Source organism: Candidatus Pelagibacter sp. PS_40, assembly GCF_059417765.1.
Genome location: NZ_CM182064.1, coordinates 751,238 through 981,923 on the forward strand (window position 1 = coordinate 751,238; position 230,686 = coordinate 981,923).

Annotated in this window: 229 protein-coding genes, 3 tRNA genes and 2 other RNA genes (2 of these 234 cut by a window edge); 83 read left to right on the forward strand and 151 right to left on the reverse strand. The window is 30.2% G+C overall.

Annotation, left to right across the window (positions count from 1 at the left end; all coding sequences use genetic code 11):
* Both AC5SLW_RS04030 and AC5SLW_RS04035 read left to right on the forward strand, forming a co-directional pair.
* A protein-coding gene (locus tag AC5SLW_RS04030) for an adenine phosphoribosyltransferase (RefSeq protein WP_006996677.1) crosses the window boundary here: on the forward strand, nt 1–250 show its 3' portion. Its footprint begins 278 nt before the window's first position; the window shows 250 of its 528 coding nt (coding positions 279–528); the start codon falls outside the window, past its left edge; the stop codon is at nt 248–250.
* 3 nt (nt 251–253) lie between these two features.
* A complete protein-coding gene (locus AC5SLW_RS04035; protein ID WP_494574666.1) occupies nt 254–931 on the forward strand; it encodes a class I SAM-dependent methyltransferase in 678 nt (225 codons plus the stop codon).
* On the opposite strand, the gene AC5SLW_RS04040 is transcribed toward AC5SLW_RS04035, so the two are convergent.
* Nucleotides 928–1,752 carry a glycosyltransferase family 2 protein gene (locus tag AC5SLW_RS04040; protein WP_494574668.1) on the reverse strand — a complete coding sequence of 275 codons (825 nt, stop codon included), beginning with the start codon at nt 1,750–1,752 and terminating at the stop codon, nt 928–930. The genes AC5SLW_RS04035 and AC5SLW_RS04040 overlap by 4 nt on opposite strands.
* A 35-nt stretch (nt 1,753–1,787) precedes the next feature.
* On the opposite strand from AC5SLW_RS04040, the gene rfbB reads away from it, so the two are divergent.
* The 9 genes from rfbB to AC5SLW_RS04085 all read left to right on the forward strand — a co-directional run bounded on the left by rfbB (nt 1,788) and on the right by AC5SLW_RS04085 (nt 8,790).
* On the forward strand, nt 1,788–2,807 hold the full coding sequence (gene rfbB / locus AC5SLW_RS04045) for a dTDP-glucose 4,6-dehydratase (RefSeq protein ID WP_494574670.1): 1,020 nt from the start codon (nt 1,788–1,790) through the stop codon (nt 2,805–2,807).
* Nucleotides 2,804–3,676 (forward strand): sugar nucleotidyltransferase, encoded by an 873-nt coding sequence (locus AC5SLW_RS04050; RefSeq protein WP_494574672.1) that lies wholly within the window; start codon nt 2,804–2,806, stop codon nt 3,674–3,676. The genes rfbB and AC5SLW_RS04050 overlap by 4 nt, the downstream gene beginning before the upstream one ends.
* Nucleotides 3,673–4,197: a dTDP-4-dehydrorhamnose 3,5-epimerase gene (gene rfbC / locus AC5SLW_RS04055; protein WP_494574674.1), complete on the forward strand. Its 525-nt coding sequence runs from the start codon at nt 3,673–3,675 to the stop codon at nt 4,195–4,197. The genes AC5SLW_RS04050 and rfbC overlap by 4 nt, the downstream gene beginning before the upstream one ends.
* A complete protein-coding gene (locus AC5SLW_RS04060) occupies nt 4,190–4,897 on the forward strand; it encodes a sugar nucleotide-binding protein (RefSeq protein WP_494574676.1) in 708 nt (235 codons plus the stop codon). The genes rfbC and AC5SLW_RS04060 overlap by 8 nt, the downstream gene beginning before the upstream one ends.
* Nucleotides 4,898–5,316: 419 nt before the next feature.
* Nucleotides 5,317–5,934, forward strand: a complete 618-nt coding sequence (locus AC5SLW_RS04065; protein ID WP_018414265.1) for a type IV pilin protein — start codon at nt 5,317–5,319, stop codon at nt 5,932–5,934.
* A 186-nt stretch (nt 5,935–6,120) separates the two neighbouring features.
* Nucleotides 6,121–6,480 carry a group I truncated hemoglobin gene (locus AC5SLW_RS04070; RefSeq protein ID WP_006996981.1) on the forward strand — a complete coding sequence of 120 codons (360 nt, stop codon included), beginning with the start codon at nt 6,121–6,123 and terminating at the stop codon, nt 6,478–6,480.
* 39 nt (nt 6,481–6,519) lie between these two features.
* Complete coding sequence (locus tag AC5SLW_RS04075) at nt 6,520–7,386, forward strand: PP2C family protein-serine/threonine phosphatase (RefSeq protein ID WP_018414266.1); 867 nt, start codon at nt 6,520–6,522, stop codon at nt 7,384–7,386.
* Between the two features lie 3 nt (nt 7,387–7,389).
* Nucleotides 7,390–8,004 (forward strand): pilin, encoded by a 615-nt coding sequence (locus AC5SLW_RS04080; protein WP_494574679.1) that lies wholly within the window; start codon nt 7,390–7,392, stop codon nt 8,002–8,004.
* Between the two features lie 21 nt (nt 8,005–8,025).
* A complete protein-coding gene (locus AC5SLW_RS04085) occupies nt 8,026–8,790 on the forward strand; it encodes a type IV pilin protein (protein WP_494574681.1) in 765 nt (254 codons plus the stop codon).
* 141 nt (nt 8,791–8,931) lie between these two features.
* On the opposite strand, the gene AC5SLW_RS04090 is transcribed toward AC5SLW_RS04085, so the two are convergent.
* The 4 genes from AC5SLW_RS04090 to AC5SLW_RS04105 all read right to left on the reverse strand — a co-directional run bounded on the left by AC5SLW_RS04090 (nt 8,932) and on the right by AC5SLW_RS04105 (nt 12,276).
* Nucleotides 8,932–9,008 (reverse strand) — tRNA-Met (locus tag AC5SLW_RS04090).
* Between the two features lie 64 nt (nt 9,009–9,072).
* A complete protein-coding gene (locus AC5SLW_RS04095) occupies nt 9,073–9,300 on the reverse strand; it encodes a hypothetical protein (protein ID WP_006996673.1) in 228 nt (75 codons plus the stop codon).
* A 41-nt stretch (nt 9,301–9,341) separates the two neighbouring features.
* The gene (locus AC5SLW_RS04100) at nt 9,342–11,786 is read right to left on the reverse strand and encodes a GcvT family protein (protein WP_494574683.1); all 2,445 of its coding nucleotides are present in this window, start codon (nt 11,784–11,786) and stop codon (nt 9,342–9,344) included.
* 46 nt (nt 11,787–11,832) lie between these two features.
* Nucleotides 11,833–12,276 (reverse strand): cytochrome c, encoded by a 444-nt coding sequence (locus AC5SLW_RS04105; RefSeq protein ID WP_006996671.1) that lies wholly within the window; start codon nt 12,274–12,276, stop codon nt 11,833–11,835.
* A gap of 3 nt (nt 12,277–12,279) precedes the next feature.
* Here AC5SLW_RS04105 and AC5SLW_RS04110 point away from each other — a divergent pair, with 3 nt between their 5' ends.
* The gene (locus tag AC5SLW_RS04110) at nt 12,280–12,822 is read left to right on the forward strand and encodes a cytochrome b (protein ID WP_006996670.1); all 543 of its coding nucleotides are present in this window, start codon (nt 12,280–12,282) and stop codon (nt 12,820–12,822) included.
* Between the two features lie 3 nt (nt 12,823–12,825).
* On the opposite strand, the gene AC5SLW_RS04115 is transcribed toward AC5SLW_RS04110, so the two are convergent.
* Both AC5SLW_RS04115 and AC5SLW_RS04120 read right to left on the reverse strand, forming a co-directional pair.
* Nucleotides 12,826–13,530: a formylglycine-generating enzyme family protein gene (locus AC5SLW_RS04115; RefSeq protein WP_018414271.1), complete on the reverse strand. Its 705-nt coding sequence runs from the start codon at nt 13,528–13,530 to the stop codon at nt 12,826–12,828.
* Nucleotides 13,506–14,219, reverse strand: coding sequence for a class I SAM-dependent methyltransferase (locus AC5SLW_RS04120; protein ID WP_027307046.1), 714 nt, complete (start codon nt 14,217–14,219; stop codon nt 13,506–13,508). The genes AC5SLW_RS04115 and AC5SLW_RS04120 overlap by 25 nt, the downstream gene beginning before the upstream one ends.
* Nucleotides 14,220–14,270: 51 nt before the next feature.
* On the opposite strand from AC5SLW_RS04120, the gene AC5SLW_RS04125 reads away from it, so the two are divergent.
* Genes AC5SLW_RS04125 through AC5SLW_RS04135 form a run of 3 tightly spaced genes read left to right on the forward strand, consistent with a single transcriptional unit; the run spans nt 14,271 to nt 17,594 of the window.
* The gene (locus tag AC5SLW_RS04125; RefSeq protein WP_020169549.1) at nt 14,271–15,224 is read left to right on the forward strand and encodes an ADP-ribosylglycohydrolase family protein; all 954 of its coding nucleotides are present in this window, start codon (nt 14,271–14,273) and stop codon (nt 15,222–15,224) included.
* Nucleotides 15,225–16,541 carry an MATE family efflux transporter gene (locus tag AC5SLW_RS04130; protein WP_494574686.1) on the forward strand — a complete coding sequence of 439 codons (1,317 nt, stop codon included), beginning with the start codon at nt 15,225–15,227 and terminating at the stop codon, nt 16,539–16,541. It begins immediately after the preceding gene.
* Nucleotides 16,542–16,580: 39 nt separating this feature from the next.
* Complete coding sequence (locus tag AC5SLW_RS04135; protein ID WP_006996665.1) at nt 16,581–17,594, forward strand: MBL fold metallo-hydrolase; 1,014 nt, start codon at nt 16,581–16,583, stop codon at nt 17,592–17,594.
* A 9-nt stretch (nt 17,595–17,603) separates the two neighbouring features.
* Here AC5SLW_RS04135 and AC5SLW_RS04140 read toward each other — a convergent pair whose 3' ends face one another.
* The 10 genes from AC5SLW_RS04140 to AC5SLW_RS04185 form a co-directional block, all read right to left on the reverse strand.
* Entirely contained in the window at nt 17,604–18,029 is a 426-nt protein-coding gene (locus AC5SLW_RS04140) for a SprT-like family protein (protein WP_494574689.1), read from the reverse strand.
* Nucleotides 18,030–18,167: 138 nt separating this feature from the next.
* Complete coding sequence (locus AC5SLW_RS04145; RefSeq protein WP_006996663.1) at nt 18,168–18,536, reverse strand: TlpA family protein disulfide reductase; 369 nt, start codon at nt 18,534–18,536, stop codon at nt 18,168–18,170.
* Between the two features lie 44 nt (nt 18,537–18,580).
* The gene (locus tag AC5SLW_RS04150; protein ID WP_006996662.1) at nt 18,581–19,528 is read right to left on the reverse strand and encodes a DMT family transporter; all 948 of its coding nucleotides are present in this window, start codon (nt 19,526–19,528) and stop codon (nt 18,581–18,583) included.
* Nucleotides 19,498–19,815, reverse strand: coding sequence for an AzlD domain-containing protein (locus tag AC5SLW_RS04155; RefSeq protein WP_006996661.1), 318 nt, complete (start codon nt 19,813–19,815; stop codon nt 19,498–19,500). The genes AC5SLW_RS04150 and AC5SLW_RS04155 overlap by 31 nt, the downstream gene beginning before the upstream one ends.
* The gene (locus tag AC5SLW_RS04160; protein ID WP_027307051.1) at nt 19,815–20,513 is read right to left on the reverse strand and encodes an AzlC family ABC transporter permease; all 699 of its coding nucleotides are present in this window, start codon (nt 20,511–20,513) and stop codon (nt 19,815–19,817) included. The genes AC5SLW_RS04155 and AC5SLW_RS04160 overlap by 1 nt, the downstream gene beginning before the upstream one ends.
* 19 nt (nt 20,514–20,532) lie before the next feature.
* A complete protein-coding gene (locus AC5SLW_RS04165; protein ID WP_020169555.1) occupies nt 20,533–21,591 on the reverse strand; it encodes an ABC transporter ATP-binding protein in 1,059 nt (352 codons plus the stop codon).
* 4 nt (nt 21,592–21,595) lie between these two features.
* A complete protein-coding gene (locus AC5SLW_RS04170; protein ID WP_494574692.1) occupies nt 21,596–23,212 on the reverse strand; it encodes an ABC transporter permease in 1,617 nt (538 codons plus the stop codon).
* Between the two features lie 74 nt (nt 23,213–23,286).
* A complete protein-coding gene (locus AC5SLW_RS04175) occupies nt 23,287–24,306 on the reverse strand; it encodes a Fe(3+) ABC transporter substrate-binding protein (protein WP_011282242.1) in 1,020 nt (339 codons plus the stop codon).
* A 435-nt stretch (nt 24,307–24,741) separates the two neighbouring features.
* Nucleotides 24,742–26,019: an isocitrate lyase gene (gene aceA / locus AC5SLW_RS04180; protein ID WP_018414279.1), complete on the reverse strand. Its 1,278-nt coding sequence runs from the start codon at nt 26,017–26,019 to the stop codon at nt 24,742–24,744.
* Nucleotides 26,020–26,084: 65 nt separating this feature from the next.
* Complete coding sequence (locus tag AC5SLW_RS04185) at nt 26,085–26,252, reverse strand: hypothetical protein (protein ID WP_018414280.1); 168 nt, start codon at nt 26,250–26,252, stop codon at nt 26,085–26,087.
* Nucleotides 26,253–26,363: 111 nt separating this feature from the next.
* On the opposite strand from AC5SLW_RS04185, the gene AC5SLW_RS04190 reads away from it, so the two are divergent.
* Nucleotides 26,364–27,797 carry an XRE family transcriptional regulator gene (locus tag AC5SLW_RS04190; RefSeq protein WP_018414281.1) on the forward strand — a complete coding sequence of 478 codons (1,434 nt, stop codon included), beginning with the start codon at nt 26,364–26,366 and terminating at the stop codon, nt 27,795–27,797.
* Here AC5SLW_RS04190 and AC5SLW_RS04195 read toward each other — a convergent pair whose 3' ends face one another.
* The 3 genes from AC5SLW_RS04195 to folE are packed head-to-tail and all read right to left on the reverse strand — an operon-like array spanning nt 27,798 to nt 30,318.
* Entirely contained in the window at nt 27,798–28,688 is an 891-nt protein-coding gene (locus AC5SLW_RS04195; protein WP_494574696.1) for a LysR family transcriptional regulator, read from the reverse strand.
* Nucleotides 28,688–29,689, reverse strand: coding sequence for an oxidoreductase (locus AC5SLW_RS04200; RefSeq protein WP_494574698.1), 1,002 nt, complete (start codon nt 29,687–29,689; stop codon nt 28,688–28,690). Before AC5SLW_RS04200 ends, AC5SLW_RS04195 begins: the two co-directional genes overlap by 1 nt.
* 20 nt (nt 29,690–29,709) lie before the next feature.
* Complete coding sequence (folE, locus tag AC5SLW_RS04205) at nt 29,710–30,318, reverse strand: GTP cyclohydrolase I FolE (protein WP_011282248.1); 609 nt, start codon at nt 30,316–30,318, stop codon at nt 29,710–29,712.
* A gap of 77 nt (nt 30,319–30,395) precedes the next feature.
* On the opposite strand from folE, the gene hisI reads away from it, so the two are divergent.
* Together hisI and AC5SLW_RS04215 are read left to right on the forward strand one after the other, a co-directional pair.
* Complete coding sequence (gene hisI / locus AC5SLW_RS04210; protein WP_041185798.1) at nt 30,396–30,863, forward strand: phosphoribosyl-AMP cyclohydrolase; 468 nt, start codon at nt 30,396–30,398, stop codon at nt 30,861–30,863.
* A complete protein-coding gene (locus AC5SLW_RS04215) occupies nt 30,864–31,238 on the forward strand; it encodes a DUF2237 family protein (protein ID WP_018414286.1) in 375 nt (124 codons plus the stop codon). It begins immediately after the preceding gene.
* 5 nt (nt 31,239–31,243) lie between these two features.
* Here the strand turns inward: AC5SLW_RS04215 and AC5SLW_RS04220 are convergent, their stop codons facing one another.
* Nucleotides 31,244–32,215 (reverse strand): hypothetical protein, encoded by a 972-nt coding sequence (locus tag AC5SLW_RS04220; protein WP_494574701.1) that lies wholly within the window; start codon nt 32,213–32,215, stop codon nt 31,244–31,246.
* Nucleotides 32,216–32,319: 104 nt separating this feature from the next.
* Here AC5SLW_RS04220 and AC5SLW_RS04225 point away from each other — a divergent pair, with 104 nt between their 5' ends.
* Nucleotides 32,320–32,538, forward strand: a complete 219-nt coding sequence (locus AC5SLW_RS04225) for a hypothetical protein (RefSeq protein ID WP_494573872.1) — start codon at nt 32,320–32,322, stop codon at nt 32,536–32,538.
* On the opposite strand, the gene AC5SLW_RS04230 is transcribed toward AC5SLW_RS04225, so the two are convergent.
* The 6 genes from AC5SLW_RS04230 to AC5SLW_RS04255 all read right to left on the reverse strand — a co-directional run bounded on the left by AC5SLW_RS04230 (nt 32,539) and on the right by AC5SLW_RS04255 (nt 39,390).
* Complete coding sequence (locus tag AC5SLW_RS04230; RefSeq protein ID WP_018414289.1) at nt 32,539–34,158, reverse strand: electron transfer flavoprotein-ubiquinone oxidoreductase; 1,620 nt, start codon at nt 34,156–34,158, stop codon at nt 32,539–32,541.
* 23 nt (nt 34,159–34,181) lie between these two features.
* Entirely contained in the window at nt 34,182–35,135 is a 954-nt protein-coding gene (locus AC5SLW_RS04235; protein ID WP_006998032.1) for an electron transfer flavoprotein subunit alpha/FixB family protein, read from the reverse strand.
* Nucleotides 35,135–35,884, reverse strand: coding sequence for an electron transfer flavoprotein subunit beta/FixA family protein (locus AC5SLW_RS04240; RefSeq protein WP_494574703.1), 750 nt, complete (start codon nt 35,882–35,884; stop codon nt 35,135–35,137). Before AC5SLW_RS04240 ends, AC5SLW_RS04235 begins: the two co-directional genes overlap by 1 nt.
* Nucleotides 35,884–38,316: a GcvT family protein gene (locus AC5SLW_RS04245; protein WP_494574705.1), complete on the reverse strand. Its 2,433-nt coding sequence runs from the start codon at nt 38,314–38,316 to the stop codon at nt 35,884–35,886. The genes AC5SLW_RS04240 and AC5SLW_RS04245 overlap by 1 nt, the downstream gene beginning before the upstream one ends.
* Nucleotides 38,317–38,375: 59 nt before the next feature.
* Nucleotides 38,376–38,723, reverse strand: a complete 348-nt coding sequence (locus AC5SLW_RS04250; RefSeq protein WP_230454324.1) for a hypothetical protein — start codon at nt 38,721–38,723, stop codon at nt 38,376–38,378.
* Between the two features lie 97 nt (nt 38,724–38,820).
* On the reverse strand, nt 38,821–39,390 hold the full coding sequence (locus tag AC5SLW_RS04255; RefSeq protein WP_006998028.1) for an NAD(P)H-dependent oxidoreductase: 570 nt from the start codon (nt 39,388–39,390) through the stop codon (nt 38,821–38,823).
* A 38-nt stretch (nt 39,391–39,428) separates the two neighbouring features.
* On the opposite strand from AC5SLW_RS04255, the gene AC5SLW_RS04260 reads away from it, so the two are divergent.
* On the forward strand, nt 39,429–39,626 hold the full coding sequence (locus AC5SLW_RS04260) for a hypothetical protein (RefSeq protein WP_006998027.1): 198 nt from the start codon (nt 39,429–39,431) through the stop codon (nt 39,624–39,626).
* On the opposite strand, the gene AC5SLW_RS04265 is transcribed toward AC5SLW_RS04260, so the two are convergent.
* The 7 genes from AC5SLW_RS04265 to AC5SLW_RS04295 are packed head-to-tail and all read right to left on the reverse strand — an operon-like array spanning nt 39,584 to nt 43,605.
* On the reverse strand, nt 39,584–40,006 hold the full coding sequence (locus tag AC5SLW_RS04265) for a DUF6691 family protein (protein WP_271479760.1): 423 nt from the start codon (nt 40,004–40,006) through the stop codon (nt 39,584–39,586). The genes AC5SLW_RS04260 and AC5SLW_RS04265 overlap by 43 nt on opposite strands.
* Nucleotides 40,003–40,422 carry a YeeE/YedE family protein gene (locus tag AC5SLW_RS04270; RefSeq protein ID WP_494574708.1) on the reverse strand — a complete coding sequence of 140 codons (420 nt, stop codon included), beginning with the start codon at nt 40,420–40,422 and terminating at the stop codon, nt 40,003–40,005. Before AC5SLW_RS04270 ends, AC5SLW_RS04265 begins: the two co-directional genes overlap by 4 nt.
* Nucleotides 40,423–40,860: a CoA-binding protein gene (locus AC5SLW_RS04275; RefSeq protein WP_271741121.1), complete on the reverse strand. Its 438-nt coding sequence runs from the start codon at nt 40,858–40,860 to the stop codon at nt 40,423–40,425.
* Entirely contained in the window at nt 40,860–41,645 is a 786-nt protein-coding gene (locus AC5SLW_RS04280) for an enoyl-CoA hydratase (protein WP_494574710.1), read from the reverse strand. Before AC5SLW_RS04280 ends, AC5SLW_RS04275 begins: the two co-directional genes overlap by 1 nt.
* Nucleotides 41,629–42,003: a hypothetical protein gene (locus AC5SLW_RS04285; RefSeq protein WP_006998022.1), complete on the reverse strand. Its 375-nt coding sequence runs from the start codon at nt 42,001–42,003 to the stop codon at nt 41,629–41,631. Before AC5SLW_RS04285 ends, AC5SLW_RS04280 begins: the two co-directional genes overlap by 17 nt.
* Nucleotides 42,003–42,410, reverse strand: a complete 408-nt coding sequence (locus AC5SLW_RS04290) for a P-loop nucleotide/nucleoside kinase family protein (protein ID WP_020169568.1) — start codon at nt 42,408–42,410, stop codon at nt 42,003–42,005. The genes AC5SLW_RS04285 and AC5SLW_RS04290 overlap by 1 nt, the downstream gene beginning before the upstream one ends.
* Nucleotide 42,411: 1 nt before the next feature.
* The gene (locus tag AC5SLW_RS04295; protein WP_271616428.1) at nt 42,412–43,605 is read right to left on the reverse strand and encodes an aromatic ring-hydroxylating oxygenase subunit alpha; all 1,194 of its coding nucleotides are present in this window, start codon (nt 43,603–43,605) and stop codon (nt 42,412–42,414) included.
* Between the two features lie 100 nt (nt 43,606–43,705).
* Here AC5SLW_RS04295 and AC5SLW_RS04300 point away from each other — a divergent pair, with 100 nt between their 5' ends.
* The 3 genes from AC5SLW_RS04300 (at nt 43,706) to AC5SLW_RS04310 (ending at nt 46,480) form a co-directional block, all read left to right on the forward strand.
* Nucleotides 43,706–44,434 (forward strand): methylenetetrahydrofolate reductase, encoded by a 729-nt coding sequence (locus AC5SLW_RS04300; RefSeq protein WP_006998018.1) that lies wholly within the window; start codon nt 43,706–43,708, stop codon nt 44,432–44,434.
* Nucleotides 44,427–45,785: a glycine cleavage T C-terminal barrel domain-containing protein gene (locus AC5SLW_RS04305; protein ID WP_271479750.1), complete on the forward strand. Its 1,359-nt coding sequence runs from the start codon at nt 44,427–44,429 to the stop codon at nt 45,783–45,785. The genes AC5SLW_RS04300 and AC5SLW_RS04305 overlap by 8 nt, the downstream gene beginning before the upstream one ends.
* Before the next feature lie 149 nt (nt 45,786–45,934).
* A complete protein-coding gene (locus AC5SLW_RS04310; protein WP_006998016.1) occupies nt 45,935–46,480 on the forward strand; it encodes a hypothetical protein in 546 nt (181 codons plus the stop codon).
* Here the strand turns inward: AC5SLW_RS04310 and AC5SLW_RS04315 are convergent.
* The 4 genes from AC5SLW_RS04315 to AC5SLW_RS04330 are packed head-to-tail and all read right to left on the reverse strand — an operon-like array spanning nt 46,477 to nt 49,877.
* Nucleotides 46,477–46,647 (reverse strand): hypothetical protein, encoded by a 171-nt coding sequence (locus AC5SLW_RS04315; protein ID WP_271563586.1) that lies wholly within the window; start codon nt 46,645–46,647, stop codon nt 46,477–46,479. The two genes, AC5SLW_RS04310 and AC5SLW_RS04315, sit on opposite strands and share 4 nt — an antisense overlap.
* Entirely contained in the window at nt 46,640–47,251 is a 612-nt protein-coding gene (locus AC5SLW_RS04320) for a DUF3726 domain-containing protein (protein ID WP_494574714.1), read from the reverse strand. The genes AC5SLW_RS04315 and AC5SLW_RS04320 overlap by 8 nt, the downstream gene beginning before the upstream one ends.
* A 5-nt stretch (nt 47,252–47,256) precedes the next feature.
* Nucleotides 47,257–48,909 (reverse strand): hypothetical protein, encoded by a 1,653-nt coding sequence (locus AC5SLW_RS04325; RefSeq protein ID WP_027307064.1) that lies wholly within the window; start codon nt 48,907–48,909, stop codon nt 47,257–47,259.
* A complete protein-coding gene (locus AC5SLW_RS04330; RefSeq protein WP_011282268.1) occupies nt 48,906–49,877 on the reverse strand; it encodes a membrane dipeptidase in 972 nt (323 codons plus the stop codon). The genes AC5SLW_RS04325 and AC5SLW_RS04330 overlap by 4 nt, the downstream gene beginning before the upstream one ends.
* Before the next feature lie 114 nt (nt 49,878–49,991).
* On the opposite strand from AC5SLW_RS04330, the gene purE reads away from it, so the two are divergent.
* From purE to AC5SLW_RS04350, 4 genes are all read left to right on the forward strand, one after another.
* The gene (gene purE / locus AC5SLW_RS04335) at nt 49,992–50,483 is read left to right on the forward strand and encodes a 5-(carboxyamino)imidazole ribonucleotide mutase (protein WP_006998011.1); all 492 of its coding nucleotides are present in this window, start codon (nt 49,992–49,994) and stop codon (nt 50,481–50,483) included.
* A gap of 9 nt (nt 50,484–50,492) precedes the next feature.
* On the forward strand, nt 50,493–51,539 hold the full coding sequence (locus AC5SLW_RS04340; protein WP_494574716.1) for a 5-(carboxyamino)imidazole ribonucleotide synthase: 1,047 nt from the start codon (nt 50,493–50,495) through the stop codon (nt 51,537–51,539).
* A gap of 11 nt (nt 51,540–51,550) precedes the next feature.
* Nucleotides 51,551–52,018 (forward strand): GNAT family N-acetyltransferase, encoded by a 468-nt coding sequence (locus tag AC5SLW_RS04345; protein ID WP_011282269.1) that lies wholly within the window; start codon nt 51,551–51,553, stop codon nt 52,016–52,018.
* Between the two features lie 118 nt (nt 52,019–52,136).
* Entirely contained in the window at nt 52,137–52,343 is a 207-nt protein-coding gene (locus AC5SLW_RS04350; RefSeq protein WP_006998008.1) for a cold-shock protein, read from the forward strand.
* Nucleotides 52,344–52,424: 81 nt separating this feature from the next.
* Here the strand turns inward: AC5SLW_RS04350 and AC5SLW_RS04355 are convergent, their stop codons facing one another.
* A complete protein-coding gene (locus AC5SLW_RS04355) occupies nt 52,425–53,183 on the reverse strand; it encodes an alpha/beta fold hydrolase (protein ID WP_494574719.1) in 759 nt (252 codons plus the stop codon).
* Nucleotides 53,184–53,242: 59 nt separating this feature from the next.
* On the opposite strand from AC5SLW_RS04355, the gene AC5SLW_RS04360 reads away from it, so the two are divergent.
* The 3 genes from AC5SLW_RS04360 to AC5SLW_RS04370 are packed head-to-tail and all read left to right on the forward strand — an operon-like array spanning nt 53,243 to nt 54,818.
* The gene (locus AC5SLW_RS04360) at nt 53,243–53,590 is read left to right on the forward strand and encodes a cupin domain-containing protein (protein ID WP_006998006.1); all 348 of its coding nucleotides are present in this window, start codon (nt 53,243–53,245) and stop codon (nt 53,588–53,590) included.
* A 37-nt stretch (nt 53,591–53,627) separates the two neighbouring features.
* Nucleotides 53,628–54,374, forward strand: coding sequence for an aspartate/glutamate racemase family protein (locus tag AC5SLW_RS04365; protein ID WP_006998005.1), 747 nt, complete (start codon nt 53,628–53,630; stop codon nt 54,372–54,374).
* Nucleotides 54,375–54,377: 3 nt separating this feature from the next.
* Nucleotides 54,378–54,818 carry a hypothetical protein gene (locus AC5SLW_RS04370; RefSeq protein WP_006998004.1) on the forward strand — a complete coding sequence of 147 codons (441 nt, stop codon included), beginning with the start codon at nt 54,378–54,380 and terminating at the stop codon, nt 54,816–54,818.
* Here AC5SLW_RS04370 and AC5SLW_RS04375 read toward each other — a convergent pair.
* The gene (locus tag AC5SLW_RS04375; RefSeq protein ID WP_494574721.1) at nt 54,808–55,119 is read right to left on the reverse strand and encodes a hypothetical protein; all 312 of its coding nucleotides are present in this window, start codon (nt 55,117–55,119) and stop codon (nt 54,808–54,810) included. The two genes, AC5SLW_RS04370 and AC5SLW_RS04375, sit on opposite strands and share 11 nt — an antisense overlap.
* Nucleotides 55,120–55,228: 109 nt before the next feature.
* Between AC5SLW_RS04375 and AC5SLW_RS04380 the strand changes: the two genes are divergently transcribed.
* On the forward strand, nt 55,229–56,080 hold the full coding sequence (locus AC5SLW_RS04380; protein WP_271579833.1) for a DMT family transporter: 852 nt from the start codon (nt 55,229–55,231) through the stop codon (nt 56,078–56,080).
* A 4-nt stretch (nt 56,081–56,084) separates the two neighbouring features.
* On the opposite strand, the gene AC5SLW_RS04385 is transcribed toward AC5SLW_RS04380, so the two are convergent.
* Genes AC5SLW_RS04385 through AC5SLW_RS04400 form a run of 4 tightly spaced genes read right to left on the reverse strand, consistent with a single transcriptional unit; the run spans nt 56,085 to nt 61,190 of the window.
* Nucleotides 56,085–56,672 carry a sarcosine oxidase subunit gamma family protein gene (locus AC5SLW_RS04385; RefSeq protein ID WP_006998001.1) on the reverse strand — a complete coding sequence of 196 codons (588 nt, stop codon included), beginning with the start codon at nt 56,670–56,672 and terminating at the stop codon, nt 56,085–56,087.
* Nucleotides 56,669–59,665, reverse strand: coding sequence for a sarcosine oxidase subunit alpha family protein (locus tag AC5SLW_RS04390; RefSeq protein WP_494574723.1), 2,997 nt, complete (start codon nt 59,663–59,665; stop codon nt 56,669–56,671). Before AC5SLW_RS04390 ends, AC5SLW_RS04385 begins: the two co-directional genes overlap by 4 nt.
* Nucleotide 59,666: 1 nt before the next feature.
* Complete coding sequence (locus AC5SLW_RS04395) at nt 59,667–59,933, reverse strand: sarcosine oxidase subunit delta (protein ID WP_006997999.1); 267 nt, start codon at nt 59,931–59,933, stop codon at nt 59,667–59,669.
* Nucleotides 59,934–61,190: a sarcosine oxidase subunit beta family protein gene (locus AC5SLW_RS04400; RefSeq protein ID WP_018414299.1), complete on the reverse strand. Its 1,257-nt coding sequence runs from the start codon at nt 61,188–61,190 to the stop codon at nt 59,934–59,936.
* Nucleotides 61,191–61,316: 126 nt separating this feature from the next.
* Here AC5SLW_RS04400 and AC5SLW_RS04405 point away from each other — a divergent pair, with 126 nt between their 5' ends.
* Nucleotides 61,317–63,002: a formate--tetrahydrofolate ligase gene (locus AC5SLW_RS04405; RefSeq protein WP_006997997.1), complete on the forward strand. Its 1,686-nt coding sequence runs from the start codon at nt 61,317–61,319 to the stop codon at nt 63,000–63,002.
* Nucleotides 63,003–63,004: 2 nt separating this feature from the next.
* Here AC5SLW_RS04405 and AC5SLW_RS04410 read toward each other — a convergent pair whose 3' ends face one another.
* Genes AC5SLW_RS04410 through AC5SLW_RS04425 form a run of 4 tightly spaced genes read right to left on the reverse strand, consistent with a single transcriptional unit; the run spans nt 63,005 to nt 66,187 of the window.
* Nucleotides 63,005–63,796 (reverse strand): type 1 glutamine amidotransferase, encoded by a 792-nt coding sequence (locus tag AC5SLW_RS04410; RefSeq protein WP_006997996.1) that lies wholly within the window; start codon nt 63,794–63,796, stop codon nt 63,005–63,007.
* Entirely contained in the window at nt 63,793–64,926 is a 1,134-nt protein-coding gene (locus AC5SLW_RS04415; RefSeq protein ID WP_006997995.1) for an iron-containing alcohol dehydrogenase, read from the reverse strand. The genes AC5SLW_RS04410 and AC5SLW_RS04415 overlap by 4 nt, the downstream gene beginning before the upstream one ends.
* A 44-nt stretch (nt 64,927–64,970) precedes the next feature.
* On the reverse strand, nt 64,971–65,165 hold the full coding sequence (locus tag AC5SLW_RS04420; protein ID WP_006997994.1) for a hypothetical protein: 195 nt from the start codon (nt 65,163–65,165) through the stop codon (nt 64,971–64,973).
* The gene (locus tag AC5SLW_RS04425; protein WP_006997993.1) at nt 65,159–66,187 is read right to left on the reverse strand and encodes a glycerol-3-phosphate dehydrogenase; all 1,029 of its coding nucleotides are present in this window, start codon (nt 66,185–66,187) and stop codon (nt 65,159–65,161) included. The genes AC5SLW_RS04420 and AC5SLW_RS04425 overlap by 7 nt, the downstream gene beginning before the upstream one ends.
* Nucleotides 66,188–66,266: 79 nt before the next feature.
* Here AC5SLW_RS04425 and AC5SLW_RS04430 point away from each other — a divergent pair, with 79 nt between their 5' ends.
* On the forward strand, nt 66,267–67,598 hold the full coding sequence (locus tag AC5SLW_RS04430) for a trimethylamine monooxygenase (RefSeq protein ID WP_018414301.1): 1,332 nt from the start codon (nt 66,267–66,269) through the stop codon (nt 67,596–67,598).
* Between the two features lie 32 nt (nt 67,599–67,630).
* Here the strand turns inward: AC5SLW_RS04430 and tmoV are convergent, their stop codons facing one another.
* From tmoV to tmoX, 6 genes are all read right to left on the reverse strand, one after another.
* Entirely contained in the window at nt 67,631–69,784 is a 2,154-nt protein-coding gene (tmoV, locus tag AC5SLW_RS04435) for a trimethylamine N-oxide ABC transporter permease protein TmoV (RefSeq protein WP_006997991.1), read from the reverse strand.
* A gap of 9 nt (nt 69,785–69,793) precedes the next feature.
* A complete protein-coding gene (tmoW, locus tag AC5SLW_RS04440) occupies nt 69,794–70,819 on the reverse strand; it encodes a trimethylamine N-oxide ABC transporter ATP-binding protein TmoW (protein ID WP_006997990.1) in 1,026 nt (341 codons plus the stop codon).
* A 72-nt stretch (nt 70,820–70,891) separates the two neighbouring features.
* Nucleotides 70,892–71,440 (reverse strand): hypothetical protein, encoded by a 549-nt coding sequence (locus AC5SLW_RS04445; RefSeq protein WP_011282290.1) that lies wholly within the window; start codon nt 71,438–71,440, stop codon nt 70,892–70,894.
* An 11-nt stretch (nt 71,441–71,451) separates the two neighbouring features.
* Nucleotides 71,452–71,829 (reverse strand): MORN repeat-containing protein, encoded by a 378-nt coding sequence (locus tag AC5SLW_RS04450; protein WP_006997988.1) that lies wholly within the window; start codon nt 71,827–71,829, stop codon nt 71,452–71,454.
* A 34-nt stretch (nt 71,830–71,863) separates the two neighbouring features.
* On the reverse strand, nt 71,864–72,343 hold the full coding sequence (locus AC5SLW_RS04455) for a hypothetical protein (protein ID WP_006997987.1): 480 nt from the start codon (nt 72,341–72,343) through the stop codon (nt 71,864–71,866).
* Nucleotides 72,344–72,433: 90 nt separating this feature from the next.
* Nucleotides 72,434–73,378: a trimethylamine N-oxide ABC transporter substrate-binding protein TmoX gene (gene tmoX, locus AC5SLW_RS04460; RefSeq protein ID WP_006997986.1), complete on the reverse strand. Its 945-nt coding sequence runs from the start codon at nt 73,376–73,378 to the stop codon at nt 72,434–72,436.
* Between the two features lie 115 nt (nt 73,379–73,493).
* Between tmoX and AC5SLW_RS04465 the strand changes: the two genes are divergently transcribed.
* The 17 genes from AC5SLW_RS04465 to AC5SLW_RS04545 all read left to right on the forward strand — a co-directional run bounded on the left by AC5SLW_RS04465 (nt 73,494) and on the right by AC5SLW_RS04545 (nt 91,605).
* Nucleotides 73,494–75,821: a trimethylamine N-oxide demethylase gene (locus AC5SLW_RS04465; RefSeq protein ID WP_006997985.1), complete on the forward strand. Its 2,328-nt coding sequence runs from the start codon at nt 73,494–73,496 to the stop codon at nt 75,819–75,821.
* A gap of 3 nt (nt 75,822–75,824) precedes the next feature.
* Nucleotides 75,825–76,175: a hypothetical protein gene (locus tag AC5SLW_RS04470; protein WP_006997984.1), complete on the forward strand. Its 351-nt coding sequence runs from the start codon at nt 75,825–75,827 to the stop codon at nt 76,173–76,175.
* A 100-nt stretch (nt 76,176–76,275) separates the two neighbouring features.
* The gene (locus AC5SLW_RS04475) at nt 76,276–77,604 is read left to right on the forward strand and encodes an NAD(P)/FAD-dependent oxidoreductase (RefSeq protein ID WP_006997983.1); all 1,329 of its coding nucleotides are present in this window, start codon (nt 76,276–76,278) and stop codon (nt 77,602–77,604) included.
* A 73-nt stretch (nt 77,605–77,677) separates the two neighbouring features.
* Nucleotides 77,678–79,147 (forward strand): glutamine synthetase family protein, encoded by a 1,470-nt coding sequence (locus AC5SLW_RS04480; protein ID WP_006997982.1) that lies wholly within the window; start codon nt 77,678–77,680, stop codon nt 79,145–79,147.
* A gap of 24 nt (nt 79,148–79,171) precedes the next feature.
* Nucleotides 79,172–80,116: a class II glutamine amidotransferase gene (locus AC5SLW_RS04485; RefSeq protein ID WP_006997981.1), complete on the forward strand. Its 945-nt coding sequence runs from the start codon at nt 79,172–79,174 to the stop codon at nt 80,114–80,116.
* Complete coding sequence (locus tag AC5SLW_RS04490) at nt 80,104–80,958, forward strand: GltB/FmdC/FwdC-like GXGXG domain-containing protein (protein WP_006997980.1); 855 nt, start codon at nt 80,104–80,106, stop codon at nt 80,956–80,958. The genes AC5SLW_RS04485 and AC5SLW_RS04490 overlap by 13 nt, the downstream gene beginning before the upstream one ends.
* A complete protein-coding gene (locus tag AC5SLW_RS04495) occupies nt 80,958–82,382 on the forward strand; it encodes an FMN-binding glutamate synthase family protein (protein WP_006997979.1) in 1,425 nt (474 codons plus the stop codon). The genes AC5SLW_RS04490 and AC5SLW_RS04495 overlap by 1 nt, the downstream gene beginning before the upstream one ends.
* Before the next feature lie 9 nt (nt 82,383–82,391).
* Nucleotides 82,392–82,793, forward strand: a complete 402-nt coding sequence (locus AC5SLW_RS04500; RefSeq protein WP_006997978.1) for a hypothetical protein — start codon at nt 82,392–82,394, stop codon at nt 82,791–82,793.
* 125 nt (nt 82,794–82,918) lie between these two features.
* Nucleotides 82,919–84,319 carry an ammonium transporter gene (locus tag AC5SLW_RS04505; RefSeq protein WP_018414302.1) on the forward strand — a complete coding sequence of 467 codons (1,401 nt, stop codon included), beginning with the start codon at nt 82,919–82,921 and terminating at the stop codon, nt 84,317–84,319.
* 11 nt (nt 84,320–84,330) lie between these two features.
* Nucleotides 84,331–84,555, forward strand: coding sequence for a hypothetical protein (locus AC5SLW_RS04510; RefSeq protein WP_006997976.1), 225 nt, complete (start codon nt 84,331–84,333; stop codon nt 84,553–84,555).
* A 60-nt stretch (nt 84,556–84,615) separates the two neighbouring features.
* The gene (locus AC5SLW_RS04515) at nt 84,616–84,768 is read left to right on the forward strand and encodes a hypothetical protein (protein ID WP_006997975.1); all 153 of its coding nucleotides are present in this window, start codon (nt 84,616–84,618) and stop codon (nt 84,766–84,768) included.
* A 12-nt stretch (nt 84,769–84,780) separates the two neighbouring features.
* Complete coding sequence (locus tag AC5SLW_RS04520) at nt 84,781–85,659, forward strand: class II glutamine amidotransferase (protein ID WP_006997974.1); 879 nt, start codon at nt 84,781–84,783, stop codon at nt 85,657–85,659.
* 3 nt (nt 85,660–85,662) lie between these two features.
* Nucleotides 85,663–86,343, forward strand: a complete 681-nt coding sequence (locus tag AC5SLW_RS04525) for a GltB/FmdC/FwdC-like GXGXG domain-containing protein (protein ID WP_006997973.1) — start codon at nt 85,663–85,665, stop codon at nt 86,341–86,343.
* Between the two features lie 2 nt (nt 86,344–86,345).
* On the forward strand, nt 86,346–87,662 hold the full coding sequence (locus tag AC5SLW_RS04530; protein ID WP_006997972.1) for an FMN-binding glutamate synthase family protein: 1,317 nt from the start codon (nt 86,346–86,348) through the stop codon (nt 87,660–87,662).
* A gap of 43 nt (nt 87,663–87,705) precedes the next feature.
* Nucleotides 87,706–89,031, forward strand: coding sequence for a type III glutamate--ammonia ligase (glnT, locus tag AC5SLW_RS04535; protein ID WP_006997971.1), 1,326 nt, complete (start codon nt 87,706–87,708; stop codon nt 89,029–89,031).
* 15 nt (nt 89,032–89,046) lie between these two features.
* Nucleotides 89,047–90,177, forward strand: a complete 1,131-nt coding sequence (locus tag AC5SLW_RS04540; protein WP_494574731.1) for a diaminopropionate ammonia-lyase — start codon at nt 89,047–89,049, stop codon at nt 90,175–90,177.
* A 6-nt stretch (nt 90,178–90,183) separates the two neighbouring features.
* A complete protein-coding gene (locus tag AC5SLW_RS04545) occupies nt 90,184–91,605 on the forward strand; it encodes a cryptochrome/photolyase family protein (RefSeq protein WP_494574733.1) in 1,422 nt (473 codons plus the stop codon).
* Here the strand turns inward: AC5SLW_RS04545 and AC5SLW_RS04550 are convergent.
* From AC5SLW_RS04550 to AC5SLW_RS04585, 8 genes are read right to left on the reverse strand one after another with little or no spacing between them, the layout of a single operon-like run.
* A complete protein-coding gene (locus AC5SLW_RS04550; RefSeq protein WP_006997968.1) occupies nt 91,602–92,021 on the reverse strand; it encodes a secondary thiamine-phosphate synthase enzyme YjbQ in 420 nt (139 codons plus the stop codon). The two genes, AC5SLW_RS04545 and AC5SLW_RS04550, sit on opposite strands and share 4 nt — an antisense overlap.
* Nucleotides 92,018–93,076 carry a cell division protein ZapE gene (zapE, locus tag AC5SLW_RS04555; protein WP_006997967.1) on the reverse strand — a complete coding sequence of 353 codons (1,059 nt, stop codon included), beginning with the start codon at nt 93,074–93,076 and terminating at the stop codon, nt 92,018–92,020. The genes AC5SLW_RS04550 and zapE overlap by 4 nt, the downstream gene beginning before the upstream one ends.
* Nucleotides 93,063–93,500, reverse strand: a complete 438-nt coding sequence (locus tag AC5SLW_RS04560; RefSeq protein WP_011282304.1) for a hypothetical protein — start codon at nt 93,498–93,500, stop codon at nt 93,063–93,065. The genes zapE and AC5SLW_RS04560 overlap by 14 nt, the downstream gene beginning before the upstream one ends.
* Nucleotides 93,501–93,502: 2 nt before the next feature.
* Nucleotides 93,503–94,801: a PQQ-binding-like beta-propeller repeat protein gene (locus tag AC5SLW_RS04565; RefSeq protein WP_006997965.1), complete on the reverse strand. Its 1,299-nt coding sequence runs from the start codon at nt 94,799–94,801 to the stop codon at nt 93,503–93,505.
* The gene (locus AC5SLW_RS04570) at nt 94,794–95,438 is read right to left on the reverse strand and encodes a hypothetical protein (protein WP_006997964.1); all 645 of its coding nucleotides are present in this window, start codon (nt 95,436–95,438) and stop codon (nt 94,794–94,796) included. Before AC5SLW_RS04570 ends, AC5SLW_RS04565 begins: the two co-directional genes overlap by 8 nt.
* Nucleotides 95,439–95,440: 2 nt before the next feature.
* Nucleotides 95,441–98,110, reverse strand: coding sequence for an aconitate hydratase AcnA (acnA, locus tag AC5SLW_RS04575; RefSeq protein ID WP_006997963.1), 2,670 nt, complete (start codon nt 98,108–98,110; stop codon nt 95,441–95,443).
* A gap of 7 nt (nt 98,111–98,117) precedes the next feature.
* Nucleotides 98,118–98,708, reverse strand: a complete 591-nt coding sequence (locus AC5SLW_RS04580; RefSeq protein WP_006997962.1) for a LysE family translocator — start codon at nt 98,706–98,708, stop codon at nt 98,118–98,120.
* Between the two features lie 6 nt (nt 98,709–98,714).
* A complete protein-coding gene (locus AC5SLW_RS04585; protein ID WP_006997961.1) occupies nt 98,715–99,056 on the reverse strand; it encodes a tRNA-binding protein in 342 nt (113 codons plus the stop codon).
* Nucleotides 99,057–99,083: 27 nt separating this feature from the next.
* On the opposite strand from AC5SLW_RS04585, the gene argE reads away from it, so the two are divergent.
* Genes argE through AC5SLW_RS04605 form a run of 4 tightly spaced genes read left to right on the forward strand, consistent with a single transcriptional unit; the run spans nt 99,084 to nt 102,701 of the window.
* The gene (gene argE / locus AC5SLW_RS04590; RefSeq protein WP_018414305.1) at nt 99,084–100,274 is read left to right on the forward strand and encodes an acetylornithine deacetylase; all 1,191 of its coding nucleotides are present in this window, start codon (nt 99,084–99,086) and stop codon (nt 100,272–100,274) included.
* A gap of 38 nt (nt 100,275–100,312) precedes the next feature.
* The gene (gene puuE, locus AC5SLW_RS04595; protein ID WP_006997959.1) at nt 100,313–101,212 is read left to right on the forward strand and encodes an allantoinase PuuE; all 900 of its coding nucleotides are present in this window, start codon (nt 100,313–100,315) and stop codon (nt 101,210–101,212) included.
* Nucleotides 101,213–101,214: 2 nt separating this feature from the next.
* A complete protein-coding gene (gene alc / locus AC5SLW_RS04600) occupies nt 101,215–102,201 on the forward strand; it encodes an allantoicase (protein WP_006997958.1) in 987 nt (328 codons plus the stop codon).
* Entirely contained in the window at nt 102,198–102,701 is a 504-nt protein-coding gene (locus tag AC5SLW_RS04605; protein ID WP_006997957.1) for an ureidoglycolate lyase, read from the forward strand. The genes alc and AC5SLW_RS04605 overlap by 4 nt, the downstream gene beginning before the upstream one ends.
* Nucleotides 102,702–102,746: 45 nt before the next feature.
* Here AC5SLW_RS04605 and AC5SLW_RS04610 read toward each other — a convergent pair whose 3' ends face one another.
* From AC5SLW_RS04610 to speB, 3 genes are all read right to left on the reverse strand, one after another.
* Nucleotides 102,747–104,195 (reverse strand): NCS1 family nucleobase:cation symporter-1, encoded by a 1,449-nt coding sequence (locus tag AC5SLW_RS04610; protein WP_006997956.1) that lies wholly within the window; start codon nt 104,193–104,195, stop codon nt 102,747–102,749.
* Nucleotides 104,196–104,389: 194 nt separating this feature from the next.
* Complete coding sequence (locus AC5SLW_RS04615) at nt 104,390–105,826, reverse strand: aldehyde dehydrogenase family protein (RefSeq protein WP_006997955.1); 1,437 nt, start codon at nt 105,824–105,826, stop codon at nt 104,390–104,392.
* A gap of 20 nt (nt 105,827–105,846) precedes the next feature.
* Nucleotides 105,847–106,806 (reverse strand): agmatinase, encoded by a 960-nt coding sequence (gene speB, locus AC5SLW_RS04620; protein ID WP_006997954.1) that lies wholly within the window; start codon nt 106,804–106,806, stop codon nt 105,847–105,849.
* A 57-nt stretch (nt 106,807–106,863) separates the two neighbouring features.
* On the opposite strand from speB, the gene AC5SLW_RS04625 reads away from it, so the two are divergent.
* From AC5SLW_RS04625 to AC5SLW_RS04635, 3 genes are all read left to right on the forward strand, one after another.
* Nucleotides 106,864–107,601, forward strand: a complete 738-nt coding sequence (locus tag AC5SLW_RS04625; protein WP_494574740.1) for a putative zinc-binding metallopeptidase — start codon at nt 106,864–106,866, stop codon at nt 107,599–107,601.
* Nucleotides 107,601–108,245, forward strand: coding sequence for a peptidylprolyl isomerase (locus tag AC5SLW_RS04630; protein ID WP_011282314.1), 645 nt, complete (start codon nt 107,601–107,603; stop codon nt 108,243–108,245). The genes AC5SLW_RS04625 and AC5SLW_RS04630 overlap by 1 nt, the downstream gene beginning before the upstream one ends.
* Nucleotides 108,246–108,326: 81 nt before the next feature.
* Nucleotides 108,327–109,535 (forward strand): coiled-coil domain-containing protein, encoded by a 1,209-nt coding sequence (locus AC5SLW_RS04635; RefSeq protein ID WP_018414307.1) that lies wholly within the window; start codon nt 108,327–108,329, stop codon nt 109,533–109,535.
* On the opposite strand, the gene AC5SLW_RS04640 is transcribed toward AC5SLW_RS04635, so the two are convergent.
* From AC5SLW_RS04640 to AC5SLW_RS04670, 7 genes are all read right to left on the reverse strand, one after another.
* Nucleotides 109,532–111,754 (reverse strand): 3-hydroxyacyl-CoA dehydrogenase/enoyl-CoA hydratase family protein, encoded by a 2,223-nt coding sequence (locus AC5SLW_RS04640; protein WP_494574742.1) that lies wholly within the window; start codon nt 111,752–111,754, stop codon nt 109,532–109,534. The two genes, AC5SLW_RS04635 and AC5SLW_RS04640, sit on opposite strands and share 4 nt — an antisense overlap.
* 56 nt (nt 111,755–111,810) lie before the next feature.
* Nucleotides 111,811–112,665: an ABC transporter permease gene (locus AC5SLW_RS04645; protein ID WP_018414309.1), complete on the reverse strand. Its 855-nt coding sequence runs from the start codon at nt 112,663–112,665 to the stop codon at nt 111,811–111,813.
* A 3-nt stretch (nt 112,666–112,668) separates the two neighbouring features.
* The gene (locus AC5SLW_RS04650) at nt 112,669–113,916 is read right to left on the reverse strand and encodes an ABC transporter permease (RefSeq protein WP_018414310.1); all 1,248 of its coding nucleotides are present in this window, start codon (nt 113,914–113,916) and stop codon (nt 112,669–112,671) included.
* Between the two features lie 83 nt (nt 113,917–113,999).
* Nucleotides 114,000–115,121: an extracellular solute-binding protein gene (locus AC5SLW_RS04655; RefSeq protein ID WP_018414311.1), complete on the reverse strand. Its 1,122-nt coding sequence runs from the start codon at nt 115,119–115,121 to the stop codon at nt 114,000–114,002.
* Nucleotides 115,122–115,255: 134 nt separating this feature from the next.
* Nucleotides 115,256–116,344, reverse strand: coding sequence for an ABC transporter ATP-binding protein (locus AC5SLW_RS04660; RefSeq protein ID WP_018414312.1), 1,089 nt, complete (start codon nt 116,342–116,344; stop codon nt 115,256–115,258).
* A 58-nt stretch (nt 116,345–116,402) separates the two neighbouring features.
* Complete coding sequence (locus tag AC5SLW_RS04665) at nt 116,403–117,569, reverse strand: M24 family metallopeptidase (RefSeq protein ID WP_011282320.1); 1,167 nt, start codon at nt 117,567–117,569, stop codon at nt 116,403–116,405.
* The gene (locus tag AC5SLW_RS04670) at nt 117,570–118,316 is read right to left on the reverse strand and encodes a maleate cis-trans isomerase family protein (RefSeq protein WP_006997944.1); all 747 of its coding nucleotides are present in this window, start codon (nt 118,314–118,316) and stop codon (nt 117,570–117,572) included.
* Nucleotides 118,317–118,483: 167 nt separating this feature from the next.
* Here AC5SLW_RS04670 and AC5SLW_RS04675 point away from each other — a divergent pair, with 167 nt between their 5' ends.
* The 6 genes from AC5SLW_RS04675 (at nt 118,484) to AC5SLW_RS04700 (ending at nt 124,628) form a co-directional block, all read left to right on the forward strand.
* On the forward strand, nt 118,484–119,650 hold the full coding sequence (locus AC5SLW_RS04675; protein WP_494574746.1) for an LLM class flavin-dependent oxidoreductase: 1,167 nt from the start codon (nt 118,484–118,486) through the stop codon (nt 119,648–119,650).
* The gene (locus tag AC5SLW_RS04680; RefSeq protein ID WP_006997942.1) at nt 119,650–120,237 is read left to right on the forward strand and encodes an amino acid synthesis family protein; all 588 of its coding nucleotides are present in this window, start codon (nt 119,650–119,652) and stop codon (nt 120,235–120,237) included. The genes AC5SLW_RS04675 and AC5SLW_RS04680 overlap by 1 nt, the downstream gene beginning before the upstream one ends.
* 4 nt (nt 120,238–120,241) lie before the next feature.
* Entirely contained in the window at nt 120,242–121,024 is a 783-nt protein-coding gene (locus tag AC5SLW_RS04685; RefSeq protein WP_271563979.1) for an alpha/beta fold hydrolase, read from the forward strand.
* Nucleotides 121,025–122,506, forward strand: a complete 1,482-nt coding sequence (locus tag AC5SLW_RS04690; protein ID WP_006997940.1) for an aldehyde dehydrogenase — start codon at nt 121,025–121,027, stop codon at nt 122,504–122,506.
* Between the two features lie 4 nt (nt 122,507–122,510).
* A complete protein-coding gene (locus tag AC5SLW_RS04695; RefSeq protein WP_494574748.1) occupies nt 122,511–123,368 on the forward strand; it encodes a DMT family transporter in 858 nt (285 codons plus the stop codon).
* 75 nt (nt 123,369–123,443) lie between these two features.
* On the forward strand, nt 123,444–124,628 hold the full coding sequence (locus AC5SLW_RS04700) for an ABC transporter substrate-binding protein (protein ID WP_006997938.1): 1,185 nt from the start codon (nt 123,444–123,446) through the stop codon (nt 124,626–124,628).
* Between the two features lie 56 nt (nt 124,629–124,684).
* On the opposite strand, the gene AC5SLW_RS04705 is transcribed toward AC5SLW_RS04700, so the two are convergent.
* From AC5SLW_RS04705 to AC5SLW_RS04780, 16 genes are all read right to left on the reverse strand, one after another.
* The gene (locus tag AC5SLW_RS04705) at nt 124,685–125,446 is read right to left on the reverse strand and encodes a sulfite exporter TauE/SafE family protein (protein WP_494574750.1); all 762 of its coding nucleotides are present in this window, start codon (nt 125,444–125,446) and stop codon (nt 124,685–124,687) included.
* Nucleotide 125,447: 1 nt separating this feature from the next.
* Nucleotides 125,448–126,611: an MFS transporter gene (locus tag AC5SLW_RS04710; protein WP_494574752.1), complete on the reverse strand. Its 1,164-nt coding sequence runs from the start codon at nt 126,609–126,611 to the stop codon at nt 125,448–125,450.
* 76 nt (nt 126,612–126,687) lie between these two features.
* Entirely contained in the window at nt 126,688–128,019 is a 1,332-nt protein-coding gene (locus AC5SLW_RS04715) for a branched-chain amino acid ABC transporter permease (protein WP_006997935.1), read from the reverse strand.
* A 35-nt stretch (nt 128,020–128,054) separates the two neighbouring features.
* A complete protein-coding gene (locus AC5SLW_RS04720; protein WP_415314739.1) occupies nt 128,055–129,065 on the reverse strand; it encodes a branched-chain amino acid ABC transporter permease in 1,011 nt (336 codons plus the stop codon).
* Between the two features lies 1 nt (nt 129,066).
* The gene (locus AC5SLW_RS04725) at nt 129,067–129,774 is read right to left on the reverse strand and encodes an ABC transporter ATP-binding protein (RefSeq protein ID WP_020169634.1); all 708 of its coding nucleotides are present in this window, start codon (nt 129,772–129,774) and stop codon (nt 129,067–129,069) included.
* Complete coding sequence (locus AC5SLW_RS04730) at nt 129,774–130,568, reverse strand: ABC transporter ATP-binding protein (protein ID WP_006997932.1); 795 nt, start codon at nt 130,566–130,568, stop codon at nt 129,774–129,776. Before AC5SLW_RS04730 ends, AC5SLW_RS04725 begins: the two co-directional genes overlap by 1 nt.
* A gap of 5 nt (nt 130,569–130,573) precedes the next feature.
* Nucleotides 130,574–131,341, reverse strand: a complete 768-nt coding sequence (locus AC5SLW_RS04735) for a pyrroline-5-carboxylate reductase (protein WP_006997931.1) — start codon at nt 131,339–131,341, stop codon at nt 130,574–130,576.
* Nucleotides 131,342–131,373: 32 nt separating this feature from the next.
* Nucleotides 131,374–132,285, reverse strand: coding sequence for a glutarate dioxygenase GlaH (glaH, locus tag AC5SLW_RS04740; protein WP_020169636.1), 912 nt, complete (start codon nt 132,283–132,285; stop codon nt 131,374–131,376).
* Nucleotides 132,285–132,608: an AzlD domain-containing protein gene (locus AC5SLW_RS04745; protein ID WP_006997929.1), complete on the reverse strand. Its 324-nt coding sequence runs from the start codon at nt 132,606–132,608 to the stop codon at nt 132,285–132,287. The genes glaH and AC5SLW_RS04745 overlap by 1 nt, the downstream gene beginning before the upstream one ends.
* The gene (locus AC5SLW_RS04750; protein WP_006997928.1) at nt 132,598–133,302 is read right to left on the reverse strand and encodes an AzlC family ABC transporter permease; all 705 of its coding nucleotides are present in this window, start codon (nt 133,300–133,302) and stop codon (nt 132,598–132,600) included. The genes AC5SLW_RS04745 and AC5SLW_RS04750 overlap by 11 nt, the downstream gene beginning before the upstream one ends.
* Complete coding sequence (locus tag AC5SLW_RS04755) at nt 133,302–134,087, reverse strand: ABC transporter ATP-binding protein (protein ID WP_020169637.1); 786 nt, start codon at nt 134,085–134,087, stop codon at nt 133,302–133,304. Before AC5SLW_RS04755 ends, AC5SLW_RS04750 begins: the two co-directional genes overlap by 1 nt.
* Nucleotides 134,087–134,827: an ABC transporter ATP-binding protein gene (locus AC5SLW_RS04760; RefSeq protein ID WP_006997926.1), complete on the reverse strand. Its 741-nt coding sequence runs from the start codon at nt 134,825–134,827 to the stop codon at nt 134,087–134,089. The genes AC5SLW_RS04755 and AC5SLW_RS04760 overlap by 1 nt, the downstream gene beginning before the upstream one ends.
* Complete coding sequence (locus tag AC5SLW_RS04765) at nt 134,827–135,879, reverse strand: branched-chain amino acid ABC transporter permease (protein WP_006997925.1); 1,053 nt, start codon at nt 135,877–135,879, stop codon at nt 134,827–134,829. The genes AC5SLW_RS04760 and AC5SLW_RS04765 overlap by 1 nt, the downstream gene beginning before the upstream one ends.
* Nucleotides 135,879–136,772, reverse strand: a complete 894-nt coding sequence (locus tag AC5SLW_RS04770) for a branched-chain amino acid ABC transporter permease (protein ID WP_006997924.1) — start codon at nt 136,770–136,772, stop codon at nt 135,879–135,881. Before AC5SLW_RS04770 ends, AC5SLW_RS04765 begins: the two co-directional genes overlap by 1 nt.
* A gap of 68 nt (nt 136,773–136,840) precedes the next feature.
* Nucleotides 136,841–138,082, reverse strand: coding sequence for an amino acid ABC transporter substrate-binding protein (locus AC5SLW_RS04775; RefSeq protein ID WP_006997923.1), 1,242 nt, complete (start codon nt 138,080–138,082; stop codon nt 136,841–136,843).
* A 90-nt stretch (nt 138,083–138,172) separates the two neighbouring features.
* Nucleotides 138,173–138,787, reverse strand: coding sequence for a LysE family translocator (locus tag AC5SLW_RS04780; protein ID WP_494574759.1), 615 nt, complete (start codon nt 138,785–138,787; stop codon nt 138,173–138,175).
* A gap of 133 nt (nt 138,788–138,920) precedes the next feature.
* On the opposite strand from AC5SLW_RS04780, the gene AC5SLW_RS04785 reads away from it, so the two are divergent.
* Both AC5SLW_RS04785 and grxC read left to right on the forward strand, forming a co-directional pair.
* A complete protein-coding gene (locus AC5SLW_RS04785; RefSeq protein WP_271486317.1) occupies nt 138,921–139,217 on the forward strand; it encodes a TIGR03643 family protein in 297 nt (98 codons plus the stop codon).
* A 3-nt stretch (nt 139,218–139,220) separates the two neighbouring features.
* Nucleotides 139,221–139,475, forward strand: a complete 255-nt coding sequence (grxC, locus tag AC5SLW_RS04790; RefSeq protein ID WP_006997920.1) for a glutaredoxin 3 — start codon at nt 139,221–139,223, stop codon at nt 139,473–139,475.
* A 1-nt stretch (nt 139,476) separates the two neighbouring features.
* Here grxC and msrB read toward each other — a convergent pair whose 3' ends face one another.
* From msrB to hflK, 18 genes are all read right to left on the reverse strand, one after another.
* Nucleotides 139,477–139,851, reverse strand: coding sequence for a peptide-methionine (R)-S-oxide reductase MsrB (gene msrB / locus AC5SLW_RS04795; protein WP_271479639.1), 375 nt, complete (start codon nt 139,849–139,851; stop codon nt 139,477–139,479).
* A gap of 3 nt (nt 139,852–139,854) precedes the next feature.
* Entirely contained in the window at nt 139,855–140,805 is a 951-nt protein-coding gene (locus AC5SLW_RS04800; protein ID WP_020169650.1) for a D-2-hydroxyacid dehydrogenase family protein, read from the reverse strand.
* Complete coding sequence (locus AC5SLW_RS04805; RefSeq protein WP_006997917.1) at nt 140,798–141,697, reverse strand: DMT family transporter; 900 nt, start codon at nt 141,695–141,697, stop codon at nt 140,798–140,800. The genes AC5SLW_RS04800 and AC5SLW_RS04805 overlap by 8 nt, the downstream gene beginning before the upstream one ends.
* The gene (locus AC5SLW_RS04810; protein ID WP_006997916.1) at nt 141,698–142,939 is read right to left on the reverse strand and encodes an NAD(P)/FAD-dependent oxidoreductase; all 1,242 of its coding nucleotides are present in this window, start codon (nt 142,937–142,939) and stop codon (nt 141,698–141,700) included.
* 68 nt (nt 142,940–143,007) lie between these two features.
* Entirely contained in the window at nt 143,008–144,129 is a 1,122-nt protein-coding gene (gene rodA / locus AC5SLW_RS04815; protein WP_494574763.1) for a rod shape-determining protein RodA, read from the reverse strand.
* Nucleotides 144,130–146,097: a penicillin-binding protein 2 gene (gene mrdA, locus AC5SLW_RS04820; protein WP_494574765.1), complete on the reverse strand. Its 1,968-nt coding sequence runs from the start codon at nt 146,095–146,097 to the stop codon at nt 144,130–144,132. It abuts the gene before it with no gap.
* Nucleotides 146,087–146,608 (reverse strand): hypothetical protein, encoded by a 522-nt coding sequence (locus AC5SLW_RS04825; RefSeq protein WP_011282344.1) that lies wholly within the window; start codon nt 146,606–146,608, stop codon nt 146,087–146,089. The genes mrdA and AC5SLW_RS04825 overlap by 11 nt, the downstream gene beginning before the upstream one ends.
* Nucleotides 146,605–147,456: a rod shape-determining protein MreC gene (gene mreC, locus AC5SLW_RS04830; protein WP_494574767.1), complete on the reverse strand. Its 852-nt coding sequence runs from the start codon at nt 147,454–147,456 to the stop codon at nt 146,605–146,607. Before mreC ends, AC5SLW_RS04825 begins: the two co-directional genes overlap by 4 nt.
* 5 nt (nt 147,457–147,461) lie before the next feature.
* Complete coding sequence (locus tag AC5SLW_RS04835) at nt 147,462–148,499, reverse strand: rod shape-determining protein (protein WP_006997911.1); 1,038 nt, start codon at nt 148,497–148,499, stop codon at nt 147,462–147,464.
* A gap of 5 nt (nt 148,500–148,504) precedes the next feature.
* Complete coding sequence (locus AC5SLW_RS04840) at nt 148,505–150,067, reverse strand: 2-isopropylmalate synthase (protein WP_494574769.1); 1,563 nt, start codon at nt 150,065–150,067, stop codon at nt 148,505–148,507.
* Nucleotides 150,068–150,172: 105 nt separating this feature from the next.
* Nucleotides 150,173–151,192, reverse strand: coding sequence for a ketol-acid reductoisomerase (gene ilvC, locus AC5SLW_RS04845; RefSeq protein WP_006997909.1), 1,020 nt, complete (start codon nt 151,190–151,192; stop codon nt 150,173–150,175).
* Between the two features lie 20 nt (nt 151,193–151,212).
* Nucleotides 151,213–151,761, reverse strand: coding sequence for an acetolactate synthase small subunit (gene ilvN, locus AC5SLW_RS04850; protein WP_006997908.1), 549 nt, complete (start codon nt 151,759–151,761; stop codon nt 151,213–151,215).
* Complete coding sequence (locus AC5SLW_RS04855; RefSeq protein ID WP_494574771.1) at nt 151,762–153,528, reverse strand: acetolactate synthase 3 large subunit; 1,767 nt, start codon at nt 153,526–153,528, stop codon at nt 151,762–151,764.
* 19 nt (nt 153,529–153,547) lie between these two features.
* Nucleotides 153,548–154,489 carry a tRNA (adenosine(37)-N6)-dimethylallyltransferase MiaA gene (gene miaA, locus AC5SLW_RS04860; protein ID WP_018414327.1) on the reverse strand — a complete coding sequence of 314 codons (942 nt, stop codon included), beginning with the start codon at nt 154,487–154,489 and terminating at the stop codon, nt 153,548–153,550.
* 2 nt (nt 154,490–154,491) lie between these two features.
* Complete coding sequence (locus AC5SLW_RS04865; RefSeq protein ID WP_018414328.1) at nt 154,492–155,904, reverse strand: Do family serine endopeptidase; 1,413 nt, start codon at nt 155,902–155,904, stop codon at nt 154,492–154,494.
* A 1-nt stretch (nt 155,905) separates the two neighbouring features.
* Complete coding sequence (locus tag AC5SLW_RS04870) at nt 155,906–156,091, reverse strand: DUF2065 domain-containing protein (RefSeq protein WP_271479618.1); 186 nt, start codon at nt 156,089–156,091, stop codon at nt 155,906–155,908.
* A 9-nt stretch (nt 156,092–156,100) separates the two neighbouring features.
* The gene (gene hflC, locus AC5SLW_RS04875) at nt 156,101–156,967 is read right to left on the reverse strand and encodes a protease modulator HflC (RefSeq protein WP_011281403.1); all 867 of its coding nucleotides are present in this window, start codon (nt 156,965–156,967) and stop codon (nt 156,101–156,103) included.
* Nucleotides 156,967–158,067, reverse strand: coding sequence for an FtsH protease activity modulator HflK (gene hflK, locus AC5SLW_RS04880; protein WP_011281404.1), 1,101 nt, complete (start codon nt 158,065–158,067; stop codon nt 156,967–156,969). Before hflK ends, hflC begins: the two co-directional genes overlap by 1 nt.
* Nucleotides 158,068–158,118: 51 nt before the next feature.
* Between hflK and AC5SLW_RS04885 the strand changes: the two genes are divergently transcribed.
* A complete protein-coding gene (locus tag AC5SLW_RS04885; RefSeq protein WP_271492148.1) occupies nt 158,119–158,943 on the forward strand; it encodes an Mrp/NBP35 family ATP-binding protein in 825 nt (274 codons plus the stop codon).
* Here the strand turns inward: AC5SLW_RS04885 and thyX are convergent.
* A complete protein-coding gene (gene thyX, locus AC5SLW_RS04890; RefSeq protein WP_494574774.1) occupies nt 158,924–159,871 on the reverse strand; it encodes an FAD-dependent thymidylate synthase in 948 nt (315 codons plus the stop codon). The two genes, AC5SLW_RS04885 and thyX, sit on opposite strands and share 20 nt — an antisense overlap.
* A gap of 4 nt (nt 159,872–159,875) precedes the next feature.
* Here thyX and ssrA point away from each other — a divergent pair.
* Both ssrA and AC5SLW_RS04900 read left to right on the forward strand, forming a co-directional pair.
* Nucleotides 159,876–160,177: a transfer-messenger RNA gene (gene ssrA, locus AC5SLW_RS04895) on the forward strand.
* 48 nt (nt 160,178–160,225) lie between these two features.
* Nucleotides 160,226–160,867 (forward strand): class I SAM-dependent methyltransferase, encoded by a 642-nt coding sequence (locus tag AC5SLW_RS04900; RefSeq protein ID WP_494574776.1) that lies wholly within the window; start codon nt 160,226–160,228, stop codon nt 160,865–160,867.
* A gap of 351 nt (nt 160,868–161,218) precedes the next feature.
* On the opposite strand, the gene AC5SLW_RS04905 is transcribed toward AC5SLW_RS04900, so the two are convergent.
* Complete coding sequence (locus AC5SLW_RS04905) at nt 161,219–161,590, reverse strand: pyrophosphohydrolase domain-containing protein (RefSeq protein WP_494574778.1); 372 nt, start codon at nt 161,588–161,590, stop codon at nt 161,219–161,221.
* 66 nt (nt 161,591–161,656) lie between these two features.
* Between AC5SLW_RS04905 and fumC the strand changes: the two genes are divergently transcribed.
* Complete coding sequence (fumC, locus tag AC5SLW_RS04910) at nt 161,657–163,045, forward strand: class II fumarate hydratase (RefSeq protein ID WP_494574780.1); 1,389 nt, start codon at nt 161,657–161,659, stop codon at nt 163,043–163,045.
* Here the strand turns inward: fumC and AC5SLW_RS04915 are convergent.
* Complete coding sequence (locus AC5SLW_RS04915; protein ID WP_494574782.1) at nt 163,033–164,484, reverse strand: hypothetical protein; 1,452 nt, start codon at nt 164,482–164,484, stop codon at nt 163,033–163,035. The genes fumC and AC5SLW_RS04915 overlap by 13 nt on opposite strands.
* Nucleotides 164,485–164,527: 43 nt before the next feature.
* Here AC5SLW_RS04915 and AC5SLW_RS04920 point away from each other — a divergent pair, with 43 nt between their 5' ends.
* Together AC5SLW_RS04920 and AC5SLW_RS04925 are read left to right on the forward strand one after the other, a co-directional pair.
* Nucleotides 164,528–166,564 carry an ATP-dependent helicase gene (locus tag AC5SLW_RS04920; protein WP_271479604.1) on the forward strand — a complete coding sequence of 679 codons (2,037 nt, stop codon included), beginning with the start codon at nt 164,528–164,530 and terminating at the stop codon, nt 166,562–166,564.
* A complete protein-coding gene (locus tag AC5SLW_RS04925; RefSeq protein WP_494574784.1) occupies nt 166,561–168,255 on the forward strand; it encodes a M24 family metallopeptidase in 1,695 nt (564 codons plus the stop codon). The genes AC5SLW_RS04920 and AC5SLW_RS04925 overlap by 4 nt, the downstream gene beginning before the upstream one ends.
* Here the strand turns inward: AC5SLW_RS04925 and ligA are convergent.
* The 20 genes from ligA to AC5SLW_RS05025 form a co-directional block, all read right to left on the reverse strand.
* Nucleotides 168,238–170,268, reverse strand: a complete 2,031-nt coding sequence (gene ligA / locus AC5SLW_RS04930) for an NAD-dependent DNA ligase LigA (protein WP_494573910.1) — start codon at nt 170,266–170,268, stop codon at nt 168,238–168,240. The two genes, AC5SLW_RS04925 and ligA, sit on opposite strands and share 18 nt — an antisense overlap.
* A 1-nt stretch (nt 170,269) precedes the next feature.
* Nucleotides 170,270–171,118, reverse strand: coding sequence for an outer membrane protein assembly factor BamD (locus AC5SLW_RS04935; protein WP_494574786.1), 849 nt, complete (start codon nt 171,116–171,118; stop codon nt 170,270–170,272).
* 38 nt (nt 171,119–171,156) lie between these two features.
* On the reverse strand, nt 171,157–172,077 hold the full coding sequence (gene lpxC / locus AC5SLW_RS04940) for a UDP-3-O-acyl-N-acetylglucosamine deacetylase (protein WP_006997890.1): 921 nt from the start codon (nt 172,075–172,077) through the stop codon (nt 171,157–171,159).
* Between the two features lie 65 nt (nt 172,078–172,142).
* Complete coding sequence (locus tag AC5SLW_RS04945; protein WP_006997889.1) at nt 172,143–173,252, reverse strand: cell division FtsA domain-containing protein; 1,110 nt, start codon at nt 173,250–173,252, stop codon at nt 172,143–172,145.
* A complete protein-coding gene (locus tag AC5SLW_RS04950) occupies nt 173,252–173,929 on the reverse strand; it encodes a cell division protein FtsQ/DivIB (RefSeq protein ID WP_494574788.1) in 678 nt (225 codons plus the stop codon). Before AC5SLW_RS04950 ends, AC5SLW_RS04945 begins: the two co-directional genes overlap by 1 nt.
* The gene (locus AC5SLW_RS04955) at nt 173,910–174,824 is read right to left on the reverse strand and encodes a D-alanine--D-alanine ligase (RefSeq protein ID WP_018414341.1); all 915 of its coding nucleotides are present in this window, start codon (nt 174,822–174,824) and stop codon (nt 173,910–173,912) included. Before AC5SLW_RS04955 ends, AC5SLW_RS04950 begins: the two co-directional genes overlap by 20 nt.
* Before the next feature lies 1 nt (nt 174,825).
* Nucleotides 174,826–175,764, reverse strand: coding sequence for a UDP-N-acetylmuramate dehydrogenase (gene murB, locus AC5SLW_RS04960; RefSeq protein WP_018414342.1), 939 nt, complete (start codon nt 175,762–175,764; stop codon nt 174,826–174,828).
* Complete coding sequence (gene murC, locus AC5SLW_RS04965) at nt 175,734–177,128, reverse strand: UDP-N-acetylmuramate--L-alanine ligase (protein ID WP_018414343.1); 1,395 nt, start codon at nt 177,126–177,128, stop codon at nt 175,734–175,736. The genes murB and murC overlap by 31 nt, the downstream gene beginning before the upstream one ends.
* The gene (locus tag AC5SLW_RS04970) at nt 177,118–178,188 is read right to left on the reverse strand and encodes a UDP-N-acetylglucosamine--N-acetylmuramyl-(pentapeptide) pyrophosphoryl-undecaprenol N-acetylglucosamine transferase (RefSeq protein WP_006997884.1); all 1,071 of its coding nucleotides are present in this window, start codon (nt 178,186–178,188) and stop codon (nt 177,118–177,120) included. Before AC5SLW_RS04970 ends, murC begins: the two co-directional genes overlap by 11 nt.
* The gene (locus AC5SLW_RS04975) at nt 178,189–179,313 is read right to left on the reverse strand and encodes an FtsW/RodA/SpoVE family cell cycle protein (protein WP_006997883.1); all 1,125 of its coding nucleotides are present in this window, start codon (nt 179,311–179,313) and stop codon (nt 178,189–178,191) included.
* Nucleotides 179,310–180,605, reverse strand: coding sequence for a UDP-N-acetylmuramoyl-L-alanine--D-glutamate ligase (gene murD, locus AC5SLW_RS04980; RefSeq protein WP_494574790.1), 1,296 nt, complete (start codon nt 180,603–180,605; stop codon nt 179,310–179,312). Before murD ends, AC5SLW_RS04975 begins: the two co-directional genes overlap by 4 nt.
* A complete protein-coding gene (gene mraY, locus AC5SLW_RS04985; RefSeq protein ID WP_006997881.1) occupies nt 180,605–181,690 on the reverse strand; it encodes a phospho-N-acetylmuramoyl-pentapeptide-transferase in 1,086 nt (361 codons plus the stop codon). Before mraY ends, murD begins: the two co-directional genes overlap by 1 nt.
* Nucleotides 181,680–184,526 carry a bifunctional UDP-N-acetylmuramoyl-L-alanyl-D-glutamate--2,6-diaminopimelate ligase MurE/UDP-N-acetylmuramoyl-tripeptide--D-alanyl-D-alanine ligase MurF gene (gene murF, locus AC5SLW_RS04990; RefSeq protein WP_494574792.1) on the reverse strand — a complete coding sequence of 949 codons (2,847 nt, stop codon included), beginning with the start codon at nt 184,524–184,526 and terminating at the stop codon, nt 181,680–181,682. The genes mraY and murF overlap by 11 nt, the downstream gene beginning before the upstream one ends.
* 7 nt (nt 184,527–184,533) lie before the next feature.
* Nucleotides 184,534–186,216, reverse strand: a complete 1,683-nt coding sequence (locus tag AC5SLW_RS04995; protein WP_494574794.1) for a peptidoglycan D,D-transpeptidase FtsI family protein — start codon at nt 186,214–186,216, stop codon at nt 184,534–184,536.
* Nucleotides 186,203–186,511 carry a hypothetical protein gene (locus AC5SLW_RS05000; protein WP_020169677.1) on the reverse strand — a complete coding sequence of 103 codons (309 nt, stop codon included), beginning with the start codon at nt 186,509–186,511 and terminating at the stop codon, nt 186,203–186,205. Before AC5SLW_RS05000 ends, AC5SLW_RS04995 begins: the two co-directional genes overlap by 14 nt.
* Nucleotides 186,508–187,518: a 16S rRNA (cytosine(1402)-N(4))-methyltransferase RsmH gene (gene rsmH, locus AC5SLW_RS05005; protein ID WP_020169678.1), complete on the reverse strand. Its 1,011-nt coding sequence runs from the start codon at nt 187,516–187,518 to the stop codon at nt 186,508–186,510. Before rsmH ends, AC5SLW_RS05000 begins: the two co-directional genes overlap by 4 nt.
* Before the next feature lie 18 nt (nt 187,519–187,536).
* The gene (gene ftsZ / locus AC5SLW_RS05010) at nt 187,537–189,024 is read right to left on the reverse strand and encodes a cell division protein FtsZ (RefSeq protein ID WP_011281425.1); all 1,488 of its coding nucleotides are present in this window, start codon (nt 189,022–189,024) and stop codon (nt 187,537–187,539) included.
* Between the two features lie 2 nt (nt 189,025–189,026).
* A complete protein-coding gene (gene mraZ, locus AC5SLW_RS05015; protein WP_006997875.1) occupies nt 189,027–189,494 on the reverse strand; it encodes a division/cell wall cluster transcriptional repressor MraZ in 468 nt (155 codons plus the stop codon).
* Between the two features lie 255 nt (nt 189,495–189,749).
* Nucleotides 189,750–190,104, reverse strand: an RNA gene (gene rnpB, locus AC5SLW_RS05020) — RNase P RNA component class A.
* A 42-nt stretch (nt 190,105–190,146) separates the two neighbouring features.
* Nucleotides 190,147–190,890: an N-acetylmuramoyl-L-alanine amidase gene (locus tag AC5SLW_RS05025; protein ID WP_020169680.1), complete on the reverse strand. Its 744-nt coding sequence runs from the start codon at nt 190,888–190,890 to the stop codon at nt 190,147–190,149.
* Between the two features lie 69 nt (nt 190,891–190,959).
* Here AC5SLW_RS05025 and AC5SLW_RS05030 point away from each other — a divergent pair, with 69 nt between their 5' ends.
* A complete protein-coding gene (locus AC5SLW_RS05030; protein WP_020169681.1) occupies nt 190,960–191,745 on the forward strand; it encodes an MlaA family lipoprotein in 786 nt (261 codons plus the stop codon).
* A 13-nt stretch (nt 191,746–191,758) separates the two neighbouring features.
* The gene (locus AC5SLW_RS05035) at nt 191,759–192,352 is read left to right on the forward strand and encodes a Tgt2/MlaC family protein (protein ID WP_018414348.1); all 594 of its coding nucleotides are present in this window, start codon (nt 191,759–191,761) and stop codon (nt 192,350–192,352) included.
* Between the two features lie 20 nt (nt 192,353–192,372).
* On the opposite strand, the gene AC5SLW_RS05040 is transcribed toward AC5SLW_RS05035, so the two are convergent.
* The 5 genes from AC5SLW_RS05040 to AC5SLW_RS05060 all read right to left on the reverse strand — a co-directional run bounded on the left by AC5SLW_RS05040 (nt 192,373) and on the right by AC5SLW_RS05060 (nt 196,725).
* Nucleotides 192,373–192,449 (reverse strand) — tRNA-Ile (locus AC5SLW_RS05040).
* Between the two features lie 66 nt (nt 192,450–192,515).
* Nucleotides 192,516–192,590: transfer RNA gene (locus tag AC5SLW_RS05045), tRNA-Val, on the reverse strand.
* 8 nt (nt 192,591–192,598) lie between these two features.
* Complete coding sequence (rpoD, locus tag AC5SLW_RS05050) at nt 192,599–194,422, reverse strand: RNA polymerase sigma factor RpoD (RefSeq protein WP_494574798.1); 1,824 nt, start codon at nt 194,420–194,422, stop codon at nt 192,599–192,601.
* 66 nt (nt 194,423–194,488) lie between these two features.
* On the reverse strand, nt 194,489–196,264 hold the full coding sequence (gene dnaG, locus AC5SLW_RS05055) for a DNA primase (RefSeq protein ID WP_494574800.1): 1,776 nt from the start codon (nt 196,262–196,264) through the stop codon (nt 194,489–194,491).
* Nucleotides 196,264–196,725 carry a GatB/YqeY domain-containing protein gene (locus AC5SLW_RS05060; protein WP_271505188.1) on the reverse strand — a complete coding sequence of 154 codons (462 nt, stop codon included), beginning with the start codon at nt 196,723–196,725 and terminating at the stop codon, nt 196,264–196,266. Before AC5SLW_RS05060 ends, dnaG begins: the two co-directional genes overlap by 1 nt.
* Nucleotides 196,726–196,853: 128 nt before the next feature.
* On the opposite strand from AC5SLW_RS05060, the gene carA reads away from it, so the two are divergent.
* Both carA and carB read left to right on the forward strand, forming a co-directional pair.
* On the forward strand, nt 196,854–198,050 hold the full coding sequence (gene carA, locus AC5SLW_RS05065) for a glutamine-hydrolyzing carbamoyl-phosphate synthase small subunit (RefSeq protein WP_494574803.1): 1,197 nt from the start codon (nt 196,854–196,856) through the stop codon (nt 198,048–198,050).
* On the forward strand, nt 198,028–201,252 hold the full coding sequence (carB, locus tag AC5SLW_RS05070) for a carbamoyl-phosphate synthase large subunit (protein ID WP_494574805.1): 3,225 nt from the start codon (nt 198,028–198,030) through the stop codon (nt 201,250–201,252). Before carA ends, carB begins: the two co-directional genes overlap by 23 nt.
* Nucleotides 201,253–201,270: 18 nt before the next feature.
* Here carB and AC5SLW_RS05075 read toward each other — a convergent pair whose 3' ends face one another.
* The 3 genes from AC5SLW_RS05075 to AC5SLW_RS05085 form a co-directional block, all read right to left on the reverse strand.
* A complete protein-coding gene (locus AC5SLW_RS05075; RefSeq protein ID WP_494574807.1) occupies nt 201,271–203,478 on the reverse strand; it encodes an autotransporter domain-containing protein in 2,208 nt (735 codons plus the stop codon).
* Nucleotides 203,479–203,607: 129 nt separating this feature from the next.
* The gene (locus AC5SLW_RS05080) at nt 203,608–205,839 is read right to left on the reverse strand and encodes an autotransporter domain-containing protein (RefSeq protein WP_494574809.1); all 2,232 of its coding nucleotides are present in this window, start codon (nt 205,837–205,839) and stop codon (nt 203,608–203,610) included.
* Between the two features lie 4 nt (nt 205,840–205,843).
* A complete protein-coding gene (locus AC5SLW_RS05085; RefSeq protein WP_494574811.1) occupies nt 205,844–205,984 on the reverse strand; it encodes a hypothetical protein in 141 nt (46 codons plus the stop codon).
* Between the two features lie 150 nt (nt 205,985–206,134).
* Here AC5SLW_RS05085 and AC5SLW_RS05090 point away from each other — a divergent pair, with 150 nt between their 5' ends.
* On the forward strand, nt 206,135–208,285 hold the full coding sequence (locus tag AC5SLW_RS05090; protein WP_494574813.1) for an autotransporter domain-containing protein: 2,151 nt from the start codon (nt 206,135–206,137) through the stop codon (nt 208,283–208,285).
* Complete coding sequence (locus AC5SLW_RS05095) at nt 208,285–208,629, forward strand: hypothetical protein (RefSeq protein ID WP_011281436.1); 345 nt, start codon at nt 208,285–208,287, stop codon at nt 208,627–208,629. The genes AC5SLW_RS05090 and AC5SLW_RS05095 overlap by 1 nt, the downstream gene beginning before the upstream one ends.
* Before the next feature lie 8 nt (nt 208,630–208,637).
* Here the strand turns inward: AC5SLW_RS05095 and AC5SLW_RS05100 are convergent, their stop codons facing one another.
* Complete coding sequence (locus AC5SLW_RS05100; protein WP_494574815.1) at nt 208,638–210,812, reverse strand: autotransporter domain-containing protein; 2,175 nt, start codon at nt 210,810–210,812, stop codon at nt 208,638–208,640.
* A 160-nt stretch (nt 210,813–210,972) separates the two neighbouring features.
* Here AC5SLW_RS05100 and AC5SLW_RS05105 point away from each other — a divergent pair, with 160 nt between their 5' ends.
* On the forward strand, nt 210,973–211,941 hold the full coding sequence (locus AC5SLW_RS05105; protein ID WP_011281438.1) for a MarR family transcriptional regulator: 969 nt from the start codon (nt 210,973–210,975) through the stop codon (nt 211,939–211,941).
* On the opposite strand, the gene AC5SLW_RS05110 is transcribed toward AC5SLW_RS05105, so the two are convergent.
* The 6 genes from AC5SLW_RS05110 to AC5SLW_RS05135 form a co-directional block, all read right to left on the reverse strand.
* Entirely contained in the window at nt 211,934–212,782 is an 849-nt protein-coding gene (locus tag AC5SLW_RS05110; protein WP_494574818.1) for a bile acid:sodium symporter family protein, read from the reverse strand. The two genes, AC5SLW_RS05105 and AC5SLW_RS05110, sit on opposite strands and share 8 nt — an antisense overlap.
* Nucleotides 212,783–212,991: 209 nt before the next feature.
* Nucleotides 212,992–215,229 (reverse strand): ammonium transporter, encoded by a 2,238-nt coding sequence (gene amt / locus AC5SLW_RS05115; RefSeq protein WP_006997858.1) that lies wholly within the window; start codon nt 215,227–215,229, stop codon nt 212,992–212,994.
* 13 nt (nt 215,230–215,242) lie between these two features.
* Nucleotides 215,243–215,572 carry a heavy-metal-associated domain-containing protein gene (locus AC5SLW_RS05120; RefSeq protein ID WP_006997857.1) on the reverse strand — a complete coding sequence of 110 codons (330 nt, stop codon included), beginning with the start codon at nt 215,570–215,572 and terminating at the stop codon, nt 215,243–215,245.
* A 132-nt stretch (nt 215,573–215,704) separates the two neighbouring features.
* Entirely contained in the window at nt 215,705–215,995 is a 291-nt protein-coding gene (locus AC5SLW_RS05125; RefSeq protein WP_006997856.1) for a hypothetical protein, read from the reverse strand.
* Nucleotides 215,996–216,067: 72 nt separating this feature from the next.
* Nucleotides 216,068–216,511 (reverse strand): type IV pilin protein, encoded by a 444-nt coding sequence (locus AC5SLW_RS05130; RefSeq protein WP_494574820.1) that lies wholly within the window; start codon nt 216,509–216,511, stop codon nt 216,068–216,070.
* A gap of 9 nt (nt 216,512–216,520) precedes the next feature.
* A complete protein-coding gene (locus tag AC5SLW_RS05135) occupies nt 216,521–217,006 on the reverse strand; it encodes a prepilin-type N-terminal cleavage/methylation domain-containing protein (protein WP_006997854.1) in 486 nt (161 codons plus the stop codon).
* A 158-nt stretch (nt 217,007–217,164) separates the two neighbouring features.
* Between AC5SLW_RS05135 and AC5SLW_RS05140 the strand changes: the two genes are divergently transcribed.
* Genes AC5SLW_RS05140 through AC5SLW_RS05150 form a run of 3 tightly spaced genes read left to right on the forward strand, consistent with a single transcriptional unit; the run spans nt 217,165 to nt 218,187 of the window.
* A complete protein-coding gene (locus AC5SLW_RS05140; RefSeq protein ID WP_006997853.1) occupies nt 217,165–217,449 on the forward strand; it encodes an STAS domain-containing protein in 285 nt (94 codons plus the stop codon).
* Nucleotides 217,446–217,745, forward strand: coding sequence for an STAS domain-containing protein (locus tag AC5SLW_RS05145; RefSeq protein WP_006997852.1), 300 nt, complete (start codon nt 217,446–217,448; stop codon nt 217,743–217,745). The genes AC5SLW_RS05140 and AC5SLW_RS05145 overlap by 4 nt, the downstream gene beginning before the upstream one ends.
* A 7-nt stretch (nt 217,746–217,752) precedes the next feature.
* A complete protein-coding gene (locus AC5SLW_RS05150) occupies nt 217,753–218,187 on the forward strand; it encodes an ATP-binding protein (RefSeq protein WP_006997851.1) in 435 nt (144 codons plus the stop codon).
* Here the strand turns inward: AC5SLW_RS05150 and AC5SLW_RS05155 are convergent.
* The 7 genes from AC5SLW_RS05155 to AC5SLW_RS05185 all read right to left on the reverse strand — a co-directional run bounded on the left by AC5SLW_RS05155 (nt 218,184) and on the right by AC5SLW_RS05185 (nt 229,136).
* Nucleotides 218,184–219,416 (reverse strand): type II secretion system F family protein, encoded by a 1,233-nt coding sequence (locus AC5SLW_RS05155; protein WP_006997850.1) that lies wholly within the window; start codon nt 219,414–219,416, stop codon nt 218,184–218,186. The genes AC5SLW_RS05150 and AC5SLW_RS05155 overlap by 4 nt on opposite strands.
* A 2-nt stretch (nt 219,417–219,418) precedes the next feature.
* Complete coding sequence (locus tag AC5SLW_RS05160; RefSeq protein WP_006997849.1) at nt 219,419–221,170, reverse strand: GspE/PulE family protein; 1,752 nt, start codon at nt 221,168–221,170, stop codon at nt 219,419–219,421.
* Nucleotides 221,170–222,726 (reverse strand): secretin GspD/PilQ domain-containing protein, encoded by a 1,557-nt coding sequence (locus tag AC5SLW_RS05165; RefSeq protein ID WP_006997848.1) that lies wholly within the window; start codon nt 222,724–222,726, stop codon nt 221,170–221,172. Before AC5SLW_RS05165 ends, AC5SLW_RS05160 begins: the two co-directional genes overlap by 1 nt.
* 2 nt (nt 222,727–222,728) lie before the next feature.
* Entirely contained in the window at nt 222,729–223,235 is a 507-nt protein-coding gene (locus AC5SLW_RS05170; protein ID WP_006997847.1) for a hypothetical protein, read from the reverse strand.
* Nucleotides 223,222–223,899: a hypothetical protein gene (locus AC5SLW_RS05175; RefSeq protein ID WP_006997846.1), complete on the reverse strand. Its 678-nt coding sequence runs from the start codon at nt 223,897–223,899 to the stop codon at nt 223,222–223,224. The genes AC5SLW_RS05170 and AC5SLW_RS05175 overlap by 14 nt, the downstream gene beginning before the upstream one ends.
* Before the next feature lie 2 nt (nt 223,900–223,901).
* Nucleotides 223,902–226,445, reverse strand: a complete 2,544-nt coding sequence (gene pilM / locus AC5SLW_RS05180) for a pilus assembly protein PilM (RefSeq protein WP_271512185.1) — start codon at nt 226,443–226,445, stop codon at nt 223,902–223,904.
* Between the two features lie 1,344 nt (nt 226,446–227,789).
* A complete protein-coding gene (locus AC5SLW_RS05185; RefSeq protein WP_006997844.1) occupies nt 227,790–229,136 on the reverse strand; it encodes a GAF domain-containing SpoIIE family protein phosphatase in 1,347 nt (448 codons plus the stop codon).
* Nucleotides 229,137–229,235: 99 nt separating this feature from the next.
* Here AC5SLW_RS05185 and AC5SLW_RS05190 point away from each other — a divergent pair, with 99 nt between their 5' ends.
* Together AC5SLW_RS05190 and AC5SLW_RS05195 are read left to right on the forward strand one after the other, a co-directional pair.
* On the forward strand, nt 229,236–230,000 hold the full coding sequence (locus AC5SLW_RS05190; protein ID WP_027307142.1) for a prepilin peptidase: 765 nt from the start codon (nt 229,236–229,238) through the stop codon (nt 229,998–230,000).
* Between the two features lie 66 nt (nt 230,001–230,066).
* Nucleotides 230,067–230,686 carry the 5' portion of an AsmA family protein gene (locus tag AC5SLW_RS05195; protein WP_006997842.1) on the forward strand. The gene runs 94 nt beyond the window's last position, so the window shows 620 of its 714 coding nt (coding positions 1–620); its start codon is at nt 230,067–230,069; its stop codon lies off the right edge, out of view.

The following is a 230,686-nucleotide window of genomic DNA, read 5'->3' on the forward strand; positions in this document are numbered from 1 at the left end:
ATTAGAGTATGGAACTGCAACTATTGAAGTTCATAAAGATTCAATTGACAAAGATGATTCAGTTTTAATTATAGATGATTTAATAGCAACAGGTGGAACAGCTGAAGCAGCAGCTAAACTTGTGGAAATGTCGAATGCCAAAATTGCTGCATTTGTTTTTGCAATTAATCTTTTTGACCTAGGTGGATCTGATAATTTAGTTAAAAAAGGTTATAAGGTTGAAAACTTAATGGATTTTCCAGGGCATTAATATATGGAAAAAATTACTAAATTTTCAAGAATTATTAAAAAATTATATTACAATATTTTTATTGAAAATTATAATAAAAAAATATCCTATAATTTTCCAGTAGACTATTTTCGATGGGATCTAATTAAATATTTGCATGAAAAATATAAATTTAAGAGTTATTTAGAAATTGGATGTGATAAGGATCAATTATTTTCAAGAATAAATATTAAAAAAAAATTTGGTGTTGACCCATTTTCAGGGGGTAATATTAGAAAAGCTAGTGACGAATTTTTTAAAGACAACAAAGAAACTTTTGACTTAGTTTTTATTGATGGACTTCATGAGTACTCTCAAGTTAAAAAAGATATACTTAACTCTTTAAAATTTTTAAGTAAAGATGGTTTTATTTTAGTGCATGACTGTTTACCGGAAAGCATGTCAAAACAAGCTGTGCCCAGATATAGAATGACTTGGAATGGTGATGTTTGGAAGGCAATAGTCGATTTGAGACAAGAAAAAAATATAAACATATACACTTGTGAGATGGATCAAGGAATAGGTATTATTCAAAAAAAAGAAAATACTAAAATTTTAAAAATAGATAAAAATATAAATAAATTAAAATTTAAAGATTTTTATAATAATTATAAAGAATATATGAGGATAATTTCTATAAAAGATTTAAAAGAAATGTTTTAATTGGTAAGATTTATTTTAGGTCTATACCAGGAATTCTTACCCATTACTGCATTTAATGTACCTGATCCTCTTAAAAAATAGATTTGACTAATTTTTCTATTAAATAAATAAAATAAAATTCCTTTTGTGTAATTAAAAAAAATCGTTAAGAAAGCTTTTCTCAAAACATAAAAAAAATTTTTATACTTTTTATTATAATAAACTTTAGACCACATCCAATGCCAATTACGACACTTTTCAAATTCAAATCCTATATTTGATGATTTTGCACTAAGATGAGTTATTTTAGCTTTACTACAAATATAGATTTTTTCTGATGCTAATTTAAGTCTTTTGCAAAGATCAATTTCTTCTAGATACAAGAAAAAATTTTCATCAAACATCTTAATTTTTTTAATTTTAGATAAATTAACTAACATTGAAAATCCCTTAACATGATCCACTTCCATTATTGCTTTTTTAATAATATTTTTTTCACAAGGTGCCAAGATTGCAAATTTATTTTTAATCAAATTTGCTTGATGTATTAACTCTTTAATGCAGTTTTTTGATAAGATGGTATCAGGGTTCAACACCAGTACGTGCGATGTTTTTGCTAACTTAAAAATTTTGTTATTTCCACAACCATATCCATTATTATCTTTTGATAAAATAAAATTTATGTGAGGGTAAACTTTTTTAATTTTTTCCTTAAGTATTAAATCGTTTGAATTATCTACAATAATAATTTTCTTTATATTTTTTAAACTTTTTAAGCATTTAAATATAACTTTTTCACTTTTAAAAGTAACAATCCCTACTGTTATATCTTTAATATTCATTTGATTGAAACTTATTATAATATATCACTTAAATAATGAATAAAAATATCATAGTAACTGGTGGACTTGGTTTTATTGGTAGTAACTTAATCGATCTATTGATAAGCAAAAAATATTCTGTAATTAATTTAGATAAAGTTACTTATTCATCAAATTTTTATAACCTGAAAGAACATAAAAATAATAATAAGTACAAATTTATAAAATGTGATTTAAATAGTAAGAAAATACCCAACATATTATTAAAATATAAACCTATTTGTATTTTTAATTTAGCAGCAGAAACACATGTTGATCGATCTATAGATGGACCTAAAAATTTTATTAACAGCAATGTTCTTGGAACATTCAATCTTCTCGAAGCTTTTAAAACTTTTTCAACTAAATATAATAGTAAACTAATTCATATTTCCACAGATGAAGTTTATGGAGACATTTTAAAAGGCAGATCAGATGAAAAATACTCTTACAAACCAAGTTCGCCTTACGCTGCTAGTAAAGCTGCCTCAGATCATTTGGTCTACTCTTACATCCGTACTTACAAAATTCCAGCTGTAATCACAAATTGTTCTAATAACTATGGTCCAAAACAGCATCCAGAAAAACTAATACCTAAACTAATATATAATATTATTAACAATAAAGAGTTACCAATTTATGGAAAAGGTAAAAATTCTAGAGAATGGTTACATGTGAAAGATCATTGTATGGCATTAATTAAAGTTTTTGAAAAAGGAAAAATTGGTGAATTTTATAATATTGGATCAAATAAAAATTTAAACAATATTCAAATAACAAAAGCACTGATTAAAATTGCTAAAAATTTTATTGCTATAGGTCATAGGGTTAAGATTAAATATATAGCTGATAGACCAGGACATGATTTAAGATATGCCATTAATAGCAAAAAAATTAAAAAAAAACTTAAATGGAAGCCCCAAATTAAATTTGATAAAGGTCTAAAGGAAACTTTTTTATGGTACTTAAATAATAAAAAATATTATTCTTCACTGGTAAAAAAAGATATTGTTAAAAGATTAGGATTAAAAAAATGATTTCAAAAGGCATAATATTGGCAGGTGGAACGGGTACAAGAATGAGTCCATTAACTAAGGCTATAAATAAGCAGCTTCTTCCAATATATGACAAACCTTTAATTTTTTATCCATTATCAATTCTGATGCTTGCAAAAATAAAAGATATCTTAATTATTGTTAACAGAGGTCAGCTTGAGCAGTATAAAAAATTGATACCAAATGGTGATAATTTAGGAATTAAAATCACTTATAAAGAACAAGATAAGCCAAGAGGTTTACCAGATGCTTTTATCTTAGGCGAAAAATTTATTAATAATAAAAATGTTGCAATGATACTTGGTGATAATTTTTTTTATGGTCAAAACTTAAGCTCAATACTTTTAAAAAGTGCGAAAATTAAAGAAGGTGCAGGCATATTATTACACAAAGTTCAAAACCCAGAACTTTTTGGTGTAGCAAAGATGGATAAAGATAAAAAAATAATCTCAATTAAAGAAAAACCTAAAAAGTTTATTTCAAATGATGCTATTACGGGCTTATATTTTTTTGATAAAAATGTTGTGAATTATGCAAAAAAGCTAAAACCGTCCAAGAGAGGGGAGTTAGAAATTATTGATTTATTAATGAAGTATAAAAATCAAAATAAATTAAGAGCAAATTTTATAGGCAGAGGTGGTGCCTGGCTAGATACGGGTTCAATTGATGATTACTATAAAACAATTGCTTTTGTGCAGGCTGTAGAAAATAGACAGGGATTAAAAATTGCATGTATTGAAGAAATAGCATTGTTAAATAAATGGATTAATAAAGAAAAAATTAAAAGATCGATTAAGTTTTATGGTAAATGTCAATATTCTGATTATCTAAAAAAACTATTATATAAATGATAATTAAAACTAAATTCGATGGTTTAATTTTAGTTAAAAATAAAAAATTTAATGATTTAAGGGGGTATTTTAGAGAATTAATACTAGAAAAAAATATCAAGATGAAATTTCCATTTCATGTCATGTCGTTTTCAAAAAAAAATGTAATTAGAGGTCTACACATACAAACTAAAAACCCACAAGGTAAATTCGTAACAGTTATAAAAGGGACAATTTTTGATGTTACGGTTGACCTTAGAAAGAAATCTAAGACTTATGGAAAATATTTTTCAAAGGTTTTAAGTGCTAAAAATTTATTATCTATTTATATACCTCCAGGATTTGCCCATGGATTTTGTGCTCTAGATAAAGAAAATTTTGTAGTTTATAGCTGTACTCAGTATAGAAATGCTAAATCAGAAATCGGCATAAGATATAACGACCAAGATTTAAATATTAAATGGCCTATCAAGAAGCCTATCTTGTCTATAAAAGATAAAAAAAATTACTCACTTAAAGATTTTTATAATACTAATGGATAATAAAATTTTAGTTACAGGTGGTGAGGGAAGATTTGCCAAAATATTAAAGAATAAAAATAAAAAATTAAATTTAATTTTTTGCTCTAAAAAGCAACTAGATATTTTAAACCTAAAATCTATTAAAAAAAATTTTGAAAAATATAAGCCAAAAATAATTTTTCATTGTGCTGGACTATCAAGGCCTATGAATATCCATGAAAAGAATATTGAAAAAAGTATAGATCTTAATATCATTGGAACAGCGAATTTAGTAAAAATTTGTAAATTATATAAAATTAAATTGATATATTTTTCTACAGGTTATGTTTATGAGGGCAAAAAGGGGAATTATAAAGAAACAGATCCAGTTAAGCCTTTTAATAACTATGGCTTATCAAAATTAGGTGGCGAGTGTGCTGTTTCAATGTACAAAAACTCATTAATACTTAGAGTAACAATGACAGAAAAACCATTTGCACATGATGCAGCCTTTACTAACTTAAAAACTAATTTCATGTTCCATGAAGATTTAGTTGAAATACTACCAAAAATTATTAATGAAACTGGTATAATTAATATTGGTGGTAAATCTCAATCTGTTTATAATTTTGTTAAAAAATATAATAAATTAGTAAAAAAATCTAAGTTAAATAAAGATTCAAAATTGCCCCTTAACCAAACAATGAATCTTTCAAGATTAAAAAAATATCTAAAGTGGTAGCGGGAAGTGGAATCGAACCACTGACCTCAGGCTTATGAGTCCTGCGCCATGACCCTTGGAGCCAACGCATCCTGCAAGAACATCTTCAAAACTCCTTTGTCTCTGCTCTTTTCTTTCTAAATTAAGATTTACATAAACTTAGACTCTAGTCAACTTCTATTGGAGCATTGGAGCATGAGTGGAGCACAGATTTTATATCAATAGAGGTACCAAGTGGATTTCGAAAATTGAAAGTTGTTATGACCCCACCACCCTTTTTTATAAATGGGACTCCTTATATCTATACGTAAATAAGAATGTAAAAATATTATTGCTATTCTTGTAAGAGAAAGTGGTTTTTAAATATCATTAGTTTATTAAACCTAAAATGGACGTCTTTTGATATAAAAAAATAAATCAAATCAATTATAATTTTAAAAATGAAAGTAATAAATAATAAAAAAGGTTTTACCTTAATTGAATTATTGGTGGTAGTTGCCATCATTGGTATTTTATCATCTGTCGGGGTTGTTGCTTATAATGGGTATACAGCTGGGGCTAAAGAATCAGCTTGCAAAGGTAATTTTAGAACCTTAGTTAAATCTGTTTATGAAAATATAATGTGGTGTGAGCTTAACCCGACAATTAATTTTATAGGGGGTAATGATAAACAAGTTTGGGAATATGATTGTAATACTATGTTCGTTGGCGGCATGTCAGTTTCGTCTCAGCTTGGGTACACGACAAATGAAAAAATAGCCCACCTTACTATAACTGAAATTAGTAATCGAGATAGACATAGAGAACCAGACTCAACAATAGGTTCAAGAACAACACTTAACACGATTTCTAATCCCTACACTGGTCGTTATGTTTATGATGACACACCCAGTGAATATTATTATGGAGATAAATATGATATGAGAGGTAAATTATCTCTTAGAAAAAGAGATAGTAGTGGAAATGAATTAAGCAATAATTGGCAGTCAGAGGGACAACTGTATCTAATAACTAGATGTGGTGATAAGGTGATAGAACACGAATTTGATATCTATTGAAAATTTATATGTTTTCTTCTAGATAACGCTATGACCAATTCTCATTGGAGCATGAGTGGAGCAAAAAAAGTTAGTTCCAATCACTAACAGCTTTAACTTATCAAAATTATTAAAAGCTTTCAAATAAAACCCAAAATAAACATAATATGACTTTGATTACATTAAACATAAGTATATTTTAAAAATATGACTCAAACACTTTTTGAAAAATATGGTGGAAAAAAAACAGTTGGTCAAATTGTTATTAACTTTTATCAAAAGCTTATGGCTGATGAAAATTTGAAAAAGTTTTTTACAAATTCTGACATGAAAGTTTTAATTTCACACCAAACTAATTTCATTTCTCAAGCTTTAGGTGGACCAAAAGAATATACTGGTCTTGATATGAAAACTGCTCATCAAGGCATGAAAATATCTCAAGAAGACTTTAATGGAGTTGCTGGACATCTAAAACAAACCTTGGAAGAACTAAATGTTGAAAGCCAAGATGTTGACACCATCATTGGTGTTGTCGCTCCACTTTCAGAACATATTGTATCAAAATAACAGAATTCATAATTAATAAATTTTGATAATATTTATTTAATGATAAAAATAAATAATTGGGAAGACTTAATAGCGTTAGCAAAAGAACAAGGGCTTACACCTAAGGAAGCATGGGAAAGAATTGAAAAAACAAATCTAAAATTTTTAAATAGAAAAAGTTCAGCAGAAAAAGAACTTAAAAAAGGAACAAGAGTACAAAGACTCATGTTTCCAAAGAATAATGAGGAAAATATTCTTTTAGCAAAAAATGTACCTTCTTTGGATGTTTCTGGTGATTTTTATAATTTCAAAAATTTAGAAGATAAAATCTTTTTTACTCTTGGCGATGTTTCTGGCAAAGGAGTGGATGCAGGACTCATTATGGCAAGAGTTACCTCATTGTTTGAAATCCTTGTTGAGGAAAAAAAGAGTCTTATTGAAATTGTGTCATTAATAAATGATAATTTATATAATTTACGTTCAGGAAAATTTTTAACAGGAATATTTGCTGTATACGATAAAAAATCTAAAAATCTTGAATTTATTAATGCTGGCCATTCAGAAAGTATAATTTCAGAGAATAAAAAAATTACTGAACATGTTTCTAGCAAAATTCCGCCGCTTGGAGTTCAGCCTATTAATCTTGATTTAAATAGTGTTTTAAATAAAATTTCATTGAAGGATAAAATTTTTTATATATACAGCGATGGCTTAAGCGAAAGTAAAGATTTTGAAGGAAATGAAATTGAAGCTGAGGGTATAATAGATTTGTTAAATAAGAATAAAGATCACGATATTGCAACACAATTGGAAAATATTTTTATAGAAATTTCCGCGTTTGGTGCATTGCAAAATATGTCAAATGAAGAACAAAGTATAATTAAGGATGATCTTACAATTTTAGCTATTAATGGGAAAAATATTTAATCAATGAAAAAAATTAAAAATGGTTTTACCTTAATTGAATTATTAGTGGTAGTTGCCATCATTGGTATTTTATCATCTGTCGGGGTTGTTGCTTATAATGGGTATACAGCTGGGGCTAAAGAATCAGCTTGCAAAGGTAATTTTAGAACCATAGTTAAATCTGTTTATGAAAATATAATGTGGTGTGAGCTTAACCCAACAATTAATTTTTTGTGGAATAATGAACAATCTTGGGAATTTGATTGTGATACTATGTTCTATAACGGCATGTCAGTTGCGTCTCAGTGGGGGTACACGACAACTGAACAATTAGTCAGTCTTACTGTAAGAGATATTTCTAGTCAAGATAGTCATAGAAAACCAGACTCAAATATAGGTTCAAGAACAACACTTAAAACGATGACTAATCCCTACACTGGTTCTGGTGCTGTTTCTGGTGGTACTGCAAGGAGGGAAATTTATGATGGAGATAGATATGATATGAGAGGTAGTGTATCTCTTCTAAAAAGAGATAGTAGTGGAAATGAATTAAGCAATAATTGGCAGTCAGAGGGACAACTGTATCTAATAACTAAATGTCGTGATAAAGTGATAGAATACGAATTTGATATCTATTGAAAATTTATATGTTTTTTTAAAATGAAAGTTATAAATAATAAAAAAGGTTTTACCTTAATTGAATTATTAGTGGTAGTTGCCATCATTGGTATTCTTGCAAGTGTAGGTATTGTTAGTTTTCAAGGTTACACTAAAATGGCAAAGAACAGGGTGCTTGTTGCAAATTGGAAAACAATTTCAAAAGTAATTGAGTTAGAATTAGCTGCTGCAAACAATGGTCTTGATAGTTTTATTGCAGAATATGATGAAGATGGAAATATGGTTAGTGAAAAAATGGATGGAAATACAACTTGTAATAATTTTGCATTTTCAGTCCAACAACATTTTAGTCATTTTAAAAACCCATACAATCTAGAATGGGAATCTGTAACAGTTGATACATTAGCGCAATCACAACATAGGAAAGGACAAATTCAATTAGTGTGCTATTCACATTTTGCAAGTTTCGGTGACGGTGGAGGATGTCCTATTTCATCTGATGCATGTAGATTGTTGTTGATTGCTTATAAAGAAGATAGAGGACGATGGAATACACCTGATGGAAAGTGTGATAATACAATTGTTTCAACCACTGGTGATGGCTGGCAACGTAATAAGAGAGAATTTGTAAATGATTGTTATAATCAAATACTTGTAGGTGGAGACCAAAGAGAAAGTCAAGCTCAAGCACAATCTGATTGTGGTTGGGATTCAAGTATCCATGGCTCTTGGGCAGTAAATCAAAATAGTATCAGAGATGAAGCAGGTGGAAAATGTTCAGGTTCAAGTGGAACAACTTGTTCTTAAATTTTTAATTAATCTGTTATCTAACACGTGCTTCTCACTTGTTATTTCTTCTTCTAGATAACGCAATGACCAATTCTCATTGGAGCATGAGTGGAGCAATTAATATTTGAAAATGTTCAACCTTAAATAAGGCTTGTTAATTGGTAGCGGGAAGTGGAATCGAACCACTGACCTCAGGCTTATGAGTCCTGCGCTCTAACCGACTGAGCTACCCCGCCACTTAATTCTTGATGATTTATAATAGGTTTTTAATTTAGATCAATCAACTTTTGATCAATATGATTATTTTATAACCACTATAAAAGTTGAAAAAAGAGTTAATGCTAAAATTACTGAACTATAAAAAACGATTTGTCTTTTAGTTTCGTTTTTCTTATCTATTTTTACTCGGTTCAATAATTTATTGATGTCTACAATTCTCTTTTGATCAATATACTGTACTGGAATAGTTTTTTTATGAACTTTTTTTTCACTGGTATGTTTTCTGTCGTGAAAATAAGTTTTTTGCATGAGATTATTTAACCATCAATTATTAAACTCGGCAACTAAAATTATAACAATCTAGCACGTTTATCTTTTAGGGGAGCGATCTCTACTAGTGCTGGGAATTTTTGTTTAGCAACTTCAATATATAGGTTCATTTTTGAAAGTTCTTCATTTGAATGTATTGAGCTTACATATCCAAAAGACAAGTTTTTTTTATAATTAAAGGAATAATTGCCAGATGTTGTTCTCCCAATAATCTTATCTTCTAGATAAATAGGCTCTTCGTGTAATAATAGAGGTGTGCCTGGCTTACTATCTTTAAGTGATAGCATAATAAATCTTCTATTTGGTTTTTGATCTTTTATTTTTAATAAGCTTTCTTTACCAATAAAGTTGATTTCTTTATTATAACTAATTGCAAAATTTAATCCTGCTTCATATTGATTTTCTTCTGGTGAAATATCATGACCCCAATGTAAAAACCCACTTTCCATTCTCATAATATCCATTGCGTGTGAACCACAATGAGATAAATTATAATTTTTTCCCTCATCTACAATTAATTGATAAATTTCTTTAGCATCTTTATTTTCGATATAAAGTTCAAATCCTAATTCACCCACATAAGATAATCTTTGGGCCCAAACTTTTTTTGAACCAAGCGTTACAAATTTGCCATAACCAAATTTAAATGTTTCATTGCTAAAATCATCATTTGAAATTTTTGAAATTAAATTTCTACTTTTTGGTCCAAAAATTCCCAAACAAACAAGATCATCAGTAATATCTTTAAATTCTAAATTAGGTGACAAATGTTTTAAAATATGTGCTTTATCGTGAGTTCTTGTTGCAGCTGAACTTATTATTCTAAAATTATTTTTATCAATACAAATAACCGTTAAGTCTGTTTCAATTCCTCCAGCCTCATTTAACATTTGTGTATATGTTGATCTTCCTATTTCATCTTTAATATTAGCTGTGCTTATTCTTTGCAATTCACTGTGTGCTTGCTCTCCTTTTATTTCATATTTGGAAAATGGAGAAAGTTCAAAGAGACCAACATTGGTAATTGTATTTTTTGTTTCAAATTCAACTGAAGGATACCAGTTTTGATAATCAAAGCTGTATTCATATTCTGCTTTTTCATTATTTAGTGCATACCACATAGGTCTTTCGTATTCGCCAGATACACCAAAGCATGCTCCCTCTTTTTTTAACTCTTCATGATACGGTAATAGTCTTTGATCTCTTGAAGTATTATGCTGTTTATAAGGCCAGTGCATTCCATATAAATCACCAAGAGTTTCCGTTACCCTTTCCATGATAAATTTTTTAGATGAGTGGAATTTTTGAAATCTTTTAATATCAAGTGAAAATAAATCTTCATTCATATATCCATTAATCATCCATTCAGCAGTAACTCTGCCCGCACCCCCTGAACTTGCGATCCCAATGCTATTAAATCCACAACACGTAAAAAGATTACTCACCTCTGGAGTTTCTCCTAAAAGGTATTGTGTATCAGGTGTAAAGGATTCAGGCCCTGAAAAAAATTTCCTAATACCAGCAGTTTCTAAAATGGGTAATCTTTGAAATGATTTTTCAAGATAAGGCTCAAAGTGATCAAAATCATCTGGAAACTCTCCAAAAGAAAAGTCCAGTGGCACCACTCCTTTGTCTTTAAACGCAGGTTTTGCATTAGGTTCAAATATTCCAACTAACATTTTCCCGGCATCTTCTTTTAAATAAAGACAGGAATTATAGTCTCTTAAAACGGGCAAGTTTTTAGGTAACTTATCTAATGGTTCTGTGATTATGTAAAAGTGTTCATTTGGATATAATGGAATACTGACCCCAATATCCTCTCCAATTTGTCTCGACCACATCCCAGTTGCAATTACAACGTATTCACAATCAATTTTGCCAAATTTAGTTTGAACACCAACAATTTTTTTGTCTTTAACCAATATTTTTTCAACAGGAGTTTTCTCAAATATCTGAGCCCCTTCCATCTTTGCAGCTTTAGCTAATACATTAGTAACCCCTATAGGATCTGCCTGACCATCTTCTGGCATATAAACTCCACCTAAAATGTCATCATCATTTATAACGGGATAGAGTTCTTTTATTCTTTGTTTATTAACGCTTTCAACATTAACATCAAACAACTGCGCAGCTGTTGCTTGTCTTAATAATTCTTGTAATCTTTCGGGTGTACTTGCAACTGTGATTGCACCATTTTGTTTTAATCCAGTTGATAATCCAGTTTTTTTTTCTAATTCTTTATAAAGATTTAAGGAATATTTTCTAAGCCGTGTAATAGTGGCTGATGCTCCTAATTGACCAACAAGTCCTGCTGCATGCCAAGTAGTTCCTGAAGTAAGTTGATCTCTTTCTAATAATATAGTGTCTTTCCAACCGTATTTTGCAAGGTGATAAGCAACAGAACAGCCAGCAACACCCCCTCCAATAACTACTACTTTAGCTGATTTTGGTAATACCACTGACATTTATATTTAAACAATATTAAAATTTTTAAATACAAACAACTAAATCTTAATGTTCAGCTCTAAATTTTGAGTGACAAGCTTTACAGCTACTCCACATATATTTTCCAAGAGTTGCCTTCATATCTTCTGCCCCATCAATGACAGACGTTAACTCGATCATATTGCTTGAAGCTTTTGTCATTAATAAATTAAATTCATCTTTATTTTCCCAAATAGAAGGTAAAGCCTCTGTTTTAAATCCTACTTTTGAATTTTCAGGAAAAAGATCAATTAATCTTTTATAATTATCGCTCATTTCAATCATTAGTTTTTTTGCTTCGTCTAAACTTCCATTAGAAGCAAGACCTTGGACTCTTTTGGCAGTTTTGTAATTTTTACTAAAAATAGATTTTCTTTCTTTGATAATCTCTTCAACCGTTTGTTCTGAAAAAGCACTGAAGCTATAAAATAATATAAATATAAAAAATAAAGTGTTTTTAATTAATGTCATAATATGTTTAATTTAAACATGTCTATATTTAATAACATATCAAAATATGGATTACTTGCCAAATTAATCCATTGGCTAACTGCCGCAGGATTACTAATTCAAATACCTTTGGGGTTTTATTTGGTTGATTTAGACTTTGATCAATTTAGGGTTGATATAGAAAATTATCATATATTATTTGGATTAATCCTATTTTACACAACTCTAATAAGGCTAACTTTTAAACTATTATCTCCTACACCAAATTTCAATGACAATGCTTTTCCTGGTCAAAAAGTTTTAGCAAAGTTAAACCACTTTTTTTTATATTTAGCTTTATTAACAATAACTATATCGGGTATTTTTAAGAAATTATTTAATGGTGAAAGTTTAGTTATTTTTTTCAAAAAAGTTAATCTAACTTATAATTTTGAACTCTCAGAACAGTTTTATTCAATTCATGTATTAGCAAATTATGTATTAATTGGATTAATTGCATTACATATTTTAGCAGTACTGTTTCATAAATTTTTATTAAGGGAAAATATTTTAAAGAGAATTTTATAATTTTTAATTATCAAATGCACATCTAAAACCAACATAGATTGCATAAAAGTTCGAGGGTTTATATTGAGCTCCATTAATACTGGTCTTTGAACCTCCATACCACCAGGAGGCCCCTGCTGTTAAAGAATTATTTTTTTCTTGATCATCCACCCACTCCCAAACATTACCACCCATAGCAACTAATCCATTTACGCCTTCTGGCAATATTGTGACATCTACATGCTTGTCATAATTTAATAAACCTTGGGAGTTCATTTCTTTAGCTATATCTCCACTAGGGTATCTATAAGTTTTATCTTTATCAAATTTATTGGATGCAAATATTTGAGTGTAAGCTGCATAAGACCATTCCTCAAATGTAGGCAATCGGCCATTTATAAATTTGCAATAATTCTCAACTTCAAATCTACTTAGATGAACAGCGGGCTCTAATTCACTATCAGGTTTTTTTCCATAAGGTGTTTTATAATTCCAATTATCACGTTTAACCCAACCAGCACCCCATTCGTAACCTCCACCATTTTTTTCAGCTTCTGTAATGACTTCGTTTTTAATTGTATAATTATTAAACTCCATAATTGTTACTTCATATTTATTTAGTGAAAATTTTCCAAAATTAATTTTCTCATTTTCAAAACTAAATACTTTAATTGGTAAGATTAATATAAATATCGAGAAATACTTTATAGTTTTGTAAATATTATGCATTTAAGCTTATCGTTGAATAAAATATTTTTTTTATAATTTAGATTAATCTCATTAATTCCGTTAGAAATTTGAAGTGAATTAAATTTTAATAAAGTAGATATATAGCGTTGTTTTATCATTTTTAAATATACGTTTTTCTTAATATTAACCTTAAAGTTAAAGCTAGCAGTGTTTTTTTTTATATTAAGCTTAAGTAGTTTTTTCCAAATAAGACTATCTCTTTTAAAAGATTGGTTAAGTTTCTGTTTCATCAAGTAAAATGTGGGTATTTCATTATCTTTTGTATCTAAAGTTAAAATTAAAATAATTCCTCCTACTTCTAAACTAGAATATGCATAAGTTAAAATTTTCTTAATATCTTTTAGATTAAATAAATGAATAGTTTGTTTAATTAATATTAAATCAAATTTCTTTTTATTATTTCCTAGATATTGAATTGCATTTATTTTTTTAAAACTAATTCTTTTGTCAAAATCTTTGTGATTTTCAATATCAAGTCCAACAGGCTTATTAATTAATTTGAGTTTAGAGGATAACGAACCCATTATCTTACCTCGGCCACAACCAATATCTAGAATTTTTGAGTGTTTAGTTAGTTTTTTTTGTTTTAATAAAAAATTATTGAATGATTGGATATATTTAGCTGATGAAATCCAAGTTTTATTATCCCAATTTTTTATACTTAACATTACCTAATTTAAAACATTTTAACTTATATTTAAATAAAGTATTAGTAACTCATGTTTAAAAAGTTGCATATATTTCTTGGCGCAACTGTTGCAGATGCAGCAGCCCGACCTTTGCATTGGGTCTATGATGAAAAAAAACTAAAATCTTATATTAAAGGAAAAAAAAATATTGCATTCTTTAAACAAAATAGATCTCCGTTCTACTCTATAAAAACAGGAGAAGTTTCTGGTTACAATGATGTGGGTCAAGTAATGTTTAAAACATTAACTAAGACCACTAATCATAAAGAGGTTATTAAACTTTTTAAAAAGAATATTGTCAAAAATTTTGGACCAGGGTCAAAATATTGGAAAAATTTATCTTTAAGAAAAAAATACAAAAAGATTAAGTGGAAAACAGCCATGAAAGGTCCATGGATCCATCAAAATATTTTAGAAACTATCAAAAATATTAAATTAAAAAAAACTATCACAGGTGGGACTAAAGTTAACGAGTCTGATGGGTATTGTGCAAGCCTACCCTTTTATTTTTCAAATAATTCAGAGCAGAAAACAAAACAAGTTATAAAAACGGTTGCTAATGGTAAAATTAGCGAACAATTTGCATTGGCAAAACTTAAGATTATTGATTTAGCTGATAAGGGGGACAAGGATCCAGTTAATAGCTTTTTAAGAAAAAATATAAAAAATAAATACTTTAAAAATGTCATTGAAAACATCAAAAAAGTTAAAAAGGTAAAATCAAAACCCCACAATTTTGTTGTAAAGAAATTTGGTAAAGCATGTAGTTATCCAGGTACTTTTAATGGAGGAATACATGCAATCATAACCTCTAAAAGTTTTAAAACTGCGGTTATTAAAACAATTAAAGCTGGTGGATGCAATTGTTCTCGTGCTAATTTTGTCGGTGCTTATTTTGCAGCTTATAAAGGTTTAAAAGGTATTCCTCAGGATTGGATAAAAAAAACAAATCCTGCAAAATCTATACTGAAATTTATTGCTTAAATGCAAAACCTATCCATTAAATACATTTTAAAATTATCTATTCCAATTTTCTTTGCAAATTTGGCTATTCCATTAGTTGGTATTATTGATACTGGTTTAATGGGTAACCTTGGTAACTTATCATATTTATCAGCAACTTCAGTGGCTGCTAATTTATTTTCTATGATTTTTTGGAGCTTTGGTTTTTTAAGAATGGGAACCGTTGGATTGGTTTCACAAGCCTATGGAAAAGAAGATTATACAGAAATATTTAATATTGTTATTCGAAATTTAGTTTTTGTTTTGCTAATTTCATTGATCTTAATTTTATTACAAAGTTTTATATTTAATCTAAGTGCGGGTATTTTTAATTTATCAGACACGACTAGGCAATTTTATCAGGATTACTTTCAAATAAGAATTTATTCAGCGCCTGGTGAGTTAACCCTTTACATTATAACTGGTTTATTTGTTGGATTACAGAAAACTAAAATTTCAAGTTTAGCTGTTGGTCTTTTTTCAATTCTAAATATAATTTTAAGTATTATTTTTGTTTCAAAATTTGATTTAAATATCAAAGGGGTTGCTTATGGGACTTTAGTCTCGGCACTTTTAATATCGGCAACTTTTCTAATTTATACATTTTGGTATCTAAATAAAATGTCTAAAATCAATATCGATATTAGTAAATTAATAGATCTTAATAAGCTTAAAAAGATTTTTAATATTAATCTAAACATATTTATTAGAACTATATTGTTAACCTTTTCATTTTTTTGGTTTACTTACCTTGGTAGTCAAATTGGTGAAGACTACATTGCAGCCAATGCCATCTTAATTAACTTGGTCTTTTTGTCTGCTTTCATTCTTGATGCTTACGCATTTTCAACTGAAGGTATGGTTGGATATTCTTTGGGTAAAAAAGATATAGGTTTGTTTAAAAAGATTGTTAAAAACTCTTTTATTTTAAGTACACTTACTGGATTAATTATTTCTATAATTTATTTTTTTATTAACAAATACGTCATTGAATTAATGTCTGATATTGAAAGTATTAGAAATCTAAGCTCATCTTATGTGGTATGGCTAATTCTCATGCCTTTAATTTCATCTTTTTGTTATCAATTTGATGGAATATTTATTGGTGCATCACAAACAAAAGAACTTAGAAATGCCATGATTTTTTCTGTATTTTCTTATCTATTAATGTCTTTATATTTAACAAAATTAATGGGTAATACAGGTATCTGGATATCTTTATGCTTGTTTATGGTGCTAAGGGCTTTATCTTTATTTTATTATTTAGACAAAATTTATTTAAGATTTCGTACTACTTAATAAATTCAACTACCCTCAATAAAATGATATTGTAAATCAATGTTATTTCGACAATTATTTGATAAAGTCTCAAGCACATTTACATACCTAATAGCTTCTGCAAAAGGAAGAGAGGCCTTAATCATTGATCCAGTGTTAGAAAATGTTGAACAATATATTAAGCTTCTTAAAGAACTAGATTTAAAGTTAGTAAAAGTTATTGATACTCATATCCATGCTGACCATATCTCAGGTATTGCCGAACTAAGAGATAAAACGAATTGCGTTACAGTAATGGGTGACAAAACCCCTGCTGATGTGGTTGCAATGCAAGTTGCCGATGAAGAGACAATTAAAATTGATGGCTTAGAATTACAGGCAATTTATACCCCAGGTCACACCATAGAAAGTTTTAGCTTCTTAATGAATGATAGGGTTTTCACTGGAGATGCATTATTAATTAGAGGAACCGGTAGAACAGATTTTCAAAATGGAAATGCAAGAGATTCGTATAATTCTATTTTTAATAAACTTTTAAAACTTCCAGATGAAACATTAATTTACCCTGCTCATGATTATAAAGGAGAGATGGTCAGTACCATAATAGAAGAAAAAAAATTCAACCCAAGACTGCAGGTAAGTTCTGCAGATCAATATATCGAAATTATGAATAATTTAAATTTGCCTAATCCAAGTATGATGGATGTTGCAGTTCCTAGTAATTTACAATTAGGAATAGATTTTAATAGACAAAAAGTAAATAACGGTGTCGAACCAGAAAAATTTAATGAAATTAAAAATGATGCTCAGTCAATTTTAATTGATCTTAGAGAGCAAAATGAAATAGATAAAGATGGTATGATTAAAAATAGTACAGTGGTTCGTTTTCCAGAAATTAACGAGTATCTACAACAAAACAAAAATACTTTAAAAGATAAAAGAATTTTATTTTATTGCGCACATGGTCATAGATCAACTCTAGCAGTTCAATTATCAAAATCTTATCAATTTACCAATTGTTTTCACTTAATTGGTGGTCTTAAGAATTGGAAAAAAGAAGGTTTAGATTTATAAAATTAGAATTTAATAACTTAACTTTAAATTTAATCTTTTAAATTTATTTCTAAAACTAAAAAATAATTTATTATGATTACCAGTATCTTTTTTAATTGTTTGTTGCCATAAGTGAACCATTTCATGTGACAAGGTATTTAAAAATTCCATTTTATTTTTATATTTAGGCATCATCTCAAGTACAAATTTATTTGTACCTTTTCTATAAGAGATAAATTCAACACATTGCCCTGATCCTCTTACTATTCTTTTAATCATTACATCATTAAAAGGGTTGAGTTTATTATTAAATAAAGATTTATTAAAAATCTTAAAGTAATTTCTAATGTCTTTAAAATTAGTAGTATATTTTTTTTCTGTTTCTATTGTGTCTCTAAGTATTCTTTTTTTTGTTCTTACAATGTAGCTATCTTTAACAATTTTCTTTTTTTTCATTTTTATAGAGTGTGTAAATAAGTGTTATTAAATGGGTATAATTTCTGATTATCTACTACTAAAACTGTAATATACAAGATAATAAAATCTTTAAAATACGATTATTTTTAACTTTACTATGTTGATGTTGTTTAAAAATTAAAGAGATTTTATAGCAGAATAAATTTTGTCTTTATTCATTTGACCAATGCTTCTATAGACCTCTTTGTTATTTTGGTAAATTACAATTGTTGTCCAATAGTCAATTCCTAGCTGTTTTGCAATAGTCTTATGCTTTTCTTGCTCGAAGCTTAAAAAGAGGATGTCCTCGAAATCTTTTTCAGCTTGATTTAGGATCTTAATTTGAGCCTTACAGGTTGTGCATGTTTCATTCCAAGAATTTATAACAACTATTTTTCCATCAAGTTGCGCTTTTTCAAAAATTTCATTATTAAAAGTAGTACTTTTATCTACAGCAAATGAGTTAAATGAAATCAGTGTAAAAATTATGATGAATATTTTTTTCATAGTCTTAATGTATAAGATATATAGTTAATTAACAACTCATTGTTTTATTTTATAACCCCAATTTGTTTCTGTCTCGATATGATAATTAAACCACTAATTATAATAATTAATGCTCCAATATAACTATTAGTCGAAGGAACTTCATCAAATAAAAAATATCCATAAATAATGCCCCATAAAATCACTGAATATCTAAAAGTTGATGTAACAGACACAAGTGCAATCTTGATAGTTGCAATTGAAAAAATATAACCCATTGCTAAAAAAAAAGCAGAAATAAATAAAATAAAAATATCTTTTAACGTAAAATCATAAAATTTGTAAATACTTAATATTCCAAAAAAAATAGTCACAACAAAACATGTCATAAATGCAGTTTGAAGACTGTGATAATCTTTTTTAAAATTTTTTGTGTACATGTCTCTAATTGAAAGCATGATTGCTGCTAAGATTGGAAATATAAAATAATAACCAAACTCTAATTTCCCTGGATTAACAACTACTACCACTCCAATAAAACCTAAAATTACAGCACTCCATCTTCTCCATCTTACTTTTTCATTCATAAAGATTGCCCCAAATGCAGTTAAGATAATTGGTGCCATACTTAATAGAATATAAACTTTTGCAAACGGTAGTAAGGCAATACCAATAAAAAAAAATAATGCGGCTAAAGATTCAAGAAGCCCTCTTATCTTTAGTTCTGTCGAAGAAAAAATTAACTTAAAATTTAATTGTTTTTTTATGTAAAGAAATAATACTATAAATAGTAGTGTAAAAGTCCCTCTTATAAAAATTATTTGATTTAAAACAAATATTTCATCGAAATGTTCATATATGTTTTTTACAAAAGCATCATTTGTTGCAAATGAAAACTGACATAAAAGCATATAAAGTATGCCCAATAACTCATTGTTAATTTTAACTTTAGGAAACATTTTGTGAGTAAATATAGGCTTTTTTATTGGTAATATACAAAAATCAAGAACCAATATGAGGCAAGTCCAACAAGAATAGTTACAATAATACTTCTACTAAAATATCCAATAATTATCGCAATTATAGCTGCTAGTATCTTGGGATTACTATCAATATCTATAGATCCTGTGGCATCAAGAAATATAGGAGGGAATATTATTGCCGGAAAAATGGCTGATGGAACGTAAGACAAAACTTTTTTTGTCTTTTCGTTTAGAATATCTTTTTTTAAGAAAAAAATCATAGAAAATCTAGTTAGGTAAGTCAAAATTCCACAATAAATAATTGTCGTCCAATGCATTACTTTTTCTTCCGGTCAATTAATGTGATTATAGTAGCAACCGATAAAGCTGACAGTGTTGCTATAATAATGTAAGCTTGAAATGGTATTGTATTATACCCAACAGTAGCAACAATTCCTGAGACTAACATTACAATAATATTTTTATACTTTCTAAAATCATCAATTAACAAAGCTAAAAATGTTAAAGAAATAGTAAAACTTAAACCTAACTCTTCAGGTACTACCGATCCAAGAACTATACCTAAAATTGTTGATATCTGCCAAATAGTCCAACAGGTAAAACCAGCTCCTAATAAATGGTAGTGTTTAAATTTATTTTCTTTATTTTTTTTAAAATAAATATTTGAAACAGCAAATGCTTGATCAATTAATACATAGGATAATATAATTTTCCATCTCAGTTTTAAGTGAGAAAGATATTCAGAAAAAACCGCACCATATAGTAAATGTCTAGAGTTTACTGCGGTAACTGATGTGATTGTAACTAATGATGATGCACCGCCAGAGAATAATTGTAATAAAACAATTTGAGAAGCTCCACCAAAAATTATAATAGACATACCAAATGTCATATAGGCACTCAAACCCACTTCCATTCCAATAACGCCGTATATAATTCCAAACGGAACTACCGGTATCATTAAAGGGCTTACATCAATAATCCCCTTGGACAATGTTTTAAATCTTTTATTCATTTTAATTTAGGATTTTGTATTAGAAACAAACTATATGATCAATATTAATTGGTCTCTTTATACCAAATTTTTCGTCAACTTCATGCTGATGAATATGATGTGAATGAACAAAAACAGGTACTAATCTATTACTTGCAGTTTTAAGAGTATAGATAAAATTTGTTCCTCTAAATTTTCTATCCACAACTTCTAATTTTAAATTACTTTTGTCATCATGCTCAAGATCCTCAGGCTGTAATAAAAGCTGAACTTCAGATCCTTTTGGATAATGTTTTATAAAATCTCCAGTTATTGTTCCAAGATCATCATTTTCTAAACTATTTTCACCTGTAACTTTTGCTGGGATTAAGATCCCTCGATTTAGAAAATTAACCACCTCTATTGAGTTTGGAAAATGGTAAACATTATATGGGTCATCATATTGCTTAAGTTGACCATCTAAAATTATTCCACATTTAGTTCCCAAATAAAAAGCTTCATAAGAGTCGTGTGTTACAATAATTGTTGTAATCTTATGCTCTGTTAAAATTTGCTTTAATTTAACCTGTATTTCTTCTTTAAAGTTCTGATCTACATTTGAAAGAGGCTCGTCTAATAACAATAAATCAGGATTAGATAACAAAGACCTTGCTAATGAGGCTCTTTGAGCTTCTCCAGAACTTATCTGGTGTGGGTATTTATCAACAATGTGCTCGATATGAAGAAGCTTATTTATTTCATTTAAATTTAAACCTTTCTTCTTCTTTTTATTTCTATCTGCACCAAATTTTATATTTTCTAAAACTGTATAATGGGGAAAAAGGGAATTGTCCTGAAACCCCATAGAAATATTTCTATTTTCAGGTTCAATATGAGTATTATCAGATGACAAAATTTTATTTTTTAAGATAATTTTCCCAGACTGTACTTTTTCTAAACCTGCAATTGTTCTAAGTATAGTAGTTTTACCAATACCAGATGGTCCTAACAAACAAACAATGTCTCCTTGATTTTCAATCGTTAGAGAAACATTGTTCACTTTACTTTGTGCACTTGCTGCAAATGTTACATTATTTATTTCTAAGAAATTTTTTGTCATAAGTTTAATCTTTAAGGATATATCTAGATGTAATTAAAATAAAGCAACTTGCAATAAGTATAAGCAGTAATGATGGCGCTGCTGCAGCTTCAAGTAAATCTTGGGAAGCATAAATATACGCTTTTGTTGCAAAGGTTTCAAAGTTAAATGGTCTCATAATCAAGGTAATCGGTAATTCCTTGATTATTTCAATTGTTAACAAAATACCTATTAATAAAACTGAATTCTTTAAATAAGGAAGGTGAATATTTCTAAATGTTTTAAATTTTGAATAACCAAGAAGATATGCGCTCTCATCTATAGAATAATTAATTTTTAGATAGCCAGATTTAATTCCGTTATTAGCTAAGGAATAAAATCTTATAAAATAAATTATAACCAATCCTAAAATAGATCCAATGAAAATAGATTTTATCGATTCTGTTCCAAGGTAATTAATCATATTAAGATCTAGCCATGAAATAAATGTTATAAAAGCAACAGCTAAAATAATTCCAGGTATTGCATATCCGGAAATAGAAAATGTATTTAATGCTTCTAAAAATTTACTTTTTGAAACTCTGTTTCCATAGTTTGAAATAAAGGCTAATAATATTAATAAGCAACACGATAAAAAAACTAACAACATTGTATTTGAGAATAATTCAATTAAATTTAAATCTAAAAAGTGTTTTGGAAAAATAATTGTCCAATATAACATTTGAAAAACTGGAAATAAAAAGCTTAAGAAAAATACTAACGTACAAAATAAAAACGCTAAAATTGATTTATAATTATATAAATGAACTACAGATTTTGATTTAAACCCTCCTTTTGATGATGTGTGATATTGAGCTTTTTTTCTAGATAGATTTTCTATAACAAAAAGTCCAAGTATAAAAATTAACAAGTAAGATGATAACCTGTTTGCTAAAGTAAGATCGTCAAAAGATATCCATGCATTATAAATACCTGTTGTTAAAGTCGACACTCCAAAAAATGAAACAGAACCAAAATCTGATAAGGTCTCCATTGCAACCAAAGAAAGGCCAGCAACTATTGCAGGTCTTGCTGAAGGTAAGATTATCTTAAAAAATGATTTTTGCTTAGAAAAGCCAAGGTTTTTACCAAGTTCTATTAAGTTTTGTGACTGATAATGAAATGATGCTCTAGTTAATACGTAAATATAACCAAATAACGAAAATGATATTGAAATTATTGCGCCTAACATTCCATCAAACTTTGGAATATGAGCGTTGTAATTTCCCTCGCCCAATAAGTTTTTTAAAATTGAAAAAGCCGTTCCATAGTTTTCAAAAAAAGCAGTTAATGAATATGCATAAATATAGGCTGGTACTGCAAAAGATAGGATTAAAGCCCATTTAAAGAAATTAACACCAGGAAATTTATAAAATGAAACTAAATAAGCACAACCAACTCCTATAATAAAAGTTAAGGTTAAAACACCTGTCAAAAGTATTAATGAATTATAAATATAATCTAAAAGAAAAGTATTTTTTAAAACTGTTACATAGCCTCCAGTTGTTTCAAAGAAACTACTGAATACAGTTATAATGGGTACAGCTACAATTATGGATATGACAAAAGAACTAAAATACCAAATGTTAATCTTATTACCCATTTTTTAACAACGCACTAATAACATCAAGCAGGGTAATTAACTTAATATTAAAAGCGCGCTGTGTTATAACCTCTTTATTTCCACTTCGCGTTAAGCATTATCTCTAATGCGATAGCTTGATTTTTTCCGTAATTAGCTACTTTAGTTTTAAGGTCTTGTTTAAAATTAAACCCCATTTGTGTAATTAATCCATGAGGCTCAACACCTTCAATCATTGGATATTCATACGTATTATTAACAATATGTTGTTGAGCATCTTTAGTTAATAAAAACTCTAACAGTTTAATTGCGTTATCTTTATTTGGAGCATATTTTAATATTCCACCTCCACTAATATTCATATGTGTTCCTCTATCACCCTGATTTGGGAAAAATGGTAATACTTTTTTTGCAGCCTCTTGTTGCTCTGCACCTTTACTACCAGAAAGCATAAGTGCGTAATAATAAGTATTTGCAACAGCAATATCAGCTTCGCCAGCTGCTACAGCTAAAATCTGAGCTCTATCATTTCCCTTTGAGTCTCTAGCCATATTCTTAACCAAATTTTCTGCCCAAATAGTAGTTCTCTCTTTTCCATTATTATCTATTAATGAAGCTACTAGAGATTGATTATAAATATTATTAGATTGTCTTATAACAATTCTACCTTTCCACTTAGGATCAGCAAGACCTTCATAAGTCAATCCATTAAGATCATTGTCACTTACTCTCTCTGGAGAGTAATAAATTATTCGTGCTCTTTTAGCTATTCCTGTCCAATTTTTAGATCTAAAGTTTGCCGGTACTGCAGATTTAATTGCTGGCGACATAGAGTTTTGAAACATCCCTTTTAAATCGAAAAGTCCTAACTTTCCAGCATCAGCTGTAATATAAAGATCAGCTTTTGAATCTTTTCCTTCTTCTATAATTCTTTTTTGAAGAGATTTATCTTTGCCGGATATGACATTCACTTTAATTCCAGTTTGAGATGTAAATTTATTGTAAAGCTGGATATCTGAATCGTAATGTCTTGCACTAAAAACATTAACTTCATTAGCTAATGTCATGCTTTTAAAAAAACTCAAGGTTAATATAATAAGTATAATTTTTTTCATTTTTTCCTTTATTTTTTACCCTTGATTAGTTTAGAATGCTTATTATTAACATTGCGAATGATTATCAATCGCATTTATTGACGCATTTTACAACGATTAATTACGTTAATATCAGGATAAGCAAATTACTAAGAAAAGACATGAATACAAGGAACCCTATAAAGAAATTACAGTACATTATTGAAACAGTGCGGTTTCTAACTCTTCTTTTTCTTACAAAAGGCTTGTCATCAAGATCTGAAACGTCTCTTTCCCCAATTACTTGATAATCATATGACCAACGCCATATAGAGCTACCAAAACGTTCATCTTGATTATTGTAGAATATTATCCAAGCAACAATATATCTATGAGAAAAATAAAGAATAATTAAAAGTAAACTACTTATAAGCATCCAAATATTTAATCACATTTAGAAAGCTTATTAAAGAATAATTAAAACTGTTCAGATTCTGTGGAGCCTGCCATAGCTGTTGTAGAGCTTTTTCCACTACTTATAGTATTTGAAACTGCATCAAAGTAAGAAGTTCCTACTTCTCTTTGATGTTTAACACTTGTGTAACCATCCTTCTCTCTAGCAAATTCAAGCTCTTGGATTTTAGAATAAGCAGTCATGCCTTCTGTTTTATACTTTTCTGCAAGTTCAAAAATTGCAATATTTTGCGTATGAAATCCTGCAAGCGTAATGAACTGAAACTTATAACCCATCTCACTAATTTTTTGTTGAAATGTTGAGATCTCAGCATCTGATAAATGCTTTTTCCAATTGAACGAGGGTGAACAGTTGTAAGCTAATAATTTACCAGGAAACTTTTCATGAATTGCATCGGCAAACTTTTTTGCTTCTTCAAGGTTTGGCGTTGCAGTTTCACACCAAATTAAATCTGAATAAGGTGCGTAAGCTAAACCTCTTGAGATAGCCTGCTCAATTCCATGCTTAACATAATAAAAACCTTCAGGAGATCTTTCTCCAGTTAAAAATGGTTTATCATTTTCATCAAAATCATTTGTAATTAATTTTGCAGCATTTGCATCTGTTCTTGCTAAAATTATTAAAGGTACCTCTGCAATATCTGCAGCAAGTCTTGCTGCTTTTAAATTTTTAATCATTGTACTAGTTGGAACTAAAACTTTTCCACCCATGTGACCACATTTTTTTTCACTAGCTAATTGATCTTCAAAGTGAACTCCAGCAGCTCCAGCTTTAATAAATTTTTTTGTTAATTCAAAAACATTTAATGGGCCACCAAATCCTGCTTCTCCATCTGCAATAATAGGTAACATATAATCTGTTCTATCTTTTGATTTCATATCACCATCTTGTAATTCCATATGTTGAATTTGATCTGCTCTGATTAAAGCATTGTTCATTGACTCAACTAATTTTGGGGCACTATCATATGGATATAAAGATTGATCAGGATACATTTCACCAGCAGTATTTGCATCAGCTGCTACTTGCCATCCACTTAAATAAATTGCTTTTAATCCAGCTTTAGCATGTTGAATAGCGTGATTTCCAGAAAGTGATCCTAATGTATTAATATAATTTTCTGAATTTAACAGATCCCATAATTTTTTAGATTGATGCTTACACATCGAATATTCAATTTTGATAGAACCTCTTAATCGCTCTACTTCTTCTGGAGTGTAGTCTTTTTTAATTCCCGAAAATCTTTTTAAATCGTATGAAACTTTAGCTTCTGAGCTCATAGGTAGTTCTTTCTAGGTTATGTATTAAGAAAATTAAATCGTGTATAAATTAACGGTAAGAGGACTTATTTTTTTTCACTAAATTCTTGAGTGAATTCATTCATCCCACTTGAACCCCAATCACAATGATCGTCTCTTAGGTAAATACCTGATTGACTAAATTGATTCTGATTGTTGTTTTCGTTAATTTCTCTTTGATTTTCTTGATTTTTATTTGTATTTTTATTGTTCATGTAAACTTTATAATTTACTAAATTTACAAAATCTAATTAAATCGTTAAAAACCTTGTAAAACAAAGAAACTTATTGTAAATTTAAATTTACAAAATTTACAAACAGAACTTATGAGTCAAATTGATTTAAAAATTGGTCCTAAAATAAAGGCTTTTAGAAGACAGTTAGGACTACAAGCAAACAAACTTTCAGAGGATCTTGGTATTTCTCCAAGTTATTTAAACTTAATTGAAAGTGGAAAAAGAAAAATAGATGGTGATTTGCTACTTAAGGTTTGTGAAAAATTAAATATCCAACTCTCAGACTTAACATCAAAATCTGATGTTAACTTAGAAAATACTATTTCAGAAATTCTAGATGATAAATTATTTGAAGATCTGGATATTCTTGGTCCCGAAGTTAAAGACCTTGTTGGTACAAATCCTAAGATCGGTAGAGCTCTTGTGAGATTGGGAGATATTCTTAAAAAGAAAGATCACGAACTAATTAATAAAATAGAAAAAATTTCAGGGAAAATAGTCGATAATAGAAAAAACTCTTTTCCTGGTGAGGTAATATCTGACTTTCTTCAAGAACACAAAAACTATTTTCCAAAATTAGAAGAGTTTGCAGATAAAGTTTTTGATAAAATTCAAAAAAATAATAGAACAAGATATATTGCCTTATGTGAATATTTAGATAAAGAATATTCAATTACAGTTAAAGATATTTTACCAGAAGAAGGAAAGCCTTTTTCTAAAATCTATAATAAAAATAAAAAAGAACTTTTATTAAGTGATTATAGTTCTTTAGAAACAAAAAAGCTGCATGCAGCTGCACAAATAGCACAAGAAGGTGCAATGAAAGATATTGATAATTATCTATCAAAATTTTCTTTTCCCTCAGAAGAGTCTAAAAAGTTAACTAAGGTTGCTTTATTAAATTATTGTGGTGCAGCAATTTTAATGCCCTACAAATCTTTTCATGCTGAATGTAAAAAATTAAAATATGACTTAGAGTTATTACAAAATACATTTGCAACTTCTTTTGAACAAGTTGCTCACCGTGTGACATGCTTACAAGATCCAAAATTACCTGGAATTCCTTTTCATATGCTAAGAGTTGACATGGCAGGAAATATCTCAAAAAGATTTTCATTATCAGGAATTGATATACCAAGGTATGGGGGTGCATGTCCTAGATGGAATGTTTATTCAGCTTTTACAAGACCTGGGGTAATTCAAGCAGCTGTTAGTAAAATGACTAACGGTGAAAAATATGTTTGTATAGCAAGAACTGTGGAGAAAGGTGTAGGACGTTTTGGTCGATCAAAAAGCATACTATCAATTGGTCTTGGTTGTGACGCAAAATATGCAAAAGACTTTGTCTATACTGAAAACATTAATGTAAGTGATAAAACGTCAGAGATCCCTATTGGTGTGTCTTGTAGAACTTGTGATAGACTAGACTGTTCCCAAAGAGCCTTTCCACCTTTACACAAAAAGTTTGATGTAGATATCAATTCTAGAGGTGTTTCAGTTTATGTTAATGATAAGTCTAGTTAATTAAGACTTCCAATCACCAATTTTACTAAACAAAAAGTTCCTAAAAGCGGTTATTCTTGCTGTGTTTTTAAGTGATTGAGGATAGACAAAGTGAGCCTCTGTTATAGGTCCTTCTGAATTGGGAAGTACTTTTATTATATTATTTGAATTTGAAACTAAATACTCTGGAAGTGCTGCAAGACCTACACCAGCTTCAACTGCTAAAAGTAAACCCATAACACTATTAACTTTCATTACTGGTTTTCTTTTTTTACCATCTTTAATTCCAAGTTTTAAAGCCCAATCTGGATCATAGACAGGAGATGGTGCTCCTTTTCCAAATGAAATGAATTTATGTTTATTAAGGTCTGAAATAGTTTTAGGCATCCCATGTTTTTCTAAATATTTATTAGAACCATAAATATAATATTTTAAATCCACTAATTTTTTTTGAATATAATTAAGCTGCTTAGGTCTTCTCATGAAAATACCTATATCTGCCTGTCTCGTACTTAAATCTAACTCCCTATCTTCAAAAATTAATTCAATTTCTATTTCAGGATTTAAAGTCATAAATTCTTGAATACGAGGTGTTAACCAGTGGGTACCAAAACTTCTAACTGTTGTAATGGTTAATTTACCAGTTGGTTTATTTTTTTGATCTCCCAAAGTAGATTCAACTTCTTTTAATTTACTAATTACATCATGAGCTGTTTTAAATAAATATTCACCATTTTCAGTTAATGTAAGACCTCTTGCGTGTCTTTCAAAGAGTTGTACTTTAAGATCTTGTTCTAAAGATTGAATTTGTCTGCTAATTGCTGACTGACTTAAGTTTAGGTTTATTGTTGCGTTAGTAAAGCTTCCCGCTTCTGCAACTGCGTGAAATATTTTTAATTTATCCCAATCCATTATTTATTAAGGTCAACAATATATCGTCCTGATGTCTCACCTTTTAGCATTTTCGGATATATGTCTATTAAATCTTCTAAGCTTACTGTTTTAATTGATTTTTCTAATTGTTCGAAATCAATTAGACTTTTAACTTCACCCCAAACAAACTCTCTTCTTTTAATCGATGCTGTAACAGAATTAATTCCCCAAAGTTTAACCCCTCTAATAATAAAAGGCATAACTGTTGTATTTAATTTATAATCAGAGGCGTTTCCACAGGCTGCAACAATTCCATTGTCTCTTGTTTGTGCAAGCGCATTAGCAAGTATCTTTCCACCAACAGTATCAACAACACCGTCCCATAAACCTTTGTCTAATGGTCTAGCGTCTTTATCTAAATCTGCTTTATTTATTATATTTTTAGTGCCTAATGATCTTAAATATTTTTCATTTTCTGCCTTTCCAGTAACAGCTGTAACATCATAACCAAATTTATTTAAAATCATCACTGCAATACTTCCAACACCACCGGATGCACCAGTAACTAAAACATCTTTTACTTTTTCACCTAACAAAAGTTCTTCTCTAGCTTTGATTGCAAAAGAACATAACAATGCTGTTAATCCAGCAGTCCCTAAGATCATTGCTTGTTTAGATGAGATATCTTTTGGTTTTTTAACTAAGTAATCTCCATTAACTTTAGCAAACTGAGAATAGCCACCAAAGTAAATTTCGCCAACTCTCCAACCTGTAAGGATTACTTCATCCCCTTTTATAAATTTAGAATTATCACTTTCTAAAACAGTGCCTGCGAAATCAATTCCTGGGATATGTGGAAATTCTTTTACTAATTTTGCCCCATTATTTAAAATAAGTGCATCTTTATAGTTTAAGTCTGAATAATCTACTTGAACAAGTACATCGCCATGTTTTAAAAATGATTTATCTATTGATTTTACTTCTCGTGTAAAATTTTCACTTTCTTGATTGACAACTAGTGCTTTAAAATTATCTGACATGCTTTTCCTCCTTAAGAAGGTTACTTACTAATAAATCTCAAATATCTATTCTGAACACTTAAATCTTTTTTAAATTCCCCTAAGAAATAATTTGTAACCGTTGTTGCATTTTCTTTTTTAATACCTCTCATCGTCATACATTGGTGTGCTGCATCAATTGTAACTGCAACTCCTTTTGCATCTAATGAAGTCATTAAAGCTTGAGCAACCTGCATTGTTAATCTTTCTTGTGTCTGTAATCTTTTTGAAAAAACTTCTACTACTCTTGCAAGTTTACTTAAACCTACAACTCTTTCATTTGGAATATAAGCAACATGTGCTGTACCAACTATTGGTGCCATATGATGTTCACAATGACTTGATACTGAAATATTTTTTTCAACAACCATGTCATCATAACCTTCAACATCGCCGAAAGTTTTCTCTAAAATTTTTTCAGCATCTTCAGTGTATCCACCAAAATATTCTTTAAATGCTTTAACAACTCTTTTTGGAGTTTCTAATAACCCTTCTCTACTAGGGTCTTCACCCATCCAAGTTAAAATAGTTTTAAAAGCCTCTTCAGCTTCTTTGTCAGAAACTTTTTTGGTATCTAAAATCTTGCTATCTGTGTCTTCGACTAATTTCATAAGGCAACTTTATACAGTAAATCATTGTTTTTAAAATATTTAATATATCTAACAATATGCTACATAATTACCTAATTATGTTTAAAAAAAGAGAAAATATAGTTGAAATCGAAGAGGGCAAACTCCTTTCACCAAAATTTGATAATGATGGATTAATTCCAGTTATTACAATGTGTTCAAAAACTAAAGATGTTTTGATGCATGGTTACATGAATGTTGAAGCTTTTAAAAAAACCATTGAGACTAAAGAAGCTCATTATTTTAGTAGATCTAGACAGCAAATTTGGCACAAAGGCAAAACTAGTGGCTTTACTCAAAAAGTAACTGAAATTAGAATTGATGATGATCAAGACTCTATTTGGTTAACGGTTGATATTGGAGATGGTTCAAGCTGTCATGTTGGTTATAGATCGTGTTTCTATAGATCAATTCCACTCGGCCCAATTGAAAATGGTAGAGAAATTGAAATGAAATTTGAAGAAAAAGAAAAATCATTTGATCCAGAGGTTGTCTACAAAGGCCAACCTAATCCTACAAAAATTTAAATGAGTGACAATCAAAAAAATGTTCTAGGTGAGGATCTAGAAGAATGCTCTAACGATCCTTTAACAGGGTGGTATAGAGATGGCTGTTGTAGTACAGATGAAAATGATCACGGCGTTCATACGGTTTGTGCAAAAGTTACAACAGAATTTTTAGAGTGGTGTAAAGAAGCTGGGAATGATTTAATAACTCCTCATCCTGAATTTGGGTTTCCAGGTCTAAAAGCTGGAGATGGTTGGTGTGTATGTGCTAGTTGGTATGCAAGAGCTGCTGATGCTGGAAAACCATGCCCTGTTTATTTAAAAAGAACACATGAAAAAACTTTAAAACTTGTTTCAATGGAGGTTTTAAAGAAAAATGCTATTGATTTATCTTAATTAATTTAATTATCTTTCATTAAACTTAAATTATAAATACGTGTAGAAAATTTAGATAAGTTGTTTAGGGTATTTTTTTGTACGTCTAATATTTTTTTTTGGTGAACTCCTGTTATAGAATAATGTTTTTTACTATCTATTGTTAAAAATTTTTGTTTTAATAATATATTTAATTTTCTAATAACTGTAGCTCTTGGGATACCTGTAATATCTGAGATAGACATTGCGTTAACACCTACTTCATCCTTTTGCTCAGCAAAGAAGTACTTTTCTAAGTAAAATTCTTTATTCATTTCACTATTATCATTTTTTTTTGAGTGCAAAGCGTGATTGACTAAACAAATGCCATGAATATGAAAGGATTCTAGATCGCCATAAACTTTTTTATATCCTAATAACATAGGCATTTGCATTTCATAATAAAGTTTCCAAACAAATGAAAAATATTCCTTGCTTGTTTCTGTTAAACGTTCACTGCTGAATGGTTCTGATATTATCCCTTCTTCAACACATATATTTGAAAGAGTTGATAAAAATCTCGTCATTCTTTTTATTGTTTCTTCAGGTTTAATGCTTGGCCAAGTGTTTCTATCAATTATAATCTTTCTATTTACTCTTTTTATTACACCGATTTCTTCTAATTCATTAATTTTTCTTCTAGTAGTTTCTTTTGGTATATTAAGTGATTTGGATATCTCTATTACATTTATTGTTTCTATTTCAACCTCATTTTGATCAAAATACTCCTCATAATTTAACTTCACAAAATTCTTTGAATAAGCTTCAAATGTGTTCATTAATAAATGCATAATGATCATAAATTTTTCATAATCATGAAAAGTTCTGTAAACATTATTAACCCAAGCTAATTGTAGTGGTACCCAAACAGGCATTATCGAAACAAAGTTTTTCTCAATTACTTCTAGTATATCCTCACTGTGGATTTGCTTTGATACTTCGGGTAATAATTTCTTCATAAAATTATATTTCCACCCAAAATGGACATGATTTAAGCAAGAGTCAACCCAAAATGAACATCTAGTGATTTGTGTTGTTTGTATTTTGATGGTTTATTATCTACATGAGTGCTGAAAAAATAAGTTCTACAGAGTTAAATGATCTTCCTCCTTTAGCAACCCCTGAAAAGAGTGAGGAAGTTTCATCATCTGGAAGAGTAGATATTAATATTCTTTTAAATAGAGCTAGAAAAGAAAAAGAAAAAGAAAATCTAACAAACCTAGTTTTTGCTGGATTAACGTCTTGCTTAATTATTGTTGCCGGTATTATCTTATCCTTTTAACTACATATTTCCATATTTAGGCCCACCACTTCCTTCGGGTGTTACCCAAGTAATATTTTGAGAAGGTTCTTTAATATCACAAGTTTTGCAATGAATACAATTTTGAGAATTTATAACAAATTTATTTACACCATTTTCATTTTGAACTTCATAAACGCCTGCGGGGCAATATCTTTGAGCAGGTTCATCAAATTTTTCTAAAGTATAATTTATCGGTAAGTTCGGATCTTTTAATTGTAAGTGTACAGGTTGATTGTCGGTATGATTTGTTCCTGTTAAATAAACAGAACTTGTTTTATCAAATGTAATCACATTATCTGGTTTAGGGTAATCAATTTTTGGCATTTCATTTGCTGGTTTTAATGTTTCATGGTCAGCATGCTTATGTCTTAAGGTAAAAGGTAATTTTCCTCTAAATAATATTTGATCAATTCCAGTAAATATTATTCCAAGAATTAAACCCCAGCTAAAACTTGGTTTAACATTTCGAGCTTGGTGGAGCTCCTCATAAATCCAACTTTTTTTAAATTTATCCTCATAAATTGATAAATCTTTATTTTCTTTTAAATGTTCGTTTATTGTTTCTGCAGCAATCATTCCACTTTTCATTGCAGTATGTGATCCTTTAATCTTAGGCATATTCAAAGTTCCCGCATCACAACCAATTAATAAAGCTCCAGGCATAAACATTTTTGGTAAACTCTGAAGTCCACCTTCAATTAAAGCTCTTGCTCCATATGAAATACGTTTTCCACCTTCAATTATCTTTTTAATTGCAGGGTGAGTTTTAAATCTTTGAAATTCATCAAACGGTGAAAGATGTGGGTTTTTATAATCAAGACCAATTACATATCCTAAAAAAACTTGTTTATTTTCTGCATGATACATAAAGCTACCACCATAAGTATTGTTATCAAGTGGCCAACCTGCAGTATGCATGACCATTCCCTCTTCATGATTTTTTTCACTGATTTCCCAGATTTCTTTAAAACCTATTCCATATTGTTGAGGATCTTTACCTTCTGATAAATTATATTTTTCTATTAATTGTTTTCCAAGATGCCCTCTACATCCTTCTGCAAACACAGTAACTTTTCCTAATAGTTCTATGCCTGGTTCAAAGCCATCTTTTTTATTTCCATTTTTATCAACTCCCATGTCTTGAGTTGCAACTCCCTTAACAGATCCATCTTCATTGTATAAAATTTCACTTGCGGGAAAACCTGGAAATATTTCAACACCTAAAGCTTCTGCTTGTTCTGCTAGCCATCTGCATAGATTTGCTAAACTAATTATGTAATTATTATGATTTTGTTGAACTGATGGAAGCAGCCATGTTGGCCAGCTTAATGATTTAGATTTTCCTAAAAATAAGAATTTTTCTTTAGAAACCTTAGTTTTTATAGGTGAATTAAGTTCTTTCCAGTTTGGTAATAACTCATCTAATGCTCTAGTTTCAAAAACATTGCCACTTAAAATATGAGCTCCTATTTCGGATGCTTTTTCTAGTAGGCAAATATTTAATTCTGGATCTAATTGTTTGAGTTTAATAGCAGTCGATAGTCCTGATGGGCCACCACCAACAATTACCACGTCATACTCCATTGCTTCTCTAGGCATATGGTAATTTTTTATATTATTTGTTATTTTTGTATAGTGTTTAATTTATTCAATTCTTCTAGGAATTGTGGAAGGGCTTCAAACAAATCAGCTTCTAAACCGTAATCAGCAACACTAAAAATAGGTGCCTCTCCATCTTTGTTTATTGCGACAATAATTTTACTTTCTTTCATACCAGCTAAATGTTGAATTGCTCCAGAAATACCAACTGCAATATATAGATCTGGCACTACAACTTTACCCGTTTGACCAACTTGATGTTCGTTACTTATGTAACCTGCATCAACAGCTGCACGCGAAGCTCCTATTGCAGCATTTAATTTATCTGCAATATCAGTAATTAATTTAAAATTGTCACCATTTTGCATACCTCTTCCACCTGAGATCACAATTCTTGCAGTTCCAAGTTCTGGTCTATCTGATTTAACTTCTTCTCTTTTAATAAATTTAGATAACGTAAACTCTTTTACCGAATCCATTTTTTCAATGGGTGCTGATCCACCTGAAGTTTCACAAGGTTCAAATGAAGTTGGTCTAATAGTTACACATTTTTTTGCATCAGTGCTTTTTACAGTTGCAAATGCATTTCCCGCATAAATAGGTCTGATAAATGTATCTGGAGATACCACTTTGATTATGTCACTAACTTGTGATGTGTCCATTAAAGCTGCTATTCTTGGCATTAAGTTTTTACCAAATGTATTAGCCGAACTAATTACATGGGAATAATTTTCAGAAACTTTAACAATCAATGGTGCAAAATTTTCTGGTAGAAAATTTTCATAATGAGTGGCTTCAACTTGTATTACTTTTTTAACCAAGGGTATTTCAGATAAAACTTTGGCAACATCAGAGCAATTGTTTCCTATTAGTAATGCATGAACATCACCATCAATTTGTGATGCGGCTGTAATAGCGTTAAGAGTAAAAGGTCTTAATTCTTTATTATTATGTTCAGCAATTAATAAAATTGACATTATATAACTTTCGCCTCATTTTTAAGCTTTTGCACAAGTTCGGCTACACTTGATACTTTAATGCCAGCTTTTCTTTTTGGTGACTCTTCAACTTTAATTTGTTGAACTCTTGGTGTTGCATCAACACCTAAATCTGCAGCTGTCATTTGATCTATTGGTTTCTTCTTAGCTTTCATAATATTTGGTAGAGATGCATAACGCGGTTCATTTAATCTTAAATCACAAGTAACTACTGCTGGAACGTTAACTTCAATAGTTTCTAAGCCTTCATCAATTTCTCTAATTATTTCTAATTTATTGTCTTTAATGTCAATTTTTGATGCAAAAGTTGCTTGAGGCCAGTTCAATAAAGCACTCAACATTTGTCCTGTTTGGTTGCAATCATCATCAATTGCTTGTTTACCCATAAATACTAGATCAGGTTTTTCTTTATCAACAATTTTTTGTAATATTTTAGCTACTGCTAAGGGCTCAACCACCCCCTCTACTTTAACATGAATTCCTCGATCAGCACCAACAGCTAATGCTTTTCTAACTGTTTCTTGTGCTTTTTCTTCACCAATAGTAACCGCAACTATTTCAGTTGCTTTACCTGCTTCTTTAATTTTTACAGCCTCTTCAATTGCATTATCATCAGGTGGGTTGGTTGACATCTTAACATTATCCGTAACAATTCCTGTGCCATCTTCTTTAACTCTGATTTGAACATTGTAATCAATAACTCTTTTTACAGCGACTAATATTTTCATTATGCTCTTAATAAGTTGTTTTCAGGATCATATGGGCTTTCTTCTAAAATTGTACAATCGTACATTTTACCAAGAATATCAATTTTCAATTTTTGCCCTGGTGTCGCAATCTCTGGTTTGACCATTCCTAATGCGATTGATTTTCCAAGTCTAAATCCAAAATCTCCACCAGTTGCACGTCCTATAACTTTTTCATTATCATAAATTGGATTATTTCCTAAAACATCTGCATCCTCTATATTGTGAACTTCCAAGGTAACCAATTGATTTGAAAATCCTTTTTCTCTCCATTTATTCAAAGCATCTAGTCCTATAAAATTTCCTTTGTTGGGATGAATAAATCTATCTAACCCAGATTCGTAAGGTGAATATTCGATTGATAATTCTGTACCAACAAGTTTATAAGATTTTTCAAGTCTCAAACTATTCATTGCTCTAATTCCATAAGGCTTAAGACCTAAATCTTTTCCAGCTTCCATTAATCTATCAAAGATGTGATTTTGATATTCAATTGGATGGTGTAACTCCCAGCCAAGCTCACCTACAAAGTTTACTCTCATAGCATTAACTGGTGCGTTACCAACATTAACATTTTTTGCACTCAACCATTTAAAATTTTCATTTGAAAAATCATCTCTTGAAACTCTTGTCATTAGCTCTCTAGCTTTAGGGCCAGATACAACTAGAACTCCCATACTGTTTGTTAAATTTTCAAATTGAACACTACCATCAGTTGGCATCCACTTTTGAATCCAGTCATGGTCTAATCTTTGGTTTGCTCCTGCAGAAACTAAATAGTAACTTCCCTCAGCTTCTTTCATGATTGTAAATTCAGAGTGCACTCCACCTTTAGTATTAAGTGCATGACATAATCCAATTCTTCCAATTTTTTTAGGAAGTTTGTTTGCAACTAAATAATCTAAAAACTCTTCAGCACCAGGTCCTTTAATTCTACATTTAGCAAATGCCGTCATATCTAAAAGACCAACATTCTCTTTTACATTTTTGCATTCTTGCTCAATTGCTTTAAACCATTTTGATCTTCTAAATGACCAGTCATCTTTTTGCTCCATCCCGTCAATTGCGAAGAAATTGGGTCTTTCCCAACCAAATTTTTGACCAAATACTGCACCTAATGCTTTCATTCTGTCATAACAAGGTGATGTTCTTAATTCTCTAGCAGCCTCTCTTTCTTCATCTGGGTAGTGAACTTTAAATACATGATTGTAAGCTTCTTCATTTTTTTCTTTTAAATAAGATTTTGTTGCATAATCACCAAACCTTCTTGGTTCAACTCCAAGCATATCTATTGTTGGCTCACCATCAATTATCCATTCTGCAAGTTGCCAACCCGCTCCTCCTGCTGCAGTTATTCCAAAACTGTGTCCTTCATTAATCCAAAAATTTTTCAATCCCCATGCAGGTCCAACAATTGGGTTTCCATCTGGTGTATAACAAATTGCACCATTATAAACTTTCTTAACTCCAACTTCTCCAAAAGCTGGTACACGATGAATAGCTCCTTCTATATGCGGTGCTAATCTATCTAAATCTTCTTGAAATAGTTCATACTCTGAATCTTTTGATGGCCCATCAACATAACAAGCTGGCGCACCATCTTCGTATGGTCCTAATATTAATCCACCTGCTTCTTCTCTCATATACCATCTGCTGTCGCTATCTCTTAAAACTCCCATTTCAGGTAAGCCATCTTTTTTTCTTTTTACGATATCTGGATGAGGTTCTGTTACAATATATTGGTGTTCAACTGGTATTACTGGAATATCTAATCCAACCATTTTTCCAGTTTGTCTAGCAAAGTTTCCAGAACAAGAAATTACATGTTCGCATTCAATAGCACCTTTATCTGTTTCAACAATCCAGCCATCTTTAGTTTGTTTCATTCCAACTACAGCTGTGTTTCTATAAATCTCTGCACCTAAATTTCTAGCACCTGTTGCCATTGCTTGTGTTAAGTCAGCTGGCTGAATGTATCCATCTTCAGGGTGTTGGATTGCTCCAAGTAAATCTTCTGTACGGCACAATGGCCAAATTTCTTTTACTTGATCTGGTGTTAAAAATTTTACATCCACACCAATTGTTTGAGCAACACCTGCATATTGATGATACTCATCCATTCTATCTTTAGTGCTTGCTAAACGAATATTTGATACAACACTGAAACCAACATTTTGTCCTGTCTCTTCTTCTAATTTTTTATAAAGATCCACTGCATACTTATGAAGCTGTCCAACCGAATAACTCATATTAAATAATGGAAGTAGACCTGCAGCATGCCAAGTAGATCCAGATGTTAATTCTTTTCTCTCAATTAAAACAACATCAGACCAGCCTTTTTTTGCTAAGTGATAAAGAGCACTAACTCCTACTACACCACCACCAACTACAACAACTTTAGCTTTAGATTTCATTAACACGATTCCTACTAAATTTTCATTACAAACGAAACAAAATTCGTTTACCCTCTAAATTAAATTGAAGATCCTAGGGGCATTGGAGCGGACACCATTGTGGTCAACCAGCAGTCTTTGAAGGGACCATCTATTTTATACTTTTCAACCTGCCATTTAAATTTGTAATAGGATTTGTCTTTTCCAAGAACACTAACTTCAAACAAGGCTACTGAATTGTTAAGGTTTTCTTGAACAATTTCATGGTCTAAATGATCTAATAATATTTTATATGACTTGCCCTTCAGCATGGTCTTAAATCTATCTAAAGGTCCTGTGCTTTTTCTATTACTAGGATGAGCAAATTCCCAGGTTTGTTCAATGCCATTATCTATAGTGGGAGAGTTGTTTTTTTGTAAACTTTTCAACTGAATTTCCACAACCTGGTATGGATCAATATTACTATTAGGCTTTATTAATTCTGCTTGTGAAATTGTAAGACTTAGAAAGTAAATTAATAAGGTTTTATATATTATTTGCTGTCTTTTTAACGTCCTCAAGAAATTCTTTTCGTTTTTCATCTGTTACAAACGGTACTGCAAAATATCTTCTGTATACAATATTATAAATGCCACACATATGAAACACACCTCTTTTTAGCCTTCTAATAGGTAAATTTAAAAAAAATGTTGTAACCGCTAACCTTGGGGATCCATAGGTACAAAAGATTATAGCTTTTTTATCTTTTAAGTTTCCCATTGGATAACCATAATTTCCAACTAATTTTTTAAATGTGTAAGCCCATGGGGGTGACAAAACTTTATCTATCCAGCCTTCTACAATAGCTGGCATTCTAAAGTTCCAAATAGGTGCAATTAGAACAATAGTATCACATTTCTCAATACGTCTTCTATGATCTAGAACGTCTTCTCCAGCTTGTTCACCAGCAAAAACTGGATTGAATTTATCTTTATATAAATCTACACAATCAACTGTATTACCGTTTTTTTCTGCTGTTTTAATAAATGTATCTCTAATAGCTGCATTAAAAGACTTTTCATTATAGTGCCCGTATAAAAGAAATATTTTTTTCATTACATTAAGGGTGTATAGACTAGAAAAATTAAAAATCTATGAAAAATTTTTACGTAGTTGCTGGTATTCATAAAGATCCAAATAAAATTGAAACTATCATTAAAGATACAGAAAAAAAATTTGGACCTTTTGAGGAGATTGAAGCTAATAATTTAGCTAAGAGTTTAATTCAAAAAAATATAGATGATTTTTATCATCGTGCTTGGGTTGTTAAATCTAATAATTTAACCAAATAAAACCCAACAAACATAAAGATTACAAAACTTACAGAATTTAAATTTAATAAAGCCAGTGAGGCTATTGCAGGTCCTGGACATAATCCAGCTAAGCCCCAGCCTGCACCAAAAAGCGATGAACCTATAATTAATTTCTTATTTAGTTCTTTATTATTTGAATAAGAAAATTTATCAGCAAAAATTGGTTTCTTATTATTTTTAAATAAATGAAAAAATGGTGAGGATATTATTAAAGCTCCAATCATAACAAATGCTAATGATGGGTCCCATTCTCCAAAAATATTTAAAAAACCTAAGACTTTAGCGGGATCTATCATCTGTGAAACAGTAAGACCTATTCCAAAAATTATTCCACAAATTAAAGATATAATCTTATTCATATTAAATTTTTTACCAAAACAGTTAAAATTCCAACAATCATAAATGTTACTGTTGCAATAATTGATCTCAAAGAAAATCTTCCAATACCACTGATGCCGTGTCCACTAGTACAGCCACCACCTATTCTGGTGCCAGCTCCAACCAATAAGCCTGCAATTGCTAATAAATAAAATGAGTTTGAAATTGAGATATTGATTTCCTGTTGAGTAAATATTTTATAAACAATAGGTCCGATAATTAATCCAATTAAAAATAAAAAATTATCAAATCTATTAACTTTTGAAGTTAAAAAATTACTGGCAATTCCACTTATTCCTATTAATCGACCGTTAAATACAAAAAAAATAACTACCGCTAAACCAATTAAGGATCCACCTAGAAATGCAGAGATTGGAGTAAAATTAACTATATTCATTTAATTTTGTAACACTGGAAAAGCTGGGTTTATATTTAAAAAAAGCTTTTGATATTCCATCTTTGTACATCTATTTTCAATATACTCAATATCATTACTCTCCACCAATTCTTTGGCATCATTGCTTCTAATTCCAAGTTGTAACCAAAGAACTTTTGCTCCAATTTTAACACTCTCTTCAGCATACTTGTTAGCTTCTGTTGATGGTCTAAATACATCTACGATATCAATAGGTATATTAATATCTTCAAGTTTTTCAAAAACCTCTTCTCCTAAAATCTTTTGACCTTTGGCACTTGGGTTAACTGGAATAACTTTAAAACCATATTTTTGCATATACTTCATCACTATTGTTGATGGCTTTTTATCATCTTTACTAACACCCACCATCGCTATTGTTTTATACTTTGAGAGAATTTCTTTTATTTTATCGTTCACTACTTATGTTTCCAATTAGGTTTTCTCTTTTGTAGAAACGCTGATATGCCTTCTTTAGCATCCATTGCCATCATATTTTTAGTCATCATTTTACTAGTGTACGCGTAAGCTTTTCTCAATGGCATTTCTAATTGATTATAAAAAGTTTGTTTTCCAATTTTAATTGTAAGACTTGATTTTGAAGCAATAGTTTTAGCAACTTTTAATACTTCATTAGTTAATTTTGATTTAGAAAAATGATTATTAATTAGTCCAATTTCTTTTGCATAATTTGCTTTAATAGGCTCTCCCGTTAACAGCATATGCATCATTCTTTTTCTATTAACCTTTCTACTAACAGCAACCATTGGTGTACTACAAAATAAGCCAATATTCACTCCTGGTGTTGCAAAAATTGCATCATTAGTACTGTAAGCAAGATCACAACTTGCAACTAACTGGCAACCTGCTGCAAATGCTGCTCCATGAACTTTTGCAATAACTGGCTTTTTTCCTTCAACTATTTGAAGCATCAACTTTGAACAAAGATTAAAAAGTTTTTGATATTTTTCTCTTTTCTTTAATCCACTTACTTCTTTTAAATTGTGACCCGCACTAAAACCTTTTCCAGACCCTTCAATAATTATTACCTTAATATTTTTGTCTTCATCTAATTTTTTAAAAGCTTTAATTAAATCTCCTAAATTTTTTAATGAAAGTGCATTATATGTTTTTGGTTCATTAATGATGATTGAGGCAATATCTTTATTTAAAAGTTTAATTTTAATATTACTTAAGTTTGCCATCTTCTCTCATTTTGGCTCTAATTTTTGTTGCAGAGATTTGTTGAATTTCTTCTGACAAAACAACTTCTTCTATTTTGTAACCAACTCCTCTTCCATAACAAATATTAGTAATATTAGGAACCATCATTATTTTAAATCTTCCTTCAAATTCTGGGTTTAACTTTTCTTCAATATTTTTTTTAACTGTGTCAAAATCAAATGGATTATCGTCAACACCTTGAACATCTCTTATTTGAATGCAAACTTGTCCCGTTTTTTTAATAATTTCTTGAAATAAAGCGTAGTGACCATCATGAAATGGTTGCCATCTGCCAAGCATTTGTGCTGTTGGTTTTTTATTATCCCATTCGTAAGCCATTATTTTATCTCCTTTACTATTATTGGTGCCCAATGTTTAGCATCTTGAGTTGTAACCTGACAATCAAATTTTTCAGGCTTTACAAACATCTTGTTAGTATCGTCAAAACGTCCTTCTTTTATTGTATTTACCCAAACTATATAATCTGCAGGAAACAAGTTTCTTGCCTCCGGTGTTGGGCAAACAAAGTCTGCTACAACATAATTTCCATCATCTTTTAATTTTTTTGCAAAATCTGCCATTCTACTTGCTTGTCTTGTTCTGCCTTCTTCTGAAAAATCCCAATCATTAGCTTCTTTTCTAACTTCATCAGCATTAAGTCTTTTAGCATTTAGTAATGGAGCAATTTCATTGGCTAAAGTTGTTTTGCCAGATCCTGGAAGACCCATAATTAATATTATTTTCATTTTAAACTAAGTTTGTTGCAACCCATTTATGAAATTCATGTGTAGGGTTATCCATTATCGGTGAAAAATTCCCACCATTATATACTGGTGAATTTCTACCTTCTTGCATACCCTCAATAGCTTTTATATCCTCAATCATTACTTCTTTCCAAAATTCTGAATTTTTTTTTCTCATCTCAGCAAACTCAGATCCATTTGCACTATCATCACCAACATAATACATCATTAAATGCTCTTTAGTTTCACTAATAGATTTAGGTTCTAACCAAAAAACATAAAAATGGTCTACATGAAGACCAATCATTACGTTTGGAAATAAAGCAATATACTCAGCTTTGCTGGATAAGTCTTTAGGCCAATTTGGAAAATTATTGAAACTTTGATTTCCTTTAACAGGTTGATCATATTTATTTGTTCCTTGGCCAGCAAATCTATTTGGTAAACCTTGAATATGGTAATGATCACTAATATTTGAAACTTTATTTAATTCAGGATGTATCCAAGGCAAGTGATAACTTTCACAGTAATTCTCTATTGCAAACTTCCAATTACACTTAACATCAAGACTGAAGTATCCATGATCTTTTGAGTGCTTAAGTAATTTTTGATCTTCCTTAGATATAAATTTTGACCATCTTTCTTCGAGAGGCTTGATATATTCATCAAACTCTAATTCATTACTATTTATATTGATAAATATTATATCCATCCAAATTTTGGTTTTAACCTCTTTTAAATTGCTCGATGATTTATCGAATTTTTCTGTCTCATGAACATTTAGGCCTCCTATGTGAGGTGTCGCAACCAACTTTCCATCAAAATCGTAGGACCAGGAGTGGTATGGACATCTTAAGACATTTTTCAAAGCACAAGCCTCATCTAAAAGCTTGAAGCCTCTATGGCTACAGACATTGTGAAATACCCTTATTTTTTTCTCTTTATCTCTTAAAATAATAAGAGGAATACCTAGTAAATTATAAGGTTGAGCATCTCCTACATTTGGCACAGAACTTCCAACGCCAATCACCGTCCATTTATCCTTGAAAATCCTCTCTCTTTCAATGCTTAGATAATCAGAGCTAGTGTAGCACTCGTTTGGTAGGCCATGGGCTTTCTCGATGGGGTTCCCGACCACTCTAATTTTTTCCAAGTCCAAGATTTTTGAAAGTTGAAGATTTTTAAGATTTTCAGACATTAAAAAAAATTATCACCAGCACAATTTTTGGCAACAAATATTTTATCCACAAGATGAATTTCTTTGACAGCATATACAAAAAAGATAATCATCAGGAAAAATGAATTTTTCACTTGAGGTTGGACCTCAAACAGATCTTAATACACTGCCTCCCGTTAAGGATGTTTATGTAACTATGCTTCCAGGAGGAGACTATAAAGAGACAGCTAACCAAACAGCGGCGTTAGTTAAAAAAGGATTTAATCCAGTTCCACATTTTCCAGCACGATCAATTACGGATGATGCTCAGCTTAAAGATTACATTGTAAGATGTAAAGATGTGGGTGCTAAACAAGCTTTAGTTATTGGAGGAAGTAGAGAGCCAGTTGGAAAATTTGATAGTTCAATTCAAATTTTAGAAACAGGATTTTTTGATGGAATTAAAATAGGAATAGCAGGACATCCAGAGGGAAGTCAGGATATTTCTGATAAAGAATTAGAAAAAGCTATGATAGATAAAAAACCTTACGCCGACTATATAGTGACCCAGTGGTTATTAGAAAGTCAACCTATCGTAGATTTCATTTCTAAGCAGTCAGTACCAGTGCATGTAGGAATTACTGGGCCAATGAAAATAACTAGCTTAATTAAATTTGCTAATATTGTCGGGGCGAAAAATTCTATAAATTTTCTTAAGTCTAATTTTAGTAAGGCATTAGATTTATTGAAACCTAAAGACCCTAATGAATTAATTGGGAAAGTGAAAGAGTTTACTGGTAACTTCCACATTTATACATTCGGCGGCTTGAAGGAAACTAACAAGTGGTTGAAGGAGAACGGTTATGTCTAATGAATTTGACTATACTAAACTAAATCATGTGACTTCAGTTGATCAATCAGATCGTGAAGTACCATACAACTTAAGACAGAGTGGACCTACAAAAGTTGAAATGTTAATTTCAACAAGAGTAAGAAAATCCCCATACTGGCATCTATCAATGGAAGCTGGTTGTTGGAGAGCAACTGTTTACAATCGTATTTATCACCCAAGAGGTTATGTAAAACCTGAAGATGGTGGAGCGATGGTTGAGTATGAAGCAATTAAAAATCACGTTACAATGTGGAACGTTGCTGTTGAAAGACAAATTAGAGTTAAAGGTCCGGATGCAGAAAAGTTTACTGACTACGTTATAACTAGAGATGCAACTAAAATCTCACCCATGAGAGCAAGATATGTAATTTTATGTAATGCTTATGGTGGTGTTTTAAATGATCCTATTCTTCTTAGAATTTCAAAAGATGAATTTTGGTTCTCACTATCAGACTCTGATATTGGAATGTATCTTCAAGGTGTTAACGCTGATGGAAGATTTGATTGTACAATTGAAGAAATTGATGTTTGCCCAGTGCAAATTCAAGGACCTAAATCAAAAGCTTTAATGAAGGATCTTATTGGAGATCAAGTGGATCTAGATAACATGCCTTTCTATGGTTTAGCTGAAGCAAAAGTTGGTGGCAGAAGTTGTGTTATTTCACAATCTGGTTTCTCAGGTGAAGCTGGATATGAAATCTATTTAAGAGAAGCAACTAAATATGCTGACGATATGTGGAATGCTGTTCTTGCTGCAGGTAAAAAACATAGCCTAATGGTTATAGCCCCTGCTCACCACAGAAGAATTCAAGCTGGAATTCTTTCTTGGGGACAAGATATGGATCATCAACACAATCCTTTCCAGTGTAACCTTGGTTACCAAGTGTCACTATCTGGCAAAGGTGAGTGGAATAAAAAAGCTGACTATGTTGGAAAAGCTGCATTAGAGAAAATGGGCGCAGATCTTAAGGCTGGTCAAAAACCTTACAAACTTCAGTTAGTAGGTCTTGAGTTGGGCGGAAAACCAATTGAAGAATATGCTCCTGACTTTTGGTTAGTGTCACCTGAGAGTGGTGGAGATCCTGTAGGATTTATCACATCACCTTGGTATCACCCTGAAAAAGGTCAAAATATAGCAATGGGATATGTGCCATTTGATGGAACATTAAATGCTAATGGTTTCCCAAAAGGTAAAGTTGGAACTAAGTACAAAGTTCACTTACCTGCTAAATATTCTGACACACCAGGAACGCCTGTTGATGCTGTGGTAGTGGATATTCCATTTACAGAATCGTTTAACGCAAACACAAGAGAAGTCGTTAAAGGTTAAATTAATTATTTGGGGGAGGTTAATTCTCCCCCACTAATAATGACAAAATCATTCCTAATCGTAATTTGCATAATAATAGTAATTGCTTTAATACTCTTTCCACTATTTGTTTCTTACAAAGCTCAGAAAAATAGTAAAAAAAATAAATAATGTTTGGTCAATTTTTAAATATAGTTGTTCGGTCTATTAAATTAGATAAATCTCTTTACAAAGATAATAAGAACTTTGGTGAAGCTGCAATATATTTTGCAGGCCTTATCATGATACTAGACGGGTTAGCAGGAGCTGTTGCAGCAAACACTGTTATTAAAACTGCTGTTGCAATGTCTGGTTTAACTGCCATTCTTACTTGGTTTGTATGGGGACTATTTATTTATGTGATCGGTGTAAAATTATTTCCAGATAAAGATACTAAAGTTTCATTTAAAAAAGTTTTAACAGCTGTTGGGTTTGCTCATGCACCAGGGCTTTTAAGATTTTTTGCTGTAACACCAGATTTAATGATCCCAATTATATTTTTAACTCAGTTCTGGATATTTGCTGGATTAATCATTTCAACAAAACAAGTTTTAAATCTAAAGTCTAATTTTAAATCATTTGGAATAGTCTTTTTAGCTTTTTTAATAATTGCTTTTCTTTCAATATCTTTTGTAATGAGCAAAATGAATGCTTTGCCTATAAGCAATATCAGTTAAATTGGAAATATAGTTTTTGAAAGCTTACAAGAATTACAGGTTTTAAATCCTGTTAAAATTAAATTTTGAGAAACACTCGGGTCTTCTTTTTTACACTCTTCACAAAAATTATCTAATTGAAGAACTTCTTCATCACTATTATCTTGATCATTAAAGTCTTTAGTCATTATCAGTAAGGCCAGCTCCTGCTCCACCTTGTTTTAAGCTTTCATTTTCTTCAACAAACGTTTCTTCTGAAAGCTTATAAAGCTCATTCCATTCTTTTTCTTCAAACGAGTCTCTGTTTTCTAAAATTTTTAAATAAATATTTTCAGCAGATTCGATTATTTCGTTTTTAGTGTAATTAGAATAAATATTATTATTAAAGTTTAATAAAAACTCCCTGTCATCCATTTTTAAGAATATTCTTTTACCGATTACCTCAGCTGCTCTACTTACAAATGGTAGGAAAAGTAATGGATATGAGACTTTTTTAAACGTTATCTCATTTAAAGTTTCTAGAGTTTTAATCTGATCTAAAAAATTTACCCCTGTGATTATTGGGCAATAATCATTTTTACCAGCCTCATTGTCTTGCTTTATGATGCTGATATTCTCTAACCTTATTTCTTTTTTTTTCTTAAAAAAACTATTTAAGTTTTTAATTCCAGGCAAACTAAAAATTTCGAGTAGTCTTATATTTTTTCCAATCTCTTCTGCAATCCCCCATGAATATCCTGCAGCTCTACTTGATCTTTTAGAAACTGTATCTATTTCGCTTAATGATCTCATGTTGATTAATTATAAACCCAATGTTCATCATAGTTTTTTAATTGTTCTGGTAGGGGTGCTCCTTGAAACATGCATATTCTTAGCCACTTATCAGAACGTGGATCAAATTTTAATGCTCCAAAAAAAGATAATTTTAGTCTCAACATATCAATAGGCATTATTTCTTGGCCAATAGTATTGTCTTGTATTTCCGAATAAGGAAATTTCTCCACTATAAATGCTCTTCTTACAACGTGTCTTAACTCATTATTGGTTGATAAAAATTTAGCAATAGTCCAACTATTTTTAGTAACCGATAACGATTCATAAAGTTTTTTAATATCTCTTGCAATTGCTAAGGGTTGCTCTAACTCAGCACCCACTTCATCAAATCTATTTGCTAGTCTAGGTTCCTCTTTATTTTTTGAGATAAACCAAAAATTTAAATTATTTTCATCTTTGGTAAAATCTATTGTTAAGATATCTGGATATTTTTTTTCTAAAATTAGCTTTAAGTCTTCTACCGTTCGCTCAGTTGGAATATTGAAATATTTTTCTTCTTCAGAGCTCATTTCTTTAATTAACGGGGACGTTATATCATCATAAGGTTCCATCATCATTGAGACGACATATTCAATGCATTCTTCACAATATTTTTTTTCTAAATACAGATATAATTCGTTAAAGGCATAATCTTGCTCAAAATTAAATTCATTATCTAGATAGACAATAAATTCATTAAGATCTTTCAATAAAGATTTAATCTTATTTATTTGATATTCGCTTTCTGTATTCCAAGAGGTGATATTCTTTATTGATTTTTTTAAACATTCTAAAAATAAGTTTTTATCTTTCTCTGATATTGTTTTTATCTCTCTTATTTTTTTTAAAGAAATTTCTCTTGCTGAAATCCAGTTATTTAAAAGAGTTGGATGATTAACAATAAATGGAGCCATTCCAAGACCTGTAGAATTTCCTATTCCTAAACCTTTACAAATATTTATATCAAGATTTACAGCTTTTTTTGGATTCTTACTTTTTGCAACGTGATTAACTTGATCAAAAGTAAATTGTCTTACCAGATAAACCAACATCATTTCCAATCTAAATGGACCATATATTTCTTCTCGGTCTTTAATTCTAAATCTGTCTGCTAAGCCAAATTTACCTGACCCATAAACTGCTGTGGTTCTATATAAATAACCAACACTAGTTAACAAATCATTATCAGGCTGCTTACCTTCGCTTAAACATTCAACCACATGATTGAAAACTCTTACTGATTTATTAGCTCTTGAAAGAGTTAATTCTTTATAAGAAAGTCTGCCAAATTCTTGTTTGGGTACTTCGTTTTTTAATCTTTCAATATCTTGTTTTTTTGGAACACCATCAAAAAGTGTGAAGGCTGCATCCCATTTGGTAGCTATAACTCTATCTGATCTTTCATTATCATCTAATTCATTTGCAAAACAAATTAATGAATACACTCTATTTTTTTTCTTAAATGAATAAACTGCAGTACCATAACCATGTTCGTTTAATTCAAATAAATCTCTTTTGTAATCCCAATCCTTAAACTCTTTTAAAAAACTTCTTAAAAATGAAAGTTTAGATTGATGAAAAGACCCAAGTCTTGATAGCTTCATTACTACATTGGGATCTCTTAAAGAAATATTCATTGATTCATTTCTTTGTAAAAATTGTACCAGTTGTTTCCAAGAATTCCATTTACTTCACTTTCTGAAAAACCAACTTTTTTAAGTCCTATCTCTAAGTTTTCAAATCCTCTTGCATCTAAAAACCAATCAGGTTGTTTTGGAAAACCAGGTTTATTTTTAGACCCTTCTCCATAATTTTTGCTTTTAGTCCAAGTACCATTTCTCATCCACTCAACAATGGTATCTGGTTGGTTTAAACAAAGATCTGAACCTATTCCAATTTTTTCAACGCCCATAATCTCAGCAGTCTTAGCTGTCATTTCACAAAAACTTTCCAAAGAACAATCTGTCCCATCTTTTAAATGATGAGGATATAAAGAGAGACCCAACATTCCTTTGTGTTTGGATAAAATTTTTAATAGTTCGTTTGATTTGTTTCTCTTAGCTGGATGCCAAAATGATGGATTTGCATGAGTTATTGCAATTGGTTTTTCACTTATCTCAATTGCATCAATTGTACTTTTTTCTGCTGAATGAGACATGTCTATTACAAGACCTAGTCTATTCATCTCTTTAATTACCTCTTTACCAAAATTAGTAACCCCACTATCAATTGCTTCATAACATCCCGTCGCTAGTAAGGACTGATTATTATAAGTAAGCTGCATAAACCTACATCCTAAATCATAAACTTTTTCAACCAATCCAATATCATCTTCTATAGGTGAACAATTTTGAAAACCAAAAAAAACTGCAGTTTTATTTTCAGATTTAGCTTTTTCAATATCTTTAAAACTTTTACCGTGAAAAATTAAGTCGGAATTTTCTGAAAAGTGATTTTCCCAATTTTTTAATACCGTTTTTAGCTCATCAAAATCTTCGTGGTAAACAATAGTTACATGGATTGCATCCAGTCCTGCTTGTTTATTGATCTGAAAAATTTCTCTAGACCAGTTACAATATTGTAAATTATCAATTTTAAAATTCATTGTGATCTTCTTTGTTTTAAAGAATACCAATAAGATAGATAAATTCTATTAATTTTATTGAAATTTTAGGCTTAATTTGAAATAACAATTTACGTTAGAATAAAATTACAACAAATGGCTAAAAATAAATTAAACAAAGTATCAATTGTTATGGGTAGTCAATCTGACTACAAAACCATGACATTTTGTCAAAATATTCTTAAAAAATTAAACATAAAATTTGAAACAAAAATAATATCAGCTCATAGAACCCCTAAAAGAATGTATGAATTTGCTATTAATGCTGAAAAAAATGGTATTGCAGTAATTATTGCTGGAGCTGGTGGATCTGCACATTTACCAGGAATGATTTCAGCCCTTACTTCTCTACCGGTACTAGGTGTTCCAATTGAAAGTAAAAAGCTGAAAGGTCTTGATAGTCTTCTATCCATTGCACAAATGCCAAAAGGAATACCTGTTGGAACATTAGCAATTGGAGAAGATGGTGCAATTAATGCTGCCTTATTAGCTGCATCTATTATTGGTCTTAGTGATTTAACTGTTAAGAGAAAATTAAATCAGTTTCGTTTAAATCAAAGCAAATCTGTTAAAAAAAAACCCAAATAGTTGTAAAATATGTCTAAACCAATTCTTGGAATTATAGGGGGAGGTCAGTTAGGTAGTATGCTTGCTATTGCTGCAAATAAACTTGAAATTAAAACAGTTATTTTTTGCAATGATATTGATGCTCCTGCCCAAAATTTTTCTAATGATTTTGTACACGGTGAATATAATGATAAAAACAAGATTAATGAGTTTTTGAGTAAAGTTGATGTTGTAACTTATGAATTTGAAAATATTCCCTATGAAACATTAAATGAAATTAATAAAATAAAACCTGTTTTACCAAAACCTTCTGTAAATAGAATAATTCAGCATAGATTAGCAGAAAAAGATTTTATCAATAATCTAAATATAAGAACTACAAGATATGTATCTATTGAAAAAAAATCTGAAATGGATTCTGTTGAAGATTTATTACCTGGTATACTCAAAACTACTACATTAGGATATGATGGCAAAGGTCAACACCCTATTAACAGTTTAGAAAATTTAGACTCAATTGATGTTGATTATTCAAAAGGTTATATTTTAGAAAAATTAGTAAAATTAAAAAAAGAAATTTCAATAATCATTACTAGGTTTGATATTCAAAAATATGAAATTTATGAACCCATTGAAAATGAACATGAAGATCAAATCTTAAGAAATTCTAAAATTCCAGCAGAGATTAGTGATAAAATATTAGAACAATCAAAACTATGGGCTACAACAATTGCAGAAGAATTAAAATATGTTGGAACTTTGTGTGTTGAGTTTTTCATTGACAGGAATGATAACCTTTATGTAAATGAAATTGCACCAAGAGTTCATAACTCAGGGCATCTAACAATTAATGCGTATAATGTAGGTCAATTTGAAAATCATGTAAGAGCAGTTTGTAAACTAGAGCAAATACCTCTTAAAAAAATATCCAATGCAATGATGACAAATATAATTGGAGATCAAATTACTAATTACAGAAATAAAGAACACAATGAAAATGAATTTTTCTTTGATTATCTTAAAAAAGAAATTAAACCAAAAAGAAAAATGGGGCACCTAACAACTCTTCTTAAGTAGATATTTCTCATATGCTAAAATCAATCGAAGGAAATTTTGATAATCCAGAAGTTCATGAGCTACTTATAAAGCATTTCATTGAGTTAAGATCTGTGTCACCTGAAGGTAGTGCTCACGTACTTGATATAGCTGGATTAAAAGATCCAACTATTAAATTTTGGAGCCTGTGGGAAGAAAATGACCTAATGGGAAGTGGTGCATTAAAATTCCTAGATAAAGAACATGGTGAGTTTAAATCTATAAGAGTTAGTGACAACTTTAGAGGTAAAGGAAATGGTACAAAAGTCATAAATCATCTAATTAATGAGGCAAAAAAACTTAATATTAAAAGATTGAGTTTAGAAACAGGTGCTGGTGAGTTCTTTTTAAATGCCAGAAAACTATTTAGTAAGTGTGGTTTTAAGCCCTGCGAGCCCTTCTCTCATTATAAAAAAGATATCAACTCTATTTATATGACCATGCTAATAAGCAACAAATAAGTCTTTAATTATTTATTCTTTTAAATTTAGTTGACAAAACCTCAATAAATCTAAACAAAGCGTGAATTACTTAATTATAAGTAATAAAAGTAACACAATAAAAAGTAAGAAGATAAATATGAGTCTACAAGGAAAAGTAAAATGGTTCAATCCAACTAAAGGTTTTGGTTTTATTGAAAGAGAAGATAAAGAAAAAGATGTATTCGTTCACGTTTCAGCTGTTAGAGATGCTGGTATGAACGGTTTAGATGAAGGTCAAGCTTTGACTTTTGAAGTTGAAGATGGTCCAAAAGGTCCTTCAGCGGTAAATTTAAAAACTGCATAATATTCACACTTTCTATTGGCTGCGATTTTTTAATTAAATTAATTTTTTAATTATTTAGCTAAATATTTCAGCCAATACCAATCAGTTTTTTTTAAGAAATTCACTCACTATTGTATTAAATTCATCTGGCTTCTCTAAATGGACATTGTGAGAGCAGCCATTAACTATTCTAAGTTCACTATTTATAATATTTTCTTTTAAAGTTTCTACTTGGTTGAAGTTATAGGCTTTGTCTTGATCTCCCCAAATTATCAAAGTTTCATTCTTAATATTTTTTAAATTTTCAATACCACTCCAATTTTTCATAGCAACAAGAGCATTGTCCGCCGCCTCTAAAGAAGTTTGTTTACCCGCTTCTTCACATAAATAAAAATATTTAGATTTATCCTCTTCAATGAACCATGTTTTTGCAATTCTATAAGCTGTGTTATCCAGTCCATTAATTTTTAGTTTGTCTCTAGAAACATCTATGGTTTCAAATCTGCCAGGTATATTTCCTCTTGGTCCTGTACCATAACAAATTAATTTTAATATTTTTTCACCTGCTAACTTTGCCATTTCTTGCACAATCATGCCACCCATTGAGTGACCTAATAAATAAAAACGTTCTATTTTCTTTTTTTCTAAACTTGTCAATATAGATTTAGCCATACCTTCAATTGAATTATATGAGTTAACTTTATTACTTTTTCCAAAACCAGGTAATGCTGGTGCCAAAACTCTAAAATTCTTTTTAAAAAAGTCAGTTTGTAAAGTCCACATCTCAGAAGATCCTAAAAAACCATGCACTAACACTAATGGAGTGCCACTTCCCACATCTTCAATAAATATATCTTGCATATTTATATTTTATTAATAATCATCGAATATAACAATTTAATAATAAGTAACTAACAAGTATGACAAATAGAAAAATAACTGACCTTTATGATGTTGAATTCACTCCATTTGATAATTATGGGGTTGTTGTGCCTGGAATGAGTTGGCATAAAATTAGCTATAATAAAGAAAATGGTGGTAATGGGACTTATCTTTTAAAAATGGAACCAAATGCAAAAAGTTTGCCCCATGTTCATACAGGCTTTGAGGAATTTTTGATGTTAGAAGGTGAATTAACTGATCCAGATAATAAAGTTTTTAAAAAAGGTGATTTTGTTACTTTTGAACCAGGCTCTACACACTCATCCTTTACTAAAGATGGTTGCTTAATTTTAGTTTTTATGAGAGGTATCAACAAACCTCTTTAAGGAATTATTAAATAAATTTAATAGAAAATATATATTTATGATTGGAATTTTAGGCGGAATGGGAACTCAAGCGGGACTTGATTTTTGCAATAAACTCGCAATGTTAAATAGAGGAAAAAGTGATCAAGAATACCCTTTATTCATGCTTTATAACAAATCAAATATTCCTGGAAGACCAGAATCTATTGGTGTTCAAACTAAATCATTATCTACAATTCCAAGAAACTCAAAAAATACAAAAAAATATAATAGAGTTTTAAAAAGTTTGTTAGATGGATGTAAATCATTAGAAAAAAGTGGGTGCAAATTTATTGTTATACCCTGTAACACTGCACACTATTGGTATGAAGATTTAAAGAAAAAAATCAAGATACCGATCATTAACATGCCTAAAGAAGTTTTTATACAAACAAAAAAAAGTTGTAAAAAAAATTCTAAAATTGGACTTCTTGCAACAGAGGGAACTTTAAAAACTGAGATTTATGATAAAATTTTTAAAAAGGATTATGTATTGATTAAACCTTTAAGTAATTTACAAACAAGTTCAGTAAACAAAACAATCAAACATGTAAAAATGGGCAATATAAAACTAGCAGAAAAAACTATTAAGCCTGCAATTAAATATTTAATCAAACAAAAATGTAAAAAAATAATACTTGGCTGCACTGAGATACCTATTGCAATTTTTGCATATAAATCTTTACAAAATGCTAAAGTTTCAAAATTGTACCTTGATCCTAATTTAATATTAGCCAACTCCTGTATGGCAAAATATAAAAAATAGATAATGAATATAAAAGTCAAAAAACCATATGTTATATATATGGCTGAAATTATTTACTCCTACGTTTCTATTGAAAAAAATAAAGATCCGGAGCTTGATGTAAAACAAGCTATTAATAAATTCATGGAAACTAATGAGTTTATAAAATTAAGCACTGGTGCATTACATGACGAATGGTTTGGTGAATTAAAAAAAAATGAGTATCTAGACAAAGATACTGGAAATAAAATACCAGATGAAACCATTAAACTTTTAGAAATTCAAAAAGATATGACTATTAAAAATTTAATTAAAATTCCTAAACTTTACGAGACTGAAAACAATACTCTCATCGAAGCATCAAATAGAGCACAACAATTTTTATGGCGTATGTGTGAAAGTTATGAACTGTGGTGTAAAGAAACTGGGCAATCAGAGCAGCTATTATTGGGTATTACTGATTAGCTAATTGAATAATTTTACTTGTTTTTTCTATTCTACTTTTTACTAAAGCAAAAAACTCTTCTTGACTTTCTTCTTCTTCAACTTTTAATTTTTTATCATCTACAAAGCTTTTAATATTTTCAGTAGGAGACTTACCGGTAATTTCTTTAACTGCTTGATTAGAACCATATGAAAGGCCAGCTTGATAGATATTACCAGAACTAGCTAATGTATAAGCAGGTCCTAATAAGGCTGCACTTTGCACACAACCATTAAGAAAAAATAGCAAAAATAATCCAGCAATTATTTTATTTAAAATCATTATACTCCCACTTAATCCTAAGTATTTATAAGTACAACTCAAGAGAGAAAGTGTTCATTTTGGATATTAATCTCTAATATTGGTATAAAATATAGCCTATAACCTTGGTATGGTTAAAATTTTTCCATTCATTTTTATTGTTTTATGGTCCTCAGCTTTTGTGACAACAAAACCAATAATAGATAACAGTGATCCCTTTGCGGCATTGGCATTTAGATTTTTTGTGGTAGCTTTTGGTTTCTATATTTATTCAATTTATACAAAACAAAAAATTTTAACAAATTTAAGAAACCTTCTACAATCACTTTTTAGTGGAGTACTTTTTCATGGTGTGTATTTGGGAGGTGTTTTTTATTCAGTTTCGATCGGAATGCCTACCGGTATCGCTGCATTAATTGTAACCTTACAGCCAATTTTAACCAATGCTTTAGCAGGAAAATTTTTAGGTGAAAAAGTTACTTTTAAACAATGGATTGGAGTGATCCTTGGGTTTATTGGTGCAGCTTTAGTTTTAGGTTTTGATATTGGATCAAGTCTTCCTGTTTTTGGAGTGATAGCTTCTTTTATGGCTCTTCTAGCGATCACAACTTCTACTTTATGGCAAAAAAAAATAAGTAATAATTTACCTTTGTCTGTCAGTAATATGTATCAAGCAATAGGAGGCTGTTCTTTTCACATAATAATTATTTTAATTTTTAGTGAACCTTATATTAATTTTACATCCACATTCTTAATAGCAATGAGTCATCAGATATTCCTTGTATCTTTTGGAGCTTTTACAATCTTAATGTTTTTAATTAAGAACAACTCAGCAAGTAAAACTGTTTCTATATTTTTTTTAATACCCCCTACTACTGCAATAATGGCCTGGATATTTTTGAATGAAAAATTGAATAATCTAGATTTAGTTGGTTTTGCTGTGGCAACTTTTGGTGTTTATATAGCAACAAGAAAGCAATAAATTTTTAAATTCCTTTATAACCAAATTCTAAGCAAGCATCAGTAATTGAATGATAAAAAGATTCTCCAAAACTTCTTAATGTAAATATTCTAACTTTATCTGGATTGTCATCTAGCATATCAATTGTAACTGACATTCCGTTATAAATTGAATTTAAACAAGTATCTTTTTTCAATTCATTAAAATTAAAAGGACATCCTTTTTTTAATATCTCTTTTGTATTTTTTCCCTCTATTTGAATTATCGCTCTGCTATGAGATATATTTGTTATGGCGAAATCTGTTTCTGGTAATTTTTCATTAATTTCTTTTAAAATTTCTTTCTTTGAAGAAACTAAAAGCCAGTTATTTGGTCCATTCCATAAAATTCTTGTATTGGTGTTACAGCTTATATTTTGAGTTTCATTTTTTAAGTTCAAATCATCTAACTTAATATTTTCAATAGTTATTGCTGAACTATTATACTTAACAATTTGAATGATTAGATAGTCGCTTAATTCGCTTATTTTTAACAGCTCTTTATCATTTTTTCCTTCATGATCACCAAATAAACCTTTGATATGAATATTCTTTAAAGCAGAAATTGAAGTCATGATCTTACTCTTTCACCTTTTGGATCAACATAATGCGATGAAACAATCTCAACTGGTATTGTTTTATTTTTTAAAGGAGACATTGCAAATAGTTTTTTCCCTATCATATTTTTTCCATCCTTAAGAATTGCTAGTGAAAATGGATTATCGTATTCAACACTCCAACAAGATGCTGAAATATATCCTAATTTAGGATTTGGTGTTGGAGCCATTGCATCTTTAACTAAATGAGACCCTTCCGGGATACTTGTTTTCTTATCAATTGGAACAACCCCTACTACTTTTTGTCTATCTTCAGCTATAAATGCTTCTCTTTCTAATGAGCGTTTCCCTATAAAATCTTTCTTTTTACTAACCAGTCCTTCTAAAGAGTTATCATAAGGAATGGTTCTGCCATCAAGTTCTGATCCTGCAATGTGACCCATTTCAATTCTTAGAGTTGATAATGCTTCAGTGCCATAAGGTTGAATTTTAAATTCTTGTCCTACTTCCATTATCTTCTCCCACATAAAGTTTCCATTATCAGATTCGACATTAACTTCATAAGCAAGCTCTCCTGAAAATGAAATTCTAAAAATTCGTGCGTGAACTCCAAATAAATCTGCTTCTAAATATCCCATAAAAGGTAATCCTTCATTTGAAGCATCAATATTTGGAAATAATTTTTGTAATAAGTCTCTAGATTTTGGCCCAGCAATTGCAGCTCCTGCCCATTGCTCTGTAGTTGAAACCACATTTACATTTAGTTCTGGCCATACAAGTTGTAGATAATATTCAAGATGAGATAAAACATTCGCTGCTTGTGCTGTTGTTGTTGTCATATGATAATGGTTTTCAGAAATTCTTGTTGTTGTTCCATCATCCATAACAATTCCATCTTCTCTTAACATTACACCATACCTTGCTTTACCAACTGGCAGTTTTAACCAAGCATTAGTGTAAACTCTATTTAGTAGCTCTGCTGCATCAGGTCCTTTAATGTCAATTTTACCTAAAGTAGTTACGTCACAAACACCTACATTTGTTCTAACGTTTTTAGCTTCTCTTTTTGAACCTTCAAATAAAGTTTCTTCTCCAATTTTATAATATCTTGGTCTCAACCAAACACCTGCATCTACAAACACAGCATTATTTTTTTCATGCCAAGTGTGCATTGGTGATTTTCTTGTTGGTTTTGAATGTTTGCCAACTTCTCTTCCAACAATTGCACCAATAGTAACTGGTGTATACGGAGGTCTAAAAGTTGTATGACCTACTTCTGGCACTATTTTATTTTCAATGTTTGAAACTAATTGCAAACCGTTGAGATTACTTGTTTTTCCTTGGTCTGTGGCCATTCCTAGTGTCGTGTATCTTTTTACATGTTCTATGGATCGATACCCTTCTTTTAGTGCAATTTCTACATCTGAAACAGCTACATCGTTTTGAAAATCTAAAAATCTTTTATATGTTTTTCCTTTAGGCAAAGGCACACACCAAAATTTATCATGTGTGGTAGATTTTTTTTCCATAACTGTTGGTGATGATGTTTTGTTATCATTATTAGTAATTTTTTTTGAAAGTTCATATCCAGTTTCAAATGAACTTTTTAAAGTTTCTTCTAATGTAAAAGTTCCATTAGCAGCACCTAAAGTTGTTTCATTTTGTTTTGATAATCCAGGTACAAATGCATCTATATCCTTATTAAAAGTAGTTTTATTTCCTGATTGAGAAGCTAAATGTATTGTTGGTGTCCAAAAACCTGAAACGCAAATGCAATCACAATTGATATTTTCTAAAGTTCCTAGTTCATTTTTATCATCTGAAATTTTTGCAACTTCAGCTGATTTAACTTTTTTATACCCTTTAGCAGCAACTACTACGTAAGAAAATTTAATTTCAATATCTAGTTTTTTTGCTTGATCTATAATTTCTGACTTTGGTTCTTTTCTTGTATCTAAAATAATTGGATCAACACCATTTTTTTTAAACTCTATAGCCGTTTCATATCCGCTATCATTATTGGTAAATATTAAAGGTTTTTTACCAACTAACACTCCATAAACTTTTAAATATTCTTTTGCTGCAGAAGACAGCATCACACCTGGTGTATCGTTATTTCCAAATACTAAAGGTCTTTCAATTGATCCTGATGAAATTAAAACTTCTTTTGCTCTAATATACCAAAGTCTTTGTTTTGGATTATATTTTTTAGTTTTAGGTAAGTGGTCACTTAATTTTTCTGACATCACTAACATATTGTGATCGTAGTAACCAAATACTTGAGATCTATTTTTAACAATAACATTAGGCATTTCTTTAAGTTCAGAAATAATATTTTCTGCCCATTCTTTTCCTGTTTGATTGCCAATATTAACTTCACTCGTTAATAAAGTTCCACCAAATCTAGGCTTGTCTTCTGCTAAAATTACTCTTGCTCCATTTTTAGCAGCAGCATATGCGCTTGCTAAACCAGAAGGCCCTGAACCTGCAATGAGTAAATCACAATACTCATATTTATGTTCGTATCTTTCCTTGTCATGTTCGATTGATGCAACTCCAAGTCCTGCTGCTTTTCTTATAAATGGCTCATAAACTTTGTACCAAAAACTTTTTGGCCACATAAATGTTTTGTAATAAAATCCTGCTGGAAGAAATATTTTTAACAAATTGTTGATAGCACCAATATCAAAATTAACACTCGGCCAACAATTGACACTTGTTGCTTCCAAACCTTCGAATAACTCTTGTTCTGTTGCTTTTACATTCGGTTCAGTTTCATTATTTCTATATAGTTGAACAATTGCGTATGGTTCGTCTACTCCTGCACCAAAAAACCCTCTGGGTCTATGATATTTGAAGCTTCTTCCTATTAAATGAACTCCATTAGCAAGCAACGCTGAAGCTAAGGTGTCACCCTCATAACCAAAGTAAGTTACTCCATTAAACTTAAATGAGATTTTTTTATCTCTATTTATTAGTCCAATATTATCTAATCTATAATTTTGAGTCATATTAAATATCTTCGCTAGCTTTAACGGTTTTAAATATTTCGTGAGTTGCAGTGTCTCTTTCTACTTTAATCCACTGTCTGCATCCTGATATATGTTGCCATAGCTCTTTGTGTTTTCCTCTTAAACTTTTTCTATTATAGACAAAATTATCCCAATCTTGATCTGAAACTTCTTTATTAAGTTCTGGTCTTTTTACAGTTGCATCACCACCGTATGAAAATTCATTTTGAGATCTCATCCCACAATGAGGGCATTTAATATGCAGCACTTATGAAATCCATGTTTTAGTTCCAAGCCCTTTTTCATCTAATAAGTGACCTGTGTGAAATCTATTTAAACTATATCCAGCATTTAATTTGTGAACTCTGTCTTGTGCAATTGTATGTGCAAATGTCCATCCTGATGCAGGTGTTGCTTTAAAACCACCATAACACCATCCACAGTTTAGATATAATCCTTCAATATGAGTTTTATCTATTATAGGTGAACCATCCATAGACATATCCATTATCCCACCCCAAGTTCTAAGCATTTTTAATTTACTAAGAAACGGCATCATTGCAATTCCTTCTGTTAAAACATGTTGAAGAGTTGGAAGATTTCCTCGTTGAGCATAACTATTATATCCATCTAAATCTCCACCCATTACCATCTCACCTTTATCCGACTGACTAATATAGAAGTGTCCTGCACCAAAAGTAACTACACTATCTAAAACAGGTTTTACTGGTTCTGAAACACAAGCTTGTAAAAGGTGTGTCTCAACTGGCACTGTCATATTTAATTTTTCTGCTAAAATATTTGTGCTACCTGCAACACATAGTCCAATTTTCTTAACTTTAATATCCCCACGTGAAGTTCTAACTCCTTGAATTTTTCCACCTACAACATCAAAACCTGTTACTTCACAATTTTGAATAATATCTACACCCATTGAATCTGCTTGACGTGCATAACCCCAAGCAACAGCATCATGCCTTGCTGTTCCAGCGCTTGGTTGCATCAGTCCACCAAATATAGGAAACCTTACATTGTCTGAAAAGTCAGCCATTGGAATAATTTCTTTTACCTCTTCTCTATTTAATAAAACTGCATCGATACCATTTAATCGCATTGAGTTTCCTCTCCTTGCGAAAACATTCATTTGGGCATCCGAGTGAGCAAGGTTAATAATTCCTCTTGGAGAAAACATTACATTGTAGTTTAAATCCTGACTCATTTTTCTCCACAAATCCATTCCAAACTCACTGAACAATGCATTATCGTCATGCATGTAGTTTGATCTAATGATTGTAGTATTTCTTCCAACATTTCCACCCCCGATCCAACCTTTTTCGATGATAGCAACGTTTGTAATATTGTGCTCTTTAGCTAAATAATAAGCAGTTGCTAGGCCGTGACCACCTCCACCAATTATAACCACATCATATTCTTTTTTAGGAGTTGGATCTTTCCAAGCCAAATCCCAATTTTGATGACCAGAGAAGGCATTTTTGATCAAATTAAATATAGAATATTTTTGCATAAAATAATTTTATACAAAGGAATATAAATAGTTCTTATTTTTTTTATATATATTTTTTAGAAGTTTCCAAAAATTTAAAATAAGATATCAATTGGGCATTAAAAATTAATTTTATAGGAGTTTAAAATGAGCGAAGTTAAGTCAGACATTCAAATAGCTAGAGAAGCTAAAATGCAACCTATAAATGATATTTTAGCCAAGATAAATGTGCCCGATGAAAGCTCAGCTTTTAGTCCAATGGGAAGACACATTGCAAAGATTAATTTAGAATATTTAGACACTTTAAAAGATAAACCAAATGGAAAACTTGTATTAGTGACGGCAATCACTCCTACACCAGCTGGTGAAGGAAAAACCACAACTTCAGTTGGTTTAAATGATGGATTAAACAAAATTGGAAAAAAATCCATTGTTTGTTTAAGAGAGCCAAGCCTTGGTCCCTCTTTTGGAATGAAAGGTGGAGCAGCAGGTGGCGGTTATGCTCAAGTAGTTCCAATGGAACAAATTAATTTACATTTTACTGGAGATTTTCATGCAATAACATCAGCTCATAATTTGTTGTCAGCCTTAATTGATAATCATATCTATTGGGGAAATAAACTTGATATAGATGTTAGAAGAATTGTCTGGAAAAGAGTAATCGATATGAACGATCGTTCTTTAAGATCTATAAATATAAACTTAGGTGGAGTTGCAAATGGTTTTCCAAGAGAAGATGGTTTTGATATTACTGTTGCATCTGAAATCATGGCAATCTTTTGCTTATCAAATGATTTAGAAGATTTAGAAAAAAGAATAGGAAATATTACAATTGCTTATACTAGAGATAAAAAACCTGTTTATGCTAAAGATTTAAAAGCACAAGGTCCAATGACAGTACTATTAAAAGATGCAATTCGACCTAACGTTACTCAAACTTTAGAAAATAATCCTGCAATTATTCATGGTGGCCCTTTTGCTAACATTGCCCATGGCTGTAATTCTGTAATTGCAACAAAGACTGGACTAAAACTTGCTGACTATGTTGTGACAGAAGCAGGATTTGGTGCAGACCTTGGTGCAGAAAAATTTCTTGATATTAAATGCAGAAAATCAGATTTAAAACCTAGCTGCGTTGTAATTGTTGCAACTATTAGAGCATTAAAAATGCATGGTGGTGTAGCAAAAGATGATCTTAAAACAGAAAATGTAGAAGCCTTAAAAAAAGGTCTAGTTAACCTTCAAAGACATGTAGAAAATGTAAAAAAATTTGGTTTACCGGTTGCAGTAGCTGTTAATCATTTTATTAAAGATACAGAGAATGAAGTAAAAGCTTTGATAGAATTTTGTGACACTATTGGAGTTAAAGCAAGTCTTTGTACTCATTGGGCAAATGGTGGCGAAGGTACAAAAGAACTTGCAAGTCATGTTGCTGAATTATGTGAGAAAAATGAAGATAAATTCAAATTCTTATATGAGAGTAAAACTCCTCTATTTAAAAAAATAGAGACAATTGCAAAAGAAATTTATAGAGCAGATGAAGTTATTGCTGATACCAAAATTAGAGATCAGTTAAAAAGCTTTGAAGAAGCTGGCTATGGAGATTTTCCAATTTGTATTGCAAAAACTCAATACAGCTTTTCAACAGACCCAAGCTTAAAAGGCGCACCAACAGGACACTCTTTACCAATTAGAGAAATTAAACTCTCTTCAGGAGCGGAGTTTATTGTTGTGATATGTGGAGCTGTTATGACTATGCCTGGACTACCAAGAGTTCCAGCAGCAGACTCGATTAAGCTAAATAAAGATGGTGAAATTGAAGGTCTATTTTAAAATTAGTTTTTTAAATACTTAAGCCAATTTCTAACTTCACATGTTCTATTGTTAAAATCTAATAGTTCGTTTTGAGATTTTATATATGAGATATGGCTTTCATACTCTTCTTCATTTAAAAAATTTTTATTTACAAATAGTCGCTCTTTACGACCTTCAATAAGTTTAAGCATCTGAAAATATTCATAATCAGGATGATATTGTAAGCCAATAATTTCAGAATTTCCTACATTAAAGGTAACACCCATTACATTGTTAACTTTATCACTTGATAAAAGAATAGCATTTTTTGGTAATTCACTTACCTCATCAAAGTTAAATGCTGGTGATGTAAAAATTTGTTTTTTATTTTTGTATATAAAATGTTTTTCACCTTCATTGTTAATAATTACATCTGATGCAATTCCAATGTGAGCACCATTTTTTCCAGGGTTTACTTTACCCCCAGCTGCTGTAGAGCAGACTTGCAACCCCCAACAAATAGCTAAAATCTTCTTTTTTTGAGAAAAACAATTAGATGCAAAATTAATATGTTTCTTAATTACATCCGTCATATCATTTATTCTCATTGCACCACCAGTAAATACAATACCGTTATATTTACTCATATCTTTTAGAGCATTTGTTGTCTCATCATCATGACCAGGATTTATAATTTCTGTATTTGTTGATGGTTCTATTTTTAAAATTAGATTTTTTAAATTGTCTGCTGCAGAGGCACCAGCTGCTTTAATAAAAAACTCACTATCTTCTCTAATATTTCCTTCAACAATTAAAATATTTAAATTACTCATTTAAATAATTCACCAGTCATACTATGTTGGTACATTATCCTCATATCATCTTCTGTTAATTTTTTAGGATTTCCTCCAGTAGATGGATCTGCTAAAGCCATTTTTGATAATCTATCAAGATCAAAATCTTTTTCCTCAATCACTTCTGATAGTTTATGAGGCATATCAAGTTTTTTTCTTAAATCTAAAACCCAGTTAACAAAACCATCAAAAGATCTATCTTTAAGTTCTAAATAATCACAAATTTTAATTATCTTCTCTTCGATAATATCTTTATTAAATGTTAAAACATAAGGCATGAATATTGCATTCGATAAACCATGGTGAATATTATTTAATGCATTAACAGGATGACTTAGAGAGTGAATTGCACCTAAACCCTTTTGAAAAGCTGTTGAACCCATGCTGGCTGCAGTTAACATATTCATTCGTGCTTCAATATTAGATCCATTATTAACAGCTTCTAATAGCCATTTATTAATTAACCTCATTCCTTCTAAAGCAATTCCATCTGCCATTGGATGATAACCTGGCGCACAATAAGCTTCTAAATTATGAGCTAATGCATCCATCCCTGTTGCAGCTGTAATCTTTGATGGCAACCCAACTGTTAAAACTGGATCTAAAATAACTATTGAAGGTAAAAATTTTGGATGAAATATAATATTTTTCACACCCGTTTCTTCATTTAAAATTACAGATGCTCGTCCTGTTTCAGAACCCGTACCTGCAGTTGTAGGTACTGCAATAATTGGTGCAATTTTATCTGAATTTGCTTTGGTCCAATTATCTCCAACATCTTCAAAATCCCAGATAGGTAGAGTTTGACCTGACATAAATGCAATTGCCTTACCAACATCTAAGCCACTGCCTCCTCCAAAAGCTATTACTCCATCACAATTATTTTTATTATAATAATCAGCACCATCAGTTACATTGGTACCAGTTGGATTACCAACAACGTCTGAATATAATTCAGCTGTAATACCATCTTCTTTTAGATTGTTTAAAACATCAATTACAATTTTTGATTTAGCAAGGCCACTATCAGTTACCAACAATGGTTTATTAATATTTAAGGTTTTACAAGCAGTACTTAAATCTTTAATTCTATCTTTTCCAACCCACATGGTTGTGGGATAATTCCAGTTTGAATTCACTTGTTAATCTCTTTCTAATTTTTATTTTTTTTAATTTCTTCTTCACAAAATTTTTTAGCTTCATCAAGATCTGTAATCTTTGATTTAGATAATTTTTGGCTTCCAGCTAAACAGGCATCTACTGCTCTTTTTAGATTATGGTCACTAAAATTTAAAATAACCACCATTCCAAGTATTATAAAAACAAATATTAATATATTTTTTACCATTGAATTTCTAATTTCTTATTATCACATATAGTATTTAACATACTAAACATTAATGGAAAATGTTTAGAATTAAGATCTTGTAAAATTTTAGGACCAATTTCCAATGCAAGTTGCGCACCTTCAACTGTAATATTTTTCATAAATTTTTCTTTAGCTTCTTTATAAAGGTATCCTTCACCTAAATATTTTCCCATCAAGCTATTTCTTCCTCCTATTGCACTAACATATAAATCACCTAAACCAGCTAGGCCATAAACAGTTTCAGGTCTTCCTCCATAGAAAGAAACAAACTCAACCATTTCAGATATTGATCTATGAATTAATGAGGCTGATGTATTTAAATAATATTTAGATTGAATTTCTTTAGGTGCTTTTGAATTACTTAACCCTTCTGAGGCTCCAATTAACATAGAGTAAATATTTTTAATTGCACCTGATAATTCAATGCCAGTTAAGTCATCTGATACTTCTGTTGAATAGTAATCTGTTGATATAATTTTTTTTAATTTTTCAGTTTCTTTGATATCTGGGTTTGCAATAACTGTACCTGTCCTCATTTTATATGCAAGACCTGCTGCCAAACAGGGTCCTTTAATCGCTGAAATATTTACTTGTGTATGACCTTCATCTTTAAGAAGTTTTTTAATTTTATCTGAAAGTGTTATTAATTCATTACCCTCAATAGCCAGGCCTTTGGTTAATAAAATAATGGGAAGATTTTTTTTGTAGCTCTTTGTAATTTGCTTAACAAACCATTCAATTCCTACCGAGCTAACTCCAGCAACCATGATGTCTACTCCCTCTTCAAGTATTGATTGTAATTTTTCAAATTTTTCTACCTTCAATTTTGATGGTAATTCAATATTTAAAGCTGGATGAAGATTGTTATTAGATTTAATATTATTTATTAAATCATCTTCTAAATGCGTACCAACGAGTGTTACCTCATTTTGGTTTTCAAGACATGGTACAGCAAAAGCTGATCCCATTGCTCCAGCACCAATAATAATAATTTTTTTCATAATTTAGTATTTTTTTATATTAATTTTTAGCATTTTGTTGGTAAAGTACAGTTATAAATTTATAGAAAGAGATGATATTATGACAAAAGTAGCTATTATTGGCGCTGGCCCTTGTGGTTTGTCCGCTTTAAGATCCTTTGAACAAGCAGAAAAAAATGGTGAAAAAATACCTGAAATAGTTTGTTTTGATAAGCAAGAAGATTGGGGAGGATTATGGAATTATAGTTGGAGAACTGGATCTGATCAATACGGCGACCCTGTACCTAACAGTATGTACAGATATCTTTGGTCCAATGGTCCTAAAGAATGCTTAGAATTTGCTGACTACTCATTTGATGAGCACTTTGGAAAACCAATTCCATCTTTTCCACCTAGAGAAGTTTTATACGATTATATTTTGGGTAGAGTTAAAAAGGGAAATTTAAAATCTAAAATTAAATTTAATACCACTGTTACTAATGTTTCTTATGATAATGAAAACTTTGAAGTTACTTATCGAGATAAAAAAAATGACAAAATTTCGAAAGATATTTTTGATTACGTAATTGTATCTACTGGTCATTTTTCAGTTCCATTCATTCCTGAGTATCCAGGTATGAAGGCTTTTCCAGGAAGAATAATGCACTCTCATGATTTTAGAGATGCAGAAGAATTTCGAGGTAAAAATGTTGTTGTCTTAGGAAGTAGTTATTCAGCCGAAGATGTAGCTCTTCAATGTCATAAGTATGGAGCAAAAAGTGTTACTATTGGCTATAGACATAATCCAATGGGATTTAAATGGCCGGAAGGAATGAAAGAAGTTTTTCACCTAGATAGACTTGAGGGTAATAAGGCAATATTTAAAGACGGTCATGTACAAGAAACTGATGCTGTAATTTTATGCACAGGATATCTTCATCATTTCCCTTTTATGTCTGAGGATCTTAAATTAAAAACAGGAAACAGATTATATCCACCCATGTTGTACAAGGGTGTGGTTTGGCAAAATAATCACAAATTAATGTATTTAGGTATGCAAGATCAATTTCATACTTTTAATATGTTTGATTGTCAGGCTTGGTTTGCAAGAGATGTTATTATGGGAAAAATTAAAACTCCAAACGACTCTGAAATTGAAAAAGATATTAATAAATGGGTATCTATGGAAGAGAAATTGGAAAATGCTGATCAAATGATAGATTTTCAAACTGAGTACACTAAAGAACTTCACGAGCTATCAGATTATCCAAAAATTGATTTTGAATTAATTAGAAAAACTTTTAAAGAATGGGAGCATCATAAAGTGGAAAATATAATGACTTATAGAAATAAATCATTTGCTTCACCAGTGACAGGCTCTGTTGGACCAATTCACCATACACCATGGGAAGAAGCTATGGACGACTCTTTAAAAACATTTTTAAATAAATAAAAAATTTATTATCTAGTTTAAGAGAATATTAGCTATCCTATACCAAGGTGTTTTTTTCTTTTTCCAACCCACGTTCTGATTAAATGGTCAAATATTAGGCCAATAAAAGCAACACAAAGTCCCAATGTCAATCCTATACCTGCACCCTTTTTATCAGATAGAGCTTTTAGAATGTACTGTCCTAAATCTTCTGTTCCAATAAAAGCCCCGATAATTACCATAAACAAAGCAAATACAATTGTTTGATTTAAACCAAGCATCATATGAGGAAAAGCTAAAGGGAATTCAATTTTTAATAACCTTTGTACTTTAGTTACACCTGACATTGTGGCAGCGTCATGTAAAGCTTCTGGAACACTTCTTAAACCTTCAATAGTATACCTTGTTGCAGGTATAGTTGCATAAACTATTACAGCAATTAATACTGAAGTATCTGTAACTCCAAAAAGCATCATCACAGGAATTAAGTATACAAACGAAGGGAAGGTTTGAAAGATATCACAAACGCCCAGCATAAAATTTGCAGTATGCTTGTTTTGAAATGATAAAATTCCAACTGTAAACCCAATTATAGTGGATATAAAAACTCCAAAAGTTGCCATATACAATGTAACCAAAGCTCGATCCCACCAAGGACTCAATGCAATAAATAAAGTTAATCCGCCCACTACAAGAGCTGAACGAATTCCTCCAATTATATAACCCGCTCCAATGACTAAAACTAAAGTGGCAACTGCTGGCATTCTTAAATATAAAGCTCTCATGGGCTGCAACACATCTACTATCAACCAAGTATTAAAAATCTTTAAAGTATGAAAGAAAGTATCCCAAATCCAATCCACACCTTTATTCCAAAAATCTGCTGTTGATATTCCTTTATTGTGAGGAACTTCAAATAAATAATTAGACCCATCTTTAAAATAAAATGACCCCAGATATGAAAAAATAATTCCTAGAATTACAGCAGCTGCAAAAAATAATATATTTTTATTACGCTGAAAATAAGTCAAGTTACCAAAATAATCTATTTGCTTGTTTGCCCAAGCTAAGGACATCTTATCCAAAAGTATTGCAATCAAACTAATACATAGGCCAGCCTCTAATGCTAATCCAATATTTAGCTGGTTTAATGCTAATAATAAATTAAACCCTAAACCTTTTGCGCCTATAAAAGCTGAAATAACTGCCATAGAAAAACACACCATTATGACCTGGTTAACTCCAATTAAAATGTCTCTTCTAGCAGTAGGAATTAATACTTTAGTCATAAGTTGCCAATTATTACACCCACTCATTCTACCAGCCTCAATAACTTCAGGAGGTATTCCTCTTAGACCTAACAAAGTTAATAATATCATTGGTGGAACAGCCACAACCATAGTTATGATAACAGCAGCATGGTCACCAATACCGAAAAGAACAATTGCAGGAACTAATACAGCATATTGAGGCATAGTCTGCATAACTAAAAGTATTGGATATAAAAGTTTTTCAACACGTTTGCTTTTGAATGCCATAACACCCAAAGTTAAACCAAAAATAAAAGAAAGTGGTGCGGCTACTAATATAAAAGAAAGAGTTTGCATCGAAGGTTTCCATTGACCAAAAACAGAAATATAAATCATGACTAAACCTGCAAATAAAGCTAAGCCTTTACCGCTTAATTTATATCCAAGTATTACCGCACCTGCTGTAACGATTGTCCAAGGTAATCCTGGCAGTTCTGCCCATGGATTTGCATCTATCCAATCCCAACTACTAAATGAAACAATTGTTTCAACACCTCCTAATAAAATTTCTCTTATTAACTCTATAAGAAACGTCATAAATGAAGTTAAATTTCTTGTAATTTGTAAAAGTAGAGGTTGAGTTCTGAACTCTTGAATGTCTTCATTCCAAAACTCCATTGGCATCCATTCATTCATTAAAAAAAATAAAGAATCGTTTATCCAAATAGGCAACCATCCAAGTAAAGGTGGTAGTCTCCAAAAAACATCAAACGCATAATATCTCACCTCAGCACCAAATAATGTGTAAGTACTTTGATTAGGGTCTTTAATGAATTCGGCTTGGCCTCTTATAAAATTATAAGTTTCAGGAACTTCTATTGCAAAACATAAGCTAAAAAATACAATTAACAAAAATAACCATTGAAAAAATTTTGGATATTTTTTTAATAATTCCATATTTTGCCTTTATTTTTTCTCCCTTGAAAAAACAGTATGAATTATTTTTGAGGGGTGAACGCTTCCAACAATTTTATTATTTTCATCTGTAACAGCTACAGATTTTTCTTGAGTTAAAATTTTTTCAGCCACATTTTCAATTATTTCATTTTTCGAAACTTTGAAATCACTTAAATTTTCAGTTTCTGGTTTTTCCATTAGATCTGCTATTTTTAGAACCTTTCCCCTAGGTACTTCTTCGGTAAATTTTCTTACATATTCAGTTGCTGGATTTAAGACAATGTTGGCGGGTGTATCCAATTGCTCAATAACTCCATCCTTCATAATTGCAATACGGTCAGCAAGTCTTAATGCCTCATCAAAATCATGAGTAATAAACATAATTGTTTTTTGTAACTTTTCTTGAAGTCTTAAAAATTCATCCTGCATTTCTTTTCTAATTAATGGATCTAATGCAGAAAATGGTTCATCTAAAAACCAAATATCGGGCTCAACCGCTAATGATCGAGCAATACCTACTCTTTGTTGTTGTCCACCAGAAAGTTCTCTTGGAAAGTAGTTTTCTCTTCCATCAAGACCTACAAGTTTAACCATTTCCATTGCTTTATTGATGCTATCTTGAGTTTTAATCCCTTTGATTTGAAGTGGAAAAGCAATATTTTCAACAACTGTTTTATGAGGCAGTAAAGCAAAACTTTGAAAAACCATTCCCATCTTATTTCTTCTAAGTTCAATTAATTCTTTATTATTTAGTGTAAGTAAATCTTGACCGTCTATATAAATTTTTCCGCTTGTTGCATCTGTTAATCTAGAAATACATCTTAGTAATGTTGATTTTCCTGAACCAGATAGCCCCATCACAACTAACATTTCACCTTTTACAACTTCAAAAGAGGCATTATTTACACCAACTATACACCCATTATCTTGAAATGTTTTTGCATCCACATTTCCATTTGCTTCATGAAGCATCTTCTTGGCGTTAGAGCCAAAAATTTTGTAAACTGATTCACATTTAATTACAGGATCGCTCATAATGTATTAATAAGTTATACGAAATAGAAATAAAATACACTGTATATTATTTTTATTTATTGTTTTTCCTCCTTAAAAATTTTTAATAAAATAAACTCTTGTATCAATACCAGTACTTAAAAAACTTAAAGCTTCACCAGTAACAGTAATTGTTTCATCTATCCCAATGTTATTTCCACTTACCGTATAACCTGTAATACATTTGTTTTTGTCTTTGTCCCATTTAACAAATGTTTCATCAATTAGATTTCCATTCTTAGTATAAATTTCATGTGCCTTAAAATTTAAAAAATTTGCACCCATAATTGCACGTTGTGGAATAAGTTTTGTTGCATTACAAACTGCCTCATACAATTCATCTGTTAATTTAAAATGATTCGTTCCATCAAAAGTTACTAAAATACCTGATGGAAGACTTGATGTCAGTTCACTTAGTTTTCTTTCTTTTGCAATTCTTTCTTCTTCTATTTTCATCTTTTTAACTAATTCATCTCCTTGACCAAAAAAGATATTTAGAGTTACAAAAAATAAAATTACAACAACGGTAACTGAAATAAGACCAACAAATTGATTAAGTGCATGAGGTAAGTTTCTTAATTTATCTAAATATTTTTTTTCCATTATTATTTTAATTATTCTTGTAACTTCCCATTTTTCCAAATTCCTATTTTTTCCTTTCCATCGGACCAGGTAAATTTTCCTTCACCATTCATGAAGCCATTAGTCCATTCCCCATCATAAGTTGAGCCATCAGGAAAAGTTAAAATACCTTGACCACTCCATTCGCTATTTTTAAATTCACCTTTATAAATATAGCCATTTGGCCAAGTTTCAGTTCCATTACCCTCTTTTTGCGTCTGAACCCACTCTCCTTCATAGGTGGTTTTATCTGTGTACACCCATTTTCCAAAGCCGTTTTCACAGTTTCCCTCTTTACATCCGGTACTTCGGGCTAGGGCTATAGATGTGGTTAAAAAACTTAAAATAATACAAATAAGATATTTTTTCATTATTATATTTTACACAAAATTAGATAAAAAAAAATCAGACTTTTTTCTCATTTTTTTTACATGAATAAAAAGAAATATCTTTTTCAGAGTTTTCACTTTTCATGTCTCTTGTAATTTCATGAATTAATTCACCAGATTTTCTATTTATAATTCCTGATTCAGAGTAGTTTTTTTCTTCATCAATAGCTTTAAATAAAACTACGTCTTTGTTTACTATTCTAACTGTTAGTTTTTCTTTTTTTGAAAGAAATGAAGATAATCCATTTATTAAAAGTGTTTTTGGTTGTTTTGCATTGATTTCAAATTTATCTAAATCTTTATCCTCTAAATCCTTAGCTAAAAAAGTTTGATAATTATATTCTGCATTCTTAACTATTTTTTTTTCTAATTCACATACAAAGCTAAGACTAATATTTTCCTCTATATTCACATCTTGTGCTAAAGAAAAATTAAAAACAAATAAACTTATGGAAATGTAAAAAAAATATTTCATAACTTGTATAATTTTTTTCATTAATAATATGAATGTTTCTTGAAAAATTACCTATAAAAAAATCCCCCCCAATAAATATTGGGGGAGATCTTAAATTATTTGTTTATATCCTTATTTAGTAAAAGGAGTCCAAACTGACTTATTATCTGCAAGCCACTTTTTAGCTGCATCTTCGTGAGTCATTTTGTCAACGTCAACTAAAGCAGCCATTGCACCAATGTGACTTGTAGAGAATGACATCTTTTTAAACGTTGCAGCCGCAGCTGGATGAGTTTTTGGAAAGTCTGCATTTACAGCTTTTTTCAAGTAACCATCAGGCGAACCACATTTACCGTCACCACCATCTTCTGGTCTACAACCAGCAGTATATGGAGGGAAGTCTATAAATGTAAAACCAGCACCATCTGTAAAGTTTGGTGTCCAGTTGAATATTATAGTTCCTCTTCCTTCTTTTTCAGCAGCTACTAATTCTGCCCAAAGTGCATCTGCACTTCCAGCAAATTTAACTGTCCAAAGATCTCCTAAGCCTAAAGCATCAACCCTTTGAGGTATCAAATCTCCATGCCAAGTTTGAGGTCCTTCTAACATTCTTCCTTTTCCACCTGAGTCAGGTGTTGTAAAGTTTTTAGCACAAGCTGGATTTTTTAAAGCAGTCCAATCTGGTAGACCTGGACATAATCCTTTTTCAGCAACCCAGTTTGGATATCCCATATCTTCAAGCGTTCGAGCTTCATGATCTCCCCAATCAACTAAACCACCTTTATCAAGTGCTGTAGTAAATGATTTACCAAAAGCAGATTCCCAAACTTCATGAGATAAACTTACATCGCCTAGACGAATTGACTCATACACAGCTTGTGAATCAGTATTTACGTATTTTACGTTATTTCCCATACTTTCGAAAATTCCACCAATAACGTGAGCCATTACAATTTGGCTTGACCAGTTATGAGTTGGAATTACGATGGGCTTTTTACTGTCTGCTGCGTTAGAAATTCCAGCGAAACTTACTACTGAAATTACTAGGGCAGACATTAATGATACTATTTTTTTCATTATTCTCTCTCCCTTAATATTAAGTTATAAAAGTATGTTCTCATTTATTAAATTTATAGTCAATCCCTTATGAATATATTATGCTTAAGGTAATTTATCAAAATTTACACTGGCAATGCTACATACTAGTAAAGATATACGAAGTCCTGGTTTAAGAACGCTACCACCTGGAGTTGAAAGATATTTTGTAAGAGGTGGAGGTTTATCAATTATAGAAGTTTTACCAGAAGATAAAATAGAAATAATAAATGAAGAAGGAAAACAAATTTGTGAAATAATTGTTTTCAATTCAAAAGGTAAATCTGATTTATCTATTTTAAATTTAAAAGAAAATTCTAATGCAGATTTTTCAAAAAAAACTATCTCAGACGATGAAAAAATTTCAAAAATTTTAAAGAAAAAAAACTTAAACTTAAGCAATGCTAAAGCATCTATCATTTTTAACGATGATTGCGTGATGGGTGAAAAAATAACACTAACCTCAAAAGATAAATGCATTGTAATGATTGCTGCACCTGGTGATGCAATGAATGTTCATGAACAAAATCCTCCAACAGATTTAACGATTTATTTAAATAAAGCTAAATTTATTGAAACTGATGAACAATTTATCTTGCCAGATCCACTTAGTGACCCAATTATAGAACAACTTGTAAAAAGAAGAACTGCTGAAACCTACAGTGTTAAAGCTGGTGAATATATTCAAATAATTGATCCAGGTGGAAGACAGTGTTCTGATTTTTTAGCTTTTGATACACAAAAATTAAATGACGGTATTGAAAGCATTATTGATGATAAAACAACACGAACCTTTATGGGTGGTGCCTACCCTGGGCCAGGATTATTTTCAAAGTTTTATGACGGTGATCATGAAGCCATGATTGAAGTTGTAAGAGATACCGTTGGAAGGCATGATACTTTCAATCTTGCTTGCACATCAAAATACTATGAAGACATGGGATATATGGGGCACATAAATTGTACAGATAATTTTAATAATAAATTAGATAAATATGACATCAATTCTAGGAAAAGCTGGTCTGCAATAAATCTTTTTTTCAATACTGCTATTGACGCTAATAATGTTGCATCTTTTGATGAGCCTTGGTCAAGACCAGGGGATTATGTTTTGTTTAGGGCTTTAAAAGATTTAACTTGTATATCTTCTGCTTGCCCATGCGATGTAGATGCTGCAAATGGCTGGAATCCAACTGATATTTTTGTTAGGACTTATTCAAAGGAAAAAAAATATTCAAAAGCAATAGCATTTAGAATGAAAACAGACTCAGAACCTAAATTAACACAAGAGACAGGGTTTCATAAAAAAACTTCTGAGCTAACAAGAAATTTTGTTGAGTATAAAGGTTTTTGGCTTGCTAATAATTTTACAAATTCAGGAACAATAAAAGAATATACGGCTTGTAGAGAAAGTGCGATTGCAACAGACTTATCACCTCTTAGAAAGTTTGAAATTCTTGGACCTGATGCAGAAAATTTAATGCAATACACTCTTACTAGAAATGTTAAAAAACTATCTGTGGGACAAGTTGTTTATACAGCTATGTGTTATGAAAATGGCTGTATGCTAGATGACGGTACATTATTTAAATTAGGACAAGATAATTTTAGATGGATTGGTGGAGATGAATACAGTGGTGAATGGTTAAAAGAACAAGCAAAAAAGAAAAATTATAAAGTTTGGATTAAATCTGCAACAGATCATATTCACAACATTGCAGTTCAAGGTCCAAATAGTAGAAAAATTTTAGAAAAATTTGTATGGACACCTCCTATACAACCATCAATCACTGAACTTGAATGGTTCAGATTTAATATTGCAAGAATAGATCATGAAACAGGAACTCCAATTATTATTTCAAGAACAGGTTACACGGGTGAACTTGGTTATGAAATATGGTGTCATCCAAAAGATGCTGCGGAAGTTTGGGATAAAGTTTGGGAAGCAGGAAAAGAATTTAATATTACTCCATTAGGTTTAGAAGCTTTAGACATGGTTCGTATAGAAGCTGGCCTTATTTTTTATGGCTATGAGTTTGATGATCAAACAGATCCATTTGAAGCTGGAATTGGTTTTACAGTTCCTCTTAAAACTAAAGAAGATGATTTTATAGGTAAAGAAGAATTAATTAAGAGAAAAGCAAATCCACAAAAGAAATTAGTTGGTCTAGAATTAGTTGGTCATGAACCAGCAGTAAATGGAGATTGTGTTCATGTAGGTCGTGGTCAAGTAGGTGTGATAACAAGTGGGATGCTATCGCCTAAGCTTGGAAAAAATATTGCACTTTGTAAAATAGATGTAAAATATTCTGAAATAGGAACCGAAGTTGAAGTGGGTAAGCTTGATGGTCATCAAAAAAGAATTGGTGCAAAAGTTGTGTCCTTTCCTTTTTACGATCCAACAAAATCAAGAGTTAGAGCGTAATAAATGCCCGATAACAGTAAAGATCTTTTAAATTTTTGGGAAGATCAAATGAAACAGTCTCATACTTCTAGTAACTATTTTTTTAGAAAGTCTCCTTCTCATTATCATATGATGCTACTTGTAATGTCGGCTTATAAACATAATGAAAAACTATCTGTTGAAGGGCTAAAAACAAAATTATTTAAAACTTCTAGACCAAAATCTGCATTGATTATTAATGAAGCTTGTGAAAAAGGATTCTTTCGTCTTGAAAAAACTTCAACTGACCAGCGAATAAAAAATATAATACCTAGCGAGTCTTTTATTAATGAGTTTAAAGAATATTTAGATACGCTGAAAAAAATAAGCTATTAGTTGCTTATTTAAAAAAACCTAGAATATATAATTTATATATATAATTTATAGATCTATAAAAAATTGTATTTTTTTTTATCCAGAAAAATAATGTTTGGGTATGTCAACTTTACCAAAAAAAGCAAAAGTAGTAATTATAGGTGGTGGTATTCATGGCTTAAGTACAGCATGGAAACTTTCTGAAACTTATAAAAACGAAAACGATATCGTAGTTTTAGAAAAAAAAGATATCGCTGCTGGTGCAAGTGGAATTGCTTGTGGTGTTGTTAGAAATAATTATTTTCAGCCTGCCATGAGAGAATTAATGGCTCACTCTGTATCAGTTTGGGAGAGTGATCCTAAAGCATTTAAATATAACTCTGTTGGTTATTTACAAATTTCACCAGAAGTAATGCACGAAGATGTTGCTTCAATAGCTAAACAACAAAAAGCAATAGGATACGATTCAGAATTTATAGAAGGTGAAGCAGACTGCATGAAGTATATGAAAAATATGTTTAGTGATTGGCAAGCTCAAGGAATAACTTCAGTTCTTCATGAAAAAAAAGGTGGTTATGCATTTAATAAAGATTCTATTAAAGCGCTTGAAGAAAAATCAACATCAAATGGGGTCAAGGTTGTTAAAGGGGTAACTGTTACAGGTTTTAAAAGAGGTAGTAACAGTAAAGCTGTTACAGGTGTTGAAACAGACAAAGGTATTATTGAGTGCGATCAAGTTGTTGTTGGTGCTGGTCCTTGGGTGAGAGATTTTTGGAATATGCTAGAGCTACCAAAAACTGCAAAAATTAAAGATAAAGATGGTAAATTTCATGAAACTGAAATGTGGAAATACTGGATGCTACAGGAAGGTGTAATTGGTGTTGATGAGGATTTTTTAAAAATGGACAATGGTGGTCAACCACCTGTAATTCATGTCGACTCTACGGCTCCTTTATATTCTGATAAAACAAAAAAATTAATTACTGATAAAATTTGGGGAATTTATTACAAACCGGATATCGAAGGTTTGGGAGTACAAGGTGGAACTTCACCCTACATAGTTGATAAACATTTTGATAAAGTTAATGTTGATCCCTATGGAATTGAATCTCCTGAATTTCAAACTACAGAAGAGTTTAATGATATGTGGTGCTCAGCTTTAGCTCATTGTCAAAAAAGATTTGAAGGAAAATCTGATCTTTATAGAAAAGGCCCTTCAGGTGGACTTGGTTGCATGACCCCTGACTCATTTCCAATTTTTGATAAATTTTTAGAAAATGTTTACATGATTGCTGATGCTAACCACGGTTACAAAATGATTGGTGTTGGTGAACTTGTTGCAAAAGAAATTCTTGGAACTGAAAGTGATTTATTAAAACCGTTTAGATTCAACCGTTACGAGAAAGGTGAACTTCACCCAACTTCTAACAGTCCGTTCCCTTGGAGTTAAACTTCAAGCCTAGACACTAATAAATTTTTCAGTTACGGTTTAAGATATTAAAAATTCATTAGAAGGAGAAGTAATGACAGATTTAGATAGACACGTAAGACAACCTGGTAGAGACAAATTAGTAAAGCAAGTTAGAGCTAAGATTAATGAGCTAGGTGTTGAATATATTTTTTTTCAATTTATTTCAGTAACTGGAAGAGTTGTAGGTAAAGGTATTCCTACTGATCACTGGGAAAGAACTTGCGAAAAAGGTTTTCAATTAGTTTACGGTGCTACAGCTAACTTATTTGTTGATCGTCATGGAGATTATATTGGTTATGGTCCAGAAGCAAAAGAGCTAGTTGGTATTCCTGATCCTGAAACTTTTTGCCAACTCCCTTGGGATAAAAAAGTTGCAAGAGTGTTTGTTACTTGCTTTAGAAATAGAGAAGAAAGAGAAAACCCAGGTGCACACTTAACATCAGATTGTCGTGGAAATTTAAGAATACACGCTCAAGAATTTAAAAAGAAACACGGCTACCAATTAAGAGTTGGAACAGAGCCAGAAATGATGTGGTTGACTAAAAATGAAGATGGGTCTCCAACAGGAAAAGGTTTTTCAAAACCTTATTGTTATCATATTGATCAATTCGAGTCGTTAAGACCCGTATTTATGAAAGTTTTTGAATACGCTAGAGCAATGGGCTTTGACATGATTCAAGGTGATCATGAGGATGCACCAGGACAATTAGAATTAAACTGGATGTATGATGACGTATTAAGAAATGCAGATAGACTTTCAACTTATAGACAAATTTGTGCTCAAGTTGCAAGAGAGTTTAATTTGATAGCTTGCTTTATGACAAAACCTTTTATGGGAGTGTCAGCAAGTGGTTGTCATACTAATATGTCTTTGTGGAAAGGTGGAAAAGATAAAGTTAATAAATTATCCCACAAATCAATACCAGCGATGGATGAAGTTTTCACTTATGTTGAAGGTGGAACTAATTACTTTATGCCTGATACTAAAGATATTCAGTTACCAGGTAAGGTTGGATTAAAAGCAATTGGTGGAGTAATGAAACATTTGGGAGCTTTAACTGCAATTGGATCTTCAACTGTAAACTCATATAGAAGATTATGGGATACTGGATTTTGGGCACCTGTTTATGCTGACTGGGGATTTCAAAATAGAACTTGTGGTTTAAGAGTTTCTGCTCCTGGTAGATTTGAATATCGTTCAGTAGATTCAATGCATAATCCATATTTGATGGGTTCAGGATTATTGAAATGTTTCGATGATGGAATAACAAATAATATTGATCCTGGAAAACCAGAATCTAGAAGTATGTACGATGCTCAGGCAGCTGGTAAAGAAGTTAAAAAATTACCTTTAAGTCTAGGTGAAGCTTTAGATCGTCTGGCAGAAGATGAAGTGATCAAATCAGCTATGCCAGATGAAATGTATAAAGTTTTCCATTGGTATAAAAATGATGAATGGGAAAGATTTTTAGGTGCAACAACTCAGTGGGACTTAGATACTTATCTAGATTGTCTACCGTAATCTTTAATAAAATAGGGGAAATATATGTGTGGAATAGCAGGATTAATACATAGAGGAAAATCATCCAATGTAGGAAGTGAGCTACAAGGAATGCTTCAAGCTTTAAAACATAGAGGAGAAGATTCTACAGGTTATGCTTTGTATGGAGATACTGATGGTAAAAATTTTATCATGCGTTTTAAAGTTGGAGAAAATGTTGGTGAAGGAAGTTCATCCATAATGGAAGATGTTTCTGTTTATGACAAAAGAAAAAAAATTGTTGACCAATATTTATCTGAACTAGGTGCTAAAATAGTAAAAGAGGAAAGAATTTTACCCTACTCTTTGAGATATGAACTTGCATATGACGCAAAAGATCTACTAGACTTTTCACAAAAGATTGAAAGCATTCCAGGAGTTGAAATTTTATCTATGGGAAAATCCTTAGAGGTAATTAAAGATTTAGGAAATGCTCAAATGGTTCTTGATAGGTATGATTTAGGTAAAGTAGTTGGAACTCATGCAATTGGCCATGCAAGAATGGCTACAGAATCTGGTGTAGATATTAAATCAGCCCACCCTTTTTGGGGTTATCCTTTCAGTGATGTATCAGTAGTTCATAACGGTCAGTTAACTAACTATTGGAACAATAGAAGAATGCTTGAAAATAAAGGCATGAGATTTATGTCTGAGTGCGATTCAGAATTAATAGCGGTTTATATTGCTCAAAAAATGAAAGAAGGAGCAAGCCTTGAAGAGGGCATGAAAGCTTCATTAACAGGTCTTGATGGAGTGTTTACATATTTTGTTGCAACTAAAGATTCTTTAGGAATGGCAAAAGATACTATGGCTGCAAAACCTTTGGTTCTTTATGAGTCAGATGATTTAGTGGCAATGGGCTCAGAAGAAATAGCAATCAGATCAGTTCTACCACAAGAGATAGATACATATGATCCATTTGATGGAGAGGTAAAAGTATGGCAAATTTAAAGAATACAGAGAAAAAAACTAAAGCCCAGTCAATGGGTATGCACTCAGAAGTTTTAACAGGAAGAACTCAACAAAAGTTTTTTAATCCTGATGAAGGTGAAAACCTTTATTATTTTGGAACTTACGATGTAGATTTTAATAAAAGAACAGAGCTAGATGTTAAAGATATGACAGCTCCAGAAGCTAATAAAGAAATTGATGACTTAATGAGCCAAGGATTTGGCACAATTGTTATTAAAAACCCTCAAGGTAAACATAGTTTAGGGGTTGGTATTTTAAATAAATTAAATTTAATTTTTGAGGGAAGTTTAGGTTATTTTGGTATGGGTTCATGTGATGGACCTACTGTTAGAATTAATGGTAGAGTTGGTTGGTCTTGTGCAGAAAACTTAATGGCAGGAAAAGTTGTTATAGAGAAAAATGCAGGGTCTTGCTTTGGTGCCGCTATAAGAGGTGGTGATTTAATTTGCAAAGGAAGTGTTGGTGCAAGAACTGGAATTGACATGAAGGGTGGAACTATCATTGTTGGTGGTGATGCTGGAGCGTTCACTGGTTTTATGATGCAAAGAGGAAGAATAATTATTCTTGGTGATGTTGGAATAAACTTAGGTGACTCTATGTATGATGGCACAATCTTTATTGGTGGAAAAATAGGATCATTTGGAAGTGATGCTGTGCCTGCTGATCTAACTGCTAGTGATCAAGATTGGTTAAAACGAAAATTAAAAGTTGCAGAAATTGGTGAAAAATTTGATGTTAGTAAAATGACTAAAATTGTAGCTGGTAAAAAACTTTGGAACTATGACAATCTAGAACCTCATGAAAAGAAAGGAGCTATCTAATGGCTAAAAAGAAAACAAAAAAAAATGAAAAAAAATTAAAAAAAGCTAAAGGTAGTGTTGGTGGAAAAGCTGATGTTCATGCACATGAAGATGGTAAAAGAAATAAAAGTCTATTAGGTCACAATGCTATTTTTACTCCTGAAGTTATAGACGATATTCACATCAAAGCTCAACTTGGAAGATACAGAATGCGTGGAATGGCATTAATGAAAAAAATTCCAACATTTGATGATTTAGTATTCCTACCAGGAACTCTTACTAGATTTGTAATTGAAGGTTATAGAGAAAAATGTGAAACAAAAACTATTATCGGTCCTAATTGTGAGAACCCGATTGAACTAGATATACCAGTATATATTACAGGTATGAGTTTTGGTGCGCTTTCTTATGAAGCTAAAACTGCTTTAGCAAGAGGAGCAACAATGGCTGGAAGTGCTACTTGTTCAGGAGAGGGTGGAATGATTCCAGATGAAAGAAGATATTCTGAAAAATGGTACTATCAATGTATTCAATCAAGATACGGGTTTAACCCTCACCACGCTCAACTTGCTGATGCAATAGAAGTGTTTATTGGTCAAGGACAAAAAGTTGGAATGGGTGGACATTTAATGGGTCAAAAAGTTACTGATCAAGTTGCAGAAATGAGATCTTTACCATCTGGTATTGATCAAAGATCTCCAGCAAGACACCCCGACTGGCTAGGTCCAGATGATTTAGCTTTAAAAGTTGAAGAATTAAGACAACTTACAAAAAACAAAGTACCAATTCAGTTAAAACTAGGTGCATCAAAAGTTTATGATGATGTTCGTATGGCTGCAAAATGTAATCCTGACTCAATCTTTTTAGATGGTATGGAAGGTTCAACTGGAGCTGGTCCACATATAGCTGCTGCAAATACTGGTATCCCAGGAATTGCTGCAATCAGAGAAGCAAGAAGAGCTATTGATGATGTGGGTAAAACTGGACAGGTAACTTTAATTTATGCAGGTGGTATTAGAGATGGTGCTGATATGGCGAAGGCTTTAGCCTTAGGTGCTGATGCAATAGCAATTGGAACTGGTGCTTTAATAGCCTTAAACTGCAATAAAGATATTCCAGAAGCAAACTTTGAAAAAGAAATGGGTGTTAAGGCTGGTGACTGTTATCACTGCCACACTGGTCGTTGTCCAGTTGGTGTTGCAACCCAAGATCCTAAATTAAGAGCTAGATTAAATCCTGATGATGCTGCTTTAAGAGTTTATAATTACTTGCATGCAATGACATTAGAGGCTCAACTTTTAGCAAGAGCTTGTGGTAAAACTAATATTCACTCATTAGAACCAGAGGATTTAGCTGCACTAACAATGGAAGCTTCTGCACTAGCAAAAGTTCCTTTAACAGGAACCAACTTCACTGTTGGTGTTGATAACTATCACAAAATATAAGAGGTAAATATGGTTAAGAAAAAAACGAAAATAAAAGTAAAAAAAGAAAATCTAGGTGGAAAGTCTAAAGAAACTGCTAGAGAAAAAATGATTGGGCAACATATTGGTTATAGATATGATGTTAACTTACTCCCTGATTATAAAAAAATCACTCCATTCTTAAAAAAGTATATTGAAGCAATGGGATGGGATGATCTTAATTGGCTAGAAGATATACACATGGGTTATGAAGAAGATAGACCTGCTGTATTTTGTAGAAATGCAAATGGCTGGGTTACAATTCCAAAATCAATCAAATTGCCAAACAACCAACAAGACAGAGATATGATCGCAAGAGAGCTTTTAGTTAAGTTTCAAATGTCTAAAAAACACCCTCTTGTTGATTTGAAAAAAGCTTACCTTAAGTTTTAGTACCTCAATCAAAGGTTGATTATTTTTCAAAACTTGTAGTTATTACTTGCTTATTTAAGTAATGTATAGTTTGTCACGTCTCTATAAATTTTATAGTCTTTCTTAAAACTAATAGGAGAGAGATTATGGATGATCAATTAGGCGCTCTTACAGTTATATTTACAGAATTTTACTACTGGGTAACAGTGGTATTAATGTTCCTGATTCACGTCGGGTTTTGTATGTATGAAGTTGGAGCCTCACGATACAAGCATCACCAACATACTTTAATGAAAAATACCATGGTAATACCACTAGTAACGGTAACCTGGTTTTTCTTTGGTTGGTGGATTTACTGGGCATTCCCAACAGGACCGGGAATAGCACCTTCAATAATGAATGAGAGTTCAGCATTAATTACTGATGAAAGTACTTTTAGTGCGAAATGGTATGTGGCAAATACTGAATTTATGGCTGTCAACTTAGGTGACCGTATAAGTGGAGTATTCTGGGCTGCATTCTTACTATTTTCATGGACAGCTGCTTCAATTGTTTCTGGAGCAATCATTGAAAGAATTACAACTTTTGCATTTGGTATTTTAGCAATTGCAATTGGTTCGTGTTTCTGGGTAATTGATGCTGCATGGGGATGGCACTTTGATGGATGGATGCTTAAAATTTTAGGATATCATGACGCTTACGCATCAGGAGTAATTCACGCAATTGCGGGTGGATTTGCTTTAGGTGTTCTAATCGTTTTAGGACCTAGAATTGGAAAGTTCTCATCAAGTGGTGAACCAAGAAATATAGGACCAAGAAACCCATGGCTAGTTACAGTTGGATTATTTTTAATCTATACTGGTTTCTGGGGATTTTATGCGGCATGTAACATACCGATATTTGATCTTGGACCTGAGTATGGAATGGAAGGTGTAACGTACTGGACAGCAACAAACATATATGTAACCCCAACCACACTGAGTGGAATAACCTATAACTTCCTGATGTCATTATCAGGTGGATTATTGGCTGGATATGTGGTCGCTAAAGGTGATCCATTCTGGACTTACTCAAGTGGACTGGCTGGTATCATCTGTGCATCTGCAGGTAATGATTTGTATCACCCGATACAAGCAATGCTTATTGGTGCAATCGGTGTAGTTATTTCATATAAAATGCATTACTGGGTTGAACGTAAGTTCAAAATTGATGATGCAGTTGGTGCAGTAGCAGTACATGGTTATGCAGGCGTTGTTGGCCTTATAATTTGTGGATTTGTTTTAAATGGTTATCCTTCATCTGGATACAGTGTTGGAGCTATGTGGGACGGATCAACTTATGCATCAATCAATCCACTGGGACAATTCCTTGGAGCAATTATAATGTTCGGAGTTCTTGGAATGTTACCAGGTTATGTTTTAGCTAGAATACTAAGCGCATTTGGTAAATTAAGAATACCACGTGAAGTTGAAATAGCTGGACTAGACTATGAAATAATGGAGGACGATAGAGAAGCTGAAAAAGCGGTCGCCTCTGCAACTAGGTAAAGGAGAAAAATATGGCTACAGTTACAAACTGGATAGATCATTTAAGTGCAGAAGAGGTTGTCGGAGCCATTTATCCGGGAGCTGGATCCACTGAAACTTTGCTAGTTATTCTTGGTGTAGTTTTTTGGATTGGGTGGCATGTCATCACAGCTAAATCTGAGAGTGAAAAACTCTCAAGATTAGCTAAGAAAAGACATGGTGCAAATGATCATAAAAGCAATATTACCGACTGGTAATATTAAATAAACTTTGGGCGCTGCTTAATTGTGGCGCCCTTTTTTTTATAAAAATTCTATATGAATGAGAATAATCAAGAAAATCAAAGACCAAGTAAGATGAGAGGTGTTGTTTTTCCAAAAGCAAAGTACGGAGTAATAGCAGCTATCATCATCATTGTAGTGGGAAATATTTTCTACTATAAGGAATTCTTACTATCTTTAATAAAATAAACTTAAAAATTTATGTGTGGAATTGTAGGGATTTATCTTAAAACAAAGAAATACGAAAAAGATCTTGGTAAATTTTTATCTGGAATGCTTGATGGTATGGCGACTAGAGGCCCTGATAGTGCTGGATTTGCAATATATACAAAGCAAAATAAAAATAAATTTAAATACTCTATTTGCTTAAATAAATTAACAGATAAAGAATTTAAAAAAAAAATATCTAAATTTTTAAAAAAAATAACACTTAAAACTTTTTCGGATCATGTAATTCTTGAAACAGAGGAAAAACCCGAAAAGGTATTAGAAATCCTAGATTCTAAATTAAAAGAAGTTTCTTTGGTGGGCTATGGTAAAAGTATTAATATTTTTAAACAAACAGGAAACCCTAAAGACGTTGTTAGAAAATTTAAATTATCTTCTTTTTCAGGAACTCATGCTATAGGACACACTAGGATGGCAACAGAGAGTGCAATTACAACTCAAGGTTCTCACCCCTACTCTACATCAGAGGATGAGTGCTTGGTTCATAATGGATCTCTTTCAAATCATAACAACGTACGAAGGTCTTTAAAAAAAGAAGGTCAGAAATTTAATTCAGAAAATGATACTGAGGTTGCGGCTGGTTATATCTCTAATCAAATTTCAAAAGGAGAAAATCTAGAAGAAACCCTAAAAAATAGCCTAAAAGATTTAGATGGTTTCTACACCTTTATAGCTGGTACTAAAGATGGTTTTGCATTGTTGAGAGATGAAATAGCTTGCAAGCCAGCAGTTGTTGCAGAAACAAAAGATTATGTAGCGGTTGCTTCAGAATTTCAATGTATGGCGCACTTGCCAAATGTAAACACAGCTAAAATTTTTGAACCAAAACCTGGTATTGTTTATCACTGGTAAATTATGAATTTAGATCTAAATAAAAAAAAACTAAGAGAAATTAATCAACTACTACAAAATGTTAGTAGAGAAAAAAATAACAGAAGTTTCCAAATTTTAAACCCCCAAGGTCAACACGCTATTTGTGCAGGTTTAAAAGATGATATTGAAGTTTCAATAAAAGGACACACTGGCTATTATTGTGCTGGGATGAATAAAAATGCTTCTATTACCGTACACGGAAATGTTGGAACGGGTGTAGCTGAAAACATGATGTCTGGAAAGGTCATTATTAAAGGCAATGCTTCTCAATCTGCTGGTGCAACTGGTCATGGTGGTTCTTTAATTATTGAAGGAGACGCAAGTTCAAGATGTGGCATATCAATGAAGGGGATTAACATTATAGTGAAAGGATCTGTTGGTCATATGTCAGCATTTATGGCACAAAAAGGTAATTTAATTATTTTGGGAGACGCTGATGCTGATTTAGGAGACTCAATTTATGAGGCTAAAATATTTGTTAAAGGTAAGGTTAAAAGTTTAGGTTCTGATTGTATAGAAAAAAAAATGGATGATAAAAATATAAAAGAATTAAATAAAATATTTAAAGATCTAAATATATCTGAAGATGCTAAAATGTTTAAAAGATATGGATCTGCGAGAAATTTATATAATTTTAAAATTGATAATGTGAGCTCATATTAGTTATGAAAAAAGATTTAAAAGAATTTAAAACATTTCCATCTTCAACAATTAAAGAAATTCAAAGAGCTGCTAAGGAAGGAATTTACCAAATCAGAGGATTGGGTGCTAAAAGAAAAGTTCCAGACTTTGATGACTTGGTATTTTTAGGAGCTTCCATGTCTAGATATCCATTAGAAGGTTATAGAGAGAAATGTAATACCTCTGTAATACTTGGGGACCGTTTTGCAAAAAATCCTATTAAATTAGATATACCAATTACTATTGCTGGAATGAGTTTTGGAGCTTTAGGTGCCAATGCAAAGGAAGCTTTAGGCAGAGGTGCTTCTGCTATGGGAACTTCGACAACCACTGGAGATGGAGGCATGACAAAAGAAGAAAGAGGATCTTCAAAATATCTAGTATATCAATTATTACCTTCTCGATACGGTATGAATCCTGATGATTTAAGAAAAGCAGATGCTATAGAAATAGTTGTAGGACAAGGTGCAAAACCTGGAGGGGGTGGAATGCTTCTTGGACAAAAGATTAATAAAAGAGTTGCTGGTATGAGAACTTTACCTGAGGGCATAGATCAAAGAAGTGCTTGTCGACATCCAGATTGGACAGGACCTGACGATTTAGAAATAAAAATTCAAGAATTGAGAGAAATTACAAATTGGGAAAAACCAATTTATATAAAAGTTGGAGCAGCAAGGCCATACTATGATACGACTTTAGCAGTAAAAGCTGGCGCTGATGTTGTTGTGTTAGATGGAATGCAAGGTGGAACAGCTGCAACACAAGATGTTTTTATAGAACATGTGGGAATACCAACACTTGGTGCGTTAAGAGAATCTGTAGATGCTTTAAAAGAATTAAACATGCATAGAAAAGTTCAATTAATTGTTTCTGGTGGAATTAGAACTGGTGCTGATGTTGCAAAAGCAATTGCAATGGGGGCAGATGCTGTATCAATAGGATCTGCAGCTATGATGGCATTAAATTGTAATGCTGATCTATATAGAAAAGATTATGAAAAACTTGGAACAGAACCTGGTTATTGTCATCACTGTCATACAGGAAAATGTCCTGTTGGTGTTGCTACACAAGATCCTATACTAGAAAAAAGACTTAATCCTATAGAGGGTGGAAAAAGATTAAAAAATTATTTATCCACATTAACCCTAGAGTTGCAAACATTGGCAAGAGCAAATGGAAAATCAGATGTAAGAAATTTAGAACCTGAAGATTTAGCAGCTTTAACAGTAGAAGCTGCAGCAATGGCAAGAGTTCCACTGGCTGGAACAGATTGGATACCAGGACTAAAAAATAAAAAATAGTATTGTGAAGACTAATTAACAGTTGTAAATTAAGAAATAAAATATGCCTATTAATTTATCTAAAATTGCTAAAGCTAAAAAAATAAAATATTTTTTGATTAGTTTTGTAGATTTTTTTGGTGTCTTGAGATCAAAATTAGTACCAGCACAAGCGATTGCAGACATGCAAAAAAATGGGGCGGGTTTTGCAGGTTTTGCAACTTGGCTAGATATGTCTCCTGCAGATGGGGATATGTTTGCTCTACCAGATCCTAAAAGTTTAATTCAATTACCTTGGAACAAAGAAATTGGCTGGTTAGCTTCTGATTTATATATGTATGGTAAACCAGTTAAGGCTTCACCTAGAGTAATGCTCAAAGAGCAAATTAATAAATTACATAAAAAAGATTTAGTCATGAAGTCAGGTGTAGAGTGTGAATATTTTTTGATCTCAGAAGATGGGAGTAAAATTGCTGATGCAAGAGACACTCAATCAAAACCTTGTTACGATCAGTCTGCTTTAATGAGGAGATATGATTTAATCAAAGAAATATGCGATAGCATGATTACTATGGGTTGGAACCCATACCAAAATGATCATGAGGACGCTAATGGCCAGTTTGAAATGAATTGGGATTATACAGATTGTTTAACTACAGCTGATAGACATGTATTCTTTAAATATATGGTGAAATCATTAGCTGAAAAACATGGTTTGAGAGCAACATTTATGCCAAAACCTTTTAGCAATCTAACAGGAAATGGCTGTCATGCTCACATCTCTTTATGGAATGGAAAAATTAATAAATTTCTAGATAATGGAGACAAATTAGGTTTGAGCAAATTAGCATATAATTTTCTAGGTGGAATTATGAAACTTACTCAGCCTTTAACTGCTTTTTTTAATCCGACAATTAATAGTTATAGAAGAATAAATGCACCACCAACAAAATCGGGAGCTACATGGTCACCTAGTAGTATTTCTTATACAGGAAATAATAGAACTCATATGATAAGAATTCCAGATAAAGGTAGATTTGAACTAAGGTTAATGGACGGAGCAGTAAATCCTTATTTGCTTCAAGCTGGAGTAATAGCTGCTGGTTTACATGGAATAAATAATAAAATAGATCCTGGTGAACCTTTATCTTGTAATATGTACACTGATCATAAAAATTACCCTCACCTAAAAAAATTACCTGACATAATTGAAGATGCATTAGATCAACTAGAAAATAGTAAAGAAATTAAGGAAGCATTTGGCGGTGATACTATTAAAAGCTATCTAAAGTTAAAAAGGTCTGAAATTAATGATTTTAATCAAGAAGAAAAATTTGATAAAAAAAGCTCGGTAACTCACTGGGAAAAAAATAGCACTCTTGATTGTTAATAAATGAAATCAATCATGCAGAAAGACCTTTGGTCTATTACATCATTTTTAGAGAATAAAAATTATAAATTTAATAAAGAAAATATACTTACGCAACTTCCAGAAAAATTTATAGATGAAGCAATTAAGGCTATATCTAGTTGGGATAATTATGCCCCCACTCCATTGGTTAAATTAAATAAACTAAATGATGAATTAAAATTTAAAAATATTTACTACAAAGATGAGGATAAACGGTTTGATCTAAAATCTTTTAAAGCTTTAGGTGGAGCTTTTGCTGTTTACAAGATTGCCAGTGAAAAAGAGAATATAACTGTATCAACAGCAACAGCTGGAAATCATGGTCGATCTGTAGCCTGGGGGGCTCAAAGACTTGGATTAAAATGTAAAATATTTATAAGTGAATTTGTTAGTGAATCTAGAGCTGAAGCAATGCGTAAATTGGATGCTGAAGTGATTAGAGTTAAAGGTAATTATGATAATTCATTAAAAGAATGCATAAAACAATCTAAAGAAAATAATTGGGAAATTGTACAAGATGTGTCTTGGGAAGGTTACAAGGAAGTACCAAAATTAATTATGGCTGGATACACCATAATGATTAAAGAAATTTTAGATGAAGTAAAATCTAATTCAATATCACACGTATTTCTTCAAGCTGGAGTTGGCGGAATGGCTGCAGCAATGATTGCTGGCTTTGCAAAATTATCACAAAATATTCCAAAATTTATTATTGTTGAACCAGAAAATGCAGACTGTGTATTTCAAAGTATTAAGAATAATAAACCCACAAGTGTTGATATTAAAAAGGAAACAGTAATGGGTGGAATGTCTTGTGGTGATGTATCAAGTATTGCCTGGGAAATTTTAAAAAATTCTTCAAATTATTGTTTAACTATATCTGATGAAGCAATCTCAACTACTGTAGCATTGCTAGCAGAAAAGCGTTTATCCGATCTAAAAATAATAGCTGGTGAATGTGCTGTCCCAGGTATAATCGCGTTAATAAGCTCATTTAACAATAAAGAATACTTAGATAAGCTAGAGTTAAATGAACAATCAAATGTACTTTTATTTGGTTGTGAAGGTTTAACTGATAGTGCAATGTATCAAAAACTACTAAGTGATGGATTGCAAAAAATCTGAGTAAATATGACAAAAAAAGCCATTGTTTGGATTAGAGAAGATTTTAGAATTGAATATAACGAAGCCTTAGCGACAGCAACTCAAAATCATGAGTATGTAAGTGCTATTTATATATATAACCCAAAAAACTTTGATAAAAAAAGAGAGGCCCAAAAATGGTGGCTGTCTAAATCATTAGAAAATTTAAGTATAGATCTAAAGAAATTAAATATCACATTGGAAGTTCAGTTAGGTGATGAACTAGAGGTATTATCAATTTTAAAAAAGAAAGATGATGTTACTGTTTATTGGAGTAAGGTTTATGAGCCAGATGTAATTAATAAAGGTAAAAAAATAAGAGATCTATTTATTAAGAATGAAATTCAATATAAATATTTTAAAGGAAACATTCTTATAGAATTTCAAGAAATAACTAAAGACGATGGCACTCCCTATAAAGTATTCACTCCATTTTGGAAAAAAACTGAACAGCACTATATTTCAAAAGCTCCTTCAAAATTAATACGAGTTAAATCAAAAATTAAAAAGATAAACATATTCAAAAATTCAATTTCTATAAAAGAAATTTTGCCTAAAAAAAATTGGCATAAAAAATTTGAGAAATACTGGGACCCATCTGAAAAAGAAGCTAAAAAATATTTACAAGAATTAATAAATAATAGAATTGAGGACTATGGTGATGCACGAGATATTCCAGGTGTTAACGGAACCTCCAAGTTATCTCCTTTCTTAAAATTTGGTCAAATACATGTAGAAACAATTTGGAAGAAATGCCAAGACATTAAAGTTAAAAAAATTGGATATAGAAAGTATATTAATGAATTAGGATGGAGAGAATTTTCTCATAGTTTAATTAATTACTTTCCACAAATGTTAAAAGGTAATCTTAGAAAAGATTTTGACAATTTTCCTTGGGTTAAAAATGATAAATTTCTTAAAGCTTGGAAAGCAGGCATGACAGGATACCCTATTGTAGATGCTGGAATGAGAGAACTATACGAAACAGGATGGATGCACAATAGAGTTCGAATGATTGTTGCTTCTTTTCTTGTTAAGCATTTAAGAATTCATTGGATGGAAGGTGAAAAACATTTTAAAAATTGTTTAGTTGATTATAATGAAGCTAGTAACGTTGCTCAATGGCAATGGGTTGCAGGATGTGGTGCAGATGCAGCTCCCTACTTTAGAATCTTCAATCCTATTCTCCAGGGTGAAAAATTTGACAAAGCTGGGATTTATACAAAAAAGTGGGTTCCTGAACTTAAAAACATGCCTAATAAATTTTTATACAAGCCATGGGAACTTGAAACCAAATACCAAGAACAAATTAAAGTAATTGTTGGTATCAACTATCCAAAACCAATTGTAGATCACGTTGAAGCAAGAAATGCTGCTCTAGATGCTTTTAAAACAATTAAAAAAAGCTAATCTCCTAAATAATGAAGAATAATCAATCTTTTTTGCTTCTCAATTCTGTGCTCAAAAAGATATAAACCCTGCCAGGTACCAAGTAATAACTCATTGTTTTTAACGCTTAAAGAGATTTGATTATTAGTTAACGCAGATTTTATATGTGCAGGCATGTCATCTTTTCCCTCAGCTGTATGGATGTAAAGGGAATTGTCCATAGGTACGAGCTTATTAAAAAAATTTACTAAATCACTCTGAACATCTGGATCAGCATTCTCTTGAATTATTAAAGAAGCACTGGTGTGTTGAATGCTTATATTGATAATTCCATTATTAAATTCATTATCCTTGATCCATTTATTAGTTTCGCTTGTAAATTCATAGAGACTCTGGCCATTAGTACTCAATTCTAAATTAAAAAACTCTTGTCTCATAACTTCGTATACTTAATAGATGTTAATTCATACAATCTACTAATGGTTCTTTTAAATATCTTTTTTAAATCTTCAGAAGAGCTTAATAAATCTAATTGTAGTTGAGAAGTTATCATAAGTGGTATATTTTTTTCATAAAGAATATCAATTAAAGTAATAAATCTTTGTTGTTGATTAGAATTATCACTATTAAAAATTGGAATATTTTCTATAACAATAAAACTGCATACTTCAGTTATTTTAATGTAATCTTCAGCTCCAATATTTTTAGAACATAACTCTTTAAAATCAAAACGTGCTATTCCATTAAAGTAATTCTTAATAGTAAGCTTTCTACCTTTAATACTTAAGATCATTTCTTGATTAGTAAGATTTTTTGTTATTTTTCTAAAAAATTTATTAAGTTTAAAATTAGTTGATTCATTTAATGGATAAAAATATCTTTCATTTCTGTTTTTTACAGACTTTCTATAATCATCTTGGATAATTAATTGTGTCTCGTAAGACCTTTCCTTCATTATTTTAATAAAGGGAAGAAATTGATCTCTTTGTAATCCATCTTTGTAAAGATCATTTATTTTAGTATTTGATGAAAATAAAACTTTAATATTCTCATCAAATATTTTTTTGAATAAGCTACCTAAAATCATAGCATCTACAATATTTGTAACCTGAAACTCATCTAAATAAATTAATTTAGATTTATTTTTTAGTTTTTGAACAAATTTATCTATAATATTTTCTTGTTTATTTTCTTTGTTTTTAAATACAAAGTCATGAAAACTAATCATAAACTCGTTAAAGTGAAATCTTTGTTTAGTTTTATCAAATTTATTATAAAAAAAATTTAGTATCATGGTTTTACCCACACCCACATCTCCTTGTAAATAAAACCCTGTTTTATAATTTTGTTTAGTAAATATTTTTTTTAGAAGTGATTTATTAAAGTTTTGATTATAGAATAAATTCAGCTCATCGATTGAGCCTAATTGATTGGAATTAATTTCTAAATTGTTAATTTTACAATAACTAAGAAATAATTTATTTAAATTCATTTGTTGTTTTAAAATCTATACCATATTCTGATCTAGGGCCTTTTCTTAATCCAAATGGACCAGATAAAAATAATGTAAGCGGTCTTGTTCCTGGTTTAAGATCAACTCTGTGTAAATTATTTGCTGATCTAAAACCAATATATCCTGGCGGTCTCCAAAATCTTCCATTTTTTAACGTTTCCCAATACCCCCCTCTTAATATAACAGTTATGTAAGGAAATGTGTGATTATGAACCCCTTCCCCATGATCGTCTGCTAACATTTCATGTAATAAAATATTAAATGGAAACCATTTAGGCCTATGTCTTAATAAAACATAATATCTATTCATCCAGGGTTTAGCTTCATTAAATTTGGGGTGGGAAGGTCCACGATCTAAAACAACTTTTTTTCTTCCTAATTTATCGAGTAACTTAAGAAACATTACTAATTAAATTTAATAATAGAACCGTTGCTTATTAAAAAAAGATTATTTTCATTTATAAATGGCTGCAAAATTTTACTTCCTGAAACTTTTACTACATTCAAGATGTTACCTTCATTACTATTTACAATAATTAATTTTCCGTCACTATTAGTTAAATATATTTTATTCAAAGCTACGATAAAACCAGTAGGTTTTATTTGGTTTCTTTTTTTATCTTTATAGTTTTTATATAAATCGTTAATTCTTATTATATTCCCTGATTTTTTGTCAATAATATATAAATATCCTTTTTCAGATATGGTTATTATAAGTTTGCCAATAACAACAGGTTTAAGATCTGAGCTAATCTCAGTTTTCCAATTAATTAATCCTGTAGCACTATCAATAGAATAAAATTCATTTTTATTATTAGAGAAAAATATTGTGTTTTCATTGATAACTAATTCTGAATTAGATAATTGAAATGCATTTTGACTAATATTATTATTTTGTGTGGGTAGTTGCCACACCAGTTGACCAGATTTTATATCTACCGCTGTGATGTCTCCAATTGAATTATTAAAATAAATATTTTTATCATCGAGCACAATTGATATTTGGGTATTTGATTTTGTTAAAGACTCTTCAGTTTTTAAATTCCATATTTCTGATCCATCCTTTATTGATATTGATCTTAGAATATTTTTGTAATCCACCACATAAAAAACATCATTTTTTATTTTAATGTTAGAGTTAAAAGGAACTATGTTTGTTTTTGTCCATAATAGCTCTCCTGTATCAATATTAATTGCATAATATTTTGCCACATCATCAGTTACAATTAATATATTGTTTTTTAATGCAAAATTTAGTCTTGGCCTAATTTTTTTTTCACTTTTATTGTAAAAATTATTTTTCCATAAAGTTTTTTGGTTTTCATCGTAAAGAGTTATTTCACCTTTGTTGTCATAAAAAACTAAATTATTATTATAAAATAAAGGGCTGGGACTTATAAAATCAAAATCATTAAATTTAGAAAAGTTATATTTTCCAATTTTTTCTAAGACCCCTTCATAAGTTAGTTCGCCAGTATCATTTTGATCATTCAAGCTGTTTTGATTTAGCTTGCCATTTGATATTTTAACATAAAGATTTGAATTAAATTCATCTTCAGGTCTTATTTGTTTGGTTAAAATAGTTTTGTTATTTTCAATTTGCTGTTGATTTTTGTCATCTTTGTTCCAAAAACCTGCTTTTTTACTAGTTGAGCAGTTGTTTAAAATTAAGAGGATTAGGACTGATAATAGTACTTTATTCACCAAGGTCTCTGTTTAGTCTCTTTTGTGACTCAGTTTTAATTGTGCCGTTAGCATTAGGTAAAATTATAATTTGGTTAAAAAATTCTTTAGCTTTTTGTTTTTCATCTTTTGAATAAAAAAATTCTGCAAGTAAGTATAATGCATGGGACTTCCAGATACTTTCAGAATTAATTACTGGATTAAGTATTTTCAATAATTCATTTTCACTAACAAAGTCTGAATTAAATAATGCTTTTTTATATATAATCAAATTCTTAATTTCATTATCAAGTTTTGTATTTTCAATTAACTCATTAAATAATATATTTATCTCATCATTGTTCTCTAATAAATTATTGTCTAGTAGATGGTATAAAGCTAATGGAGAATAAGTTGCATCATTACTTTTTACAACATTAACCATTTCATCAATTGTTTTTTGTTTATTTTCAGGATTAAGATCTATTAGTGCTAAGTTGTATTGATTAGCTAATTTAATTTTATTTTTTTCTTTAGAATTTTCAAATGATAGATAGCCAATTATAATTACTAATATTATTGAAATAATTATTATAAGTTTTTTTTTATTATTTATAAAAAAATTCTTTATTCTCTCATTTCTTGCGTTTGTATCTATGATTGTAATTTCTTCGTCCATTTCTATATCATATTCCTTAATACATACTGAAGTATTCCACCATTTTTATAATACTCTAATTCGTTTTTAGTGTCTATTCTACATAGCGTTTTGATCTTTTTAATGTCTCCCGAGGCATATTTTATTTCAACTTGAACATGATCTGATGCATTTATACCCTCTTCAATTTGAAGTACTGTTATCAACTCTGAACCAATTAATTTTAAGTTTACCCTATCGTGTCCTTCGGTAAATTGTAGAGGTAAAACACCCATTCCAATTAAATTAGATCTATGAATTCTTTCAAAACTTTCTGCTATTACAACTTTAACACCTAATAGTTTTGTTCCTTTGGCGGCCCAATCTCTTGACGATCCTGTTCCATATTCTTTTCCACCTATAACAACAAGGTCTGTGCCTCTTTTTTTATATTCCTCTACAGCATTATAAACTGGCATTACTTTTTCTTCTGGATATAATTTTGTAAACCCACCTTCTGTTCCTGGTGCCATTTCATTTCTTATTCTAATATTTGCAAAAGTTCCTCTCATCATTACCTCATGGTTTCCTCTTCTTGATCCATAAGAGTTATAATCTGTTGGAAGTATTTGATGTTCCATAAAATACTCACCTGTTGGGCTTTCTTTTTGAATATTTCCTGCTGGAGAAATATGATCAGTTGTAACCATATCCCCTAAAATCAAAAGTGGTCTTGCATCTTTAATAGGTTTAAAACCCTCAGGTTGATCAGATAAATTTTCAAAAAATGGCGGTTTCTTTACATAAGTTGAACTTGAATCCCAATTGTAAATACTGGTATTTTCAGTTTTAATTTCTTGCCACTGTTTAGGGCCTTCTGAAACATTTGAATATCTTTTAACAAACATCTCTGCATTTAGAGATTCTCTTAATGTGTCTTCAATTTCCTTATTAGATGGCCAAATATCTTTTAAAAATACATCTTTACCATCTTTACTTTTTCCTAAAGGCTCTTTGTATAAATCAAATTCCATGTGACCAGCAAGTGCATAAGCTACTACAAGTGGTGGTGATGCTAAGTAATTAGCTTTTATATGTGGAGAAATTCTTCCTTCAAAATTTCTATTTCCAGATAAAACTGACACAGCGTAGATGTTTTCCTTGTCTATTGCTTTAACAATTTCCTCTGGTAAAGGGCCTGAATTTCCTATACAAGTCGTGCAACCATATCCAACTAAATTAAAACCAAGTTTATCTAAAAATACATTCAGTCCTGCTTTTGCTAAATAATCTGTAACTACTTGTGAGCCTGGTGCTAATGATGTTTTAACCCAAGGTTTGGTTTCTAAACCAAGTTCAACAGCTTTTTTTGCTAATAACCCAGCTCCAATTAATACATTTGGATTTGATGTATTAGTGCATGAAGTTATAGCTGCAATTAATATTGAACCGTCTTTAATTTCATAATCTGTTCCTGATACTTTTGAAACATTGTGTTTTTTTCTATTAGTTGCATCTTCAAAAACTTTTTTAAATCCAGTAGATGCATCTGTTAATAAAACTTTGTCCTGAGGTCTTTTAGGTCCTGAAATTGTCGGAACAACTGTAGACATGTCTAATGATAAAGCATCTGTAAATTCAACTTGATCATTTGCCCACAAACCTTGTTCTTTTGCATATTTCTCAACTATGTTTACTGTATTCTCATCTCTTCCTGAAAATCTTAAATATTTTAATGTCTCTTCATCAATTGGGAAAAAGCCACATGTTGCACCATACTCTGGTGCCATATTTGCAATTGTTGCTCTATCAGCAAGAGTTAAATTCTTTAAACCTTCTCCATAAAATTCAACAAATTTTCCAACAACCCCTTTATCTCTTAACATTTTTACAACCGTTAAAACTAAATCTGTTGCAGTCGTGCCTTCTGGCATTTTATTTTTAACTTCAAATCCAATTACTTCAGGAATTAGCATAGAAATTGGCTGACCTAGCATTCCAGCTTCTGCTTCAATTCCACCAACACCCCATCCAAGAACAGATAAGCCATTAACCATAGTAGTATGACTGTCAGTACCAACTAACGTGTCAGGGAACAAATAATCCTCATCCTGAAATTTTTCAGACCAGACTACTTTCGATAAATATTCTAAATTTACTTGATGACAAATTCCAGTTCCAGGAGGAACAATTCTAAAGTTATTAAATGCTTGTTGACCCCATTTTAAGAAGGAGTATCTCTCACCGTTTCTTTTAAATTCAATATCAACATTTTTTTCAAAAGAATCTTTATTTGCTGATTTATCTACTTGAACCGAATGATCAATTACAAGATCAACTGCAGAAAGTGGATTGATTGTATTGGGATCTTTATTTTTTTCTTTAACAGCTTCTCTCATGGCTGCAAGGTCAGCAACTGCTGGTATTCCCGTATAATCCTGTAACAAAACTCTAGCTGGCCTATAAGCTATTTCAGTCAATGATTTTTTTGTTTTTAACCATTCTTTAATTGCTTCTATTTGGCTTTTAGTAACTGATAAATCATCTTCGTATCTTAATAAATTTTCTAATAAGACTTTTAGGGATTTTGGAAGTTTTGAAATTCCATCTAAACCATTTTTTTCTGCTTCTGATAATGAATAATATTTGTATTCAGTATCATTTATACTGATAGATTTTAATGAGTTATATGAATTTTTATTCCCTGGTTTCATTTAGTTTTTAGATGTAGAACCCTATTATACAAACGATAAGTAGCAATGACATAGCATAATTAAATCGTTTAATAAAATTATTATTTGTGGCAAATTTCCTTAAAAACTTACCTAAAAATGTCCATGAAGTGATACTTAAAAATGCTGTTATACTACAAACTGTAATTACCCAAATAGAGTGATTCAAATAATTTTCTCCTTGTTCTACAAAATTTGAACTCAATGTAACTCCCGCCATTACTCCTTTTGGATTTATAAACTGAAAAATAAATTTATCTAAAAACTTTACTGGATTTTCTGTTCTTCCATCTGAAGAAATTTTTGAAAATGAAATTTTATAAGCTAGATAAATTAAAAAGATTGTTCCAAGAACTCTGATAATTTCCTGAATGATTGGATAATTTTTGAAAGTTGATATTAAAACAAAATTAATTAATATAATTAAAGCTGTATAACCAAAACCAACCCCTAAGATTAATGGTAAAGTTTTTCTGATACCAAAATTAAACCCTGAGTAAGCTGCAACAGCATTATTGGGTCCTGGTGTAAAACCTAAAGATAAAGAAATTCCTATTAGCAATAATAATTCTGGATGCATAAAAAATTAAGCTATTGGAAGACCGTTTTCAGATACTTGAGATGGATGAAGTAATATGACCTTACCCTCTTTATCAATTGAACCTAAGATAAGAACTTGTGAAACAATTCCTGCAATATTTTTCTCAGGAAAGTTACAAATACCCACAACCTGTTTTCCTTTTAAATTTTCCTCATTATAATAATGGGTAATTTGAGCTGAAGACTGTTTAATTCCAATTTCTTTACCAAAATCTACTTCAATAACTAAAGAAGGTTTACGTGCTTTTTCATTTTTTTTTACAGAGATTACAGTTCCAACTCTAATATCTATTTTATCAAAGTCATCATAGGTGATTTGTTCTTTCATATATTTAATATATAATGGTTGATAAATATGAGTACAGAAAATAATTCAGAGCTATTGTATAATAATTCAGTTCAAATTTTAACTGACTTAATAGCTTTTAAAACTATTTCAGGAGAAGATAATAGCTCATTAATTGATTATTGTGATGGTATCTTAAAAAAATTAGGTGCTACCTCTTTTAGAACTTATGATGATGAAAAGAAAAGAGTGAACTTATTCGCTACTCTAAAAGCTAAAAATTCAAATAAAAAAAAACCAATTATATTATCAGGCCATACTGATGTTGTTCCAGTTTCAAAAGGCTGGAGCTCTGATCCATTTATAGCAACTATTAAAGGTGATAAATTATACGGTAGAGGTTCATGTGATATGAAAGGTTTTATTGCATGCACTTTAGCTTATGCTCCTATTTACTCTAAATCAAATTTAGATAGAGACATTCATTTCTCATTTACATTTGATGAAGAAACTGCATGTCAAGGTGCTCCTATACTAATAGAGGAATTAAAAAAAAGAGATATTAAAGATGGTATTTGTATTATTGGTGAACCAACTAATATGAAAATTATTGATGCTCATAAGGGATGTTATGAATATACAACTTATTTTAAAGGTTTAGCGGGACATAGTTCGGCACCCCATAAAGGTGTAAGCGCTGTTGAATATGCATCGAGATATGTAAATAAATTAATTGAGCTTAGAGAGAAGCTTAAAAGTAAAGCACCAAAAGACTCTATTTTTGACCCACCACACTCTACCCTTTCTATTGGTGGTGTGTTTGGTGGTATTGCTCACAATGTAATAGCAGACAAATGTCATGTTAATTGGGAAACTCGACCAGTTGTTAAAGAAGATGGGATATTTTTAAATCAAGAAATCGACAAGTATGCAAATGAGGTGTTATTACCTGAAATGAAAAAAGTTTTTCCTAATGCCTCAATTGAAAAAGATATTATTGGTGAAATAGTTGGGTTTGATAGACAAGATAAGTCAGATGCTTGTGAATTAATTTCGAGTTTAACAGGTGATAATTCTAGGCAAGTTGTTTCATTTGGAACAGAGGCTGGATTATTTCAAGAAATTGGGATTAGCACAGTGGTTTGTGGTCCAGGATCAATTGAACAAGCTCATAAAATTGATGAGTTCATTGTTTTGGATGAGCTTAAAAAATGTTTAAACTTACTTGATGGTATCAAAGCAGAATCTGTTTCAAATTAATAAATTGTTAAACAATACAAAGTAAATTATAATTTTTTATGTCTAAAAAAGATCCAAGAGATATGATTGGGTATGGTTCCAGAGATCAAAAGATTAAATGGCCTAATAATGCACGTATTGCTGTTCAAATAGTTTTGAATTATGAAGAAGGTGCTGAAAATTGTGTTCTAAATGGTGACAATAACTCAGAAATTTTCTTATCAGAAATCATTGGTGCTCAGCCTATAAAAGGTAGACATATAAATATGGAGTCTCTCTATGAGTACGGTTCAAGAGCAGGATTTTGGAGACTGCATAAACTATTTCAAGAAAAAAAAATTCCTATAACAGTTTTTGGAGTCGGTATGGCTTTAGAAAAAAATCCTGAAGTTTGTAATGCTATAATAGAAGCTAATTATGAGGTTGCATCTCATGGGTGGAGATGGATTGACTATCAAAATATTAAAAAAACAGATGAAAAAAAACATATGAAACTTGCCATTCAAGCTCATACAAAAATTTTTGGGGAAAGACCTCGTGGTTGGTATACTGGTAGATGTAGCCCCAATACTAGAGACCTGGTTATGGAAGATGGCGGTTTTTTATATGACAGTGATTCTTATAGTGACGACTTGCCATACTGGGAAACTAGAAATAAGAAAAAACAATTAATTATTCCTTATACTCTAGATAACAACGATATGCGATTTGCTACCAATCAAGGGTTTAATACAGGTGATCATTTTTTTTCTTATCTAAAAGATAGCTTTGATGTTTTATATGAGGAAGGAAAAACAAACCCTAAAATGATGTCAGTAGGATTACACTGTAGATTAATTGGAAGACCTGGAAGGGTTCAATCTTTAAAGAAATTTCTAGATTATATTCTTAAACATGAGGACGTATGGATATGTAAAAGAATTGATATAGCCAAACATTGGATTAAAAACTATTCTTAATAATGTCAAAAAAAATTATTTTTACAAATGGTCTTATCGATTTAGCTCAACCTAGATTGGGAACTAAGGTTATATTCAAAACTGATGATTTTTTTGCTTCAGCAAATAGAATTATTAGTCCTTTACCAGCAATTTTTAAAGATGGATTGTTTGATAAAAATGGTAAATGGATGGATGGATGGGAATCTAGAAGAAAAAGAACTAAAGGGCATGATTATATAATTTTAAAATTAGGAAAACCTGGTTCTATTAAAAAAGTTGATGTTGATACATCACATTTTAATGGAAATCAGCCAGCAATGATTTCTATTGAAGGAACAAGCTCAAGTTCAAATAAAATAAGTCAATTAAAGTGGGAACCATTACTTTCTAAGAAAAAAACTAAAGCCAATAGCCATCACTTCTTTACTACAAATAGTAAAAAAAAATTTACACATATAAAATTTAATATTTTTCCTGATGGTGGGGTTGCTCGATTGAGGTTATTTGGCTCAATTGCTAAATCTAATAAATTGAAAAATAAAAAAACAAATCTTGCATCACTATTAGATGGTGCCTCTGTTATTGCTTGTAACAATGAACACTTTGGTAAGGCTGAAAATATTTTAGCCCCTGGTAAAGCTAAAAATATGGGAGATGGATGGGAAACAAGGAGAAGACGTGGCCCAGGATTTGATTGGCTAATATTAAATTCTTTAGATGGAAAAGAAATTGATAAAATTGAAATTTCTACTCATCACTTTAAAGGTAACTTTCCAAGCTATTGCTCTTTACAAGCTGCTTATTTACCAACAATAAAAGGCTCTATACAAATTGTAAATTCTTCAGTCAAATGGAAGTATTTATTAAAAGATGCAAAATTATCCTCTAACAAAGTACATATTTTTAAAAATAACCTAATGAAAAAAGATAAAATTAATTTTATAAAAATTAATATTTTTCCGGATGGTGGGATATCTCGATTTAGAATATATGGAAAAAATGTATGACTAACTTAACAATCAAACCCAAACCTATTAATAAAGAAAATTTTAAAAAGTTTGGAGATATGATCACAACAGATGATATCAAGCCTTTAGAAATAAATGATGGTTACGCAAAACGATATGATGGAATTGCTAACCTGGATGCAAAGAAAGATGGTGGAGAGTCTATAATTAGTATTTTTTCAGCTTTAAAAAGACTTTTTCCTATGAAGGTTGATATGATGGAAAAACATCCACTTGGTAGCCAAGCCTTTATACCAATGAAAGAAACAACATTTTTAGCTTTTGTTGCTCCTGAAGGTGATAAACCTGATTTAAATAAAGTAGAGGCTTTTATTATTCCAAACGGAATTGGAGTCAATTATAATGCTGGCATTTGGCATTTTCCTTTAATTGCAACTGAGGATATGAATTTTTTGGTTGTTGATAGAAAAGGTGAAGGTGACAATCTAGTTCTTCATGATTTGAATAAAGAAAATATCACTTTAGAATTTAAAATATAAAAAAAGCCCACCAATGAATTGATGGGCTTTAAGTTATAACTTTACTTATCTTTTTGATATAGCTAGATGAACTACGGCACCTAATGATGCTCCAATTATCCATGCATATCCCCCGCCGCCGCCTAAGTTAGCGAAGAAATCACCTAAACCTAAAATTAAAATGTTTGGCCAAACAGTACCAACAGCGATGTAACCTGAAAGTACCCACGCTAACATTCCTTTAGTATTAAAGCCACCACTGTAATGATATTTAGCTTTTGGACTATCATCAAATAATGCATCCACATCTAATTTTTCATCTTTAATGATATAATAATCAACCATCATAATACCAAATACAGGTGCAAGAATTGCTCCTAGTGTATTAACAAATGGAAATAGACCCATTTGTGTAATAACAGCAACCCACATACCACCAATGATAAAACCAAAACCAGCAGTAATTAATCCACCAGTTTTGAAATTTATTTTATCTGGCATTAAATTGGCCAAGTCATATGCTGGAGGTATAAAGTTCGCAACCATATTAATACCAACTGTCGCTGCAAAAAATGCGAATGCAGCAATAATTGTTAATCCTAAGTTGTCTACTTTAGCTACCATCTCAGTTGGGCTTGCAACATATTCGCCAAAAATTGCGATTGTTCCACCTGTGATCATTAAAGTAATAAAAGAGAATAAGATCACGTTACCTACTAATCCCCATAGGTTTCCTTTTCTCATTTCATCTTCATTTTTAACAAATCTAGCAAAGTCACCAAAATTGATTACTACGGCAGCAAAATATCCAACCATAATACCAAATACAGCTATGAATGCCCCAAATGATCCTAAGCCTTCAAAACCACCAGTTCGTTCTCCTCCAGAAAATATAGTTCCTACTTCTGAAAAAAGTCCTCCACCAGCTTTAGCCCATATAACCAACATTAAAACAATCATTACCGCATAAACAGCTGGTCCAGCAAAGTTTAAGAATTTTTTGATAAGATCAACACCTTGCCAAAATAAATAAACTTGGAATGCTGAAACAAATATAAATGAAACCCACATTACACCTGTCATGCCAAGAAGCATAACTTCACCTTCCATTCCTGTAATTCCAGTAATTAAAAGCGCTACAGCTGTTGATGCCGCATAAGTTTGTGCTCCATACCAAAACATTGCAACAAGACCTCTGGCCATTGCTGGAAAGTTAGCTCCAAATACACCCATACTAACACGGGCAAAAACTGGATATGGTATTCCATGTTTTACACTTGGTTTACCTGAAAGGTTTACTAGCCACATGATAAAAAATCCTGCAAGAATTAATGCAGCAAATACAGCCCAACCATTCAGTCCTGATGCTAAAAACAATGATGCTGCCAAAGTATAACCAAATAAACTTTGAACATCATTAGCCCACACGTTAAAGATTTCAAACCATCCCCAATTTTTCTTACTACTTGGAGTTGGAGCCAAATCTGAATTGTAGAGTTTTGACGATCTACCCATTTTATTTCTCCCTATTATTTTTGTTACTCTTACTAACTATTAAAAAGCTATGGTAACGATTAGTGCGACATTATGGATTATAAATGTTGTGTCAAAGAATAAAAACATACAACCTTAAGTTTGTAAAATTAACCAATAAAAATAAGGATTATTTAATTTTTAAAAACCTATAATGAACATTAAGTGTGAACTAATTAATCGTTCCAACCACTTACTACTTTAACTTCTAAGTATTCTTCTAAGCCTAATTTACCTGCTTCACGACCAATACCTGAATGTTTATATCCACCAAAAGGAGCATCGGGTGCTAAGCCTGCACCATTAATATCAACCATTCCTGATCTTAATTTTCTAGCAACACGATTAGCTTTTTCTTGATCTTGAGTTTGAATGAAGTTTAACAATCCATAGGGAGTGTCATTGGCAATAGCGATAGCCTCTTCTTCAGTTTCAAAGGGTATAATTGATAAAACAGGTCCAAATATTTCTGTTCTTGCAATTTGCATTTGATTATTAACATCTGCAAAAGCAGTAGGTTTAACAAAATATCCTTTATCAAGTCCATCTGGTTTGCCAGTTCCACCAGCAACTAGTTTAGCGCCTTCATCAATGCCTACTTGAATTAAAGCTTGGATTTTATCAAATTGAGCTTTTGAAACAACAGGTCCAATATGATCACCTTCTTTTGTTGCAATATCAACTTTCATTGAATTAGCAAAATTTTTTACTCTTTCAACAGTTTCATCATAAATAGATTTTTCAACTAACATTCTTGTTGGTGCATTACAAGATTGCCCTGAATTTCTAAAACATCTTAGAGCACCTCTTTCAACAGCTTCGGCATCAGCATCTTTAAATATAATATTTGCCCCTTTTCCACCAAGTTCAAGACTAACTCTCTTAAAATCATTTGCTGCATTTTGAGAAATTAAAGCACCTGCTCTAGTAGATCCTGTAAATGAAACCATATTTACATCAGGATGACTTGTTAATGCATTTCCAGTAACTGCTCCATCTCCATTAACTAAATTGAATACACCTTTTGGTAATTTAATTTCATCTATCATCTCTGCTAAAATCATTGATGATAATGGGGCTATTTCAGATGGCTTAAGTACCATTGTACATCCTGCAGCAATTGCTGGAATAACCTTTAAACAAGTTTGGTTCATTGGCCAGTTCCATGGAGTAATTAATGCACAAACTCCTTTTGGTTCGTGTAAAATGTTATTATTAAGTGCATGCTCTCCTAACTTTGCTTCAAACGTATATTCTTTTAAAACTTTTATATAAGATTTTATATGGCTAGCTCCAGTTCCTGCTTGTAATTGTGTCGAAAAATCAATTGGTGCTCCCATTTCAAGAGTTATAGCCTTAGCCATATCAGCCCATCTCTTTTTATAAACAGCATATAAAGCTTCTAAATATTTTAATCTTTCTTCTTTTGTTGAAAATGCCCATGTTTCAAAAGCTTTAGTTGCTGCACTTACTGCATCGTTTACATCTTCTACTCCACCTAAAGATATAACAGCACACTCTTCTTCTGTTGAGGGATCTGTTACTTTGAAGTCATTTGGTTTTTTTGGAGAAACCCATTCACCATTAATGTAAAATTTTTTCTTATCTAGCATTTTGAGAAACTATCCTTTCTTTATGATTTTGCAAATAAATTTGTTAGTTCGTAAACAATAGTTGCTGCAGCTAACGAAGTGACTTCGGCATGATCATATGCTGGAGAAACTTCGACCACATCAGCAGAAACAAGATTTAAACCAGACAGACCTCTTAAAACATTGACCATTTCTCTTGTAGTCATTCCAGCAATTTCAGGAGTACCTGTACCTGGGGCAAAAGCTGGATCTAAAACATCTATATCAATAGACAAATAAAGTGGATTATTACCGACTCTTTTTTTAATTCTTTCTGCAATTTTATCTGTACCTTGTGTTTGAAACTCATCGCAGTGAATAATTTTAAAACCAAATTCTTCATCATTTTTAATATCATCCCTACTATAAAGAGGACCTCTAATTCCAACATGCATTGAAGCATCATCTAAAAATAAACCTTCTTCTCTTGCTCTTCTAAAAGGAGTTCCATGTGTATAAGGAGCTCCAAAATATGTATCCCAAGTATCTAAATGTGCATCAAAATGCACTAAGGCAACTGGTCCATTACATTTTTTATTGATTGCTCTTAATAAAGGTACTGCAATTGTATGATCACCACCTAGACTAATTATACCACCAACTTTATTTAATAAATCTGTTGCACCAGTTTCAATCTGTTTTATCGATTCATCAATGCTAAATGGATTACAAGTGATATCACCAGCATCAGCAACTTGCTGCACCTTAAAAGGCTCAACATCATAACTTGGATGATAATTAGTTCTTAAATGTCTTGAAGCCTGTCTAATACTCATTGGACCAAATCTTGCTCCTGGTCTGTAACTAGTTCCAGCATCAAATGGAATTCCAACAATTGCTACATCACAACTTTCAACATCTCTCAATTCTGGCAACCTTGCAAATGTAGATGGGCCAGCAAATCTTGGAACTTTAGTTCCACTAACAGGTTGAATTGGGTTTTTATTTCTTTCTTTTTTCATTTATAAATAAAATGTACCACATTCTTTAATAATGGAATATCTTCTATCTTTATAATTATGAACCTAATAAGAGCCGTTTTACTATTAATAATCTTTATTACACCAGTAAAAGCTAACACTATCTATAATCTCATCAAAATACCTAATTTAGAGATTTATGAAATAAATACTAAAAATAAACTTAAGTATTTTTATGCTGTCAGACCCTTTAGACTAGGTACTCAAAAAAATATTGTTTGTTCAAATCCAAATAAAAAAGATTTGGATGCAAAATATAAAATTATTCATAAAAATCTTAGTAGATATTCTTATGATTATTTAAAAAAAATTAATCTGAAATATATTGTTATGTGTAAAAATTTATCTATCTCAGAATTGTATACAGCTGGCATTCCAGATAATGTAATGAAAACATTAATACTAGATATTAAATTTAATGAAAACTACTTTGAAAGAGTAATCCATCATGAAGTTTTTCATGTAATACATCTTCAACATAAAGAGGTTTTTAATGAAGAAGAGTGGATTAAATTTAATAATTCTAACTTTAAATATGCTGAATGTTCTACATGTACAGAAAATATAGGGTTAGAACAATACAAAGAAACGAAAGGTTTTTTTACAGAATACTCTAAATCAACAGCCTCAGAGGATATGGCGGAAGTTTACTCACACATGATATTTTTAAAGGAAAAAGAAATTAATCAAATTCGTAAATTAGATCCTATTTTAAATAATAAAATTTCATATATTGAAAATAAAATAAAAGAAATAGATAATTCTTTTACTTACTAATGATAAAAAAAATTAAAGCTTCTAAATCAGAAAAACTTATTTTTATTTTTTTAATCCTATTAGCTATCACAACTTTCTGCACATATTTTATAGTTAAGAATAAATGTTTATTTGTCAAAAATATTGATCCAAAGAATATTACTTTTAAAAATCCAAATAATATCGCAGTTTTAAATGCACCTTGTGGAAATGTAATTATAGAACTTTACCCTAATATTTCACCTAATGCTGTTCAAAGATTTGTAACTTTAATTAGATCTAACGCTTATGAGAATATTGCTTTTCATAGAGTAATTGAAAATAAACTTATCCAGGCTGGTGACCTAGAGTTTGGAAAAAAAGGAAATTTAGATTATGGAAAAATTGGAACTGGAAAATCAGGTTTAGGTACAATTAAATCGGAAATTGATAATGATTTTAATTATACCAAAGGTAGTGTCGGATTAGCTCGAACATTTAAGAATGATACTGAAGACAGTCAATTTTTTATAATTCTACAGGATGAACCATTATTTGAAGGCGAATATACACCGGTTGGAAAAGTTCTTTATGGTTTAGAAGTATTGAAAAAAATAAAATCTGATAAACGCTCAGAGTATATATTAAGACCAGATTTTATTAATTCCTTTAAAATGCTTAATTAACAATGAATAAAATTTCAGGTTGAACCCATTTTAGTCACTCTATAACTATTATTATTAATTGAAAATTGATGAGATACGTTTGTGAAAAATGTCCTAAAAAATACAATTAGGAAAAAAATTAATTTAAGTAAAAAAAAATTAATTGAACAACCCTTAAAAATTTTAAAAAAGATTAATATAGAAAAATTAACAAAATTCACATCATCTTCTCTAATAGAAAAATACAATAATTTCAAAGAAAGAGCCAAACAAAAAGAACTGCATAGAATTAAATTAATAAAAGAAGAAAAAATTAAAGAATTAAAAAAAGAAAAGTTAGAACAAGAAAAACAAAAAAATGAAGAAATAAGGTTAATTAAACAAAATGAATTAAATCTAATAAAGGAAGAAAAACAAAGAATAGCTAATGAAGAAAAACTGAAAGAAAAAATTATAAAACAACAGCAACAGATTGAAAGAAAAAAAATTAAACTTGAATCTCAAAGAATTAAAGCTGAAGAGCAAAAACTAAGAGATGAAGAAGAGGAAAAAGAAAGACAAGATGATTTAAAAATAAAAGAAGAAAAACTAAAATTAGAATTTTTTGAAAAGCAAAGAATAAGACAAGAGCAACAAAAAGCTAAAATTGAAAATGATAAATTAATGGCTCTTGAGAAACAAAAAGCCCGTGAAGCTAAACAGAAAATAAAAGATGAAGAAGAAAGATTAAAAAATATTGAGATTGATAAACAAAAAAAAAATATGCAAAAGTTAATTGAAGAAGAACATAAATTAAATTATCAAAAACAAAAACTTGAAGAAATTGAACAAAGTATCAAAAAAATTGAAATTGAAAGAATAAGAGAAAAAGAAATAAAAATATTAAAAGAAGCTGATGAGTTAAGAGAAAAAGAAAAACAACTTAGACTAAAAGAACAATTAGAAATAGAAGAACTTAACGAATTAAGATTAAATGAACTCAATCAAAGAAAAATCCAGGAAGAATTACAACTAAAAGAAGAAAAAATAAGATTAGAAAATTTAAGAGAACAAAAAATAATTCAAGCTAGAATTCTCGAAGAAAAAAGAATTAAAGATGAAGAAGAGAGAATAAAAGAGTGGGAAAGGAAATTTGATGAGGAGCAAATAGCAAAAGAAGAAGAATTGATTAAAAAGTTTAATGACCAATTAATTAAAGAAAAAGAACAAAGTGAAAAGATAATAGAATTTAAAAAAGAAGAAGTAATAGAAGAAAAAAAAGAAGAAATATTAGAAAACGAGGTAAAGAAAGAAGAAGATGATAGATATTAGTTAATTAAAGGCTTTCCTGTTGCTAGTGTGTGTTTAATACGGTCTTGAGTTTCTTTTGTCTCTATTAATCTCATGAAAGCATCTAATTCTAATTTAAATAAATCATCTTCTGATAAAGTTTTATCTATAGTTGTATCTCCTCCACTCAAAACATGAGCCAGTTCTTTTGCAACAGTAACACCGTGATCACGAATTATTTTTTCATTATAAAGATTTTCTATAATTTTATTCATTTCTATTAAAATTTCTTTTCCTGGTAATTTAAATTCAGTCTCTGTTGGAGTTTTAAATTCTTTATTGTCGTCTAAGATCTTTTTTGAAACTTCTAGTAAACTATTTCTATTCATTATTTTTTTATCTTCTGGTCTTAAGTATTTTAATGGTTCTGCCTCAATTGGTGAAGTTGCTGTTTTTCCATAACCAATAATATCAAATACTTTAAGTGGTGCATAATGAGGGTCTTTTTTAGCCTCGTCTGTATCAAGCCATCTTGCCAACATTTCCTTACATCCACCTCCAGCTGGTATCAGTCCAACTATTGTTTCCACTAATCCAACTACAATATTTGTATGTGAAGCAACAAAATTACTTTGGACCATTACTTCAAATCCACCTCCAAGAGTTAAACCTGATGGTGCAGATATCACCGGGTGATTAGAATACTTAAGATGCTTGCAGGTTTCTTGAAAATATCTAATAAATTTTTCTATGGATTTAAAATCATTTTTGTTCGCAAAATCCATTGTATAACTCAAGTTTACTCCAGCAGAAAACTGCATGCTTTCATTTATTATAATCAAAGGTTTGTCTGTGGCTTTTTTTAAAGCATCCATTGAATCGTAATCTAGAGCATTTGCTTTAGTGGTAAACTCAACAATATTATAATCATTAAATCTATATATCTGTGCTGAACTGTTTCCATCTACACTTAATGCTTTCTTTTTAGCTTTTCCAAACGTTTCAATGTCAGTGTATTTTTGTCTAGATCCATAAAAATCTTGATTTCTATTTTTAGATAAATTTTCTAAAAAAGCATTTCCCTTAAAGTCGTCTATTTTACCAAAAAAAGTTTCAACTCCGATTTCTTCTAACATTTCAAATGGACCTTTAGTCCAATTAAAACCTAATCTCATTGCTTCATCAATATCATTGAAATCTTTTGTAATTGATGGAACTAAAGAAGAAGCATATTTGATAATCTTAGAAATAACAGACCAAGCATACTCACCATACTTATCCTCTCTAGAAATTAATTCTTTAAGGTCTATTTTGTCTGATTTAATATTAATTTTTTTACTTGCAGAGTATTCTCCAGTTTCAAGATTAATTGCTTCCATAACCTTAACTTCACCAGTTTTATTAACTCTATAAAATCCGCCCTTGCCTTTTCGACCGGTATATCCTGTTTCAATTAATTTTTTTACTAAAGGAATTTCTTTTGCAACTACTTGAAAAGGGTCATTTTCTGATAATTCTTTAATAAAACTTTTTAAAACATCGGCCATTAAATCAATACCAATTAAGTCATAAAGACCAAACACACCTGTTTTTGGTATACCCATTGGTCTTCCAAAAATTGCATCAGCTTCTTCTATGCTAAGTTTCATTTTAAAAGCTTCAGTCATTGCAACTTGCATTGCAAAAACACCTATTCTATTTCCTAAAAAGCCTGGCGTGTCATTACAAATAATTGCACCTTTTCCAAGTTCTGTTTCACAAAAAGCTTTTAGAGAGTTTATTTTATCTAAATCATTATTTTCATTTTTAACTATCTCTAATAATCCCATGTATCTGACTGGATTAAAAAAGTGAGTAATGCAAAAATCTTTTTTTTCTTCCTCTGATAAGTGTTGAGATAATATTTTGATAGGTATGGATGAAGTGTTTGAAGATACTATCGCACCTTTTTTTCTTTCTTTGAATATTTTTTTATAGATATCATGTTTAATATCTATTCTTTCAACAACAGCTTCTACTACCCAGTCAGCTTCTTTTACTTCATCAAAATTATCTAAAATGTTTCCTACTTTAATGTTTTTTATTTTGGACTTATCTAACAAAAGTGGTGGTCTCGATTTGTAAATTTTATCACGTGCTTGCTCACTTATTTCAGTTTTTAAATCCAATAAAGTTACTGGAATATTTGCATTACACAAATGTGCTGCAATTCCGCTACCCATAGTTCCTGAACCTATAACTACTACTTTTTTAATTTCCATAAGATTTAAAAATTGAAGAATTGTTTATAATAAAAAAAATGATCTTAGTAAATCAATTACCTATTAATTCCTCTTAGTCTTTCAGACCTTCTTCTTAAAAGTTCTGCACTAACAAGAATTAATGTGGACATTATAATTAAACAAGTTGCCACTGCCATTATTGTTGGGCTTAGCTGTTCCCTTAGACCAACCCACATTTGAATTGGAATAGTAGTGTTTTCAAGTCCTGCTAAGAATAACACAACAACAACTTCATCAAATGAAGTTACAAAGGCAAATAATGCACCAGAAATAACACCAGGTAAAATTAATGGTAATGTTATTTTCATAAAAGTATTAACTGGATTACTACCCAAACTTGATGCAGCACGTGTTACACTATGATCAAAACCTGTTAAAGTTGCTGTAACTGTAATAACTACAAACGGTGTACCCAAAATAATATGAGATAAAATTATTCCTGTATGTGTTGCAGCTAAACCTACTTTTGCCATAAAGAAGAATATTGCTGTTCCTGAGATAATTAATGGCACAATCATTGGAGATATTAATAAAGCCATGAACGCTGCTTTGTAAGGCATATGTCTACTACTTAAACCTAATGCTGCAACTGTTCCAAGAATTGTTGAGCCAATGGTTGCAAAGAAAGCAATGATGATACTATTTTTTGCTGCAAGTCCCCAAGGATTTTTAGTTCCATATATCATGTCTTCATACCATCTTAACGAAAATGCGTCTGGGTCAAGTGCTATCATTCCTTTAGAAAAATGAATGTATTGCTCGGCATTAAATGAAAGGGGTAAGATTATAAACAATGGTGCAATTAAAAAGAAAAATACTAATGCACAAATCGTTAAATATGTGTAGTGCCAAACTCTATAATTCCATGATGTATAATTTGGTAATGACATAATTTATCCTAATTTAATATTATCTATCCCCACTAATTTATTATAGATCCAGTAAATAGTTAATACACCAACCAGCAGCATTGTTCCTAATGCAGCAGCAAAAGACCAATCTAAAGAACTTTTCATATGATAGGCAATTGTATTACTAATCAATGATCCACTTGCTCCTCCAACTAATGCAGGAGTTATATAATAACCTATTGCTAAAATAAAAACTAACAAGGATCCAGCACCTATTCCTGGAACTGTTAATGGAAAATATATTTTTCTAAATGCTACAAATGGTGTTCCACCCAAAGATTTTCCAGCTCTCATTAAGCTTGGAGATATCGTTTTCATTACACTATAAAGCGGTAAAACCATAAATGGCAATAAGATTTGAGTCATAGCAACAAAGGTTCCAATTACATTATACATTAGTTCTGGTCTGGCATCGTTTGCTGCGAGTCCGAGCCATACAATCAAGTCATTAATTGGGCCTTGTTGCTGAAGTAAAACCATCCAACTTGAGGTTCTAACTAAAAGTGATGTCCAGAATGGAAGAAGTACACATATCATCAGTAAATTACTGTATTTCATGGGTAATGTAGCCAATAAGTATGAAATTGGATAAGCAAGTAAGAAACAGAATATAGTTACCCAAAATGCAACTTTAACCGTTCTTAACCAAAGTATTTTATGAATTCTTCTATCTTCATCTTGTTGAATTATATTTCTATCTTGATCAAACTTTAGATCAACACCTTTTAAATATTTTGCATATGACCAGTTTGGAGCCGTATTTTTTAAAGCTACTAAGTACTCATTTTGACCCCATCTCTTATGAACTTTAATAAACTGCTCTTTATAATTACCTTCTTCAAATTTTCCAAGTTTTCTAACTGTTTTTTTTATTAAGCTACTAAATCCACCTTTTTCATAATTCAGTCTTGCTATAATTTTACCGTAAGTTTTATTTTTTTTTAGATAAGCCAAATCTTCATAGATTGCTGCATAAACTGGTTCTTCGGGAAGCTCTTTACCATCCCATTTTTCAATTGCTTCAAATGTATTTGGAAGCATTTTAGTAATCATACGATCATCAACACTTCTAAATAACATGTCACCTATTGGAAATACGTATGTAATTATAAGAAATAAAAATAATGGAGCTACAAGCATAACTGCTTTTAGTTTATTTTTTCTTTCAGCTTTCTTTAAACTAAGCTCTAAGGGTATTCCGTCTGATGATAATATTTTTTCTGTACTCATATTTAAAATTCTTAAAAAAAAAGGGCGGTTATTTTATAACCGCCCTAATATTTTATAACAAAAACTTAATCTATAAAACTAAATTATAGACCAGCTTTCATTGCTTCCCATTTTTCACCGATTTCATCTTGGTTATCTGCCCAGAAATCAGGGTTCATAAGAATGTATCTTTTTGTGTTAGCAGGTGCTGTTGGCATATGTGGTACCATACTTGTTTTACCATCTTTAAACCAAGGCTCTCCAGCTTCCATAACAGCAATTGAAGATTTTCTCCAAGGTGCGTATGCAATATACTTAGCACTTCCAGCTAAACCTTCTGAGCTAGTCATTTCTCTAAGTACTTTCATAGCGCTACCGTCAGCATAACCTGGACCATCTTTAACTAATGCAAAATATTCATAGTCAAGAATTTGTCCATCCCATACTTGTACAAGTGGAGTTCCTTCCATTTGCGCATTAAAGAATCTACCGTTCCAACCAGTTGCCATTACTACTTCACCGTTAGCAAGTAATTCAGGCGGTTGAGCTCCAGCATTCCAGAATACACATCCACCATTTGGATCAGTACATAAAGCTTTAAGTTTATTCATAGCTCTATCAATACCACCGTCAGCATCAAGTTTTCTGTAAGTTAAGTCAGAACCTTTACCAGGGTTTACACCGTCTGCAGTGATAGCAATCTCTAAGTTAGACATTGCACCTTTGTAAATTGCTCTTTTTCCAGGAAATTTAGCAGTGTTAAAAAAGTCTTTTAAAGTAGTAGGCTTTTTAGCACCGATTGTTGCATCGTTATAAGCATAGTTCCAAGAGTACAGAATGTTTCCAACTGCACATTTTGAAGGCATGCTTGTAAAGAAGTCCTGACTTGCAGGTGTTCCATCTGGAGCAGGTGCAAAGTCTTTATCAAAATCGAATTCATGGAAAATTCCTTCGTCACATCCAACGATAGTGTCTTTTGCGTAAACATCGATGATGTCCCAAGTGATTTTTCCAGCTTCTTTTTGAGCTTTAATCTCTGATAATCCACCTGTGTAGTCTACCCAGTTTACAGGTATACCTAATTTAGCAGCAGTAGGATCACCATACCCTAATTTTTGACTTTCAGTATAAGCACCACCCCAAGACACTACAGTAACTGCAAATGCTGAAGTCGTGATAGAAAGTACAAAAGATAGAGCAAGTAATAATTTACTTAATTTTTTCATTTTCTCTCCTATTTAACGTTAACGTTTGTTATTTTATAAAGTGAAAGTAAAACAATATAGGATACTTTAGTCAACAGCCAATTATGGCTAATTTGCCTTTATTTTATTTAAGTTTTTTAGGGATTTTTTTAAGATTATTTTGGATCTAAAGCTCTGCAATCAATACTGTTCCAACCAATATTAAGCATATTACCTTTTTTTAGATCTAATCTTGCAGTGCTATTTGGTACTTTAAGAATGAATTCTTTATTTCCCAACAAATCAACTCTTAGTCTAGTGTGATCACCGTGATAAATTATTTCTTCAATTTTACCTTTATGATTATTATCCATTTTATCTGTAGGATCTATAATTGCTCTTTCGGGTCTTAGTGAAACTTTAGTCTTATCCCCTTTTGCTTTAACAGCAACTGGATTTGCTAAAATTTCTGTGCCATTTTCTAATTTAACTTTACATTTATCTCCTGAAATATCTAAAACTTGACCTGAAAATTTATTATTTTCTCCAATGAACTCAGCAACAAACGAATTAACTGGTTTTTCATACAATTCATCAGGACTTGATAGTTGCTGAACTTTACCATCATTGAAAACTGCAATACGGTTTGACATTGTTAATGCTTCCGTTTGATCGTGTGTAACATACACAACTGTTACACCAATACTTTCGTGAATATGTTTAATTTCATATTGCATGCTTTCTCTTAAATTTTTATCTAATGCTCCAAGTGGTTCATCCATTAATACCACTTGTGGATCAAAAACTAATGATCTTGCAACAGCAACACGCTGTTGTTGTCCACCTGATAATTGCATCGGCATTCTTGCTTCAAAACCATGAAGTGAAACCATGGATAAAGCTTTATCTATTTTTTTATCAGCTTCATCTTTTGGAATTTTTCTAACTCTTAATGGAAAAGCTAAATTTTCATAAACAGTCATGTGTGGAAATAAAGCATAGTTCTGGAATACCATTCCTATTCCTCTTTTGTGAGGTGGAATATTTGAAATAACCTTACCATCTAAATAAATTTCTCCATGAGTTGGTGTTTCAAAACCAGCCAGCATCATAAGACAAGTTGTTTTACCAGAACCAGAGGGTCCTAGCATAGTTACAAATTCACCTTCTTCAATGTCTAGATTTAATCCTTTAACGACCAATACTTTGCCATCATAGCTCTTGTCTACATTGTCAAATTTTACAAATTCTTTGTTTTTAGTCATATTTTCTAAATGGATTTAAAACATTTGTGAGCTTATTTATCAAGTTTTTTTATTTTAATTATTTAATGTGAAGATCTTTTGAAAAATTACAAAATAGCTCACTTCCTTGATCCGTAACTCTTATTGCTTCAGAAGCTTCAACTCCCCAATTTCCAAATTGCATAACAGCAATCATATGAAAAGTAATATTTGGCTCTAAAATTGTCATATCTCCTTTTGATATATTTAAAGTGTGTTCCCCCCAATCAGGTGGGTAACCAATTCCGATAGAATATCCAGTACGAGAGGTTTTCTCTATACCGTACTTATCAAGAACCTTCCAAAATGCCTGAGCCACATCATCTGCAGTTTTTCCTGGTTTGATAGCATCAATACCTGCCTGCAAGGCTTCGTTTGTTTTTTTCATTGTATCAATTTTAAGTTGGTCAGCTTTTCCAAGAAGCACTGTTCTTGCCATAGGACAATGGTATTTTTTATGAGAACCTGAAAGTTCAATAATTGTTGCTTCGCCCTCTACAAATTTATCTTCTGTCCATGTTAAATGAGATGCTGATGTACCTTTGCCAGTTGGAAGCATTGGAACAATAGACGCATAATCTCCACCAAACTCAGGAGTTCCCTTTATTAGAGCCGCTTGTATTTCTGATACAGCATCACATTGTCTTACCCCAGGATTGATTACTTCAAAAGCTTTCTTCATTCCTGTTTGAACTATTAATGATGCAGCTTTCATTAAATTAATTTCAGTATCTGATTTTACAACTCTAACCCAGTTGACTAATCTTTCACAATCTGAAATTTTTGCATTGGGTAAACCTGATTTTATTTTTTCATAACAGTAGGCAGTAAAATAATGACTGTCCATTTCAACTCCAATAGAAAGTTTATCCCATTTTCTTTCTTTAATAATATCTGTTAAAGCTTCATAAGGGTGAAGCGGCCAATTATGAATATATTTTTCACCATACTTTATAATATTTTCATCTTTCAAATAAGTTTTAATATATGCTCCACCAGCATCTTGGTCTCTAACAAAACATAAGGGCTCATCTGCATTAATATGAACTATGACACATTGGGCATAATAGAATGACCAAGCATCATAACCTGTTAAATAATTCATGTTCGATGGATCCTGAGAGATTAATACATCAATGCCTTTATCTTGCATTGATTTTTGAACCTTCTTTAATCTATTTTTGTATTCTTCTTTTGTAAAATTCATTTAGTTAAATTTAAATAGTTTTCCAAAACCTTCAATACTATTTTTATAGCCAATAGCATTTAGACTTTCCCAAATTAATGTTTGATTGCTAGATAAAATGACTTTATTCATTTTTTTTTCAAGCTTATCGATTATCGATAATACTGGTAATGCCGTACAAGACACAAATAATGCCTCACTTTCTTCTAAATTAATTTTTGACAAAACTTCAAATAAATATTCTTCATCTACTTTTCCAATATCTAAATCAGACTCAATATCAAAATATGTTAATCCATTAACTGCAATATTTTCTTTATTAAAATAATTTATAACTGAGTCGTTTATACTTTTTGTATAAGGGGTAAAAACCGATACTTTGTTAATGTTAAAAGCTTTTAAAGCCTTAATAGCAGATGTAATTGGGGTGGTAACTTTTGCTTCAGGCTTGGCTAACTTCACATTTTTTTCAATCACATCATAACCTGCTGCAATTGTTCCTGATGTACATCCATAAGCAACACAATCTATTTTTTGATCTGGTAAAATATCTTTAGTGACATCGGTAATATCATCTGCCATTTTAGCTAACGTTTCGTTGGTCAAGGGATTGTAACAATGTATTCGATTAACATACAGATCTACATCTCTTCCATAGATCACATTATTAAAATCCTTTTCAATTCTAAAATCGCTACCAAGCGTTATAAGACCAATTCTTGGGTTCGATTTTGAAATATATTTTGGCTCAACCTTGTTTAATTTCATAAATTACCTGTAATATTTGGATTAAATATATATTGAATAAGGAGTCTAGTTAAAATAAAGTTTAACAAAAGCGTACATAACTCGTCGTTAACTAAGGTTTAAACGGTACTAAAGAATACGAAAGTGGGATCAGTCGTCTTTAAATTTAACTATTTAAGGGGGTTTGAATGAAATTTGGATATTTTTGTAACACTACTAATTGGAATCATAAACCATACAATCAACTATTAAAAGAAACCCAAGAGATCACTATTTACTGTGATGAAAATAATTGGGACTCTATTTGGTATACCGAACATCACTTTAATCATGAAGGAATGGAATCTTGTACAAATCCTTTAATGATGGGTGTGGATGCGGCCGCCAGAACAAAACAAATAAGAATAGGTCAAGCTTGTAATGTAATTACATTTCATAATCCTATCCGTCTAGCTGAAGACATTGCTTTGCTAGATCAATTGTCTGGAGGAAGAGTTGATGTTGGTATTGGAAGAGGAATTTATGGAAGAGAAGCTATCAATATGAATAAAGAAGCTGACTTAAAAGATCAGGCAAAAAATTTTAGGTTGTTTGATGAGTCATTAACCATAATGAAAAAAGCTTGGACAGAAGAATTTTTTAGTCACCAGGGTGAGTTTTACACTTATCCATCACCAAATTTTACTTGGCAACATGACATGAGTCCACCTAGTGAAAAATTTTTAGATACAAAAACAAATGAAATTAAAAAAATTAGCGTTGTACCAAAACCAAAACAAGAGCCACATCCGCCAATATGGCAAGTTGTGGATGGTGCACGTTCAATTGAATGGGCGGCACAGAATGGCTTAAATACAATAATGTGGATACCTACAGTTAAAGCATTAAAGAAAAGGTTTGAAATTTATAGAGATGCAAAATCAAAAACTGAAAATAGAGAAGTGCCGCTTGGAGAAGGTATATCTTTAGTTAGAGATATGTTTGTTGCTGAAACTATGGAAGAAGCTGAAAAAATGGCTGGTGAGCATATTATCAATTATATGAAATGGGTTTGTCATTGGAGAGGTTTGGGTAATCATATGGATCCAGGAGAAGAACTACCAGAAACAAAACATAAATTAGACTTACTTAATTATGATTTTTTACATAAAAGAAATTTATTATTTGGAACACCAGAATATGTTGTTAATAAAATAAATGAATTAAAATCAGAATTAAATTTACAAAATCTTCAAGTTTGGTCTAATTTTCCTGGAATAGATCATGAGGCTTGCATGAGAAGTTTAAAACTGTTTAATGATGAGGTTATACCAAAGATTAATTTAGACAATTCAAGTATCGAAAAGGCAAGTTAATGAAATTAGAGCTTAGAAAGTTTACAAAATTTGTAGATAAAACTTTTATCGAAGGTGGTAAGGAAGCTAAAGAGCCTGTTTTGATGGTTTCTGTTGCAGCTGTATTTAAAAATCCATGGCATGGAAAAGGCTTTGTTGAAGATTTAAAACCAATTATTTTAGATTTAGCACCTAAATTAGGTGATATTTTAGTTCCAGAGTTAATAAAGGAGATTGGATCACCTGAAAAAATTTTGGCGTATGGAAAAGCTGGTACGGTCGGACTTGATGGTGAAATTGAGCATGCCTCAGCATTTATTCACACTTTAAGATTTGGAAATAAATTTAGAGATGCGGTTGGGGGAACATCTTATTTAAGCTTTACCAATACCAGAGGTCCAGCTGGATCCAAAATGTCTATTCCAATGATGCATAAAACAGATTCAGGTCTAAGGCCTTATTATTTAACTCATGAATTTACGATTCATGATGCTCCTTTTGATGATGAAATTGTTATAGCAATTGGTGGAGCCTCCACAGGTAGAGCTCATGCTAGAACGGGTGATCGTTATCAAGACATGAAAGAAATGGGAATAGATCCCAAATAAATTAATGTTTCAAAATTTTGATCCAAATCAAAATTATTATTCATTTAATGATAAAAATACAGTTCCTGTAGTTTTTATTCATGGTGTCGGACTTGATCAGCAGATGTGGGAACCTCAAATTGAAGCTTTTAAAGAATATTCAATAATTACATATGATTTATTAGGGCATGGAAAAACTATTCTCAATAAAGAAGATGTAACATTAAATGATTTTTCAAACCAACTAAAATCGATATTAGAATATTTAAAAGTGGATAAGATTAATCTTGTTGGTTTTTCTTTAGGTTCTTTAATTGCACTAAATTTTGCCTCTAAATTTCAAGACAAACTAAACAGCCTTGTTGTAATGGGTACAACATATAAAAGAACTTCAGAACAAAGGTCTTTGGTTATAGAAAGATTTGAACAGGCTAAATTAAACAAACCTATTTCAAAACAAGCTCTAAAAAGATGGTTTACTGATCAATACTTAAATGACCATCCAGAAACTTATAATCAATTTATAAAAATTTTGACAAAAAATAAAAAAGATCATTTAAATTTTTTAAAAGCTTACAAATTATTTGCTTATCATGAGGACAATACAGATATAATTAAAAATATTAAAACTAGGACCCTTGTGATGACAGGTTCAAATGATTCAGGATCTACTGTCGAGATGTCAAAATCTTTATGTGAAGATTTAATAAACTCAAGTTTTATTGAGATAAATAATGGAAAACATCTTTGTAGTATAGAGTGTGCAGATGATGTTAATATCAATCTTAAAAATTTTATTAATAGATAAATGACAAAAATTCAAAACTTTAAAATGTATATAAATGGACTGTGGGTTAATTCAGAGTCTGGAAAAACAATAGAAACTGTAAACCCAGAAAACAACGAAGTTTGGGCAACTGTTCCTGAAGCTAACGAGAAGGATGTAGATAAAGCAGTTAAGGCCGCACAAAATGCTTTTGAAAAATCTTGGTCAAATTTACACCCAAGAGAAAGAGCTAAATACTTAAGGTCTCTTGCAGATCAATTAAGACAAAATGCTGAACATCTAGGAACTATAGAAACAATTGATACAGGAAAAATTTTTAGAGAAACAAAAACACAAGCTAACTATATTGCTGAGTATTATGATTATTTTGCAGGACTAGCCGATAAAGTTGAAGGAACAGTTGTACCAATTGATAAACCAGACATGCAAGTAACAACTACTAGAATACCTATTGGTGTTGTTGCTGCGATAATTCCTTGGAACTCCCAAATGTTATTAACTGCGGTAAAACTAGCACCCGCATTAGCAATGGGTAATACTGTTGTAATAAAAGCTTCTGAACTAGCGCCTGTAACATTATTAGAGTTTGCAAAACTAGTTGAAAAATCAGGTATACCCAAAGGTGTTGTAAATATAATTACTGGTCTAGGTGAGCCTTGTGGTAAAGCTCTAACTACACATGACCTTGTAGAAAGAATTGCTTTTACAGGTGGTCCTGAAACTGCAAAACATATTGTTAAAAATTCTGCAGAAAATTTATCGCAAGTAAGCTTAGAACTTGGTGGAAAAAGTCCTGTTGTCGTATTCGATGATGCCGAACAAGAGAACGCACTAAATGGAATTACTGCTGGTATCTTTGGTGCAAGTGGTCAAAGCTGTATTGCAGGATCACGACTTTACATTCAATCTAAAATTTATGATGACTTTTTAAATAAGCTAATAGCTAAGGCTGAAAAAATAAAATTAGGAGCTCCTATGGATAATGAAACTCAAATGGGACCTTTAAATAGTTATAAACAACTAGAAAATATAGAAAAAAATATCAAAGCTACAATTGAGCAAGGTGGAAAAATTAGATGCGGTGGAAAAAGGTCCAATATATCTAGTAAAGCTTATTATTTTCCAGCTACAATTATTGAGTGTGAAAATCATAATTTGCCTACAGCAGAGAATGAATTATTTGGTCCAGTTTTATCTGTTATGAAATTTGAAACAGAAGAGGATGTGATTAAATTAATGAATGATAATAAATATGGCTTATCTTCTGGAGTTTATACCTCAAACTTCGGAAGAGGTTTGAGAGTATCAAAAGCAATTAGAGCTGGAATTACTTTTGTAAATACTTATAGGTTAATTTCACCCATGGCCCCGTTTGGAGGAATTAAAGATAGTGGATATGGAAAAGAAGCAGGAATTGAGTCAATTAAAGAATACACAAGAATAAAAACCACATGGTTAAATTCATCGGATAAACCAATGACTGATCCATTTACAATGGGTTAATTTTTTGACTGTCAGACATTATTTTTTAGTTTTATTTATCATGTTTCTTTTTGGTAGTTCTTATCCAATTAATAAACTTGCATTAAACACATCCCTCACCCCTGTATTGGCAGCCTCATTGAGAATGTTTATACTTTTTGTTTGTCTTGTTCCTTTTTGTAAATTTAAAATCCCAAACAAAAAATACTATCTGCCTTTAGCAGGTTTTTCTTTTTCAATGGGCTTTGGTGTTTTTATTTTTTTAAATTTATCTCTGCAAAAAGCAACTATGGTTGCTCCTATAATTATTGGAGCTCAACTAGCAATACCCTTTGCAATTCTTGCAAGCTCTTTATTTTTAGGTGAAAAGGTAACTCCTAAAATGTGGGTATTAATATTTATTTCTTTTTTTGGAATTTTTTTAATTGGTTATGATCCAAATTTAAAAAGTGAAATTTTTGCAATTTTTCTTTGTGCAATTTCTGCTTTTTTCTATGGTCTTGCGAATGTGTTTTCTAGATATATTAAAGATATAGATGTTAAATTAACCAACACAGTTATGGGCTTTACTGGTTTTATACTGCTTTTTCTTTTTTCCATTTTTTTTGAAGGAAACACAGTTTATCAATTACTAAATATTGATTTTTATACTTGGCTTTTATTACTCCATAATGGGGTGATGGTTTCTGTAATTGCACACACCTCATTATTTTATTTATATAAATTTTATTCAGTAAATAAAATTATGCCCTTTTATTCTTTATTTCCAGTATTTGGCCTAATCCTAACGTTCTTTATATTCGGAGAAATCCCAACTCTACTTAGTGCGATTGGCGGTTTAATTATAATATTTTCTGTATATAGGCTTCAAAAAATTAGATAATTCTCCTATTGAAAATTCGTTTAAATAGTCTTTAATTTGATTTTTATAAATTGTTAACAATCAAAGAGGAAAATAATGAAAAAACTATTTATTGCTGCTTTTATATTCGTTTCTACTTTTACAACGAATACATTCGCAGAAGTTAAAATGGGAATCATTTTAGGATTTACTGGTCCTATTGAATCTCTAACACCAGCTATGGCTGCATCTGCAGAGCTTGCATTTAAAGAAGCTTCTGACTCAGGTTCACTATTAGGTGGAGAAACTATTTCAGTAGTAAGAGCAGATTCAACTTGTGTTGATTCAGCAGCAGCAACAGCAGCAGCAGAAGGTGTTATTGCACAAGGTGTTGCAGCAATTATGGGTGCTGACTGTTCAGGTGTAACTGGTGCTATTGCATCTAATGTTGCTGTACCAAATGGTGTAGTAATGATTTCACCTTCAGCAACTTCTCCAGGACTTACAGCTTTAGATGATAAAGGCTTCTTTTTTAGAACAGCCCCATCTGATGCTAGAGGTGGTCAGATTTTAGCTGATATTACTAAAGACAGAAAAATCAAAAGTGTAGCAATTACTTACACTAACAATGACTATGGAAAAGGTTTGGCTGATGTTTATGAAGCAGCTGTAAAAGCTCATGGTATTAAAGTAACAACTGTATCTGCACACGAAGATGGTAAAGCAGATTACTCATCTGAAGTAGCAACTTTAGCTTCAGCAGGTGGTGATGCCGTAGCAGTAATTGGTTACCTAGACCAAGGTGGAAAAGGAATTATTCAAGGTTCTTTAGACTCTGGTGCATTTGATAAATTTATTTTATCTGATGGTATGATCGGTGACTCATTAACTGAAGCTTTTGGAAAAGATTTAAATAAATCTTTTGGTTCAATTCCTGGTTCAATGAATAAAAAAACAGCAGGTACTTTTGCCTCTGTTGCTAAAGCAGCGGGTATCGACTCATCTGGACCTTACACTGGTGAATCTTATGATGCAGCAGCTTTAATCGTTCTTGCGATGCAAGCAGGTGGATCAGCAGATAGAGCTTCTATTGCAAAAAATGTAATGGATGTTGCTAATGCCCCTGGTACTAAGATTTACCCAGGTGAACTTAAAAAAGGTTTAGACTTACTAGCTAAAGGTAAAAAAGTTGACTACGAAGGTGCAACTGGTGTTACTTTTACTAACGTAGGTGAAGCTGAAGGTTCTTTCCTAGAAAAAGAAATCAAAGGTGGAAAATTCAAAAATAAAAAACAAAGATAATTAAAATCTTAATTTTAAAACCCTCAGCAGTGAAAATTGCTGGGGGTTTTTTTTATTTAAAAATTACTAATAATCCTAAAAAAACCAAATATCGAAATTAATATAAGAAAATAAAAAACAACTTTTCTATAAGTTTTCTCTTTGCTTTTAACAAAAAATTTATCACCAATATAAACACCTATTGGTAAAATAATAATCAGTGGAATAGTTCTATAAATAGTTGTCAGATCTACAATTCCTGCAAAAAAACTAAGAATAAATGCATAAATATCTGTTAAAAAGAATAAGGCTGCTAATGAACCTCTAATTACTGCTGGTTGAATACTTGTAACTAATAAAAAAAGTGCCACAGGCATTCCACCTAATGTGGTTAATCCATTTAATGTTCCAGAGACTATTCCAGTAATAAGCTTTCCATAATTATTATTAATTTTTTTATTCTCATATCCTTTCATTAATAAAAATGAAAAAAATATAACTAATGCGCAAACTGACAGGTGTGTTGTATCTGGAGATAAATACTTCAATAAATAAAGCCCAATAGGTGACCCAATGATTATTCCTATCAATAATTTTAAAACAAAATTCCAGTCTATTTTGTTCCATATATATGGAACCATAAAAATACTAATAATAACCTCAAGTATTAGAATAATTGGGACTATCTCTATTGCTGGAAGAATAAAAGAAAAGCCAGAAATACATATTGCAGAAAAGCCAAAGCCATTAAAACCTCTTATAATAGATGCAATAAATACGGTAAATATTACAAAATAGATTTCAATTAAACTCAGTTGAAGATTAGATAAAAAATCCACTCTATTTCCTTTTTTTAAAGTCTGCTCTTAATGTTGATAAAACAATTATTACTAAAAATATTATACAAACTAAATTCATTGTTTTCCAACTTGTTAAGGTTAAAAAAACTCCAGCCGATAAGCTTGCTACTGCCTGAATTGAATAAACAATTAAATCATTAAAGCCTTGTGCTTTAAATTTTTCATCCTCTCTATAAGATAAAACTAGTAAACTTGTTCCAGATATAAATAAAAAGTTCCAACCAAATCCTAAAAATATTAATGCAATTAAATAATTAATAAAATTTTGCTCAAATAAACTAGTCAAAATTGTTATAAAAAATAAAACAACACCAGCGTACATAATTTTACTATGTCCAAATTTTTTTATCAAATTACCTGTTATCAATGAAGGTAAAAACATAGCTGCGATATGAAGTTGAATTACAAAACCTGTTTTAGTTAAACTTATTTTTTCCATTACATGCATACTTATTGGAGTTGCAGTCATTAAAAATGACATCACTGCATAAGCAAATGCCGAAGCCACTAATGCTTGTAGAAATTTTGGTTGAGAAATTAACTCCAAATAACTACGTTTGATTTTCTTGTTAACATGATTGGGTTTATGTCCATCCTCATAAAATAATAGAAAAATTGTTGAAGTAAGAGTTAAAGCAGCAAGCGCAATATAAGATCCGGCATATAAATGTTCGGCTATAAAACCTTTTGTTATATTAGCAACATTTGGTCCTATAAAAGCCGAACCTATTCCTGCTAATAATATTATTGAAATAGCTTTTGGTGCCATATCTTTTTTAACAGTCTCAACTGCTGCAAAACGATATTGATGACTAAAGGCTACTCCTGCACCAAGTAAAAAACATGAAAAATTAAAAAGGATAAAGCTTTCAATAATTATTGCGTACGCCGCTAGAACAGATGATAAGGAGCTCACTACAGAAGCAAACATAAAGCCTGCTCTTCGACCAATTATACTCATAACCTTTGCTGCAAAGATTGCAAAAATTGCAATACCAACAATTGATAAAGCCATCGGTAAAGTTGCTAAAGATTTTACTGGACTAAACTGAGAGCCAATTATTCCACTTAAGAAAACTGTTACGGGTGCTGCTGTAAAAGCAAAAATTTGACTTAAAATTAGCAGCCATAAATTTTTATTCATTAAAAAATGTATTTATCACTAAGATAAAGAGCAAAACCTAGAGCCATCCCTAATAAAATATATTTCATAATAAAGTTTATTTTATTTCGATTTTTTCAGGAAGTATACCTTTAGGTCGATACCTCATGATCAACAAAAGACCCATCCCCATCATTAAATATCTAAAGTATGGAACGCTTTCAATTAAATGAATTTTTAATGAATGTGTATCTGCTAAACCTGCTGTAAATAAATTAATCAAGAATAATGCAATTGGCGCTGCCTCAATCCATAGAAACCAGACTGCAAAACCTCCTAAAATTGCTCCAAAATTATTCCCACTTCCTCCAACAATAACCATAACCCAGATTAAAAAAGTATATCTCATAGGTTGGTAACTACCTGGAGTAAATAAACCATCTTGAGTGACTAACATAGCGCCAGCAATTCCAACTATAGCTGAGCCTAAAATAAAGATTAATAAATGTTGCTTGACGACATTTTTTCCCATTGCATTAGCAGCTTCTTCATTGTCTCTTATCGCACGCATCATTCTTCCCCATGGAGAGTAAAGAGCTTTTTGAGTTACTATTAACAAGGCTATAACAACAATTAAAAATAAACCTGAATAACAAAGTTTTACAAAAACTGATGATCCCTCAATTACTAATTGGTTAAGAGCTGATTGTTTATCAGTAATACTCGAGATTAAATCTAATTTCCCAGAATTAAATTTTGCAACTAAATTTATAAACCATTCTTTAGTTTGGAGTTCAATTTCATAAGGCACTGGTCGATCCAGTCCAATTACATTTTTAACACCTCTTGTTAACCAATCTTCATGCTTGATTATGGCTATAACTATTTCTGATATTAATAGTGTGGCAATAGCTAAATAGTCTGCACGTAAACCTAAAGCAACTTTACCAACTATAAATGCTAGACCTGCTGCAAAAAATGCACCTACGATCCAAGAAAACATAATTGGCAATCCTAATCCACCAAGAAATCCTGTTGTTGCTGGGTTAACATTTTCAATAGCTTCAATACTTGTCTCTGATGTAACTCTTATAATTATAATTCCAGCAATAATAATTGTAGCAATACCATAAGTTCTAATTTTAGATTTTTCAAAATTTTTTAATACAAAACGTATTGCAAGGACCATTGCAACAATTAACCATAAAGACATTAGAATACTAAAACCTCCCGCAACCCATGCTTCTTGTACAGGTTCAACAGAAATTAAAACTGCAGCTAATCCACCTAATGCCGCATAACCCATTAGACCAAAATTGATTAACCCTGCATACCCCCATTGAATATTTGCTCCCATAGTCATTACAGCAGAAATTAAACACATATTAAAAATTGATAGAGCTACATTCCAAGATTGAAATATTCCAACTAAAATAATAAGCCCCAACATGATTGCGTAAGCTATAATTACATTTAAGTGCTTTCTCACAGTACCTTCCCTTTGAATATTCCATTAGGTCTATAAAGTAAGACAATCACCAGTATAGAAAATGAGACAGCAAATTTATAATCTGTTGATAATAACTGAACTAACGTTTCTGGCTCCATGCTTGCTGGCAAAACATACATAAAGAATTTTTTATAAGCATAAGTTAGGAATATTTCTGAAAATGCTATTACATATCCTCCTAAAAATGCTCCAAAGGGGTTTCCAATACCTCCAACAATTGCTGCAGCAAAAATTGGCAACATGTTATTAAAGTAGGTAAATGGCTTAAAACTTTTGTCCAATCCATATAAAGCTCCACCAATTGTCGCTAAAATTCCTGCAATAATCCAAGTAATCATAACTACTCTTTTAGGATCAATTCCAGACAATAAAGCTAAATCCTCATTATCAGAATAAGCACGCATGCTTTTTCCTGTCTTAGTTTTGTTTAAAAACCAAAATAAAATAGAAACCAATACAATTGTTACAAATATAGTTAATACCTGACTAGATTTAATTGCTAAACCTTCATTAAGTCCTGTCATTTCTTTAAACTCACCTGCTTTGATAATAAATTTTTCTCCATCAAAAAACCTCTGATCTGATGGACCGATTATTATTCTAACAACAGCTTGAGTTACAAACATTACACCAATACTAACCATTGCAAGTTGAACAGGAGGGCTTTTACTTACTCTATAATATCTAAAAACAAATTTATCAACTAAGAGCATGTACCCAATTGTTAAAATAATTGCAAAAGGGATGGCAAGTAATGCTGTTGGTAAAACTCCTAAAGAAATTCCAAGTGATTGAAAATACCAAGTGAATAATATGGTGACCATCGTACCAAAAGCCATCATGTCTCCAGTTGCAAAATTAGCAAATCTTAGAATTCCATAAATTAAAGTTACAAATATTGCACCTAATGCTAGTTGTGAGCCATACGTAAGTGCTGGCATAAAAATGTAATTCAATAATAATATAATTGCGTTTAAAAATTCCATACTATCCGCCTAAAAAAGAGCTTCTTACTCTTGGGTCGTTTAATAATTCTTGTCCTGTTCCTGAATATTTATTTTCACCTGTAACTAACACATATCCTCGATCAGAAATATTAAGAGCTTGTTTAGCATTTTGTTCTACCATTAAAATTGCAACATTAGTTCTTTTCACTTTAATTATATGATCAAATAATTCATCCATTACTATTGGAGAAACTCCAGCAGTAGGCTCATCTAACATTAACACAGATGGTTTTATCATTAATGCTCTTCCAAGAGCCACTTGTTGTCTTTGACCTCCTGATAATTCTCCAACTAATTGATTTCTTTTTTCCCTAAGTATTGGAAATAGTTCATAAATTTCTTCTATAATATTTTGATAATTATCATCTCTTAAATAAGCTCCCATCTCTAAATTTTCTTCAACACTCATTCCAGAGAATACATTTTTTGTCTGTGGTACAAATGAAATACCCTCTCTCACCCTATCTTGTGGTGAAAGTTGTGAAATATCTTTGCCATCAATTATTACTGAGCCTGATTTTAAATTTAAAAGACCTAGCATTGCTTTCATGGCTGTTGATTTACCAGCACCATTAGGTCCAAGAATTGAAACTATTTCACCTCTGTTCACATCAACAGAACAAGAATTGATGATATCAGGTCCAGTACCATAGCCACCCGTCATTTTTAAACCTTCAAAAAAAGCCATTAGTTCTCATCCTTTAATTTTGATCCTCTACCTAAATAGCTTTCTATAACTTTTTCATCTTTTTTAGCTTCTTCAGCAGTTCCTTCAAATAAAACTGAACCTTCTGCCATAACAATAACTGGGTCACATAATCTGCTTATAAACTCCATGTCGTGCTCGATCATACAGAATGTATAACCTTCTTCTTTATTTAACTTAAGAATTGCAGTCCCTAGATCTTTAAGTAATGTTCTATTAACTCCCGCTCCTACTTCATCAAGCAATACTAGTTTTGCATCAACCATCATGGTTCTTCCAAGTTCTAATAATTTTTTTTGACCCCCTGATAAGTTGCCAGCTAATTCATTTGATAAATGCGTCAGATTTAAAAAATCAACTACGTCTTGAGCTTTTTGTTTAACTTTAAGTTCTTCAGTTCTAACCAAACTTGGTTTCAGTAAGGCTGTCATTAAATTTTCACCTGACTGATTTGCAGGAACCATCATTAAATTTTCAAGCACTGAAAGATTAGTAAACTCATGTGCTATTTGAAAAGTTCTTAAAATTCCTTTAGAAAATAATTCATATGAAGGAACATCTGTCACGTCTTCATTATTAAATAATACTTTTCCTTGTGAAGATTTTAAATTGCCAGCAATTAAATTAAATAAGGTAGTTTTACCAGAGCCGTTGGGTCCTATGATACCTGTAATAGATCCTTTTTTAATCTTTAAAGAACAATCTGAAACTGCTGCCAACCCTCCAAAATATTTAGATAGATTTTCAATTTGTAAAATATTCTGTTCTTGATCCATGAAATTTATTTATTTAATCTTTTATGTATACTGTTGAGTGTCTTTTCTAAAGATTTATAAAAACCTGCTTTGGTAAGTTCTTTAACACCTTGTTCATTTAATCCTTTAGGTGTTTGAGACTCTTTTACTAAATATTTTAAATCTTTTTTAGAGTTTGCAACCGCATCTTCTGATAATGCTAAAAATAAAGATGTTATATATTTTTGAGCATTATTTCGTTTAACTCCTCTTTTAACTAACCAGTCAGTCATCACTCTTAATAATTCATAAAATGGTGCCATCATTCCAGAGGTTGACCAAAAATTGATTGAAGACTTTTCATTTTTTATTTCAACAGTAGTGCCAATTTTATTAAAAAAATCTTTTACTTTTTTATTGGGTGGACAAATAGGAACGGGTCCTTTTTTTAAAGATATTGGCGGTAATGGTATAGCTCTTATAATTTTTGCTTTAACTTTAATTGCTTTTTTAAGTTGAGCTAAAGTAATTGTTGATATGAAACTGATTATAGTTTGATTTGATCTGAACTTTAAATTTTTAATAATTTTTTCACCTACCGTTGGAGTTACTGATAAAAATATCCAATCACATGAATTAATAATTTCCTGGTTATCTTTACTAATAGTTATCTTTTTAAATTTTTTTTTTAAAGTACTAGATGTAGATTTATTTCTGTGAGAGATGATTATTTTGTTATATGAAATGCTAGAACTACAAATCCCAGTGATGACAGCCGACGTAATTTTACCCGTTCCTATAAAGCCTAATTTCATAAATATAGTTACTTTATAGTGATATTAGTGAATTAATTAATAAAAAAAGAACCTCTAATTCTCAACAGTTCTCTACTTAAATCTTTATTTTCTTTAAAAGGTTTTCTTCCATGTAGCCAAAAATAATTATTAGCTACAATAGTTGATCCAGGTCCTAATTTAGTGATTACCTTATTCTTACTCTCCTCTAAACCATCTGATAATCTTTGTAAGAAAATTCCTTGATCCATATTTTTTGGCTCAGGGAATTGATCGATATATGAGATATTTGGCTTGCCTTTATCATCGGTCGTGAAAACTGGATGCTCCACTTTATATTCTATATTTTTACTTTTAGGAGATCCCCATACAAATTTTTGCTTTCCAATGGGATCATTAAATAAATCCTCACAATGTTCCCAGTCATCAAGATGCAACATTGCCGTTTCTCCACCCTGCACATTTTGTTCTTCAATTTTGGTCATAAGCAGCCAATCTGTGATCTCTTTGACATATGTCCCGTCTGTATGGAGATCCATATTTGTGTAGGCTTTTCTCAAATACGAGTCACTTTTATCTTCGTGCTTTACGAAAAATCTTGCATAATATTTTCCAGCCATTGCGTCATGGTTTGGATTGCCAATTAAATAAGCAATTGCTGTTGATAGTTTAACTAAAAAAGTATCATTAATTTTTGGACTTATATTTTTTGGTCCTATTATAAAGCAACCTGTGTTTCTGTCTCTAATTATTGAATTAAGTAATTTGCTTAATTTATTAGAAGTTAAATCATCTAAACTTTTGGCAATAGTAAATCTAGTAAATGGTTTGTACTCTAAAGCAGTAATATCAAATTTATTAAATGGAAATATTAATTTATCTAAAATTTCATCTTCAATTCTAATATCAATTATTCTTTTTGAATTTTGATGTTCTGTTATTGTTATTCCAGAGATATTTTCCATTAGAGATAATTACTTAGTAGCGCCATCATGATAGCAGAAATAACAGTAGGATAAACAAAATTTCTTTTAGATATAAAAAATATAAATAAACAAAATAAAACAACAGTTACTCTACTTAAATAACTTGCATCAGACAAAACACCTACAGGAAATATAATTGTTCTTGCTATTAATGCTGCTAGAGTTGAGTAGGCAAGACAGTTAAACCACTTAAATAATTTTGAAGTTTCTTTTATTCCTTGTGAAGAAATTGCACCTAAAAACCTTGAAGAGAAAGTTGCAAGGGACGTGACTAAGATTGCAAGAAATACACTAGTTGACATTTAGTTCTCCTATAAAATAAGCAATTGTTCCACCAACAAGCCCACCCAGTAAAATTGACCACTCTGGAGATAGAAAATAAAAAATTGGTCCTAATACCAGACCTAAAATTACTGCAGCTGTAATTTGAATAGTTTTCATTGCACCTACCATCATGCATAAAAAATAAATTGGATTTAAAATTGCTAAACCCATCATCATATTTTTATCCAAATAATCAGATGCGTAAAAACCTATAAATGTTCCTATTACTGCAGTAGTCCAAGTAGCACAACCAATTCCAATCCAAAAATCTATTCTATGTTTTTTATCAATACTTTTATAATTACTCTTCATTATCAACCATGCAGATACTGCTATAAAATGACATGAAAAGTAATATTTCCATTTTGGTTGGCTTTTATGCATCATTAATGGAAACAAAGAAACAGCCATTGGATAAAGACGAGCATTAACAAACCAAACAGCTAAAAAAATATTTAATAATGACGCTCCAACTAATAACGACTCAGCCATGACTAATGATCCAGGCAAAGCATAAGTAAGCATCGTTGAAAAAATACTTTCTTGAATATTAAATCCTAAATTTTTAAGAAGTGCACCTATAGCGATGAAGCAACATCCTAACGCAAGTGCTGGACTGTCTGGAGCTAAAATAGATTTGAAACCTTTAAAGAAAAATTCTTTATTAATCATTAACCGCCAAGGAATAATCTACCAACATCAGGATTTTTTAATAAATCATCCCCTTTGCCAGCAATAGCAGTTTGTCCTGATACTAAAACATAACCAATATCTGCAAACTCTAATCCTTTTTTTGCATTTTGTTCCACTAGGATAATAGTTTTCTTTTCAGTTTGTTGAAGGTCTCTTAATATTTCAAAAACCATATCTATATATCTTGGCTCTAATCCAATTGAAGGTTCATCAACAAGTAATACAGAAGGTTTCATAACTAGTGCTCTAGAAATTTCTAATAGTCTTCTTTCACCACCAGATAAAACTTTTGCTGGTTGATTTCTTCTATTTCTTAATCTTTCATATTTTTCAAAAATTCTTTCTGCTTCTTGATAAGACTCGTCCGTATTTTCTTTAGCATAACCACCCATTAGTAAATTTTCTTCAACCGTCATATCTGGAAAGACTGAGTTATCTTGTAGGATATATGCTATTCCACATGACCTAAGTTTTTCAGCTGGGGTTAAGTGAGTAATTTCTTTACCGTCAATTTCTATTTGTCCTGAAAAAATGTTTGTAAATCCATAAATAGAATGAAGGATCGTAGATTTACCTGCTCCATTTGGACCAATTAAACATAGCGACTGAGCTTTACTTACACATAAATCAAAATCATGTAGAATTTCCATCTTACCATAACCAGCAGATAATTTTTTTATTGTTACGTGGTTATTGTCTGGAGATAGTTTTTTTAATTCTTCTGGTCCTGGTGCTTTTCCTAATACATCATATTGATTTGACATTATTGTGCTCCCAAGTAAGCGTCTAGCACACGCTTATCATTTTTAATTTCATCTGGAGTTCCGTTTGCCAACATTTGACCATGTGCTAAACAAAAAACTCTTTGTGCTAAATTCATAATTACTTTCATATTGTGCTCTATAACTAACAGGGTAATCCCATAATCTTTATTAACACTAATTAAACGATCTATAATTCCATTAATTAATGTTGGATTAATTCCAGCTGTTGGCTCATCCAACAAGAGCATTTTAGGCTCATTCATTAAGGCCATTGCTAGTTCTAATAATTTTTGCTGACCAAAAGAAAGATCTCCTGCTCTAAGTTTTCTTTTTTGATGAAGTCCTACAAACTTTAATAATGTTTCTGCTTTATCAGTTAAATCTGAAGGTATTTTTTGGAAAACTGTTAAAATCCCATCGTTTTCAGGTTTGTGGCTGATTAGCATATTTTGAATACAGTTTAATTTTCCATAAATTCGAGTTTGCTGAAAAGTTCTAAGTAATCCAAGTTTAGCAATAACGGGTACTGGTAACTCAGATACCTCTCTATCGTTAAATTTAATTGATCCACCATCAATTGGATAAGTTCCAACTATTGAGTTAAATAAAGTAGTTTTTCCAGAACCATTTGGACCAATCAGTCCTACAATTGAACCTTGTTCAACTGACATAGAGATATCTACGTTGGCTTTAACACCGCCAAAAGATTTACTTACATTTGATATATCTAATATGGCCATTATTTTAATTCTACCTGTGCCTTTCGGTCAGCTTCATCAATTACTTCTCCAAATCTTTCAGGATATTTTTCTCTTAACCATCCCATTAATCCTTCAGGAAAATAAACAACGATTACAATAATTAAAACTCCAAGAGCTACATACTGCCAGCCTAAGAAGTAAGTCCAAAAACCTTCTTTAAATAAATGAAATAGAACAGCACCAACTAGTGGTCCCCATAAAGTTCCTTTACCACCAAGAATTGCCATTAACACCATGAACACTCCAAATGTAGGTCCTGCAAATGCGATTTCTGTAGGTTCAATATAGCCATTGATGTGACCCATTAGTCCTCCTGCAATTCCAACAAAGAAAGCTGATACCATCCAACCTATAATTTTATATCTCATAGTATGAATACCCATTGCTTCAGCTTTATCTTCATTGTCTCTAATTGCGTTTAAAACTAATCCAAATCTTGTGCTGTAAGCCCACTTTAAAGTAATAAAAGTTACAACTGCTAAACCAAAACTTAAATAGTACATAAACTGTGATGATGATGCATTCGTTCCAAAACCTTTTGGCCAAACTGGAACTGTCATACCCTGTCCTGCTCCAATAATTTCAATTCCACCAGCAATTTCACCAGCAGCTATTCCTAAAGCTAATGTACAAATTGCAAAGTAGTGTCCTCTTAAACCTAAAATTCCATAACCAATTACTCCAGCAATTATTGTTGGAATAATTCCAGCTAACAATATTCCAACTCCAAATCCTTGAAAAAATTGTGGGATAGTGTGAACAAAAGTTTTTTCTCCCCCTGCATCTGTCCACTCAGCTAGTGAAAAAAACATTGCTATCTGAGTGCTTGAAGCAACATACATTCCAACACCAAAAAATAATATATTACCAAACGTGTTGTAACCCATCTGTCCTCCTTGAACATCCCAAGTCATCGCAAGTACAATTAAAATATAAAGAAACGACATCTGAAGTTTATAAGCTGGGAATATGAATGCTCCAGCCAAACCAAGAATTATTAAACCTGCATATAGAAATGTATTTTTACTCATTATTTCAGATATTCTCTTTTTCTTGATAGTTTAAATCTTCTATAAACAAGGATTAATACGAGTAACGAGAATACAGCTGCTATTCTAAATTCTGTTCCAAGTAGATAATCTGCCCATTCCTCAAATATTCCAAGGCCCATACCAGATATTGCAACAGCTGGTAAATTTCCAAGTCCTGCAATAATTACAATCATGAAAGATCTAACTGTGTAAGGTAGTCCTGTATAAGGGTGCAACGTGAATGTGATTGCAATACATGCTCCTGCTATTCCACATAGTGCTGCATTTATTCCAAAAGTTGCTGCATAAACTTTTTCAGTATCAACACCTAAAATTTTAGCAGCTCTTGCATTTTGAGCAGTTGCTCTAATAGCTCTGCCTAATTTTGATTTTTTCATGTAGATGACAAGAATAATTGCCGATATCACACAAATTGCTCCTGAAAATATCTTAGCATTAGGTAGTGTCACTGAATTATCAAACAACATTGTTGTTCCAAAATTTGATTGAGCAACAACTACATCGGCACCAAATGCAAAGTTCATTAATTGTTGCGCTAAAATACTAATTCCAAAAGTTGCAAGAATTGATGTAAATAAATCTTTGTCTACTACTTTATTAATAACAAGCTTGTACATTCCCCAACCAACACAATACATAATGATTGGTGATACAATTACTCCAAAGGCTGGGTGAATTCCTGATAAATACATGAAGTAAGCGATGTATCCACCCATGATTACTAATTCTCCTTGAGCAATGTTTATTATATTCATTACTCCCCACTGCAGAGCCATTCCATAAGCAATTAATGCAAATAAAATACCAAGTAGTATTCCATCCATTGAAGCTTGGACCATTAGTATTGGGGCTTGGAAAATTAAGAAATCCATAAATTTTATTTTCTATTATTTATAAAAAAATGCCCCCTATTTCTAGGGAGCATTTTACATATTAGGTATTATCTTTTTGACCAAGATGGAATTGGGTGTACCAACTCAGCTGATGCCCATTTTGTAGGAGCAACAACTTTGTTTTCACACTTACTACCATCATCGTTACATGATACTTGGAAAAGTACCATTGGCTTAGATACGTTTTGACCACCTTCAGCAAATTTTATGTTTCCATAAAAAGTTTGCATATCAGTTGCAGCTAAAGCATCTCTAACTTTTTTAGTATCAAATGATTGTGCTCTTTCGAACGCATCTTTAAAAACTAATAAAGCAGCAGAAGATTCAGCAGCTTGGTATGGCGGTGCATATCCGAAAGCTTTAGTAAAGTCTGCATCATACGTCATACCATCTTTAAAGAAGTTATCCGTATAAGATAGAGACTTATGCCATTGAGAAGCACAAAGCGCGTACTCAGAAGCTTTACCATGTTGCTTAGATAATTTAGCAGCATCACAGTGAGTCATTGCTAACATTTTCACATCAACTTTCATCTCTGAGATTTGTCTAACAGCTGTCAAAGCACCTTTAGTATGACCTGAAACTACAAGAACGTCCGGATTAGTAGCTTTTACTTTAGATAAAGTAGCAGCCATATCGTTAAGCTCTTTTGGTAACTTGTCATCTATAATGATTTTAGAACCTGTTCTTTTAGCAGCATCAAGAATACCTAATCTCACATCTTGAGAAAAAGCGTCTTGTTCAAATGCCATTGCAATCTTAACTGGTTTTCCACCATTTTTTTCAACTGCAAGATCAATTGCTACATCAAGATATAAGTTCGCTGGAGCTAGTACTGCAAATAAATATTTATAACCCTTAGTGAATAACGATCTAGACGCACCGTTTGCTTCAACCATAGGAACTTGGTATTTTTCAGTTACAGGAGCCATAGCTTTAGTCAAGCCTGAGCTATAAGGTCCAAGCATATATTGAACACCATCTTGTTGAATTAATCTTTCTGCAAGTTGTGCTGCTCTTCCAGAGTTTGATTCATCATCGTAATAAATGATTTCAAACTTGTAAGTTTTTCCACCAACTTTAATACCACCCATGTCATTTATTCTGTCAACTGCTAAGTTATAGCCGTTTTGAGTATGAACACCATTTGACGAGTATTTTCCAGTCAATGAAATAGCTGCACCTAAAATAATTTTATCCCCAACAACCTTCGCGAAAGATATTGTTGAAGCTGAAATTAAAAGAGCAATTGCAGAAACTAAAGTAATAATTATATTTCTGATTTTCATTTTTATTTCCCTCTATTAGTTTTTTAAATTTAAATAAATATTTAACCCTTAAATGTAATTACACGCAAGTCCTTAAGACAAAAGTGTGACCTAATAGTTTTGAATAAATGCTATGATTAAAGCGATTAATATCAATACACACGCTGAAATTGTATTAATAACTTTTGGGTTTGCTTTTATCCAAACAATTAATTTTCTAGCAAGAACAGCATAAGCAATTAAAGATAAAAAATCTAAAACTGCATATGTTGTAATTAAAATTAAAAATTGGACAATATAATTTGAATTAAAATCTATAAACTGTGGAAATATTAAAGGAAAAAACATCCAAGCTTTTGGACTTGTTCCTGCAACTAAAAAACCATCTTTAAAAAAAGAAAAAAAGCTTTTTGACGAAATATTATTTGAATTTATATCTTTTGGTCTTGAATTATAAATATCATAAGCGAGATAAAGTAAGTAAGCTATACCAATCCACTTAAAAGTATTTAGAAAGTTTGGATTATCAACAAAAAAAGATCCTAAAACAAAAATTACTAATGTTGCTTGAATAATATTTGCTGTAACATCTCCAAGAGCTGTCCAGATACATTTTTGAACTCCATAATTCATGGAATATGAAATGATTACAATTCTAGGTGTACCAGGAGTGATAAATAAAAATAAAATAATCTGTAAAAAAAGAAAATAATTTAAGGGAAGCATTTTGTTGTTTGGATAGTCCAAAAAAACCGGGAGCTAAAGATGGCTAAGATGGACTATCTAAGTTTGAAGATACCATGACCTTAAATAAAATGCATTAATCAATTTTTTTAAATATAATGAAAATAAAGGATTTATGAAAAAAAAAGGTCACACCCCTATAACTAGAGTTAAAAATCCAGAACCCCATATATCAGATCCTGACTGGATCATCTGGGCTGCTTGGGCTGACCGGATTACCTTTGAAGAAATAGAGCAAAAAACTGGAAAGACAGAAGGTGAAGTAATCAAGATTATGAGGCGTTCTATAAAGCCTGTTTCTTTTAGATTGTGGAGAAAAAGAGTTAATCAAAAAAGTATTAAACATAGAAAAAAATTTGAATACTCTAGAAAAGAAATTACTAGTAAAATTAAAAAGAATGATTATTTATAAGATATGAAAAATGTAACTATTTATACAGGTCCACTTTGTAATTTTTGTGATGCAGCAAAAAGATTATTAGCTAGAAACAACGTTGAATATAAAGAAATTAATATTGCAACAGTAGATGGAGCAATGGATGAAATGATTACTAAAGCTAATGGAAAAAGAACTATTCCACAAATCTTTTTTGATGATAATCATATTGGTGGTTACGATGATGTTAGAGCTCTTGAAAAAGAAAATAAATTACTAGAACTTTTAAAATAAACTAGTTTTTAGGTTTAAAAGTCAGACAAACACCATTATTACAATATCTTTTACCAGTTGGTTTAGGCCCATCTTCAAAGATATGACCATGATGTCCGCCACATTTTTTGCAATGATATTCTACCCGCTCATAACCTAATAGAGTATCTGTTTTAGTTTCAAATGCATCCGGTAACGATTGATAAAATGAAGGCCAACCTGAACCACTTTCATATTTGGCATTTGAGTCAAATAATTTTTCACCACAATTAGCACAATGATAGCTTCCTTCTCTCTTCTCGTGATTTAATTCACTCGTACCAGGCGCTTCTGTACCATCTTCAAATAAAATTAATTTTTGTTCAGCTGTAAGGTCTTTGTTAATTTTTTTTGTCATGGTTTATTCTAATACTCTTAAGGGTTTACCTGCAACACATGCCTCTAATCCTTCAATCATCTGTGTATAAAATATACTATAATTTTCTGCTGTTACATAGCCAACATGTGGCATTAATAATGCATTTGGTAAAAATCTTAGTTTGTTACCTTCTGGCAGAGGTTCTTTTTCATAAACATCAAGTCCTGCTCCAGCAATAACATTGGTTGATAATGCTATAATTAAATCATCTTCATTAATAATTGATCCTCTAGATGTATTAATTAAAAAAGCAGTTTTTTTCATTGAGTCTAACTCTTTTAGTTTTATTAACTCTTTATATCTTTCTCCACCTTGTACATGGATCGATAAAAAATCAGAATTTTGAAATAGATCTTCTTTACTACATGGAAGAACACCAAGTTCTTTACACGTATCCAAGTTTAAATTTTCGCTCCAAGCCATAACTTCCATGCCAAAAGCTTTAGCAATTTTAGCAACTTGTGAACCAACTCTTCCAAGTCCAACTAACCCCAAAATCTTTCCTTTAAGCTCAAATCCAATAGTGGTTTGCCAGTAACCTTGGTACATATTGTCAATTTCTTCTTTAAAATTTCTAGCTAATCCTAAAATTAAACCCCAAGTTAATTCTGTTGTGCCTGCAAAATCAATGTCAGTACCACACACTGTAATTTTTCTCTTTTTTGCAGCAGCTAAGTCTATTGCTTTATTTCTTGAACCACTGGTAATGATATATTTAAGGTCGTTTAAATTATCGATTAAATTTTTAGTAATAGGAGTTCGCTCTCTCATTATCAATAATGCTTCAAAGTCTGATAATTGCTCTATGGCATCTGCTTCATCTTCAAAGGGTTCACTGAATATTTTAAATTCATATTTGCCAGATAATTTTTTTAAATCAACAAATTCGTGAGACACGTTTTGGTAATCATCTAAGATAGCAACTTTAAGCATTTTTAATCTTTCTATTTGATAAAAGAATTCCTGTTAAAATAAATATTGCGCCCAACATATGATAAAACATAAATTTTTCATTAAAAATAATCATTGCCATAATTGCACTTAAAATAGGCATCATATGTAAAAAAACACCTGCTCTGTTAGCACCAATTAAAGCAACTCCCTTTATCCAAAAAATAAAAGAAGCAAGACCTGGAAATAGAACTACATAAAATAAAATCATGTAAAAGTTTTGATTTAAAACAATTCTAAAGCCCATTTGATACTCTATAAAGTAAATTGGTATTAAAAAAATAAAGCCAAATGAAATTACTACTTCTAGTAAACCTAGTTGAGATAGTTCGTGTTTTTTTTTCTTTAAAAGAGCTGAATAAGTAGCCCAAGAAAGCATTCCAAAAACCATAGTGATGTCACCCTTGTTAAAGTCTAAATTCATTAATATTCCAAGATTTGCTTTGGTTATAATTAAAACAACTCCAATAAAAGAACATGTAACGCCCATTATTTGAAAAGTATTAGTTTTTTCAATTTTTAAAATTGAAGAAATGAAAATGATCATCACTGGTATTGTTGATATCATCAACACTCCACTGATTACTTGCGTAAAGTTTAAAGAATAATAGACAATTGAATTAAAGATAGTGACGCTCGTTATTCCAAGAATTGTGTAATATTTATAATTTTCTAAAATATAACTTCTTTTGTTAAATAGTTCTTGAATTGTAAAAGGAGCTAAGATCAACCAAGCAAAAAGCCATCTATAAAAATTTAATGAAAATGGAGGTACTTGATATTGACTAGCAAATTTTCCAACTAAAAAATTTCCTGACCAAAATAAAGCTGCTAAAAATAAAAAAATATAAGCAACATTATTTTTATTTATCACTTAGCTAAACCTAAGAGAGCTGTATGGCTTTAAATCTAAGTTTGTATTTTCTTCAGCAATCATTCCAGAAATTATTTTCCCTGAAATAGGTCCTAATGTCCATCCTAAATGATGATGACCAAAGCAATAAAAAACATTTTTATATTTTTTTGAAGGTCCTATTACAGGCAAGTAGTCAGGTAATGTAGGTCTAAAACCAAGCCACTCATCTTCATGTTCGGGTAAATCACCCATCATGTATTTTGCATTATTAATTAAATTTTTAACTCTTGATTTTGATAATGGGTTGTCTAGTCCACCAAATTCAACCGTACCTACAACTCTAAGTCCCTGTTCCATGGGTGTAATACCAAATCCTCTATTTTGGAAAATTACGGGTCTACTTAAAAGATGATCGCAATTTTTAAAATGCACATGATACCCTCTTTCAGTATCAAGAGGTATTTTTTCATCTAAATTATCTGTTAATTTTTTTGAAAATGAACCGCAGGCAATAACAATTTTATCAAATAGAAAACTTTGCGTTTCAGCTTTTATAACTGGCTTTTCATCATTAAAATTTATGTCTTTAATATTCATTTTTAAAAACTTACCCCCCTTTTTCAAAAACAGATCATAGAGTTTTAAAAGAATTTTCTTAGGGTTTCTCGCATGTCTGCCATATTGATAATAAACACCTCCATGATAGATAGGTTTTATATTCGGTTCTAAGTCATGAATTTCTTTTGGAGTAATTACTTGTTGATCAACCCCCAGTTCATTTCTAACTTTAATCTCTAGTTCTCTACTTTTTAAACTTTGATCGTTCCAAATATATAAAATACCTTTTTTTTCAACCAATCCTCCAAGCTCTACTTCATCAAATAATTCATCATAAGCAGGTAATGCTAAATCTAAAATTTGATGCATGTTTTTAGCAGTATGCATCATTCTTTTTGTAGTACAGTTTCTTATAAATTGTAAAAACCAAGGCATCATTTTTGGAACATAGTTCCATTTTAAAGCAAGTGGACCTGTAGAACTTAAAAGCATTGCAGGGACATCAGTTAATACATCAGGTCTGTTTATAGGAACAGATGCATATGGAGAAAAGTGACCTGCATTACCGTAGGATGCAGCAGGACTTCCCGGTTCATCTCTATCAAAAATTGTTACACTAAAACCTTTTTTTTGTAAAAATAAAGCATTCGAAATACCTTGTATACCAGCACCAACAATTCCAATTTTTAAATTTTTTTCCATGACACTTTATATAATTCTTAAAATTAAATATTCTCGCGACAAATTAGACAAGTAAAACATTAAAATACTTACGCTATTAGCTGTTTATGATTAATTTTAGCACTCATAACAATTGCAAATCCAATCATGGTTGCAAGCATTGAAGACCCTCCATATGACATAATTGGCAGGGGAGATCCAACGATAGGCAGTAAACCTAAAACCATTGACATATTTACTGTTACATAAAAAAATATTGCAGACCCATAGCCGTAGCAAAAAAGTTTAGCGAAATAACTCCTCGAGATTGCACCAATTCTTAATACTCTATAAATAATGATTATATAAATTAACAATAAAATTAGGGAACCTAAAAAACCATGTTCCTCAGCAAATAAAGTGAAAATGAAATCTGTATGTTTTTCCGGTAAAAATTCTAAATAACTTTGAGTGCCTTTTAAAAAACCTTTGCCAGTTAAACCTCCTGATCCAACTGCTATTTTAGATTGAATAATTTGGTAACCTGCACCTAGAGGATCCCTATCTGGATTAAGAAAAGTCAAAATTCTAAGCTTTTGATAAGGCTGTAAAAAAGCAATAGCAAAAGGCATTGAAATTAATAAAGCTATAAAAGAATAAACAAAATATTTAATATTAATTCCTGCAAGCCAAATGACAACTAATCCACTTAAAGCAATTAAAATTGAAGTTCCCAAATCAGGTTGAGTAATAACAAGCATGATTGGTAAAATTAAAATTACCAAAGCAACAAACATAACTTGAAAACTATTAACTTTATTCAATTGTATACGGTGATAATATTTAGCAAGGCATACTATTATTGCAATTTTCATTAATTCAGATGGCTGTAAATTAATAAAATATAAATTGATCCATCTTTGTGATCCTGAAGCTTTAATGCCATACAAGGAAGCCCAGACTAGAAAAAATAAAACTACAATATAAAAAAAGTAAGCAAAGTAATGCCAAAATTTAATATTAAAAAATGACATAAAAATCATCATTGTGAAAAAAATTAAAAATTTTGAAATATGACTTTTGCTATGAAATAAGATTTGCCCCCCATCGGTTGAGTACATGGACAAAGCACTAATTAACCCAAGCAATAAAATACAAATTAATAAAATGTAATCAAAATTTCTTAATTTTTGAAAAAAAGTGGGTTGTGTATTAAATGAATTGTATTGCATTTATATTTTTAAATCATTTTGTTTAGTTTGTTTCTCTCTTAGCTCATGTCTATCTATAATTAATTTAAACAGTTTTTTTGCAATCGGTGCAGCAGCTGAACTACCTGATCCACCATGCTCTATAACAATACTTAATGCGTATCTTGGATTCTTATATGGACCAAACGCTATATATAAAGCGTGATCCCTCTCATTATATGGAATTTCAGAGGTACTTAAATCAAGTTCTCTTGCAGCTTCAGTTATTCTTTTAACTTGTGATGTTCCTGTCTTTCCAGCAAATTGGTATTTGGGATCTTCGATACGTGAATTGTAAGAAGTCCCTCTGACTTCATTTGTAGATGCAAATATCGCTTCACAAACTAAGTTTATATTTTTAGAACTTTTAAATAAAGTTTCATGTTCCTTTTTATCTAAAAACCCTAAAAGTTCTTCTGTTGTATCTTTTAATCCACTGTCTTTTTTATTTAATTGTCTTCTATTTTCATTCATTATGAATCTAATTTCATCTACAGTTTTACTATCCTCTTCTACTATTATTTTTGGATAAATCTTAAATCCTCCATTTGCAAGCTGAGCTGTCATTTGACATAATTGTAGAGGTGTTGTTTGAGTATAGCCTTGTCCAATACCTGTGATTAATGTTTCACCTATAACCCAACCTTTTCCTAAATTATTTTTTTTCCATTTGGTGTCAGGAATTAACCCTTTTTTCTCAATACTAAATGTTTCATTTAAAACTTTTTCACCAAGGCCAAATTTTATAGATGTTTCTTTTAATCGATCTACACCAAGTTTTCTCGCAATCTCATAAAAATATGTATCACAAGACTGCTTCATTGCGTCCTTTAAATCTACAATGCCATGTCCTCTTTTTTTCCAGCAATGATAAGTTTGTCCATACATTTCAATTTTTCCTGTACAGTTAACTTTGAAATTTTCATCAATAATTTTATTTTCTAGTGCTGATAAAGCTACCATTGGTTTGAATGTTGAGCCTGGTGAATACAAACCAGATAAAGTTTTATTAACTAATGGTTTTAATGGATTGTTTCTAATTAACTGCCAGTCATCTTGATTAATTCCAAAAAGAAATAAATTAGGGTCAAATGATGGTGATGACTGCATAGCAACTATTTCACCCGTATAAATATCCATTACACTTATTGAGCCAGCTACACCTTTTAAAAGCTCATTACAAAACTTTTGAATTTCTGTATCTACTGTCAGTTTAATTGTTTTGCCATTTAATCCATCGGTATGATCAAGTTGGCTAATTCTTTTTCCATAGGCATTAACTTCATACCTTTGGATACCATTCGTACCAATTAATTCATCTTCAAAAGTTTTTTCTAAACCATTTTTTCCCACTTTGAGACCTGGTACATGTGTACTTCTTATAATTTCATTATTTAGAATATCTTTTTCACTCGCTTCACTAACATAGCCCAAGACATGTGTATAACTTTCACTAAAGGGATAGTTTCGTGATACAGATAGAACTGGTTTGGCTCCTACTAAATCGTGCAAGTAATAATTGACTTTTGTAAACTGCTCCCATGTTAAATTTTTAGAAATGATTATAGTTTCCCAAGGTTTTTGTTTATTTTTTTGGTCTATTATTTTTTTAAAATCATTATTACTAATATTTAAAATTTCTTTTAACCTTACCATCAAATATTTAAAATCTTCTACTTCTTCAGGAGTAACATGAAGTTGATATACTTTTAAATTACCGGCAATAACATTTTCAAAATAATCTAAAAACTCACCTCTAATTGGAGGTAATTTCCATTCACGTAATCTATTTTTGTCAGATAGAGTTAAATATTTTTTATTCTCTGTAATTTGTAATGAAAATAATCGAGCTATTATTCCAGTAAATACAATAATCTTAGCAGCACCAATAATAAACATTCTTCTATTAATGGTTTGAACTTTTTTTACACCAAAATCTTCACCCAGCATTATTATTTCTCACTACATAATTTTCAAAAAAATTAAATAAATTTGAAAATAAAAAATAAAACAAAAAAGTGAATACCATATTTATTATTTGGTCAAAATAATTTAACTCATAATTAAAAATAAATTTTAAAGATAAAAACAATAATGAATTTATAATTAAAATTGTTAAAAGAAAAAATATACCATCTTTTAGTAAACTTGGTCTTAAAGTGATATTTCTAAGATAGGATGCTGCTACACAAAGTATTAGATACATTAAGCTGCTTAATCCAATTGGAGTTCCTATCACAACATCGTTAAACAAACCTGCAATAAAAATATAAGTATATCCTAAACTTTCAGTTTTTTTTAGACTGTAGTAAAAAATTAAAATATATGAAAAATTAAATGAAAAATATTTTAAACCTGAATAATTAAAATCATAATCATTTAAAACAGATACAAAAAGTAAAATTACGGGTACTTTTAATAATATTATTCTAATAAAATTTTTATTTCTTAACCCTGTCATTTGTTCTCACTTTTTTTAAATGAAACAACTTTTACAAATTTTAATTGAGAAAAATCTGAAAAAAAATCTACTTTTTTTTCATCACTCAAGTTATTAATATTCATTCTTCCTATAGGTATTCCAGCCTTGAATAAGCTGCCTGCTCCAGAAGTGTAAATAACAGACTCATTTTTGATATCCTCATATTTTTTGCTATACTGAATTACCCCATAATCTTTACCCATCCCTGAAAGTATAGAAATTACTGTGTTCGGTTCTACTATGACTGGAATTTTACTATTCAAATCTGAAAGTAATAATACCCTAGATGATGAATAGTTAACCTCAACAATTTTTCCAACAAGATATTCACCATCTATTACAACCATTCCAAGGTTTACTTTATGTTTACTGCCTTTGTTAATGATGATTGATCTTAAGTAAGGACTACTTTTATCACTTAAAACTTTAGCAATTATAGTGTCTGATTTAACCAAATGATCATCAACAATATTTTTTAATCTTTGGTTTTCTGAAATTATAAATTCATTTAATAAATCTTTGGCTTTTAAAATCTCTAGTTCAGACTTAATTTTTTCATTTTCCTTATAAAGTTTTTTATGATTTTGGATTGCAAGATAACTATCTTTTAATAAATTTTCTGGCACAGAAACTATAAAAGACGATCTATAAACTACTTCCTTAATGCCTGCTTTTACATAGTTTATAATTTTAAAGTTAAAACTGCCCAAAATTAAAAAAACTATAGAAAAAAATATTAAACTTAATAATGAGAATCTTTGCTGTGTTCCTTTTTTTAAAAAAGCAGATCTTAATGCAATTACAAAATCATCTCTGCTTGGTTCCATTATTTCTAATATTCAGATAGCATAGTAGAGAATGTTTCTTCTTGCTCTAGAGCTTTTCCAGTACCAATAGCAACACATGCTAAAGGATCATCTGCTATAAAAACTGGCAATCCAGTTTCTTTTGAGAATCTTTTATCAATATTTTTTAATAAAGCTCCACCGCCTGTTAACGTTAAACCCATATCTACTAAATCAGCTGACAATTCAGGAGGGGTATTTTCCAGAGCATCTTTTATCCCATTTACCATTTCTTTTAAAATATCATTTAAAGCTTCCGCTGTATCTTCTTCAGTAATATTTACTTCTTTAGGTGTTCCTGATCTTAAATCTCTACCTTTAACAGCATAAGTATTGCTGTTCGATGGTATAGCAGTACCAATTTCTTTTTTTATTTTTTCAGCAGTACTATCTCCAATCATTAAATTATATTCTTTTCTCATATAATTAACTAATGCTGTATCCATTGCATCTCCAGCAACTCTTAAAGATCTAGAATAAACAAGACCACCTAGTGACATAACGGCTATCTCCGTAGTACCTCCACCTATATCAACAACCATTGATCCTGTTGCTTCTGAGATTGGAAGACCTGCACCAATTGCTGCAGCAATAGGTTCTTCAATTAACTGAACTCTTCTGGCCCCCGCCGCTAACGCACTATCTTGAATGGCTTTTCTTTCAACAGGTGTTGACCCTGTTGGAACGCAAATTAAAATTCTTGGGTTTGCAAAAGTTTTATTTTTGTGAACTTTTTTTATAAAATGTTTAATCATTTCCTCAGTAACTATAAAGTCTGCAATCACTCCATCTCTTAAAGGTCTAATAGCACTAATGTTGCCAGGTGTTCTTCCAAGCATCGTTTTTGCTTCGTCACCTACAGCTAATACAGTTTTTTTTCCATTATTATCAGCAATGGCTACTACAGAGGGTTCATTTAAAACTACTCCTTGCCCTTTTAAAACAACAAGTGTGTTGGCAGTTCCAAGATCAATCGCCATATCTTGACTCCAAATACTACTTAAATTTTTAAACCAATTAGCCATCTTAGTTATATACCTTTCACTTTTTGAGTTTCATGCTCCATTGGAGCAGTTTTTTTTCTTTTAATAATCATTTTATTTAAAGCACTTAAATAAGCATTAGCTGATGCTACTAATGTGTCAGTATCCGCAGCTTGTCCAACTGCAGTCTTTCCTTCTTCTTCAATTCTAACACTTACTGTAGCTTGTGCATCAGTTCCTTCAGTAACTGCATGAACTTGATACAATAACAATTTTACATCATGAGGATATAATACTTTGATGCATTTAAAAATAGCATCTACAGGTCCATCTCCTGTTTCAGATGTTTTTTTAACTTCTCCATAAACATCTAGTGTCATTTCTGCTTTTTGAGGTTCACCTGTTCCTGCAAAAACTTTCAATGATTTTAAATTAATCATATATTTATCTAAAACCAAACTATCATCAACTAGTGCTGCAATATCATCATCATAAACATGTTTTTTCTTATCAGCTAAAATCTTAAATTTTCCAAAAGCTGTTTGAATTACATCATCAGTTACATCTGCATAACCAAGATCATTTAATTTTTCTTTAAATGCATGTCGTCCTGAATGTTTTCCCATAACAAGAGATGTTTTCTTAACCCCCACACTCTCTGGTGTCATAATTTCATAAGTTTCTCTATTTTTAAGCATTCCATCTTGATGAATACCTGCTTCGTGTGCAAAAGCATTTTTTCCTACAATTGCCTTATTAAATTGAACTGGAAACGTTGCATTAGAGACAACTTTTGAAGCTTTGCTTAATAATTCAGTTTTAATTCCTGTTGTAAAAGGCATTAAATCATTTCTTGTTCTTATCGCCATTACAATTTCTTCAAGTGCAGCATTACCTGCTCTTTCTCCAATACCATTTATAGTGCACTCTACTTGTCTTGCACCAGCCTGAACTCCAGCCAAAGAATTTGCAACAGCTAATCCTAAATCGTTATGACAGTGAACAGATAAAATAGCTTTATCTATATTTGGAACTTTGTTTTTTAAAGTTGTAATTATTTTTGTAAATTCAGCTGGAATTGTATAACCAACAGTATCTGGAATATTTATTGTTTTAGCGCCACAACTGATTGCAAGCTCAACTGACTTACACATATAATCCATATCTGTTCTTGTGCCATCCTCGCATGACCATTCAACATCATCTGTTAAATTTCTTGCATAAGTTACACTTTCTTTAATTGCATCTAAAACTTGTTCTGGTGATTTATTCAACTTGTGCTTCATGTGTAATGGACTTGTTGAAATAAAAGTATGAATTCTAAATCTAGGGGAAGCTTTTAATGCTTCATGACATACATCTATATCTTTTTTACTTGCTCTTGATAATCCACAGGGAATAGAATTTTTTAGAATTTTACTTATCGCAGTTACCGCCTCAAAGTCACCAGGGGATGCAATTGGAAAACCAGCTTCAATTACATCTATACCTAATTCATCAAAAATTCTTGCAATTTGAATTTTTTCTTCAAGACTCATTGATGCACCAGGTGACTGCTCACCATCTCGCATCGTAGTATCAAATATAAAAATTTTATCTTTGTCGCTCATAACCAATAATTTTAGAAAATCTATAATACAATCTATAATAGAGATTGCAAAATAAATGTTATATTTTGTTTATAATTTATGATCGATTTAGGTTTTTAGTAAAAATTAACTCTTATCACTATCTATTAATTTTTTCTTACCAATCCAAGGCATCATGGCTCTAAGTTCTGCACCAACTTTTTCAATTGGATGATCCGCAAGATCTTTTCTCATTTTTAAAAAGTTCTTTTGGCCACCTTCACACTCTTTCATCCAGTCTTTTGTGAACTTACCAGATTGAATATCAGCTAGAACTTCCTTCATTCTTTTCTTGCTCTCACTATCAACAACCTTTTTACCAGATACATACTCTCCATACTCTGCTGTATTGGAAATTGAGTAATTCATATTAGCAATTCCTCCTTCGTAAATTAAGTCTACTATCAACTTTACTTCATGTAGACATTCAAAGTATGCCATTTCTGGTTCATAGCCAGCTTCAGTTAGGGTTTCAAAGCCATTTTTAATTAGCTCAACTAATCCACCACATAAAACTGATTGTTCACCAAATAAATCTGTTTCACACTCATCTTTAAAGGTAGTTTCAATAATACCAGATTTCCCCCCACCTATTGCTGAGGCATATGATAATGCGAGGTCTCTTGCTTTACCTGTTCCATCTTGATGAACTGCAAATAAACATGGAACTCCACCACCTCTTTCAAACTCACTTCTAACCAAGTGACCCGGTCCTTTTGGAGCAACCATAAATACATCTAAATCTTTTCTAGCATCAATCAGCTTGTAATGAATATTTAATCCATGAGCGAAAGCTAAACTTGTTCCTTGTTTGATTCTTTGCTCAATATGATTTTTATAAATTGAAGCTTGCAATTCATCAGGTGTTAAGATCATTGCAACTTCTGCCCATTCAGCAGCATCTGACATATTCATAACTCTTAATCCTTTTGACTCAGCTTTTGCTTTACTTGCTGATCCATCCCTAAGCGCTACAACAACTTCTTTGGCTCCACTATCTTTTAAATTTAGTGCATGTGCATGACCTTGGCTTCCATAACCAAAAATTGCTATTTTTTTACTTTTAATTAAATCTACATCTGCATCTTTTTCATAAAACATTTTCATTTTTTTTCTCCTATTGGTAATTAATTTAAAATTTCTGCACCTCTAGTCATTGCTACCGCTCCCGTTCTTGAGGCACTGACAAGACCAAGTGGTTTTAAATTCTTTATCATACTATCTATTTCTCTTCTTAAAGCTGTTATTTGAATTACAGCAGATTTATTTGTCTGATCTAATATAACTGGATTATACTTTTTACAAGCATTTAAAGCTTTCTTAATTTTGATAGAATTTGCAACAATTTTTAATAGTGCCATTTCTTTAAATATCACTTTTTTATCTTCTCTTTTAAAATTAACAACATTATGCACTGGAACTAATTTTTTAAGCTGCAATACAATTTGTTCTATAACTTGTGGTGTCCCTGTTGTGACAATAGTAATTCTAGAAAGATTTTTTTTATGGTCAATTTCAGCAACTGCTAAAGATTCAATATTATATCCTCTACCTGAAAATAGCCCTACCACTCTTGATAAAACACTTGCTTCGTTATCAACCCATACAACAATAATGTGTGTATCAATTTTTCCAGATTTACTCGGTGTGCTATATGCGGATTTAGATTTTACCATTTAAACTAACGCTTTTCCTTTTCCTGTAATTTTATTTGCATCCTGATCCTTTGGACCTAAAAGCATTTGGTTGTGAGGTTTTCCAGATGGGATCATTGGAAAACAATTCTCTCCTTGATCTACAAGACAGTCAAAAATAACAGGTCTATCTGTGTTAATCATTTCTTCAATTTTTTCATCCAATTCACTTGGATCTTTTGCTCTAATACCAACACATCCATAAGCTTCTGCTAATTTAACAAAATCTGGTAGAGCTTTTGAATAACTTTCAGAATAATTTTTTTCGTGTAGTAGCTCCTGCCACTGTCTAACCATTCCCATATATTGGTTATTTAAAATAAATATCTTTATTGGCAAATTATACTGAACTGCTGTTGATATCTCCTGCATATTCATAAGAATTGAGGCTTCACCTGCTATATCTACCACTAGTTTTTTTGGATGAGCTACCTGAACACCAATAGCTGCTGGTAATCCATAACCCATAGTTCCAAGACCCCCAGATGTCATCCATCTATTAGGTTTATCAAATTTATAATGCTGTGCTGCCCACATTTGATGCTGTCCGACTTCAGTTGTAATATAAGTGTCACTGTTTTTTGTTAATTCGTACAATCGTTGAACTGCATACTGAGGTTTAATAATTGTATCGCTGTTCACAAAACTTAAAGATTGTTTAGTCCGCCATTTTTCAATTTGTAACCACCAGTTTGAAATTTTTTGTTTATTAGATTTTTCTAGATTTAATTTTTTCTTTTTTAATGTCTTGGTCGTTGAACTGATTACATCCGATACATCACCAACTATTGATAAATCAACTTTAACTATCTTATTGATTGAGGATGGATCTATATCAATGTGAACCTTTTTTGATTTCGGAGAGAATTCATCTATTTTTCCTGTGATCCTATCATCAAACCTTGCACCAATATTAATTAATAAGTCACAGTCATGCATTGCATTATTAGCTTCATAAGTTCCGTGCATTCCAAGCATTCCTAAAAATTGATTATCATTTCCAGGATAAGCACCTAGGCCTTGTAAAGTTGAGGTTATAGGAAACCCTGTTAAAGAAACTAGTTCTCTTAACAATTCGCTTGCTTTGGGTCCTGAGTTAATTACTCCACCACCAGTATAAAATATTGGTTTTTTAGACTTACTCATTAAATCAATAAGTTGATCTATGTCTTTTTGATTAAATCTATTTAAATTTTTAGTAACAACTTTTTTATCTTTATTTGGTTTTGAGTATTTTGTTTTTGCAAATTGAATATCTTTTGGAATATCAACTAATACTGGTCCTGGTCTTCCTGTTGTTGCAACCACAAAGGCTTCATGCATAATTCTTGGTAAATCATTTATATCTTTAACTAACCAGTTATGTTTGGTGCAAGGTCTTGTAATTCCTGTAGTATCGCATTCTTGAAAAGCATCTGTTCCAATTAAGTGTGTAGGTACTTGTCCTGAAATACAAACTAGAGGAACTGAATCCATATATGCATCGGTTAATGCAGTTACAACATTTGTTGCACCTGGTCCTGAAGTAACCAATACAACACCTGGTTTTCCAGTTGATCTTGCATAACCTTCTGCAGCATGACCCGCTCCTTGTTCATGCCTAACTAAAATATGTTTTATAGTTGGATGATTTTTTAGTTCATCATAGATAGGAAGAACTGCTCCACCTGGATATCCAAAAATATGTTCAACTTTTTGGTCTTCAAGACACTTGAATACTATCTCTGCTCCTGAATATAATTTTGGCATCCAGGCAATCTATCGGACTTTATGTTAATTGGTCAAGTTTAAGAGAAGATTTTTTTAATTTTTTTATATAACCATCTAATTTGATTGAATCAATTTTAATCCACGATGTCATCCTAGTTCTTGCCCAAGTCGCTTGTCTTTTAGCGTATTGTCTTGTTTTAATTGATATTAACTCTTCTGCTTCATCCAAGGTAATTTCGTCATTTAGATACTGTGTCAATTCGGCAATCCCAATTACCTTGTTTACACTCTGATCTTTTTTAATTTTTAGTTTAAGAAATTTTTTAACTTCAGAAATGGCTCCATTATTTAGCATGCTAGAAGTTCTTAAATTAATTTTTTCAACAAGCTTTTCTCTTTTTGTATCAATATGTAGTTTTAAAAAGTCACTATCATTAAATTCAGATTTAGTCTTAGCTAACCAATCATACATAGATATATTTGTATAAGATTTAATCTCATAAGCTCTTATGGATCTTTGAGTATCATTTGGATCAAATTTGTCTTTGATTTTAGGATCAAGTTTTAAAAGTTTTTTATAAAATTTTTTTTGTCCTTCTTTTTTAGACATTAGTCTAACTTTATTTCTAAACTTAAGAGGTATCTCTGGAATTTTAACTAGTCCATTGATTAATGATTGAAAATATAGACCTGTTCCACCAACTAAAATTGGAATTTTTTTCTTTTTTTGAATATTTTCAATTTTTTTAATTGTTAGTTCTAACCATTGTCCAGTTGAAAATTTTTCATTTAAATCAACAAATCCATATAGATGATGTTTAATATTTTTTTGTTCTTGCTTGTTGGGTCTTGCAGTTAATATTTTTAATTTTTTGTAAACCTGCATACTGTCAGCATTGATGATTTCTCCTTCAATTTTTTTTGCAATCTTAACAGCAAAATTTGATTTACCTGATGCAGTCGGTCCTGAAATTAAGATAATTTTGGACTGTTTGTCCATTATTAATCTAGCTTAACACCAATATATCTTCTTTGGTTTTGATTATTGTAAATTACAATCAAAATAGTTTTTTGATTAGATTTTAAAACAGTGCCTACAATATCTTCAAGATCTTTAGTAGATTTTATTTTTTTCTTTTGAGCTTCAACAATAACATCTCCAACATTTAAATAATCTATTGGGCTATTTTTTCCAATATTTGTTATAACTAAACCTGTTGTTTGATTGGGTAATTTTCTTTGCTCAATATCTTCATCATTCAATGGTCTTACAATTATTTTTAAAGATTTAATTTCAGAAATTTCAGGTGTTTCTTCTTTGGTTTCTTTTTTTTCTACTTTAAAATCCTCTGAAGTTTCAAGCCTTCCTAGTTTAATTTTTTTAGTAATCTCTCTTTTATTTCTCCAGATTTTAACATCTACAGTTTTACCAACTTCTGTTTGCGCAACAATTATTGGTAATTCTTTCATCTCTTTAATTTTAGTATTATTAAACTCTAATATAATGTCTCCTGCTTTAATTCCTGCTTTGTCAGATGGGCTATTTTCTGCAACACTAGCAACTAATGCTCCTCTAGGTTCATCTAATTTTTCAACTTCAGCAATTTCTTCAGAAACTACCTGAATTCTAACGCCCAGCCATCCTCTTTTAGTTTCACCAAATTCTATTAATTGATTTACAACTCTTTTTGCATCGTTCGATGGTATTGAAAAACCTATCCCAATAGAGCCACCTTTACCCAAAATTGCTGTGTTAATTCCAATTACATCACCATTCATATCAAATAAAGGTCCGCCTGAGTTTCCTGAGTTTATTGATGCATCAGTTTGAATGTAATCTTCATAACGAGACAGTCCGATTGATCTATTTCTTGCTGATATTATTCCTGCAGTAACCGTTCCTCCTAAGCCAAAGGGATTGCCGATTGCGATAACCCAATCACCAATTCTTGCTTGATCAGAATTTCCAAATTTGACTGGTGTAAATTTTTCTTTTGAGTTTATTTGAAGGACTGCAATATCAGATAAGGGATCAGCACCAACAACCGTCGCTTTATATTCTTTATCACCATCAACTCGAACTAAAATATCTTCTGCATTTTGAATAACATGATTGTTAGTGATTACAATTCCACTCTCTTCTATTATAAATCCTGAACCTAGTGCAGCAGACTTCCTTGTTTGAGGTGTTCCAAATTCTTTGAACATATCTTCAAAAGGTGATCCTGGGGGAAACTGAAAACCAGGAAATGGATTAGAATTTGTAGTAACTGTTGTCGTTGTAGAAATGTTTACAACAGATGGCATTAATTTTTCTGCCAGATCCGCAAATGAAGCTGGTGCGTCTTTTGCAAACCCTTGTGATGCAAAACTTATTGCAAAAAATATAATAAATAATTTTTTAATTCTGTTCATTTTAACTTTTTATATACCAAATAATTATAAAACCTATAACTGCAAAAATTAACCCACCACTTCTTAATTGTGAATCTTTTATCATCTCCATTTTTTTTAACATACTTTTCATTTTTGATGGAAATAAGGCATATAAAATTCCTTCTATAAAAAGAAAAAGTCCAAAAGCTATAATTAGCTCTCTCATTATTTTAGATTAATTTTTAGGTTTTATGTTACCAAAAAATTTAAAGAATTCACTGTCAGGTGATAAAATTAAAGATGTCTGTCCACCAATTAAAGCAGTTTCATAGGCTTGCATCGCTCTGTAGAAAGCAAAAAATTCTGCATCTCTTCCAAAGGCTTCTGCAAAGATCTTATTTCTTTCACCATCACCTTGACCCTTCATGATTTCAGATTCTTTATTAGCATTTGCTAAAATTACAGAAACATCTTTGTCTGCAGTTGAAGTAATTGTAACCGCCATCTCTGCACCTCTTGCTCTAAATTCTTTTGCTTCTCTTTCCCTTTCAGTCTGCATTCTTCTATAAATTGCATCACTGTTTGCTTGTGGAAGGTCCGCTCTTTTAATTCTAACATCTACTATTTTAATTCCAAAACTTTCAGCTTCAGTATTTACACCTTCTTGTATTAAAGCCATTTGTTTAGTTCTGTCTTTTGAAAGTAAAGTTTGTAATTCTTGCTGACCTAGTACATTTCTCAGTCTTGAGTTAATAATTGTTGCTAGTCTTGATCTTGCAACTCTTTCATTGCCAACTGAAATATAAAATTTTAAAGGGTCTACAATTCTAAATCTTGCAAATGCATCAACAATTAAACGTTTTTGATCTGATGCAATAACTTCTTCTGGTGGTGTATCTAAATTTAAAATTCTTGTATCTAGAAAAACTACGTTTTGAATAAAAGGAATTTTAAAATTTAAACCTGGTTTTGTAATAATTCTTTTAGGATCACCAAATTGAAGAACAATCGCTTGGTTTGTCTCTTTAACTATAAACATAGATAGAAACGCTAACGCTCCTACTGCAATAATTATTGGTAATAAAATTTTTTGTACTTTCATTAGTTACTTGCCTTTTTTTTACCTAGCTCTGGTAATGGTAAATACGGCACCACACCTGAACCTGCATTTTTTTCTATAATTACTTTATCAATATCAGCTAAAACTTTTTCCATAGTCTCTAAGTACATTCTTTCTTGAGTAACTTCTTTTGCTTTTGCATACTCTTCATAGATAGATACGAATCTGCTAGCTTCACCTTCTGCTTGAGCAACCACTTGTTGTTTATAAGCTTCAGCTGCTTGCATAATTTTTGCAGCTTCTCCTCTAGCTCTTGGGATCACGTCGTTTGCATAAGCCTCGGCTTCATTTTTTGATCTTTCCATATCCGCTCTTGCAGCTTGCACATCTCTAAAAGAATCAATTACCTGATTAGGTGGGTCTGCTTTTTGCGTTTGTACTTGAGTTACTTGAATACCACTATTGTATTCATCTAATATCTTTTGAATAATTTCTTGTGTTTCAATTTCAATTTTAGCTCTTCCTTCAGTTAAAATTGATTGAATATTACTTTTAGCAACAACTTCTCTCATTGCAGTTTCTGCAGCAGCTTTCACTGTACTTTCTGGGTCTTGGACCTCAAATAAGAATTTTCCTGCATCTTTAATTATCCAGAATACTGAGAAATCGATATTAACAATATTTTCATCCCCTGTTAACATTAAACTTTCTTGAGGGATGTCTGCCACTCCTCCACCTTGTGAAAAGCCACTTTCTCTTTCAGATCTAAAACCAATATCCATTCTATTAACTTTTGTAACTTTTGGTGTTTCAACAGCCTCTACTGGAAAAGGAATATGATAATTTAATCCTGGTTGTGTAGTTTTAATAAACTTACCAAATCTAAGAACAACACCTTGTTCATCTGGAAGTACTCTATATAGGCCACTTGCTAACCATACGAAGGCTAAAATAATTAGAACTAATATAATTGGTTTTCCTCCTGATGAGCTTCCACCAGGTAAAAATTTATTTATTTTACTTTGAATATCTCTAATGATTGCATCTACATCAGGTGGTGTAGGTCCTTTTCCCGAACCATTTCCTCCTCCTGGAGGTGTTCCCCATGGGCTTCCGCCTCTACCTTGAAAATCGTCTGACATATGACAAAGTATATAATGTCTTTCTCACAAAAAACAAGTAATGATAAAAATATGACAGATAAAAAGCCAGAACTAAGTGACGCAATGAAAAAAAAACTAGAACCTAGAAAGTTCACAAAGAACCCAATTTTAGGAACAAAATTTACAATAGCTGTTTCAAGTGCAAAAGGAGGAGTTGGAAAATCAACTTTTGCAACCAACCTTGCTTTAGCCTTAAAACAAATTGGCTGCAAAGTTGGTTTACTTGACGCTGATATTTATGGTCCATCAATTCCAAAGATGTTTGATATTAATGAAAAACCAAAAAGTGATGGTCAAACCTTAACTCCAATTACAAAATATGACATTCAATGTATGTCCATTGGTTTTCTTGCAGACCAGCAAACTCCAATGATTTGGCGTGGACCTATGGTTACTAGCGCAATTAAAACATTTACACAAAAAGTTGGCTGGAAAGATTTAGATTTTATCATTGTTGATATGCCTCCAGGAACTGGAGATACCCAATTAACTTTTTCTCAAGAAATTAAGATGGATGGAGCAATCATTGTCTCAACTCCTCAAGAAGTAGCTCTTCTTGATGTTAAAAGAGGGATTAAAATGTTTGACAAGCTTGGAGTTAAGATTCTAGGTTTAGTTGATAACATGAGCTATTTTACTGGTGATGATGGTAAAAAATATAAAATATTTGGTGAAGGTGGGGTTAAGCGAACTGCTGAAGAATTTGAAAAAGAATTTTTAGGAGAAATTCCAATAAATCCTGAGGTTGGAAAATGTGGAGATGAAGGAAAGCCAATTGTTGAAGCTAATCCTGAACACGAAATTTCTAAAATATATTTAGACTTTGCTAGAAAAATTAAATCAACTTATCTTTAAGATCAAAAGAAACCATAAGTTCATTCCATTCTCTTTTGGATAAGCCTGAACTATCTGGATTAACATCCTCACCTTTAATAAGTTTTTGAATGATAATTTTTCCTTTAGCTGAAACTTCTGTACCCCCTACTCTATAATCCATGAACGCATCATAAGTTATAGGTACCCATTTCTTAACAGTGTCCAACATTATATCGGCATAAACTCTTATTTCATACTGAGCATGACTATCAGCTCTTAATCTTAAAAAATTCATTAAGTTTAATAAATCAGTTTTCCAATACCACTGTGTGTAAGTGTTTAAAGTTAAATTCATTCTTGCAAGTTCTCTAGCTAGTCCTTTTTTATTTTCATCAATAGTTGATCCATCAAATCTTTGATTGAGCATCATCTCGTAATTATCATAAGTTTGTTCAGCATCATTTTTTAAAAGTTCTAAAACTTCTTTTGCTTGTTCACCTTCAATTACATCACCTCTACCTTGTCTGTTGCTTGAAGATTGAGCTGCTAAATTTTCTGCTGATGGCAAATAAAATTCTTTATCTAAAATTGAATATCTTGCAGAGTACTCATTTACATTTGCTGTTCTGTGTCTTATCCATTGTCGAGCAATAAAGATTGGAAGCTTCACATGATATTTAATTTCACACATTTCAAATGGAGTACTATGCCAATGTCTCATTAAATATTTAATTAGACCTGAATCTGTTGAAACTTGTTTGGTTCCTTTTCCATATGAAACTCTAGCTGATTGAACAATTGAAGTGTCATCTCCCATGTAATCAATAACTCTTACAAAACCATGGTCTAATGCTGGCATTGCCTCATACAGAATATTTTCAAGCGCTAGAGCTGTAACTCTTTTTGTTTGATTTTGCTGACTTTGTTGATCTTTGATTTCTTGTGATTGTTCTTTAGTTAATTTCATGATTTTTATTGAATCTCTCTCAAATGCTTTTATAGTAATAGTGTTGGCTTGCCAACTACGACGATAAACGAATTTCGTAATAACCATTACGGACGTGGGGGCAGTACCCACCACCTCCACCATTTACAACTTACGGGGGTGAAATAGGATCGACGGGTGACTAAAGGCTATTCTTTCGTTCGGGATTGCTCCACCGTAACGGGCTAAACTTTAAATGCTGACGAAAGTTACGCAATTGCTGCATAATTAACTTAGGTTAATTATAGAAGCACGGTCTGGGGCACCGGGTAACAGAACGCCCCTATAAATTATTAAGATAATTTAATCAATAAAATTGATTATTTGTAAATAAAAATGAACAAGATTATTTTCAACGAACTGAAATTTAAAACCATTACTAAGCTTATTTCTAATATTGAGAATCCAAATATTCTTGAATTAGGTGTACAAAGTGGTCTCTCAACAAAAAAATTCTTAGAAATATGTGATACAAATAATGGATACCTAACATCAATTGATATCAATGATTGCTCAAGCGTTAGTAAAAACAAACGTTGGAAGTTTATTCATTCTTCGGATGATGATTTTGAGTATATTAAAAAAGAAATAGAAAACAAAAATTTCGATATTCTTTTTATAGATAGTCTTCATGAGCCAAGTCATATTAAAAAAGTTTTTTATTTTTATTTTAATTATTTAAAAAAGGGAGGATTAATTTTCGTTGATGATGTAGTGTGGCTGCCTTACATAAAAAATTCAAACATCGATAATGAATATGTTGAGAGAATTAATAGACTTGTTTTTAAAAAAATAATTGAAATATTCAATGCTAACTCCGAAAATTTAACACTTGATATAAATTTTAGTGGAACTGGTTTGGCTGTTCTTAAAAAAATTGGAGAAAAACTAAATAATGAAAAAAAAATTCCTAATAGATTATTTTCTCTCAAAAATATAATTAAAAATTATATTTATTCTCCCAAACCAAAAAGGTAACTGACTTTTTATATAAAAATATAAAAAAATTTTATAACCTATCTATACCTATGGCTCTAATCATGTTGTTCTGTAGTCCTAGTTTATTTACATCTATTATTTAAATTAACTCTAGGTACCCTACGTCATAACGTTGTTTGCTATTTGTTTTGGATACCTTGAGAGATCATTTAGGGAGATCAACAGACCAACTGACATAATGGCTTGGTCGACTCTATTTTGAGTCGTCTTGTACGTAGATTGTTCGCACAGCTTAACCTAGGATCCTAGACCGCATATGCTTTTAAATAATACTAGGTTTTAGCTATTCACGAAACTTAGTTAAGGGCACCTGGCAACAGAACACCCCTACTAGTTTACAAATTTAGTTAGATCAGGTTTAAAATATTTGGGGCCCTTCATAACTTTTCCAGAATCGTTGTAAATTGGTTTACCATCTTCACCTAACTTACTCATATTTGAGTTTTGTACTTCCTCAAAGCACTTATCAAGATTAATACCGAACGCATGTCCAGCCCCATAAGTTACATACAATATGTCTGTTAAAGCATCTGCAACTTCTAAAAGATCTTTATTTTCCATTGCTTCTTTAAGCTCTTCCAATTCCTCTTTTATTAAATCGTATCTAAGACTATTGATCTTATCAGTGCTAAAAGATGGCTTAGTTTTGACTACTTGACCAAAGGTTTCCATAAAAGTTTTTACTTTGTTAAAATTTGACATTTAGCTCCTGTAAGTTTTTAAAAATTAATATATAAGTATATTAGATTACTAATTATATATTAATCAATGAAATTAAGAAAAGAGTTTGACAGTATTGGAAACATCAATGTACCTAGTGATAAATATTGGGGTGCATCAACTCAAAGGTCTAATAAGTTTTTTAATATTGGAAAAATTTTAGTTAATATTTCTATAATAAAATCTATTGCGATCATTAAAAGATCTGCTGCTTTAGTGCATTATAAAGAAAAGCAAATAAATAAAAAAATTACTAATTCAATAATTAAAGCTTCAGATGAAGTTATTAAAGGAAAACTAGATGAAAATTTTCCTTTAAAGGTTTGGCAAACAGGATCTGGCACACAAACTAATATGAATGTTAATGAGGTAATTGCAAACCGAGCAATTGAAATATTGGGTGGAAAAAAAGGTTCAAAAAAACCAGTTCATCCAAATGATCATGTAAATAAATCTCAATCAACAAATGATGTTTTTCCAACAGCTATGCATATATCTGTTGCTCAGGAGACTATATCAAAACTATTACCTAGTTTAAAAATTTTAGAAAAAGAGTTAGCGAAAAAATCTAAAGAATTTAAAAATATTATTAAAATTGGCAGAACCCATTTACAAGATGCAACACCATTATCACTTGGGCAAGAATTTTCAGGCTACCAGGTACAGCTAAAAAAATGCATTGAAAGAGTAGAGCTTTCACTTAAGGAAATATATTTTTTAGCACAAGGTGGAACGGCTGTTGGGACAGGTATTAACTCTAAAAAAGGTTTTGATAAAAAAATTGTTAAAGAGATTGCTAAATATACAAAAATCCCCTTTAAACCAGCTCCAAATAAATTTGCAGAACTTGCAGCTCACGACTCTATTGTAAATTTTTCAGGTACACTAAATACTTGTGCTGTTGCATTAATGAAAATATCAAATGATGTGAGATTTTTAGGTTCAGGGCCTCGTGCTGGATATGGTGAATTAATATTACCAGAAAATGAACCTGGTTCATCTATTATGCCAGGAAAAGTTAACCCTACTCAATGTGAGGCAGTAACAATGGTTTGTGCCAAAGTAATAGGCAATCATACTGGAATTACAATTGCTGGATCGCACGGGCATTTTGAATTGAACGTATTTAAGCCAATGATTGCTCATAATGTACTTCAATCGATAGATCTTATTGCTGATAGTACTAAAAATTTTGCGATTTATTGTGTTAAAGGAATAAAAGCTAACAAGAAAAGAATTAAAGAGCATCTGGATAATTCTTTAATGCTAGTAACAGCCCTAGCTCCACACATCGGGTATGACAATGCAGCAAAAATTGCAAAGACTGCCTTAAAAAATGGGACAACACTAAAGTATGAAACTCTTAAAACAGGTCTTGTTGATGAGAAAGATTATGAGAAAATAGTAGATCCTAAAAAAATGATTTACCCATCATAAAGGTTAATTAATTCGTTCAGCAACTTTCTGCTTTTTGTTAAATTATTAGAATTAATATCAATAAAACCTTCGGCTATATTGTTAAATTGAGAACTCACATCATTATCGTTTATCTTAATATTATTAAGTTCGATTTGATTACTCAAGAAATCATAAATTATATTTAACTTAATATTTCTAATGTTTTTTCTTGAATTTTTACTGGTGTTTAAAAAAGAGTATAATTTATCAATATCTTTAATGTCTATTGATAAATTAGAACTTAAAAATAACTTATCATTGTCTAAAAATAAATCGCTATTAGAGATTTCCATTAAACCAATGTTATTGTTGATAAATACTGATTTATCAAAGCTGATTTTGCCATTTAAAATTCTTAACTCTATTTTAACTTCATTAAAAATTTCATCTTTTTTAGTAGACTTAATATTTAATAAAGTTTGTACACTAATATTTTCATTAAATAATAAACCTGATTTAATAAATTCATTGATTATAGAGTTTGGTGTAAATAAATTTGAAATTTTATAATCATATAAATTAATTTTTAGATTTAGATCAAATGGATTTATTGCAAGTTGTCCCTTGTAATCTATTTTAGAATTATAAATTCTAGAACCATCTGATTGAAATATTGCTATTTGATCTTTAATATTAAATTTTGTATTAATAGATGAACCTAAAATAGAAATATTACTTATTCCACTACTTAAGTTTTCATCTTTTTTAAAAAAATTATTTATAACTTTTAGTTTAAGATCGGGAGCATTTATCTCAATTTGTTTTCGTAAATTAAGTGCATTTTCATATTTTAGTTTGAAAGGTATATTAAAAATTTCTCCATTTAAATCAAAAAGGTTAAATAAATTTTTTTCATCAAACAATAAAAATGCATTGGAGATTTTTATAATTGAAATTACTTCATTTAAATTGTTCTTAAAAAAAACATTACTATCATTAATTTTAATTTTTTTTTTAGAAAATTTATTTTCACTTTCTTTATAAAGTGGTTTTAAATCATTGCTTAATAAAGAAAAATTTGCTTCTTCAATAACTACTTCGTTTATTCTAATACTATCCTTATTGAAAAAATTATTTTGACTAATAAAAACATTTAATGTTTTAATCTCTGCTAAAGAAGTTTTGCTGTCTCTAATTAAATAATGAGGTTTTGGTAAAATACGATAAGAAAAATCAAATGAATTGCCTAGATTTATATTAAATTCATTACCTAATTCAGTTACAATTTTATTTTGTATCCAATTTTTGTCATATAAAAGGGGTATTGATAAATAAAAAATGTAAATAAATAATACAACTATTGCAGATATTAAATATTTACTAAATTTGCTGACATGAAACTTATCATTTGTTTTATTCTCAACTTTGAATATTGTCTTTTTAATTAAGTTATTAAAATTTTTAACAATTTGTTTCATAAATTACATTGAAAGTTTAACAGCTTATAATCAAATTTAAAAAATGATAAACTCTGAATATTTAAACAACCTGAATAATGCTCAAAAAGAAGCTGTTTTATATCTTGATGGACCGTTACTAATTGTTGCAGGAGCTGGATCTGGAAAAACGAAAGTTCTCACTTCAAGAATTGCTCATATAATCAACGAAAAAAAAGCTTTTCCAAACCAAATCTTATCAGTGACTTTTACTAATAAGGCTGCAAAAGAAATGCAAAATAGAGTAAGCTCAATATTAAATTCTGAGGCTATAGGACTTTCTTGGCTTGGAACCTTTCACTCTATATGTGCAAAACTACTTAGAAAGCACGCACCAGCAGCTGGATTAACTTCAAACTTTACAATTATTGATACAGATGACCAGGTAAGATTAATCAAAAATATATGTAAAGCTGAAAATATAGACATAAAACAATTAGCCCCAAAATTTATTCTTTCAATAATTGATAGGTGGAAAAATAAAGGCTTCTATCCAGATGAAGTCGTTATCAATAAAAATGATATTTTTGAAAGAACTATACGTCCTCTATATAAAATTTATCAACAAAAGTTATTAGATTTAAATGCATGTGACTTTGGAGATTTAATTTTACACGTGGTTAAAATTTTAGAAAAAAATCAGGACATTAGAGATATTTATTCAAATAATTTTAAATATATACTTGTGGATGAGTATCAAGATACTAATTATATTCAAAGTAGATGGCTGAACTTGCTCTCAGAAAAGCATAAAAATTTATGCTGTGTTGGAGATGATGATCAATCCATTTATAGTTGGCGTGGAGCAGAGATAAAAAATTTCTTAGAGTTTGATCAAGTATATAAAAATTCAAAAGTAATAAGATTAGAAGAAAATTATCGTTCCTCACAAAATATATTATCTGTTGCTTCAAATCTTATAGCTAATAATCAAAACAGAGTTGGAAAAACTTTAAAGACAACTATGGAGGAAGGAGATCTTGTTAAGCTTAATTGTTTTAAGAATGGAAAAGATGAAGCAATAGGGGTTTCTGATGAAATAGAAAAAAAACTTAAAAAAAAATATTCTTTTAATAATATTGCTATTCTAGTTAGAGCTATTTTTCAGACAAGAGAATTTGAAGAAAGATTTTTAAAAATTGGTTTACCCTACAGAATTCTTGGTGGGACAAAATTTTATGAAAGAGCAGAAATTAAAGATTGTGTTGCCTATTTAAGATTGATTCACCAGCCAAAAGATGACTTAGCTTTTGATAGAATAGTCAATAATCCCAAAAGAGCAATTGGAGAAAGTACTATAAAATTAATTCATGAGTTTTCAAAAACAAACGCTGTTAGTTTAGAAATTGCTTCTAAAAAATTAATTGAAGAAAATTTAATTAAACCCAAAACTAAAATTGGTCTAAGCTCTTTTTTATTCTTAATGGATAAGTGGAGGAATGACATTAATATTAAAAAAATTAACCATGTTAAATTATTACAACTAGTTTTAGATGAATCTGGTTATTCAAGTATGTTAAAAAACAAAAAAGATTTGGAAAATGAAAACAGACTTGAAAACATTAAAGAGCTTTTAAGTGCGATGAAAGATTTTGATAATTTAGAAAATTTTCTAGAACATGTGGCTCTTGCCACCTCAGTTGATCAGGATTGGGATGGAGAAAAAGTTAACATGATGACAATGCATGGATCTAAAGGACTTGAATTTGATGTGGTTTTCTTACCCGGTTGGGAAGAAGGTCTTTTCCCACACCAAAAATCTATTGAAGAGAAAGGCCAAAATGGGCTTGAAGAAGAAAGGCGATTAGCATATGTGGGAATAACAAGGGCAAAAAAAAAAGCACTGATATCTTTTGCTATGAATAGGTTTTATCAAGGAAATTGGATAGACAGTATGGCTTCAAGATTTATTGAGGAATTACCAGAAAAATTTTTAGAAAAGAATTCTTTTTTTGACGACTCTAAAGATAATGAAGAAGATTTTGAATTTAATCAAGATTTTGAAATTGAAGAAGGAACTAGAAGTCCTGGATGGATAAGATATCAAAAAAGAATTAAATGATTTTAAAAAAAATAAAAATTCTAAGAAAAAAATTTAAAAAATATAACATTGATGGTTATATTATTCCAAAAAATGATGAATATTTTTCTGAATATGCAAAAAATGATAGGTTAAAGAATATTACAGGATTTTCAGGTTCTGCAGGTTTTGCTGTAGTTTTAAAAAAACAAAATTATTTATTTGTCGATGGAAGGTATACTATTCAAGCACATCAACAATCATCTAAAAATTTTAAGATTATTGAAATTCATAAAAAACTACCTCATACAATTATTAAAAATTTTAATTTAGGTTATGACCCAACACTATTTACATCAAAATTACTTAATAAATATTTCAAGAATAATAACTTAATTTCAATTGACCAAAACTTAATTGACCAAATATTTAAATTCAAAAAAAAACCTACTAAGCCATTCTACTCTTTAGACACAAAAATTGTAGGTGAGCCATATAGTTCTAAAATTTCTAAAGTAGTGCGATTTCTTAAAAACAACAAAGCAGATTATTGTTTCATTTCTGTACCTGAAAATGTGGCATGGCTTTTAAATATTCGTGGATATGATAATCCAAATAGCCCAATTGCGAATGCAAGATTGATACTAAATAAAAAAAAAGAATTTTTTTTAATAACAAATGAAAAAAAATTAAAGAATCTTCTATTAGATAAAAAGATTAAAAAGAAACAAATTTTACCAATCAAATCACTTCCACAATTTTTAGATAATTTAAAAGGTAAAAATTTTATTATTGATAATAAAACCTGCTCAATTTTTTATGAAAAAATAATTAAATCAAATTTTAATATACTTAAATTTGATGATCCTGTTTATGAATTAAAATCAATCAAAAATTCTAATGAAATAAAACATATGATCGAAGCCCATAAAAAAGATGGCTTAGCGTTAACAAGATTTATTTATTGGATTAAAAATGTTAATAAAAAAAAAATTACAGAAGTGTATGCACAAAACAAATTAGAAAAATTCAGAAAACTAAATAAAGATTATTTATTTCCAAGTTTTGATACTATTGCTGGCGCTGGCTCAAATGGGGCAATTGTTCATTATAGGGCTAATAAAAAAACAACTAAAAAAATTGAACAGAATGATATTTTATTGGTAGATTCGGGTGGACAATATCATTACGGTACTACAGATGTTACGAGGACTATTTCATTCTCAAAACAAAACAAATTTATCAAAAATGCTTATACGAACGTATTAAAAGGACATATTGCAGTTGCCTTAACAAATTTGAATAAAGATGACACTGGAAAAAGAATCGACATAAGAGCTAGAAAATATTTAAAAAAAGAAGGTCAAGATTATGCTCACGGAACAGGCCATGGAGTTGGTTTTTTTTTAAACGTCCATGAAGGACCTCAATCTATCTCAAAACATAATTCGATAAAGATAAAAAATGGAATGATCCTGAGTAATGAACCTGGTTTTTATAAAAAAAACCACTTTGGTATTAGGATCGAAAACTTAATCTATGCCAAAAAAACCAAAAGAAGCTTTAATTTTGAAAACCTCACACTTGCTCCATTAGAAAAAGATTTAATTAACTACAAGTTATTAAATAAAATAGAAAAAGATTACTTGTTTAAATATCATTTAAATATTTATTCAGAATTTTCTAGTTTACTTAATAAAAAAGAAAGAAAGTGGTTAGCCACTCTTATTTAACATTTTTAACCATTCTGTCTGATTAATAATTTTTATATTCCACTCCTTAGCTGTGTTTATTTTTTTTAGAGTTGGTTTGTCTCCAGCAATTAAATAATCAAGTTTTTTATTAACGTTACTAATTATTTTTCCTGAATTTTGTTCTATCAATGATTTTGCTTCCGCCCTACTTATTCCATTTAACTTCCCAGTTAACATAAAAGTTTTATTTTTTAACAATCCATTATTATTTATTAAAATTACATCTTTGATTAATAAATTTTTTTCTAACTCAGACAGCACTTTAAGATTAGTTTTATTTAGAAAAAATTTTTTAATGGATTGAATTTGAGTTATTCCAATTCCATCAATATTAGATAAACTTTCAATATTGTTTTCCCCTGATAGTCTAAAAAAATTAGATGCTGTTTTAAGGTGTCTTGCAATAAGCTTAGCATTTTCTTGTCCAATATGTCTTATTCCTAATGAATAAATAAATCGCTCTAGAGAAATATTTTTTTTTTCTTCAATTGAGAATCTTAAATTAGCAACTGATAATTTTCCCCATCCTTCAAGTTCTTCTATTTTATTATAATTAAGCTTAAATATATCCTGTGGAAGTCTTACTAATTTTAGATTCCAAAAATTTTCAACAATTTTCTTGCCAAATCCGTCTATGTTAAATGCGTCCTTAGAAACAAAATGTTTAATTCTCTCTATGGCAATTTTTTCACATTCAAACCCCTCACTAGCACACCTTCTTACAGCATCTTGTCTTTTAGTTGTCTCATTATAATCTTTAATTGTTTTGCTTCCACACGATGGGCACTTTAATGGAAAAATAAATTTCTTTGAATTTTGTTTTCTTTTTTTTAAATCTACTGAAACTACATGTGGAATTACATCTCCAGCTCTTTCAACAGTGACCGTATCCCCTACTCTTATATCTTTTCTAACAATTTCATCTTCATTGTGAAGCGTTGCATTTGAAACTATGACGCCCCCTATATTAACTGGTTTAATTTTTGCAACCGGGGTAAGTGCCCCCGTTCTACCAATTTGTATTTCAATATTCATTATTTCTGAAATTGAGCTATTAGCTGAAAACTTATGTGCTATCGCCCATCTGGGTGCATTAGCAGCAAAACCCAGTCTTTTTTGTAAATCAAAATCATTAACTTTATAAACAATTCCATCTATATCAAATGCCAGCTCTTTTCTTTTTTCCTCTAATTCTTTATGATTTAACATTAAATTTTTAACCCCAATAATTTTTTTATTAAATGGGTTTGTTTTAAACCCCCATAATTTTAAATTTTCTAAGAAACTTGTTTGATTTTTGATATTCATTTTTTTTTCATAACCATATGTGTAGGCAATAAATTTTAATGGAATTTTTGCAGTTATTAATGAATTTTTTTGTCTTAATGATCCAGAAGCAGCATTTCTAGGGTTTGCAAACTTGTCTTTAATTTTTTTAAAATCATTATTTTCTATAAAAACTTCACCTCTAATATCTATTTCTTTAGGGAAGTTACTCTTAGTAATCCCCAAAGGTATATCCTTAATGGTTTTTAAATTTTGTGTAATATCCTCTCCTTCATTACCATCTCCTCTAGAAAGCCCTTTGGTTAATTTTCCATTAATATAAATTAGGGATGCAGATATTCCATCAATTTTTGGTTCAGCACTATATTCGATAGTATTTACATCTTTTAAACTTAAGAAATTAATTATTTTTTTTTCAAAATTTTTTAAGTCTTCTTCATTAAAAGCATTTCCAAGCGACAACATTGGAACTTTATGTTTTATTTTTTGAAAGTTTTTTGATGGTTTAAATCCTACGGATTTAGTGGGAGAATATTCACTTTTTAAAAATTTATATTTACTCTCTAAATCTATTATATCTTTTTTTAAAAGATCAAATTCTTGATCTGATACGATAGGTTTGTTTTTATCATAATAATACTTGTTATGTCTCTGAAATAAATTAATTTTTTTTAAGTATTCAATTTCAAGATCTTTATCATTCATTTTACTCGAACAATCCCTTAAATCTTTTTATTAAACCTATCTTTTTCTTTTTATCTTTTTGTAATTCTTTTACGCCATCTCTATAATCTTTATTAAATACTTTGTAAGAATTTTTATACCAATCAGAAGATTGGTAATTGTATCCTAAAGTGCTTGCATATTTTTTTGACTCATTAATTAATCCAAGTCTATAATTAATTTCAACCAGTCTATGAAGAGCTTCCTCTGTATAAATGGTTGTATTGTAATCTTTAACAACTGTTTTAAATCGATTAAGTGCTGGAATCCACTTAGTTTTTTTTAGATAATATCTAGCTATGTACATCTCTTTTGCTGCCAAAATTTCATTAATTAAATCTATTTTAAATTTAGCATCCATGGCAAATTCTGTACTAGGATAATCTCTAATTATAGTTTCAAATTGCTCCTTAGAATCTAATATTGATTTTAAGTCTTTTTTTTCATCAACTATTTGTTCATAAAAACTCATACCTAGAAGAAAATGTGCATAAACTTTATCTTTATGATTTGGATATGTTACTAAATATCTTTCTAACTCAAAAATTGCATCACTGTAATAATCTTGAGTATAGTATGCATAAGCTGCCATAATTGCAGATTTTGCAGCCCAGGGTGACTGTGGAAATAACAACTCAGCCTCATTAAATTTTTTAGCTGCTAATAAAACATCTCCTCTTTGAAGTTCAAAATAACCCTCTTTGTATGCATCAGACATCTGCATTTCCATATCCACTTCTACAATTTCAGATATTTGTTTTGTTTTATCTCCACAAGACCAAATAAAGATAAAAGTGATTAAAAGAAGTATAATTTTTAATTTAGAAAGCATGGTCTTATTCTAACAGATTATGAATAAAACTCTATTTTTTAAGCAATAGATCTTAGGTGACTCTTATTTATGAAGGTATTTGGCAAATGTTTTTCTGTAATCTCTATTAATGAAAAATTTTCGTCTTGTTGAAAAACTTTTCTCAATAATTGGTTAGTTAATTTATGCCCTCCTTGAGAACAAATAATTTTTCCAATTATTTTATAACCTGCTAGATATAGATCTCCCATACAATCTAAAATCTTATGGTTTACAAATTCTTTTTTATTTCTAAGACCTTTTTCATTTAAAATTTCATTGTCCTTAACAACTATTGCATTTTCAAGACTTCCTCCTTGAGCTAATCCCATTTCTTTTAGCTTTGCAATATCCTCAAAAAGACAGAAGGTTCTTGAATTATAAATATCAGTCAAATCTGACTCGAATACACTTACTAAATTTCTTTGCGTTCCAATTAAATTATTTTCATATTTTAGTTCAAAATCTATATCCAAACTAACTTTGCTTGGCTCTATAGAAATTGTTTTTTTACCATCATTAAATTCAATTCTTTTTTCAATTTTAATAATCTTTATTGGTGCTTCACTACTTTTTATTCCAGCTTTTGATATTTCTTCAATAAAAATTTTTGCTGACCCATCAAGAATTGGTACTTCCTGATTATCAATCTCTACTAGGACATTATCAATCCCTAAACCATATAATGCTCCCATTAAATGCTCTATTGTTGATATACTAACCCCACTTTCATTAGCTATGGTTGTACAAAATACTGCACTACTAACATTAAAAATATTTGGAACTACTATATTATTTTCTTTTAAATCAACTCTTTTAAAAAGAATTCCCGAATTTGGTTTTGCTGGCTTAACCGTCATAGTTACATTTGCTCCACTATGAAGCCCAACACCTTTAAAGATAATATCTCTATTGATAGTTTTTTGATTAAGAACAGACATTATTATTCTTATAAATAATTGGTTTAAATTTAGAAAAACAACAAATGTTACGAGAAAATACTAGTCTATTTGAAAAAATGAAAAAGTTTTTCAAAAAAACCTTGTTTTATTTGTTTTTTTGGCACAACTACAACCTCTTGTTTGTCATACATTTTTCTTAGTTTGTACCCAGATTGACAAACATCACCTAGGGTTTCCTCTAAAAAATCAATATCTTTAGAAAATGAAATTTTATCTTTAAATTTATTATCTAAAATTTTTGATCCTTCTCCCATCAGTATCATCTTAGATTGGGTCTTTACCTTTGCATTTGAGACAAGAGATTTATCACATAATTCAAGAATCTCTTCCGTTCTAGCAAAAGCTATTTTTTGTAACATTTCCAAAGAAAAATTTGGATTATCAGTATGTTCGTTATTTTTTTCAAAATTTAATTTAAGTTTTTCTGCTTCATTAATATCAATTTTTAAAAGTAGAGAAATATCTTTAGTAATATGGTTTCCACCTATCGGCAGAACGTCCAAAAAGATTAATTTATCATTATAAAAGGAAATAATTGATGTTTTTTTAAAAGCAATATCAATGAAAGATACCTCTCCTGTTAAATTTAAATTATTTTTATAATTGATTGATTTTGCATAACTAGAGCAAATTATTTGATTAATTGATATATTTAATTCTGAAAAAATATTTTTAAAGCTAAAGACTAATTCACTTGGAAGACAGATAAAAATAATGTCTAGCGATATAAATTGGCAATCGATTTCATCTGGTAACTCAGAATAATCAACATTATCAATTTTATAATTATTTATGATTATGTGTGCAATATCATAATCTGAATAATATTTTTTTATTTGTTGCTTTGCTTCTTGAATTAAAAATATGATATCATCTTGTCTTAATTTCAGTTCTTCAATTTTTTTAAATACAGAAATTGCAACAGAAATCGTTTTTGAACTATCTATCATCAAATCTATATTATCAATATATTCATTTGTGGATTTTTCTAGCGAAGCAATAATTTTTTGAATATCTGGTTTAAGATTAAATTGCTCTGTATAAAAATTACTCTCAATAAAAAAAGGATTATTCTTACTTTCCTCATTAAATGCACCTGCTCTTATTTTTGAAGAACCACAGTCAATTATTATTTGAAATTTTTTATCACTCATTACTTAGCAACTAAATGATTTTTAATTCTCAAATCAATAAATTTAAAATCTTTAAAATTATCATTATTGATAAGTTCCTTAGATAAGTTTAATGACGCTACAATATGTTCTTGTGGTAGCTTAATCAAAATATCTTTATCAGTTAAAATATCCCATCTACCTGATGGGAAAAAAGATAATTCTTTTAAATTTGAAAAAGACCACATAGATTTTTCAATATTTTTTTTAAATGATAAAAAATCTTGAGAATTAAATTCACCAAAAATGTATGGGAGTAGTTCATTGTTACTTTTATCTTCAATTAACTTACCATTGGCACCTACTAGATATTGACTATTATTAGAAACTCGAGCAATTAATTTAGTTGGTTTAATTTTAATGTTAAGTGTTGATGGGTAAATTTTTTTTATATTAAACTCTTGTATAATATTATGTTTTTCTAAAATTTTTATTATTTCTTCTTCATTAATGACAAATATACTTTTGTATAAAAGGTTATTAAGGTTATCTAAGATCTCCAAATTTTTTCTCTGAGAAAGACCTGTAATGTTTATTTTAGTTATTGATGAAGATAATTTTTTTTGATCGTTTATAAATTTTGCACTAGTAGTGCTTAAAATGAATAAAAATAATAAATAAATTATTATTTTATTTTTTTTACCTATTGATTGATGCATCTTTTAAAATCCATTCAATTAATTTTATAAAACTTATACCCTTATGTTTTGCAATCTCAGGGACTAATGAAAGTTTAGTCATTCCAGGCTGAGTATTAATCTCTAACAAATAAAACTTCCCGTTAAAAAATTTAAAGTCAGATCTTGTAACACCTTTACAGCCTATAATTTTATGAGCTGCTCTTGCTATGCCAGTAATTTTAGCTAGATTATTTTTACTCAAATCTACAGGAATTAAGTGCTTTGTCTTAGCACTAGAATTATATTTTGCCTCATAATCATAAAACTTTCTTTTAGGCTCAAGTTCAATTGCACCAAGTGATTTATTATTCATTATTGCAACTTGGATTTCTCTACCTGGTATAAATTCCTCAATTAATATTTCATTATAACTTTTTAATACTTTTAAGTTTTTTAATATATTGGTCTTGTCACAAATATATACATGAACGCTAGACCCTTCATTTATAGGTTTTACTACTACAGGGAATTTTAAATTTTTTTCAATTAATTTTATAATGTTAAGTTTATTTTTTTTATGATTAAATTTAATATATTTTGGAGTTAGTATTTTATTTTTTATAAAAATTTTTTTTGAAATTTCTTTATCCATTGCTATTGATGATGCAATTACACCTGAGTGTGTGTATGGAATTTTTTTAGTCTCTAAAATTGCTTGAATGTATCCATCCTCACCAAATTGTCCATGTAGCGCATTAAAAATAACATCTGGTTTAAATGAAGTGATATTCTTTGAAAGATTTTTATCAGGCTCACTAATTAAAACCTTATATCCATTTTTAATTAACTCTTTGGCAACTTGCTTTCCAGTATCTAAGCTAATTAACCGTTCCTTAGATATACCACCAGATAATATTAAGATTTTTTTTGTCATTTTATTTTAAAATTTTAATTTCTTTTTCTAGCACTATTCCAGTTTTTTTTTCCACACTTGTCTTAACAAATTCAATCAATTTATTCATATCCTCAAAACTAGCATTATTTTTATTTACAAAAAAATTACAGTGCTTATTTGAAATATGAGCATCCCCAAAGCTTATATCTAGTGGCACAGAATCTTTTATCAACTCCCAGACCTTTTTATCAGTTTGATCAATTGGATTCTTGAATGTGCTACCACTTGTTTTTAATTTTGTTGGTTGTGCTTTATCTTTCTTTTTCTTTAATTCTATAACTTCGTTTTCTATTTCTTCTTTATTTTTTTTTGTTCCTTTAAACGATGCACTTAAAAAAATTAAGTCCTCTTTTAAATCATTGCTTCGGTATTTAAATATAACTTTACTCGCTGGTATTGTAAAAACCTGTCCATTTTTATCAATTGCTTGGATTGATACTAGCACATCTTTAAACTCTTTATTAAAGCATCCAGCATTCATCTTTAATCCACCACCTATAGTACCAGGTATGCATGCTAAAAATTCAAATCCACCTATTCCATTATTCAGTGCAAAATCAGAAAGCTTTTTATCAAGACAGGCACTGCCAGCTATAATGACATCATTTGGTAATATAGAGATGTTGGAAAAATTTTTTCCTAGTTTGATAACAACACCATCAAATTTTTCATCACTTATAAGAGTATTTGAACCTGCACCTAAAATATGTATTTTTTCTTTTTCTCCAAATTTTTTTAAAAACAAAATTAAGTCAGGTAAATTATCTGGTCTAAAGTAAACTTTAGTTTGTCCACCAATATTAAACCAATTGCTCTTTTTTAAATCATAATCAAAGTTAATTTTACTACTAATTTCATTAGAAAATTTTCTTATTTCTTCAATGCTCATTAGATCAATTCTGGTAATTGTCTCATCCATGCTGAAATTGTACCAGCACCCATACCAACAACTATCTTTTTGCCAAAAATAGTATTTTTAATAAATTTTGCTAACTGGTACTGATCTTCAACCATAAACAATCTTACTTTTGAATTTTTAATAATATCTTTTGCAAACTTATTATATTTAAAACCTAATTTTATTTTTTCTCCAGCGGTATAAATAGGGCATAATATTACAACATCAGCTTTTTTAAATGATAAGCTGAATTCTTTTTTAAGATCTTTTAATCTGGAAATTCTGTGTGGTTGAAATATGCAAATCACTTCTTCCTTTTTATAAGCAGCTCGCACACCATTTAATACTTCTCTAATTTCAGTTGGATGATGGGCATAATCATCATAAAAATTAGTTTCTCTATGTGTAAAAATTTTATTAAATCTTCTTTGAACACCCTTAAATTCTTTTAATCCTTTTTTGATTATATTTTGTGATATTCCTATTGTTACTGCCACAGCAATTGCTGCTGTAGAGTTTCTAATATTGTGAATTCCTAATAATGGTAATTTAATTTTTCTTATAGTTAAATTCTTTTTTCCTGGCAAATTTATAGCTAAATCATATTGAGAATATTCTTTTTCTTGTTTTATATTCTTAATATAGAAATTTGATTTATTATCAGTTCCATATGTATAATAATTCTTCATTTTTAATTTACTTAATAAATCTTTATTGTTCTTGTCATCTATACAAATAAAAGACTTCCCAAACGAAGGGACCTTATTGATAAATTTTATAAATAATTCTTTAAGATCTTTCATTGAATTATAAAAATCCATATGCTCACGATCAATATTTGTTACTATAGAATAAGTTGGTGGCACATGTATAAAACTACCATCTGACTCATCAGCTTCTAATATACACCAATCACTTTTACCTAGTTTTGCAGAATTTTTTATTGCATTAAGGACACCTCCATTAATAATTGTTGGGTCCAATTTTGTCTTTGAAAATATTGAGGCTAATAAAGATGTAGTTGTTGTTTTTCCATGTGAACCGGTAACAACTATATTTTTTGTTAAAGAGACTATATTTGCCAACATCTCTCCTCTTTTATAAATAGGTAATTGTTTTAGTTTGGCTTCAATTAATTCAGGGTTATTATTTTTAATAGCTGACGAAATGACAACAATTGTTGCTTTTGCTATATTTTTTTTAGTATGACTAATTGTAATTTTGATCTTATCTTTTTTTAATCTTTCAATATTTTTATTTCCAAGGACGTCACTCCCTTGAACATTAAATCCCATCCTTTTCATAATGAGTGCAAGGCCACTCATTCCAATACCCCCTATACCAACAAAATGTATAATTTCAGTTTTAGCTAATTCAATTTTCATTAATAACAGATATAATTTTCAGATTTATATTATTCCATGTGTTTTCATAGTTAAAATCCTTCATGTTCTTTTTTTTAACAAGATATTCTTCTTTATTATCAATAATATTAATTAGTTTATTGAGTAATGTTTTCTCATCTATTTCTTTTTGATTTAACAACCAATTAAAGCCAAGTTTATTATAAAAATGTGCATTTTCAAATTGATGGTTATCTTTCGCAGTTGGCAAAGGTATTGCTAAATATGGAGTCTCAGTAAAATTTAACTCAGCTAATGTTGATGCTCCTGCTCTAGTAATGCACAGGTCTGCTTTTTGCATAAAATTTATGACATCATCGTTAAAATTGAATAATTCACATTGAATATTCTTATCTTCGTAAGTTTTTTTAAAACTTTCAAAGTTAATAGAACTAGTTTGTTGGTAAATTTTTAGTTTATATTTTTTTGCTAATTCAATAATTGCATTTTTAACTAAATCATCAAATATTTTAGCTCCTTGACTACCACCTATTATAAGCAAATTAATTGTATCTAAGGATTTATTGTAATCTCTCTTATTATAAAAATTTTTTCTTAATAATGCTGGAATTACTTTAATTTTATTTTTAAATTTAATAGGAAATTTTTTGATATTATTAGAATAACAAAATATTTTTTGACAGTAACTTAAAAAAAATTTGTTTGATCTACCTAAAACCATATTTGGTTCAAATAACAACAGCTTAATATTTAAAATTCTAGCTCCTAAGCATAAGGGTAGTGACATGTATCCGCCTGTCGAAATTAATGTATCAATTTTATTTTTTCTTAAAAAAGAAATTGATTTAAAAATCAAAAATATCATAAAAATAAAATCAAGTGGTATTATTAATAAGTTTTTTGAAATTGGCCTCACATTAAATATTTTTAAATTGTACTCATCTTTGTTTAAAAATTTGATACCCCTAAAGTCAGATGTCATTGAAACATCAAAATTGCCCTCTAAATGTTTATATATTATGGTTGCGGGTATAACGTGACCTCCTGATCCGCCAGTACTAATTAGTATTTTTTTATTCATTTAATTAATTTTTCTTTTTGTTAAATTTAAAATTATTCCAGATAATATAGAAACTCCTATAATTGAAGAACCCCCATAACTTAAAAATGGCAATGTCATTCCAGTTGTGGGAAATAGTCTTATATTCACGCCAAGATGTATTAATGCTTGAAAAATTATTAGACTTATTGCTCCAGTTAGCACTAATTTATTTTTTTCGCTTTTTTCTAAATAAATTTTTTTAAAAACAGAGTAAATAAGAAATAAAAATAAAATTAATAAAAATATTATTGCAATAACACCAAACTCCTCTGAGATAACTGAAACTATATAGTCGGTATGAGCCTCTGGAACTCTTGTTTTTAAGGTACCTTCTCCTATTCCTTTACCAAAAAAGCCACCACTACTAATTGCTTCTATAGCTTTATCAGATTGAAAATTATGGGTTCCACCATCAGGGTTGAAGAAAGAGAGTATACGGCTTTTAATATAAATAAATTTTGGGATAAAAAAAACTACATATAGCAGGCTTATAATAGAAAGACTTATAAATAATAAAATGAATAATAAGTTTATGCCAGATACAAAAACTAATATTGCCCACGATAAAAACACCAAAAGTGTTTGTCCGATGTCAGGCTGCATTATTAATAGTAACCCAGTTGGGATAATAGAAATAATAGTCAATAAGTATTTGATATAAATATTATAATTTTTTTCACTACATAAAATTGTTGCCACAAAAATAATTATAAATGGTTTTAGTAATTCAATTGGTTGAAATTGAGGAAGAAAAAAAAGATTTAACCATCTTTTTGATCCTTTAACTTCAGTACCAAAAATTGGCACTAAAAATAAAAAAAATAAAGTAATAAAAAAAAGATAAATAGAGAATCTAAAAAGATTCTTTTCACTTAGAGAAGAGAAAAACACTAAGGTCAACAAGCCAATGAAAATATATACCAAATGTTTAAAAAAGAAAAAATAATTATTTGTATCTAATTTATCAGAAGCAATTAATGAAGTTGAAACTAAAGAAAAAAATAAACCCAAACTAAATAAAATTATTATCAATAAAAAAATTGTTTTATCTATATTTTTCCACCAGTTATAATATATTGAGTTGAGCGAGCTATTATTTATCATTTTATATAATTTTTAATAAGTTTATTAAAATATCTACCTCTTTCTTCAAAGTTTTTAAAAGTATCAAATGATGCAGAGGCTGGACTAAAAAGAATTGTCTTTTTAATAAAATTATTTTCATTTTTAATATCTAAAAAAACCTTAGCAATTAGACTCTTTAAATTTAAAAATGATTTAAACGCCATCTTATTTTTTAATTCATTAATAAAAAATTTTTGATTTTTACCAAAAATGTATAATTTGATCTTTTTACAATCGTTTTTTTTAAGTAGAAATTTATCTCCTTTTTTAGGTAAACCACCTATTATCCAATAAATATTTTTTAATGATTTCAATAATCTTTCTGATGAAGAAAAGCTTGTTGCTTTAGAATCATTAATAATTTTTAAAAATTTAGAATTAAGAATTATTTCTTGTCTAAAACTTAGTCCTTTAAAATTTTTTAATGATTTTAATAGCAAGTTATTCTTTAACTTTAATATCTTTGAAACCTTAAGCACAAATGTCAAATTTTCTTTATTACCATCTGTATCAAAATAATGATTATCAATTTTTTTAATAAACCTATCACTTACATATTTTTCTATTTTCAAAATTGATGGTGCAAATTTTTTTTGCTTTAATTTTCTTTTAATATAAAAATTTTTTGTATTTAAAATTGCAATATCATTTTTAGATTGATTTTTTATTAATTTAAATTTAGCACTTACATATTTATTTATAGTCTTGTGTCTTTCGAGGTGATCTGGTGAAATGTTTAAGATTAAAGATATATTTGTTTTAAATAACTTGCTGTATTCTAGTTGATAGGAAGAAGCTTCTATTACAAATAAAGTGTTTTTTTTGATCTTTTTTTCAAGTAAAACTGGGTTTCCTATATTGCCAACTAAACGAACATCTTTTTTTTGATCCTTTAATATATCATACAAAAGCTTAGCAGTAGTTGATTTTCCGTTTGTTCCTGTAATAGTTATTTTTTGATTAAAAGCATATCGACTATAAAAAATGTCTAAATCTGTATAAATTTTTTTATGATTTTTTTTTAAAAATCTACTTAATTTACAATTATTAATATCTATTCCTGGACTAATTATAATACAGTCAAATTTTTTTTTAATTATTTCTTTGTATGTTGTGTAAGTATCTTTTATATTTTTTTTAGTAATTATTCGGTCATCATATAAACTAATAATATTATTTTTTTTTAAATAACTATAAGTGGATAGACCACTTTTACCCAGACCATATATCAGTATTCTTTTTTTTAAAAAGTTTTTTTCTAGATTTAACATTATCTAAGTTTTAATGTCGCTAATCCAATCATTGCTAAGATTATTGATATAATCCAAAACCTAATTACAACTGTTGATTCTGCCCAACCTTTTTTTTCAAAATGATGATGTATAGGTGCCATTCTAAAAATTCTTTTACCTGTAAGTTTGAATGAAAATACTTGGATTATAACTGATACAGCTTCTAGTACAAATAACCCTCCTGTTATTGCTAAAACAATCTCATGTTTAGTAATAATACCAATTGCCCCTAAAGATCCACCTAATGCTAATGAACCAGTGTCACCCATAAATATTTTAGCAGGTGGAGCATTGAACCATAAAAATCCTAAACAAGCTCCTATAATTGATCCACAAAAAACTGAAACTTCCCCCATACCTTCAAGATAGGGAATATTTAAATATTCAGAAAATACAATATTGCCCGTTACGTAACTAATAAATGCAAAACATGCTGCAACTAATATCACTGGCACCGTTGCTAAGCCGTCTAAACCATCTGTTAAATTAACTGCGTTGGAGGATCCAACAATTATAAAAATTGAAAATGGAATAAAAAACCATCCAAGATTAATAATTAAATTTTTAAAAAAAGGAAAATATAAATTTGTAAGTTCAGTGTTTTGAGATAATTGAGTTAAACCATAAATTCCAACAATGGCTATTAAAATTTGAGAAATAATCTTAAATTTAAATGAAACACCAGATGAATTTTTAAACTTAATTTTTTTATAATCATCATATGCACCTAATAGCCCAAACCCTGAAACAATAAATAACAAAAACCATATATGGTAATTTGATAAATCACCCCAAAGTAATATTCCTGAAAAAAGTCCAAGTAAAATTAAAACACCTCCCATTGTTGGTGTTCCAATTTTCTTAACAATATGTTCGGTAGGACCATCATCTCTTATTGGATTTAATATTTTTCTTGCTGAAAAAAATTTAATAAAAGGAGTGCCAATTAATAAAACTACAAACATTGATGTAAACATCGAAAGGCCCGTTCTAAAAGTTAAATACTTAAATACATTTAGAAAACTATATTGGTCAATTAATTGAGTAATAAGACTATAAAGCATTAAACTTTCCAGTTTTTAATTTGTTAACTAGATTGTTAAGTCCGGTAGAGTTTGAACCCTTAATCATTAAATAATCATTATTATTTAAATCATTTTTAATCAAATCAATTATTTTAGACTTATCTTTCAAAATGACCCCTCTTCGGTGCTTATCAAGGTTTTTATAAGTATGTAAAATATGTTTGCCCACTACATTAATATTTTTAAGAGAAGTTTTATTAATTTCTTTGCCAGCCTCTAAGTGTAGTTTCTTTGAATAATTTCCTAACTCCAGCATGTCACTCAGTATTAATTTTTTTTTAGAATTATCAATTTTTAATTCATCAAAATTTTTTATAGCAGACTTTAATGACAATGGATTAGAGTTATAACTTTCATCTACAATGTAAATACTCTTTTTGTTTAATTTAACTTTTATAATATCACCACGGCCTTTTGCTATCTCATAATCAAGAAATATATTTTTTTCTAATTTTTGTGTATCTTTAAAAATTGATATAATTGCAATTGTGGCTAATAAGTTTTTTAAATTATTTTCAAATATTAATCTTACATAAAAATAAATTTGTTTTTTATTAACATTTACAAATATTTTGTATTTAGATTTTTCTTTAACTATTTTTTCTAGATAAATATTTGCTGATTTATTTTTTAAACTAAATGTAAAAATATTTATGTTTTTTTTCTTGGCAATTTTTTTATGTAAATTATAAAATCTGTCATCTTGGTTTAAAACAAGAATTCCATTTGTTTTTATATTATTAATAATTTCTGACTTTGCTAAAGCTACTTGATGAATGTTTTTAAAATTTTTAATATGTGCGTAGGAAATATTTGTAATAACACCCACATCAGGCTTGATAATTTTTGATAGATAATCAATCTCACCTTTTTTATCCATTCCAATCTCAAAAATACCAAATTCATCATTTTTTTTTAGATTAAATAAACTTAATGGTACACCAAATTTATTATTAAAAGATTTTGGTGAATAAGTTACATTACTAATCTTACTTAAAGTTTTTCCTAATAATTCTTTAAGAGAAGTTTTTCCACAACTGCCTGTTATAGATATAATTTTACTAGATAAATTTTCTCTTAATTTTGATGAAGCCTCTGTTAAAAGTTGCAATGTATCATCTACTACAATTTTTTTTTTAGATTTTTTTTGATTGTTAGCTATTACTAATGATGCACCATTTTGGAAAGCTTCATTAACATATAGATTTCCATCTTTATTATTTCCTTTTATTGCAAAAAATATGTCATTTTTTTTTATTGTTTTTGAATTAATTGATGCATTTTTTATTTTTATATTTGAATTAATTTGGGGAGAGTTGCTGATTTCTTTTAAAATATTTATTTTAATATTAGTTGAAAGAATTTTATTTTTTAATTTAATATTCTTAAGTATTTCTAATCTGTCAGAAAATTTGTTTACAAAATTTCCATAATCTTGTGTCTGTTCATGACCTTTGCCTGCAATAACTAAGATATCACCAGTTTTTAAGTCTAATATAGCCTTATGAATAGCTTTAGACCTGCTTGAAATCTCAAAAACTTTTGATTTATCAATAGTTTTTTTAATAGCTAGTCTTATTTTTTTTGGATTTTCGTCTCTTGGATTGTCGTCTGTTAAATAAACTCTGTCACAATATTGATTGGCTATTTTTCCCATTATGGGTCTCTTGTCTTTATCTCTATTACCACCACATCCAAATACAATGAAAATTCTTTTATTTTCAAATTGTTCTTTCAAATTAGTCAAACAAGTTTTTAATGCATCAGGTGTATGGGCATAATCTAAAATAACCTTTGAATTATTTTTTAAAGTTCCAATTTTTTCAAACCTACCAATTACTGATTTTACTTTTGAAGCTAATTTAACTATTTGATCAAATTTTAAATTACTTTTTTTAGCAGCAAGCATTGCCATAAATAAGTTTTTTAATTGAATTTTACCAATTAAGTTTATTTGTAATTTATAATGTTTCTGATTATATTTAATTTCAACTATTTGTTTATCATCCCTAAATTGATGAGAATAAATATCTATTCCATTATTACTTTTTGATAAAGCCTGAAGATCCAATTTATTATTTAGTGATATTCTTTTTAAATTTTTATATTCGGGAATTTTACTATCGGTGATGATAGTTCCTCTAGGTTTTAATAGCTTCTCAAAAAGATATAACTTTGATTTGAGATAATCATTAAATGTTTTGTGATAATCTAAATGATCATGTGACAAATTTGTAAAAATCGTAGTATTAAATTTTAAACCATCAAGTCTATTTTGCTTAAGACCATGACTAGAAGCTTCCATTATAACATTGTCAATTTTTTGTTTTTTTAAATTATTTAATATTTTGCTTAATTTAATTGGATCTAATGTTGTATTAGAAACTTTCTTTAAACTATTTTTTGTCTTAACTCCTAATGTTCCAATAGAAGCTACTTTTTTATTACCTAAGTTGAGTACCTGAAAATAAAAATCTGCAATTGATGACTTTCCATTTGTTCCTGTTACAGCAATTAAATTTTTAGGTATATTTTTTTTTGTCTTATATGATAATTCTGATAATATTTTTCTTACATTTTTTGATCTTAAAAATAACACTTTATTTTTAATACCTTCAAATTTTTGCTCTGAAATAATAACTGTTGCACCCTTTTTAATTGCATGGTCTATGAATTTAGTTCCATCTGATTTTGTTCCCTGGATTGCAAAAAAAATATAATTCTTTTTACAATCTTCACTGTTAAAACTAAGACCACCAAACTGATGATTTTTAAATTCTTTTTTAATATTTTTAAGGAAGTTGCCAATCAACATATAAGTATTAATTTTCTATATGTTTTGTGGCCAAAATAGGCCCAATTTTTTCTATGATTTTTCCAGCTACTTCAACAGATGTCCACCCTGCTGTATTAAATGGGGTTCCTTTATATGAACCTTTTTTATTTTTATATTCATATACGTAGTCTGATGAAGTTTTTGGCTCATCAAGTAGAACTATCAGCACATATTTAGGTTTAGAAGTGGGGAAAATACCTGCAAATGTATTTACTTTTGCTTTAGAATAACCTCCTACTATTGTTTTTTGAGCAGTTCCTGTTTTTCCACCAACTTCATAACCTTCAATGTTTACAAGTCCTGCTGTACCTTCTTTAGTATTTACAATTTTTCTAAGTATTGGATTTATCTTCTCTGAAATACCAGCTTTGATTATTCTTCTTTCTTTTTCAGGATCTTTTAATTCTTTTTTTATTAAACTGGGCTCAATAGCAAAACCACCATTTGAAATTATTGCATAAGCTTTTGCTAATTGTAATGGAGTGGTAGTTATTCCATGTCCAAAAGACACCGTCGCAAGTTTACATTTTCCCCACTTAAATGGAATAGGCTCTCCAACCTCCTCTATATCAAAATTTATTTTACTTAAGATTCCAATTTTTTCTAAAAAAGCTTTTAATTTAATAATTTCTAATTTTTGTCCAATTCTTACAGATCCTATATTTCCAGACCTAATTAAAATTTGTTCTACGGTAAGATCTGATGGTATTTTATTGTCATATTCAGAGATACTACTTTTTCCACATTGTAGTTTTTTTTCTAAATTTAAAAATTCTGTATCAGTATCAATTAAGCCTTCCTCTAATCCAGCTGCTACTGTAAAAGTTTTAAATACCGAGCCCAGCTCATACACTCCTTTTGTTGCTCTATTAATAAAGTTGAGATCAACTATCTTCTCTCTTTTATTTAGATCAAAATCTGGATATGAAACCATAGATATAATTTCTCCATTATTAACATTCATCAAAATTGCTGTACTACCTTTACTTCTAAATATAGATTGAAACTTTACTAACTCTTCTCTAATTAAAAATTGTATGTCAGTATCTACTGTTAATTTAAGTGGTTTATTTGTTTGTTTTAATTTTTCATTAAAGGATTTTTCAAGTCCTGATATACCTTTATTGTCATCATCTATTTGACCAATGATGTGACTAAAGAGATTTTTTTGAGGATAAATTCTAGTTAATTTTTCTTCTGACTTAATTGATTTATCTCCAAGTAACATAATTTTTTCATAATTGTCAGAAGATATTTTTTTTTCCAAATAAAAGAATTTATTTTTTTCAAGCTTCTTAGTAATCTCTTCATAGTTTTTATCTGGGAATATTAACTGTAAATTAATTAATAGTTTTTTTTTATCAATTACTTCAATAGGGTTAATACCAATATCTATCGACTTAACTGTTTTAACTAAATAATTTCCATTTCTATCAAGTATGTCTGCTCTATAGTTTTTATTTATAGTTGAGAATTCCTTGCTATTTTCTTCTTTTAACGAGGCTAAATGAAGCAATTGTATTGAATAAATTACTGAAATCACCAAAAAAACAAAAAAAATAAACGCTATTCTATTAAATTGTATGTCTAAATTAGTTTTACTTTTTTTATATGAAAATTCATTTTCATATTCTTCTAGAATAATATTCTTTTTATTATTCATTTCCATTTTTGCTGATTAAGTCTTTTATTTCTAAAGTTTCATTATTTTTAAAGATTTCCTTAATATTCATAATTTCAATTTTGATTAAATCTTTTTCAAAATATTGCGTTTGATACTGAACTAGTTTTTCAGGAGAGCTCAAATAGTTAAACTCAAGCAATATATCTTCAAGTTCCGATTTTAAAGGTCTTATATTTTCTTTAACTATAAAAATTTGATCTTCTATTTCTTTTGTAGAATTTTTAATAAGTGATGTAATTAATATTAATACTAAAATAACAGCTACCACTAATTGTTTCATAGTTTTTTTGACAAATTTTCAATGTCAATTAAATGTTTAAATTTATCCAATATATCTGTTTCAAAATTGAAAAAATCTTCTTTTTTAATTACATAACGTAACTTGGCTGATCTAGAAGGTGGATTTTCTCTAATTTCTTTATCACTTGGTACTATTGGTTTTTTTATAACAGATTTAAATAAATTTAATTTTTCTTCTGTTTTTGGCATATGTCTTGAGATGCTTTTATTTTCAGATAAACTTTTAAAAAAGTATTTAACAATTTTATCTTCTAAAGAATGAAATGTTACAACTGCAATAACTCCATCCTTTTTAACAACTTTAGCAGCATTAATTAATCCATAAATTAGTTCACTAATTTCTTTATTTACAAATATTCTTAATGCTTGGAAAATTTTAGTTGCACTATGTGTCTTATAATTTCTTTTTCTTTTCGAAGATTCTATAATCCTAACTAGCTCTTCTGTTGTGATCTCTCTTTTAGATCTGTCTTCAACAATATTGTGTGCTATTCTTTTACTGTCTGCTTCATCCCCAAAATATTTAAATATTTTGGTAAGTTCTTTTTCATCTAATTGATTAATTGCTTCTTTTGCTGAAAATTCATTTATACCCATTTTCATATTAAGTTCACCAATGCTATCAAATGAAAGACCTTTTTTTGGGTCTTTAATCTGGTTCAAGGAATATCCTAAATCAAAAATTACAGCTTTTATATTTTCATGTTTTAACTTTAGATTATTTAATTGACTGAATTTTATATTTTTAAATAACAGCCTATCCTCAAAACTATTTTGAAGTTCTTGAGCTTTTATAGAGCTCTCAGAATCTCTATCTAATGCAATTACTTTTGTTTCAGGAAAGTTTAATATTCTTTTTGTGTATCCGCCTTGACCAAACGTACAGTCAATAAATGTGCCACCATATTGAGGGGTAATAATGCTAATTATTTCACTTAGCAATACCGGATAATGATTTCTCACATCTGGTATTATGGTGGCTATCATTTATTTTTTTGAAGACCATTAATTCTTTTGTCTTCTTAAAAATGCTGGAATTTCTAGATCATCATCTTCTGAGGTATTTTCCGAAGTTTCAGTTGATAAAAATCCTTCTGTCTCTGAAGTTGCACTATCCGAACTAAATAGATCTGGCGCGTCTTCACCTTCTACACCAAAGTTTTCAAGTCCATTAGAAACATGCTCCTCCTCCATTGGGCTATTTTCTTCAGGCTTTGCAGTTGTAAGTGCCTCCTCTGAAAAAGATTGCTCATAATCATTTGATTGATTGTTTTCAACAATACTTTCAACTTCTTGATTGCTAACAGTTTGCTCATTCATCATTTCTGATGATGTAGTATTTGTAACTGGTTCTGCAATTATTTCATTTTCTAACTTTAATGCATTTGCTCCATGAGAAATAGGGCTAGTCATTGTAGGTGAAAAATTAAACGATTGAGCAGAACTAGCACTGTTAAAATCTGAATAACCAGGATTTCTATTTTGTATTCTGTGAACCATATTGATTACAGATTTACTTTCTGGTTGTTGTCCATCTAGTGCTGTTGCAACTATTGATACTCTAATTTTTCCATCAAGGTCGCCAGATGTAATAGCACCAATAATCACCTCTGCTTCAGGATCTACTTCAGCTCTTATTTTATTAACCACTTCATCAACCTCAAAAAGTTTAAGATCCTTACCACCGGTAATATTTACTAGTAATCCTTTCGCACCTTTTAACGTATAATCATCAATCAATGGGTTGCTAATTGCCATGTCTGCTGCTTTAGCTGCTCTACCTTCTCCTTCAGCTTCACCAGTTCCCATCATTGCTTTACCCATTGAAGCCATTACAGTTTCAACATCAGCAAAATCTAGATTAACTATACCTGGTCTAACCATAAGATCGGTCACACTCTGTACACCTTGCATTAAAACATTATTTGAAAGATTAAAAGATTCTTCAAATGTAGTTTGTTCATTTGCAACCTTAAATAGGTTTTGATTTGGAATTACAATAATTGTATCCACATGTTTTCTTAATTCTTCTAGGCCTACCTGAGCTCTTCTCATTCTTGATGGCCCTTCATATAAAAAAGGAAGTGTTACAACACCTACTGTTAAAATATTTAATTCTTTAGCAGCTCTTGCAATAACGTGTGCAGCACCTGTGCCAGTTCCACCACCCATACCAGCAGTTATAAAAACCATGTTTGCACCCTGAAGAGTATTTACAATTTCATTTAAAGATTCATCTGCAGCTGCTTGACCAATGTCATGTTTTGCTCCAGCACCTAAACCTTTTGTTAAACTTAGGCCAATTTGAATTCTTGCTTTAGCTTTACTTAACTTTAAATCTTGAGCATCAGTATTTACTGCTATGAACTCTACTCCTTGAAGTCCATTATCAATCATTTCATTAAGTGCATTTCCACCTGCTCCGCCAACTCCCACTACTAATAATCTTGGTTGTAATTCTTTTATTTCTGGTGATTTAAAGTTAATTGTCATTTTTATTTCCCCTCATTGTTATTAAAATGTTTTTCCCATTTAAGACTTGCACGATTTAGATTTGCTTTTTTTCTTGCGTTGATCTTAAATTTTTCAAATGCTGCTGGTTCCCATATTTGGAATGTTTGACCTTGACCAACAAACAACATGCTATTTTTTATTTTTGCATGTTTTAATAATTTTGTTGATAATGAAATTCTACCTTCACTATCAAATTGTAAATTCATACTCTCAGATAAAATTGATGTTGCAAAATAATCTCTTTTTTCTTCAAATGGACTTAATGAATCTATACTTGCAGAAAGTTTTTCAATTCTATCTTGTGAGCAAGCTTCTATAGACTGATTATTAAATGAGGGATAACAGATAACCCCATTGTATCCTAGGTTAGAAAGGTGAGATCTAAAACTAGCAGGCACAGATACCCTTCCCTTTTTGTCTATTTTGTTCTCGTAAGTAGATAAAAACATATTTTTTATATTTCATAAATTCCATATTTGGGAATATATGGGACAATATGGGTTTTTAAAGATAGAGTCAATATGTTCATTTTAGGCTTATTTGGCAATGATTGTAGATAACTTTTATGTATCTACATAAAGTCAAAAATCAATTTTTAGTTTTAACTCAATACAATTCTAAGACTAAAAATAAGAACAGAAATGATTCAATTATGAATCAAAAGGTGAACATCTAAAGTTAATTAAAATTGAACTGTGGATAAGTTTGCTAGACAAACTATAAGCCGGGTTCTGTCATTTAAACCTATCATTTCTCTAGGCTTAAGATCACTCTTAAGCTCATGCAACTAACCCTGATGACTAGCCAAAGACGGCTTTTAGTTTTGCAACAATGTCATCTCTACTTAGTCTTGCTCCCAGTGGGGTTTTCCAGCGTTCATTGTTACCAATAGAACCGGTGCGCTCTTACCACACCTTTTCACCCTTGCCACGTTATGGCGGTATATTTTCTGTGGCACTATCCCTAGGGTTTCCCCCGCCAGGTATTATCTGGCACTGTGTCTTTGCGGAGCCCGGACTTTCCTCTTTAATAAATTAAAGCGATAAGTCGTTCATCTAGCAAATGTAATTTATTACTTAATTATAGAACTTCAAGAAAAATTTAATTGTATGCTTTGATGAGGCTTTTATTGATTAATAAGGATTCTTGATCAATTTTTCCATCAACCAACTCTTGTCTAAATCTTCTTTGAAAAGATTTTATTAATTCTCTTAAATATTTATTCCTACCAATATTTTTTGCAAATGTTTTTGAATATCCAATCTTAAACAGGTTTCTAAAAAAAATATTCTCTTCTACCTTGCTTATTTTTAGCTTTCTATTCTTTAGTAAATCTTGCTTATTTAATGTGTGCCATATCCCTATTTTATTTTTAGCCAAATATTCCCATGGGAACTTTTCACCTGGATCTTTTTTTCTAAGTACTGCTATGTCTGAGTGTCCCAAAATATTCTTAGGATTAATTTTATATTTTTTTATTAAAAACTTACTTAACTTTACAAGAGTAGTAATTTGTTTTTGTGTAAAATTTTTATAACCGTACTCATGTCCTGGGTTTGTAATTTCAATACCAATAGAATTTTGATTTAAAGACTTATAATTTTTCCAAGAAGATTTTCCTGCATGCCATGCAATATATAAATCAGGTACTATTTTTACAATTTCTCCATTATTTTTGATTAAATAATGACAGCTAACCTCAGATTGTATTTCTGTTAATCTTTTCAAAGCATCAGACTCGCTTTTCATACCCGTATAATGAAAGATAATAAATTTGATTTGCTTAGAAGTTCTTTTTTTAGGATTAAAATTTGGGGAATAGTTTAATATTGTTTTTAAAGCCATTTTTGCGTCATATTTAGAGCTAAATCTAGATTTACATTGATATTATATACATTATATAATCATAGGATAATGAAAAAAATTTTAATAACTTCACTAATAAGTTTAATGTTAGCAACAAATGTGAGTGCTGATACAGACGGTGAAAACAACTTATCTAAAAAAAATTCTGGTGAAGTTAAAGACTGTTTTGAAAGTGTAAATAGAGCAACATTTAAATTTAACCAAGTGTTAGATGGTGTTATTTTTGAACCTGTTGCAAAAGCTTATAGAATTTTACCCTCTCCAGTTAGGGCTGGGACAGGTAATGCTCTAGACAATCTCTCTACACTTGTAACAATACCTAATAATATTCTCCAAGGAGAATTTAAAAAGGCTGGTGTTAACACGGGTAGATTTATTGTTAATACAACAGTTGGAGTTGTTGGAATATTTGATGTGGCTGAAAAAATTGGTTTTCCAGAGTATGAAAAAGAAGATTATGGCCAAACACTTGGTGTAATGGGTGTTGGTCCAGGATGTTATCTTGTTCTACCTGTTTTAGGACCATCCACTGTTAGAGACACAGCTGGATCATTTGCAAATATATTAGGCGGAGATGCTTGGTATAACGTTACTGTAGCTAATGATACTCAGCATTTTTCTGACTTTGATTATTATGCATCAAGAGCAAGTTCTGGGATAGATTTTAGAGCAAAAAATATAGACTCGTTTGAAAACTTGGAAAAAAATTCAATAGATTTTTATGCTTCAGTTAGAAGTTTATATTTGCAAGATAGACAACAAAAAATAGCTAACTCTAATGCAATAACTGAAACCCAAAACGATAGTGATTGGGAAGAAATAGAAGCTCAATAAATTATAAAACTTAATGAGATTAAAAAAGTTTTTAATATTTACCTTCGTCATAATTAACTTTGTTGGTATTAATCAATCATATTCAATTGAACCAGATGTATTTGTTCAATCAACTGTGAATAGAGCCTCTGAGGCCTTAAATAACAAATATTCAAAAGAAGAAAAAATAGAAAAGCTAAAACAAATTGCAAGTGAAACAGTTGATATCAATGGTATTGGTTATTACACTTTAGGAGCTTATAGAAAAAATATAAGTGACAATGAAATAAATCAATATGAGATGCTTTTTGAACAATATTTTCTAAAAAGTTTTTCTAGTCGACTGGCTGAATACTCAAATCCAGAGATTGAAGTTGTATCTAAAGAGAAATTAAATGAAAATTATACAATGGTATCTAGTATTTTAGTTGGAACAGAACAAAGGCCTGAGGTTAAAATTGATTGGAGAATTTATACAAAAAATCCAGAAAATCCTTTAATCAGAGATTTAATTATTGAAGGCTTAAGTCTAGCAAGAACTCAAAAGGAAGAATTTTCTTCTATTATTCAAAGTAATGATGGGGATATCAACGCTCTTTTTTCTATTTTAAAAGAGTTTATTAAATAATCATCTATAAAAATAATTTTTGGTGGGCCCGCCAGGACTCGAACCTGGGACCAATACATTATGAGTGTACTGCTCTAACCAACTGAGCTACAGGCCCTAAAAATTAAGCTTTAATTATATTATAATGTAACCAATGTCTAGCATAGGTAAAAGATAATGAAAATGGTGGGACTGGTTGGTTACGCTCCAACTACCCCTGCAATGTCAATGCAGTACTCTACTATTGAGCTACAGTCCCTTTGAATTTTAACTTTCTAAAAAGCTTTTTAACTGTTTGGATCTGCTTGGGTGTTTTAATTTTCTCAAAGCTTTAGCTTCTATTTGTCTAATACGTTCTCTTGTTACAGAAAACTGAAGACCCACTTCTTCAAGAGTATGGTCTGTATTCATTCCAACACCAAATCTCATTCTAAGAACTCTTTCTTCTCTTGGTGTTAAAGTTGATAAAATTTTAGTCGTAGCTTCACTTAGATTAGATTTAATAGCTTGTTCTAAAGGTGCTAATGCTTTTGTATCTTCAATAAAATCACCTAAACTACTATCCTCTTCATCTCCAACTGGTTTTTCAAGAGATACTGGTTCTTTTGATATTTTTAAAACTTTTCTAACTTTATCTAAAGGCATTCTTAATTTTTGTGCTAGTTCTTCAGGCGTAGCCTCTCTACCAAACTCACTTAAAATTAATCTTTGGGTTCTTACAATTTTATTTATAGTTTCAATCATATGAACTGGAATTCTAATCGTTCGAGCTTGGTCAGCAATAGATCTAGTGATTGCTTGTCTAATCCACCAAGTGGCATATGTTGAAAATTTATAGCCCCTTCTGTATTCAAATTTATCTACAGCTTTCATAAGACCGATATTTCCTTCTTGAATAAGATCTAGAAACTGAAGTCCTCTATTTGTATATTTTTTTGCAATTGAAATTACCAATCTTAAGTTTGCTTCAACCATTTCTTTTTTTGCAATTCTAGATTCTTTTTCACCTTTTTGAACTCTGCTAACTATTTTTTTATAATCAGTTACTGAAATTCCAAGTTTATGACTAATCTCAATTAATCTCTCTCTTATGTTTTTAAATTCATCTTTATTTTTTAAAAAAAACTGTTTCCACATGGGGTTAGTGTCCAAGAACTTTTTAAGATTTGGGTTAATTTCATTGCCAATATAAAACTTAATGAATTCATTTCTTGGAATTTTTTGATCCATTGCTAGTCTCAGAAGATTTCCTTCTAGTGAAACAATTTTTTTATTTTCCACATAGTGTTTTTGAACCAATTCCTCTAATACAGAGGGTGACAATTGTAATGATTTAATATTTTCTAAAATATCACTTACAATTTTATCATGTCCTTTTTCTTTAGCAGCTGAGAAACTTACTGCGTTTAAAATACAATCAAGTTTTTCTTTTTGATACTTGATTAATTTTGCATATTCTTTTGTTAAAGTATTAACAGTTTTTAAAACTTTTGGTTTGATTTCAGTTTCCATTGCTGCAAGCGTTGGATTAAACTCATCATCGTCTCCATTATTCTCTTCATTTTTATCAGTTTCCCCAGAATTTCTTTGTTTAGCACTTGGCCCTGTATTTTCATCTTCCATGTAGTTAGTATCAATATCAATAATTTCTCTAACTAATATTTCATCACTTTGAAGTTTTTCATCCCACTCTACAAATTGTTGTGCAGTAATTGGACTTTGTGCTAATGCGATCAGCATTACATCTTTCCCAGCTTCTATTCTTTTTGCAATTGCAATTTCACCTTCACGAGACAAGAGCTCTACTCCACCCATCTCTCTTAAATACATTCTTATAGGGTCATCACTTTTCTCAATTGTCTTACCTTCTTCTTTAGATGAATTTTCTTTTTTTCTTAAAACTTTAAAGTCAGATTTTTTTTCAACCAATGCTACACTCTCATCAAGAATGTGCATGAAGGCTTGTTCTAAATTTTCGTCTGAAAGATTTCTTTTACCTAATGATTTATTTAACTCATCAAAAGTTATAAATCCTCTATGGGTTCCACGACCCATAAGTCTAGCAAATGATTTTGTAATTATTCTTTCCACAATAGTATATTTGAGAAGACTTATATAAGCCCAATTTAAGAAAAATCCATGTATTTTTTGAAGGATTTAATTGATGTTTTTTTGTTTTTTTAGCTCTCTTATTTCGTTGAAAGTGCTTTCACTTAAATCTTTAGAGAACTTCGACTCGAGCTCTTCAATCCTAAACTCTAAATCGTAGTTTTTGAGGTCTCTAGAAACTTCGTCTAATAATTCAAACATTTTATTCTGATCATTTTGGTGATTATTTAGAATATGTTTTATTGAGGCAAACTTAAAGATTTTTTCAGTTAATTGAGGATCAATTGGAATTTGATCTAAGGTAAGTTTTTCTCCACTCTTTAGTTTGGTTATCAAAGTTTCAAGGATTAATTTATTTTCTTCGCTAAATAGTTTTATATTTTCAATCATGTGAATATTTTCTTGAAATAAATCCAAGTTATTCATTATTAAATAAAGCAATGAAAATTCTTTAAGCTCAACACCGCTCAATAATTTACTTTCGTTAAAGTGTTTTTGAGTAGACTGTAATGATTTAACTTTTTTAGTATAAAATTGTTTTTTTCCAATATTGCTATGTGGGGTTAAGGATGAAATTTTCTCCAAGAAAAACTCTAGTACATATTTTTTTATGAAATCATCTTTAATAGTTGCAGCAATAGCTCTTAATTTTTTTTCAAAAATAGCCATTGATGAAGGATTGTTATCTGTTTGTTGTTTATAATGGTTAAATATAAACTGATGAATTGAAATTTTTGCCTGTTTTGTAAAATCAATAAAATTTGCTTTACCATTTTTATTTGCATAACTATCAGGGTCTTCTCCATCTGGTAAAAAAAGAAACGAGATTTGTTTTTCTGGTTGTAATTCTTTAATTGAATTTTCTGCTGCTCTTAGAGCTGCTTTGTATCCACTTTCATCACCATCAAAACAAATAATAATATCTTCAAAGAATTGGTTAAGCATTAAAATTTGACGATCTGTTAAAGAAGTTCCAAGATTTGCCACAACATTTTCAATTCCATTTTTACTTAAACCAACTACATCCATATATCCCTCAACTAAATATACATGATCTATTTTATTAGATAATCTTCTAGCTAAATCTAAATTATATAAGTTAGAACCCTTTTTAAAAAAAGGTGTTTCGGGAGAATTAATATATTTTGCTGAATAACTATTTTCCTGGATGGTTCTTCCTCCTAATCCAATAGGTTGACCTGAAATATTGTTAATTGGAAATATTATTCTATCTCGAAATCTTTCAACGTATGTATTCTTTTTTTCATCTAAATAAAAAAGACCACTTTCAACTAAAACTTTTTCACTAAACTCATCTTTTAATTTTTCATAAAAATTTGAGTTTCTTTCAACAAAACCTATTTTAAAATTTTTAACCTCATCTTTACTAAGGTTTCTTTTTTTTAAATAGTCTCTTGCAATAGTTAAGCTTTCATTTTTTAAAATTTCATCATGATAAAATTGAACATATTGATTGTAGATTGAGCAATATTCTTGCCAATTTTTTTCACGTTCTTCATCTTGCTTTGAAAATGTATAAGGTCTCATACCTGCAAGATTTGCTAATGATTTTACTGCTTCTCCAAATTTCAAATTTTGAGTTTTCATTACAAAATCAAAAATATTTCCATGTTCCGATGTTGCAAAACAATGATAAAATTCTTTTTCATCATTAACTGTAAATGAAGGCGTTTTTTCAGTTTTAAAGGGTGATAAACCTACAAATTCTTTGCCTCTTTTTTTTAGACTGACAGACTTTGATACAACTGTCGAAACCTTTAAACGAGTTTTAATTTCGTCCAAATACTCTTTTGGGTATTTCATTATTTATTTAATAGTTCTTTTAGCAAAGGTCCAGCTTTAGCAAAATCTAGATTGTCAGGGTATGACTTCTTTAATTCACCCATTACTTTACCCATGTCTTTAATTGATGCGGCACCCAATTTACTTATTGTATCTGCACATATTTTTTTAGTTTCTTCATCACTTAACTGTTGTGGTAAAAAACTAGATAAAAGATCAAATTCATTTTGCTCAACTTCTAACAAGTCCATTCTTTCATTCTTTTTATAGATCTCTATTGATTCGGTTCTTTGCTTAATCATTTTCTTTAAAAGTTTTTTTATATCATCATCGTCTGTTTCTTTTATGTTGGCTCCAGATCGATTGACAATATCAAGATCTTTTATTCCAGATAAAATTAACCTGTAGGTTGAGATTTCAACCTTATTTTTTGATTTTAGAGAATTTTTATAGTTAGTTTCTATTTTTTCTTTCAATGTCATAATATTTTTTAATCTACTGCAAAGTGAAAATTCTTCAAAAGAAAAATTGTTTTTTTATAATTTTATAATACATCTCTGTTGCGATAATTAGGGTTTTATTGTATTAACCTTTAACTCATGAGTTGTAATTGATCAAAAAAGCAAAAAAAATTAGCTCTAATAAAATCTCACAGATTCACACAGGCGTTTTAGTTCTTGAAAATAAAACTATCTTTAAAGGAGTTGGTATTGGCTATCAGGGAATAGCGACAGGTGAAGTATGTTTCAATACCTCTCTAACTGGCTATCAAGAAATTATTTCAGACCCCTCTTATGCTGGGCAAATTATCAATTTTACCTTTCCTCACGTTGGTAACGTTGGAACTAATAAGGAAGATTTAGAGTCTGATAAAGTTTGGACCAAAGGTGTAATTTTTAACTCTGAAATAACAAATCCTTCTAACTATAGATCTTTAGCTAATTTAGACCTGTGGTTAAAAAAAAATAAAATTGTTGGGATCACTGGTTTGGATACAAGAGGCTTGACTAATTATATTAGAGATAAAGGAGCCCCAAAAGGCACTATTTCTTTTTCTAGTAAAAGAAATTTCAATATTAGTAAATTAGCAAATGTTACAACAAGATGGAGTGGATTAAATAATTTAGATTTAGCAGAACAAGTAACTACTAAAAAAAATTATATTTGGTCAGGTTTTAAAACTTGGAAAAAAGAAATTGGTTATTTAAAAAATAAGAAAAGTTCATTACATGTTGTTGCTATTGACTATGGGATAAAGAAAAATATTCTAAGATATTTCTCAGATCTTAATTGTAAAGTAACAGTGGTTTCGTGCAAAACGAGTGCAAAAGACATACTTAAATTAAAGCCAAATGGGATCTTTTTATCTAATGGTCCTGGTGATCCTGCAGCAACTGGTAAATATGCAATTGGAATCATTAAAGAATTAATCAAAAATAATTTACCTATTTTTGGTATTTGTCTTGGTCATCAAATTCTAGCTCTAACACTAGGTGCAAAAACTAAAAAAATGAAACTAGGTCATAGAGGCGCTAACCATCCAGTTAAAAATTTAATTAAAGACAATGTTGAAATCACCAGTCAAAACCATGGCTTTGAAATTGTAAGAGCATCATTGCCAAAAAATATTGAAGTCACTCACAAATCTTTATTTGATAATTGTATTGAAGGAATTAAATTAAAAAATAAACCTGTTTTTTCTGTTCAATATCACCCTGAATCAAATCCAGGACCACAAGATAGTGTTTACTTATTTGAAGAATTTATTAACAACATAAAAAAAAATGCCAAAAAGAAAAGATCTTAAAACTATATTAGTCGTTGGTGCTGGACCGATTATCATAGGTCAAGCATGTGAGTTTGACTACTCAGGGACACAAGCCTGTAAAGCCCTTAAAGATGAAGGTTATAAAGTTATTTTAATTAACTCTAACCCAGCAACGATCATGACAGATCCTGGTGTTGCAGATAAAACTTATATTGAACCAATAACGTTAGAGGTATTAGAAAAAATTCTAAAAAAAGAAAAACCAGATGCAATTTTACCAACAATGGGTGGCCAAACTGCTTTGAATTTAGCAATGGAGGCAGAAAAAAAGGGAATTCTTAAAAAATATAAAATTGAGTTAATTGGAGCTAATTCTAAAGCGATCTCTAATGCAGAGGACAGAAAAAAATTCAGAAAAAACATGTTAGATATTGGTTTGGACTTACCAAAATCTAAAGTGGTATCTCATATTAGAGATGCTGCAAAAGCTTTAAAACAAATTGGGTTGCCTGCAATCATTAGACCTGCTTTTACCTTGGGTGGTTTGGGTGGAGGAATTGCCAAAACTGAAAAAGAATATCTTAAAATAGTTAAAGATGGATTGCACGAATCCCCTGTTAACCAAATTTTAATTGAAGAATGCCTTGAGGGTTGGAAAGAATTTGAAATGGAGGTTGTCAGAGATAAAAAAGACAACTGTATTATTATTTGTTCTATTGAAAATATTGATCCAATGGGAATTCACACGGGAGATTCGATTACCGTTGCACCCGCTCTAACACTCACAGATAAAGAATATCAAGTTATGAGAAATGCCTCAATTGCTTGTCTTAGAAAAATTGGAGTAGAAACAGGTGGATCAAATGTTCAATTTGCAATCAATCCTAAAGATGGCAGAATGGTTATTATTGAAATGAACCCAAGAGTGTCACGTTCATCTGCCCTTGCATCTAAAGCAACAGGATTTCCAATTGCAAAAGTTGCAGCAAAACTAGCAGTTGGTTACACCCTTGATGAATTAAAAAATGAAATTACTAAAACAACGCCTGCTTCTTTTGAGCCTAGCATTGATTATGTAGTAACTAAAATACCAAGATTTACCTTTGAAAAATTCTCTACTTCTGAGGCGGTTCTTGGAACATCCATGAAGTCAGTTGGTGAAGCAATGGCAATTGGTAGAAACTTTAAAGAATCTCTGCAAAAAGCATTGGTTTCTCTTGAAATTGGCTTTTCAGGCTTAGATCGAATTTTTCCACTTAACAAAAAAGAAATAGAAAAAGAACTTAAAAAAAATATTCCAAACAGAATATTGTTAGCTGCTGAAGCCTTTAGAAAAAAAATCAACATTAAAAGAATTCACCAACTTTGTAAAATAGATCCTTGGTTTTTAGAGCAAATAAAAGAAATTGTTGATGAAGAAAATAAAATACAAAAAAGAGGTCTTCCTAAAGACTACAATGAGTTTAACAGAATTAAATCAATAGGTTTTTCTGATAAAAAATTATCTGAAATCACTAAAATTTCTGAAGACCTTGTTAGAAAAAAAAGAACTGCTTTAAAAGTATTACCAGTTTACAAAAAAGTAGATACCTGTGCTGCTGAATTTAAATCATTCACTCCTTATATGTACTCAACCTACCAAAGAAATTATGCACTAAATACAGAGTGTGAAGCAGAACCTTCTTCAAGAAAAAAAATTATAATCTTGGGTGGTGGACCAAACCGTATAGGCCAAGGTATTGAGTTTGATTATTGTTGTTGCCAAGCGAGTTATGCTCTTAAAGATAGTGGTTTTGAAACTATAATGATTAACTGTAATCCAGAGACGGTTTCAACAGACTACGACACAAGTGACCGACTTTATTTTGAGCCTCTTAAAGAAGAGTATGTTTATAATATTATCAAAAAAGAACAGCAAAAAGGAAACCTTGTAGGTATCATTGCTCAGTTCGGTGGGCAAACCCCTATAAGACTTGCAAAGTTTTTACACGATAACAAACTTCCAATTTTAGGTACGCAGTACACTTCAATAGATTTAGCTGAAGATAGAGATAGATTTAGAAAGTTACTTGATAGATTAAAATTAAAACAAGCAGAAAGTGGTATTGCTAAAACTTACAAGCAAGCCATTCAAATTGCTGAAAAAATTGGACTACCCTTAATGGTAAGACCTTCTTATGTATTAGGTGGAAGAGCAATGGAAATTGTTCATGAGAAAAGCCAATTAAAAAATTTTGTAGAAGAAGCATTTAAAGCTGCGGAAGATAATCCGATATTAATAGATAAGTTTATTAGTCATGCTATGGAAGTTGATGTTGATGCGATATCTGATGGTAAGCAAGTATTTGTTGCAGGTATCATGCAGCATATTGAAGAAGCGGGTATTCACTCAGGAGATTCTGCTTGTTGTCTGCCTCCTGTATCTATTAAACCTAAACTAATTTCTGAAATAGAAATTCAAACTAAAAAATTAGCTCTAGCATTAAATGTTAAAGGTTTTATGAATATTCAATTTGCTATTAAAAATGATGAAATTTACGTAATTGAAGTTAATCCAAGAGCAAGTAGAACGGTTCCTTTTGTATCAAAAGCAAAAGGTCTTCCTCTTGCTAAAATTGCATCACGTGTAATGGCTGGTGAAAAACTATCAAAGTTCAATTTAAAAAATAAAAACAAAAACCTATTTGCAGTTAAAGAGGCTGTATTTCCTTTTAATAAATTTCCAAATAGTGATCTATTGTTAGGGCCTGAGATGAAATCAACAGGTGAAGTTATGGGATTTGATAAAGACTTTGGTATGGCTTACGCAAAAAGCCAAATTGCTGCTTCAAACTCATTGCCCACTAAAGGTCTAGCATTTATCTCTCTAAAAGATGGTCATAAAGATGAAGGTGTAGATCTTGCAAAACAATTAATAAAATTAAATTTCACTTTATGTGGCACTGGTGGAACTGCAGAGTACATTCGTAAACATGGAATAAAGTGTAAAACAATAAACAAGGTAAGCGGAGGCTCACCTCACATTGTTGATGTACTAAATTCTAAAAAAATTGCACTTGTAATTAATACAGGTGGTGGAAATAGTGAGCATCGTCTTCATGACGCAATGGCTTTAAGAAGAGCAACCCTAGGTAATAAAGTTCCTTATTGTACAAACATGTCTACTGCTCAAGCTTGCTTGATGGGGATTAGATCTTTAAAAACAAAAGAGATTACAGTAACTGCACTTCAAGATATTTAACTTTAAATGTGGGTATAATTAAAATGGTTTGCTTACTTTAATTGCAAACTCATTTTCGTAGTCTTTATTGTTTTTAATTAATCTTCTTATTGAAGTAGAAAAATACCAACTATCAATTAGATTTAAATCAAAACCTAACTCTAATTTTAGAGAATTTGAATAATCCTCTTTTACAGTATAATAATATGTGGTGTTAGGGTCAGAAATGTATGATGCTTTAGCTTCTGAATCAGGAGTTAAGTTTTCAAAAAATTCAATTCTACCATATGGTAGAAAATAACCTTTCTTTATTTTTTTTTTATATTTTGTTAAAGCACCAATCGAAATAGATTTATTTTTTAAATTTTGTTCTTCAAATTTTAATGCTTGAATATTACCTGTCTCTAAAAAACTTTCTAATTTAGATAAACCATAATCAAATCTTCCAAATAATAATGAAGTAAAGTTATCTTTATCCATTATTTTATTAAATTTAATTGAAGTAAAATATTGCTTAACACCTCTATTTCCAGTTAAAGTATTAGAAGTGTTGGCTTGCTCAATTCTTGTAAGATCATTATCAATGTATCCATAACCAACTAAACCATCAATAAAAGTTGAGCTATTGTTATGCCAACTTGAATATATGGTTGCACTTTTTGCATCAGATTTAATTTTAGTCCCTAATTGCCCAACATCAGTATCTTGATCTTCTAGTCTAATCGCTATACCAAAAAGCGTATTTTTCCTTATTATTTTGTCCATTCCAAGTGTTAAAGCATCTGAATCGAACTCTTGATTAACCTTGCCAGATTTAAGTTTAATTTTACCCTTTTTTAAATATCCAGAACTCCAAATTTTCCATTTTCGAGGCACCATTCCAAATTCATTTTTTAAATATTTTGAAAGAGGTAATTCGTTTATAAATTTTTCAATATTCTTATTTGACAGCTTTTGTTCTTTGTTAACATCACCTTTTAAAAGATAAGCATCTAATAATTTTGCATACGGATAGGTATCTTTATTTGTTATATCTATATCTATTCCTATATCTTGAAATTTAATATTTTCATTTTTTTTTGTAGTTCGATACCACTCCATTCTTTCTAAAATAGAATTTGTTGAACTATAAATAAATCTTTTTGCATTTTCTGATTGTCCTTCAACTATCCCTACTAATTCTTTATCATCAAATACATTGTAATCGTCTGATTCAGTTGAATTAATTGACAATGTAGTTAGACCTGAAACAGTAGCAGATTCTCCAGCTGTCCCTCCATATTCAATAATATAATAGTCTACACTATTAGTACCACATGGTAGGTCATTCCACTTACCATTTGCTCTTAAGTGAGCACAATCTTCATCCCCTATATTAGTGCTGGAATGATCATTAGGTTCATTAGTATCCCAGTTTTGATATGAATAACCAGTTGCTACAGAACATGCATCATCAGCTGCATTAGCTGTTTGTCTGTCTGGGTTAAAACTAGTATTAATATAAGCAACTTGGCAAAAAAAAGTTTTTCCGTTTTCAGGACCCGATATCCACTCCCAAGTACCCTCTGTTATTGTGTGAGTATTAGATGTATATGTTGAGCTATCAGAAGCACCTATCCAAGTATTTTTTGAAACTTTGGCATCTAAAAAATCATTTTCTGCTTCAGAGGTAATTGTTACTAAGTATCCAGATAAACCCTTATATGTTGAAGCTTCAGCGGCAGTTTTTGCATCCGCATAGGAAATTTCATCATCAGCTTCACCTACTACTTGATAATAATGACCATTAGCTGAATTATAATTATTACCAGCTGGGGTTACTGAAACAGTTATTGTCGCCCCTGTTGAGCCATCTCCTTTAAATGAGAGTGTTGCTAATGCAGTATTAATGTTAGCTTGTGTTCCTCTAAATCCTATTTCGGTAAGAGAGGAGCCAGTACATTGAACAGGTGCACTACTTCCATCACTAGCGTATCCACAATAACCAGCAGCCTGATCAGTACTTGAAGTTGTAGTTATTTTGATGTTCCCTGCTGAAGCAACAGCAGAAACTAAAAGAGTTCCAGAATACCCTGAAATACTTGGAGTAACTCCAGAACTAGATAATAATACAAAATCAGTTGTATCAGAAGTTAATGATGTAGGCATAGTAACAACTTCTGAATAAACTATTTTTGAACTAAAAAAGATGATCAAAAAAAAAGTGACGTGAATACATCTAGCCAATTTTCTTAAAATAATTTCCATAGTAGAAAATAGCCTATAAAATTTATTTTATTACTTAGCCTATCTTTGTTAGTGCTCAAATCGGGCGAGGTTAACTAACATTTGTGATAAATTTACTGGGTTTTTAAAGTTTGTCTGAAAAAGATTAAATTAAAAGATTTTCTTTAAATTAATCGTTGCTTCATCAATAGTATTTGGCCTCAATACATCTTGATTATTTAATTTAAAATCAATTTCAAAATCATTGATATTTTTACTTATCTTAAATTCAGATCCTAAATTTTCTGAGCCTACTAATTTAAAAGCATAATTAGTTTTTCTGTTTGGTAAATATCCTATCGCTAAATGTATTTTATCAGTATGACCAGTTCCTAATGCTTGATTTCTCTCATAGATTAAAAAAATACTAAAGCTATCTGGTAAAATTATATCTATACCCAATTCCCCATTTAAATTATGTAAAGCGCCTGAGTTTAGTTTGGTATCAAATTCACCACTTGTTGCATCAGAGACATAAGAATATTTTATATTAGAAGAACGATTTAAGTTTGCTTTGTATTCTAATTTTCCATGCTTTCTAATTTTATATTTTTCATTTTCTAATTCTTCAACTGCTGCAATTGAAAGCCTTGCATTTCTTGATTTAACGAATTGCTTATGAAATTTCATAGCAGTGTTACCACTTTCTTGATAGCTATCTAACCGGGTATAACCAAGGTCTATTTGTCCAGAAGGAATTAGAATTAAATTATTTTTCTTAATCTCATCTTTTAATTTAATTGTTCCATATATTTGTCTACCTTTTCTATCAGCGGTTACACGTTTACCATCAAGCACTGATAAAATATCTGAATTAAGGACACCTACTCCAATAATTGTGTCTATAAATTTTGTATCATCTTCAATTGGGGATGAGGAATAATGGGTTAAATTATAAGTATTCGTATCTAAATTGCTTCCAGCTGAGCCAACATCAACATCATTTTTACCAAACCTAAAAGCAAGTCCACTTATGCCATTATTTTTAGTAAATTTATCTGCTCCAACTGTAATTGCATCAGTTTTAATTTTTTTAAATGAAGAAACATTTGTCTCTCCTACTCTACCAACAGCAATACTTCCTTCGCTCCAATAAAATACGTCTTGTTCTTTATCTTTTTTCTTTGTAGTAGCTGAGGTTTTTACAACTTTAGTAAGAGAGGCAAGCATTTGATTGGTAAAATTAAGATCTAAATTAAGATTAGTTAAGTTTTGATTATCTTTATTTCTTCTAATCCATTTTAATCTATTTAAAGCAGTGTCCGTTGAGTGCTCTATAGTTCTTGTTGCAACTTCTATTTGTGCAATAGCTATTCCAGTTCTGTCACCTGTTGTGATACTAGGACATTTTCCTTCAATAATATTAAAAGGACACACTAAATCAAATTCAAAAACTTCATCCTTTCCGTTTTCATCTCTGTCACTACCAATGTACATTTTAAGACCAACCGCACTAAATGCAATTCCTCTTGGTTGAGTAATATCACTAGATATTGAAACTGTACCGTCTATTGTAAATGAAGAAGTGGAAAAAGCCACATCAAGGGAAATTTGAGTTACATCTTGTGTACTACCATTGTGATCAACAGCCCAAAATCTTTTTCCATCTGGACTAAATCTTATTCCTTGAGGGTTTGATACTTCATCATTTAGTTCTATTCCTGCATCTGTAATAATTGATATGGTACTTAGATCGTATGCAGTTGAAAGTTGGTACTCTAATAATCTTGTGTCTTGACCCGTCGCTCCATGAAAAATTGCAAATAATTTTGTTCCATCATTATTAATCTCAATACCTTGAAGTCTGTTATTAGTTCCCTCAGTAATATCTCCAGCATTACTACCATCTTGTAGAGTACCAGTATCAAGGTCTGAAGTTTGATTTGCGAATGCACATGTTGAAACATCATAGGGGGAAGTTAAATCAAATCTAAATACTCTATCATCATTTGCAGTACCTTTAGCATTTCCCCTAGACACAAACAGCATCAATCCATCATTAGAGAATTCTAGATCAGTAATAGCACTAATAGGACCCGAAGTCGTGTCACCACTATTTAATATACATACCTCATCATCACTCGCATAAGTTTTTGTAGAGACATTGAATGGTGTGCTTAAATCATATTCATTTATATGTGCATAAACACTAGAAATTGCTGAAACTTTTCTTTGGGTCACTGTAAACATTTTTGTTCCATCAGAATTAAAATGGATGCCGTTTATAAAGTCACTCCTATCATTGACTGCTGCTGACTGTATTTTGGTAACCATAGCTCCAAATGAATTAGAGATGGGAAATATAAATAATAAAATTAAAATAAAGTTTTTTATAAATTTCATAAGATTAAAGTGTTGCTGACAATTTAATACTCAGGTCTTTAAATTGTTTATTTATCAGTTCAACTATTCCAGCTTGTGATTGCATCAAAATAAAAAATGATGACAAAAATAGACCAACAGCTAATTTTCTTAAAAAAAATACCATAATGAAAAATACTATATAAAATTTAATTTAGCGGTTTTTCAGTTCTTTTAAGTGCTCAAAACGGGCAGAAATTCTGATATTGAGTGCGTTTTATCGAGGATAAAATAATCTTCATCAAAAATTCAAATATATAAATTTTAATAAATCAAGATGCTTAATTTAATAAAAAAAAGTAAAAAATTAATTATAAAAGGTGCTCTTAAACTAAAGGTATTTTTAGTTTTATTTAGTTTATTTTTTTCATCACTAGCTTTAGCTGAACCTACATTTATTGCTAATCTTGATATCAGCGACGATGAAGGAAGCGCTACTGGGATAACATTTAAACCTGATGGTACCAAAATGTATATTACAGGAATTGGTGCTGATAAAATATTACAATATAATCTAACGACAGCTTTTGATATTACTTCAGCAGCTTTAGAAAAGTCAGTGCTTATAAGAACAGTAGAGGGTGCACCAGAAGATGTAAAATTTAATTCAGATGGAACTGTAATTTTTATTTTAGGAACTGGAGGTAATGGGATTGATAGATGGTCTTTAAGTACACCATATGATATTGGATCGATCACTGCAGCAGATACCACTTTTACTTCTATTGGTGGTGATCCAAGAGGATTAGCTTTTAATAATAATGGAACAAAAATGTTTGTTTTGAATCAGACAAATACGCGGGTAGAAGAATATAATCTTTCAACACCATATAACCCTGATACTAAAACTTTAACCAACACACTTACTAATGCAACAAGTAGTAATTTTCATCAAGGACTAGGCTTCAATGCTGATGGATCAAAAATGTTTGTAGTAAAATCAAGAGGTGGCTCTAACACTGATAATAAAATTGATGAATACGCTTTATCTACTGCTTTCGATATATCAAGCTCAAGCGCAACATTAACTGGTACATTCTCACCAACTCATTCCAGTGATGAATACTTAAGTGGCATGGCTTTCAATGGTTCTGGAACAAAAATGTATCACATAAATTGGAGTGGTGATGAAGTTCGAGAGTATAGCTTAAGCTGTCCTTTTAAAGTCACTAGTTCATCAACGTGTGACGCACCACAAAAAAATAAAGATGTAAGGGGTGTAGTTGATGCACAAATTAATACTGCTAAAAATTTTGCAAAAGATTCAAGTCAGTCTGCTTTAAAAAGATTATCTATTTTAAGAGCGAATAAATACTACAACGCAAGTGCACAAAATATAGAGTTAAACTTTCAAAATGAATTATTAAAGAAAGTATCCAATAATGTTTTAAGTTCCGCACAAGCTAAATTAAACCCACTTCAAAAATTAGATCAAATTTTACCTAATGATTGGGAGGTATGGTCCGAAGGTAGCATTAGTTTTGGAAAAATTGGTGAGAGCTCCTTAAGTTCTGCTCAAGATATTGATAGCCTTGGTATAACTGTGGGTGTTGATACAAAAATGGATGATGACCAAATATTAGGAGTTGCTTTAAGAGTAGGTAACACTGATGTTGATGTTGGAACCTTTGGTTCTAAAGTTGATACAAATGCATTAAGTTTATCTCTTTATGGAATTAACAGTTTAGAAAACAGTAATTTTTTAAAACACGTTTTTGGAGTTAGTTATTTAGATAGTGATATTGTAAGAAAATATGAAGGAAATACCGACATAAATACGGGTGACCGTGAAGGTAAGCAGGTTTTTGGTTCACTTAATTTTGGAAGAGAGTATGAAAATGGTGATTTAATTATTACTCCAACAGGTCGTATCGATGGAAGTTATACAGCACTTAATGGTTATACAGAAAGTGGCAGCGCTGCAGCACTTAGTTATAATGATCAAGACATTAAATCTTTAATGGCTTCTTTAGGAGTATTAATAGACCAAGATGTTGATCTAGAAAATTCAACTGTAAGATCTAGAATTAATCTTGAATACAGTAAAGAGTTTGCCTCAAGCTCTAAGGTGGTAACAAGCTACGTATCAAACAGTGAAAGTTTTGAATATCAAGCTGATAACAAAAATAGAGATATATACACAGCAGGACTTGGTTTAGATTTTAAGCATGACCAAGGGTTAATAATTAGTACTGATTACGAAAGACAGCAAATCAAGGGTCATGGTTATATTAATAAATTTACATTATCAGCAGGCTTTTTATATAGAAAAGAAACAGAGTTTGCACTTGGTCTTGATGAAGAAATGACTTCGAGCTTTAAAATTTCTAAAGCACTAGGTGTATTTGATTTAGAATTTGATTTAGAAAATAATTTTTCAAGTCAAGAAAATCATAATGCTAACTTATCTATATTAAGTAAATTTTAATGAGTAAAATAAAAATAGTTTTCTACTTAGCTTTAGCTTTTATTTTTTATAAAGGCTTTGTTGCATTTCAAAATTTTGAAATTGGTGTTGATGACAGGGTTGCATCTATAGAAGAAAAAGCAGATTTTGAAAAAGAAGGTGAAGTAATTGGTCTCATGATGTACTTGGGCGACCCACCAGAATTATATGAACATTTATTAACTAAGAATAAATCTAGGTGTTTAGAAATGAGACAAACAGCAGAAGAGAGCTCCTCTGCATACTATGAATGCGCAAGAGTGAACGCCGTCCTTAAAGGTGGAAAAATTGTAAGCATTATTAATGAAATTGAAGTTATAGAATAATTATTAAATTAAAATTTATTTGAAATTTCTATATTTGCACCATAGTCAGGTACATCACTTATAAAATTATAATTAGAGCTCATCTTTAAATCAAATCCATTTATGTTATTTGTATATGAGAAACTAGTATTTTCAAAATTATTCAGATCAAATACAAATTTCATTTCATCAATTGGCACATACCCTACAGATAAATAAATTTCATTACTATGACCTTTGCCGTTAGATTGAAATCTCTCAAAATTTCCAACGAATGACCATCCTGTTATGGAAGTGACATCAAAACCATAACCAATTCTAAGATTATGCTTTGATTTATTTTCTACATTATAATTGTAAACTGTACTTTGACTATTAAGATAATAAAATTCTGCATCTGATGATGGGCTTAGATCTGCAATATATTCTAATCGACCATGGTGATTAATAATTTCATCTTCTTCTTTATCTGTATCTGTTTTATCTAAAAGGACACCAAGTGTTATTAATGCTGATTTAATATTTTGCTCTTTATAAAGTAGTGCATCAGCTAAACTATCTCCAACAATAGTTCTTTCTCTAAATGCTTTTAGTTTTGTGTACCCTAAATCTAATTTAATACCTGGATTGAGATTTAAATCTTCATCAACTATTCTTTTTCCAAAATTAAATGATCCATATATCTGTTGACCTTCTCGGTTTCCCTCTAAAATGTTACCATAAATAACCCTTTTTTGATTTATATCTAGTAAACTAACTCCAATTAATGCATCTGTAAAAAAATGATCATCTCTAAGTTTGGTATCATATAAGGCAAAACTATATGCATCTGTCTCTAATTTTGTTCCACTACTTCCAATATCAACATTATCGTTTGCATACTGAAAAACGTATCCATGCATAGCATCTCTATCATCATCTTTAATTTTATCTGCACCAACTGAGATACCATAACTGTGAAAGTCTCTTGATGATGAATTTATAGATTTATTTTTACCTAAGCTAATTCTACCTTCACTCCATTTAAACCAATCCTCACTATCATAACTTCTATCATTTTCTTTTTTAGAATTTTTAAGAGCACTAACTAATTTTGATATTTTTTCATTTGTAAAATCAATTTCTGCATTAAGATTTGATAAATTATCTTTATTTTTATGTCTTCTTAACCACTCAATTCGATGAAAGATTGGAAGAGTATTGTTTTTAATTATACGTTTTGATAATTCTACATTAGCTTCTATGATTGCTTTAACATCATTATTATTTGAGGCATCAATACAAGTAATGGTACCAGCGCAAGCTAAACTATATTCAAAAATTTTATTTGTTGAAGCAGTAGAGCCAGCATCATTAGTAACAAACAACTTCGTAAAATTTGCTGTGAAAATAAAGCCTCTCATATGACTAACTCTGCTACCTAGCTCGTATTCAGTAGAAGTAGAAGAAATAGTTGTGATATCCCAAGGTGTACTTAGAGTGTATTTATGTATATTATTATTACCATCACCTGCGACATACAAAATTGACCCATCCGAATGCAATTGAATATTTCTCATTCCTCCGTCAGAAGAGCTGGCTAGACTGGCTGATAAAGAACCCACTGAAACTCCAGATCGAAGATCAAAAGGAGTTGTTAATATATATTCTCTTATTTTATCTTGAGTTTTTCCACCCACAAACATACGTGTTCCGTCAGGTTTAAATGTTAAAGTTCTTACTTGATCTTCATTGCCAACACCCGTTATGTCTACTTCAAATATTTTCTCACAATCCAATGTAGAAGTATCCCAAGCAGTTGTTAATTTAAATTGATAGACTGCAACTCCAGGATTTCCAGAGTGATCTTTGTTGGTAGTTATAAACATTCTTGTTCCATCAGGTTTAAATTCAATAGCGTGTGGTAACTGCATATCTGTACTACATGTTAATTTTGTTCCAGCTCCATCAACAAATGTTCTTGTTGCTGTACTTATATCGAATGGAGTGCTGAGCGAATATTGAACTATGTAGGCATCATGATTTGCAACACGATTTGTTATATACATTATGCTTCCGTCTGGTTTAAAGTTTATTCCTCTAACACCAGGTACATCTGTGGATAGTATTTTTTCTTTTTGAAATTCTAAAAAAGCAAAAGCATTAGAATAAAATAATGCTAAAAAGCTAAATACAAAAAATGATGTTTTGAGAATTTTTTTCACCTTAGCAGATTAATGAAATTAGGATAAATACAACCGTGTTGGTGCCCAAATCGAATTAAATTTGTTAGCTATAATATCATTTTAGAGTTTTCTCACATGTCGTGTTGACAACTGATCAAAATGGGTGGAAAAAACAACTTGTAAGACTTTAATAGAAATCATGATTAAAATTACAAATAAAACTAATGAAGAACAAATCTTCAAAATTATTAATGAAAATTTTAGTCAGTTAGCACCCTCATATTATTCGTTGGTAACTCATTGGTTTATTAATGCTTATAAAAATTTTAAAGGTATCGATAAGTATATAATTTTAATTTATCTGATTAATAAAGACTTTATTCACTATAGAAAAAATGGACTAATGGTTGATTATGATACGTTTTATAAGGATAAAACACTAGAAATTCCAAATATTAATATTTCAGATATTGCAAGAGACCTTCTTATACCTAAGGAAAATGTAAGAAGAAAAATATCTGAATTAGAGAAAAAAGGTATTATTAAAAGAGCAGGAAAAAAGATCTTTGTTGAAAGACCTGGCTTTATACAAACAAAAGCTAATATAACTTTAAAAGATTTTAGTAGTTTGGTTTCTACGTTTAGTGAAATTTTAAAAGATAAAAAAATAATTAAAGAACCTTTAAACACAGATCAAATTTCAAATTTAATTAAAGAAAATTTTTCTTTTTGTTGGTATCAATTTTACAAATTTTTATTCATATTTTCTAACCGTTGGAAAACAGATACTAAAACTCAGGATTTAGAAACAATATGTGTGGGATTAATTGTAATGATTAATACTGTTCAAAATAGGGGTTTCAAAGACAAGAATTTAGATAGACAAAAATATTTTAAAGCAGTTCAAAAATCTAATCACATTGGTATTAACGCATTTTCTATAGCTGATATTACGGGAATTCCAAGGGCTACCGTTGTAAGAAAATTACAATTTTTAATCGAAAACAAATTTTTAAATATTAGTGAAAAAAAACTTTATAACTTTGCTATGGGGACACAAACTAAACAATTTAAAGTGCTCACTAAATTACAAGATAAAAATATGAAAGCTTTGGGTAAATTTTTGTATAAGGTTTTTAATCAGATTAAAATAATAAACACTAATTAGATTTTCTTAAAATAAAAACAAAGATTACGGAGGTTGCCATCATTACTAATGCATAGGCAGCTGTGGGTACCATATAAATAATATTATCAAATAATTGAGTAGCAACAAAAACTGCTAGGGTTCCATTTTGCAAACCACATTCTAAAGAGATAGCTCTTTGTTGAGGTGTCCCTGATGCAAAAAATTTAGCAACATAAAATCCTATCACCATCATAGTTACATTTAATATTAAGGCTATTAAACCTGCTCGAGTTAAAAAGCTTACAATTTTATCCCACTCTTCAATATATATTGCAGCAAAAACAAGTAAAAATAATGCAATAGAAAATCTTTGAATAAACTTCAAATTTTTTATGACAAGGTCACCAGTAAAATGCCTGATAGTCATTCCAATTATTACTGGAACCGTAACTACAAAAAACATTTTTAAAGAAATGGATACCATTGTTATTTCTCTCTCAACATAGGTGATATCAAATATATTAATTGAATTAATCACAATGAATGGCACCGTAACTATACTTAATAAGCTCATAACCGCTGTCAGTGATATTGATAATGCTACATCACCATTCGCAAATTTTGTAAGAACATTGGAGGTTACACCCCCTGGAGCAGCCGCAATCAACATTACTCCTAAAGCCATTTCAATCGGCACACTTAAGGTAATGATAAGTAGATAAGCAACAATTGGTAAAACAATTAACTGACAAATAAAACCAATAAAAAAATCTTTAGGGTTTTTTGCAACTCTTAAAAAGTCATCTACTGTTAAAGAAGCTCCTAGTCCAAGCATAATAATAGCTAGAGCGATTGGAGCGATGTTGGTTACTATTTCCATTAATTTAATTTAAAATTTCATGCATAGTTCCACCCATTTTGATCATTTGTCAACCCATTTTGGTCAGTTGTAAATATGATAAGATAAACCCTCAAAAATAAAGTTATAGTAATCTTTATAAATGTGATTAATTAGATAAATTAATAATAAATCTTAAAATTTCTTTAATAACTTATGTGTTATTTATGAATACCGATTGGTATAATTTCTTATTTACCAATTGCAATAATTGTTAAATCATCATCAAGAATATCATTATCTTTTTTAACGCCATCTTCCACAATTTCTTTTTTTAAACTTTTTAAACGAATTTCTTCTGTCGCACTTGTTAATTCTTTTTGTAATGAAGAGTTTGTGTGTTTTAGGATTAATTCTTTTACACCATCAATTCCTATTTCTTGTTTATTTTCATCCATACATTCTGAAAATCCATCAGTAAAACAGTAAATTCGTCCACCATTTAATTTAAAGCTTTCTAATTGATAAACACTTTCATCTTTATGCTTAATGACTGCCAAAGGCATTGAGCTTGAAGGATATTCTTTAAAATCTTTACCCACTTTTAATAAAGTTGGCTGATGTCCAGCATTTGCAATTTCAACTAAATCTGTTTTCAAATTATATCTTCCAACAATTGAAGTAATAAAGGTACCAACAGGATTAGTTTCTTTCAAATCATTATTCATCTCTAATAAAATTTCGTTAGGCTTAAATTTTTGCTTAGCGAAGATCTTAAATAAAGTAATAGCTTTTGCCATAACCATTCCTGCATTCACCCCTTTTCCTGAAACATCAGATAGGGTGAAATACACCTCATCATCATGAAGGTAAAAATCATAAAAATCTCCCGAGATTTCTCTTGCAGGAATATTTAATCCAAATATTGGATAGTTTTCTATATCTCTTTTTGGCATTAATCGTTGCTGAACATTCATTGCAAGTTTAATTTCTTTAGAAACTCTATTCTTCCATTTGTTTTTTTGCTTTTCACTTTGTTCCAATTTGTTCATTATGACATTATATTGCGTGCCAATAATTCCACTTTCAGTAAAAGGATCTTGTGGTGCGCGGCTTGAATAATTGTCTGATTTTGCTTGATTAGTTAATACCTCAAGTAATTCGTGCGTGTCCGTTGATGCATTGTGTTCTGAAATATTTAAACCAAGTTCTTCATGAATTTTACTTACTCTTAGAGGGAAAAATGAATTAATAGTTTTTAATATTAAATAAGAACCAATGAAACAAAAAGCACCAATTGAACTTATGCCAATTAGTTGAATATATATTTGTTCTAATCTTGTTTTTTCAACACCCATCAATTCAAAATTTGCAAACAAAGCAACTGCAATAGTTCCCCAAATTCCACATGCTAAGTGAACTGGTATTGCACTAACCACATCATCAATTTTAATTTTTTCAAGTAATACAATTGTTGAGCCTGAAATAATTCCACCAATACTTCCTATTATAATTGCATGAGTGGGATCAACATAAGCACAAGAAGCAGTTATTGAAACTAGTCCAGCAAGGGGACCCGTGATCATAAATAATGGCTCTGGTTTTTTTAAAACAATGATACCCATAACACTTGAGAAAATAAGTCCAAAGGATGCTGATAAAAAAGTATTAATTAAAATTAATGGAATTTTTAAATCCATTGCACCATTAGCACCTCCATTAAATCCAAACCAACCAAACCACAAAATTAAAGCACCTAAAGCTGCCATTGGTGTATTACTTCCTTGAAAAGATTTTTTTTTATCATCTTCTCTAAATCTTCCAGTACGGTTACCAACTACCAGTAATACTGATAAAGCAATCCATCCTCCTACAGAGTGTACAACGGATGCACCTGCAAAATCTAAATATCCTAATTGACCTAACCAACCAAATTTTTGATCAGGATTTTCAAAATTAAATGCCCAAGACCAGTGACCTACAATTGGATAAAAGAGGCCAGAAACTAATAATGTAATAATTATATATGAGAAAAACTTTAATCTTTCTGCAACTGCACCTGAGATAATAGTTGCAGCTGTTGCAACAAACATTGCTTGGAAGACAAAATATGTTTGATAGCCAGCAACCTTAGTGGTAAAGAAAAAAAATTTGGTACCAAACAGTCCTGATACACTGGTTCCATACATTAATGCGAAACCAAACGCCCAAAAAACTACAACAGATATTCCAAAGTCTGAAACATTTTTAAGGGCAACGTTAATACTGTTCTTGTTCCGAGACAAACCAGTCTCTAAACACATAAAGCCTGCCTGCATTAAAAAAACAAGGATTGCACAAATTAAAAGCCAAAAGGTATCTAAATTTGCTTGTAAGATTGCATCTAAGCGAAATTCTAATGCATTTAAAGCTCCCTTATTAGTAAGCTCTAATTGATTTATGTTGGACTGCAGCTTATTGAGCAATATCTGAGTATCAGCTGCAGTCATAATTTTATTTTAATTAATCTACTAATTTTCTAGCTTCACCAGCATCAGTAATAATCTTATCAACACTCACCACTTTAATAACTTCAAAGCCGGTTCCAAGGATTGCTTTTTTATAATCTTCATTAGATAAATCAGATTTATCAGGGTAAGATGATACCGCAACACCTTCTGGCCATGAAACTTTAACAGTAGCAGATGGGCTAGCTGCTTGAAGTGCTTTAGTTACCATTTTTTGGCATTTAATACACATCATTCCATTTACTTGAGCAATTTGAGTTTGAGCTGCAAATAAATTGGTTGAAAATAAAACGAAACCTATAAATAGTATATATTTTTTGAACATAGTTTTTCCTATTGTTAATTATAAGTCAAAGCTATCACGTATCAATTCATTTTAAAATTCGTCAATCGCCCAAAATGAGGCCTTTTGATTAAGATGAGCTCAAATTCCTATATTTCTTGAATAATTTATATATTATCTATGAATACTCATTGGATCAAAATAACAATCCATATGATCTATAGTTTCAAAAAAAATTTCATTTAACTCACTAGAATGGACCGTTGGACAAATTTTTTCTACATTTAATTCATTGATATAATCTTTATTAAATTTTTTCATTGCTGAAGAGCCAGCATAAGATGCTGAAGCTTGTAAAATACTTCCAGAGTTTACTAGAGTCAAGCTTGGCCCAAGTGCTGCAGAATATGGACCACAATTACTTAATAACGGTATAAGCAAGAATATTAAAATAATTTTTTTCACAATATTTATTTATACAAGAATATTTAATTTGAAACTGTAAAACTATCCATTATGGGTGGTTAGCTAATTTTTTTAGCAATCATCGCCTCTAGTAAAATTGCCGTTACGACTAAGGATTAATTGACAAGGATCTGTATCTTTAATTTCTTCTGCAATTATATTAAAATTTGAAGAACCTATGCTTGCAACACAAATTTCATAACCCATGTCTTTACCAATTTGATCTCCTCCACCAAATAAAATTGTTTCAATATCATTTGATGTTGACGAGGAAGGTGTACAGCTATCATCGTCCTGCGTGTAATAACTTCCACTATTTGAATATTCTTCTGTTTGAGCTAGTGATATTTGTAGCATCACATTTTTTGCAGATTTTTCTTTAGTGCCTGAAATATAACCGCTGTAAGTAATAACTCCTACAGAAGCTAAAATACCAATTATTGCTACCACAACTACAAGCTCAACCAGGGAAAACCCTAGTGAGCTTTTAGTTTTTATTTTTTTTGTTTCTTGCAATCGAGATGATTATTCTATTGCAACAGCATTAGTTAGTACGTCAGCAGTTGCGTCGTCACCATACTGTGTTGAAACGGTAATAGTTCCAGCACCATCCCCTGTTATTGTTGTAACACCTTTTCCTAATGCTAGACATGTTGTACTACCATCTGAAGCCGTTGGCACAGTACTACCGTCTGTTACTCCTTTACAAACTGGCGTGTATGTGTTTTTAAAATCTGCTAGTGCAGCAACAGCACCACTCATGATTAAAGCTTCTGTTCTGCCTGAACATGTTAAATTTCCACTCATTGCAGTAGACTCAGTACCCATGTTACATTTTTGAATTTCAGCAGCTAAATATTTTGTTACTGCCCCTTGGTTTGATTTAGAAGCATTAATTTTTGCACTCTTAGTGTAACCATTGTAAGCAACAACACCTACCGCAGCTAAAATACCTATAATTGCTACAACAACTAGCAATTCAATAAGTGTAAAACCTTTATTATTTTTCATAATTTCCTCTGTTATTAGTTATTATTATTAAATTTATTATAATTATTGATGATGTAAACTAAAAATCTTATTATATTAAATAATAATCAAAGATAATTGACCATATTGGGTTTACTTGTTTCTTATTTTTGTTAATAGCTATAAATAGTAAATAAAATATGAAATATAAAGTTACAGATAATGAAAATGTAAGCACTGTTTTTCTTACTGGAGAAATAGATATGGATGTTGCAGATGAGGTAAGAGAAATTGTTTTTCCTTTAATTGATGCTGGAAAAGAAGTTCATTTAAATTTAAAAGATGTACCCTACATGGACTCTTCTGGTATATCGATAATTATAGAAAGCAATCAAAGAGCTCGAGAGAAAAATACTAAAGTTGAACTTAAAGAGGTTAGTCAACCTGTTGAAAAAGTTCTAGCAATGGCAAGAAAGTTTTTATGACATACAAAATTACAGAAGAAGACAATATAAGCACCATATTTTTAGATGGTGAAATAGACATGGATAAAACGGATGAAGTTAAGGGAGTTATCTTTCCTGTTATCGACTCTGGTAAAAATGTTGCTTTAAATCTAAGTAATGTTCAATACATGGATTCTTCTGGTATTTCAGTTTTAATAGAAAGTCATCAAAAAGCCCTTGAGAAGGGAACCAAGCTTGTCATTAAAGATGTGAGTAAATCTGTTTTAAAAGTAATCATGATGGCAAAGTTAGAACAAATTTTAAATTTGGAGTAAATAAATTATGAGTTTAGAAAACTTTAGTCATTCAGAAAAAAAAGATTTTTTAGTTAGCTCAGCAAGTTTGAAAGATGTCAGAGCTTTTTCTAGAGATGTTTTTGAAAAATTTAAAATTGATGAAGATTTAAGAGAAGAGTTAGTTTTAGCGATTGCTGAAGCTGCGCAAAATATAGTTAAACATGCATATAAAGATATGCCTGACACTCAAGATAAAATGGTTGTAAGAATATCTTGTAATGATGATGTTCTAGAGATTTCTTTCTTTGATAAAGGCAAACCAGTAGAAAAAAGCAAAGTTAAACATAGAGCGATCGATGATATTAAACCAGGTGGACTAGGAACATTTTTCATTCAACAAATTATGGATTCAATTAATTTTGAACCAGGAAAAGAACCCTGGATTAATAATTTAGTTTTAACTAAAAAATTAAAAAATTAGTTAATTAAAGCACCCACATTAAATATTGGTGAGTACATGGCTATCATTAAACCACCAATCATTACTCCCATGAAAACAATCATGATAGGTTCAATTAAAGCAGACATGTTATCGACTGTAGTATCAAATTCTTCTTCATAATAAGCAGATACTGAATTAAACATTTCATCTAATTGACCTGTTTGTTCTCCAACAGAAATTAATTGACTAAAAGTTGGTGGGAAGAGTGGTTCTTTTAAAAAAAGTTTTGTTAAGGTATCACCAGAGAACACACCTTTTTTTACACTCTCTAGTGCATCCGTTATCACATCATTATTACTAACTGATTTTGCAATTTCTAAACTCTCTAATAAATTTACACCAGCAGCACTTAAATTACCTAAAATCAATGCAATTCTTGCCAGTAGAGATTTTAAGATCATATCTCCAAAAATAGGTAATTTTAAAATTTGTTTATGCCATCTAAAACGAATTGCAGCATTTCTTTTTACAATAAAATTAAACCCGAAATATCCACCTATTCCACCAAACAGAATTACTTTTCCACCTGTACCACTTAAAAAATCACTCATTGCCATGATGGTTGCTGTTGCAGCGGGTAATTCTAAGCCCATTCCATCGTACATTTTTGCAAATACTGGAACTACTTTAATCAACATAAAAGCACTTACAGTAATCGCTACCGTAAACATGATCGCTGGATACATTAAAGCTCCCTTAATTTTTTTCTTAATCTTTTCTTTTTTCTCTAATGAATCTACTATTTTAAGTAAAAATACATCTAGCTTACCACTTGCTTCACCAGCTTTAATCAAGTTGACATAAATATTATCAAAATATTGAGGATATTTTTCAAAACATTTTGATAGGTTCACACCCCCTTCTAAACTTTTTCTAATATCTTCTATAATGTCTTTAAGAGCAGGACTTTCTAATTGGTCCCTTAACATTATTAAAACCTGCAAAATAGGTAAGCCCGCCTTAACCATGGTTGCAAATTGCTTTGAGAATATAAGAATTTCTTCTACTTTAACTTTTTTTTTACCAAAAAGAGATGAGCCACCTGATTTTTTTTTTGCTTCACCTTTTTTTTTCTTAGACTTAATTATGTTGGTGATTATTACTTTTTTTTCTTTTAATAAATGAGAAGCTTCATCAAGGTTGATTGCCTCAATATCTCCTTCTACATATTTACCTTCGGATATTCCTTTATAAGTAAAAGCTTCCATTTTTATTCGCTTGAAAGAATTCTCTCATACTCTCTAAAATTAAGCTCACCAGATGCAATCATTCTTCTACCCATATCTTGCATCGTTCTAAATCCTTCCTTAATAGCTATTTCTCTTAATTCAGGAGTGGTTGCTTGTTTTAAAATAGCTTCTTTAATTGGTTTTGAGACCACTAAGATTTCATAAATACCTTGTCGACCTTTGTATCCTGAGTCACTACATTTTGCACAACCTTTACCTTTGATGGCTTTTACTTTTGAAGCGTCTTCATCACTAAACCCCATATCTTTAAGAACCTTAGGATTAACATCATCATCAGGCACTCTACAATCTTTACAATTTTTTCTAGCTAGTCTTTGGGCTACAACAAGTTGGCAGGCAGCACTTATTAAATAATCTGGCGTTCCCATGTTTTGTAATCTAGTAATAGTACTTGGAGCGTCATTAGTGTGTAGAGTACTAAATACTAAGTGACCTGTAAGGGCAGCCTTTAATCCGATATCAACTGTTTCTTTATCCCTCATCTCACCAACTAGAATAATTTCAGGGTCTTGTCTTAAAAAAGATCTTAAAGCTTTAGCAAAGGTAAAACCGATATCATCTTTAATTTGTACTTGTCCTACACCATCTAATTCATATTCCACAGGATCTTCAGCTGTTAAAATATTTAAATGGGGCTTACTTACTTCTTTTAAAATACTATATAACGTTGTTGATTTCCCAGATCCTGTTGGTCCAGTTACCAAAATTAATCCCTGACTACCGTGAATTCCTTTTCTTAGACTTTCTAAATCTTGCTTTTCAAAATTTAATTGTTCAAGGGTAATATCTCCCGCGTCTTTGTTAAGAATACGCATAACAATTCTCTCATTATTTGCAGTAGGTAAAATTGATAAACGTAAGTCAACTACTTTATTACCAATTTTAAAATTAATAGCTCCATCTTGTGGTAATCTTCTTTCTGCAATATCTAATTTACCCATAATTTTAAATCGAGTAACTACTGCCCCGTAATTGTCATGCAGAAACTGTCTATAGGTTTCTTGTTCTTGAAGCATACCGTCTAATCGATATCTTACTCTTGAACTAAATCGGTAAGGCTCTATATGAATATCACTAACACCCATTTTAATTGCATCTGCTACCACCGCTGTACTAAATTTGATTACCTCTGACTCATTTTCAATTGCTTCAATATCTTCTTCTGGTTTATTGTCTAAAACTTCCCCTGCATCTCCTAAATCTGTTTCAAAAGTTTTTGTTTTTCTCCTATTCTCATTTCGAATTGACGCAATAGTTACTTCATCTGTTTCACTTGATAATCTTTCAATATATTCAGAAATATCACCTATTTTTGCAGCATGAAGTTCTATGTTTTTTTTTGTAATAGCTTTTAAATTTCGCATCAATCCCAATTTTGAACTATCTGGGATTGCCATGTGTAAAGTTTTTCCATCAATTTTAAATGGTGCTACAAAATTCATCTTAATATAGTTTGATGGTAAAACTGTTTTTACTTCTTCAGTAATTTCAACTGACTTTAGATCAATTATTTCTAGATTTTGTTCTTTAATTAATAAATCAATTATTTTTTTTTCATCAGTAAGCTTTAATTCAAATATTGCATCAATTTGAGATTTATTGTTTTCAGTGCTTACTTTTTTAATATCTATTAAATCTTTTCCAGAAATAATGTCATTATCAATTAAGACATTAACTAAATTAATTTCACTCTCTCTACTTATTTTAAACATTATAAAATTCTTGGAGCGATAAATACCAATAACTCGTTCATTGTATCAGAATTTGATTTTCCACTAAGTACTTTTCCTAGAATTGGTACTTTTGACGTTCCTGGAACACCTTGTCTATTATTCGCTACGTTATTTTTTTTAATACCACCAATTACAACTATATCCCCATCAGCTACTAATAATTTTGTATTTATCTCCATTTTATTTACACCTACTGATGCTGCATTTGCTCTATTTGGAGTATCATTGTTTACTTGAATTGAAAGCATAACGTTTCCATCACCTATGATATTAGGAGTAACTATCAGTTTTAATGATGCATCAACTGGTTTATCTTCCCCTTCTCCACCATCAATATAAATTGTTTCACCCTGATTAATACTTGCTTGTTGATTATCTAATGTAAATAATTTTGGATTAGATACTGTTTTTGATAAGCCTTGAGCTTCTAAAAAATCAAGTTCAAGTTTTAAAACAGCAGAACCTGTTTTTTTCAATATTCCAATTCCACTTGTTGCAGCAGCTGACCCAAAATTTACTAAATTATCTGTTCCAGCACCGCTTGTAAAAGCACCTGTTGAATCAGATAATGCAGCCCCTGTTCCTGATGCAGCTCCTACACTGCTACCTCCTTGTGTACCACCCATTCTTAAACTTTTTCTTGTGTAAGCAGCTCCAAGTCTTTTTCCTAAACTTTGCTCAAATGTTGAAGTAGCTTCAACTATAAAAGCTTCTATTAAAACTTGTTTTGTTCTTTTATCAATTTCTCGAATAACTTTATCAACGATATCTAAATCTTTCTCTTTACCTCTAACAATAATTGATCTTGTGGTTGCTTCTTCCGTTACTTGTATTGGTATAAAATTCCCATTCGTTCCAACAGATGTAAATAATTCTGTGATTGTGGCTTTAGCTTCTGATGGGGTTATATAATAAAGTCTAAAAATTTCTGAAATAATTGGTTCTACTGAATCTTCTAATTCAACTTTTTTCTTAACTGCTGAAGCTCTCGCTGATTTATAACCTTCTTGTGACGTTAGATTAGCAGGAGTTGAAACTCTAATAATATTACTTGCTACATCTATGTCTGCTGCATAATTTTTTAAATCTAATAATGCATTAAATGCTTTATCCCATGGAACATTATCTAACTCTGCACTTATTGATCCTGCCACATCGTCACCTACTAAAATATTAATTTGACCAACTTCAGACATTAATTTCATTGCTTCTTTAAAATCTAAAGCTTGAAATTTAAAAGAAACATTTTGTTTTAAAGATTTGAAATCTTCCGAAATTAATAAATAATTTCTCTCTTTAACAGATGATATTTGTTTTCTTTTTTTAAGCTTTATGACATCACCTTCAGCAGGAGTTGGTCCCATTTCTACACTTTTTTCAACCTCTAGTTTTCCAGTTTTCTTGATATCAGTTTTTATTAGTGGGGTGTCGTGTTTAAAAGAACCAGTGTTTTTAGCAAATTTTTCAGCACAACCTGTTAAAAAAATAAATAAAAAAGGTAAAATTAAAAATAATATTTTGTTTTTAAATTTCATAATTATTTTGTTCTTTCTGTAATTTTATTATTAAAATTTATCACTAAGAGAGAGTTTTCATTTTTTTCAAAAACTGCTTCTCTATTATTTAATCCAACTAATTTTACTCCAGGGCTTAATTCTTCAAACCTAGCTAAAGTAATTATATTTCCACTTGAATTAATTAAAGATACGAACCCATCATCATTTGCAGAGGTCATTATCCCAACTAATTTAAACTTATATAAGCTCATTTCATTTTGTGCCTCTTCTGGATTACTTGATAAAATTGTATTACCACCAGTTAATGAACTATCTCCAGCAAAAGGATCGTTTAATGGAAGAGGCTCTTCATCTTTAATTTCTGATGAAATATTCGATTGTGAATTTGCCTGTTTTTCTTTGATCTTTTTATTTATCTCTTTAGCTTTATCAATAATGTTTTGCTCTTTATCATGACTATCAGCCATGGAAACTTTTGATAGCAACATAAAAAACACTGAAATAATGATTATTTTAAAAAAATTCATTTGGTAACCCCACTATTGTTAACGTACCTTTTACTTTTATCGCTCCAGTTGTATTCCCTTTTACCACCTGAATAGACTCTTTGTCAAAGTTTAACATTTTGTTAGAAAGCGATAGAGCTCTTTTAAATTTTATGTAACCAATAAAATTACCATCAATTTCAAAATCAACAGGGATCAAATAATAGGCAATATTTGCAACATTTTTAACTTGGTTGTTTTTCTTTTTTTTCGTTTTTTTACCGTCTGCTTGGGCTAAGGCTTGTGCTTTTAATACTTCTTGAATTACCTTTTTTTCAATTCTAGTGATTACTAGATCATTTTGTCCGGCGTATTCACTTAATGTTTGATAAAGACCCTCTACTTCAGCTTTAGAATGAAACAAGCTAGAGTATTTTTCATAATCAGGCTTAAGTTTTTTAATTCTTGCTCTCATTGAATAAATTTCAGAAGTAAATTTTGCAGTTTCTTGTATTTTCAAATTCATGTCGTCCAATTTAGCTTTTCTAGACTCAACCATTGGATTTAAAATTGCGTAATAAATTATTAAGAAAAAAACAATTGCACCAAAGATTATTCCTATTTTTATAAGAGTTTTTTTATCAGCTAATTTTGTAATCTGATCCTTGATATCAGACATGTTAATATTTTTTAAATCTATATCCATTGCTATATTTTACCTGTTTTAATTTTTACAAACACTCTAAAACCTTTCATTGTAGCACCACCTGCTGTAGATTTTGGTAATCGCATTGATGATAATGATGCTTGCTCAACCAATTTTTGATTTCCTAAATTTTCTATAAATTTCAAAATATCTTGATCACTTGCAGCTATTCCTTGAATAGTTAATCTTCTAGATCCATTAAATTCAACTTGATCAAATTTTACACGGTTTGGAACACTTGAGGCTACTTGAGCTAAAATTCTATAAGTTAATTCTTTATTTGATTTAAGTGTTCTACTTAATTTTAAAGACGTATTAATTACACTAAGTTCTTTTGAAACTATTTTTTTCTGTTTAATAATTTTAGCATGATCTATTTTTACAGTTTCATATTGTTTTAATTTATTATTATAGGAAACAATATTCCAAAAAGATAAACCAAATAATACCACATAAATTGCAACTACAGCAGCAGTAATACCCTTGAATGCAAAACCTGAAATTGCTTTCATCTTCTTTTGCTTCATTACATTTGATCTATCTGGAAGAAGATTTATATTTTTAACTGCAGTAACAAATTTATAATAACCAAAGACATCAAGTTTTCTAAAGGCTAAGCCAACAGAAGTAGATAGATAAGATCTATTTAACTTATTATCTAAAATTTGTTGATACTGACTTGGAATTTTTAATCCTTCTGTGGGATCAAAAGTGTTAAATCCAACATTCATTAAAATTTTTCTAAAACTTCCTAAATATTCATCGACATTTTTAATATCTGAAACAACTTTTATGTTTCGAATTCTCTTTTCATATTTAGTCTCAAAATCTTGAATTGCTTGCTTAACTTGAGTAACATATCTTCTAACTAATCCTTCTTTTTCTTCAGTATCTTGGGAATCTTGTAAAATTTTTCTATCTTGCCCTCTAATAAAAATATCAGTTATTATTGGGTTATTATTATAGAGGATCATTAAATAATTTTCATCTAATCCAAATTCTAAAACAGCAGTTAAATTGGCATCCTCAGTTTTATTTGTTATTTGATTAACTTGATCAACTGATGACTTTAAAGCAAAACATTTAACATCTATGATTACAGGATTTAAACCTGCATTTTTAATTATTGAAGTATAACTATTTATATCAGTTAATTTTGATGCAACGAATAAAATATCCATTGTATTTTCTTTATCATTTCTATTTATGACTTGATGAAAAATAGAATAATCTTCCAAACTATCTGTTAGTTGAACTAGGTTTTCCCACAATGAATTAGTTTCGATTGCTTTATTTAATTCATCTTCTTTCATTAAAGGTGCGGTGACTACTCTTATGATTGCACTAGTTACCGGAATAGCAATTGCTGCATTTGGTGAAGTTATTTTGTATTTTTGAATTGCTAATACTAATTCTTCTGAAAATTTATCCGCATTATCAATTGGAGTACTATCATCTGTAATGTCGACGGGGTGAATATGTAATTTTTCTAACACCCATTGATTAGCTTTGTTACTAGAAACTTGGACTATTCTTATTTCTTTATTTGCTAACTCAATACCAATTATTTCTTCGCCTTGAACACTAGATTTACCTAATTTGGATTTGAAAAAATTTTGTATTTTTGATTTATAATTTCCAACTTTAGAATTATTAAAAGATGATTTTTTTATATTTTTAGCAAAATCTGGTTTTTTAATTTTAATTTCCTTAATTTTTCCAAAAATATTTGATAATTTACTTTTTACCTGATCTTGGGTAGATATTTCTGAGTTTTCATTTAATGGAACACTTGAAGTTTGTGGTTGTGCTTCATTATTACTTTGATTGGTTGTTGAAATATCAATTTGTGAAGATTCACCCTCTTCTGGCTTAATATTTTCTTCAATTTTTAATTTTTTACTTTCTTCATGAACATCATCAAACCATTTTTCCAAAATTGGTATTGCATCATCTAAATTTGTTGTTCCAGAAGATGAAATTTTTTGTTTACCATCAATATAAAGTCTACCTACCCAGTTTCTTGATTTAAGTTCACCTTTATATTTATCTTGCCTTACATATATATGTAGTCTTCCATCTTTTTTATGAATTACCTCATGCTCTTTTTTTTGTTCCTCATTATTAGTATTTGATGCACTTACATTTTGCTCAACAGATTCATCTTGAGATTGTAAAGTTTCTGAATTTTCAGTTAAATTATCATTTTCATTGGATTTTTCTGATTCATTATTATCAGTTTCTTGAGGATTTAAAGTATCAGTTGAATCGTTTTCAGATTGGTTTTCCTGATCACTCTTTAAAGTCTCTTCATCATTATTAGTATTTGATGCACTTACATTTTGCTCAACAGATTCATCTTGAGATTGTAAAGTTTCTGAATTTTCAGTTAAATTATCATTTTCATTGGATTTTTCTGATTCATTATTATCAGTTTCTTGAGGATTTAAAGTATCAGTTGAATCGTTTTCAGATTGGTTTTCCTGATCACTCTTGAGAGTATCTTCCTCTTTATAATCAAATTTATCTTTATTATCTTCGTCCATAAAACTTATAAATAAAAATTAATATTTAAATTGTTAATTGATTCTCTAACACAAAATTAATAAAATTCTAACACAAGATTATAATCATTATGTTCAAAATGGGTTGAATTTAATAATGAAATACAAAATATTCAATTAAATCAACAGTTTATTAAAATCATTGAAAAAAATTAAATTTAAGATATTTTTTTCTAAATAATATTTTCTCTAACACATTTATCATAATTTTATCTTTTTATATTGTGTTAGAAATTTAATATTTTTTTCTATTTTTAAAAAATAAGTAAAATAGCTATTTTTTATTAAAACAACTTTTAATTGTTTTTTGTGTGAGAGAAAATTTTTTTTGTGTGAGAGAAAAATTTATTTGTGTTATAATTTTTTTAATTTTTTTTGTTTAGAATTATTCTAATATATTTTTTTTTCCTACATTAGAAATATTCCAAACTATTTTTTTTCTCTTTAGAAAGATTCTAATATATTTTTATTTCACTTTAGAAAGATTCTAATATATTTTTTGCAAATTTTAGAATTATTCTAATTTATAAAAAAAAAAAATTATTTTTTTTTCTCTAACACAAAAATTTTATTCTAACACATTTAAAAAAAAAAAATTATTTCATTTTGTGTTAGAAAATTAACATAATATTCTTTTTTAAAAAAGTAAGCAAAATCAACGTTTTTAATATTATGAATATAAAACATAAAATGTGTTAGAGCTATATTTATTTTGTGTTATAATTATTAATATTATCATATTTTTAAAAAAGTCAATAAAATCAACATTTTTTATATTTTCAATAAATTTATTGATTTGTGTTAGAGATAATTTTAATTTTTATCCTATGTGTTAGAGATAATTTATATTTTTTATGCTGTGTGTTAGAGATAAATATGAATATTAACAAAAGCTCAAACAGCCTTACATCACTCATCCCTTTGGGATAATATATATAAATTTTAACATTGATCCATCAAATTGTTGATTATTGCGGATGGCAATATTAGATTTTGATACAATTTATATTATGGTTAAAGCCTAAATCTGGGGACTAAACTCAAATTAACTAATTAAATCTGATTTGTAGCAAATTATGAGAGATTTCACTCTAAATTAGAGATTTGACTACCAGTATAGGATTTATAGCAAATTATGAGAGATTTCACTCTAAATTAGAGATTTGACTAGGATTGCAGGATTTATTTCTAATTATCAGATATTTGACCCAAAATTAGAATTATTACATGAAACTGGGGGTAATTACTCTTATTAACTGGAAACTATCCCATAAACATTTTTACTCTATCTTAAATAGTGTAAATAAAAACATCTATCCATAATTATTAACCATCAACCGTTACAATTGTTAAATCATCCTTTTGTATTCGACCAGATTTAATTATATCCTCGATAATCTTGTTTAATCTTTCATGGTTTGGAATTTGTTGATACTTTTTTATATAATCTTTAAATCCTTCTGCCTCTAACATACTTCCTTTAGCATCTCTTATTTCCGTAATACCATCAGTAAAAATATACATTGAGCTGTTTGAAAAATTAATTTTGGTTTCTTTAAATTTAAACTTAGGAGCAATGCCTAAAGGAGGTCCTGCTTCTTCAAAATTAGAAAAGTTTCCATCTTTAGAATAAATTAACGGAGGTTCATGACCAGCGTTTGATAAAGTTAATTCTTTTTTGTTACTATCGTAAATTCCAACCAGCATTGTTACAAACATTCCTCTTGAAGTAGTTTCACAAATTTCTGTATTTAAAATATCTAAAAGACCTGCTGCAGAAAAATTTGTTTTACTTAAACATCTATAAAGACTAGATGCTTTAGACATTAGTAATGAAGATTTAATTCCTTTACCTGAAACATCTGCAACTCCAAATCCGTAAACTCCATTAGATAATTCTGAAAAATTATAAAAGTCTCCAGAAACAACTTTGGCAGGAATATTTATTCCAGCAATAGGAAAATTTTCTTTAATGTTTTGAGATAGTAATGTTTTTTGAATCTCTCCAACAATTTCTATTTCTTTTTCTATTCTATTTTTAACAATCAAATCTTTTGCCATCTTAGCATTTCTAATTGCTAATGCAGCAGGACCAGATAAAGTTTCTAAAAGTTTTCTATCGCTTTCTTCAAAAAGTTTGTTGTCTGTTTTTTTATTTAAACAATGAATAACACCAATACATTCATCTGAAACAATTAATGGTGAACATAAAACAGAATAAGTTGTAAAATTTGTTTTATTATCTAAATCAAAATAAAATTCTGCAATTTCTCTTACATCCTTTCTAACATCTCCAACTCTTATACATTGTTTCATGAGTGCTGCTTTTCCCATGACACCTTGAGTAATTGGAATTTCAAAATCTTCTAGATATGCTTGGTGTTTTGATGCAATACATTGAAAGTTTTGCTTATCATTATCTATTAAAAAAATGTTAGCAGCTTGAGCATTAATTCTTTTAATAATTAGCTCTAATGAAGTTTGTAGTGTTTCTTTTAAATCAAGAGTTTTAGCAAACTCCTGGCCCATTTTTGTAACCAATTCTAAGTCTTTAACGCTTGTATTGTCGACTTTTATTGTTTCTGTTTTTTTAGCACCAAAGAACATGTTATTTATAAATTGATATTCATTAAATTTTTGATAGTTTTGAGACTGATGGAACTCATTATTCATAGTCCTAACTTCTACTTACACCTTACAGACGCAATGATGCTTGTACAATATTGCATTGATGGTTTCATAGAACTGTCATCCAAAATTAAATTATAAGTTGTGTTATATCTTATAGCATTTATCTTTGGAAGTATATGGGGCAGCTTTAGTAACGTTTGTATCCATAGAATTCCTGACGATATAAGCGTTGTAACAGGAAGATCCCACTGTCCATCCTGTAAAACCCTAATTAAATGGCACGATAACATTCCATTATTTTCATATTTGTTTTTAAAAGCAAAATGCAGAGGTTGTTCGGCTAAAATTAATATTAAATATTTTTTAGTAGAATTAATATCAGCAATAAATTTTGTAGTAATTTTTCATTTCTTTGGAGTTTCATTAACTACTCTTCTTTTTTTTATTTTAAGCATCTGTTTTGTGATTATTTTTTTTATTGATTTAAAACATTTCATAATTCCAAATGAGTTAACATACCCTCTTATGATAATTGGTTTATTAAAATCATTTGATCCAAATTTAAATACCACTCTGTTTCCAAATTTAGTTAACTCTTTAATAGGTGGTTTGTTTGGTTACATAATCATTTGGTTAATAATTTTTACTTATAAAAAATTAAGAAACAAAGAAGGAATGGGTTTGGGTGATGCTAAATTACTTTCTGTAATTGGTTTTTGGTTTGGATGGGCTTCAATTCCTTTTGTAATATTTTTTTCATCTGTCATTGCACTTTTAAGTGTTGTCCCAGATATAATTAAAAATAAAAAAGATCTTTCGTCTCAAATTCCTTTTGGTCCTTATTTAATTATAGGAAACTTAGTTTTTCTTATTTTTAATGAACAGATAAGATTATTTTTGAATTAAGAATATAACCCAGAGTGGTCGATTAACCATTAGAATTATTTTTTAAATTAATATAGATCAGTGTGTATGAAAAAATTTCTTTCCATAATAACCATATTCACTTTATCTTTTTATATATTGGTTGAATTTATAGGAGACAGATTAATTAAAAATATATTAGAAGATAATATTTCAAGTTCATTAAATAGAGAAGTATCAATTAAAAAATTAAGTATTGATTATTTAAGTGGTGAAGCTCGTGCAAATAACATTAAGATACTTAACAAAAAGTTTGATGGTAATTTAGCAGAAGTAGATTTTGTTAAAGTAAATTTAGATACATTCTCAATTTTTTCTAATGATATATTGATTAACGATGTTCAATTAAACAATATAAATTTAAATTATTATTTTAAATTTTCTGACAGAATTACTTCAGACAATCTAAGAAATCTTCAACAAGATCTTGAATTTAAAAATACCGACTCTCAATCAAGCAAATACTTTAATATTAAAAACCTAGATGCTAAAAATATTAATTTAGCCGTATTATCTTCTGATTTTGATTTTGAAAAAACCTTTACAATTAATGATATGAATTTTAAAGATATTGGTAATACTAAGGATAGTAAAAACTACAAAGATATTTTAAAAAAAGTATTTAAAGACATGGTGGTTGATGTACGAGAAAAAATAATGAGTAATAA

Coding starts and splice junctions, on each gene's coding strand:
- ligA (WP_494573910.1), bottom strand. CDS start 170,268: ATGAATGATAAAGATCTTGAAATTGAATACTTAAAAAAAATTAATTTA.
- AC5SLW_RS04105 (WP_006996671.1), bottom strand. CDS start 12,276: ATGACATTAATTAAAAACACTTTATTTTTTATATTTATATTATTTTAT.
- AC5SLW_RS04170 (WP_494574692.1), bottom strand. CDS start 23,212: ATGGGTAATAAGATTAACATTTGGTATTTTAGTTCTTTTGTCATATCC.
- AC5SLW_RS04995 (WP_494574794.1), bottom strand. CDS start 186,216: ATGGAAATGAATAATAAAAAGAATATTATTCTAGAAGAATATGAAAAT.
- rsmH (WP_020169678.1), bottom strand. CDS start 187,518: ATGATAGCCACCATAATACCAGATGTGAGAAATCATTATCCGGTATTG.
- AC5SLW_RS04455 (WP_006997987.1), bottom strand. CDS start 72,343: ATGAAAAAAATTATACAAGTTATGAAATATTTTTTTTACATTTCCATA.
- mreC (WP_494574767.1), bottom strand. CDS start 147,456: ATGGAACCAAGCAGAGATGATTTTGTAATTGCATTAAGATCTGCTTTT.
- rfbB (WP_494574670.1), top strand. CDS start 1,788: ATGAATAAAAATATCATAGTAACTGGTGGACTTGGTTTTATTGGTAGT.
- AC5SLW_RS04715 (WP_006997935.1), bottom strand. CDS start 128,019: ATGTTGGGGCTTATTATTTTAGTTGGAATATTTCAATCTTGGAATGTA.
- AC5SLW_RS04140 (WP_494574689.1), bottom strand. CDS start 18,029: ATGAAAAAAAAGAAAATTGTTAAAGATAGCTACATTGTAAGAACAAAA.
- AC5SLW_RS05165 (WP_006997848.1), bottom strand. CDS start 222,726: ATGAAATTTAAAAACAAAATATTATTTTTAATTTTACCTTTTTTATTT.
- AC5SLW_RS04525 (WP_006997973.1), top strand. CDS start 85,663: ATGAATTTAGATCTAAATAAAAAAAAACTAAGAGAAATTAATCAACTA.
- carB (WP_494574805.1), top strand. CDS start 198,028: ATGCCAAAAAGAAAAGATCTTAAAACTATATTAGTCGTTGGTGCTGGA.
- AC5SLW_RS04235 (WP_006998032.1), bottom strand. CDS start 35,135: ATGTCAATTTTATTAATTGCTGAACATAATAATAAAGAATTAAGACCT.
- AC5SLW_RS04375 (WP_494574721.1), bottom strand. CDS start 55,119: ATGATTTTAAATAAAATAATTGCTGGATTATTTTTGCTATTTTTTCTT.
- AC5SLW_RS04080 (WP_494574679.1), top strand. CDS start 7,390: ATGAAAAAAATTAAAAATGGTTTTACCTTAATTGAATTATTAGTGGTA.
- AC5SLW_RS05090 (WP_494574813.1), top strand. CDS start 206,135: ATGCTTAATTTAATAAAAAAAAGTAAAAAATTAATTATAAAAGGTGCT.
- AC5SLW_RS04070 (WP_006996981.1), top strand. CDS start 6,121: ATGACTCAAACACTTTTTGAAAAATATGGTGGAAAAAAAACAGTTGGT.
- AC5SLW_RS04050 (WP_494574672.1), top strand. CDS start 2,804: ATGATTTCAAAAGGCATAATATTGGCAGGTGGAACGGGTACAAGAATG.
- AC5SLW_RS04400 (WP_018414299.1), bottom strand. CDS start 61,190: ATGCAAAAATATTCTATATTTAATTTGATCAAAAATGCCTTCTCTGGT.
- AC5SLW_RS04725 (WP_020169634.1), bottom strand. CDS start 129,774: ATGGCTTTTTTTGAAGGTTTAAAAATGACGGGTGGCTATGGTACTGGA.
- AC5SLW_RS05155 (WP_006997850.1), bottom strand. CDS start 219,416: ATGGAAGCTTTTACTTATAAAGGAATATCCGAAGGTAAATATGTAGAA.
- AC5SLW_RS04475 (WP_006997983.1), top strand. CDS start 76,276: ATGTCAACTTTACCAAAAAAAGCAAAAGTAGTAATTATAGGTGGTGGT.
- AC5SLW_RS05185 (WP_006997844.1), bottom strand. CDS start 229,136: ATGAATAATGAGTTCCATCAGTCTCAAAACTATCAAAAATTTAATGAA.
- AC5SLW_RS04945 (WP_006997889.1), bottom strand. CDS start 173,252: ATGAGTGATAAAAAATTTCAAATAATAATTGACTGTGGTTCTTCAAAA.
- AC5SLW_RS04720 (WP_415314739.1), bottom strand. CDS start 129,065: ATGGAATTTTTAAACGCAATTATATTATTATTGAATTACATTTTTATG.
- AC5SLW_RS04300 (WP_006998018.1), top strand. CDS start 43,706: ATGAATTTTTCACTTGAGGTTGGACCTCAAACAGATCTTAATACACTG.
- AC5SLW_RS04970 (WP_006997884.1), bottom strand. CDS start 178,188: ATGAATAAAAAAATACTAATTAGTACTGGCGGATCAGGAGGTCACGTT.
- mrdA (WP_494574765.1), bottom strand. CDS start 146,097: ATGCTGGGTGAAGATTTTGGTGTAAAAAAAGTTCAAACCATTAATAGA.
- dnaG (WP_494574800.1), bottom strand. CDS start 196,264: ATGAAATACCCAAAAGAGTATTTGGACGAAATTAAAACTCGTTTAAAG.
- AC5SLW_RS04410 (WP_006997996.1), bottom strand. CDS start 63,796: ATGAGTAATTTAAATATTTTAATTGTTGAAGGAAATATTAGAGAAGAT.
- AC5SLW_RS04505 (WP_018414302.1), top strand. CDS start 82,919: ATGGATGATCAATTAGGCGCTCTTACAGTTATATTTACAGAATTTTAC.
- AC5SLW_RS04155 (WP_006996661.1), bottom strand. CDS start 19,815: ATGCATTGGACGACAATTATTTATTGTGGAATTTTGACTTACCTAACT.
- AC5SLW_RS04835 (WP_006997911.1), bottom strand. CDS start 148,499: ATGGCTAATTGGTTTAAAAATTTAAGTAGTATTTGGAGTCAAGATATG.
- hflK (WP_011281404.1), bottom strand. CDS start 158,067: ATGTCAGACGATTTTCAAGGTAGAGGCGGAAGCCCATGGGGAACACCT.
- AC5SLW_RS04365 (WP_006998005.1), top strand. CDS start 53,628: ATGATTGGAATTTTAGGCGGAATGGGAACTCAAGCGGGACTTGATTTT.
- AC5SLW_RS04515 (WP_006997975.1), top strand. CDS start 84,616: ATGAATGAGAATAATCAAGAAAATCAAAGACCAAGTAAGATGAGAGGT.
- aceA (WP_018414279.1), bottom strand. CDS start 26,019: ATGAGCTCAGAAGCTAAAGTTTCATACGATTTAAAAAGATTTTCGGGA.
- msrB (WP_271479639.1), bottom strand. CDS start 139,851: ATGACAAAAAAAATTAACAAAGACCTTACAGCTGAACAAAAATTAATT.
- AC5SLW_RS04870 (WP_271479618.1), bottom strand. CDS start 156,091: ATGAGAGAGCTAATTATAGCTTTTGGACTTTTTCTTTTTATAGAAGGA.
- AC5SLW_RS04165 (WP_020169555.1), bottom strand. CDS start 21,591: ATGACAAAAAATTTCTTAGAAATAAATAATGTAACATTTGCAGCAAGT.
- lpxC (WP_006997890.1), bottom strand. CDS start 172,077: ATGTCTGTTCTTAATCAAAAAACTATCAATAGAGATATTATCTTTAAA.
- AC5SLW_RS04615 (WP_006997955.1), bottom strand. CDS start 105,826: ATGCTAGATAAGAAAAAATTTTACATTAATGGTGAATGGGTTTCTCCA.
- AC5SLW_RS04340 (WP_494574716.1), top strand. CDS start 50,493: ATGTCTAAACCAATTCTTGGAATTATAGGGGGAGGTCAGTTAGGTAGT.
- AC5SLW_RS04355 (WP_494574719.1), bottom strand. CDS start 53,183: ATGCAAGATATATTTATTGAAGATGTGGGAAGTGGCACTCCATTAGTG.
- AC5SLW_RS04680 (WP_006997942.1), top strand. CDS start 119,650: ATGAAATTAGAGCTTAGAAAGTTTACAAAATTTGTAGATAAAACTTTT.
- AC5SLW_RS04315 (WP_271563586.1), bottom strand. CDS start 46,647: ATGACTAAAGACTTTAATGATCAAGATAATAGTGATGAAGAAGTTCTT.
- hisI (WP_041185798.1), top strand. CDS start 30,396: ATGTTTAAAAAAAGAGAAAATATAGTTGAAATCGAAGAGGGCAAACTC.
- tmoX (WP_006997986.1), bottom strand. CDS start 73,378: ATGAAAAAAATAGTATCATTAATGTCTGCCCTAGTAATTTCAGTAGTA.
- AC5SLW_RS04060 (WP_494574676.1), top strand. CDS start 4,190: ATGGATAATAAAATTTTAGTTACAGGTGGTGAGGGAAGATTTGCCAAA.
- AC5SLW_RS04470 (WP_006997984.1), top strand. CDS start 75,825: ATGCCCGATAACAGTAAAGATCTTTTAAATTTTTGGGAAGATCAAATG.
- AC5SLW_RS04735 (WP_006997931.1), bottom strand. CDS start 131,341: ATGAAATTAGGCTTTATAGGAACGGGTAAAATTACGTCGGCTGTCATC.
- AC5SLW_RS04445 (WP_011282290.1), bottom strand. CDS start 71,440: ATGGAAAAAAAATATTTAGATAAATTAAGAAACTTACCTCATGCACTT.
- AC5SLW_RS04510 (WP_006997976.1), top strand. CDS start 84,331: ATGGCTACAGTTACAAACTGGATAGATCATTTAAGTGCAGAAGAGGTT.
- murB (WP_018414342.1), bottom strand. CDS start 175,764: ATGGATGAGACAATTACCAGAATTGATCTAATGAGCATTGAAGAAATA.
- AC5SLW_RS04380 (WP_271579833.1), top strand. CDS start 55,229: ATGGTTAAAATTTTTCCATTCATTTTTATTGTTTTATGGTCCTCAGCT.
- AC5SLW_RS04560 (WP_011282304.1), bottom strand. CDS start 93,500: ATGTTTCTTAAGTTACTCGATAAATTAGGAAGAAAAAAAGTTGTTTTA.
- AC5SLW_RS04490 (WP_006997980.1), top strand. CDS start 80,104: ATGGCAAATTTAAAGAATACAGAGAAAAAAACTAAAGCCCAGTCAATG.
- AC5SLW_RS04430 (WP_018414301.1), top strand. CDS start 66,267: ATGACAAAAGTAGCTATTATTGGCGCTGGCCCTTGTGGTTTGTCCGCT.
- miaA (WP_018414327.1), bottom strand. CDS start 154,489: ATGGACAAACAGTCCAAAATTATCTTAATTTCAGGACCGACTGCATCA.
- AC5SLW_RS04215 (WP_018414286.1), top strand. CDS start 30,864: ATGAGTGACAATCAAAAAAATGTTCTAGGTGAGGATCTAGAAGAATGC.
- AC5SLW_RS04810 (WP_006997916.1), bottom strand. CDS start 142,939: ATGGAAAAAAATTTAAAAATTGGAATTGTTGGTGCTGGTATACAAGGT.
- purE (WP_006998011.1), top strand. CDS start 49,992: ATGGCTAAAAATAAATTAAACAAAGTATCAATTGTTATGGGTAGTCAA.
- AC5SLW_RS04700 (WP_006997938.1), top strand. CDS start 123,444: ATGAAAAAACTATTTATTGCTGCTTTTATATTCGTTTCTACTTTTACA.
- AC5SLW_RS05105 (WP_011281438.1), top strand. CDS start 210,973: ATGATTAAAATTACAAATAAAACTAATGAAGAACAAATCTTCAAAATT.
- AC5SLW_RS04325 (WP_027307064.1), bottom strand. CDS start 48,909: ATGAATATTTCTTTAAGAGATCCCAATGTAGTAATGAAGCTATCAAGA.
- AC5SLW_RS04855 (WP_494574771.1), bottom strand. CDS start 153,528: ATGCCAAAATTATATTCAGGAGCAGAGATAGTATTCAAGTGTCTTGAA.
- AC5SLW_RS04035 (WP_494574666.1), top strand. CDS start 254: ATGGAAAAAATTACTAAATTTTCAAGAATTATTAAAAAATTATATTAC.
- mraY (WP_006997881.1), bottom strand. CDS start 181,690: ATGCTTTATAGTCTTATTACTCAATTAATTGACCAATATAGTTTTCTA.
- AC5SLW_RS04865 (WP_018414328.1), bottom strand. CDS start 155,904: ATGAACAGAATTAAAAAATTATTTATTATATTTTTTGCAATAAGTTTT.
- AC5SLW_RS04480 (WP_006997982.1), top strand. CDS start 77,678: ATGACAGATTTAGATAGACACGTAAGACAACCTGGTAGAGACAAATTA.
- AC5SLW_RS04125 (WP_020169549.1), top strand. CDS start 14,271: ATGTTTAAAAAGTTGCATATATTTCTTGGCGCAACTGTTGCAGATGCA.
- AC5SLW_RS04765 (WP_006997925.1), bottom strand. CDS start 135,879: ATGAGTAAAAATACATTTCTATATGCAGGTTTAATAATTCTTGGTTTG.
- AC5SLW_RS04135 (WP_006996665.1), top strand. CDS start 16,581: ATGTTATTTCGACAATTATTTGATAAAGTCTCAAGCACATTTACATAC.
- AC5SLW_RS04900 (WP_494574776.1), top strand. CDS start 160,226: ATGAACAAGATTATTTTCAACGAACTGAAATTTAAAACCATTACTAAG.
- ilvN (WP_006997908.1), bottom strand. CDS start 151,761: ATGGTAAAATCTAAATCCGCATATAGCACACCGAGTAAATCTGGAAAA.
- AC5SLW_RS05000 (WP_020169677.1), bottom strand. CDS start 186,511: ATGAAACAATTAGTGGTAGCTGTTATTTTAGTATTAATATTAATTACA.
- AC5SLW_RS04345 (WP_011282269.1), top strand. CDS start 51,551: ATGCTAAAATCAATCGAAGGAAATTTTGATAATCCAGAAGTTCATGAG.
- AC5SLW_RS04295 (WP_271616428.1), bottom strand. CDS start 43,605: ATGTCTGAAAATCTTAAAAATCTTCAACTTTCAAAAATCTTGGACTTG.
- AC5SLW_RS04545 (WP_494574733.1), top strand. CDS start 90,184: ATGACAAAAAAAGCCATTGTTTGGATTAGAGAAGATTTTAGAATTGAA.
- AC5SLW_RS05085 (WP_494574811.1), bottom strand. CDS start 205,984: ATGGTATTTTTTTTAAGAAAATTAGCTGTTGGTCTATTTTTGTCATCA.
- AC5SLW_RS04450 (WP_006997988.1), bottom strand. CDS start 71,829: ATGAAAAAATATCTTATTTGTATTATTTTAAGTTTTTTAACCACATCT.
- AC5SLW_RS04630 (WP_011282314.1), top strand. CDS start 107,601: ATGATAAAAAAAATTAAAGCTTCTAAATCAGAAAAACTTATTTTTATT.
- AC5SLW_RS04825 (WP_011282344.1), bottom strand. CDS start 146,608: ATGACAGGGTTAAGAAATAAAAATTTTATTAGAATAATATTATTAAAA.
- murD (WP_494574790.1), bottom strand. CDS start 180,605: ATGTTAAATCTAGAAAAAAACTTTTTAAAAAAAAGAATACTGATATAT.
- AC5SLW_RS04760 (WP_006997926.1), bottom strand. CDS start 134,827: ATGGCCATATTAGATATATCAAATGTAAGTAAATCTTTTGGCGGTGTT.
- AC5SLW_RS04935 (WP_494574786.1), bottom strand. CDS start 171,118: ATGCTTTCTAAATTAAAAATTATACTTCTTTTAATCACTTTTATCTTT.
- AC5SLW_RS04040 (WP_494574668.1), bottom strand. CDS start 1,752: ATGAATATTAAAGATATAACAGTAGGGATTGTTACTTTTAAAAGTGAA.
- AC5SLW_RS04915 (WP_494574782.1), bottom strand. CDS start 164,484: ATGAAACAAATTGTTAAAAATTTTAATAACTTAATTAAAAAGACAATA.
- rfbC (WP_494574674.1), top strand. CDS start 3,673: ATGATAATTAAAACTAAATTCGATGGTTTAATTTTAGTTAAAAATAAA.
- AC5SLW_RS04240 (WP_494574703.1), bottom strand. CDS start 35,884: ATGAAAATATTAGTCGCTGTAAAAAGAGTTATTGATTACAATGTTCAA.
- murC (WP_018414343.1), bottom strand. CDS start 177,128: ATGAAAATTGAATTAGCTAAAACTGAAATTATACATTTTGTTGGTATA.
- mraZ (WP_006997875.1), bottom strand. CDS start 189,494: ATGTTTTTATCTACTTACGAGAACAAAATAGACAAAAAGGGAAGGGTA.
- AC5SLW_RS04975 (WP_006997883.1), bottom strand. CDS start 179,313: ATGATAAATAATAGCTCGCTCAACTCAATATATTATAACTGGTGGAAA.
- AC5SLW_RS04775 (WP_006997923.1), bottom strand. CDS start 138,082: ATGAAAATCAGAAATATAATTATTACTTTAGTTTCTGCAATTGCTCTT.
- AC5SLW_RS05160 (WP_006997849.1), bottom strand. CDS start 221,170: ATGTTTAAAATAAGTAGAGAGAGTGAAATTAATTTAGTTAATGTCTTA.
- AC5SLW_RS04305 (WP_271479750.1), top strand. CDS start 44,427: ATGTCTAATGAATTTGACTATACTAAACTAAATCATGTGACTTCAGTT.
- AC5SLW_RS04500 (WP_006997978.1), top strand. CDS start 82,392: ATGGTTAAGAAAAAAACGAAAATAAAAGTAAAAAAAGAAAATCTAGGT.
- grxC (WP_006997920.1), top strand. CDS start 139,221: ATGAAAAATGTAACTATTTATACAGGTCCACTTTGTAATTTTTGTGAT.
- AC5SLW_RS05035 (WP_018414348.1), top strand. CDS start 191,759: ATGAGATTAAAAAAGTTTTTAATATTTACCTTCGTCATAATTAACTTT.
- AC5SLW_RS04465 (WP_006997985.1), top strand. CDS start 73,494: ATGCTACATACTAGTAAAGATATACGAAGTCCTGGTTTAAGAACGCTA.
- AC5SLW_RS04330 (WP_011282268.1), bottom strand. CDS start 49,877: ATGAATTTTAAAATTGATAATTTACAATATTGTAACTGGTCTAGAGAA.
- AC5SLW_RS04665 (WP_011282320.1), bottom strand. CDS start 117,569: ATGAATTTTACAAAAGAAGAATACAAAAATAGATTAAAGAAGGTTCAA.
- AC5SLW_RS05175 (WP_006997846.1), bottom strand. CDS start 223,899: ATGGATATAGATTTAAAAAATATTAACATGTCTGATATCAAGGATCAG.
- AC5SLW_RS04785 (WP_271486317.1), top strand. CDS start 138,921: ATGAAAAAAAAAGGTCACACCCCTATAACTAGAGTTAAAAATCCAGAA.
- AC5SLW_RS04840 (WP_494574769.1), bottom strand. CDS start 150,067: ATGAGCGACAAAGATAAAATTTTTATATTTGATACTACGATGCGAGAT.
- pilM (WP_271512185.1), bottom strand. CDS start 226,445: ATGGACGAAGATAATAAAGATAAATTTGATTATAAAGAGGAAGATACT.
- AC5SLW_RS04655 (WP_018414311.1), bottom strand. CDS start 115,121: ATGAAAAAATTAAGTAAATTATTACTTGCTCTATCTTTTGTACTTTCT.
- AC5SLW_RS04230 (WP_018414289.1), bottom strand. CDS start 34,158: ATGCCTAGAGAAGCAATGGAGTATGACGTGGTAATTGTTGGTGGTGGC.
- AC5SLW_RS04675 (WP_494574746.1), top strand. CDS start 118,484: ATGAAATTTGGATATTTTTGTAACACTACTAATTGGAATCATAAACCA.
- AC5SLW_RS05140 (WP_006997853.1), top strand. CDS start 217,165: ATGAAATATAAAGTTACAGATAATGAAAATGTAAGCACTGTTTTTCTT.
- hflC (WP_011281403.1), bottom strand. CDS start 156,967: ATGAAAGTACAAAAAATTTTATTACCAATAATTATTGCAGTAGGAGCG.
- AC5SLW_RS04130 (WP_494574686.1), top strand. CDS start 15,225: ATGCAAAACCTATCCATTAAATACATTTTAAAATTATCTATTCCAATT.
- AC5SLW_RS04670 (WP_006997944.1), bottom strand. CDS start 118,316: ATGAAATTAAACAAGGTTGAGCCAAAATATATTTCAAAATCGAACCCA.
- AC5SLW_RS04955 (WP_018414341.1), bottom strand. CDS start 174,824: ATGACAAAAAAAATCTTAATATTATCTGGTGGTATATCTAAGGAACGG.
- AC5SLW_RS04280 (WP_494574710.1), bottom strand. CDS start 41,645: ATGGCAAACTTAAGTAATATTAAAATTAAACTTTTAAATAAAGATATT.
- alc (WP_006997958.1), top strand. CDS start 101,215: ATGTCAAAAAAAATTATTTTTACAAATGGTCTTATCGATTTAGCTCAA.
- AC5SLW_RS04885 (WP_271492148.1), top strand. CDS start 158,119: ATGACAGATAAAAAGCCAGAACTAAGTGACGCAATGAAAAAAAAACTA.
- AC5SLW_RS04710 (WP_494574752.1), bottom strand. CDS start 126,611: ATGAATAAAAATTTATGGCTGCTAATTTTAAGTCAAATTTTTGCTTTT.
- AC5SLW_RS04770 (WP_006997924.1), bottom strand. CDS start 136,772: ATGGATTTCTTAATTTTCCAAGCCCCAATACTAATGGTCCAAGCTTCA.
- AC5SLW_RS04925 (WP_494574784.1), top strand. CDS start 166,561: ATGATTTTAAAAAAAATAAAAATTCTAAGAAAAAAATTTAAAAAATAT.
- AC5SLW_RS05025 (WP_020169680.1), bottom strand. CDS start 190,890: ATGGCTTTAAAAACAATATTAAACTATTCCCCAAATTTTAATCCTAAA.
- AC5SLW_RS04780 (WP_494574759.1), bottom strand. CDS start 138,787: ATGCTTCCCTTAAATTATTTTCTTTTTTTACAGATTATTTTATTTTTA.
- AC5SLW_RS04360 (WP_006998006.1), top strand. CDS start 53,243: ATGACAAATAGAAAAATAACTGACCTTTATGATGTTGAATTCACTCCA.
- ftsZ (WP_011281425.1), bottom strand. CDS start 189,024: ATGACAATTAACTTTAAATCACCAGAAATAAAAGAATTACAACCAAGA.
- AC5SLW_RS04110 (WP_006996670.1), top strand. CDS start 12,280: ATGTTTAATTTAAACATGTCTATATTTAATAACATATCAAAATATGGA.
- AC5SLW_RS05145 (WP_006997852.1), top strand. CDS start 217,446: ATGACATACAAAATTACAGAAGAAGACAATATAAGCACCATATTTTTA.
- AC5SLW_RS04100 (WP_494574683.1), bottom strand. CDS start 11,786: ATGTCAGTGGTATTACCAAAATCAGCTAAAGTAGTAGTTATTGGAGGG.
- AC5SLW_RS04260 (WP_006998027.1), top strand. CDS start 39,429: ATGAAAAATTTTTACGTAGTTGCTGGTATTCATAAAGATCCAAATAAA.
- AC5SLW_RS04730 (WP_006997932.1), bottom strand. CDS start 130,568: ATGGATCAAGAACAGAATATTTTACAAATTGAAAATCTATCTAAATAT.
- AC5SLW_RS04120 (WP_027307046.1), bottom strand. CDS start 14,219: ATGTTAAGTATAAAAAATTGGGATAATAAAACTTGGATTTCATCAGCT.
- AC5SLW_RS04195 (WP_494574696.1), bottom strand. CDS start 28,688: ATGGATTGGGATAAATTAAAAATATTTCACGCAGTTGCAGAAGCGGGA.
- AC5SLW_RS04245 (WP_494574705.1), bottom strand. CDS start 38,316: ATGAAATCTAAAGCTAAAGTTGTTGTAGTTGGTGGTGGTGTAGTAGGA.
- AC5SLW_RS04950 (WP_494574788.1), bottom strand. CDS start 173,929: ATGCATCAATCAATAGGTAAAAAAAATAAAATAATAATTTATTTATTA.
- AC5SLW_RS04065 (WP_018414265.1), top strand. CDS start 5,317: ATGAAAGTAATAAATAATAAAAAAGGTTTTACCTTAATTGAATTATTG.
- AC5SLW_RS04625 (WP_494574740.1), top strand. CDS start 106,864: ATGAACCTAATAAGAGCCGTTTTACTATTAATAATCTTTATTACACCA.
- AC5SLW_RS04550 (WP_006997968.1), bottom strand. CDS start 92,021: ATGAGACAAGAGTTTTTTAATTTAGAATTGAGTACTAATGGCCAGAGT.
- AC5SLW_RS05060 (WP_271505188.1), bottom strand. CDS start 196,725: ATGACATTGAAAGAAAAAATAGAAACTAACTATAAAAATTCTCTAAAA.
- glaH (WP_020169636.1), bottom strand. CDS start 132,285: ATGGAAAATATCTCTGGAATAACAATAACAGAACATCAAAATTCAAAA.
- AC5SLW_RS05150 (WP_006997851.1), top strand. CDS start 217,753: ATGAGTTTAGAAAACTTTAGTCATTCAGAAAAAAAAGATTTTTTAGTT.
- AC5SLW_RS04220 (WP_494574701.1), bottom strand. CDS start 32,215: ATGAAGAAATTATTACCCGAAGTATCAAAGCAAATCCACAGTGAGGAT.
- AC5SLW_RS04265 (WP_271479760.1), bottom strand. CDS start 40,006: ATGAATAAGATTATATCTTTAATTTGTGGAATAATTTTTGGAATAGGT.
- AC5SLW_RS05170 (WP_006997847.1), bottom strand. CDS start 223,235: ATGAATTTTTTTAAAATAATCATTATTTCAGTGTTTTTTATGTTGCTA.
- AC5SLW_RS05080 (WP_494574809.1), bottom strand. CDS start 205,839: ATGAAATTTATAAAAAACTTTATTTTAATTTTATTATTTATATTTCCC.
- AC5SLW_RS05110 (WP_494574818.1), bottom strand. CDS start 212,782: ATGGAAATAGTAACCAACATCGCTCCAATCGCTCTAGCTATTATTATG.
- rodA (WP_494574763.1), bottom strand. CDS start 144,129: ATGCAATACAATTCATTTAATACACAACCCACTTTTTTTCAAAAATTA.
- AC5SLW_RS05095 (WP_011281436.1), top strand. CDS start 208,285: ATGAGTAAAATAAAAATAGTTTTCTACTTAGCTTTAGCTTTTATTTTT.
- AC5SLW_RS04800 (WP_020169650.1), bottom strand. CDS start 140,805: ATGCTTAAAGTTGCTATCTTAGATGATTACCAAAACGTGTCTCACGAA.
- AC5SLW_RS04350 (WP_006998008.1), top strand. CDS start 52,137: ATGAGTCTACAAGGAAAAGTAAAATGGTTCAATCCAACTAAAGGTTTT.
- AC5SLW_RS04580 (WP_006997962.1), bottom strand. CDS start 98,708: ATGCATCCAGAATTATTATTGCTAATAGGAATTTCTTTATCTTTAGGT.
- AC5SLW_RS04415 (WP_006997995.1), bottom strand. CDS start 64,926: ATGTGGGTTGGAAAAGATAGAATTAAAGATTTAAGTACTGCTTGTAAA.
- argE (WP_018414305.1), top strand. CDS start 99,084: ATGAGTACAGAAAATAATTCAGAGCTATTGTATAATAATTCAGTTCAA.
- AC5SLW_RS04685 (WP_271563979.1), top strand. CDS start 120,242: ATGTTTCAAAATTTTGATCCAAATCAAAATTATTATTCATTTAATGAT.
- AC5SLW_RS04270 (WP_494574708.1), bottom strand. CDS start 40,422: ATGAATATAGTTAATTTTACTCCAATCTCTGCATTTCTAGGTGGATCC.
- AC5SLW_RS04390 (WP_494574723.1), bottom strand. CDS start 59,665: ATGACTCAAAATTATAGATTAGATAATATTGGACTAATAAATAGAGAT.
- AC5SLW_RS04075 (WP_018414266.1), top strand. CDS start 6,520: ATGATAAAAATAAATAATTGGGAAGACTTAATAGCGTTAGCAAAAGAA.
- AC5SLW_RS04690 (WP_006997940.1), top strand. CDS start 121,025: ATGACAAAAATTCAAAACTTTAAAATGTATATAAATGGACTGTGGGTT.
- AC5SLW_RS04145 (WP_006996663.1), bottom strand. CDS start 18,536: ATGAAAAAAATATTCATCATAATTTTTACACTGATTTCATTTAACTCA.
- AC5SLW_RS04160 (WP_027307051.1), bottom strand. CDS start 20,513: ATGAATAAAAGATTTAAAACATTGTCCAAGGGGATTATTGATGTAAGC.
- AC5SLW_RS04405 (WP_006997997.1), top strand. CDS start 61,317: ATGAGCGAAGTTAAGTCAGACATTCAAATAGCTAGAGAAGCTAAAATG.
- AC5SLW_RS04540 (WP_494574731.1), top strand. CDS start 89,047: ATGCAGAAAGACCTTTGGTCTATTACATCATTTTTAGAGAATAAAAAT.
- AC5SLW_RS04660 (WP_018414312.1), bottom strand. CDS start 116,344: ATGACTAAAAACAAAGAATTTGTAAAATTTGACAATGTAGACAAGAGC.
- AC5SLW_RS04225 (WP_494573872.1), top strand. CDS start 32,320: ATGAGTGCTGAAAAAATAAGTTCTACAGAGTTAAATGATCTTCCTCCT.
- AC5SLW_RS04605 (WP_006997957.1), top strand. CDS start 102,198: ATGACTAACTTAACAATCAAACCCAAACCTATTAATAAAGAAAATTTT.
- AC5SLW_RS04905 (WP_494574778.1), bottom strand. CDS start 161,590: ATGTCAAATTTTAACAAAGTAAAAACTTTTATGGAAACCTTTGGTCAA.
- glnT (WP_006997971.1), top strand. CDS start 87,706: ATGCCTATTAATTTATCTAAAATTGCTAAAGCTAAAAAAATAAAATAT.
- thyX (WP_494574774.1), bottom strand. CDS start 159,871: ATGAAATTAACTAAAGAACAATCACAAGAAATCAAAGATCAACAAAGT.
- AC5SLW_RS04425 (WP_006997993.1), bottom strand. CDS start 66,187: ATGAAAAAAATTATTATTATTGGTGCTGGAGCAATGGGATCAGCTTTT.
- tmoV (WP_006997991.1), bottom strand. CDS start 69,784: ATGGAATTATTAAAAAAATATCCAAAATTTTTTCAATGGTTATTTTTG.
- AC5SLW_RS04520 (WP_006997974.1), top strand. CDS start 84,781: ATGTGTGGAATTGTAGGGATTTATCTTAAAACAAAGAAATACGAAAAA.
- AC5SLW_RS04370 (WP_006998004.1), top strand. CDS start 54,378: ATGAATATAAAAGTCAAAAAACCATATGTTATATATATGGCTGAAATT.
- AC5SLW_RS04745 (WP_006997929.1), bottom strand. CDS start 132,608: ATGTCAACTAGTGTATTTCTTGCAATCTTAGTCACGTCCCTTGCAACT.
- AC5SLW_RS04085 (WP_494574681.1), top strand. CDS start 8,026: ATGAAAGTTATAAATAATAAAAAAGGTTTTACCTTAATTGAATTATTA.
- puuE (WP_006997959.1), top strand. CDS start 100,313: ATGTCTAAAAAAGATCCAAGAGATATGATTGGGTATGGTTCCAGAGAT.
- AC5SLW_RS04095 (WP_006996673.1), bottom strand. CDS start 9,300: ATGCAAAAAACTTATTTTCACGACAGAAAACATACCAGTGAAAAAAAA.
- fumC (WP_494574780.1), top strand. CDS start 161,657: ATGAAATTAAGAAAAGAGTTTGACAGTATTGGAAACATCAATGTACCT.
- AC5SLW_RS04650 (WP_018414310.1), bottom strand. CDS start 113,916: ATGAGTACAGAAAAAATATTATCATCAGACGGAATACCCTTAGAGCTT.
- AC5SLW_RS04255 (WP_006998028.1), bottom strand. CDS start 39,390: ATGAAAAAAATATTTCTTTTATACGGGCACTATAATGAAAAGTCTTTT.
- AC5SLW_RS04115 (WP_018414271.1), bottom strand. CDS start 13,530: ATGCATAATATTTACAAAACTATAAAGTATTTCTCGATATTTATATTA.
- AC5SLW_RS05075 (WP_494574807.1), bottom strand. CDS start 203,478: ATGGAAATTATTTTAAGAAAATTGGCTAGATGTATTCACGTCACTTTT.
- tmoW (WP_006997990.1), bottom strand. CDS start 70,819: ATGAGCGATCCTGTAATTAAATGTGAATCAGTTTACAAAATTTTTGGC.
- AC5SLW_RS04385 (WP_006998001.1), bottom strand. CDS start 56,672: ATGACTTCAATTTCTGCTTTAAAGAATATTCATATCAAAGGTTTATTT.
- AC5SLW_RS04570 (WP_006997964.1), bottom strand. CDS start 95,438: ATGGACGAAGAAATTACAATCATAGATACAAACGCAAGAAATGAGAGA.
- AC5SLW_RS05135 (WP_006997854.1), bottom strand. CDS start 217,006: ATGAAAAATAATAAAGGTTTTACACTTATTGAATTGCTAGTTGTTGTA.
- AC5SLW_RS04920 (WP_271479604.1), top strand. CDS start 164,528: ATGATAAACTCTGAATATTTAAACAACCTGAATAATGCTCAAAAAGAA.
- AC5SLW_RS04610 (WP_006997956.1), bottom strand. CDS start 104,195: ATGGGTAGATCGTCAAAACTCTACAATTCAGATTTGGCTCCAACTCCA.
- acnA (WP_006997963.1), bottom strand. CDS start 98,110: ATGAAACCAGGGAATAAAAATTCATATAACTCATTAAAATCTATCAGT.
- AC5SLW_RS04175 (WP_011282242.1), bottom strand. CDS start 24,306: ATGAAAAAAATTATACTTATTATATTAACCTTGAGTTTTTTTAAAAGC.
- amt (WP_006997858.1), bottom strand. CDS start 215,229: ATGACTGCAGCTGATACTCAGATATTGCTCAATAAGCTGCAGTCCAAC.
- zapE (WP_006997967.1), bottom strand. CDS start 93,076: ATGAATTTAAATAAATTATTTCTTAGTTATTGTAAAATTAACAATTTA.
- AC5SLW_RS04750 (WP_006997928.1), bottom strand. CDS start 133,302: ATGATTAATAAAGAATTTTTCTTTAAAGGTTTCAAATCTATTTTAGCT.
- murF (WP_494574792.1), bottom strand. CDS start 184,526: ATGTTGATTGGCAACTTCCTTAAAAATATTAAAAAAGAATTTAAAAAT.
- AC5SLW_RS04320 (WP_494574714.1), bottom strand. CDS start 47,251: ATGAGATCATTAAGCGAAATAGATACAGTTTCTAAAAGATCAAGTAGA.
- AC5SLW_RS04645 (WP_018414309.1), bottom strand. CDS start 112,665: ATGTCATTACCAAATTATACATCATGGAATTATAGAGTTTGGCACTAC.
- AC5SLW_RS05120 (WP_006997857.1), bottom strand. CDS start 215,572: ATGTTCAAAAAATATATACTATTTATAGGTTTCGTTTTATTTTCAACC.
- AC5SLW_RS04495 (WP_006997979.1), top strand. CDS start 80,958: ATGGCTAAAAAGAAAACAAAAAAAAATGAAAAAAAATTAAAAAAAGCT.
- AC5SLW_RS05030 (WP_020169681.1), top strand. CDS start 190,960: ATGAAAAAAATTTTAATAACTTCACTAATAAGTTTAATGTTAGCAACA.
- AC5SLW_RS04530 (WP_006997972.1), top strand. CDS start 86,346: ATGAAAAAAGATTTAAAAGAATTTAAAACATTTCCATCTTCAACAATT.
- AC5SLW_RS04200 (WP_494574698.1), bottom strand. CDS start 29,689: ATGTCAGATAATTTTAAAGCACTAGTTGTCAATCAAGAAAGTGAAAAT.
- AC5SLW_RS04755 (WP_020169637.1), bottom strand. CDS start 134,087: ATGTCAAATCAATATGATGTATTAGGAAAAGCACCAGGACCAGAAGAA.
- folE (WP_011282248.1), bottom strand. CDS start 30,318: ATGAAATTAGTCGAAGACACAGATAGCAAGATTTTAGATACCAAAAAA.
- AC5SLW_RS04290 (WP_020169568.1), bottom strand. CDS start 42,410: ATGAAAATAATATTAATTATGGGTCTTCCAGGATCTGGCAAAACAACT.
- AC5SLW_RS04485 (WP_006997981.1), top strand. CDS start 79,172: ATGTGTGGAATAGCAGGATTAATACATAGAGGAAAATCATCCAATGTA.
- AC5SLW_RS04420 (WP_006997994.1), bottom strand. CDS start 65,165: ATGGTAAAAAATATATTAATATTTGTTTTTATAATACTTGGAATGGTG.
- AC5SLW_RS04185 (WP_018414280.1), bottom strand. CDS start 26,252: ATGAACAATAAAAATACAAATAAAAATCAAGAAAATCAAAGAGAAATT.
- AC5SLW_RS04640 (WP_494574742.1), bottom strand. CDS start 111,754: ATGGAAATTAAAAAAGTAGTAGTTATAGGTTCAGGAACTATGGGTAGC.
- AC5SLW_RS04285 (WP_006998022.1), bottom strand. CDS start 42,003: ATGGCTTACGAATGGGATAATAAAAAACCAACAGCACAAATGCTTGGC.
- AC5SLW_RS04190 (WP_018414281.1), top strand. CDS start 26,364: ATGAGTCAAATTGATTTAAAAATTGGTCCTAAAATAAAGGCTTTTAGA.
- ilvC (WP_006997909.1), bottom strand. CDS start 151,192: ATGAAAATGTTTTATGAAAAAGATGCAGATGTAGATTTAATTAAAAGT.
- speB (WP_006997954.1), bottom strand. CDS start 106,806: ATGAAAAAAGAAAGAAATAAAAACCCAATTCAACCTGTTAGTGGAACT.
- AC5SLW_RS04310 (WP_006998016.1), top strand. CDS start 45,935: ATGTTTGGTCAATTTTTAAATATAGTTGTTCGGTCTATTAAATTAGAT.
- AC5SLW_RS04585 (WP_006997961.1), bottom strand. CDS start 99,056: ATGAAAGAACAAATCACCTATGATGACTTTGATAAAATAGATATTAGA.